The sequence below is a fragment of the Xanthomonas sp. XNM01 genome (assembly GCF_014851915.1).
In the GTDB taxonomy this organism is placed as follows: Bacteria; Pseudomonadota; Gammaproteobacteria; order Xanthomonadales; family Xanthomonadaceae; genus Pseudoxanthomonas.
Window position 1 is genome coordinate 170,524 of the sequence record NZ_JACVAP010000002.1, and the last position, 219,321, is coordinate 389,844.

Below are 219,321 nucleotides of genomic sequence, written 5' to 3' on the forward strand. Positions count from 1 at the left end.
ACTGGCTGCTCGGCGTGCCGTGGAAGAAGCGCACCAAGGTGCGCAGGGACCTGAAGGTCGCCCAGGACACGCTGGACGCCGACCATTACGGTCTGGAGAAGGTCAAGGAACGCATCCTCGAATACCTTGCGGTGCAGTCGCGGGTGAAGCAGATGAAGGGCCCGATCCTGTGCCTGGTCGGTCCGCCTGGCGTGGGCAAGACCTCGCTCGGCCAGTCGATCGCCAAGGCCACCAACCGCAAGTTCGTGCGCATGGCGCTGGGTGGCGTGCGCGACGAGGCGGAGATCCGTGGCCATCGCCGCACTTACGTCGGCTCGATGCCGGGCCGGATCGTGCAGAACCTCAACAAGGTCGGCAGCCGCAACGCGCTGTTCGTGCTGGACGAGATCGACAAGATGTCGATGGACTTCCGTGGGGATCCGTCCTCGGCGCTGCTGGAAGTGCTCGATCCCGAGCAGAACCACACCTTCAACGACCATTACCTGGAAGTCGACCTCGACCTGTCCGAGGTGATGTTCATCGCCACCTCGAACTCGCTGAACATCCCGGGCCCGCTGCTGGACCGCATGGAGGTGATCCGCATCCCGGGCTACACCGAGGACGAGAAGCTCAACATCGCGCTGCGCTATCTGGTACCCAAGCAGCTGAAGGCAAATGGCCTGAAGCCGGAGGAACTGTCGATCGCCGAAAGCGCGGTCCGCGACGTCGTGCGTTACTACACGCGCGAGTCCGGCGTGCGCAACCTCGAGCGCGAGATCGCCAAGATCTGCCGCAAGGTGGTCAAGGAGATCGCGCTGGCTGGCCCGCAGCCGGCGAAGAAGGCGCCGGCGAAGAAGGGCTCGCGCAAGCAGGCCGCGCTGGTCCAGGTCGAGTCGAGGAACCTGGACAGGTACCTGGGCGTGCGCCGTTTCGACTACGGCCGCGCCGAGGAGCAGAACGAGATCGGTCTGGTCACCGGCCTGGCCTGGACCGAGGTTGGCGGCGACCTGCTGCAGATCGAGGCCACGCTGGTGCCGGGCAAGGGGCAGCTGATCCTGACTGGCCAGCTCGGTGACGTGATGAAGGAGTCGGCGTCGGCCGCGCTGTCGGTCGTGCGCGCGCGTACCGAGCGGCTGGGAATCGAGATCGATTTCCTGCAGAAGCAGGACGTGCATCTGCATGTGCCGGATGGGGCGACGCCGAAGGATGGCCCCAGTGCCGGCATCGCGATGGTGACCACGCTGGTGTCGACGCTGACCAAGGTTCCAGTGCGCGCCGACATCGCGATGACCGGCGAGATCACCCTGCGTGGCAAGGTCACCGCCATTGGTGGATTGAAGGAGAAGCTGCTCGCGGCACTGCGCGGCGGCATCCGCACCGTGGTGATCCCCGAGGAGAACCGCAAGGATCTGGCCGACATTCCGGCCAACGTCACCGACAATCTCGAGATCGTGCCGGTGCGCTGGATCGACGAGGTGCTGGACCTGGCGCTGGAGCGGCCGCTGGGGCCGAAGGCCGAGGCCAAGCCTTCGAAGGTGCGCACGCGTGCGGTCAAGGGCACGGGCAAGCGAGTGCGCAACGGTGATGAGCGGACCGGGATCAAGCACTGACCTGGGCCGTTCCATGAATGCGTGTCAAGCCTGAAAACCCGCGCCGTTATTGGGTTTTCGGCTTGCGACTCCACACCGCGCCCTGTATAACGGGCGCACCCGCGGCGGCATTTGAAGAGAGCGTACGTCGCGGCACAGGACCATCGGGGGCGCACGCCTGAAGCGGCCCCGTCCAATCACTCGCGGCAGATGCCGCCAAGGGAGTTCCAGAATGAACAAAACCGACCTGATCGATCACATCGCCAGCGACGCCGAGCTGACCAAGGCCGAAGCCGCCCGCGCCGCAGACGCGTTCATCGCTGCCGTGACCAAGGCGCTGAAGAAGGGCGACACCGTCACCCTCGTCGGCTTCGGCACCTTCCAGGCGCGCAAGCGCGCTGCGCGTACCGGCCGCAACCCGAAGACCGGCGAGACGATTACGATCAACGCTTCGGTCAATCCAACCTTCAAGGCTGGCAAGGCGCTGAAGGATGCAGTAAACTAATCGACTCGCTGCCACCCGATGGCAGGAGGCGCAAAGCGCCGGGTGCTTAGCTCAGCGGTAGAGCGTCTCCCTTACAAGGAGAGGGTCGGGGGTTCGATCCCCTCAGCACCCACCATCATCGGGAAGCGGATCGAAAGTGAAAAAAATTGTTGGATGGGGCTAGCGCAAAGCTAAAAAACATCCTACAATGATCGTCTCAGCAGCGGAGTGGTAGTTCAGTCGGTTAGAATGCTGGCCTGTCACGCCGGAGGTCGCGGGTTCGAGTCCCGTCCACTCCGCCATCTGATCCAAAACCCCCGAGAAATCGGGGGTTTCTTTTTGCGTGCGACAAAGCTGGTTGGGACGACTGGCCGCCGCCGGCCGTGGCGGGCGCCGCTGCGTGCGACGGGGTAGACTACGCGGCTAATCCCAAGAGCCTGGCAACGATGCTGCAGAAACTCCGCGACCGGACTTCCGGATGGGTCGCCACGGTCATCATCGGACTGTTGATGATTCCGTTCCTTTTCGTCGTCGACCAGAGTTATCTCGGCGGTGTCGGCGCGAACAACGTCGCCCAGGTGAAGGCACCGCCGACCTGGTGGCAGGGCGCACCGAAGTGGTGGCCGGTCTCCATGCTCTGGCAGCACCATGAAGTCAGCGCCGAGGAATTCCGCACGCGTTTCGAGCAGGAGCGGATGCAGCAGCGCGAGCAGCAGGGCGACGCCTTCGATCCGCGCCAGTTCGAGACCACCGAGAACAAGCTGCGCGTGCTCGACCAGCTGATCGACGAGAAAGTGATTCTGCTGGCCGCCGATCGCGCCGGCGTCACCGTCGGCGACATCGCGGTCCGCGATTACATCGCCGCGATCCCGGCCTTCCAGGTGGACGGCAAGTTCGATGCGAGCCGTTACCAGCTGGCGCTCAGCTCGCAGATGCCGCCGCGCTCGCCCAAGCAGTTCGAGCAGGATGTGCGCGATGCGCTGAAGCAGTCGCTGGTTCCGATGGGCATCGCCGGTTCGGCATTCGTCACCGATGCCGAGTTCGAGCGCCTGCTGCGTCTCTCAGGCGAAACCCGCGACGTCGAGATCGCCGTGCTGCAGCCGCAGGCCGAGGACACCGCGGAGGTGGACGAGGCGCAGGTCAAGGCGTGGTACGACGCGCATCCTGCCGATTTCCGCAAGCCCGAAGCGGTCAGCATCGAGTATGTCGAGGTCAATGCCAGCACGCTGCCGGTGCCGGCAGCGGCCGACGAGGCCACGCTGCGCAAGCGCTACGAGGAAGAGAAGGCGCGCTTCGTCGATCCGGAGCAGCGTCTGGCGTCGCACATCCTGGTGCGCGTGGACAGTGGAGCTGATGCCGCGGCCCAGAAGGCGGCGGAGGAGAAGGCTGCCGCGCTGGCCGAGCAGGCGCGTGCGCCCGGCGCCGATTTCGCGGCGCTGGCCAAGGCCAATTCGGAAGATCCGGGTTCGCGCGACACTGGCGGCGACCTTGGCTGGGTCGAGCCGGGCGTGATGGTGGCGCCGTTCGAGCAGGCGCTGTTCGCGATGCAGCAGGGCGAGGTGCGCGGCCCGGTCAAAACCGACTTCGGCTATCACGTGCTGCAGCTGCGCGAGATCAAGACCGGTGCCCAGGTGCCTTTCGAGCAGGCCCACGACGAACTGGCGCGTGAGCAGGCGCAGGCTGATCGCGAGCGTGCCTACAGCGAGCTCAGTGGCCGTCTGACCGACCTCATCTACCAGAATCCGTCGGCACTCGAGGCCGCCGCGGAGCAGACCGGCCTGCAGGTGCAGCGCATCGGGCCGTTCACCCGCGACGACACGGTCGGCATCGCCGCCAATCCGGCGGTCAAGCGCGCCGCGTTCTCCGAGGCGCTGGTCGAGGATGGCACGGCCAGCGATCCGATCGAGCTGGGGCCGAATCACACCGTGATCATCCGCGTCACCGAGCACACGCCGGAGGCAGCGAGGCCGCTGGCCGAGGTACGTGACCAGGTCGTCGCTGCCGTGCGTGCCGACCGTCAGGCCAAGGCGGCCGCGGCGGCAGCCGATGCGCTGCTGGAGCGCGTGCGTGGCGGTGAAGCGCTGGCTGCGGTGGCCGAGAGCGCGCAGGCCGATCTGGTGCCGCTGCCGGGTCTGCCGCGTGGTGCGCCGACCCCGTCGCCCGAGGCCAACCGCACGATCTTCTCGGTGCCTGCGCCTGCAGAGGGCAAGACCTCGCCCGGTCGCTTCGAGCTGCCCGGTGGGCGCTATGCCCTGTTCGCCGTCACCGCGGTCCACCCGGGCAAGCCGGAGGACATGCCGGAAGAGCAGCGCACCATGCTGCGCAGCCAGTTCGCGCAGGTCGATGGTGCGGCAGCGGCGGAGAGCTATGTGCGCGAGGCGCGCAAGCGGTTCAGCGTGGTGATCCAGGAAAGCCAGCTCTAACCGGCCACATCGCAGCTGTTCCAGAACGAAGGCGCGGGCGACCCCCGCGCCTTCGTCGTGTCGGGTTACCGCTCATGCAGGGAGCAGCGGGATGCACTGAGCTCATCGGCGTGCGCATGGATGACTGCTTGTGTCCAGGCACGAAGACGTCGGCAGGCAAGCGCGTTCGCGGATTGAGTCGTTGGCAGACTCCGTGGCCGCCGACGGTGCTCGACCGACATGGATCGGCCGGCGCGGTGACCCCGCCGCTTTCGACGCCTAGTCGGACTGAGGCCAGCCGGCGAACGATGGTGCACGCGCGCAGGTCGCCTCGCAGCTTCGCTGCGCGGCCCCCTCTGATCAATCGAGCTGGAGCACCGTGCCGGGGCGCAGCACACTCTTGGCGCCAAGCCCGTTGCGTTCGAGCAGGCGGGTGGCGCTCAGGCCATAACGGCGGGCGATGGCCCAGGCCGAATCGCCGCGGCGGACGGTGTGCGTGCGGCCTGGGGCGACTGCAGGATCGTCATCCGGCGTGGTGCTTTGCCCATTGCCGGCGACGATGCTGGTGCCGGACGGATCCAGTGCTGTGGGCGGGGCGAGCGCCAGCGGCGGCTTCCCGCCCGGCCAGTGGTTGGCCAATGCGGGATTGAGCCGTCGCAGCAGGCCGGCATCGACGCCGTTCGCGCTGGCCCAGTGCTCGAGCGAGCGGGCGCCTTCGAGCGGCTGTGCGTGCAGGTTCGGCACAGGACGATCGAGCGCCGCGCGCCATGTCTCGCGTTCGCCGGCGTCCTCCAGCAGGCAGGCGAGGGCATGCAGCTTTTCGACGTAGGCGTAGGTGGTGGCTGACAGGCCGGGAACCGAGCGCGGAGTGGTATCGGCCGCGTCGTCTCCGTTGCGGCGCAGCGCCTGCCGGATCCGGTACTCGCCCGCGTTGTAGGCCATGGCCGCCAGGCGCCAGTTACCGGAAAACGTGTCGTTGAGCGTTTCCAGGTAGCGCACGGCGGCGCGCGTCGATTCCGCCGGCGACAGGCGCCCGTCGTAGGACTTGCCCACCGCGATGCCGTGATGCCGGGCCGTGGGCGCGACGAACTGCCACATGCCGGCGGGGCCGCTGCTCGAGCGCGCCGCCGGCGCATATCCGCTTTCGATGAAGGGAATCAGGGCGAACTCGGTCGGCAGCTGCGCCTCGCGCAGCATGTCCACCACATGCCCGAACAGCGGCAGCGCATCGCTGTCGGCGTTCGCCAGGCGCGCCGGTGCGTGGGCGAAATGCCGCAGCCAGCGTGGATCGGCGTTGCCGCACTCCGGCTCGGCCAAGCCGTCGCGGAAATCGGTATAGATCTGCAGGCCGTTGCGGGTGGCCGATGGCTGCGCCGGTTCCGGACTGGCTGGTGCCGGCACCGGCGTGGCGTGATCCGGCGGCGAGGCCTGCAGCGGAGGGCGCGTATCCACCGACGCCTGTCGTGGTGGCGATGCCGGCGCCTGGGAGCGGGGCTCCATGCCGGTACAGGCCGAGAGCGCAACCGTGAGTGCGGCAACCAGGGTTGCCTGCAGGGCCTGCGGGTGTCGGATCATGCGGTGAATCCATCCTTCCAGGCACGCAGCGCGGCGAAGGTGCCGACATCGTCCAGCGGACCCGCGGCATCGTTCCGTGCCGCCACCGCATCGCGGACAGCGGGGACATGGCAGCGCAGAAACGGATTGCAGGCGCGTTCGTCGGCCAGCCGGGCCGGCAGGGTCGGATGAGCGGCCCGGCGCTGGGCGATGGCGTCGGCATGGCGGCGGTGCAGTGCGTCGTTGCCGGGCTCGACCGCCAGTGCGAAGGCGGCATTGGCCAGGGTGTACTCGTGCCCGCAGCAGACCAGCGTGTCGTCATCGAGCGCGGCCAGCCGTCGCAGCGATGCGTGCATCTGTTCCGGCGTGCCCTCGAACATGCGGCCGCAGCCCAGGCTGAACAGCGCATCGCCACAGAACAGGTGGCCGGCCACCAGGTAGGCCACGTGGCTGCGGGTATGCCCGGGCACGCCGATCACGTTGGCCGGCTGGCGCAGCAGCTCCAGCACGTCGCCGTCGCGCACGCGGTGGCAGTCCAGCGTGATCCGCGGATCATCCGGCGCGTGCACCACCAGCGACGGGTAGTGCTGCTGCAGCGTGGCGACGCCGCCGCAATGATCCGGATGGTGATGGGTCAGCAGGACGACATCGGGCGCGCTGCCGTGGGCATCGAAATGCGCGATCACGGGGGCGGCCTCGCCGGGGTCGACCACCAGCGCGCCGGCAGTGTCCTCCAGCACCCAGATGTAGTTGTCCTCGAGTGCGGGCAGGGCGCTGAGTCGCATAGAATCGGGACCATGCCTGCCGCCACGACCAGCCGTCAACCCGGCGCACCGTCATGGTTCAGCAGCGCGGAGGCCCGGCGGCTGCTGTCGCTGGAGCGCCGCTGGCTGCTTCAGCGCCTGTCTTCGCTGCCGCTCGCGCCCTGCCTGTGGGTCGAGCCGACCGACGCCATGGAAGCCTTGCCCTCGCCTTTGCGGGGGCTGCTGCTGTACCGTGCCGGCCCCGGATACGCCGGCAGCGTGCGCTGTGGACTGCCCTTGCCGCTGGCGAGCGGCTGTCTCGGCGCGATCGTGCTGCAGCACGTCGCCCGACCGGAGCTGCTGGACGAGGCCGCCCGGCTGCTGGCCGATAGTGGCAGGCTGTGGATCTGTGGCCTGACGCCGTGGAGCCCCTATCGATGGCGCTGGCACGGCGACGCGCGTGCGGATGGCAGCCCCGGTGGCTGGCGACGCCGGTTGCAGGCCGCAGGGTTGCAGCCGGGCACGGCTCACTACCTCGGGCCGCGCTGGCGTGACCGCCCCGGCGCCGGGGACGCGGCATCGGGCGTGTCCGGGGTGCTGCGTGCCAGCTATGTGATCGAAGCCGAGAAGCGCGCCGCGCTCCCGGTCGCGCCGGTGCCATTGCGCTGGCAGGGCAGTGCCGCCCGCGCGCGTTGACGTACAACCAGGAAGACGATGAAAGCGATTGAGATCCATACCGACGGTGCCTGCAGCGGCAATCCCGGGCCTGGCGGCTGGGGCGCGCTGCTGCGCTACAACGGCCACGAGCGCGAACTGTCCGGTGGCGAGATGGACACCACCAACAACCGCATGGAGCTGATGGCGGCGATCATGGCGCTGGAAGTGCTGAAGGAGCCCTGCCAGATCGTGCTGCACACCGACTCGCAGTACGTGCGCCAGGGCATCACCGAATGGATGCCCGGCTGGATCCGCCGCAACTGGAAGAACAGCGCCGGCGACCCGGTCAAGAACCGCGACCTGTGGGAGCGCCTGCAGCAGGCCACCCAGCGGCACCGGATCGACTGGCGCTGGGTGAAGGGGCACAACGGCGACCCGGACAACGAGCGCGTGGATGCGCTGGCGCGTCTGGCGTGCCAGCAGGTGCGCGCCGGCGGCAAGGTAAACTGACGCCCATGCGCCAGATCATTCTCGATACCGAAACCACCGGCCTGGAATGGAAGAAGGGCAACCGCGTGGTCGAGATCGGCTGCGTCGAACTGCTCGAACGCCGGCCCAGCGGCAACAACTTCCACCAGTACCTCAAGCCGGACTGCGAGTTCGAGGCCGGCGCGCAGGAAGTGACCGGCTTGACCCTGGAGTTCCTCGCCGACAAGCCGACCTTCGCCGAGGTGTCGGCGCGGTTCCTGGAGTACATCGACGGCGCCGAGCTGATCATCCACAACGCCGCGTTCGACCTTGGCTTCCTCGACAACGAGCTGTCGCTGCTCGGTGCCGGGCATGGCCGCATCGTCGACCGGTGCACCGTGATCGACACCCTGGCGATGGCGCGCGAGCGCTACCCGGGGCAGCGCAACTCGCTGGATGCGCTGTGCAAGCGGCTGGGCGTGGACAACTCGCATCGCAGCCTGCACGGCGCGCTGCTCGATGCGCAGATCCTGGCCGATGTGTACATCGCGCTGACCTCGGGCCAGGAGGAGATCGGCTTCGCCGAGCCGCAGACCGCGTCGGCGGCGGCCGGGCCGGTGGTCAGTTTCGAGCCGGTGCTGGGCGAGCGGCCGCGCGTGGTGGCGTCGCCCGAAGAGCACGCCGCGCATGCGCAGCGGCTGGCCAGGCTGCGCAAGAAGGCGGGGCGGGCGCTCTGGGATGCGCTGGAGCCGGTCGAGGAACTGGCCGACGCCTGAGCGCGCGGGCGCGGCGTTGCCGCGCGCGGCGCCTCACTGGCAGCGGACGAGGATCGCGGTGACGTTATCCGAGCCGCCGCCATCCAGCGCCGCGGCGATCAGCGTATCCACGCACTCCTGCGCGCTGCAGTCCTGGTACTCCAGCGTGCGCCCGATGGCGTCGTCGCCGACCTCCTCGGTCAGGCCGTCGCTGCACAGCAGCAGCTGCATGCCCGGCCGCAGTTCGCCGGCCATCACCGACACGTTGAGATGGGCCGGATCGGTCACGCCCAGCGCCTGGGTGACCACGTTGCGGTGCGGATGCGAGCGGGCCTGTTCGGCGGTGAGCGCGCCCTGGGCGATCAGATCCTGCACATAGCTGTGGTCCTGGCTCAGCTGGGCGAGGGTGCCCTCCTGCCACAGGTAGGCGCGGCTGTCGCCGACCCAGGCCACCTCGAAGCGCTGCCCATGGATGCGCGCGGCCACCACGGTGGTGCCCATCGGCAGGGTGTCGTTGCGGCGGCGCGAGGCGCGGATGATCTCCTCGTCGGCCACCCGGATCGCCTGGACCAGCGGAGTGCCGGCGCGGACCTCGCGGACGATGGTCTCGCGCGCCAGGGCGCTGGCCACCTCGCCGCAGGCGTGCCCGCCCATGCCATCGGCCACCAGCCACAGGCCGAGCTCGCTGTCACCGTAATAGGTGTCCTCGTTGAGCTCGCGGCGCAGCCCTACATGGGTCAGGTGTCCGAATTCGATCATGGCGTCCGCAGCGGCTTCGCTGTCAGTCAGGATAAACGCAATCGTCGTGGCCGGGCGGCCACGGCCGGGGTGATGCCGGGGCCGGGCGGTGCTCGGTTCATGCCGCGCCTGGCAGGCGGACAAAACAAAAGACGGGTCCGTTTCCGGACCCGTCTCGGGTGTTCTGGCGGGAAGGGTGGGATTCGAACCCACGGTACCGGAGACCGGTACACCGGATTTCGAATCCGGCGCATTCGACCACTCTGCCACCTTCCCGCAAACCCCGCGGCAGTGGTCCGCTGCGGGCCGCCCATCATACGGGAAGCCGGGGGCGGCGCACAACTGTCCGCGCGCTGGGACGGTACATGCGCGCTGGCATAGACTTGCAGCCCCATTCCGCAACGGCCGACGCCCATGTCCGAAATCCAGGTTCCCGTGTCGTTCGGCGAGCTGCTGGACAAGATTTCGATCCTGCAGATCAAGTCCGAGCGCATGAGCGACGAGGCCAAGCTGGTCAACGTGCGCAGCGAGCTGTCGGCGTTGGAGACCACCTGGATGGCGCACCCGGCCGCGGTCGGCAACATCGTTCAGCTGCGCGCGCAGCTGCGCGAGGTCAACGAGCGGCTCTGGGACATCGAGGACGAGATCCGGGTCAAGGAGAAGGCGCAGGAGTTCGACGAGGACTTCGTGCGGCTGGCGCGCAGCGTGTACTTCGAGAACGACGAGCGCGCGCGGATCAAGAAGCAGATCAATCTCGCGCTGGGCTCGTCCTACGTCGAAGAGAAGTCCTACCAGGACTACCGCGGTGCGGCCGCGTCCTGAGCCGGTGCCTGCGTGGCGCGCTCGAACGCGCGCACCCTGATCAGGTGGCGCACCATGCGCAGCGCGTCGCTGTGCGGCAGGGCCACGCCGTAACCCTCGTGCAACTGCTCGACCTCGGCCGGACGGCCGCTGCCGAGCGCGCCGAGCTGGGCGATCAGCAGCGCCTGCTCCTGCAGATCGCCGGGCAGCGCTTCGGGCAACTGCAGTACGCGTTCGCCATGGCGCCGCATCGCTGACGCATCGCGGTGGGCCGCGGCGGCGTACAGCGCCAGCACCTCGCGCACCGGTGCCGGCTGCAGTTCCACATCGATCCATGCCGGATCGATCCACACGCCCTCGAGATCGGACGCCGGCAGGTGGCCGATCGTGGCCGCCGCCACGGCGGAGGCCGCAGCCAGCCAGGTCGCCGGATCGTCGACCGCGCCGGCGGAGGTGCCCAGCAGCGCCTGCAGTTGCGCGTCGGGCAGCGGCGCATCGCGTTCGCGGCGCGACAGTTCGCTGCGGTGGTGGCCCGCGCGCAGCGCGTCGGCCAGGCGCAGTGCGCGCGCGCGCATCAGGGTCAGGCCATGGCCCTGCATCGACGGAATCGCCGTGCTGGCCGGAGGTGGGCTGCGGCCTTCGAGGATGTCCAGCACCGGCAGGCCGTTGTCGGCCAGCCGCTGCAGGGTGTCCGCGCGGTCGCCGCGGAAGCGGGTCAACGGTGCGCGCAGGGCGACGCTGGGATGGAAGTCGGTATGCGGCTGCGCCTGCAGTGCCTGCACGTAGGTGGCCAGCAGTTCGCGGCCGCCGAGCCGGCGTAGTGCGAGTGCGGCGTCGCTGTCCAGGCCGGTGCGTGCGGTTTCCCGCGCCAGCGCCGGCGTGACCTGCAGGCGTGCGATGTCGGCGGCCGGGCAGATGCTGCGGCAGGCGACGACGACGAGGTCGTTGTCCTGGACCAGGTATAGCGCGGCATCCGGGAACTCGAGCAGCAGGCCGGCGGCGATCCGGGCCAGCAGCGCATCGTCGATCTCGTAGGTCTGCAGCCACTGCACCAGGATGCCGTCGTCGGCCAGATGGTCATGCAGGAAGCGGTAGAACTGCTGGGTGAACAGGCCGGCGACGCCGCTGACCCAGGGATTGGACGGCTCGGAGACGATCACGTCGTAGCGGCGCTGGCCACTGGCGAAGAAGCGGCGTGCGTCGTCGAAATGCACCTGCGAGCGCGGATCGTCGAGCGCGCGGCCGATCCTCGGCGCGAAGAAGCGCGCCGCCGCGTGCACGGCCGGTTCGATCTCCACCGTCTCCACCCGCTGCACGCGGTCGCTGCCGAGCAGGGTGTGGGTGGACAGGCCCAGGCCCCAGCCGATCACGCCGACCTGGGCCGGTTGCGGATGCAGGGCCAGCGGCAGCGCGCCGAGGCCGACCATCGTCAGTTCGTCGCCGCCCGGTGGCGCGTCCAGCCGCTCGGCCATCGCGCCATCGGACTTGCCGTTGGTCAGCAGCGAGCGGGTGCCGTGCGTGGGCGAGCGGACCACGCCGATGGTCGCGGTCTTGCCGTCGTGCAGGAACGGCACCTCCAGCGCCGGGTCGAGCGAGGCGAAGCCGGTGCGGAACGCGCCGGACAGCTGCGCCTGCGGATCGGTCCGGCCCCAGACCAGCACCACCGCAAGGCTGGCCGCCACGGTGGCGCCGAGCGCGGCGATGCGCCGCCCGTGCAGCTCGCCGCGTGCATGCACCAGCAACCAGAAGCCCAGTACGATGTCGCCGAGCGCGGCCAGGCCCAGGCCCAGACGCACGCCGAGCAACGGGATCAACAGGTGGGTCATCGCCAGCACGCCGACGATCGCGCCGACCGTGTTGGCCGCATACAGGCGGCCGATGCCGGACTCGCCCGCGCCGTTGCGCAGCAGGGCCAGAGTGAACAGCGGCAGTGTTGTGCCGGCGAAGAAAGCCGCCGGGAACATCACCAGCAGCGCGATCGCGGCGCTGCCCGACAGGTAGATCCGGTAGCCGCCATCGGTGCGCGCCAGCGACTGCACCAGCGCGGCGGTCCAGTCGAAGCTGTGCGCGAAGGCGACCAGCGACAGCAGTGCGGCGATGCCCATCGCGATCTGCGCATGCGCGGCGCTGCGCAGCGGATCGTCCAGACGCGCCGCGCGCGGGTGCACCCACACGCCACCGCAGGCCAGGCCGAGCAGGAACGCGGCCAGCATCAGTTCGAAGCTGTGCAGGGTGGTGCCGAGCGCCTGGTTCAGCAGCCGGATCCAGCCGATCTCGTAGACGAACGAGCAGGCGCCGGACAGCAGCGACACCCACAGCACGCTGCGCGCCAGGCGCGGCATCGGCCGACGGTCCGGCGTGGCCGGCGATGCGCTGATGACTTCAGCTGCCGGGCGAGGCGCGGCATCCGCGCGCTCGATCCGCCATGACAGTACCCAGCTCGCCGCGGCCACCAGCAGGTTGGCCACGCCGGCCACCGCCATCGCCCCGGGCATGCCGAGCCACGGCAGCAGCAGGAAGGTCGCGCCGAGCGCGCCGAGCGCGGCGCCCAGGCTGTTGGCGAAGTACAGGCCGCCGAGCACGCGCGCGTCCTGGTCCGGCGCCGCGCGCAGGTAGCCCGCGCTGAGCAGCGGGAAGGTCGCGCCGAGCAGGATGCATGGCGGCAGCAGCATCACGCTGGCCGAGATCCACGGATACAGCTGGCCGGCGATGCCGCTGCCCAGCCACGGCAGCACGACGCTGCTGGACAGCTCGCCGTAGCCGACGAACAGCGCATGGAAGCCCAGCCCGAGCACGCCGATCACCGCCTCGGCGATCGCGTAGGCGCGCAGCAGCCGCGTCCAGCGCCCGGTCCAGCGTGCGGCCAGCCAGGCGCCCAGCGCCATGCCGCCCATGAAGATCACCAGCACCAGGCTCTGCGCGTAGGCGGCATGGCCGATCACCAGGCCCAGGTAGTGCGACCACAGCGACTGGTAGACCAGGCCGGCGAAGCCGGACAGCACGAACAGGCCGAGCAGGATAGGGCCGAGCGGGAGTCGGGACGCCGGCGTCATGCGGCGGACGGCGCGGCGACGGGCACGTGCGCTGCGGTGGCGTTGAAGCGGCTGGGCGTCATGGCATTCCGATGGATCGACGGGCCGGACGTGGCGGGCAGCGTCGCTCAGGCGACGATGCGGACCTGCGGCCAGCGCGCAAGGTAACCTTTTTCGGCGATGCGCTGCCGGTAGGTCGCGACGCTGACGCGGCGTGGATTGCGCCGCACGACCATGCCGAACAGGTCGTCCAGCCCATGCGGTGCGATCACGCGCAGCGTGTCGTCATGCTGCAGCTGCAATGCCACGCAGGTGGCGTATTCGGGCCAGCAGGCCACCGCATCTGCGATCGAACGCAGCGGTTCCACCGGGTGCCCGAAGTGCGCCTCGAACCAAAGATGCACCGCGGCCTGGTTGGTCACCTCCCAGGGCGTTGCGGGGTCCAGCGCCTGCAGGCGCCGCACTGCCTCGGCATCGCGCTGCGGGGACAGGTCGCCGGCATCGAACCAGGCGACGTCGATATCGGACGCGGTGCGTGGCGTGGTGAGTCGATGCAGGTGGTCCCAGACCAGGTTGCGGACTGCACCGGCACCGATCACCGCCTCCGGCAGCCCGAGCGATCGCACCTGCCGCAGCCGCGCCATGAACGCGGCGTCGCCGCGGGCGATCTCAGCCAGCCGTGCGTGCGCGTCGCTGGACATGGCCGGCCGATACCGTGGTCATCGGGCGTGATCGCCGCGGTAACGCTCGAAGGCCGCGACCGCGTCGTCCACGGTGACCAGGTCCATCACCCCGTCGAACTCGATCTTGGTCCCCCATTTCAGCGCGTCGGCCGGCTTGTGCAGGTACCTGCGCGCGGCATCGTCGTAGCGGTCCACACAGTAGCGGCGGTCTGAGTACGGGCCGCTGCGGACCGGGTTGCTGGCCGCGTGCAGACCCAGCACCTTCGTGCCCATCGCGTTGGCGATGTGCATCGGTCCCGAATCGGGCGTGACCAGCAGGTCGGCGCGGGCCAGCAGGGCCGGCAGCTGCTTCAGCGTGTCCTTGCCGACCAGGTCCAGCACCGGTGCGCGCATCGCGGCGGTGATCGCGTCGGCGGTCTGCCGCTCCAGCTCGCTGCGGCCACCGCAGAGCACCACGCGCCAGCCCCGGGCGGCGGCGTGGTCGGCCAGGGCGGCGTAGCGGTCGGCATGCCAGTTGCGGAGCACATGGCTGGAGCAGGGCGAGATCATCAGCACCGGCGTGCCGTCATCGGGCCATTGCGCGGCCGCCCAGTGGAACGCGTCGGCCGGCACCGGCATGTCCCAGACCACCTCGTCCTGGCGCAGCCCGAGCGGCTCGCAGAAGCTGCCGATCGCGTCCAGCACGTGGATGCCGGGCCGGTCGGGGATGCGTTCGTTGATGAACAGCCCGTGCAGGTCCTTCGAGCGGCTGCGGTCGTAGCCGACCCGCCGCCGGGCCGGGATGAACGCCGACAGCAGGTTGGCGCGCGCGGCGACCTGCATCTGCAGCAGCGCGTCGAAGCGCCCGTGCGGGGCCAGCTCGCGGCGCAGGGCGCGCATGCCGGCCACGCCGGTGCGCTTGTCGTAGACGTGGAAGACCACGCCGTCCAGCCCGTCCAGCAGGCGGTGGCCGGCCTTGTCGATCACCCAGTGCAGCGGCGGCGCGTCCGGCCAGGCCCGCTGCAGGGTCCGGACCAGGGGCAGGACATGGGTGACATCGCCCAGGGCGGACAGGCGCAGGAGACAGAGTGAGGGATGCATCAGGCGGCTACTTGTTAGACTCGTGCGGATGGTCGCATTCGACGCCACCGAAGCCATGACGCCGTACCGCACCGAAGGCGGGTACGGCGGCATTCTGTTCGACCGCGATCGGGTGCGGCAAGCCGGGCCCGATCTGTTCTCGCCCGGAGCCTGGGGCGACCGGGCGCGCCCGGTCGATTCCGGCGGCCGCGGCAGCGCCTGGTTCATCGATGCGCCGTTCGGTGCCTGCGTGCTGCGCCAGTACCTGCGCGGCGGCCTGGTGGCCAGGCTCAGTCGCGACCGTTATATCTGGCGCGGCGCCGACCGCACCCGCAGCTTCGCCGAGTTCAGGCTGATGCGGCTGCTGATCAGCCGCGGCCTGCCGGTGCCGCAGCCGATCGCCGCGTCCTACGTGCGCGAAGGCTTCCGCTATCGCGCGGCGATCCTGCTGGAGCGGATCCAGGACGTGCGCTCGCTGGCCGACCGTGCGCTGGTGGCCGGCAGCGGCGCGCCGTGGGAGGAAGCCGGCCGTCTGATCGCCCGGTTCCACCGAGAGGGTCTGCAGCACGCCGACCTGAACGCGCATAACCTGCTGTTCGACGGCAACGGCCGCGGCTGGATGATCGATTTCGACCGTGGCCGCATGCGGATCCCGGCCACCGGCTGGCGCGAGGCCAACCTGCGCCGGCTCAAGCGCTCGCTGCTCAAGCTGCGTGGCGAGCGCAGCCACGACGAGGTCGAGAAGGACTTCGCGCGCCTGCGCCGGGCCTACGACCTGTTCTGGAAGCGGGGCTGCTGATGAGCGCCTGGTCGCTGCGCCTGCACGGGGTCGGCAACGCGTCGGCGGTCGCGCTGGGCTCGCCGATGGCCAGCATCGAGCGCGACGGCGCGCCGTGGCTGACCATCGACTGCGGAGCGGAAGGATTGACCGCGTTCGAGGCACAGTACCGGCGCCAGCCCGAGGCGCTGTTCGTCACCCATGTGCATCTGGACCACGTCGCCGGTTTCGAGCGGCTGTTCGTGTCCAGCTATTTCGATCCGGCCAGGCGCGGGCGGATCCGCCTGTACGTGCCGGCGCCGGTGGTACCGCTGCTGCACCGGCGCGTGGCCGACTATCCCAACGTGCTGGCCGAAGGTGGCGCCAATTTCTGGGACGCGTTCCAGCTGGTGCCGGTGGGCGAGGCGTTCTGGCACGACGGCGTACGCCTGGAGGTGTTTCCGGTGCGCCACCACTGGCCCGAAACCGCGTTCGGCCTGCGCCTGCACGGCAGCCTGGTCTGGAGCGGCGATACCCGGCCGGTGCCGGAGATGCTGGCGCGCTTCGCCGATGCGGGCGAGCTCATCGCCCACGATTGCGGCCTGCACGGCAATCCCTCGCATACCGGCCTGGATGATCTGGAGCGCGAATATCCGGCCGAACTGCGTGCGCGCATGGTGCTGTACCACTACGCCAGCCATGCCGATGGCGATGCGATGCGCGCGCGCGGGTATCGCGTGGGGCGACCCGACGAGGTGCTGGCGCTGGCCGCGCCCGATGCGCAGGCGATGGCCGGATGAGCGCGGTACTGCAACTGCCGGCGCTGCCGCAGGACCGCCTCGGGCGGCCGCTGCACGACCTGCGGCTGTCGGTGATCGACGCCTGCAATTTCCGCTGCGACTACTGCATGCCGGCCGACCGGATCCCGGACGACCATGGCCTGGATGCGGCCGGCCGGCTGTCGTTCGACGAGATCGAGACCCTGGTGCGCGGCTTCGTCGCGGTCGGCGTGCGCAAGCTGCGCCTGACCGGCGGCGAGCCGCTGCTGCGCAAGCGCCTGCCCGAGCTGGTCGCGCGGCTGTCGCGGATCCCGCAGATCGAGGACCTGGCGATGACCACCAACGCCGTGCTGCTGCCCGCGCATGCGCAGGCGCTGCATGAGGCCGGTCTGCGCCGGATCACGGTCAGCCTGGATGCGCTGGATCCGCAGGTGTTCCATGCGATGTCGGGCGGGCGCGGCCGGATCGAACAGGCGCTGGCCGGCATCGCCGCGGCCGAGGCTGCCGGTTTCCGCGACCTGAAGATCAACTGCGTGGTCCAGCGCGGCGTCAACGACGACCAGGTGCTGCCGCTGGTCGACCACTTCCGCGGCAGCGGCCACGTGCTGCGCTTCATCGAGTACATGGACGTGGGCACCTGCAACGGCTGGCAGGCCGACCAGGTGGTGACCTCGGCCCAGCTGCGCGACCGCATCCATGCGCGCTGGCCGCTGCATGCGCTGCAGGCCCAGTACCGCGGCGAGGTGGCCGACCGGCATGCCTTCGACGACGGCTCCGGTGAGATCGGCTTCGTCAGTTCGGTCAGTTCCCCGTTCTGCGGCGACTGCCATCGCGCCCGCGTGTCGTCCGACGGGCGCCTCTACACCTGCCTGTTCGCCGGCGAAGGGCATGATCTGCGTCCGGCGCTGGTCGACGGCAGCCAGGCGCTGGCCCATCACGTCGCCGGCCTGTGGCAGCGCCGCGGCGACCGTTACAGCGAACTGCGCGGCGATCCGCGCGCGTCGCGCAAGCACATCGAGATGTATCTGATCGGAGGGTGAGGTGGACACGACCATGACAGCGGCTGCGGCGACGCGGAAGGACCGGCGCGGGCAGCAGGCCGGATGGGGCTCTGTCCATCGCCGGCCGGGCCGGGCCGTGCTGCGGACGGGGCGGTCGGAATGAGCGCGCGTGCCGCGAAGAAGGTGTTGACCCATCTGGACGCGCAGGGGCGGCCGGCGATGGTCGATGTCTCCGCCAAGCAGACGACCGCGCGTCAGGCCATCGCCGAATGCAGGGTGAAGTTCCCGGCTGCGGTCGCCGCGCAGCTGCGCGACAACGGGCTGCGCAGCGCCAAGGGCGGCATCGTCGACACCGCGGTGATCGCCGGCACCCTGGCGGTCAAGCGCACCCACGAGCTGATCCCGTTCTGCCATCCGCTGCCGATCGACGGCATCCGCATCGGCATCGACTGGCACGGCGAGCGCGAGCTGCGGATCGAATGCCTGGTCAAGACAACCCACCGCACCGGCGTGGAGATGGAGGCGCTGACCGGCGCCACCATCGCCGCGCTGACCGTTTACGACATGTGCAAGGCGTTGTCGCACGCCATTGTGCTGGGGCCGGCGAAACTGCTGGGCAAGCAGGGCGGCAAGCGCGATTTCGGGAGGCAGGCATGAGCGCGACCGTGCGCGTGCTGTACTTCGCCGGGCTGCGCGAGGCCGCCGGCGTGGACATGGAATCGGTGCGGACCGACGCGGCCGACCTGGCCGCGCTGTATGCCGAGGCCGCCGCCCGCCACCCGCTGGGCTGGCCGCGCGAGCGCCTGCGCGTCGCGGTCGATGGCGCGTTCGCGCGCTGGGCCGATCCGGTCCGTGATGGCAGCGAGATCGCCTTCATCCCGCCGGTCTCCGGCGGCTGAGTCTTTACGAGGAACCGCAGTGAAACGCTTCAACCTGTCCGACCAGCCGATCGATCCGGCCCCGCTGCGCATCGGCCTGCTCGATGCCCACGCCGGTGCGTTCGCCAGTTTCGAGGGCTGGGTGCGCGACCACCACGACGGCCGCCCGGTGCTGGGCCTGCACTACGAGGCCTACCTGGCCCTGGCCGAAGCCGAAGGCGAGAAGGTGCTGGCCGAGGCGATGGAACGCTTCGCGATCACCGGCGCGCGCTGCGTGCACCGGGTTGGCGATCTGGACATCGGCGACATGGCGGTGTGGGTCGGCGTCGGTGCCGCGCATCGCGATGCCGCCTTCGCCGCCTGTCGCTTCGTGATCGACGAGATCAAGTCGCGGGTGGCGATCTGGAAGCGCGAGCGCTATGCCGATGGCGACCGCCAGTGGCTGCATCCGGATGAAGGGCAGGGCGCGTCCGACGGCGCCTGAGCCTGTTCCAGGTTCTGGCGCGCCTGCCTGCCGGTGCCTGTCCGCTGGTGCGGGTGCGGTGCCCAGGCTGGCCACCGACCCCGCACGCGCTGCGCACCCTGTGCTTCGACATGCGCCATCTGCAGGCGTTCGCACCAGGCACCTGAGTGGATGTCCGGGCTGGTGATCCCGGCTCCCGTCCAGGCGGCGTCGAGACAGGAGGCGCGCCACCCACCGTCGTGTCCCGTCTGACGATTGCGCAGGCCTGACGAGAGCTGTTTTCCCAGCCGCCGAGCAGGCAGACGGATTCACAGCCAAAGACGTCGAGAGGAAGCAGGCCGGGCAGGCAGCGTCGCTGCCGCAATGCCTGTCGCGCGGAATTCCACAGGCCCGAAAAGGTGGCGGCCCCGCCGGCTGACCTCGGCGCCCGCGTCGATCGATACCGTTGCTGCCTTCCGGCCCTGGCGGGATTTTCGATCTAGCGTCGCGAGGGGCCGACGGGGCCACCATGGACGCGGGCCGCGCTTGCGGCGCGGCCCGGGTTTGGAACGCCTGCGCCAACGGCGCGGGCGGTGCGATCGGAATCGCTGAATCCGGGAGTGGAGGCGGACCGGACCGACATGATCCAGAACCCCGCTTCGCACGCCACGAACCAGGTGACCCTGCTTCGTGGCCGGCCATTGTAGCGGCCCGGATGCGCCGGCGGCTAGCCCGGCAACACCGCGACCGCACGGACGATCCATGGCGGGCATCCAGGGCGCATGCAGGTGCGGGCGGCGGAATGCGTACACTGCCGCGACCGTCGGCGCGCACTGCGTGCGATGCGAAGCAGGTGCGGAAGGACATCAGGATGAACGGATTCAAGCGCGATGGCGCCATGGCGCCCGACAGGGACGATGCGCGCGAACGGCGGATCGGGGAACTGAAGCAGTTGCTGGCCGAGCGCCAGCGGGAGCTGGATCGCGCGACGTGGGAGTTGGCGGCGGGCCGTGCGAAGAGCCGGTGGGCGCTGGCCATCGTGCTGCTGGTCGGGTTGGCGGGCATGGCCTGGAGGATGTACCCGGTGCTGCAGGCGTTCATCCGGGGCTACGTCCTCGAGTGTCCGCGCCTGTCGACCCTCGACTGCCGGCAGCTCCATCCTGATGCGCCGTGGTACTGGGGCAGCATCGCCGCCAACTCCCTGCTCGGTGCGCTGTTCCTGGCTGCGGCCGTGGCCGCTGTGCTGGGGCTGCGCGCGCTGTCCCGGCCAGCGCCGGTACTGCAGACCATGCGCGCGCAGCTGCAGCGCGTGCAGGATCAGCTGGATGCGCTTGAGCGCGGCGGGGGTGCGCGCTGAGCACGTACACCGGTCTAAGCACGAATCCAAGCCCAAGTCAGAGGCTGCGCACGTACTTTCATAAAATATCGAAGTGCAGAAGCAGAAGGTGATATCCCCAGCGATGACCTCAGGGTCTGTCGCTAGCTGGCTCAGCGCGAGCGCGCATGGACCGTTATCGCCTGACGTGCGCATAGTGCCACTCCCGTACGTCCACTGAGGTGCAGCGCGCAACGGTCGAATGAGCAGTGCGTCCAGCAAGATTAATCCATCCCAACACGATCGGATTTCGTAGGGTCATCGGACCCTTGGTCGATGGATTCGGGGTGAAGCCCTCTGCTGCAGGATTAAGTACAGCCGGACCCTGCCGTAAACGTCTTAGGGTGCCTTTGCGGCGCTTTTTGCAAAGGCTAAGCGGACAATCAAGGAAGGGGCAATGGAATGGCTGTTCATATCTCAGATTTGGAAGTTCTTAACTTTCGGTCGTGTATCTCGACTAGCCTGCAACTGACTAGCTTCACGCCGCTAGTGGGATTGAACAACTGCGGAAAGAGCAACTGCCTGACAGCGTTGCAGTGGTTAGTTAGGAAGACCAAGCTAGGTTTGGAAGACTTCCATGACCCCGGCCAACCTGTCCAAGTCACTGGGACGCTGGTCGGTATAACGGATGCTGATCTAGATGTCCTAGAAGGCAAGCACCGGAAGAAGATCGAGCCGCACATACAGGATGGGATCCTGCGCATTCGGCGGGTCCAGGAAGTGCCTGGCGGAGAGGTGACATTGATGGTTTTAGACCCGGCTACCAACCAGTGGGACCCTAATCCTGCGGGAATCGATAACGCCATCACTGCTCTGTTCCCGGATCCCATCCGCATTGGGGCGATGGAGAATGCGGAGGAGGATGCGAGCAAGGCCAAGACGACTACGACCATCGGAAAGCTGCTTGCATCTATGCTATCTGCCATTCAAGAGCAGCACGAGCAAACGTTGACTCCTCATTTGGCAGCCATTTTTGGGATGATTTCAGCTGAAGGTGACGACCGTTTTGACGAGTTGGGTCGTATCGATGCGTCCATCAACGGCAAGATCTCGGACCTCTTCCCCGGAATCAGTATCAAACTTGATTTTCCTGTTCCAGCTTTCAACGACCTGATTAAGGCGGGGACCGTCAAGGTCTACGAGGGTGGAGGGCAGGGGCGTTCCTTTGGTTCATATGGGCATGGAGCGCAGCGGGCCATTCAGATGGCCATGGTCCGGCATTTGGCTGACTTGAAGAGAGGGGCGGCAGCCGCTGGTGGCGCGACCTTGCTCCTAGTGGATGAGCCAGAGCTGTTCATGCACCCCTTCGCCGTGGAACAGGTGCGTGAAGCGCTTCGTGCTTTGTCGGAGCTGGGGTATCAGGTTGTGTTCTCGACGCACTCCGCGCAGATGATCCTTGCCAAGGATGCGAAAAACGCATTGTTGATGACCAAGAAGCATCCCCACGGGACAAAAGCAAGGCCGCGCCTGCTATCCGTCATAGAGCAGTTGGTGGAGAATCCTACCCACCAGATGCACCAAATCTTTAGTCTGACCAACTCTTCTCAGGTGTTGTTCGCTGACAAGGTGGTGTTGGCGGAAGGAAAGACAGAGCTTCGACTGCTCCCATGTCTCTTCCAGGCCATTGCAGGTAAGACACTGGGCCAATCGTCGCTGGCGATTGTGCCAATGAGCGGTGTAGCCGACACCAAGAAGTCGATAGAGGTCCTCGCGGCTCTGGGTCTTCCAGCGTGCGCCATAGTGGATCTCGATTACGCCTTCCGGCACGCGCAGGCGCATGGGTTCCTCGCCGACGATGATCCTGACATCGCTGCGTGCAGGGAAATCCTTGCGAGACTTGCTCAGAATGATGCCATCACACTGGACGCAAGCGGTCTGCCGAAGAAAGACGCGCGCGGTCCGGCATCTAGGGCATTTGAGGTTCTGGCCGGGGAGGCGGATGCCAGTGCTCACATCGATTCGTTGGTGACCAAGCTCCGAGGTCAATCCATCTGGCTCTGGAGTCGTGGGGCTATAGAGCCTCACGTTGGGCTCGGGCAAAAAACCGAACATGCTTGGCTCACTTGTCAGATTGATATTGAGACCAAGGGTTTGGACGCTACTTGTGCGGATGCAGCAGGAATTCGGGCGATGGTGGATTGGTTGTCCCAGCTTCCGGTTGAAGTCGAGGAAGAAGCATGACCTCCAAGATGCGTTCCGCTTTCATGTTGGATGATCCAGTCAGACATACGCTGATCGTGGGGCATCGCTTCTATGTCCAGCGGGCCAAAGAGAGGCTGCTTTCGACATTTGGGAATATATCGGCGGAGGCAGATGCGGCAGCAGACGCCCATTGGGAGCAGTCCGGTCGCAACTTCAATCCCGACATCCACGACGAGGGGCAGCAGGCTGAGGATGCGCAAAATCATGGAATCATGTTCTACGATCTGCTCTCAGAAATGCATGAGAGGACTCGCCTAAGCGTTGTCGCCGGTATGTTCCATCACTGGGACAAAGCTTGGCGACGGCTCTTGGTGGATCAGCTTCGGCTACCCGGGTTTGTTATAGGTGTCCACTCGAGAAGAGCAATGTGGACGATGGATAGCTCGCAGCTAGAATCGCTAGTAGAGGCGCTTGGATGGAAAACCGCAACGTTCCCAGGATATTCTCGCTTGGATGCAATGCGATTGGTCGTCAATGTGTTCAAGCACGGTGAGGGGCCCTCGATGGATGATCTTCGACAGGCCTATCCGGAGTTTGTTCCTTTGGTGAACGGGTTGGTTCGGGCTTTTCCTGACGACACCAGCATGAAGGTGACCGATACGCATCTGGATGAGTTTGCCGAGGCTATCGAATCGTTCTGGTTGAATGTACCGCGCGAGCTGAACTTCGATGCAAATGTGCCACTGAAGTTGCCTAAGGACTTGGAACGCGCACGAAAGAAGGACTTGGCGTAGGGGAGCCCCGGGTGGGGCTCCCGCACGAACGTCCGTGGGGCAGCGAAGGGCGTCCGGCCAGCGAACGGGGGCAGGTTTAGTTTCGGGTTGATTGTTCTTGCCGCGCCGTTTCAGCGGTGTCTGTGGGTGGCGGTCGCTAGGGCAGGTGAGCCAACGAGCCGAAAGGGGGGAGGGCACCACGGCGGTCTGCGCCTTGCCACTCTGGGGCGACGGCTTGGCCCTCGAGTCCGCTCGCTGCGCAGGCGGACGACCCAGTTTTTTCTTTTTCTGGGGGGGCATCCAGATTCCCCTCATCGCCGGACACGAAAAAGGCCCCCTTTCGGGGGCCTTCGCTTTTCGTATCTGGCGGAGAGAGGGGGATTCGAACCCCCGAAGCGCGGTTTAGACGCTTACACACTTTCCAGGCGTGCTCCTTCAACCACTCGGACACCTCTCCGGGACCTGCCGACCGCCGGGGCGGGCAGCAGGGGCGCAAAGTCTAGCGGTCGCGCGGGTTCGCCACAAGCGGCACGGCGCGAAGGGGCTGCCGGCCCGGCCGGGCATGGCACAATGCCGCTTCTGGTCATGACGGTTGCCTGATGTCCTATCTCGTCCTTGCCCGCAAGTGGCGCCCGAAGCGGTTCTCCGAGCTGGTCGGGCAGGAACATGTCGTCCGCGCGCTGGGCAATGCGCTGGATACCGGGCGCGTCCACCACGCGTTCCTGTTCACTGGCACCCGCGGCGTGGGCAAGACCACGATCGCGCGCATCTTCGCCAAGTCGCTGAACTGCGAGCAGGGCACCAGCGCCGAGCCCTGCGGCACCTGTGCGGCCTGCACCGACATCGATGCCGGCCGCTACATCGACCTGCTGGAGATCGACGCCGCGTCCAACACCGGTGTGGACGACGTGCGCGAGGTGATCGAGAACGCGCAGTACATGCCCTCGCGCGGCAAGTACAAGGTCTATCTGATCGACGAAGTGCACATGCTGTCCAAGGCGGCGTTCAACGCGCTGCTGAAGACGCTGGAAGAGCCGCCGGGCCACGTGAAGTTCCTGCTGGCCACGACCGATCCGCAGAAGCTGCCGGTGACGGTGCTCAGCCGCTGCCTGCAGTTCAACCTCAAGCGCCTGGACGAGGACCAGATCGAGGGCCAGATGACCCGGATCCTGGCCGCCGAGCAGATCGAGGCCGACGCCGATGCGATCCGGCAGCTGTCGCGCGCCGCCGATGGCAGCCTGCGCGACGGCCTGTCGCTGCTGGACCAGGCCATCGCCTACGCCGGCGGCGCGCTGCGCAGCGACGTGGTGCGCGGCATGCTGGGCAGCGTCGACCGCACCCAGGTCGGGGCCTTGCTGGACGCGCTGCGCGATGCCGACGGCCAGCGCCTGCTGCAGACCGTCGAGTCGCTGGCCGGCTTCTCGCCGGACTGGGGCAACGTGCTGGAGGCGATGGCCGAGGCACTGCACCGGATCCAGGTGCGGCAGCTGGTGCCGGGTGCGCCGGTCGATGCCGAACAGCTGGACGTGGACGGCTTCGCCGCCGCGCTGCGGCCCGAGGTCGTGCAGCTGTGGTACCAGATGGCGGTCAACGGCAAGCGCGAGCTCGAGCTTGCGCCGAGCCACCGCGTCGGCTTCGAGATGACCGTGCTGCGCATGCTGGCGTTCCGTCCGCACGATGTCGCCCAGCCGGTGACGGGCGGCAGCGCGCCGGCGGGAAGTGGTCGCACTGCCGGAACCGGGACGCCCGATCCGGCGTCCGGCATGGCCTCCGCCGCGGCCGCATCGAAGGAGGTGGACGAGGCTGCCCCCGTTTCAGCGGCTCCGCAGCCCGAAGCCGCGTTGGCCGAGACCGCGCCAGTTCCGCCGCAGGCCCAGACGCCGGCGCCCTCCGGGATCCGGCCTCCGGCGCCCGACATGGCGATGGCGCCGCCTCCGCAGGAGCCGGTACCGGTCCAGACCGAAGCCGCTCCCGCGATTCCCGCGGCGGCCGAGCCAGCAGTGCACGTAGCGCCGCCTGCGCCCCCTGCATCGGCACCGATCATCGTCGCCCGCGCCGCCGTGCCTGCCATCGAAGGTCGCGTCATCGACGATGCCGAGGACTGGCTGCAGCGCGTGACCACCAGCGACCTGCGTGGCCCGGCGAAGATGCTGGCCGCGCACAGCGCCTTCGTGTCCCATGCCAACGGCGTGCTGACCCTGGCGCTGGATCCGGGCTTCGAATACCTGCGTGGCGACAGCCAGGTCGCGGCCCTGGCCGAGGCGCTGGCGCTCCAGCTCGGCAGCGCGCCGAAGATCGTGTTCGATGCCTCCGCCGCGGCCGACGCCGAGACCCTGCACCGGCGCATCGACCGCGACCGCGATTCGCGCCAGGCCGCGGCCGAAGACAGCTTCCTCAACGATCCGGACGTCAAGCGCCTGATCGAACAGCACGGCGCCCGCGTCGTGCCCGACTCCATCCGTCCTTACAGCGAGTAACGAACATGCGCGGCAATATCGCCCAGCTGATGCAACAGGCGCAGAAGATGCAGGAAAACCTGCAGAAGGCGCAGGAAGAACTGGCCAGGCTCGAGATCACCGGCAGCGCCGGCGGCGGCATGGTCAGCGTGACCCTGAGCGGCACCAAGGAGTGCCGCAAGGTGCGCATCGATCCGACCATCCTGGCCGACCAGGAGATGGTCGAGGACCTGATCGCCGCGGCGTTCAACGATGCCTCCAACAAGGTCGACGTCGAATCGAAATCGCGGATGGGCGAAGCCACTGCCGGCATGCCGCTGCCGCCGGGCATGAAGCTGCCGTTCTGAATGGAGCCGGGAATGGCGAAGCGGGAAGGGTGAAGGGGCAAGGCGAAAGCCGCTGTCCATCCCTTCGCGGTGCATTCCCGCTCCAGGCCCGACGCCCATGTCCTCACTGCTCGAACAACTGATCGACGCGTTCCGCGTGCTGCCGGGCGTGGGCCAGAAGACCGCGCAGCGGATGGCCTACCACGTGCTCGAGCGCGGCCGCGAGGGCGGCCAGCGCCTGGCTGACACCCTGGCCAGCGCGATCGAGCGGATCGGCCACTGCAGCCAATGCCGCGATTTCAGCGAAACCGAGGTCTGCGCGATCTGCGCCAGCGCCGGCCGCGACCGCCAGCAGCTGTGCGTGGTCGAAAGCCCGGCCGACCGGCTGGTGATCGAGGCCTCGACCGGTTTCCGCGGGCTGTACTACGTGCTGCAGGGGCGGCTGTCGCCGCTGGACGGCATCGGTCCGCGCGAACTCGGCCTGGATGTGCTCGATGCGCGCCTGGCCCAGGGCGGTGTCGAGGAGATGATCATCGCCACCAATTCCACGGTCGAAGGCGAGGCCACCGCGCATTACCTGGCCCAGCTGGCGCGGCAGCACGGCGTGCGCCCGAGCCGTCTGGCCCAGGGCCTGCCGCTGGGTGGCGAGCTGGAATACGTCGACCGCGGCACCCTGTCGCATGCCTTCGGCACCCGCGGCGAGATGCCGCGCTGAGCCGCGGCAACGCCTCCCGCCCATCCACCAGGAGACCAGCGATGCAAGACAACGACACCCTGTTCGGCCGGATCCTGCGCCGCGAGATTCCGGCGACGATCGTGTACGAGGACGACGAGGTCCTGGGCTTCCGCGACATCGCGCCGCAGGCGCCGGTGCACGTGCTCTTCATTCCGAAGAACGTGCTGATCCCGACCCTGGACGATGCGACGCCGGAACAGGCGCAGCTGCTCGGCCGGCTGATGCTGGCCGCCGCGTCCTGGGCGCGGAAGGAAGGTCTGGCGCAGGACGGCTACCGGGTGGTGATGAACTGCCGCGAGCATGCCGGCCAGACCGTGTTCCACCTGCACCTGCACCTGCTGGCCGGCGCGCCGCTCGGGCATTTCGGCGCCTGATACGGCTGCGGCGTGGCAGGGCGCGCACTGCGCGTCGTCCGGCGCTGGTCATTGGGCGCGGCCGGTCACTTCCGGGGCGTCTCTCACGGCCGCGAGCCGGTCGAGCACGACCGCGTGCATGGAGTCTGCAGTGGGCACGCAGGCCTTCTGCAGTCTGCCGCAACCAGTCGGTGCGCCGGTCCGCAGTCATTAGCAGGCATGTGCGGACGCGGGTCGCGCTGCCCGGCAGCAGACGTCATGCGGCGCCATCGATCCCGATGCCCGAAACGACAACGCCGCCCATCGGGCGGCGTTGCGGGTTGCAGCGATGGAGCGGGGATTACCAGCCCCACCAGCCCCAGCCGCGGTACGGGCCCCAGTACGGCGACGGGCCCCAGTACGGGTTCGGGTAGGCCTGGATCACGTCGACCTCACGCACGACCGGCCACAGGTAGACCACGTCGGCGGCCAGCTTCGGCAGCCGGTAGTCGTACTCGCCGATCTTGACCGATTCGTAGCCCTCGACGCGCCCGACGAAGGTGACCTCGCGGCCTTCGGCGAACACGGCCGGGTCGTAGAAACCGGCACGGCAGGCGACGAAGCGGCCCTGGCTGGCATCCTCGGAGCGGCTGTCCGGGCGACCGCTGGCATTGAGCGGCACGGACACCAGCTGGAAGCAGGTGCGGTCCTGCTGCGGCGTGGTCTCGACGATGCGGCCACCCCAGCGCACTGTCGCGCCGGTCTGGGCGCCGGCCACGGCATCGCGCGGCGTCACGGTCGGGAACGCGCCCTGCAGCGGCTGCGGGGCGGTGGCGCAGGCGCCGAGCAGTGCGCTGGCGGCGGCAAGGATCAGGAAGCGGGCCTTCATGTCGATCTCCGGTAAGGGCGTGGGCGGTGGCGCCGCAGGTCGCGGACCAGTTGGTCCATCCCCCCAACGGCGCCAGCGTAGCGCGCAGCGGCGAAACGGCGGCTGAGTGGAATCAGGGTGTCGGCGGTGTCCGGCGCAAGCCGGCCGACGCGCTGCGCCCACGCCAGCGCGGGCTCGTGCGGCGCCCGCCCCAGCCCGATACGCGCATAGCGCGCGCAGAGCAGGTGCCAGGCCCGCAGCAGCGGATCGCGTTCGCGCTCGCCGCGGGCGAGCAGCCAGGCCATGCCCAGCAGGCTGGCGCCGGCCAGGCCGGCGAAGATCGCCAGCAGCTGCGTCGGTGTCAGCCGGTCGATGCCCATCGGCCGCAGCATCGCCTGCTGGCGTCCGGCATCGAAGCCGACCACCACGGTGTTCCAGCTGCGGCGCAGCCAGTCGCCCAGGTCGCCGATGCCGCCCATCCGCAGCATGCCCAGCGTGTCGGCGCCGCCGGTGGTGCCCACGCGCTGTTCGACGGTGTCGTAGATCCGCTCGGGCGCGACCGCTGCGGTGGGGTCGACGCGGACCCAGCCGCGCTGCGGCAGCCACACTTCGACCCAGGCATGCGCGTCCATGCGCCGCACGATCCAGTAGCCGCCGAACGGATTGCGATAGCCGCCGGCATAGCCGGTCACCACCCGTGCCGGGATGCCGGCGCCGCGCATCAGCACCGCGAATGCGGAGCTGAAATGTTCGCAGTAGCCCTGCTTCTGGTCGAACAGGAACTCGTCGGTGCCGTGACGCCCCGGCAGCGGCGTGTCCAGCGTGTAGGCGAACTCCTGGCCGATCCACGCCAGGGCGCGGTCGACGATGGCGCCATCGTCGTCGCCGGCGTCATCGCGCCACTGCCGCGCCAGCGCCAGCGTGCGCGGGTTGCGGTCCGACGGCAGGGCCAGCGCCTGCTGGCGCAGGACCGGGCTCAGGGTGTTCTCGAACTGCAGCGGCGGTGCGGAGCGCAGCCGCCAGCGCGTGGTGGCCGACAGCGAGCGCCCGCTCTGCAGCCCGTAGTCCGACCGCAGCCGGGCGCCATCGGGCGCCGTCGTCGGCAGGTCCAGCGCGACCAGATAGCGCTGGTCGGTGGGCTCCATCTCGATCTCGTAGTCCCACGCCACGTCGCCGCTGCGGACCTGCGGCACCGGCAGCCCTTCGGCCCACGGCGAACGCGTCCAGGTGGTGCCGTCGAAGTCCGGCAGCACCGGCCCGCGCCAGTACAACTGCCGGGCGTCCGGCATGGCGCCGGCGAACTCGGCCCGCAGCGCCGGTGCGTCGTCGGCCATCAGGTCCAGCCAGCCGCCCGGGCTCATGCTGTCGGACAGGCCGGTGCTGGCCACGGCCCGCTCCGGCACGCCCCACAGCGGGCTGCCCAGGCGTGGGAACAGCCAGAACGCCACCAGCGCCAGCGGCACGCCGAGCGCGACCAGGCGGGTCGTGGTGCCGAGCCGTCCGCGCAGCGTCAAGGGTGCGATGCCGGCCTCCAGGTCGGCCAGCCGTTGCAGGGTCAGCAGCGCACCGAGCGCGGAGGCCAGCCCGAGCAGCATCGCCAGCGGCCCCTGGTCGAGCAGGAATGCGGCGAAGGGGGCGAACAACGCGAAGCCCACCAGGCTGCGCGCATCGCGCAGGCCGTGGGTTTCCGACGGTTTGATCGCCAGCATCGCGGCCAGCAGCGCGCAGCCGGTGTCGCGGCCCAATCGGGTGCCCATCGCCGCGAACACCGCCGCCACCATCGCCAGGGTCAGCAGCAGGCGCAGCCAGCCGGGCAGGGGGTTGCGCCACGACAGGGCGGCCACCGCGAGCGCGGCCAGGCCGAAGCCGCCGGCCAGCCCGGGGGGCAACTCGATCAGCAGGGTCAGCAGGGCGATGGCGGCCGTGCCCAGCGCCCAGGCGCGGCTGACCGGATCGAGCGGCGGCGACGTGGCGTCAGCCATGCGGCATCAGCGCCAGCGCGCGCAGGCAGGCATGCCGGTGCTCGCTGCCGGTGGCCGGGCCGAGCGCAGGCGTGCCCGGCAAGCGCAGCCGGTAGCGCAGGCCGAGGCGTTCGGCCTGGTCGACCCAGTGCGCGAGTCGCGAGATCCGTTGTTCGTGGGGCAGCGGCGGCAGCGCGTGCCAGTCCAGCACGATGTCCTCGCCGTGGCTGCGCTCGTACTCGCGCACCACCAGCTGGTCACGGCGTGCGGAGTGCTTCCAGGCGATCGCCCGCGGCGCATCGCCCTGGCGGTAGGCGCGCAGCTGGTGCGGGTCGTCGCCGAGCGCGTCGACCCGGCTGTGGCTGCCGTCGGCGGCGGTGTCCGGCAGCGGCGGCGCGGCCGTCTCCGCCCGCGGATAGACCAGCAACGCATGCCGTGGCCAGGTCCGCGCCCAGGCACGCGCGAGCCCCAGGGGCTGGGTCGAGGAGAGCTGCAGACGCCCGGTCGGCATCAGGCCGCGGCGGACCGTGGGCACGTCGAGGGTGGCCTCGGCGTGCTCGCCGGGGGCGAGGTTGAGGTGGGTGGCGCTGGTGCCCAGCGCAATGCGCAGCCCACGGCGGGCACGCGCATCGGAGGCCGAGACCGACAGCCGCAGGCGCAGCGCATCGCCGGCGGCGACCGGCTCGGCCGACACCGCCTCCACCCGCAGCCCGGACAGCTGCAAATGCGTGCCGATCAGGCTGGCGAGCGCACTGGCACCGAGCAGCAGCGCCAGCAGCAGGGCCGGATTGTTGTTGTAGTTCAGCGCGCCCAGCAGCATGCCCATCACCAGGACCGCGAAGAACAGGCCGAAGCGGGTGGGCAGCACGTAGACCCGGCGACGGCCGATCGCGACCGGCAGCGCTTCGGGCTGCCGGGGACGCTCCAGCGCCTGCAGGGCATCGCCGAGCCGATGCAGCGCGCCGGGCATCAGTCCACCGGCACGGCGTGCAGGATCGCCTTGGCCAGCGCGTCGCCGGTGCCGGCTTCCGGCTCGGGTGTCAGCCGGTGGCTGGCGACGGCGATGAACAGCGCCTGCACATCCTCCGGCAGGACGTGGCGGCGGCCGAGCAGCAACGCATAGGCGCGCGCGGCACGCAGCAGCGCCAGCCCCGCGCGTGGCGACAGCCCGATGCGCACGCCCGGGTGCTGCCGGCTGCGCGCCAGCAGCGCCTGCACGTAGCCGACCAGCGCCTCGCTGGCATGCAGTTGCGCGGCGGCCTGGCGCAACGCGGCGATGTCGCCGTCGCCCAGCACCGGGACGGCCTGCGCGATCAGGTCGCGGCGGTCGGTGCCGGTCAGCAGCGCGCGCTCGGCGGCCGGGTTCGGATAGCCCAGCGAGAAACGCAGCAGGAAGCGGTCCAGCTGCGAGTCCGGCAGCGGGAAGGTGCCCGACAGGTCGACCGGATTCTGGGTGGCGATCACGAAGAACGGGTCGGGCAGCGGGTGCGTGGTGCCGTCGATCGTGACCTGCTGTTCGGCCATCGCTTCGAGCAGTGCGCTCTGCGTGCGTGGCGGCGCGCGGTTGATCTCGTCGGCGAGCAGCACCTGGGTGAACACCGGGCCGGGATGGAACTGGAACTGGCGGCTGCCGGCGTCGTAGACCGACACGCCGAGCACGTCGGCGGGCAGCAGGTCCGAGGTGAACTGCACGCGCTGGAAGCCGAGCCCCACGGTGGCGGCCAGCGCATGCGCGAGCGTGGTCTTGCCGAGCCCGGGCAGGTCCTCGATCAGCACGTGTCCGCCGGCGAGCAGCGCGACGAACGCAAGGCGCACTTCATGCGCCTTGCCGAGCACCAGCGCGTTGACCTGTTCCTGCGCGCGACGCAGTCCGTCCAGCTGCGCGTCGGTTACGATCCTGTCCTGTGATTCGGCAGTGTGCGCCATCGTGTACTCGTGCCGGAAACCGAAGACGGAGTGTAGCTGGATATGCAGGGTGAACAACGTGCTCGCGCAACCTTCGTCGCCTTGTGGGGCGTGGTCTGCGCACTGAAGTTCGCCATCGCCGTCCGGCTGCCGTTGTTCGTCGACGAGGCGTTCTACTGGCAGGAGGGCCGGCACCTCGCCTTCGCCTATTCCGATCTGCCGGGACTGACCGCATGGCTGGCGCGCCTGGGCACCGCCATCGGTGGCGAAAACGCATTCGCGCTGCGGCTGCCGTTCCTGCTGATCGGTGCGCTGCTGCCCTGGCTGGTGATGCGCATCGCGCGGCGCTGGTTCGGCGCGATCGTCGGCTGGCAGGCGGCCAGTCTCGCGGTGCTGATGCCGTTGTCGGGGCTGATGGGCGTGCTCGCCGTTCCCGATGTGCCGCTGACCCTGGCCACGCTGCTGTGCCTGCACGCCGCTGCGCGCCTGCTGCGCGCCGTCGGTCCGGGTGCCGCGTTCCAGCTGGGTGTGGGCCTGGCGATCGGCGCGCTGAGCCATTACCGCTTCGCCGGCGCCGTGGGGGCGGGCGCGCTGGCGATGCTGCTGCTGCCGCAGGGTCGGCGGCTGCTGTCCGATCCGCGCGTGCTGGTGGCGCTGCTGGCCGGTGCGCTGGCCTGGGTGCCGCTGCTGCTGTGGAACCTGGAAAACGCCGAAGCGGGGCTGCGTTTCCAGCTCGTCGACCGCCATCCCTGGCAGCTGCATGCCGACGGCTTCCTGTTTCCGTTGATCCAGGCGCTGTTCGTCACGCCGGTCCTGCTGGCGACCCTGCTGCTGGCGATGTGGCGCACCGCGCGCGTCGGGGGCGAGATGCGGGTGCAGTGGCGCTTTCTCGGCCTGTTCGCCGCGCTGGCCGCCGGTGGCATCTTCGCGCTCGGCTTCGTGACCGACAGCGAGCGGATCAGCTTCCACTGGCCGCTGCCGGCGTGGCTGGCGCTGCTGCCGGCCGCGGCGATGCTGCTCAGCGGGCCGCGCCAGGGCTGGCGACGGCTGGTCTGGGCCACGTCGGGGCTCGGTCTTGCCGCCGTGCTGGTGCTGGCCGGCGTGGTGGCCACCCCCGAACTACGTGCCGGACTGGCCGGCTCCAAGCATTACCCGCGCAACTTCGCCGGCTGGCAGCCGCTGGCCGAGGCGGTCGACGACGCGCTCGCGGCGATGCCGGCCGGCACGGTGGTGGTGGCCGAGAACTTCAAGGTCGGCGCCGAACTGGGGTTCCTGCGCGGCGATCCGGACATCGCGGTGCTCGACCACCCGCTCAACATCGCCCACGGACGCGCCCCGCAACTGGCGCTGTGGGGGTTGCAGGCCGAGCGCGTGCAGCATCTGACACGGCTGCTGGTGCTGGCGCCCGGCGACCTGCCGCTCAAGCACTGGCTGCAGCGCTACCACGCGCTGTGTGATTGGCTCGGCCCGCTGCCGCCGGCGCAGACGGTCAGCGTCGATCACGGGCGCCAGCGCTTCCTGCTGGTGCCGCTGCCCCCCGGTCGCGCCGAGGGCGCCTGCGTGGCGCCGGCCATGGCCTGGATCGATACGCCGGTGGCGGGTGCGCGGATCGGCCGCACGCTCGACGTCGAAGGCTGGGCGTTCAAGGAAGGCGTGGGGTTGTCGCGGGTCGAGATCCTGCTCGATGGCCAGGCCGTTGCCGACGCCGCCTACGGACACACGCTGGATGTGCGTCCGGCCTGGCCCGGCTCCACCGATCCGCACCATCCCCGTACCGGCTTCCGCGCGACCGTGCAGGTGCCCGCGGAGCTTTCGTCCGGCAGGCACTGGCTGTCGCTGCGGCTGCACGGCGCCGATGGCAGCGTCGAGGACTGGCCGGCGCAGCCGGTGATGCTGCGCTGAGTCGCGCTCAGGGCGCCTGGACGCCGGTCTCGCGCAGCAGCCGTGCCAGGGTGATCAGCGGCAGGCCGATCAGGGCGGTGGGGTCGCTGGACTCGATCGCCTCGAACAGGCTGATGCCCAGGCCCTCGCACTTGAAGCTGCCCGCGCAGTCCAGCGGCAGTTCCGCCTCCACGTAGCGGACGATCTCGGCCCGCGACAGCGGCCTGAAACGCACCGTCGTCAGGTCGACGGCTTCGCGCCGGCGGTCCGCATCGGCCACGCAGACGGCGGTGTGGAAGCGCACGCTGCGCCCCGACATCGCCTCCAGCTGGGCGATGGCGCCCTCGCGGCTGCCCGGCTTGCCGAGCGGGCGACCATCGAGTTCGGCCGCCTGGTCCGAGCCGATCACCTGATCGCCGGTGCGGTGGGCCAGCACCGCCTCTGCCTTGGCCCTGGCCAGACGTGCGACCATGGCCGGCACCGGCTCGTCCGACCATGGCGTTTCGTCGACCTCCGGACGCGCGCAGTCGAAGGGCAGCCGCAGGCGCTGCAGCAACTCGCGGCGATAGGGGGAAGTGGAGGCCAGGACCAGCATCGGATGCCCGCGGAAGCGCCGGAAAGGGGTGTCAGTGTGGCCGGCGCAGGTCCCGGGCGGCAACGGCCTGGGCCCCGGTCGCTCCGGGTGTTTGACAGGGGCAGGGCGCATCCTTAACATTCAGCGGCTTATGTCCGCAGGTACGTCCGCCGTGCAGGTCCCCGATACACTGGATGCTTGGCGGATGGTCGCTGCGAGGCGGCTGTTCGAAGGGACCCTGCCGTTGTCGGCGATGTCCCGGCTGGCCGGCAGTCTTGCCGATACCGAGGGCTCCTGCGCGTTCACGCTGGAGTTCGGCCAGGACACGCTGAAGGTGCCTTTCGTCGAACTCACGATCGACGCCGGTCTGCCGCTGCTCTGCCAGCGCAGCCTGCAGCGTTTCGTGTTGCCGGTGAAGAGCGTGCAGCGGCTGGGCCTGATCCGCGACGAGGCCGACGAGGCAGCCCTGCCTCCCGGCTACGAGGCGCTGCTGGTGCCGGAAGACGGCCAGCTGCGGCCCGCCGATCTGGTCGAGGACGAACTGGTCCTGGCCGTACCGGTGGTGGCGATCTCGCCGGACAGCGAGCCGGTCGACCAGGTCTGGTCGGCGAGCGAAGAGGAACTGCAGGCTGCCAGCCCGTTCGCGGCGCTGGTGGACCTGAAAAAGAAGTAGGACGGCCGCGCCGCCGCCTGAGGCGCCCTGGACCGGCACCTGTTTGGTGGCGTCGAGGCAACCCGAAGTAGCAATTCAACCGAGTTTTGGAGCAATCCCATGGCTGTGCAGAAATCCCGTGTCACCCCGTCCCGCCGCGGCCAGCGCCGTTCCCACGATGCGCTGACGGCCAAGCAGCTGGCGACCGACCCGACCACGGGCGAGCTCCACCTGCGCCACCACATCACCGCCGACGGCTACTACCGCGGCAAGAAGGTCATCGCGACCAAGACCTCGGCCGTCGAAGAAGACTGAGCCTGATGTCGGGCGCGCCCCGCGGCGCGCCCTGTGATGACCCTGGCCCGGTGCGGGCCGAGCAGCGGGAATGCGCATGAGCGAGCGGATCTATTCGCGTATCGCCGGTACCGGCAGCTATCTGCCGGAAAAAGTGGTCACCAACGACGATCTGGCCAAGGTCGTCGACACCAGCGACGAGTGGATCCGCAGCCGTACCGGCATCCGTGAGCGGCATATCGCCGCCGACACGGAAACCACCAGCGACCTCGGCTACAACGCCGCGGTGCGTGCGCTGGAGGCGGCCGGCATCGAGGCCTCGCAGCTCGATCTGATCGTGGTCGGCACGACCACGCCGGATCTCATCTTTCCTTCCACCGCCTGCCTGATCCAGGCGCGGCTGGGCGTGGCCGGCTGTGCGGCGTTGGACGTCAATGCCGCCTGCTCCGGATTCGTCTACGCGCTGAGCGTGGCCGACAAGTTCGTCCGTTCGGGCGACGCGAAGTACGCGCTGGTGATCGGCGCCGAAACCCTGACCCGCATCGTCGACTGGACCGACCGCACCACCTGCGTGCTGTTCGGCGACGGCGCCGGCGCGGTCGTGCTCAAGGCCGACACCGACACCGGCATCCTCAGTACCCATCTGCATGCCGACGGCAGCAAGAAGGAGCTGCTGTGGGACCCGGTCGGCGTGTCGGTCGGGTTCGAGAGCGGCGCCAAGATCAACATGAAGGGCAACGACGTCTTCAAGTACGCGGTCAAGGCGCTTGATTCGGTCGTCGACGAGACCCTGCAGGCCAACGGCCTGGACAAGTCCGACCTGGACTGGCTGATCCCGCACCAGGCCAACCTGCGCATCATCGAAGCCACCGCCAGGCGGCTGGACATGTCGATGGACCAGGTGGTGGTGACCGTGGACCGGCATGGCAACACCTCGGCGGGCTCGGTGCCGCTGGCACTGGACGAGGCGGTGCGCTCGGGCCGCGTGCAGCGCGGCCAGCTGCTGCTGCTGGAAGCCTTCGGTGGTGGGTTCACCTGGGGCTCGGCGCTGCTGCGCTACTGAGTTCTGCCGCACCGACGCTGCCGTCCCGGCGGCGTCTTCAGTGCCCGTCCTGATCTGCGCCGTGCCGGACGCCCTATCGTCCGGCGTGCCTGGCATGCCCGTGGCTGTGATGGCGTCGACACATCGCGTGCCAGCAGCGCCGCCGATCGGCGTCGATGCTGGCGCAGCACGATGCGGGCGTGGAAGGATGGGCCCCCGCCACCGGCGGGATCATGACTGCGAGCGGGCAGGTTGCTGCGCGAACGCGTCGGGCGCCGATGCCTTGCGCATGCAGGTCCGGCCTGCGTGCGGAGTGGCCGGATGATCGTCTTCCTCCGAGGGTGCATCGATGGATGTCCGCTTCCTGAGCCTCGCCGAACTCGAGCGCGCGCACTTCTACAGGGCGGTCACCCTGTCCATGCTCGTGGCCATCGGCATCCTGCTGCTGATCCGGCCCGGCGACGCCTCGCCTGCCAGCCTGGCGCTGGTCGGAGCCGGGCTGGGCCTGCTGGCGTGGCGGTTCGCGGTGGAGTGGCGACGGTTGGGCCGGTGCGTTCCGGTCGTGCCCGATGGCGATGGGCTCCTGATCGTCGGCGACGCGGCGCATCGGAGGATCGCGCTGGCGGACATCGCTGCGGTCACGTCCAGGCACAGCATTCTCACGGTGCGGCGCTACCGTTCCTGGTCCGAGCATCTGGCCTTCGTCGAGATCAGGCTCAGGAGCGGTGCACGTGTACACACGCTGGCGGAGAGCGCGGTGTTCGAGCATCCACCGGCCCGCGACAGCCTCGCCGCGCTCCGGGCCGCGGTCGCAGCGGCCAGACGGCGCAGCACCTGACCGGCGGCGCAGCGCCGGCGTCAGGGTGGCGCACCCGTCAGCCTCCCGTTCATGCGTGCCGGTGCTGCATACGCGGCGGTACAGACGCACGAGCGCAATCGCACGTATCATTCCCGCTCACTTTTTCAGGCCCATCGACCGCGTGACCGACTCGACGCTCGCCTTCGTTTTTCCCGGACAGGGTTCCCAGTCCGTGGGCATGCTCGCCGAACTGGCTGAACTCCACCCGCAGATCCGTGACACCTTCGCCGAGGCCTCCGATGGCGCCGGCGTCGACCTGTGGGCGCTGTCGCAGGGTGGGCCGGAGGAGCAGCTGAACCGGACCGAGTTCACCCAGCCGGCCCTGCTGGCGGCCAGCGTGGCGCTGTGGCGCCTGTGGCTGTCCCAGCGCGGCGCGCGGCCGGCCCTGCTGGCCGGTCACAGTCTGGGCGAGTATTCGGCGCTGGTCGCCGCCGGTGCGCTGTCGTTGAAGGACGGTGCGCATCTGGTGCGCCTGCGCGGGCAGCTGATGCAGGACGCGGCACCGGCAGGCAGCGGTGCGATGGCCGCGGTGCTCGGTGCGGAGGACGCACTGGTCGCCGAGGTCTGCGCACAGGCGGCGGGCAGCCAGGTGGTGGTGCCGGCCAACTTCAATTCGCCCGGCCAGATCGTGATCGGCGGCGATGCCGATGCGGTCGACCGCGCGCTGGCGCTGCTGGCCGAGCGCGGCGTGCGCAAGGCGGTCAAGCTGGCGGTCAGCGTGCCCTCGCACACGCCGCTGATGCGCGACGCGGCCAACCGCCTGGCCGAAGCGATGGCCGGCCTGGCCTGGACCGCGCCGCAGATTCCGGTGATCCAGAACGTGGACGGCAAGGTGCACGACGGTGTCGACGCGATCCGCCAGGCGCTGGTGCAGCAGTTGTATCTGCCGGTGCAGTGGACCTCCTGCGTGCAGGCGCTGGCGGCCCGGGGCGTGAGCCAGGTGGCCGAGTGCGGCCCGGGCAAGGTGCTGAGCGGCCTGGTCAAGCGGATCGACAAGTCGGTGGAGGCGCGGCCGCTGGCCACGCCGGCCGAGTTCGCCGCCGCACTGGATGCCTGGGTCCACTGATCCGCGCAGAGTCCGGCGGTACGCGTACGCGTGCCGCCCTGTTGTCGCCGCGGCCGCAGCGTCGCGGCATTCCCCATCGAGGAACCGCATCATGAGCAAGCCCCTGCAGGGTGGAATCGCGCTGGTCACCGGCGCCAGCCGTGGCATCGGCGCGGCGATCGCCGACGAACTGGCCGCCCAGGGCGCCACCGTCATCGGCACCGCCACCAGTGACGGCGGTGCGGCCGCGATCGGCGAGCGCCTGGCCGCCGTCGGTGGCCACGGCCGGCGCCTGGACGTCACCGACGCCGCCTCGGTCGAGGCGCTGATCGAGGCGATCGCCAAGGAGTTCGGCCCGGTCTCGATCCTGGTCAACAACGCCGGCATCACCCGCGACAACCTGCTGATGCGGATGAAGGAAGAGGACTGGCAGGCGATCCTGGACACCAACCTGACCAGCGTCTACCGCACCTCGAAGGCGGTCATGCGCGGCATGATGAAGGCCCGTACCGGGCGCATCATCAACATCGCGTCGGTGATCGGCGCCACCGGCAATGCCGGCCAGGCGAACTACGCGGCGGCCAAGGCCGGCATCATCGCCTTCAGCAAGTCGCTGGCCAAGGAAATCGGCAGCCGTGGCGTGACCGTCAACGTGGTCGCGCCGGGCTTCATCGATACCGACATGACCCGCGAGTTGCCGGAAGAATCCAAGAACGCGCTGCTGGGGCAGATCGCGCTGGGCCGCCTCGGCGAGCCGGCCGACATCGCCCGCGCGGTGGCATTCCTTGCCGGCCCGTCGGCCGCCTATATCACCGGTGAGACCCTGCACGTCAACGGTGGCATGTACATGGCGTGACCGCTGGTCAGCCCCTGTCTTTCAAAGGCCGCGTAAGCTTTTGATTCGGTTGCGGTTGCGGGCTGAGTGCCCGGCGCCGCGGCTTTTGACTACACTATCCGCCTCACGGACAGTGAACCCCGCACCGCCATTCGGGCGGTTCGATCTACAAACCACTCCGCCTGGAGCATTACCTATGAGCACCATCGAAGAGCGCGTCAAGAAAATCGTCGTCGAACAGCTCGGCGTCAAGGAAGAAGAAGTCACCAACAGCGCATCGTTCGTCGACGATCTGGGCGCCGATTCGCTGGACACCGTCGAGCTGGTGATGGCGCTGGAAGAAGAGTTCGAGTGCGAGATCCCGGACGAGGAAGCCGAGAAGATCACCTCGGTGCAGCAGGCGATCGACTACATCAAGGCGCACGTCAAGAGCTGACGCGTGTCCGGGCGCGGGCCATCGACGGCCCGCGCCGGCAGTCAACAACCGGGGCCGCTGCATGCGGCCCCGCGCGCGTCTGGCTCCGGCCGGCGTTTTCACGAAAGTCGCAGCAGTGGAGGAATCGTATGAGCCAGCGTCGTCGCGTCGTCGTCACCGGCATGGGCATGGTCTCGCCTCTGGGCAATGACCTGGCCAGCAGCTGGGACGGGATCGTCAACGGACGTTCGGGCATCGGCGAGGTCACCTCGTTCGACGCCTCGAACTTCACCACCCGCATCGTCGGTGAGGTGCGCGGGCTGGATATCACCCGCTTCGTCAATCCGAAGGACGCCAAGAAGATGGACCCGTTCATCCATTACGGGATGGCGGCGTCGCTGATGGCGCTGGATGACTCCGGCCTGGAGATCACCGAAGCCAACGCCGAGCGCGTGGGTGCGATCGTCGGTTCGGGCATCGGCGGCATCCTCGGCATCGAGCAGCAGACCGAGAAGTACCTCGAGGGCGGCCAGCGCAAGATCTCGCCGTTCTACATCCCCAGCACCATCATCAACATGCTGCCGGGCCACCTGAGCATCATGAAGGGCCTGAAGGGCCCCGGGTTTTCCGCGGTATCGGCCTGCGCGACCTCGAACCACTCGATCGGCATGGCGATGCGCATGATCCAGTACGGCGATGCCGACGTGATGGTCGCCGGTGGCGCCGAGCGCGGCTCCTCGCCGACCTCGATGGGCGGCTTCTGCTCGATGAAGGCGATGTCGACCCGCAACGACGATCCGACCCGCGCCTCGCGGCCGTGGGACAAGGACCGCGACGGCTTCGTCATGGGCGATGGCGCCGGCATCCTGGTGATCGAGGAGTACGAACACGCCAAGGCCCGCGGCGCGCGCATCTACTGCGAGCTGGCCGGCTTCGGCGCAAGCACCGACGCCTACCACATGACCGCGCCCAGCGAGGACGGCGACGGCCCGGCGCGCTGCATGCTGATGGCGCTGAAGGACGCCGGCGTGAACATCGACCAGGTCGACTACCTCAACGCGCACGGCACCTCCACGCCGCTGGGCGACGTGGCCGAGACGCTGGCGATGAAGCGGGCGTTCGGCGACCACGCCTACAGGATGATGGTCAGCTCGACCAAGTCGATGACCGGCCATCTGCTGGGCGCGGCCGGCGGCGTCGAGGCGATCTTCTCGGTGCTGGCGCTGCGCGACGACATCATCCCGCCGACCATCAACCTGGACGAGCCGGGCGAGGGCTGCGACCTGGACTACGTGCCGAACGTGGCGCGCCAGAAGCGGATCGACATCGCGCTGTCCAACGGCTTCGGCTTCGGTGGCACCAACGGCACGCTGGTGTTCCGCCGGGTCTGAGTCCGCACCCGGTCCGGCAGGACCGGCTGGCCTGCGGTGGCATCCGTGGTGGTGCCGCCGCCCCACGACCGGTCCGGCGACGGGCCGGTCGTCGCATGTCCGGGCTGGTGCGGCCGCCTGTCCGCCTTCCATCGATACAGGGGCGTCCGATGCTGTGCTGCCTTCCGCTTCCCGCCGACACCGACCTGCTGGCGCTGCACCGGCTGATGCCGGCGCGCTACCCGCTGCTGCTCGAATCGGTCGCCGCCGGAACCGCGCAGGGGCGTTGGGACCTGCTGCTGGCCGCGTTGCCGGGCGAGGGCGTGCAACTTGATGCGGATGGGGTGACCCGCACCCTTGGCGGGGAGCCGCTGGCCGGTGGCTTCCTCGATGCGCTCGATGCCGCCTGGGCGCCGCTGCGAGTGCCGGCCGAAGAGCCGCGCTGGCCGTTCCGCGGTGGCTGGGCGCTGCTGATGGATTACGAGCTGGCGATGCAGGTCGAGCCGGTACTGGCACTGCCGGTCGCACCGGCCCGCGCGCGTCCGCTGGCGCTGGCGCTGCGCTGCCCGGCGGCGGTGCTGCGCGACCGCGTCACCGGCGAGTGCGCGATCGTCGCCGAAGCGGACCATGAGGCGATGCTGGAGCGCATCCGCGCCGACATCGACGCCAGCCGTTCGCTGCCGGCGCTGCCGCGCTGGCAGGGGCCGCTGGTGCTGGACGAGGATCGCGCCGACGACTTCACCGATGGCGTCGCCCGGGTGCTCGACTACCTGCACGCGGGCGACGTGTTCCAGGTCAACCTGTCGCGCGCCTGGCAGGCGCGCTTCGATGGCGCGCTGGACCCGGCCGCACTCTACGCACGCCTGCGCGAGGCCAATCCCGCGCCGTTCGCCGGCCTGTTCGCCGGCGAGGGCTGGGCGGTGGCCAGTTCCTCGCCCGAGCGGCTGGTGTCGGTGCGCGGCCGCGTCGCCGAGACCCGGCCGATCGCCGGCACCCGTCCGCGCTTTCCCGGCGACGATGATGCCGCGCGCATCCGCGAACTGGTCGGCCACCCCAAAGAGCGCGCCGAGCACGTGATGCTGATCGACCTGGAGCGCAACGACCTGGGCCGGGTCTGCACGCCCGGCAGCGTCCAGGTCGACGAGCTGATGACGGTGGAGAGCTATGCCCACGTCCACCACATCGTCAGCAACGTGCGCGGCATCCTGCAGGACGCGGCCACGCCGGGGCAGGTGATCGCCGCGGTGTTCCCCGGCGGCACCATCACCGGCTGCCCGAAGGTGCGCTGCATGCAGATCATCGCCGAGCTCGAGCGCACGCCGCGCGGCGCCTACACCGGTGCGATCGGCTGGCTCAACCGCGACGGCGACATGGACCTGAACATCCTGATCCGCAGCGCCGAGGTGCAGGGCGACATGCTGCGGTTCCGGACCGGCGCCGGCATCGTGGTCGATTCGGACCCGGAGCGTGAACTCGACGAAACCCGGGCCAAGGCACGCGGTCTGCTGCGCGCGCTGGAGCCTGCGGCGCGCTGAGCGCGGGCCACCGGGCCCGGCCAGCCCGCAACCGCGACGCGGTATCCTGTGCGGCCTTCCGATGGACGAGGTGGACGTGGCTGCAGGCCGTAAGCGTGGATGTCTGGCGATCGTGCTCGGAATGGCGGCCGTGCTGGCGCTGCTGGCCGGCATCGCCGCCTGGGCGTGGCTGCACTATCAGCGGTTCGCCGACACGCCGGTCGCCGGCACGCCGGCGCCCAGCCTGCAGGTCGAGCGCGGCGACGGCTTCAGGACCGTGCTGCGCAAGCTGCGCACGGCCGGTATCGACACCGGCCACGACATCGAATGGCAGTTGCTGGCGCGGCAGATGGATGCCGCGGGCCGGCTGAAGGTCGGCGAGTACGCGCTGGCCCCGGAACTGAGCCCGCGCGAGCTGCTGCAGCGCATGCGCGACGGGCGGGTGATCCATTACCGCGTGACCCTGGTCGAAGGCTGGAACTTCCGCCAGGTGCGCGCGGTGCTGGCCGCGGCCGAGCCGCTGCGCCACGAGACCGCCGACCTGGACGATGCCGCGCTGATGGCCGCGCTCGGCGTCGCCGGCCAGCATCCGGAGGGGCGTTTCCTGCCCGAAACCTACCTGTACCAGCAGGGCGACAGCGACCTGGACGTGCTGCGCCGCGCGCACGCGGCGATGGTCACCGCGCTGGCGCAGGCCTGGGAGGGGCGCAAGCCCGGCCTGCCGCTGGCCTCGGCCGAGGAGGCGCTGATCCTGGCCTCGATCGTCGAGAAGGAAACCGGCAAGGCCAGCGAGCGCCGCCAGATCGCCGGCGTGTTCGCCCGCCGGCTGCAGAAGGGCATGCTGCTGCAGACCGACCCGACCGTGATCTACGGCATGGGCAGTGCCTACGACGGCAACATCCGCAAGCGCGACCTGACCACCGATACGCCCTACAACACCTACACCCGCACCGGCCTGCCGCCGACCCCGATCGCGATGCCCGGGCGCGCGGCGCTGCAGGCGGCGGTGGATCCGGAGCCGGGCGATACGTTGTTCTTCGTCTCGCGCAACGACGGCAGTCACATCTTCTCGGCGACGTATGCCGAGCACAATGCGGCGGTCGACTGCTACCAGCGGCGCCGCAACTGCCGCGACGAGCACGCCGCGCAGGCGCAGGACGAAGGCGACGCGCCGTGACGCAGCGTGTGCCGGGACATCCGCATTTCATCAGCCTGGAGGGCGGCGAAGGTGCGGGCAAGAGCACCGCGATCGCCTCGCTGCACGGCCTGCTGCAGTCGCTCGGCCACGAGGTGGTGCTGACCCGTGAGCCCGGCGGCACGCCGCTGGCCGAGCGGATCCGCGGCCTGCTGCTGGACCGCACGCCCGATGGCGATGCCGAGGTCGAACCGCTGGAGGCGGAAACCGAGCTGCTGCTGGTGTTCGCCGCGCGCGCCCAGCACGTGCGCCGGGTGATCGCACCGGCGCTGCAGCGCGGCGCGTTCGTCATCAGCGACCGCTTCACCGATTCGAGCTACGCCTACCAGGGCGCCGGCCGTGGCCTGGACGCGGCGTGGATCGCCGACCTGGAGCAGCGTGCGGTCGGCCTGCGTCCGGGACTGACCCTGCTGCTGGACCTGGACGTGCGCGTGGGCCGCGCACGCACCAGCAGCCGCGACCTGTGGCCGGACCGGATCGAGAGCGAGCAGGACGACTTCTTCGAGCGTGTCCGTGGCGGTTTCCGCCGGCGCGCGCAGGCCGATCCGGCGCGTTTCCGGCTGATCGATGCATCGCTGCCGCCGCAGGGCGTGGGCGAAGCGGTGGCCACGGCGGTCACCACCTGGCTGGGAGCGCAGGCATGAGTGCGGCAGTGTTCGCACCGTGGCAGCAGCGCATCCACGACCAGGCGCTGGCCGCACTGGATTCGGGCAGGCTGGGCCATGCGCTGCTGCTGTGCGGTCCGGCCGGGCTGGGCAAGCGTGCGGTCGCCGAGCGCCTGGCCGAGCACGTGCTGTCGGCCGGCGACGCTGCGCAGGCTGCGCGCACCCGCCAGCTGATCGCCGCCGGCACGCATCCGGACCTGCACGTGGTGTCGTTCGTCCCCAACCGGGACGGCAGCAAGCTGCGTACCGAAATCGTGATCGACCAGATCCGCGAGCTGGGCCAGAAGATGGCGCTGACGCCGCAGTACGGCGTCGCCCAGGTCGCGATCATCGACCCGGCCGATGCCATCAACACGGCCGCCTGCAATGCGCTGCTGAAGACGCTGGAGGAGCCGGCCGCCGGCCGCTACCTGTGGCTGGTGAGCGCGCAGCCCGGGCGCCTGCCGGCGACCATCCGCAGCCGCTGCCAGCGGCTGGAGTTCCGCCTGCCGCCGCGCGAGGAATCGGCCCAGTGGCTGCACGCGCGCGGGCACGGGCAGACGGCGGCGGCCGAGGCGCTGGACGCCGCGCGTGGACATCCGGGCCTGGCCGATGCCTGGCTGTCCGGCGACGGCCTGACGCTGCGTCGCGAGGTGGCCGCCGACCTCGGCGGCATTGCCGCCGGTCGCGCCGATCCGATGGAGGTGGCGCTGCGCTGGGCCGGAGACGAGCGCAGCGCCGAGCGCCTGCGCCATGCCGCCGAGTTCGCGCTGGCGCAGGCCGGCGGCACCGGGTTGACCGACCCGGACCGATTGCACAAGCTGTCGACGTGGTTCGATGCGGCCAACCGGGCGCGCGACCTGCTGCGGACCACGGTCCGCGCCGACCTGGTGCTGGTGGAACTGCTGCTGGCCTGGCGCGACGGCATGCGCGCGCAGGCAGGAAAAGGGGAGAGTCGATGAGTGCTGCAAGCGGACGCCAGGGCATCCTGTCGCTGGCGGTCAAGGACAAGGCCGCGCTGTACAACGCCTACATGGGCTACATCCGCCATGGCGGCATCTTCGTTCCCACGCCCAAGCGCTACTTCCTCGGCGACGAGGTGTTCCTGCTGCTGACCCTGCCCGATTCCAGCGACCGCCTGCCGATCGCCGGCAAGGTCGTGTGGGTGACCCCGGCCGGCGCGCAGGGCAACCGCGTGGCCGGCATCGGCGTGCAGTTCCCGGAGACCAGCGAGGGCGAAACCGTGAAGAACCGGATCGAAACCCTGCTGGCCGGCACCCTCAACGCGGACAAGCCGACCCAGACCATGTGAGCCGGGCCGGCGTCCGTCGAGGCCGTCGGTCCGCATAACGGGAGGACACCGATGCGCCTGACCGCGCTGATCGCCCCGGCCATCCTGGCCGCCGGCCTGGCCACGTCCGCCGCGGCGCAGGCGCCCGTCGACGAGCGGCGCCTGGTGCTCGAAAGCCCGCAGCTGCGGCTGGAGGTGCTGCCGACGCTGGGTGGCCGCGTGCTGCATTTCGGCGCACGCGGCGCGCCGAACCTGCTGGCCGTGGGTGAGGACGCCCTGCGCGACCAGCCGCACCCCAGGGTGCACGCCGACGCCGGCAACATCGGCTATCTCGGCCACGAGATCTGGGCCGGTCCGCAGCGCGACTGGTGGCGGGACCAGACCGTCAATCCCGCCCGCCGCGCCGCCGCCGCCGACTGGCCGCCCGATCCGTGGCTGGCCTACGCCGAGGCCAGGGTGCTGGTGAACGAGCCGCAGCGGCTGGTGGTCGAGGGCGCGGCCAGCCCGGTCAGCGGCGTGCAGCTCACCCAGAGCTTCACCCTGGCGCCGCAGCGGCCCGACGCGGTCGAGCTCACCGTCGAGATGCGCAACACCCGCGCCGAGCCGGTCGCGCGCGACATCTGGTTCAACACGCGGGTGCATCCGGAAACCCGGGTCTACGTGCCACTGGCGGCCGACGGCAGCGGGTTGCGCGTGCGCTCGGACATGGACGACACCTACGACGGCCTGGTCAGCACCACGGCCGACGGCCTGTTCTCGCTGGAACTGCTGCCGCCAGCCGAGGGCAGGCAGGGGCGGCGCGGCAAGGTGTTCATCCAGCCACGTGCGGGCTGGATCGCGGGATTCGCGGCCGGCCAGGCGTTCCTGATCCATTTCGAGCACCAGCCACGCGCGCGGATCCATCCCGAGCAGGGGCAGGTGGAGCTGTACCTGGACTGGAAGCCCGGGCAGGTGCCGACCGGCCTGCTCGAACTGGAAGTGCACGGGCCGTACGAGACCCTGCAGCCGGGTGAGAGCATCAGCGCACACGAGTGGTGGGTGGTGCGACGCTACGACGGCCCCGACCGGCGCGATGCGCAGATCGCCTTCCTGCGGCGGATGCTGCGCGAGGCCGGTGTCGAGTGAGTGCCGACGTGGGGCGACGGTCTACGCCTGCCGCGGCCGGCGGCACCCGGCCGGTGCACCGCGGCTGGCGGGTGCTGGCGGGCCTGCATGCCATCGCCGTGAGCGCACTGGCTGTTGCCGCGTTTCCCCTGTACGGCATGTACTGCGAGAACGTCGGCTGCATCGGCCGTGGCGTGCTCTGGTTCGCCTGGGCCTGCGGCTCGGTGGTGGTGCTGGCGATGGGTCTGCTCGCGGTCTGGCGGCTGCGGAGTGGCGCCTGGGCGCGGCTGACGGCCACGATGCTGCTCGTGCAACTGCTGCCGGGCCTCTGGCTGCTCGGGCAGTGGTGGCAATCGGGTCCCGCCGGCCTCTGATCGCGGGCCGATGCCCGACCGGGCGACCGCATGGACGCAGCGAGTGGAAGGGCCGGCCATCGCCTGGGGCCCGCATCACCACGTGCCGCCGGGCCCGCCCGGTTGCAGACGTGAAAACGCCCGCACAGGGCGGGCGTTCCATGGCGCATCAGCGCATCGGCGCGCTCATTCCGGCGGCTGCCGCAGCAGCGGGTTGTCCCAGCCCGGTCGCGGTGCGAACCGGTCGCCATGGCGGCCCTGCAGTACCTTGAGCTTCTCCAGCAGCGCATCGGCGCCGGTGGCGCGGATGTGCTGGATCGGGCCGCCGCGGAACGGGGCGAAACCGGTGCCGAAGATCACGCCGGCGTCGAGCAAATCGGCATCGGCCACCACGCCATCGTGCAGGCAGGCCACCGCTTCATTGAGCAGCGGCAGGACCAGGCGGTCCTCCAGGTCGGACGGCGCCTCGTAGCCCTGCGGGACCTCCGGCTTGACCGCCTTGCCGTTCTCCCACTTGTACAGGCCCTGGCCATCCTTCTTGCCGCGCTTGCCGGGCTCGACCGTCGCAAGCGCGGCGGGCAGTTGCAGGCCGAGGAACGGCGACAGCTCCGCGCCCACGCCCTGGGCGACATCCAGGCCGACCGTGTCGATCAGCTCGATCGGGCCCATCGGCATGCCGAAGCGCACCGCGGCCTTGTCGATGACCGCGCCGGGGATGCCTTCGGCGTAGGCGTTGGCCGCTTCGAGCATGTACGGGAACAGCACCCGGTTGACCAGGAAGCCCGGCGTACCGGCGACCGGCACCGGGAACTTGTCCAGTGCCTTGCAGAACGCGGCCAGGCGCCGGACCGTCGCCGCATCCAGCCCATCGTGCTGGACGATCTCGACCAGGGGCATCAGTGCGACCGGGTTGAAGTAGTGCAGGCCTGCGAACTGCGCCGGACGCGCGATGTGGCCGCGCAGTTCGTCCAGCGGGATCGACGAGGTGTTGGTGGTCAGCAGGGCGTCGGGCTTCAACCGCGGCTCCAGAGACTGGTACAGCTCGCGCTTGGCCTCGGGCTGCTCGATGATCGCTTCGATCACCAGATCGGCGTCCGGCACGCCGTCGCCGGCCAGGTCGCCCTTCAGGCGCGCAGCCACCGCCGGGCGTTTGCTCTCGTCGCGCACCTTCTTCGCGAACAGCTCCTGCGCGCGGCCGAGCGCGCCATCGATGAAACGCTGCTCGCGGTCCTGCAGCGTCACCTCGAAGCCCTTGTACGCCGACCAGGCCGCGATGTCGCCGCCCATCACGCCGGCGCCGACCACATGCACGTGGCGGATGCCATGCTCCTTGCCGGCCAGGCCCTTGAGCCGCTCGGTGAGGAAGAAGATCCGGATCAGGTTGCGCGCGGTCGGCGTGCCGGCCAGCTTGACCACGGCCTTGCGTTCGGCGTCCAGGCGCGCCTGGATGCCGCTGCCGCCGGTGCGCTGCCAGACATTGATCAGCGCATACGGGGCCGGGTAGTGGTCCTTCTTCGCCTTGCGCGCGACCTGCTTGGTCATCTGCGGTGCGAGGATCTTCCGCGCCAGCCAGGTGTTGGTCGCCCAGCCGAGGAAGCGCTGCCGGAACGGCCGCTGGTGGCCGCGCAGGACCAGTGCCGCGGCCGCGTCTTCCAGCACCGCAGGTTCGGCGACCTTGTCGACCAGGCCGATGCCGCGCGCGGCCGAGGCCGACAGCGTGCGCCCGGTCAGCATCATGTCCATCGCCGCCGGCGCACCGACCAGGCGCGGCAGGCGCGCGCTGCCGCCCCAGCCGGGGAAGATGCCCAGCTTGGTCTCGGGCAGGCCGATCCGGGTCGAACCATCATTGGAGGCGGCGCGGTAGTCGCAGGCCAGCGACAGTTCGGTGCCGCCGCCCATGCAGAAGCCATGGATCGCCACCGCGGTCGGGCAGGGCAGCTCGGCGACCTTCTGGAACACGGCCTGGCCGCGCCGGATCGCATCGTTGACGGTGCCCTTGCGGTCGAACTCCTGGAACTCCTTCAGGTCGGCGCCGGCGATGAAGCCGGACGGCTTGGCCGAAGCGAACACCACGCCCTTCGGCGGATCGATCGCCAGGCGTTCGACGATGTCGGCCAGCTCGATCAGCACGTCCTGCGACAGGGCGTTGACCGCGGCGTCCTGGCGGTCCATGGCCAGCACCACGACGCCGTCGTCGCGCTGTCTGACCTGCCAGTGGCTGAATCGGAGTCCGTCGAAGCCTGGGAGCATGGCGAAACCATCCGGTTGTGTATGGAAGAGGGCCGTATCATCCCGAGGTTGTTTCCATGGCGTCAAATCCCAATAGACGACCCATGGCATGCGGCATCGGGGACCGGGCGGCTTACGCTAGCGGACATGCGGTTAACGTCCTGCATGGCGCAGGGACGGCGGCCTCACCCGTGCGACCGCATGCTTGCGTCTCATCCGTCCGGGGTGGCCCTTCGCCAGGCCGCCGAACTTTTTCCGGCAATGGCGGTCACAGGGCACGGCCATCGGCCGAGCTGACAGGAGTGCGGCCCGGCATGGCCGAGTTGATGCAACAGGATTCACCGCAGGAACTGGACCTCGAACTGGTGCGGCGCGTGCAGCGCGGCGACAGTGCGGCCTTCGACATGCTGGTGCGCAAGTACCAGCACAGGGTGGTGGCGCTGATCGGGCGCTACATCCCCGACTGGAGCGAATGCCAGGACGTGGCCCAGGACACCTTCATCCGGGCCTACCGGGCGATGGGCAATTTCCGCGGCGATTCCCAGTTCTATACCTGGCTGCACAGGATCGCCGTGAACACAGCGAAGAACCATCTGGTCGCCCACAACCGCCGCCCGCCCACCGACGACATCGATGCCACCGAAGCCGAGCAGTTCGATGGTGGCATCCGCCTGCGCGACAACGACACGCCCGAGCGCGAGGCGATGCGCGAGGAACTGGAGCGCACCGTGATGAAGGCGGTCGACGCGCTGCCGGAAGAACTGCGCACCGCGATCACCCTGCGCGAAGTCGAGGGCCTGAGCTACGACGAGATCGCGCAGAAGATGGATTGCCCGATCGGCACCGTGCGTTCGCGGATCTTCCGTGCCCGCGAAGCGATCGATACGGAACTCCGCCCCCTGCTTGATGTCCAAAGCGCCACACGCGAGCGTAACCGTCCATGAGCCAGGAACGTCACCCAGCGAATCCCGGCGCCGTCGGCGCCGACAAGATCGAGACCCATCACCGGCAGCAGCTGTCGGCGCTGATCGATGGCGCCCTGGCGCCCGACGAGGCGCGCTTCCTGCTGCGCCGGCTCGAACACGACGATGAGCTTGCCGGCTGCTACGAGCGCTGGCAGCTGTGCGGCGACGTGATGCGCGGCCAGGTCGCCCGCACCGCCGATGCCGGTTTCAGCCAGCGGGTCGCCGCGGCGCTTGCCACCGAAGCCGCGGTCGAAGCCGTGCGCCCGATGGCCGCCACGACCGGGCGTCGCCATGGCTGGGCGCGCTGGGGCGGCGGTGGCGCCGCGCTGGCCGCTTCGGTGGCCGTGGTCGCCATGTTCGTCGGCCGGCAGCAGGACCCGGTGATCGATGCCGGCCCCGCACCGCTGGTCGCCGAACAGCGCATCGTCGAGCCCGCGCCGGCCCCAGCCGCCGTTGCACCGGCATCGGCGCCAGCCGCCGTCGCGGTGGCCAGCGCGGCGGTCGCGGCGGCCGCTGCTCCGGTGGCGCGGACCACGCCCCGCCGCGAGGCGGCACCGCGGACGCCCGCGATCGAGCGCGAGCCGGTGCAGGTCGCGGCCGTCGCGCCGGTGCGCGACAACCGCACGGTGGATGCCGCCAGCCGCCAGGTCGCGGACATCCTGCCGTTGGCGGCGGTGCCGGCGATCGGCTCGGCCGACAACGATCCCTTCGCCTCGGCTGCCCCCCTGCAGGCACGGCCGTGGCCACGCGCGGCGCTGCCGCAGGCCGCATCGGGGGCGTTCAACGCCAGCATCGGCGAGCGCGGCGATGCCGGCGCCACGTTCTATCCGTTCGAGCCGCGGCTGCCTGCCGAAGGGGTTTCCCCGCGGGCCGACCTGCCGGCGCCGCCGGATGCCGACACGCCCACGCGGCGCTGATCCCCTTACCTTCACTTGTCCGGCGTCGCCGGTCCGCCCTGCCGCAGCCGCGGCGGGAACGGCGTCGCCTTGTCCCTTGCCACATCGTCGATAGGAGGCATCCTCATGAATCCACGTGTCCGCAACGGAATGCTGGCCGCCCTGGTGCTGGCCGCGCCGCTGGCCGCCTGTGCCCGTTCCCCCGACAACGCCGCCGCCGCGTCGGCGCAGGCCACCACGGCCGCCGCGCCGGCGACCGCGCCTGCCGCGCCGCTGGTCACCGGCCTGCCGGACTTCACCCGGCTGGTCGAACAGGTCTCGCCCGGCGTGGTGAACATCGAAGTGCGCAGCTCGCCGCGCGCCGCCAGCCGCCGCGGCGGCATGCCGGACGAGGCGCAGATCCCGGAGATCTTCCGGCGTTTCTTCGGCCCGGGGTTCGGCATGCCCGAAGGCGACGGCCAGTCGCCGGCACGGCGCGGCATGGGCTCGGGCTTCATCATTTCCGATGACGGCTACGTGCTGACCAACCACCACGTGGTCGACGGCGCCGACACCATCACGGTCAAGCTGGCCGACCGGCGCGAGTTCGAGGCCAAGCTGATCGGCAGCGACGAGGGCTACGACGTGGCCCTGCTGAAGATCGAGGCCAAGGGCCTGCCCGAGCTGCGCCTGGGCAAGTCGGCCAGCCTCAAGCAAGGCCAGTGGGTGGTGGCGATCGGTTCGCCGCTGGGCCTGGAGCAGTCGGTCACCGCCGGCATCGTCAGCGCGCTGGGCCGCAGCGCCGGGCAGGGCCAGCAGTACGTGCCCTTCATCCAGACCGACGTGGCGATCAACCGCGGCAATTCCGGCGGTCCGCTGCTCAACACCTCCGGCGAAGTCGTCGGCATCAACTCGCAGATCCTCAGCAATTCCGGCGGCTACATGGGCGTGAGTTTCGCGATCCCTGTCGACGTGGCGATGAGCGCGGTCGAGCAGATCAAGAAGACCGGCCGGGTCAGTCGCGGCATGCTCGGCGTGACCATCCAGCCGATCGACGCGAACCGGGCCAAGGGCCTGGGGCTGGACAGCAGCCGCGGTGCGCTGGTCAACGGCGTCGAGCCCGACAGCGCGGCGGCCAAGGCCGGCATCCAGATCGGCGACGTCATCACCGGAGTCAACGGCCAGCCGATCAACAGCAACTCCGACCTGCCGCCGCTGGTGGGCATGCTGCCGCCGGGCAGCAAGGCCAGGATCGAACTGATCCGCGACGGCAAGCCGCGCGAGCTGACCGTGACCCTGGGCGAGCTGGCCAGTGATGCCGAACGTGCGTCGACCATGGCGGCCGATGCCGGCGACGATGCGCCGGCCGCCGGTCCCAGCGCGATCGCCAAGCTCGGCATCGAGGCGGCCGACCTGAACGCGGCCAGCCGCCGCCAGCTGGGCCTCGAGAGCGGCGAGGGCGTGCGGATCACCGCGGTCAGTTCGATGGCCGCGCGTGAGGCCAACCTGGCACCGGGCCTGGTGATCCTGCGCGTGCGCAACACGCCGGTCGGCAGCGTCGCCGAGCTGGAGCGGGCACTGCGTCCGCTGAAGGACGGCGACGTGGCCATGCTGCTGGTGCGTTCGCCGAACGGGTCCAGCGGTTTCGTTGCGGTCCCGGTCGGCGCGGGCGACCAGTAAGGCGGACCGATCCGGGATGGACGGCCATTGGGCCGCTCCATCCCGGCGTCCGACCGGGCGGGTGCGGCGCGATCGCCGAGGTGGCCGTGAAACCTCCCCCGGCCGTGCGATAATCGCCCGTTGACCCGACGACGGCCGTCCCGCCGCCCCCACATGTCCTCCGATTCCATGCGGTTCATCCGCAACTTCTCCATCATCGCCCACGTCGACCACGGCAAGTCGACCCTCGCCGACCGCATCATCCAGCTGTGTGGTGGCCTGGAAGCGCGCGAGATGGAGGCGCAGGTGCTCGACTCGAACCCGATCGAGCGCGAGCGCGGCATCACCATCAAGGCCCAGTCCGTCTCGCTGCCGTACAAGGCGAAGGATGGCAACACCTATTTCCTGAACTTCATCGACACCCCCGGCCACGTCGACTTCTCCTACGAGGTCAGCCGCTCGCTGGCCGCGTGCGAAGGCGCGCTGCTGGTGGTCGACGCAGCCCAGGGCGTGGAGGCGCAGTCGGTCGCCAACTGCTACACCGCGGTGGAGCAGGGCCTGGAAGTGGTGCCGGTGCTGAACAAGATCGACCTGCCGACCGCCGACATCGACCGGGCCAAGGCCGAGATTGAGGCGGTGATCGGCATCGACGCCGAGGACGCGGTCGCGGTCAGCGCCAAGACCGGGCTCAACGTCGGCGACGTGCTCGAGGCGATCGTGCACCGGATCCCGCCGCCGCAGCCGCGCGACACCGACAAGCTGCAGGCGCTGATCATCGATTCCTGGTTCGACAACTACCTGGGCGTGGTCTCGCTGGTGCGCGTGATGCAGGGCGAGATCAAGGCCAAGAGCAAGATCCTGGTGATGTCGACCGGGCGCGCGCACGAGGTCGACAAGGTCGGCGTGTTCACCCCCAAGCGCAAGGAACTGCCTGCGCTGCGTGCGGGCGAGGTGGGCTGGATCACCGCGTCGATCAAGGACGTGCACGGTGCGCCGGTCGGCGACACCCTGACCCTGGCCGCCGACCCGGCGCCCAAGCCGCTGCCCGGCTTCCAGGAAATGCAGCCACGCGTGTTCGCCGGCCTGTTCCCGGTCAACGCCGAGGACTACCCGGCGCTGCGCGAGGCGCTGGACAAGCTGCGCCTGAACGATGCGGCGCTGCGTTTCGAGCCCGAGAGCTCGGAGGCGATGGGCTTCGGCTTCCGCTGCGGCTTCCTCGGCATGCTGCACATGGAGATCGTGCAGGAGCGCCTGGAGCGCGAGTACGACCTGGACCTGATCACCACCGCGCCGACCGTGATCTACGAGGTGCTGCGCACCGACGGCACGGTGATGCCGCTGGACAACCCGGCCAAGCTGCCGCAGTCGAACCTGATCGACGAGGTGCGCGAGCCGATCATCCGCGCCAACATCCTCACGCCCGAAGCCTACATCGGCAACATCATCAAGCTGTGCGAGGAAAAGCGCGGCGTGCAGATCGGCATCACCTACATGGCCAGCCAGGTGCAGATCAGCTACGAACTGCCGATGGCCGAAGTGGTGCTGGACTTCTTCGACAAGCTCAAGTCGGTCAGCCGCGGCTACGCGTCGCTGGACTACCACTTCCTGCGTTTCGAGGCCGGCCCGTTCGTGCGCCTGGACACGCTGATCAACGGCGACCGCGTCGATGCGCTGTCGCTGATCGTGCACCGCAGCCACGCCGACCGGCGCGGCCGCGAGCTGTGCGAGAAGATGAAGGACCTGATCCCGCGGCAGATGTTCGACGTGGCGATCCAGTCCGCGGTCGGCTCGCAGATCATCGCCCGCAGCACGGTCAAGGCGATGCGCAAGAACGTGCTGGCCAAGTGCTACGGCGGCGACATCAGCCGCAAGAAGAAGCTTCTGGAAAAGCAGAAGGAAGGCAAGAAGCGGATGAAGCAGGTCGGCCGTGTCGAGATCCCGCAGGAGGCCTTCCTGGCCGTGCTGCAGGTCGACAGCAAGTAAGCTTCATCGTGTCGTTGGCTCCACATTCCCACCCGCTGCAGGATCGCGCATGAAATGGTTTGAGATCGGCCTGGTCGTGCTGACCTTCGCCACCGGCATCATCTGGCTGCTGGACCGGCTGTTCTTCGCCAAGCGGCGTGTCGCCCGCGGCGGTCTGCTGGACGAGGAGCCGGTGGTCGTCGACTACTCGCGCGCGTTCTTTCCGGTGCTGGCCCTGGTGCTGGTGCTGCGCAGCTTCATCGCCGAGCCGTACAAGATCCCGTCCAGCTCGATGATGCCCAACCTGCTGATCGGCGACTTCATCCTGGTCAACAAGTTCGCCTACGGCCTGCGCCTGCCGATCAACAACCACAAGTTCGTGTCGCTGGGCGAGCCCGAGCGCGGCGACGTGGTGGTGTTCAAGCCGCCGCACGCACCGGACCAGAACTGGATCAAGCGCGTGGTCGGGCTGCCGGGCGACCGGATCGGCTTCCACGGCGACACCCTCTACATCAACGGCGAGCCGGTGACCTACCAGCTGCAGGGCGAGTACGTCGGCCAGGGCAAGGGCGTGGAGATGAATGGCGCCTCGTTGCTGACCGAGGAGCTGCCGGGCCGCTCGCACAGCGTGCTGGAGTGGGTCGGCCGCGCCAATCCGGCCGGCCAGGGTGACTGGACCGTGCCGGAGGGCCAGTATTTCGTCATGGGCGACAATCGGGATAATAGCGAGGACAGCCGGTTCTGGACCCAGACCCACTTCCTTCCGGAAGCCAACCTGCGGGGCAAGGCGTTCCTGATCTGGCTGAACTGCGATGACTGGTTCTGCAAGGGGAGTTTCGATCCGTCGCGGATCGGGACGACGGTCAAGTGACGCGCCCGATGGCGCCTCCAAGGGGAATGGCAATGAAGCGCAAGCAAGGCGGTCTGAGCCTGGTGGGATTCCTGATCGTGCTGGCGGTGATGGGGTTCGCCGCCTACGTGGGCATGAAGCTGTTCCCGATGTACCAGGAGTACTACTCGGTGCGTTCGGCGATGAAGGGGCTGTCCGGTGAGCCGGGCGTGGCCGACATGGATCCGTCGCGGATCCAGGACCTGTTCTTCCGTCGCCTGTACATCAACTACTCCGAGAACGTGAAGCCGGCGAACGTGAAGTTCGAGCGGACCAATGGCGGCTGGAAGATGCGGGTGAACTACGAGGTGCGGCGCCCGCTGGTGGGCAATCTCGACGTGGTCGGCCGCTTCGACTCCACCCAGGAACTGACGCGGTCCGGTGGCGGCTGAGCGCACCATCCTGCGTGACCGGATCGGGCATCCGTTCGCCGATCCGGCGCTGCTGGCGCAGGCGCTGACCCATCGCAGCGCCGGCGCCCCGCACAACGAACGTCTGGAATTCCTCGGCGACGGGGTGGTCAACCTGCTGGCGGCCGAGGCACTGTACCTGCGCTGGCCCAAGGCCGACGAGGGCGTGCTGACCCGGGCCCGGGCCGAACTGGTGCGCGAAGGCTCGCTGGCCACGATCGCGCGGCAGCTCGAACTCGGCGAGCGCCTGACCCTGGGACCGGGCGAGCTCAAGTCCGGTGGTTTCCGTCGCGATTCGATCCTGGCCGACGCGCTGGAGGCGGTGGTCGCGGCGATCTACCTAGATGCCGGCTACGAGGGCTGCCGCAAGGCGGTGCTGCCGTGGTTCGAGCAGGCCCTGGCCGCGCTGCCGGTCGGCAAGCCGGAAAAGGACGCCAAGACCCGGCTGCAGGAGTGGCTGCAGGCCCGCCAGCGGCCGCTGCCGGTCTACGAGCTGGTGTCCGAATCCGGGGAGGAGCACGCCAAGGTGTTCCTGGCCCGGTGTACCCTGAGCGAACCGCCGCTGAGCGCCGAGGGCCAAGGCACCTCGCGCCGTCTGGCGGAACAGGCCGCGGCACTGGCGGCCATCGACCAGCTGGCGTCCTGACGCCGGCAACCAAGAGCGGCAACGTGTGAACCAAGAACAGACCCCTTCCCACCGCTGCGGCAGCGTCGCGGTGATCGGCCGGCCCAACGTCGGCAAATCCACCCTGACCAACGCCCTGGTCGGCGCCAAGGTCAGCATCGTCTCCAACCGGCCGCAGACCACGCGCCACCGGTTGCTTGGCATCGCCACGGTCGAGGGCGGCCAGCTGCTGCTGGTCGACACGCCCGGCCTGCATCGCCAGCAGGGCCGCTTCAAGGCCTCGGCGATGAGCCGGGTGATGAACCGGGCTGCGCGCGGCGCGCTGGAGGACGTCGACGTCGGTCTGATGGTGGTCGAGGCCGGGCGCTGGGACGAAGAAGACACCCTGGCCTTCAATGTGCTGAAAGACGCCGGCATCCCGGTGGTGCTGGCGATCAACAAGATCGACCGGCTCAAGGACAAGACCGCGCTGCTGCCGTTCCTGGCCCAGGTCAGCGACGGCCGCGAGTTCGCCGGCATCCATCCGCTGTCGGCGCTCAAGCGCAACGGCCTGGAAGCGCTGGTCCGCGACCTGCTGGCACTGGTGCCGGAGGCGCCGCCGGCATACGACGAGGACGAGATCACCGACCGCAGCCAGCGTTTCCTGGCTGGCGAGCTGGTCCGCGAGCAGCTGATGCGCCAGCTGGGCGAAGAGCTGCCCTATGCCACCACGGTCGAGATCGAGCGCTTCGCCGAAGACGGCGAGCTGCTGCGCATCGGCGCGGTGATCTGGGTCGAGCGCGAGGGCCAGAAGCCGATCGTGATCGGCAAGGGCGGCACCCGCCTGCGCGAGATCGGCAGCAAGGCACGCGGACAGATGGAGCGCCTGTTCGGACGCAAGGTGTTCCTGGAAACCTGGGTGCGCGTGCGCGAGGGCTGGTCCGACGACGAGTCGGCGCTGAAGGCCTTCGGCTACGGCGACAACTGACCGGCTCGCGCTTCCTGCGCGGCGCACGCTGACGGGCCGGTCATGCGGATCGATGGCGACAGCGGGTTCGTGCTGCACGCGCGCCCCTGGCGCGAGACCAGCCTGCTGGTCGAGGTGCTGAGCCAGGCCCACGGCCGGATCGGCCTGGTCGCGCGCGGCGTCACCGGTCCGAAACGGCACGTGCTGCGCGCCGCGCTGCAGCCACTGCAGTGGATCCGTTACGACGCGTCGCAGACCGGTGAGCTGGCCCAGCTGCGCCAGGCCGAGGCGCTGGACGCCGCGCCGCTGCTGAGCGGCGATGCGCTGCTGGCCGCGTTCTATCTCAACGAACTGGTGCTGCGCCTGGCGCCGCGCCAGGACCCGCTGCCCGACCTGCATGCCGCGTACGCGCGGACACGCGAGTGCCTGCGCATGGGCGAACCGCTGGCCTGGAGCCTGCGCCGGTTCGAGCGCGACCTGCTCGATGCGCTGGGCGTGGGTGTGATCGCCGACAGCGATGGCGACGGCGAGCCGATCGATCCGGCCGCGCGCTATCGCCTCGAGCCCGAACACGGTGCGCGCAGGCTGCTGACCGACCGCGGTGGGGGCGAACGCAGCGCCGCCGCGACCGGCAGCGCGCTGCTCGCGCTTGCGGCCGATGAGCAGCCCGACAGCGAGGATCTGGCAAGCCTGCGACTGCCGCTGCGCACGGTGCTGGCCCATCACCTCGGCCCGCGCGGGCTGAAATCCTGGGACATGCTGGCCGACCTTGGCCGGCTGCGGAAGCCCGAACCGCGGGCCTGACGGCCGGTTCCCCGAACCGGACGTCGGCGCGTGCGGACAGTGCGTGGCGCTTCAACGAGCACGCTCGGCAACACCACCACGTTTGCGCGCTTTCGTATCCGCACAGCCAGTGGGCGCAGCCGGCGATCCGTCGATCAGGCACTCGGGATGCGCGGGGCGATGCGTGTCTGCTGCTCGTCGTGCGATGCCTCACGCGGACGTCTGTCCATGCAGCCGATGCGCGCCTCGATCACACGATGCGGCACGCGGCTTTCCACACGCGGCGCCGCGCCCGCATCGATGCGCGCAGGACGCCGCATCGGCGCAACCACCAAGCGCTTTCGATCATCGGGAGGATCGCGCGGCGGTGGCGGCGGCGCGTGCCGCGCCATCTCCGCATCGAGCGGGCGTCCCGACACCGCTCGCGATGCCGCGCGCGACGCGCCTGCCGCCGGCCTCGCACGGAAGCTGGACCGATGCACACTGCCGCGATCCGGCCGCGTCGGCCCGACCGGCATCCCCGATCCATGATGCGACGGCGCACCATCTAGAATGGCGTGATGACGACCCCACTCGACATCCGCAGCGTGCGCGGGCCCGACATCGGGCCATGGCTGGACGCTGTGGCGGCATTGCGCATCGCCGTGTTCCGCGACTGGCCGTATCTGTACGACGGCGACCTGGCCTACGAGCACGCTTACCTGCGCGCCTACGCGCAGTCGCCCGACAGCGTGTTCGTGCTTGCGCTGGAGGACGGGCGCGTGGTCGGCGCGTCCACCGGCTTGCCGCTGGAAGACGACACCGAGGCCTTCGGCGCCCCGTTCGCCGCCACCGGCGTGCCGGCCGCGCAGGTGTTCTACTTCGGCGAATCGGTGCTGCTGCCGGCGTACCGCGGCCGCGGAGCGGGACATGCGTTCTTCGACCGGCGTGAAGCCCACGCACGTGCGCTGGGGCGTTTCCGCTGGACCGCCTTCTGCGCGGTCGACCGCGACGACAACGATCCCCGCCGGCCGGCAGGGTATCGGCCCAACGACGTGTTCTGGCACAGGCGCGGCTACGCGCGGCAGCCGGGCATGACCATGCAACTGCGCTGGAACGAGGCCGGCGTCGGCGAGACCACGCACGCGCTGACCTTCTGGCTGCGCGACTGGAAGGAGGATCTGCGATGAAAGTGGCCGTTGCGAAGTACCCGATCGGCATGCCGGCCGATTTCGAGGCCTTCGCGGCACGCCAGCGCGGCGTGCTCGCGCAGGCCGCCGCGCAGGGCGCGCGGGTCGCGGTGCTGCCGGAGTATCTGTCGCTCGAGCTGGCGGCCACCTTCGCCCCGCCTGTCCGCGCCGACCTGCTCGCCTCGCTGGCCGCGATCCAGCAGCACCGCGATGCGTGGCTGGCGCTGTATGCCGATCTGGCGCGCGCCACCGGCATGTACGTGGTCGCCGGCAGCTTCCTGCTGGCCCATGCAGATGGCCGCTATCGCAACCGCAGCGACATGTTCGCGCCCGACGGTGGCCGGTTCTGGCAGGACAAGCTGCAGCTGACCGGCTTCGAGAAGGCCACTGGCGTGATCGACGGTGGCGACATGCTGAAGGTGACCGCGGTCGATGGCGCACGCGTCGGTGTGTCGATCTGCTACGACAGCGAGTTCCCGCTGCCGGTGCGCGCGCAGTACGAAGCCGGTGCGCGCCTGCTGCTGGTACCCAGCTGCACCGATACCGCCGCCGGGGCGACCCGCGTGCGCGTGGGCTGCCTGGCCCGTGCGCTGGAGAACCGCTTCTTCGTCGCGCAGTCGGTGACCGCCGGCGAGGCGGCGTGGAGTCCGGCGCTGGACGTGAACACCGGCGAGGCCGCGCTGTATGCGCCGATGGATGCAGGATTTCCCGCCGACGGCGTCGTCGCCCGGACCCGCGGCGACCAGCTGTGGGCGGTGGCCGAGCTGGATCTGGACGCGCTCGACGCCAGCCGTGCAGCGGCCCAGGTCGCCAACGACCGCGACTGGCGCGGCCAGCTGCAGCCGGCGCTGCTGCGCGCGCGCCACGACGCGTTCGCCGGGTAGATCGCACCGTCGCGATCAGCGATGCGGTCCTTCCCGGCACACGCCGGCAGGAGCGCCGGCCCGTGCGATGCGCCGTTTTTTCGCCATGCGGTGGAGAGCAACCGCTGTCGAGGCGATGGCGGCAGGCAACGTGCGCTCAGCGACGGAAGTCTCCGCAGGGGCGTCCATGCGCGATCGCCATCCGCCCAGCGTGTGCGGCGTGTCGGCTGCCTCGCAGCGGCCGGCGAACTGGCGGTTACAGAACGGCCGGCAACGTGCCGGCGACCCAGAACGAACCGCCGGCCAGCAGCGAGCCGATCGCCGTGGCTGCCAGAACATCGCTGGGGTAGTGCAGCCCCAGCACCACGCGCGACACCGCGACCGAGGCGGTGAACGGAATGAGCAGCAGCGCCAGCATCGGGAAGTAGCCGAGCGCGACGATGGTGAACGACACCGCGTGCAGGGTGTGCCCGGACGGAAAGCTGAACTCGTCCAGCGGCGCGACCCAGGCCTGGATGCGGCCATCGGCAGCGAAGGGGCGCGGGCGACGGGTCCAGCGCTTGAGCGTCTTGTACAGAGTCAGTGCGACCAGGCTGATCGCGGCCATGTGCAGTGCCGCCGTCCAGCCCGCGCGGCCGCCGGCCACCGCGAGCACGGCCATCAGCGCATACCAGAACACGCCGTCGCCAAGCCGGCTCACGATCGAGAAGTAGGCGCGCACGCTGCGGCGCAGTCCCCAGCGGTTGGCGCGCAGGCACCAGTGGCGGTCGCGTGCGGACAGCGCGGACGGATGCGGCGGAACCGCGACCGGAGCAGGATCAGGCGGCGAGCGGCGCATGGCGGTCTCCGTTGTGGACCAGGCCGGCGAGCAGGGCGTCGAAATCGGCCGCGACCTGCTCCGGACGCAGATGCCGCATCGCGGCGCTGGCGGCGATGCCCATCGTCCTGCGCAGCGCCGCATCGTCGGCCAGTGCCAGCGCGGCCCGCATGAAGGCCGCATCGTCCGCCACGGCCGCGCCGTGCACGCCATCGCGCAGGTGCTCGCGTGCGGCGCCGTAGTCGAATGCGACCGTCGGCACGCCGCTGGCCATCGCCTCCAGGGTGACGTTGCCGAACGTCTCGCTGTGGCTGGGGAACAGGAACAGGTCGGCCGAGGCGAAATGACGCGCCAGCTCGGCGCCGCGCCGGATGCCGCAGAACACGAAGTCCGGATTGGCCTGTGCCAGCGCCTCGCGCGCCGGGCCGTCGCCGACCCAGACGAAGCGTGCGTCCGGATGCAGCTGCTGGATGGCCCGGTAGCCGCGCACGGCCAGTTCCAGGTTCTTTTCGGCGGCGATCCGGCCGACATGGATCACCACCAGTGCGTCCGCCGCCACGCCCCATTGCTGGCGCAGCGTGGCGTCGCGTCTGTCCGGGCAGAACTGCGCGGTGTCGACCGCGCGGGCGAGCCTGGCCACCCGGCGGAATCCGGCGCCCTGCAGGAAGCCCTGCAGTTCCAGGGTCGGCACCACCGTCGCGTCGGCGCGGTTGTGGAAGCGGCGCATCCATGCCAGCGCCGTGCCCTGCAGGAACGGCATGCCGTAGTCGCGCATGTAGGTGTCGAAGCGGGTATGGAACCCGGTCGCGACCGGGATCCCGAGCCGGCGCGCTGCGCGCAGCGCCGACCAGCCGAGCGGGCCCTCGGTGGCGATGTAGATCGCATCGGGCCGGGCGGTTGTCCAGCGTCCGGCCAGGGTGCCGGTGGCGGGCAGGCCGAAGCGCAGGCCCGGATAGCGCGGCAGTCCGGCGCCACGCACCAGCATGGTCTGGCTGTCGCCGGTCTGGCCGGCCGACTGGCGCGGTCGCACCAGCGTCACCTGATGGCCGCGTTCGCGCAGGCCGTTCTCCAGGCCCTGGACGGTCAGGGCGACGCCGTTGACTTCGGGAGGATAGGTCTCGGTGACGATGGCGTAGTGCATGCGCGGCACTCCCTGTTTTGCGCATGCTGCGGCCGCTGGATGGAACTCGGATGACGCGATGATGACGCTTGCGTGACCCGCGGCCGGGCGCGCCGGTCAGGGCGTGTCGTCCGCAGGCCGGACCCGTTCGACGCGCAGGTCGAGTTCGCCATCGCGCAGGCGGGCGCGGACCAGATCGCCGGGCCGGGCCTGGGTCACCGACTGCAGCAGGCGGCCATCGCCGATGCGGTCGAGGATGCTGTAGCCGCGCGCGACGGTGGCCAGCGGGCTGACCGCTTCCAGCGAGCGCGCGAGCGCGCGCAGCCGCAACGCGTCGCGGCGCAGGGTCTGGGCGATCGCCACCTGCGGCCGCGCCTGCAGCCGTTGCAGGCGCGCTGCCAGCTGGGCCAGGCGGCGACCGGGCGCATGCGCGCGCAGCACCGCGCCAGCCTGCGCGGTACGCGCCAGGCGGCGCTGCAGATGGCCGCGGATCTGGGTCTGCAGGCGACGCAGCAGCGCGTCCTGGCGCTGGCGCAGCAGCCGCAGGCGGGCCTGCGGGCCCTGCGCCTGCAGCCGCAGCGCGGCACGGTCGGCGCGCTGCATCGCCTGGCGCAGCCGGCCCCGCTGCAGGCTGTCCATGCGCGCCTGCAGTGCGCGCAGGCGTGCGCCCAGGTCGCGGCGTTCGGGGACCAGCAGTTCGGCCGCGACCGACGGCGTCGGCGCGCGCAGGTCGGCGGCGAAGTCGGCCAGGGTGAAGTCGGTCTCATGCCCGATCGCCGATACCACCGGTACCGGCGAGGCGGCGATGGTGCGGGCCAGGCGCTCGTCGTTGAACGCCCACAGGTCCTCGAGCGAACCACCGCCTCGGGCGAGCACGACCACGTCGTAACGGCCGCTGCGGGCGGCGCGCTGCAGCAGGTCGGTGATCTGCGCGGCGGCGGTGTCGCCCTGGACCAGGCTGGGCAGGATCTCGACATCGACCAGCGGCCAGCGCCGGGCCAGCACGCTGAGCACGTCGCGCACCGCCGCGCCGGTCGGCGAGGTGATCACCGCGACCCGGCGCACGTAGGCGGGCAGGGTGCGCTTGCGGTCCTCATCGAACAGCCCTTCGGCGGCCAGCTTCGCCTTCAGCGCTTCGAACGCGCGCCGCAGCGCGCCTTCGCCGGCCTCTTCCATGTGGTCCAGCACCAGCTGGTAGTCGCCGCGCGCCTCGTACAGGGTCAGGCGGCCGCGCGCCAGCACGCGCAGGCCTTCGCGCGGGGCGAACTTCAGCCATTGGCTCTTGGGCTTGAACATCGCGCAGCGCACCTGCGCGCGCGCGTCCTTCAGGTTGAAGTACAGGTGCCCGGAGGCGGGCCGGGTGACGTTGCCGAGTTCGCCTTCGACCCAGATCAGCGGGAACGCGCTTTCCAGCAGGTCGCGCGCCAGCGTGTTGAGCTGGCTGGGACTGAGGACGGCGTTCTGCTCGGGCATTGCGGCGGGGCCGGCGATGGCGCGACAGGATACTGTGGTGGGGCCGGGCGGCGTGAATGCCGCGCTGGATCAGCCGCCGGCGGACGTGTCCTGCATGGCGGCGGCATGGCGCTGCAACGCCCAGGCCACGTGCTCGCGGACCAGGTCCGATGGATCATCGCGACGCGAGGCGAGGGCCGCCAGCACCGATGGCGTGGTCGGGGCGTTGCCCAGCGCGACGGCGATGTTGCGCAGCCAGCGCTCGTGCCCGCTGCGCCGGATCGGGCTGCCCTCGGTGCGGCGCAGGAACTCGGCTTCGTCCCACGCGAACAGGTCGGCCAGACTGGCGGTGTCCAGGTCGTTGCGGGCACGGAAATCGGGCTCGTCGGTGCGCCTGGCGAACTTGTTCCACGGACAGACCAGCTGGCAGTCGTCGCAGCCGAAGATGCGGTTGCCGATCGCGACGCGGAACTCCTCCGGGATCGGGCCGTCGTGCTCGATCGTCAGATAGGAGATGCAGCGGCGCGCGTCGAGCCGGTGCGGGGCGATGATCGCCTGGGTGGGACAGACCTCGATGCAGCGCACGCAGCTGCCGCAGTGCGCGCTGGCCGGCGGATCGACCGGCAGCGGCAGGTCGACGTAGATCTCGCCGAGGAAGAACCACGATCCCCCGTTCTTGTCGATCAGGCAGGTGTGCTTGCCGATCCAGCCCAGGCCCGCGTTGCGGGCGAGCGCGCGTTCCAGCACCGGCGCCGAATCGACGAACACGCGGTGGCCGAACGCACCGACCTCCTCCTGCAGGCGCGTGGCCAGCTTCTGCAGGCGGTTGCGCATCAGCTTGTGGTAGTCGCGACCCAGCGCATAGCGGGCGACATAGGCGCGTTCGCCATCGGCCAGCGTATGCCAGGCGTCGTCGCTGTCGTTGCGGCCGTAATCCAGACCGACCGAGATCACCCGCACGGTGCCCGGAATCAGCTCCTGCGGACGCGAGCGCTTGTCGCCATGCTGGGCCATCCAGTCCATCGTTCCGTACAGGCCCTTGGACAGCCAGTCGCGCAGATGGGTTTCGTCCTCGGCCAGGTCGATGTCGGCGATGCCGCAGCGCTGGAAGCCGAACTCGGCGGCGAGCGCGCGCACGCGTGCGGCGATGGCATGGAGGTCCGGCGGCGGCAGCGGCAACGACATGCGCCGATTATAGAGTCGCGCCGTGCGCCTCCGACCGGAACACGATCGTGCGATGCCGTCGTGGCGACTGCCCGCTTCGCTGGCGATCGCCCGTCGTCCCGCCCGCAGCGGGTGCACGCAGATGCCGTGCACCGCCTAGAATCGCCGCATGAGCGACTCCGCGCTGCTGCCCTTGCACGACACGTCCGCCGCCCGTGCGCTGGACCGCGACGCGAGCGCGGCGCTGGGCGATGCCTATGGCCTGATGCAGCGTGCAGGCGATGCCGCCTGGCAGTGCCTGGCGCGCTACTGGCCGACGGGACCGGTCGTCGTGTGCTGCGGGCCAGGCAACAACGGTGGCGATGGCTACGTGCTCGCGCGGCTGGCCCGGCAGGCCGGTCGGCAGGTGCAGGTGCTGCATCCGGCCGATGCGGCGCCGCGCAGCGCGCTGTGCCGGCGTGCGCATGACGACCATGTCGCGTCGGGTGGCGTGGTCGATGTGGGCGACACGGTGCCCGCTGCGGCCACCCTGGTGGTCGACGCCCTGTTCGGCATCGGCCTGTCGCGCGCGCCGGACGGCGCGACCGCCGCGTTGATCGGCGCGATCGCCCGATGCGATGCGCCGGTGTTCGCGCTCGATGTCCCCAGCGGCGTCGATGCGGACCGGGGCTGCGTCCCCGGCATCGCGGTGCGCGCCGAGCGCACCCTGCAGTTCATCGTCGCCCACCGCGGGCTGTACACGGGCGACGCGCTGGAACACTGCGGCGAGCGTCTTCTCGATGGCCTCGGCGTGGATCCGGCACTGGTGGCCAGCACCGGTGCCGCCGCCGAACGGCTCACGCCGGCCGCACTGCCGCGCTGGCTGGCGCCGCGCCGCGCCAACACGCACAAGGGCGAGTCCGGCCGCGTGCTGTGCCTGGGCGGCGATCACGGCGGCGGCGGGGCGCTGGCGCTGTGCGCCGAAGCGGCATTGCGGAGCGGAGCCGGGCTGGTGGCGGCGGCCACGCGGCTGCGTCATGTCGCCGCGTTGCTCTCGCGTTGCCCGGAAATCATGGCGCTGTCGCCCGATGACGATGCCGCGCAGCTGCGGGTGCGCCTTGAGGCGGCTGCCGTGGTCGCGGTGGGACCCGGCCTGGGCCAGGCCGCCTGGGGGCGGCACCTGTATGCGCTGGCGCTTGCCTCGCAACGCCCGCTGGTGATCGATGCCGATGCGCTCACGCTCCTGGCCAGCGCACCGCAGCGGCTCGACGCCGCGGTGATCACCCCGCATCCCGGCGAGGCGGCGCGCCTGCTCGGCTGCTCGACCGCCGACATCCAGCGCGACCGGTTCGCCGCGGCGGCGGCCCTGGTCGACCGCTACCGCTGCAGCGTGGTCCTGAAGGGCGCCGGCAGCATCGTGGCCGCGCCCGGGCGCAGGCCGCGCGTGATCGCCGCAGGCAATCCGGGCATGGCGGTCGGCGGCATGGGCGACCTGCTGACCGGCATCGTCGCCGGACTGATGGCGCAGGGGCTCGCGCCGTTCGAGGCGGCCAGCGCGGGCGCTCTGCTGCATGCGGCTGCTGGCGACGCAGCGGCCGCCGCCGGTCAGCGCGGTCTGCTGCCTAGCGACCTGTTGCCGTGGCTGCGCCGCCTGGCCAATCCATCACCGTCCCTCATCCCATTCCCGGAGCGTTCCTGATGCAGGTGTTCCTTCCCGACAGCGAGGCCACCGCCCATCTGGGCCAGGCGCTCGCCGTCACCCGGCCGCGTCCGGCGATCGTGCATCTGCAGGGCGATCTCGGCGCGGGCAAATCGACTCTCGCACGGGCCCTGCTGCGCGCGCTGGGCGTAGAGGGGCCGGTGCGCAGCCCGACCTACACCCTGGTCGAACGTTATCCGGTGGAGGGTGGCGAAGCCTGGCACCTGGACCTGTACCGGATCGGAGACGCGGGCGAACTCGATTTCCTTGGCCTGGATGGCGACGAGGCCGTGCTGTGGCTGGTCGAATGGCCCGAGCGCGGGCGCGCCGCCTTGCCGCCGCCCGACCTGACCGCGTGGCTGCAGCTGGAGGGCGAGGGGCGTGCGCTGCGGCTGCAAGCCCACGGCGCGCGCGGCGAGGCCTGGCTGGCGGCGTTGCAGGCCGGGGGGTACTTGCGGGGCCTTTCTGTGATCTGACGCCAGAAAGGTCCGGCAGGTTACGGATTATTAAGGGAAAACGTATTGCAATCACTGCGCGTCGGTGCTTGAATCCCGGACCATGCGCAATCGGATTGCACGCCAACTGGGACTGTGGGGAGCAGGATTCGTCCTGGCCGGCCTGCACATGGCATGCGCGTTCGCTGGTGAAGTGAAGTCGATGACGCTCGGACACGGCGCCACCGGCACCCGCGCCGAGATCCAGCTGCACGGGGACGGTGCCTACAAGACCCTGTCCCTGACCGGCCCGCACCGCCTGGTCGTCGACTTTCCCGATTCCACCGTGGCGCGTGGCATGGCGCTGCCGGCGCCTGCCGGCATCGTGACCAGTGTCCGCACCGGCCAGCCCGTGCCGGGGACCTTCCGGGTGGTCTTCGAGCTGGCCAGCCCGGTGGTGCCGCTCACGCCGCGGACCGAGCCCGTGTCCGGCGGCAGCCGGCTGGTCATCGAATGGCCGGGCGATGGTCCGGCCACTGCGGTCGCCTCCGCGCCTGCCGCCGCGACCAACCCGACCGTCCCGAAGGTCGACACCGGGGCCGACGCGCGCGCCGAGGCCGCGCGGGCGACCGCGCTGCTCACGGCGCAAACCGTCCAGGCGGTGCAGGCAGGCACGGCGCCCGCGCCCGCGTCGCCTTCCGCGCAGGCCATTCTCGACGGCGCCGCCGTTGCAGCCACCCAGGCGCCGGCCACGGCGCCGCCCGTACAGGCACCGGCACCCGCGCCGGTGCAGGCGCCACCGCCGCCAGTCGCGACCAAGACCCGGCCGCTGATCGTGGCGATCGACGCCGGTCATGGCGGGCAGGATCCCGGTGCGGTCGGCCCGACCGGCAAGCGCGAGAAGGACGTGACCCTTGCGATGGCCCGCGAACTGGCCAGGCAGGTCGATGCCACGCCCGGCCTGAAGGCCTTCCTCGTGCGCGACAGGGATGTGTTCCTGCCGTTGCCGATGCGCGCCCAGCGCGCCCGCCAGGCCAAGGCCGACATCTTCATCTCGATCCACGCCGATGCTGCAGAGAACCGCAGTGCGCGCGGCTCGTCGGTCTACGTGCTGTCGACCAAGGGCGCATCCTCGCAGCGCGCCCGCTGGCTGGCGGACAAGGAAAACGCGGCCGACCTGGTCGGCGGGGTGCGTCTGCAGCAGACCGAGAACGTGCTCGCCGGCGTGCTGCTCGACCTGGCCCAGAGCGGGCACATGCGCGCCTCCGAAGATGCCGCGCACCACGTGCTCGGCGGCCTCAAGCAGGTCGGCAACAACCACAAGCCGAACATCGAGCGCGCCAACTTCGCCGTGCTGCGCACCGCGGACATGCCGGCGATGCTCGTCGAAACCGCCTTCATCTCCAATGCGGACGAGGAAAAGCGGCTGATCGATCCGGCGTTCCAGCGCAAGGTCGCCGGCGCGGTGCTCAACGGCATCAACACCTATTTCACCCGGCAGCCGCCGCCGGGCACGCTGTTCGCCGCACGTGCGGCACAGGCCGAGGCGGCCGGTGCGACGATCTCGGGCGGCACGCCCTGAGAGGCGGCCCCCGGTAGCGACCGCGTTGCCGGTCGGCGCGGATGACGCCAGTGCACTCCAGTCGCCGCATCCGGGACGCCGGCACCACGGGCGCGGCTATCGCCGTGCTCGCTGACCACGGGTTCCCGCTTCTGCTTCCTGCCTGAGCGGCAGGGTGTGGCGGTTTTACGCACATCCCCGTGATGGATGCGGCCTGCGATCTCCTGCCGACACCGCGGCCGGTCGGTTCCTGTCGCGACGTGCGTCTGCGCGCTCCTCGGGCCGTACGCGCTGAGGATGCCCCATGCGCGAGTGTGGTCTTGGCGATCGGGTGCAGGTACTGCAGCCGATACCGCTGGCGTCGCGCACCGCCAGAAGCGTGTACTCGCAGGCGACGCAGGCGCGGGCCTCGGCCCTGCGGCTATCATCACCGCTGGTTTCCTGCAGTGCCGCGACCCGTGCCGATCCGCCAGCTCCCCGACACCCTCATCAACCAGATCGCCGCCGGCGAGGTCGTCGAACGTCCCGCCTCGGTGGTCAAGGAACTGGTCGAGAACGCGCTCGACGCCGGTGCGCGCCGGGTCGATATCGACCTGGAGGAAGGCGGCGTGCGCCTGATCCGGATCCGCGACGATGGCGGCGGCATCGCGCCCGAGGAACTGCCACTGGCGGTCTCGCGGCATGCGACCAGCAAGATCGCTTCGCTCGATGATCTGGAAGCGGTGGGGACGCTGGGCTTCCGTGGCGAGGCGCTGCCGTCGATCGCCTCGGTCAGCCGATTCCAGCTGTCGTCGCGCCGCGCCGGTGACGAACATGGATCGATGCTGCATGTCGAAGGCGGGAAGGTCGGCCAGATCGAGCCGAAGGCGCAGCCACCGGGCACCACCGTCGAGGTCCGTGACCTGTTCTACAACGTGCCGGCGCGGCGCAAGTTCCTGCGTGCCGAGCGCACCGAACTCGGCCACATCGAGGAATGGCTGCGTTCGCTTGCGCTGGCGCGGCCGGAGGTCGAGCTGCGGGTCAGCCACAACGGCAAGCCCTCGCGCCGCTACCGTTCCGGCGTGGACACCTCGGGCGAACGCCTGAACGAAACGCTGGGCGAGGACTTCGCGAAGCAGGCGCTGCGCGTCGATCACGCCGGCGCCGGGTTGCGCCTGTCCGGCTGGATCGCACAGCCGCATTACTCGCGCGCCAGCGCCGACCAGCAGTACGTCTACGTCAACGGACGCGCCGTGCGCGACCGCAGCATCGCGCACGCGGTGAAGCTGGCCTACCAGGACGTGCTGTTCCATGGCCGCCAGCCGGCCTATGTGCTGTTCCTGGAACTCGATCCGACCCGGGTCGACGTCAACGTGCATCCGGCCAAGCACGAAGTGCGTTTCCGCGACGGCCGCCTGATCCACGATTTCGTGTTCCGTACGCTGCAGGAAGCGCTGTCGCATACCCGCGCCGGGCAGACGCCGACGCCGGAAGAACTCGCCCCGCCGTCGATGCCGCATGCGGCTGACGGCGATGCGACGCGTTCACCGGCCGCGTGGATGCCGCAGTTGCGCGAACAGGCGCCGCTGGGGCTGCGCGTGGAGCAGGCACCCGGCGCCTACGCCGCGCTGTACGCGCAGCCGGCATCGGCCGCGGTACCGGCGCAGGTGGCCGCGCCGGCCTGGACCCACCAGCCGCTGCCCGACACCGCCGATGGCGAGGTGCCGCCACTGGGCTATGCGATCGCGCAGCTGCACGGCATCTACATCCTGGCCGAGAACGCCGATGGTCTGGTCGTGGTCGACATGCACGCCGCGCACGAACGCATCGGCTACGAGAAGCTGAAGCACGCGCACGACGGCATCGGCCTGCGTGCGCAGCCGTTGCTGGTGCCGATGGCGCTGGCGGTCGGCGAACGCGATGCCGACGTCGCCGAGCGCGAGGCTGCGACGCTGGCCGAGCTCGGCTTCGACATCACCCGCAGCGGCCCACAGACGCTGGCGGTGCGCAGCATCCCCGCGCTGCTGGCGCAGGCCGATCCGGAAGCGCTGCTGCGCGACGTGCTGGCCGACCTGCGCGAGCACGGCCAGACCCGGCGCGTGGCGGCCGCGCGCGACGAACTGCTGTCGACGATGGCCTGTCATGGCGCGGTACGCGCCAACCGGCGCCTGACGCTTCCTGAAATGAACGCGCTGCTGCGCGACATGGAAGCCACCGAACGCTCCGGCCAGTGCAACCACGGCCGGCCCACCTGGACCCGTTTTGGACTTGGAGAGATCGACCGATGGTTCCTGCGTGGGCGATGAGAGGGCTGCTGCCGGTGCTCGCCGGCCTGCTGCTGGGCGGATGCGGCGAGCGTGCCGCGCAGGCGGCCGCTGACCGGCCGGCGCCGGTCGATGCGGCCTTCGTGGCGGCCGAGCAGGCCTGGCGCACCTCGCGCCAGGAGGACCTGCTGCGGCCAGATGGATGGACCAGCCTTGCGGGCCTGCACTGGCTGGATCTGAAGGCGCACTACATAGGCAGCGGAACCGCGATCGGCAACGGCGTGCGCTTCGCGTTCGGGCCACCGCGGATGGGCATGGTGGCGCGCGATGCCGCCGGGCAATGGTCGTTCACCCCGGAGGCCGGCGTCGCGCTGACCTACAACGGCCAACCGCTGAAGGGGCGCGTGCCGCTCCACAGCGATCACGACGCCACGCCCAGCGTGATCGGTTTCGACGAGGGCAGGGGCCAGATGACGCTGCTGCTGCGCGGCGACCGCCACGCCTTGCGGATCAAGCACGCCGATGCGCCGGGACGGCTGCAGTTCGCCGGCCTGCAGTACTGGCCGGCCGATCCGTCGTGGCGGATCACCGGTCGTTTCCTGTCGCATCCCGCGGGCAAGACGCTGCCGATCGCCGACATCATCGGCATCAGCAACGACTCGCCCAATCCGGGAGCGGTCGAGTTCGAGCGCGATGGCCGGACCTATCGTCTCGAAGCCCTCGGCGAACCGGGGCGGAGTCTGTTCTTCGTGATGGCCGACCGGACCAGCGGACACGGCAGTTACCCGGCCGGGCGTTTCCTCGAGGCGGACTGGCCCGGTGCCGGTGGCGAGGTGGTGCTGGATTTCAACCGCGCCTACAACCCGCCGTGCGCCTTCACCCTGTTCGCGACCTGCCCGTTGCCGCCGCCGGAGAACCGGATCGACCTGGCGGTGACGGCCGGCGAGAAGACCTACTCGGCTCCAGGGCATTGATGCCGGCACGGCCGGCGGCGAGGACGACACCGATGATGAAGAGAGCCACGACCTGGATGACGCGGCGGATCGTACTGGCGCTGCTGCTGATGCTGGCCGGACTGACGGCCGCGCAGGCCCAGCCGCCGGTGCCGCTGCTGTGGAAGGTGTCCGACGCCGACAACGCGGTCTATCTGCTCGGCTCGTTCCATCTGCTGCACGCCGACGACTATCCGCTGTCGGCCGATGTGGAGGCCGCGTTCGCCGCGTCCGACAGGCTGATGTTCGAACTTGCGCCCGAGGAGATCGAGGCGCCCGATTTCGCGCTGACGCTGATGCAGGCCGCGCGGCGCGAAGGCCCGGGCACGCTCGAGGACGATCTCGGCCCGATCCTGTGGGCGCGCCTGGAAGGGTATGCGGATCGGAATGGACTGCCGTTGGCGCAGCTGTCGGCGTTCGACCCCTGGTTCGTGGGCATGAGCATCACGATGACCGAAATGGGACGCCAGGGGCTGGATCCGGCGCTTGGCCTGGATCGTCATTTCATGCGCAAGGCCGCTGCCGCCGGCAAGCCGGCCGCCGGGCTGGAGAGTGCCGCCGAGCAGATCGCGGTGCTGGCCGACATGGACCGCCCGGCGCAGCGCCAGCTGCTGGCCGAGGCGCTCGACCAGGCCGACGACGGCGCGACGCAGACCACCGCGCTGCATGACGCGTGGCGCCGTGGCGATGCCGACGCGCTGTGGACCGGCACCGCGCTGCAGATGAAGCGCGAGTATCCGGCCCTTTACCGGCGGATCAACGTGGAGCGCAACCAGGCCTGGGTGCCGGCACTGGAACAGGAACTGGCGCGCACCTCCGGCGACACCCTGGTGGTGGTCGGTGCACTGCATCTGCTCGGCGAGGATGGCGTGGTCGCGCTGCTGCAGGCGAAGGGTCATACCGTCGAGCGGATCTGCTCGGCGTGTGCCCCGACGAGGTAGGGCAGCACCGCCCCCGCGGTGCGAATGGTCCAAGGATCCATGACGGTGTTCGCACGGCTGCCGCCGATGCCGGGCCATCCGTCGTCCATCCGCCGGGTTCTTCGGACCGTGCATGGGGTAGGCCACCCGCAGGAAGCGACGTAACCAACCGCTCGCACGAATCGTCGCTGCCGCATGAAGTTCTCTCGCAACGGCCGACATCATGAAGCGGGGTGCGGTGCGGGTGCGAAATCCGGATGGAAAGAGCCCCGCCTTCCGGCGGGGCTCTTCTGCTCATCGTGCTGCGGCTCAGCGGGCGCCGAAGCGGTAACGGGCCTCCATGTAGATCGCACGTCCGTACGCGCTGTATTGAGCGCTGTTGTACGGCTCGCCGCTGGTGCCGGGGAAGGTCCTGTCCTCCGGCGGCATGTCGTTCAGCAGGTTGCTGACCGACAGCGACAGATCCAGCTGATCCAGCGCGGCGTAGCTGACGCTGAGGTTGTACGTCGTGAAGCCGCCGAGCTTGCCTGCTGCACCGGTCGGATCGTCGTAGGTCTCGATCAGGCGTGCACGATAGTTCGGCGTGTGGCCGATCCGGTTCGCATACAGGGTGGTGCTCCAGTCGCTGATGCGCCAGTTGAGCGACGCATTGGCCTTGGTCTTCGGGTCGCTGCTCCAGCCCGGGTTGCGCAGCAGATCGATCGGCGCGTCGCCGTCGAACGAGGTCAGCTCGTGCTTGAGGTTGTTGGTGTACGAGCCACGGAACGTCAGGTCGCCGTACTGGCCGATGTCCAGCGTGTAGTTGGCGGCGACGTTGACGGCTTCCAGCACGCGCTTGGCTTCGTTGACCTTCGGCGTGTAGATGTCGGTGATGTAGCCCAGCGAATCACGCGTGATCTTGGAAAGCGCGTCCACGCAGACCGGAGACGCGATGTCGTAGCCCGCCGCACCGGTACGGCAGAACATCTCGCGCAGCGCCAGGCCACGCGCATCCTGCGAGGCGACCTCGTCGCGGATGTCCCAGCGGAAGTAGTCGGCCGTCAGCGAGAACGTCGGCACCGGCGCCCACACCGCGCCCACGTTCCAGACGTCGGCATTCAGCGGCTGAAGGGTGCGGCTGCCCTCGGTCGTGCCGAAGTACTGGCTGTCGGAATACTCGGCAGGGCACTGGTCGACGTTGGCCGGACCGAAGCCGAGCAACTGGCAGTTGTAATAATCGGGTACGAAATTGTAATAGCCGCTCGCTGCCTGGAACTGGTCGGCCAGCGTCGGTGCCTTGAACGCGGTGCCGTACTTGCCGCGCAGCAGGAAACTCTCGACAGGACGGTACTCGAGGCCGATCGAATAGGTTGACTTGTCCACGTTCTCGGCGCCAACGGGTTCGAAGCGATCGAAGCGCCCGGACAGCGATGCCGTCAGCTGGTCCAGCAGCGGCAGGCGCAGCTCGGCGATGGCGGCCATGCGGTCGCGCTCGCCACCACCATCGACCGACGTGGTTCCCCACACCTCGCCATCCAGCAGGCGCTGATCGGGACGGTAGGTCCACTCTTCCTGGCCGTACTCCATGGCCAGCGCCAGTCCGGCGCTGCCGCCCGGCAGGCTGAACAGGTCGCCGTTGGTCACCTGGGCGCGCAGCATGTCGTTGCTGGTCTTGCTGCGGGTGGTGGTGTAGCCGGTGAAACTCGCGAGGTCCTCCGGGGACATCAGCGTGTAGAAGGCCGCATAGTCCGGACGGTACACGTCGTACTCGCCGTAGACCGGGTCGAGCCCCAGCGACGGACCCAGGACGCGTTGCTGGAAGTACGCATTGATCGGATCGGCGAAGCGGGCAAAGGAGTTTTCGCGCAGTTCGTAGCGGGTCGAGGTGACGCCGACGTCGTAATCCCAGTTCGACGCACCGAAGGTGCCATCCACGCCAACCGTCAGCTGCCAGGACTTGGTCTTGTCCTGGCTCATGGTGTTGCGGAAGCCGCCAGGTCCCATTTCCTCAGGCGCGAACGCGCGCTGCAGATTCAGGAACTCGCCGAGATCCGGATCGTAGTAGGCGCCCATGCTGGACTGCGTGCCCCACCAGGTGTAGCCGGAACCAACGTGGTACTTCACTTTTTCCTCGTTGTACAAAGCATCCGCGTACAGGCGTGCGTTGTCGTTGAGGTCGTAAGTCAGGTGGGTATAGACCTGTCCGGAGTCCTTGGAGTTCTTCAAGGTCCGATAGCCCGGCGTGTACATCGACCCACAGTAGGTCCCGTCGCCGAAGTTCGGACCCGGGCGCGTCTGCTGCTCTACCGTTCCACCGAACGCGTCGGCGAGGTTGGCGCAGTTTGCGGGATCAAGGAAGTTGTAGCCCGTGAACGGGCTGTGCACCAGCCAGTCGCGGCTGGCCACTGGTGCGGAGCTGCCGTTTGCGTAGAAGCGACTGGTCAGGTCCCGCTGGGACGCCCAGATCGGTTCGCTGCTTTCGTACTGCGCACCGAACACGCCATTGAGTCGCCCCTCGGCGGCGCTGAAGCCGGTCGCGAAGGTCACACGACCCGAATCGCCGCCTCCATCGGTGAAGGTGCCCGCGCGCACGCTGATCGTGGTCGCATCGACATTCTTCTTCAGGATGACGTTGATCACGCCCGCGATCGCATCCGATCCGTACAGCGACGACTGGCCACCGGGCAGAATCTCGATCCGCTCGACGAGGTCGACCGGAATGCCGCTGATGTTGTTGAACGTATCGCTGCCGTTGTAGAGCGCGGGATAGTCCGCCATCGGGCGGCCGTTGATCAGGTACTTGGTGTAGCTCGGCTTGAGGCCGAACATGCTCGCCGCTTCCGCACCCTGGGTGAACGAAGCGGAAGACTGGCTTCCCTGGACGCCGCCGGTGGCGAACGAAGACTGCTGCAGGACCTCGGCGACGCTGGAGAAGCCGCGGCCCTGGATGTCTTCGGCCGAGATCACGGTGATCGGAACGAACGTCTCCTTCTGCGTCTGCGGGATCAGCGAGCCTGTGACGACGACGCGATCGAGGTCGGAGACCGGTCCCTGCTGTGCGAGGACGCTGCCAGAGAAGGGGATGGATGCGGCAAGCAGGGCAACCGTCAGTCGATTGCGACGGGGGGAGCCGGTAAAGCGTACGAACATGGAAGTTCCCGAGTGTTGCGAATGAGGTCTTCCCCCGAAACGCGCGATGAACGCGTCTGAGAGGACTCGGGAACCTAACATGCCGTCAACGCTCGCCGCATGTGAGGTCGAATTCAGCTTTGCCACCATCTGTGAGTGTGAAATGCCTGTAAAACAAGCACTTTCAGTAATCAAGATTTCACATGGGTGACTGCTTGCTGAGTACTGGCGTCAATTCTTGTGCAGATGAGCGGCGGAGTTAAGTTGCTTTCATGAAGCCTTCAAGCAGAGGAGAACTTCACTTGATGCCTCACCGGCCAGGACGTGCGTTCAGCGTGCGATCGGATGCAGCACGATGCAGTCCACAGGGCACGCGGGTACGCACAGCTCGCAGCCGGTGCACAGCGGCTCGAGCACCACGTGCATCAGTTTCGGCCCACCGATGATCGCGTCGACCGGACACGCCTGGATGCACTTCGTGCAGCCGATGCAGTCGGCTTCGACGACCGCGGCGACCTGGGCCGGCTTGTGCAGGCCGCGGCCGCGGTCGTAAGGTCGCGGCGCGACGCCGAGCAGCCGCGCCAGCGCGTGCGCACCCGTGTCACCACCTGGAGGGCAGTGATCGGGACCGGCGTCGCCAGCGGCCATCGCCTCGGCGTACGGGCGGCAGCCGTCATAACCGCACTGGCCGCACTGGGTCTGCGGCAGCAGGCGGTCGAGGCGTTCGATCCGGTCGGCGATGGTGGAAGGCTGGGTCATGTGCGGAAGAGATGGCGTGCGGCCGCCGCCCGGATTATCGCCCGGGCCAGGGATGAAGGCGGCGACTGCGCGAAGGGCCATGGATGCAAACGCCGCGATGCCACCGTTCATGCGCCAGCGCGAGCATCGGCCGATCCTCGAGGCTGTCGCCGTAGGCGTGGATGCGGCCGTAGTCCGACAGGGAATAGCGTGCATGGATGTCGGCGGCCTTGTGTTCGCCGCGGTCGCCGCCCTGGTAGCGTCCGCTCAGGCGCCCATCGATGACTTCGAGCCGGTTGCAGATCAGCTCCAGCCCATGCTGATCGCACCAGGGACGCAGGTAGGCATCCAGCGACCCCGACACCATCACGAGCGTGTCGCCGCGTTGGCGATGCCAGGCGATGCGTTCCATCATCTGCGGGCGCAGCAGGCCGGGCAGCGCCTGCGCGGCATAGCGCAGGCCAGCCGCGGCGATCTCATCGGGATCGCGGCCGGTGAAGGCGAAGCGGGTCACCCGCACGCGCAGCGCCGCAGCCGTGACAAGACCACACCGATAACCGAGCACCCACGGCGCCACCTGCCACTTCGCCGCGGCCAGTTGCTGCGGCGTGGCGATGCTGCGCAGGAAGCCGGCATAGGTGTCGCGGTGGGTGACCGTGTGGTCGAAGTCGATCAGGGCCAGATCCATCGACGATCCTTCTGGAGGTGGCGTGGGCGGCCTCGACGGGCGGCGGAGAAGGGCTCGGTCGGTGGCCAGTGCTGCAGGTACATCTGCAGTCAGGATCTGTCGTGCTGCCGAGGTTCCGGGCCGGCATTGCCGCATGCCAGTGCCTCAGCTACCGACCAGCGTGGCCCGCAATCGCGTCGTTGCGGCGAGCGCGCAGCATGCCTGCGTCGGGCACAGCGCAGGCTGCCGTCCTGCCCCGGCTGTCATGCCGGGCAGGAACAGGAGCCGTGGTGCGCTCAGCGCACCGGCATGCCGGGCTGCGCAGCGGCATCGGCGTCCAGCAGCGCCAGCGCGCCACCGTCGAAGCCGGCCGACAGGATCATGCCTTCGCTGAGGCCGAAGCGCATCTTGCGTGGGGCGAGGTTGGCGATGAACACCACGTTGCGGCCGACCAGCTGCTCCGGCTCGCCGTAGCTGGCGCGGATGCCGGAGAAGATCTGGCGCTGGCCGAGATCGCCGGCGTCGAGCAGGAAGCGCAGCAGCTTGTCCGAGCCGTCGACGAAGCCGCACTCCAGCACCTTGCCGATGCGCAGGTCGAGTTTCGCGAAATCCTCGATGCCGATGTAGGCGGGCGCATCGGTTGCAGCGGCAGGCGTTGCGGCCTCGGGCTTCTTCGCCTCGGCGGGCTTGGCCGGTGCGGTGGCGGGAGTGGCGGCGAGGGTGTCCTTGGAAGCGTCGGTCATGGCGTCGATGGATTTCGGGTCGATACGGGTGAACAGGGGCGTGTAGGCGGCCAGGGTGCGGCCGTCGAGTGCGGCGCGCTGGCCGGGCGCCAGTTCGACACCCAGATAGGCTTCGACCTTGGCGATGGTGGCCGGGATGATCGGCTTCAGTGCACCGGCGATGTCGGCGAAGGCCTGCAGCGCGGTGCCCAGCACCAGTTGCAGGTCGGCGCGGCGGGCCGGGTCCTTGGCCAGCGCCCACGGTGCGGTGCGGGCGATGTATTCGTTGGCCAAGTCGGCGGCGGCCATCGCACTGCGCGCCACGGCACCGTAGTTGTTCTGGCCATAGAGCTCGGGCACCTTGTCCAGCGCGGCGGCGACGTGGGCCAGCACGGCCTGCGCGTCCTCGTGCCAGCCGGCGCTCAGGTCTTCCCGTGCATCGAGCTGGCCGACGGCATTGCCGAAGTGGGTCTCCAGCAGCTTGGCGCTGCGGCTGGCCAGGTTGACGAACTTGCCGACCAGGTCGCTGTTCACGCGGGCGACGAAATCGGACAGGTTCAGGTCCAGGTCGTCGACGCCGCCGGAGGACTTGCAGGCGAAGTAGTAGCGCAGCGCATCCGGCTCCAGACCCGCGTCCAGATAGGTGCGGGCCATGATGAAGGTGCCGCGCGACTTGGACATCTTCGCGCCGTCGACGGTCAGGTAGCCGTTGACGTGCAGGCGGGTCGGCGCGCGGTGGCCGCTGCCGTGCAGCACGGCCGGCCAGAACAGGCCGTGGAAATTGACGATGTCCTTGCCGATGAAGTGGTGCAGTTCGGCGTCGCTGCCGGGCTTGAGGAAGGCGTCGAAGTCGGCGCCGTTCTTCGCGCACAGGGTGCGGAAGCTGCTCAAGTAGCCGATCGGTGCGTCCAGCCACACGTACAGGTACTTGCCCGGCTGGCCGGGAATCTGGAAGCCGAAGTAGGGCGCATCGCGGGAAATGTCCCAGGCGCGCAGGCCGCCTTCGGCATCCAGCCATTCGGCCAGCTTGGCCTTGACGCCGGGCAGGGCGACGTCTCCGCCCAGCCACTGCCGCAGGAAGCCGTCGAACTGGCCGACCTCGAAGAAGAAGTGTTCGGAGTCCCGCATCTCCGGTGTCGCACCAGACAGCACCGAGCGCGGCTCCTTCAGGTCGGTGGGCGCATAGGTGGCGCCGCAGACCTCGCAGTTGTCGCCGTACTGGTCGGCGCTGCCGCAGTTCGGGCAGATGCCCTTGATGTAGCGGTCGGGCAGGAACATGCCCTTGGCCGGGTCGTAGAACTGGGCGACCGAGCGCCGGCTGATGTGGCCGTTGGCCTCCAGCCGGGCGTAGAACTGCTCGGTGAGTTCGCGGTTGGCCTCGGAGTTGGTCGAGTCGTAATGGTCGAAGGCCACGCCGAACGCGGCGAAATCGCGCTCGTGGCTGGCCTGCATGCCGGCGATGAAGGCTTCCGGGGTGACCCCGGCCTTCTCGGCGGCCAGCATGATCGGCGTGCCGTGGGTGTCGTCCGCGCACACGTAGTGGACCGTGTCGCCGCGCATGCGGCGCGCCCGCACCCAGATGTCGGCCTGGATGTAGCCGACCAGATGGCCCAGGTGCAGGGGGCCGTTGGCGTAGGGCAGGGCGTTGGTGACGAGCGCGGAGCGGGACATGGCGGTCGGTCTGCTGGGGGGCGGCGATTATCGCATGGCCGAAACGACGCGACCCGGCCGGAGCCGGGTCGCTGGGACCAGCATGTATTGCTGTTTACTGGCGCAGCCAGGTCTGCGACTTGCAGATGAAGGCGATGCAGCCGGAGACCTCCAGCTTGGCGCCGCCGTCGATCAGCTCCATCTTCGACTTGTAGACCTTGCCCTCGTCGGGCTTGAGGATCGTGCCACCGGCGTACTTGCCGCCACCTTCGGCCTTCATGCCGCGGATGATCTCCATGCCGGTGATCGGCTTGTCCTTGCGGTCGTCCTTGCACTTGTCGCAGGTCGGGTTGGGCTTGCTGGGATTGATCAGCTCGACGATGCGACCGCTGAGGCTGCCATTGGCCGCCTGACTGATCTCGACGATGGACTTCGGCTTCCCGGTCTGGTCGTCGATGGTTTTCCAGCGGCCGACGGCCGGGTCGGCGGCGGCGGCTGAGCCGGCCGCGAACAACAGCGCGATGCCGGCCAGCATGGTGAAACGGGTGCTGCGCATATCCCCTCCAGGATGTCAGGGCCCGGACACGTGTCCAAGCCGTGCCATCAACTCTAGCTCAGCAATCGGTGGGTGCCTACGCCTGCGTATCGTCATTGGCTCCCAAGACATCGGTCATTACGTTGGAGGAGTTTCCGGCTCGGGCGCATCGATGGCCGGCTTGGTCTGTGGCACCCGACTGTTCATGATCTCCAGCTCGCCAACATCGACACGGCCGACACGGGGCTTGGCCCAGATGGAGTCGTTCCATGCGCGATACTGGACAGGATCCCAATAGCGCTCGTCATAGAACTTTGTGCCATCGATCTGCTGTGTCGTGCCGCCAGGGCCAGGTGCGATGATCTGCACGCTGCCCGTAAAGCCGGTGCGACTACCCACCTGCTTCTTGCGTTCACGCCGGAGCAGGGCTGCAAGCCGTGGCTCCGCTGCAGCGTCTCCATAACGTGCGTAGATCTCCTGGCCAATCTCGATAGCGCGCGCGCGTTCGTTGTCGTCCAAGCCTTCCCAATAACGTTCACGGAGGATCAGAAAACCCTCGTAGCCGCGTTCAGCTGCAAGGTCCATCCAGGCATATGCGGCGGGACGGTCTTGCGGAACGCCCTGGCCGCCCCATAGCATCTCAGCCACCATCCCCTGGGAAGGTTTGTCGGAGTACCAGGCGGCGCGCTTGAAAAACGCCATCGCGTCCTCGTGCTTCCCCGACTTGAGGGCATCCCAGCCCACCATGCGAAACCGCATGTCTGGATGAGAGGAAAGGAAGCCAGCGCTCATTATGGCGGGATCCTGAGTGGGATCCGGCGGGGCAGGATTGGCCGCGAACGCTACAGGCATGGACAGTGCTGCTAGCAGCACCCAACCAGTCGATCTTCCTTGCTTGCTGATCATTGAGGCTCCTTGGTGGCGCAAACATTTGCTGGGCCGCGCATCGTACGTTGCCGATGAGCATGCTGGGCACTGCCGTAAGTCACTCCTACCCCGCCGCGCAACCCGGCTATAGGGGTGCCATCTGGTGACACCTCCTCAGTTGGCCTTGGTCGGTGCGCCGACCGAGACCTCCCCACCAATATGGCGGCTGAAGAAATCAAGCATCTTGGTGTACAGATTGACCCGATTCTGGACGTCGTAGAACCCGTGCATTTCCCCGGACTGGATGATCATCCCCTCCGGCGGATTGCCCGCCTCGATCAGCGCCTTGTTCATGAGTTCCGTCTGTTCGGGAGGTGTGCGCTCGTCACGTGCACCGGCGGCCAGATAGACCGGGATCTTCACCTCTGCGGCACGTTGGGCAGGAGAATTCTCGGCCCAGGTCTTGGGATCGGTGCCATGTGTGCGACGCAGGTAACGCTGGCCGAAATCGCTCTGCGGGATATCGCCGCGTTTGAACATCATGTCGATGTCGTAAACGCCAACGTAACCGAACGTGCATTGAAACAGGCCCGGCGCGCGTATCGGCGCCATCAGCGATGAGTACCCGCCGAAGCTTCCGCCATAGATGCAGATGCGCTCCTTGTCAGCGTGACCGTTCTGGATGGTCCATTGAGTTGCGTCGATGATGTCGTTCTGAATGCCTTGCCCCCATTGCTGGTGACCCGCGTCCTGGAAACCCTGCCCATATCCGCCGGAGCCGCGATAGTTCACCTGCAGGACGGCATAGCCGCGGCTCGCCAGCAACTGGGTCTCCCAGTTGAACCGCCAGGAATCGCGAGGTCCGATCGGGCCGCCATGCGGATTGACGATGAGCGGGAGGTTTTTGCCATCGGAACCGTTGGGAATGGTCAGGAAGGCATGGATAGTGGTTTTCCCATCACGGGACAGGAAGCTGAAAGGCCTCACTGATGCCATCTTCTCCTTGTCCAGCTGCGGCCGGCGCTGCATGAGGAAACGGGCTTTGCCCGTGTCACGGTCGTACAGATAGAGCTCGCCGGGATTCCTGTCGCCATCGACCGAAACCACGATCTTGCGCCCGTCCTGCGTATGGCTAGAGAAATCCACCATTTCACCAGGGAAAGCAGCCGCGAGGGATGCATACAGCTTTGCATCTGGATGGGAGTCATCGATCAGCGAGACGCTTGGTGCGCCGGCTTCGGTCACCACGCCGATGAGTGCGTTCTCGTCGGTCGACCAGATGAGGTTACTGATGTCGGCGACGGGGTCCTGGAAAAGCTGCTTGAACTGCCCGCTGGCGACGTCCAGCGTACCGACTGCTGCCGGAGCCTTGTTTTCACTCTGCGTCGCATAAACGGTGCCGTCGGCAGCAGTGTGTTCGACGGTCAAGTGCCTTCCATCCGTCTTGGAGGCATTCAAAAGCGTCCAGCTGAGGCCATTCAACTGATAAAGCTCGGTACGTTCATCGTACCTGCCTTCTTCATCGCGACTGGAGGAGCAAACCGCAAAGCGCGGGTTCTTATCAGTGTCCAAGGTGATCCTGCAGTTCTCCTTGGGGGCGCTCGCAAGCGAAGTTCGGCGTCCGCTTACAGTATCCATCCTGACAACTTCCGTGCCGAAACCTTCGCTTGACCTCTGTGATGTCACCTGCATGATGACGTTCTGATCGTCATCCTTGAGCGTATCGAGCAATGAAAAGCGCTCCGCACCGACGGTCTTCCCCCGCTGGGTCGCGCCACGGGTTCCGTAGAAGATCAGAGGGCGGGGCTGGGAGCCATCGGCATTGACAGCAAACCACTCGCCAGTCGCGAACGGTTGCGCGTAACCGCCCATTTTCCTGACCGCGTTGAACATCAGCCGCTCCGGACTGACCCAGTAGAAGCTACCCACGCTTTTCTTGTCAGGGAGCTGATTGATCTTGATGACTTTGAGATCGTTATCATCGATCCGCAGTATGGTCAGTACGTCCTGGTCGCCGCGATCAACCGTGATCGCCAGGTGGCGTCCATCCGGCGAAATCTTGGCTGTGCCATAACTGGGATGCTTGGCGAACTCATCAATCGGAATTCGAGGTGTGGAGGCTGGTGCGCTGCCGCAGTACAGGCCTGCAGCGCAGATCACAGCAAAACGGCTGAGCGTCATCGTCGGTCCCCATGGTGTTGGTCAGCTCCGTGGCCTGTGCGTAAAGCACGCTCCTTGGCCCTGGATGCGCCTGCATTCTCGCACCATCCGTCGTGCGCTGGATACTCGGCGGAATAAAAAAAAGGGCCCGGTTTCTACCGGGCCCTCTCGATGTCCTAACGCCTGATCTTCGATCAGAACTTGTAGGCAACGCTCACGTAATAGCTGCGGCCATACGGATTCGAGCCACCATACACGTTGAAGAACGGATAAGCGGCCGAAGCGTCGTATCGATACTGGTTGTCCAGCAAATTGACCACGGTCAGCTGCGTCTCCACGCTGGTGCCGAACTTCTTTCCAACCGTCAGGTTGTAAAGCATGTAAGGCGGCAGGCGACGCGGCGAGAAGCCACCCGCAGTGTTGGTGAAGTCGGCATTGGCCGAGTTGCGGATGGTGCCCCAGCGCGTGCCGAACAGCGTGACATTCCAGTCGTCCCTCTGCCAGCCGACAGAACCACGGACGCGGCTGCGGGTGTCGTACAGGCTCGGGGTGTCTCGGTAATCGACCAGCTCATCTTCCTCGAACTGCTTGTACTTGTCGGTCAGCTTCAGCGAGTAGCCGAGGTCAAACGTGAAACGTCCCAGGCGATCGGTGTCCAGGCGGTACCGATATGCCGCATCGATACCACTGGTGTCGGTCAGTGCAGCGTTGATGAAGGCCGAACGCACCTGCTCGATGCGACCGGTCTGCGGGTCGCCACCGCGAACCACCAGGTTATACACGTTCTGGCAATAAGCCGAACTGGAGGCATTCGGATACTGGCGGCCATCCGGGTAGACGCCAAGACGGCAGTTGGCTTCATCCTCAAGAAGCGTTGCCGCCGAGAGCAGCAGGGCCTGGTCTTCCAGCTTGATGCGGTAGTAGTCAACGGACAGCGACATGTTGTCCATGATGTCCCACACAAAGCCGGCACCGAACGACTTGCCGTTCTCCTCTTCCAACAGGCTGTTGCCCGCGGTCACGGTCTGCAGCTGATAGATGGTCGGATCGCCAGCCACGTTGCACTGGGCGATGCTGCGCGGACCTTCGCCCTCGGCCACGCCGACGCCGGCCCGGCACGCGTAACGATCGACGTTGTTGGCGAAACCACCGGCACCTTGTGCGTACACCATCTGCATGTCGGGAGCGCGGAAGCTGGTGGCGTAGCTGCCGCGGACCAGCAGGCTGTCGAACGGACGCCATTCAAGTCCGAACTGCTGGGTCACCGCGTCGTCGACCGGTGCCAGATCGTCGTACTTGTCCCAGCGCGCAGCCAGTTGCGCGGTCAGCGAGTCCAAGATCGGCACGCGGACCTCGAGGCCAGCCGCATAGCGTTCACGCTTGCCGTGGGTGGCGCCCGAGCCGCTGAGGCCAAAGATGGTCTGGTCGTCGATCGGGCGATTCGGGTCCAGGCGCGGATCGCCTTCCATGTCGATGGTCTGACGGTTGTACTCGAGCACGCTTGCGAAGCTGACGGAGCCTGCCGGCAGCTCGAACAGATCGCCAGACACGACGAAGTTGGCCGTCGCGGAGCTCGACTCCGAATCGTCGCGGATTCGTGCCGTCACGCTGTCGCGCATTTCGGGGGTCCACGGCGCGAGGTAGCGTTCGAGATTGAGGTTGTAGATCGGGTAGCGAGTCCCGTTGGTGTGGGTGTGCCATCCCAGCTGGTCGCCAAGGAAGTAATCATGCACGCCCTTCGCGAACAGCTTCGGGCGATCGCGTTCGTACTCGTACTTGGAGTAGGCTGCGGTGAACTCCCAGTCGAAGCGGTCTGCAAAGGTGCCAAGAACGCCCGCGGACACCTCATAGGTCTGTTCGTCGTACGTCGTCACGCCCGAGTCGAGGCCGCCGATCTCAAACGGCTGGAAAACACGCTGCAGGAAGGTGATGGCACCAAACTGCGGATCGTAATAGCCGAGCGCCTGGGATCCACCGCCGGTACGCAGGAACGGATCGCTGGACGTGCTCCAGAACTCAGTGCCGTTGCTGGACGTTGCTTCGCTCTTGTAATAATTGACGCTGCCGAACAGCTGCGTGCTCTCCGTCAGATCGAACGTGCCATAAGCGTAGGCAGCATAGGCGTTGTCCTTGTTCTGAATGCTCTGCGCGCCGTTGCTGGTGTAGGAGCCGCAGTAGGTACCGCGTTGCGCCGTGGTCTTGGTTTCGAAGCCGAACAGATCACACACCGCCTGGCCCGGATAGTAGAGCGAGGTGGTGGGAGCAGTGACAGTCGCATTGGTGCGCAGAATCGCGAGCGAGAGCCCAGGATTGGTAAACTCCGGACCCAGAGGACCATTGCGCGTGTCGGCCATGAAATCGCGCTGCGTGCCGTAGATCGGCTCGGACGCACCATACTGGAACGCGTAGGTGGTGCTCCAGCGATCGCCCGTCTTGCCGCCGGTGAACTCCAGCTGGACGTTGTCGCCACCGCCGGCTTCAGTGGTCCCGGTGGTCAGGCGAACCTGATGGCCATCATAGTTTTCGCGCAGGATGATGTTCACGACACCTGCGACAGCATCGGATCCGTAGATGGCGGAGGCGCCGCCGGTCAGGATTTCGACGCGCTCGATGATCGCGGTCGGAATGCTGCGAACGTTGACGACATTGTTGTCGCGGTTGTACGTGGTGGGGTACATCGCCGGACGACGGCCATTGATCAGCGTCAGCGTATAGCCCGGACCCATGCCGCGCAGGTTCACCACCTGTGCATTCGGAGTAAACCCGCCGACAGCCAGGTCACCGGTGAACGAGCCGCTGCTGTTCTGGTTCAACGACTGCAGCATGTCGCCCACGGTCTGGAAGCCTTCGCGGTCGATGTCGGCACGCGTGATCACGGTCACGGGAGCCGGACCTTCGATCTCTGAACGCTTGATGCGCGAACCAACCACCGAGACGCGATCCAGGTTGGTGGCGCCTTCAGTTCCCGAGGTGGACTCGCCGTCCTGAGCCAACGCGAAGCCGGTCGGGAGCATCAATGTGGCAACTAGGGCCGCGGTGAGGCGATTGCGCTTGTGTATCTGATTAGGTGTCACGGATTGGTTCCCCTGGATCGATGTAAGGACTCGTCCTGAGTCGAAGTCTGAATGAGGCCGCAACGAGAGCGGCCTAGGTCGGAACTTAACATGGAATTAATTTCGTGTGCATCACTTCGTCACATGGCGCTCATCCAGGGAAAATGAATAGGTCCGCATCGGTGAGACAATGGGACTCCTAGGAGTTGTCGAGACTTGTATGAATAGCCAGTCCTCGTTACGGGTGGCCTTGGAAGACCTGCAGACAATGGGAGGCACGAAGCTGGCCCCACCTCTCGCCAGATGGGAGGTCACGGAGCTAGCGCCGCACAGTGCCCGTGTGACGCTTCATCTCGGTTGGCCCGCCGGCGACCTGGCTGAGCGTGTGTTGGTCGAAGCTGAAGCTGCCGTATCAGAAGCCGGACTTGGGAGGCTGCATGGGATAGAGATCCGTACCCGCATCGCCGCCCATCAGCCCCAGCCAGGCCTGTCGCCGGCCCCCCGGGTGCGCAACGTGATCGCGGTTGGCTCGGGCAAGGGCGGCGTCGGCAAGTCGACCACGGCGGTGAACCTGGCGCTGGCGCTGTCCCAGTTGGGCGCGCGGGTCGGAATCCTGGATGCCGACGTGTACGGGCCGAGCGTGCCGGCGATGCTGGGTCTGTCGGGCCGGCCCGACAGCCCGGACAACAAGTCGATCGAACCGATGCGGGCGTTCGGGGTGGATGCGATGTCGATCGGATTCCTGGTCGACCAGGACACGCCGATGATCTGGCGCGGGCCGATGGCCACCGGTGCGCTGACCCAGCTGTTCACCGACACGCTCTGGGGCGACCTGGACTACCTGCTGGTCGACCTGCCGCCGGGTACCGGCGACATCCAGCTGACGCTGGCACAGAAGATTCCGGTCGCCGGCGCGGTGATCGTGACCACGCCGCAGGAGATCGCGACGCTGGATGCCCGCAAGGCCTTGAAGATGTTCGAGAAGGTCAACGTGCCGGTGCTGGGCATCGTCGAGAACATGGCCATGCATGTCTGCTCGAGCTGCGGCCATGTCGAGCATCTGTTCGGCAGCGGCGGCGGCGTGGCGATGGCCGAACAGTACGGTGTGCCCCTGCTGGGCTCGCTGCCGCTGGACGTGCGGATCCGCGAGCAGGGCGACGCGGGGACGCCGATCGTCGTGGCCGAACCGGACTCCGCGCTGGCCCAGGCCTACCGGGCGACGGCGCAGACGATGGCCGTGCATCTGGCGCAGCGGCCGCGTGCGGCAATTCCGATCTCGGCCTCGCTGGGCTGACCCAGGCGAGGCCGCGAAGCGTCCCGGGGGGGGGGCACTTGTCGTTGCGGCCCGTGGCGGCGGCGCGTCTGGTGATGCAGTGCGCTGCGATTGCGGCGCCTGGTCACTGCCGGAACGAGTGGATGGAACCGGCACGGGCATGCGAGGTGTTCTCGCCGGGCCCCGGTCGTGCACGCCATGACGCGTGGGCGGCCTCTGGCCGGAGCACCCGCTGGCTCGCGGAGGTGAGGCGGGTCGGTTCCCGATGCGGAGCGCCGTGAGCCGCTGCCACGTGGTGGCGCCGTGGCGGTGGGCCCCGATCCGTCGTGCGGGCGTCAGGTCTGGCCTGGCAGCCGGCGACGCCCGCGATGTGCCGGACTGCCGACAGCTGCATCGGTGGTCAGGAGGCTGCATGCGAGCCTGTCCGCTGTACTCCCGAGGTGTGCAGCAGCCGGATGCAGCTCTACAATCGCCGGATTGGGTGAAGGGCCCGCAGGGAACATCGCATGAGCATCAAGAGCGACCGCTGGATCCGCCGGATGGCCGAGCAGCAGGGCATGATCGAACCGTTCGAGCCGGGCCAGGTGAAGCATGCCGCCGACGGCCAGCGCATCGTCAGCTACGGCACCTCCAGCTACGGCTACGACGTGCGCTGCTCGCGCGAGTTCAAGGTGTTCACCAACATCAACTCGACGATCGTCGACCCCAAGCACTTCGACCCGAAGAGTTTCGTCGACATCGAGGCCGACGAGTGCATCATCCCGCCGAACAGCTTCGCGCTGGCGCGCACGGTCGAATACTTCCGCATTCCCCGCGACACGCTGGTGGTCTGCCTGGGCAAGAGCACGTATGCGCGCTGCGGCATCATCGTCAACGTGACCCCGCTCGAACCGGAGTGGGAAGGGCACGTGACCCTGGAGTTCTCCAACACCACGCCGCTGCCGGCGCGCATCTACGCGAACGAGGGCGTCGCCCAGATGCTGTTCTTCCAGTCCGATGCCGACGACGTCTGCGAGACCTCGTACAAGGACCGGGGTGGCAAGTACCAGGGCCAGACCGGCGTGACCCTGCCCCGGACCTGAGCGGCACGCTGGGGCGGTTTCGCCGTCGATGGCTGGAAAAGGCGCGGAGATTCCGCGCCTTTTTTGTGTGGGCCGGTCTGCCGGCGCATGCGCGTGATCGCGTCGGAGGACGACCGCGTATCGCTGCCCCTTCACGTGTCCGCGTCGATTTCCATCGGCGGTCGGTCGGCCTGACGCGGTGCCGTCTCCGCGCCCGCGCTGCGGCACGATGGTGCCGGTGGCCAGCGCCGAGAAGACGTTCATCGGGCCCTGTCGGCCGGCCCCGGCCAGACGCTCAATGCGTTGCCAGAACCGGCCTCGGCCGTGACTGCATGTGCCGTGCGTGCCGTCGGCAGCATCCGGATCCCGATCCCGACGGGGCATCGCCGATCAGCAGTGCCTGCTGGCCGGATCGGCGGGCAGCAGCAGCTTGCCGATGCCGGCGGCGATCAGGAACGCCGGCCACCAGGTCGCCAGCAACTGCGCGGCATCGATGCCGGCCACGCCCAGGTTGTCCAGCAGGAACAGCGTGCCCAGCACGATCAGGACCAGGGCGGGAATCAGGCGGCGGTGCATTGTGGCGTCCTCGGGTGGTGTGACGTCATGGTGCGCCCGCCGTCGGGCTGGATCAGGTGCCGGAAGTCAATTTCCGGAGGCGACGGTCGTCATGTGTGCGCGGCCGGGTATCGCGAGGCAGCCGCGCGCCCGGATGCAGGCCGACGCACGGCGCGGTCGGACGTGGTTGCCGGCGACGGCCGGGGAGCGCAGGTCCACGGATGAGCTCCCTTCCGTGAAGGCCTGCGCTGCGGGGTCCGCAACGCGGCGGCAGGAAAAGCGCACATCGCCTGTCGTCGAGGATGGCTGCGCCTGATCTGGCGCCTGAAGATGGTCGCCGTGTCGGCGGCCGGGCGGCCTACTTGCCGCGCTTGAGCAGCATGCCGACGCCGACCGCGACCAGGATCGCGGGCCACCAGGTGGCCAGGATGTTGCCGATGCCGCCGTCGATCCAGCCCAGGTTGCGGGCCAGGAAGAACAGGCCGACGCCGATCAGGATGAGTGCGGCAAGCAGGTTGGAGCTCATGGGGATCGGCGGGACGGCAGCGGTGGGATGCCTATGCTAGCCGCTGCCGCCAGCGTTCGGTAAGGGCCGCCAACGCGTCGGGGGCATGCCGCTGGGCCGCGCCGCTGCCCCAGACCGGACCCGGCCAGGCCGGGTCGCCCGCATGCCGGCCGACGATGTGCACGTGCAGCTGCTGGACGATGTTGCCGAGCGCGCCGATGTTGAGCTTCTCCACGCCCGGTTCGCCACGCAGCAACTGCGAGACCTGGTTCAGCTCGGCCAGCAGCAGGCGCTGCTGCTTGCCATCCAGGTCGATCCATTCGCGCGCGCCGTCGACGCGCGGCACCAGCAGGAGCCAGGGGAAGCGGGTGTCGTCCATCAGGCGGACCTGCGACAGCGGGCCATCGGCGATGAAGATGCTGTCGGCAGCCAGGCGCGGATCGGGCTCGAAGGGAGTGACGGTCATGCCAGGTGTTCCTCGAAAAAGGCCAGGCTCCGCCGCCGGGCCAGGTGTGCGCTGTCGGGATGCCAGGCACGGGGATCGACGTCGCGGTTGAAGGCGTGGCCGGCAGGGTAGACGAACTGCGGCATCGTCGGCAGGCGGGTGCGGTGGGAGGCAATCGCCGCCTCCGGGATCGATGCGTCGTCCTGGCCGAAATGGAACATCACCGGCGCCTTCGGCTGCTGCAGGAACGCGGACGATTCGGCATCCAGTGCGTCCATGACCTGCACGTTGCGCGCGCCGTAGTAGCTGACCGATGGCAGTCCCAGACGCAAGGCCGCCAGCAGCGCCACGCTCCCGCCCCAGCAGTAGCCGACGCTGCCCACCGCGATCGGTGCCTGCCGCGCGGCAAGGTGCGCACGCAGCCAGTCGGCGGCGGACGCGACGATGCCGGTGGCCGCCGCCAGACCAAGCGCGCCGACCAGTTCGCGGCCACGGGCGAAGCCGGCTTCGCTGTAGTCCAGTTCGACGCCGCGCTCGATCGGGTCGAAGAACGCAGGCGCCAGCACCGCGTAACCTTCCGCGGCATACCCGTCGGCCACCGCCCGCATGTGCGCGTTGACGCCGAAGATCTCCTGGATCACCACCAGGCCGCCTCGGGCCGGGCCGGTCGGATCCGCCTGCCAGGCGCCGATGCGGCCGCTGGGCGTATCGAACTGCAGCCACTGTCCCATGGAGTCGCCTCGCTGTGCCGGGTAGGGCGGCCATTATCGGCGGCTGGCGTTGCAGGGCAGTGAGCGGCGGACCCCCGGAGCTGCCGTGGCCGCCGGAGCCGCGCTCGGCACCGGTGGCACCACATTGGAGTTCCATCTGGTGGAACGTGGACATGGACGGTGCGGCGGGGATGTCGGCGCCGTGGTACGGGATGCCGCGAGCCTGTTCCGGGCGGCCTGTGCCATACCGCGTCGTGCGGCGTCATGCCGGCCAGGCTGAACACGCGCCCCGGTCCACCTGCGCCGACCGTTCTATAATCCGCGCCCTCTGGCCCCAGGCCCTCCACGTACCCAGGCCCCCATGTCCCAGCTGAACCCCCGGGTCGGCTTCGTCAGCCTCGGCTGCCCGAAAGCCCTCGTCGACTCCGAACGCATCCTCACCCAGCTGCGGGTCGAGGGCTACGACATCGTCCCCAGCTACGACGACGCCGACGTGGTGGTGGTCAACACCTGCGGCTTCATCGACTCGGCCGTGGCCGAATCGCTGGACGCGATCGGCGAGGCGATGAACGAGAACGGCAAGGTCATCGTCACCGGCTGCCTGGGCAAGCGCTCGGAACTGATCCGCGAGCAGTACCCGGACGTGCTGGCGATTTCCGGCCCCCAGGACTACGGCAGCGTGATGGAAGCGGTGCACGCGGCGCTGCCGCCGAAGCACGATCCCTTCATCGACCTGGTGCCCGACTACGGCCTGAAACTGACCCCGCAGCACTACGCGTACCTGAAGATTTCCGAGGGCTGCAACCACCGCTGCAGCTTCTGCATCATTCCGTCGATGCGCGGCGATCTGGTGTCGCGTCCGGTCGACGAGGTGCTGCGCGAGGCCGAGCGTCTGGTCAAGGGCGGCGTGCGCGAGCTGCTGATCGTGTCGCAGGACACCTCGGCCTACGGTGTCGACCTGAAGTACGCGGCGCGCACCTGGCGCGGCCGCGAGTACCAGACCCGGATGAAGGCGCTGTGCGAAGGCCTGTCCGAGCTGGACGCCTGGTCGCGCCTGCACTATGTCTATCCATACCCGCACGTCGACGACGTGATCCCGCTGATGGCCGAAGGCAAGGTGCTGCCGTACCTGGACATTCCGTTCCAGCATGCCAGCCCGCGGATCCTGCGGTTGATGAAGCGGCCGGGCGCGGTCGAGAAGACGCTGGAGCGCGTGCAGCGCTGGCGCGCGATGTGCCCGGAACTGACACTGCGCTCGACCTTCATCGTCGGCTTCCCCGGCGAGACCGAGGCCGAGTTCGAGCAGCTGCTCGACTTCCTCGACGAGGCGCAGCTGGACCGCGTCGGCGCGTTCGCCTATTCGCCGGTCGATGGCGCCGCCGCCAACGACCTGCCGGGTGCGGTGCCCGAGGAGGTCAAGCAGGAGCGGCTGGCCCGCTTCATGGAGCGCCAGGGCGAGATCTCCGCCGCGCGGCTGGAAGCCAAGGTCGGTACCGTGCAGCGCTGCCTGGTCGACCTGGTGGACGGCGAGCTGGCGATCGCGCGTTCGATGGCCGATGCGCCGGAGATCGACGGCACCGTGCAGATCCAGGACGGCCGCGACGCCGGCCTGCAGCCGGGCGAGTTCGTCGACGTGCGGATCATGGGCAGCGACGAACACGACCTGTACGGCGAGGTCGAGTACAACGGCGACGCCGGGGCGCTGGACCTGCGCGTGCTCTGACCCGCACGCGCGTGACCGTCGTGCCGCAGGCGGCATGACGGCGATGGCCGGGTCGGCGCTCGTGGCCGCGCGGTGAATCCGCGCGGCGAGGTCAGGGCGTGTCGCTGTGTTCGGGGCCTGAGAAGGCCAGCGTCAGGCCGCCGGGGCCGATGTTCATCATTCCGGTGATGCTCATCTGCAGCACATGCAGGGCCACGCCGTGGCTCTTGCAGGTGGTGCTCAGCCGCAGGAATTCCGGAATTCCGGCGATATCGTCCAGCGGGCCGGCATAGGAGAGGAGCACGTGCGGCGTGTACAGGCCGCCGGCGACCTTGCCCGCGGCGAAGGCGAACAGCCGGCCCCAGGCTTCGATGCGCCCGCGGCACTTGAGCACCGGCGTGGTATCGCCGTGATGACCGCGGATGATCGGCTTGATGTCGAGCGCGCCGCCGAGCAGCGCGCTGAGCAGGTTGATGCTGCGGTCGCCACGCACGCGCGAGCGGGTCCGCGCGTAGCCCAGATCGTCGGGTACGTAGTAGGTGTAGGTGCCGTCGATGATGCGCGACAGCGCTTCGCGGATGTCCCTGGGTGGCAACTGTCCGCGCAGCATGTCGCGCAGCGCCATCGCCGGGATGCCCGAGCCGGCGAACATGTTGCGCGTGTCGATCACGCGGAGCTGGAACGGCCGGCGTATCTCGGCCGCGCCGCGCATCCCGCGGATCTGGTTGAGCGCGAGCGTGCTGCCCTCGGTGGCCGCGTCGTGGATCGGGCTGCGGCTGGCGGTGATGGTCAGGCAGTAGACCGAGTCGTAATCCAGCGCGAAGCGTTCGACGAAGAACGCGCGCATCTGCTCGGCGTCCAGTGGCATCGACTGCCCGGCCGCACCTTCGCCGTTGCCGTTCTCGCGCATGTAGCGCGCGCTCGCGTCGGGGTCGTGCCGGTCCACGTAGGTGGACGCTCCGATCCGGATCGGAATCGGGATCACCGCCACATCGGGATCGGCCAGGAAATCGGTTGAGACGTCGCAGGACGCATCGATGACGATGCCGGTGCGCAGCGGAGGACTGGCGGCGGGCGCAGTCCGGGTGACGGGTGTGGCAACGGCGGGGTCCGGGGCCGACATGTGTTCTCTCCCTTGAATACATGTGCAGTGAGGCGCCGGATAGAAACCACGCACGGATGCGAGCGTCAACTGCGCCTGCATACGCCCGCGTGCGGTTCGGCCCAATGCCTTGATTCCACGATCCGCACGGTCGCCCCGCATGCGCCTGCGTATGTGCGCACTGCGCGGTTCGCACGCTGCGTGGTGGCCTGCGCCGGACGTTGTCAGGCGGACGGATACTCGACCGCGACCACTGCGAACCGGGTCGGTCCGGCGGGCAGGTCGGCCGCGAATTCGTCGTCGATGCGCTTCTTCAGCAGGGCGCGCGCGAGCGGCGAATCGATGCTGATGTACCCGCGCGCGGCGTCGGTCTCGTCGGGGCCGACGATGCGGTAATGCAGCAGGTCGCCGCTGGCCAGGTTCTCCAGTTCGACCTGCGCGCCGAAGAACACCGCCTCGCGGTCGGACGGCGCGCTGTCCACCACGCGCAGCGCAGGCAGGCGCTTGCTGAGGTAGCGTACGCGCCGGTCGATCTCGCCGAGCTGCTTCTTGCGGTAGGTGTACTCGGCGTTCTCCGACCGGTCGCCTTCGGCGGCGGCGGCCGCCAGCGCCTTGACCACCTCGGGCCGGCGTACCCGCCAGAGCTCGTCGAGCTCGGCCTTGAGCCGGTCGTGGCCTTCGCGCGTGATCAGCGCGGTGCTTTTTTCCGGGGGCGGACGCCAGCGCGACATTCAGCGGGCCTGCGCGCCGGGCAGGACACGATGCAGGCTGCGCCCGCGTGGATCGGCGACCGGTTCGATGCAGCTGCCGTCGGCGAGCACCAGCAGCGCGTCCGACGCGAGCGCGAACGCATGGCCGGACAGCGTCAGTCGATCGGGCTGGGCCAGCTGAACGCAGGTGCCGTTCCAGGTGATCGACCAGATGCCATGCTCGACCGGCAGCGCCTGCATCGTCGCCACGCAATGCGCCTGCAGCGCATAGGTGCCGTCGTCGTGCAGCTGCAGCAGCGCGTCCGCGCGGGTGCAACCGTCCAATGGCAGGCTGCCGAAGTAGCCGCCTGCCAGCCGGTCGCGCGCACCGCGGTCGTCGGGAGGTGTGCCTTCCTGCGCGGCCGCGGTGGCGGCGACACCGAGGAGCAGCACCGCCAGCCCTCGGTGGAACGGCCGCGTGGGCGGCGTCCGCCGGCGATCAGCGACGCCGGCCACCGAGCAGCCCTCCGAGCAGTCCACGTACGATCTGGTTGGTGATGGTGCGGGCCGCCTGCTTGGCAGAGGCTTCGACCACGCCCTGGCGACGGCCATTGCCGAACAGGACATCGCGTACTGTCCCACCGATGCCGGTCCCGGCGGGCTGCGGGGCTGGCGTCTGGCGTCCGGCCGCCGGTGGCGCCTTGGCCGCATCGGTGGTGGCCTGCGCACGCGCGGCCAGCCGTTCGGCCGCCGACTCGCGGTTGACCGGTGTGTCGTAGCGGGCACCGACCGGACTGCCGGCGCGGACCTGGGTCCGCTCGGCTTCGGTGATCGCCCCCATCCGGCAGCGCGGCGGCGCGATCTTCGTGTGCTGCACCGGCGAGGGAATGCCCTTGTCCTGCAGTGTGGACACCAGCGCCTCGCCGGTGCCCAGCTGCGACAGCGTCGCGGTCACATCCAGCTTCGGGTTGGGGACGAAGGTCTCGGCTACGATGCGCACCGCCTTCTGGTCGCGGGGGGTGAAGGCGCGCAGCGCGTGCTGGACGCGGTTGCCGAGTTGGCCGAGCACATTGGCCGGCACGTCGTCGGGGAACTGCGAGCAGAAGTACACGCCGACGCCCTTGGAGCGGATCAGGCGCACGACCTGCTCGATCCGCTGCTGCAGTCCGGCCGGCGCATCGTCGAACAGCAGGTGCGCTTCGTCGAACACGAACACCAGCTTCGGCTTCTCCAGGTCGCCGACCTCGGGCAGGGTCTCGAACAGTTCCGACAGCAGCCACAGCAGGAAGGTCGCGTACAGCCGCGGCTTGAGCACCAGCTGGGTCGCGGCGAGGATGCCGATGACACCGCGGCCGTCGTGGTTGACCCGCATCAGGTCGTTCAGCTCCAGCGCCGGTTCGCCGAAGAAGCCATCGCCGCCGTCCTGTTCCAGACGCAGCAGGGCGCGCTGGATCGCCGCGATCGACGGCGCGCTGACAAGTCCATACTCCGACGAGACCGCCTTGCGCTCCTCGGCGACCAGACCGAGCAGGGCGCGCAGGTCGTCCAGGTCGAGCAGCAGCAGGCCGCGGTCGTCGGCGAGCTTGAACACGATGTCGAGCACGCCGGCCTGGGTGTCGTTGAGTTCCAGCACGCGCGCCAGCAGGGTCGGGCCCATCTCGCTGACCGTGGTCCGCACCGGGTGGCCGAGCTTGCCGTACAGGTCCCAGAACACGACCGGGCTGGCCGCCGGCGCGTAGTCGGCCACGCCGGTTTCCGCCGCGCGCTGCAGCAGCTTCTCGCCGCCGGCACCCGGCATCGCCAGGCCGGCCACGTCGCCCTTCACGTCGGCCATGAACACCGGCACGCCGATCCGCGAGAATCCTTCGGCCAGGGTCATCAGGGTGACGGTCTTGCCGGTGCCGGTGGCGCCGGCGACCAGACCATGGCGGTTGCCCAGTGCCGGCAGCAGGGTGACCGGGACGTCGTCGGTGAGGCCCTTGCCCAGCAGGATCGGATCCATGGCGCGTCTCGCGTGAAGTCGTCGGCCGATTCTAAGCGAGCGAATGCCGGCGGCGAGGCGGCTTGCCGCTGCGCCGCCGTCGCCGCTACCCTGCCGGTCGCACCGCCGACCGCCTGCCTGATGCTTTCCTCGCCGAATCCGCTGCGCCGCCTGCCCGTGCTGGGCCTGCTGTCCCTTCTCCTGATCGCACCGCCTGCGCTGGCCCAGCGCGTCTCCGCCAAGGACCGTGCCGCCGCCGATGCGCTGCAGCAGCGCATGACCCAGGCCGAGCAGCGCTACCGCGACGCGCTGGTGCTGGTCGGCAACGGCGATGCCAAGGGCACCTGGGAGAGCAACGCGGCGCTCGAGGACATGGAAGACGTCATCGATGCCTGCGTGAAGCAGCGCGGCTGCCCGCTCAGCGACGTGCTGGCCACCTACAAGCGCCTGCTGAAGGCCGACGTGGACGCGGAGGCCCAGGCCGCGGACGACCTCGGCGACGAGGAGCTGCTGGAAGGCGATCCATCGCTGGCACCGCTCGCCGACGACGTACCGGAGGCGGTGCGCGCGGCGACCCTGCTCGGTGGCGACCATCGCCACACCTTCGACCGCATGGTCCAGTACAACCCCGCGGTCCAGGCCGGCATCCGCCGCTGGCTGACCGACATGCGCCCGCAGCTGATGACCAGCTACGAGAACTACCAGGTCATGCGGCACCTGATGTGGCCGGAGTTCGAGCGGCGCGGCCTGCCCGAGGCGCTGCTGTTCGGGATCCTGGCCAAGGAATCTAACGGGCGCGTGCACTCGACCTCGCGTGCCGGCGCCAGCGGCCCGCTGCAGTTCATGCCGGCGACCGGCCGCCGCTTCGGCCTCGGCCCGGACGGCACCGGCTTCGATACCCGCTACGACGCACGCGCCTCGGCCGAGGCCAGCGCCAGCTATCTGAACGAGCGCCTGCGTCAGCTCAACAACGACATGGAGATGTCGCTGGCCGGCTACAACGGCGGCGAGGGCAGGGCGCTGCGCGTGCATCGCCAGAGCGGCGGTACCGGCTTCTGGTACGCCGACGCCTACGAGCAGTTCCCGGCCGAGACCAAGGACTACGTGCCGATGGTGATCGCCGCGGCCTGGATCTTCCTGCACCCGCGCGAGTTCGGCGTGCAGTTCCCGAAAGTGGACGCGCATCCGGCCACGTTCCGGCTGACGCGCACCGCCAGCATCTACGAGCTGACCGTGTGCCTGGGCAACGCCGGCAACCGCGACGGGTACATGCGCACCCTGCGCAATCTCAATCCGCGTTACGAAGCCGAGGACTGGATTCCCGCCGGCACCGTGCTCAACGCGACCACCCGCGTCGCCGGCCTGTACGGACGGCATTGCGCCAGCGGCGCGCGCGCCGACCTCGCCCATGCGCTGGTGACCGCCGACGTCAACGCGGCGATCCTGCGCGAGGCGCCGCGCGGCAATGTCTCGGTCGGCGACCTGACCCCCGTCGAGGGCGTGCCGACGACGATCGCGACCGGCACGCCTCAGCCCGCACAGCCCAAGGCGCAGCAGGTGCGGACCTATCGCGTCGCCCGCGGCGACACGCTGGGCAGGATCGCGCAGAAGCATGGCTGCGAAGTCAGTGCGCTCGCCGCGGCGAACGGGCTCAAGGCTCCTGGTTATGCGCTGCGCCAGGGGCAGGAACTGCGCCTGCAGGGCTGCCGGTTGTAGGGCGCGGGCAGCGCGACCATCCCGTGCTGCCGATCGCGGCCGGCGCCGCGCCGGTACGCTCGGCCCACAGCCGTTGCTGCGGGTGTGCAGATCGGGTTGGCGGTGGGCGGGTCCGGCCTGGGGCAGCGTCTCCGCTGCGGGAGGCGGCCTGATCCACGCCGTGGCGGTGACGCATTGTCTCTGCCGCCGGCAGGTGAGCGCGGCATGCGACTGCGAACGGTTGCCGGATCGTGGGGATGCTGCGGATCCGCGCCGCGCCGCGTCGCGCGGGTGGCGTCACGTACGCCTGCGACACGCGTCGAGGTGGTTTCGGCCCCGACAGACACCGCCGGAGTGGTGTCGGCCGAGGCCGACCATGTCCACCGATAGCCTGATGGGAATGCCGGCCCTGCGATCCCGTCAGGCGTCAGCCGGTGCGACGCGCCAGCGCCTGGCCCAGGCGCACCGGCGACTCGGCGGCCAGACCTGCGTCCAGCGTGGCCACGCCCGGCGGCAGCAGCACGATCACAGTCGAGCCATAGTTGAAGCGCGCCATCTCGGCGAAGCGCTCCAGCACGATGCCCTTGCCGCGCCAGTCCTTGCGGGTGATGCGGTCGCCATAGTGCGGAATTTCCTCGCCGCTCCACACCGTCTCCACGCCGGAAACGAGCAGGGCGCCGACCATCACCGACACCATCGGCCCGAAGTCGGTGTCGAAATGGCAGACCAGGCGCTCGTTGCGCGCGAACAGGCGCGGCACCCGCTGCACCGCGGCCGGGCCCACGCTGAACAGCCGGCCCGGCACGTGCACGGTTTCGCGCAGGGTGCCGGTCCACGGCATGTGCACGCGGTGGTAGTCGCGCGGCGACAGGTAGACGGTGGCGAACACGCCATTGGCGAACGGTGCGGCCGCCTCGGCATCGCCGAGCAGCTCGGCGGCGGTGAACGACTGGCCCTTGGCCTGGAAGATGCGGCCGTCCTCGATCGGGCCGAGCTGGCTGATCCGGCCATCGGCCGGCATCAGCAGCGCGTCCGGATCCGGATCGGCCACGCGTGCGCCGTGCTTCAGCGCACGGGTGAAGAAGGAGTTGAAGCTGTGGTAGCTGCGCGGATCGGCATCGGCGGCCTCGGACAGGTCGACATCGAAGCGCTTGACCACCTCGCCGATCATCCGCTGGCTGAACCAGGGCGAGCGCGAGTACGCGGCGCGGCGCGCCAGCGAGGACAGCAGCCGGTGCGGCAGCACCCAGCTCAGCGTGGTCATCAGGCTCATGGGGCGCGGTCCGCGTCGGTCAGCAGGGCGAGGTCGTCGGCGATCGCCTGCGGCTGGAACGGCGGGCGGATCAGCCCGGCCCAGCGGCCCTGCGGGTCGAGCACGGCGATGTTGGCCGAATGGTCGACGCTGTAGTCGTTCGGGTTTTCCTCGAACTTCTGGCCAGGCACCTTCATGAACACGAAGCCGACCGAGGTCGCGAACTTCTCCAGCGCCGGCACGTCGGCGGTGGCGGCCAGGGTGTCGGGGTGGAAGCCGCGCGCGTACTCGCCGGTCCGGGCGGGGGTGTCGCGCTCGGGATCGACCGACACGAACAGCACGCGCGGGCGGGTGCTCTCCGGCAGGGTTTCCCACTGCTTCTGCGCCTGGGCCAGCTCGGCCAGCGTGGTCGGGCACACGTCCGGGCAGAAGGTGAAGCCGAGGAACACCAGGGTCCAGTGGCCGGCCAGCTCGCCGGGAATCAGCTGCGTGCCATCGGACTGGCGCAGCGTGTAGGCCGGCAGCTCACGCGGCTGCGGCAGCAGGGTCACCGTCTGCAGCGCCGGGCCCTGCGGTGCGGGCTCCTGGCCGAGGAAATGGCGCGCGGCCAGCAGGCCCAGGCCGGCGGCCAGGGCGACGATCAGCACGTAGCCGAAGGTGCGGTTGAACATCGGGGTGTTCCGCTCATCTGACGACAACGGGCCATGATACCGGCCCGGGCGTATAATCGCCGGCCCTTCCGTTCATGCGTCCAGCGCCTCCATGACCGCAGATCCGGCCGCCGAGCTGCACACCATCATCGACCTGATCCGCTACGGCGCCAGCCGCTTCAATGCGGCCGGGCTGACCTTCGGGCACAGCTACGACAACGCGCTGGACGAGGCGACCCAGCTGGTGCTGCACGCATTGCACCTGCCGCACGACCTGAGCCCGGTCTACGGCCAGTCGCGCCTGACCGGCGAGGAGAAGCAGGCGATCCTGGGGCTGTTCGCGCGTCGCATCGACGAGCGCATCCCGGCCGCCTACCTCACCGGCGAGGCCTGGTTCGCGGGCCTGAGCTTCAGGACCGATGCGCGCGCGCTGGTGCCGCGTTCGCCGATCGCCGAACTGATCGAGGCCGGCTTCGAGCCGTGGCTGGGCGGCCGCGAGGTGCGGACCGCGCTGGACCTGTGTACCGGCTCGGGCTGCATCGCCATCGCGATGGGCCATTACAACCCGGAGTGGCAGGTCGATGGCGTCGACATCAGCGACGACGCGCTGGCGCTGGCTGGCGAGAACAAGGAGCGGCTGCTGGCGCACAACGTCAGCCTGGTGAAGTCCGACCTGTTCGATGGCCTGACCGGCCGCCATTACGACCTGATCGTCACCAATCCGCCGTACGTCACCAACGACGAGACCGATGCGCTGCCGGCCGAGTACGCGTTCGAGCCCGAGCTCGGCCTGCGTGCCGGCGACGACGGCCTGGACCTGGTGCTGAAGATCCTGCGCGACGCGCCGCTGCACCTGAGCCAGGACGGCCTGCTGATCTGCGAGGTCGGCGAGTCGGAGCAGCACCTGGTCAAGCTGCTGCCGGAGCTGGACCTGGCCTGGATCGAGTTCAAGGTCGGGCAGATGGGCATCTTCGCGGTCGAATGCCGCGAGCTGATCCGTCACAACGCACGCATCAGCGAACTGGCCGCCGCGCGCGCCTGATCGACCGGCTCCGCGCGGCCACCGGCCCGCGGAAAACCGCTGCGGACAAGGGTGATCGGTTGCCAATGCAACCGTTGCGCGCCTGCTTGCGCAGTGCACAACGGCGCGTGCCGATATGCGATGCTTGGCGGCCCGTCACTGGGTCCCTGCGGAGCGGCGCTTGAGCAGCAACACCTTCGGAAAACTCCTGTCGGTCACCACCTTCGGCGAATCGCATGGTCCGGCGATCGGCTGCGTGATCGACGGCTGCCCGCCCGGGCTGGAGATCGCGCCGGAGGAGTTCGCCCACGACCTGCAGCGGCGTGCGACCGGCAGGAGCCGGCATACGTCGGCGCGGCGCGAGGCCGACGAGGTCGAGATCCTGTCCGGCGTCTACGAAGGCCGCACCACCGGTACGCCGATCGCGCTGCTGATCCGCAACACCGACCAGCGCAGCAAGGACTACAGCAACATCGCCGCGCAGTTCCGCCCGGGACACGCCGATTACAGTTACTGGCAGAAGTACGGCGTCCGCGACCCGCGCGGTGGCGGCCGCAGCTCGGCGCGCGAGACCACGATGCGCGTGGCCGCCGGCGTGATCGCCAAGAAGTGGCTGCTGCAGCGTCACGGCGTGGTCGTGCGCGGTTTCCTGTCGCAGCTCGGTGATATCCGTCCAGCCGGCTTCGACTGGAGCGCGGTCGAGGACAACCCGTTCTTCTGGCCGCATGCCGCCCAGGTGCCCGAACTCGAGGCCTACATGGACGCGCTGCGCAAGTCCGGCGATTCGGTCGGCGCGCGCGTGGACGTGGTCGCCGACAACGTGCCGCCGGGCTGGGGCGAGCCGATCTACGGCAAGCTCGACGGCGAACTGGCCGCGGCGCTGATGAGCATCAACGCGGTCAAGGGCGTGGAGATCGGCGACGGCTTCGCCAGCGCGGCGCAGAAGGGCACCGAGCACCGCGACCTGATCTCGCCCGACGGCTTCCTGTCCAATCACGCCGGCGGCATTCTCGGCGGCATTTCCACCGGCCAGCCGGTGACCGCGTCGATCGTGCTCAAGCCGACCTCCAGCCTGCGCCTGCCCGGGCAGACCGTCGACGTGGACGGCAATGCGGTCGAAGTGATCACCACCGGTCGCCACGATCCGTGCGTGGGCATCCGCGCCACCCCGATCGCCGAGGCGATGGTCGCGCTGGTGCTGATGGACCAGGCACTGCGTCACCGCGCACAGTGCGGCGACGTCGGTACCGTCACCCCGCGCATTCCGGCCAGCGGCGGGAACCTCGATGGCTGATGCACGGCCACGCGTGTGGGTCAGCCAGCCGCTGTTCGACGATGTCGTCGCGCAGCTGGAGGCCCATTTCCAGGTCGAGACCACCGATGCGGTCACCGCGCATTCGCCGGCCGATCTGGCCGCGAAGCTGGCACCGCTGGATGGCGCGCTGGTCACCCTGAACGAGCGTATCGGCGCGGCCCAGATCGCCGGCGCGCCGGCGCTGCGTGCGATCGCCAACGTCGGCGTCGGCTACAACAATCTGGATATCGACGCGCTCAGCGCGGCCGGCATCGTTGCGACCAATACGCCGGACGTGCTCACCGAGACCACCGCCGACCTCGGCTTCGCCCTGCTGATGGCCGCCGCGCGCCGGATCACCGAATCCGAGCGCTGGCTGCGCGAGGGGCAGTGGGGGCAGTGGTCGTTCAAGACCATGCTGGGCGCCGACATCCATGGCAGCACGCTGGGCATCCTCGGCATGGGCCGGATCGGGCAGGGCATCGCCCGCCGCGGCCATCATGGCTTCGGCATGAAGGTGCTGTACCACAACCGGTCGCGCCTGCCCGAGGCCACCGAACGCGAGGTCGGTGCCGCGTATGCCGGCTTCGATGAGCTGCTGGCGCAGGCCGATCATCTGGTGCTGGTGCTGCCGTACTCGGCCACCAACCACCACATCATCGACGCGGCCGCACTGGCGAAGATGAAGCCGACCGCGACCCTTGTGAACATCGCCCGCGGCGGCATCGTCGACGAGCTGGCCCTGGCCGATGCGCTGGCCAACGGCCGCCTGGCCGCGGCCGGGCTGGACGTGTACGAAGGCGAGCCGCAGGTTCGCCCCGAACTGCTGGCGCTGCGCAACGTGGTGCTGACTCCGCACATCGGCAGCGCCTCGCTGGCTACGCGCCGGGCGATGGTGCAGCTGGCGGTGGACAACCTGGTCGCCGCGCTTGGCGCCGGCCCCGATGCCGGGCGTCCACCGAGCGCGATCAATGCCGTGGCGATGACCAGCATTGCCGGCAAAGCCGGCGCTGCGACCGTGGGCGCGACCAAGATCGCCGACGGAAAACGATAGGGAACCTCCGCTGCCGCATCTGGAGGTTCCCCGAACCCGGACCACAGCGCGCCCCTGTCTTCCGTTCCTCCCCATCCGATAGAAGCACACACCATGAGCAACGCAGAACGTCGTTTCACCGTCGCGGTCGTTGGCGCCACCGGCGCCGTCGGCGAGACCATGCTGTCGATCCTGGCCGAGCGCCAGTTCCCGGTCGAGAAGATCATCCCGCTGGCCTCCGAGCGCTCCGCCGGCGGCGAGGTCGAATACGCCGGCCGCAAGATCACCGTGCAGGACCTGGCCAGCTTCGATCCGACCGGCGTCGACATCGCCCTGTTCTCGGCCGGCGGTGGCGTCTCCAAGGAGTACGGCCCGAAGTTCGCCGCCGCCGGTGCGGTGGTGATCGACAACTCTTCGGCCTTCCGCTACGACGACGACGTGCCGCTGGTGGTGTCCGAGGTCAATCCGGACGCGGCGAAGAACCGCCCGCGCGGCATCATCGCCAACCCGAACTGCTCGACGATGCAGATGCTGGTCGCGCTGGCGCCGCTGCACCGGAAGTACGGCATCGAGCGCATCAATGTGGCCACCTACCAGTCGGTGTCCGGCGCCGGCCGTTCCGCGCTGGAGGAGCTGGGCCGCCAGACCGCCAACATCCTCAACTTCCAGGATGCCGACCCGCAGCGCTTCCCGCTGCAGATCGCGTTCAACCTGATCCCGCACATCGACGACTTCCTGGACAACGGCTTCACCAAGGAGGAGATGAAGCTGGTCTGGGAGACCCGCAAGATCCTCGGCGACGACAGCATCCGGGTGAACCCCACCGCGGTGCGCGTGCCGGTGTTCTACGGCCACTCCGAGGCGGTGGCGATCGAGACGAAGGAGAAGGTCACCGCGGCCGAGGCGCGCGCGCTGCTGGAACAGGCGCCGGGCGTGGAAGTGGTGGACGAGCGCAAGGCCGGCGGCTATCCGACTCCGGTCACCCATGCCTCGGGCAACGATGCGGTCTATGTCGGGCGCATCCGCGAGGACATCTCGCATCCGCGCGGCCTGAACCTGTGGATCGTCTCCGACAACATCCGCAAGGGCGCCGCGCTGAACGCGGTGCAGCTGGCCGAGCTGGTCGCCAGCGGCGGCTGAGCACGGCCTGCGCGCGCTGGACAGGGCGCGCGGCTTCGGCCGCGCGCTGTTTTTCATGCAGCCGCAGCAGGTGGCGCGCGCATGCTCCGCCGCTCCGCGAGCTGAGCGCAGGCCCCGACCGTGATGCCGGGCACCCGCGTCGGGTAGCCGGGAAGGGCCGGGATGCAGCTGCCGCGCATGGCCGCGGGGCACCATCACGATTCCCGCCCGCCGATGCGGCCCGCCGGGCGAACCGGCTATAGTGCGCCGCATGAATGCGAGGGGACGGAGCGCGCTGCGCTCATGGACATGGCTGCTGACGGTGTCGCTCGCCCTGCTGAGCGGCAGCGCGATGGCGCTGGGGCTTGGACAGATCCGGGTGCTGTCGGGCCCTGGCCAGCCGCTGCTGGCCGAGATCCCGATCGTCTCCAACGAACCCGGCGAGCTCGAGAACGCCCGCGCACGGCTGGCGTCGCCCGATACCTTCGCCCGCGTCGGCCTGCAGCCGCCGCAGGGGCTGGTGCGTGACCTGCAGTTCGAGATCACCCAGGATGCGCAGGGTCGTGCGGTCGTGCGCGTCACCAGCGACCGGCCCGTGGATGTGGCGGCGGTCGCCTTCCTGATCGAGGTCGACTGGGGCCAGGGCCGGCTCGTGCGCGAGTATTCGGCGCTGGTCGCCGCGCCGCAGACGGCGGCCGCGATCGAAGCGCCCGCGATCCAGGCACCGCAGGCCGCGCCGGCCGACATCATCGTCCGCGAGCCGGCGCCGGTGTCCACACCCGCTCCCATACCGACGGCGACACCCGCCGCGCCGGTGGCCGAAGCACCGGCAGTGCCGCCACCACCCGCACCGATGGCCGTGGCCGGAGGCGAGGTGCTGGCGCAGGTGGAACGCGGGCAGACGCTGTCCACGCTGGCTGCGGGCATGGACCGCGGCGGGCACACGCTGAACCAGGTGATGCTGGCGCTGCTGCGGGCCAATCCCGAAGCCTTCGTCGACGGCAACATCCACCGCCTGCGGGCCGGTGCGGTGATGCGCATGCCCGCGGCCGGCGATTTCGCCGAGGCCGACGCGGCAACGGCCAGTGCGCTGGTGCGGGAACAGACCGCGCAGTGGCGCCAGTCGCGCCGGCCGATCCAGCAGCCGGCCGAAAGCGCCGGTGCGGCGGCATCCGCTCCGACAACCGCCCCGGCTGCGATCCCGGTGATCCCGACCGGCGGCGCACGGCTGGAAATCGCACCGGCAGCCGCCGATGCGGGCACGCAAGCGACACGGTCCGGCCTGGGCGCCGGCGGCGAGGACGGCGACATGCTGGCGAACGAACAGCTGCGGCAGGCGCAGGAAGACATCGCGACCCGCGATTCGGAGCTGCAGGAATTGCGCGGACGGGTCGAGGAACTGGAGAAGCTGCAGCAGCAGCAGGCCCAGCTGATCGCGCTCAAGGACAGCGACCTGGCCGCCGCGCAGGCGCGCCTGTCCCAGCTCGATGCCGGTGCGGGCGACGCAGCCGGTGGCGGCGTGCCGTTGTGGCTGTTCGGCGGCCTGGCGCTGCTGATCGCCGCGGCCGCGGTCTGGTGGCTGGCGCGGCGGCCCAAGCCGCTGCCGATCCCAGTCGCGCGTGCCGGCGGCGGTGGGTTCGATGCCGCGTCGCTGACTGCCGCCGTGCCCGAACAGACCGGCACCGATCCCGGCCTGGCGGTCGACGCGCCCGAGGAGGCCCATCACGCGCCCGCACCGGCGGTCGCGCCCGAGCCCGCGCCTGCACCCGAGCCCGGGCATGACCGCGCCCCGGAGCCCGCGGCCCCGGCCGCGCCGCGCGCCTACCCGGCCGCCTGGCAGCCGGACGCGTCCGCGGTGCCGGCCTGGCATACCGATGATGTCTCGGCGCCGCTGGCGCCGCTCAACCCGGCGCCGGCCGGACGCGAACGGCTCGAACTGGCGATCGCCTACCTCGACCTGGGCGATGCCGAAACCGCGCGCACCCTGCTGCGCGAGGTCGCCAATGGCCAGGATCCCGCCGCACGCGACGAAGCGCTGCAGTTGCTGCGCGAGATCGGCTGAGCCGGTCTCCCGGCCGACAGAAAGGAACGAACGATGCGTTACGCGCTTGGCGTCGAGTACGACGGCGGCGGATTCCGTGGCTGGCAGCAGCTGGGCGGTTCGCGCCGCGCCACGGTGCAGGCGACCCTGCAGGATGCGCTGTCCTCGGTGGCCGATACGCCGATCCAGGTGGTCTGTGCCGGCCGCACCGATGCCGGTGTCCATGCCGAGTGCCAGGTCGTGCACTTCGACACCGACGCGCAGCGCGATCCACGCGCCTGGACGCTGGGTACGACCGGCCGCCTGATTCCGTCGGTCTGCGTGCGCTGGTGCGTGCCGGTGGCCGACGATTTCAATGCGCGCTTCTCCGCGCGCGCGCGCCGTTACCGCTATCGGCTCGTCAACCGCCTGGTCCGCCCGGCGCTGTACCGGCACATGATGGCCTGGGAACGGCGCCCGCTGGACGCCGACGCGATGCACCGTGCCGGTCAGGCGCTGCTGGGCGAGCAGGATTTCAGCGCGTTCCGCACCGTGCACTGCCAGGCCCGTCACCCGCGCCGCAACCTGCAGGAGATCGTCGTCCGGCGTGAAGGCGAGGTGATCGAAATCGAGGTCCAGGCCAACGCTTTTCTTCACCACATGGTGCGTAACATCGTCGGCTCGCTGCTCGAGGTCGGAGCCGGCGCGCGCGACGAGGGGTGGATTGCCGAGTTGCTTGCCGGCCGCGACCGTACCCTGGCCGGGCCGACAGCGCCGCCGCAGGGGCTGGTGTTCCTGCGGCCGCTGTATCCGGCCGAATGGAATCTGCCTGCGGAGGTGACCCTGTGAATCGCACGCTGTATCGCACCCGGATCAAGTTCTGTGGCATGACCCGCCCCGGCGACGTCCGTCTCGCCGGCGAGCTGGGTGTGGATGCCGTTGGTTTCGTGTTCGCCGCGCGCAGCCCGCGGCGGCTGGCGCCGACCGAGGCGCGGGTACTGCGCCAGGCGCTGTCGCCGCTGGTCGACGCGGTCGCGCTGTTCCGCGACAACACCTCCGAGGAGGTGCGCGAGGTCGTGCGCCAGGTCCGGCCCAGCCTGATCCAGTTCCACGGCGACGAGGACGACGCGTTCTGCCGCGCGTTCCGCGTGCCCTATCTGAAGGCGGTGCCGATGGGCGATGGTGCGAGCTGGGATGCGCGGATGCTGCAGCACCGCTGGCCGAACGCGGCCGGCTTCCTGTTCGACAGTCACAGCGTCGGTGGCGATGGTGGCAGCGGACAGGGATTCGACTGGCGCAGGATCCCGACCGGCCTGCACCGGCCGTTCCTCCTGGCCGGCGGCATCACCCCGGACAACGTCAAGGACGCGATCCTGGCCACGCTGCCGTGGGGTGTCGACGTGGCCAGCGGCATCGAGGTCTCGCCCGGCATCAAGGATGGCGACAAGATGCGGCGCTTCGTCGAGGAAGTGCGTCACGCCGACTGCACCGAGATGGGCTGAGCGACGCGACACATCCCTCGGCCGGGTCGGCCGCGCCCTGGCGCGATCGCGGTGGGACCGGTGCTCCGTTCGGCCTGTTCTCGTCGGAGCAGGCCGTTCGTGCCGCAACGGTTCCGCGCTAGACCGGCGGCTTCAGGGCGTGGCCGCATCGGTTGCGGACCACGCCATCATGTTCTGCGTCGCCCCTCGAAGCGCTGGATCCTTGCCTCGATGATCTGCAGCAGGACGCGCTGCGTGGGGCGACTCGTCTGTCGGTAGGCAGCCAGCAAGCGGCGTTCGGCTGGATCGTCAACCAGCTCCGCACCCACGGCGGGCACGTTCTCCGGTGGCTCGTAGGCCAGTGGGCCGCGACCTGTCGCCAGCCATTCAAAACAGACGCACGTCACCCGGGCCAGCCGTTCGAGCCGGGACGTCGCAGGCCGTGCGCCGACTGCGCATTCCCAGTTCGCTACCGCGCCCCGCGTCACGCCCATCCGGGTTGCAAGCGCTTCCTGGGACAGATGCACCCGCTGGCGGGCGATCCGGATTCTCGTGGAGAGATTCATGTGTTTTCCTCATGCCGTCCGTGGCATGAGTCGAAGCCTAGTCCCGTTGCGGATATGCGGCAAGCGGGTGGCATGCACGTGATGGTGGCGAAAATCTGTCCAGTTCCGCTTGCACTCGTCCGCGCGTCTTCAGATGACGCAGGCCCCGTCCGCCATGGCAAGCGGGATTATCCGCGGCGGCGCCGCGTGTCACTTGTAGTTTGTACGGGTCATCCACCACCATCATTGCCGTGCAGCGTTTCACCACGAACGCTGTCAGCGGGGAGGTGGCGCGGCCGGCACGGTCCCGATTGCGGTGCAAGGGATTGATTGCTGGGCGTGATGTGGTCGATGGCGCAGCTTCACGCTGCAAGGAAAGCAGGTGAATGCGCTGTCGGGTGTGCACGTCGATGGCGGAACCATTGGCGCCATAACCGTCATCGAGCGTTTCTTCCATGGGATACGTCAATGAGGAGCAGGGAATGCACCAGTTGAACAGCAACGAGCTTTTCCGGGTGGCCGGCGGCACGCAGGGTGTGCCGCGCTTCGAGCTGCCACCGTCCGATCTGCCGGAGATGAGCCAGCCCGGTTATCCGGATGACGGCAGTGGAACCCGGCCCGGGATCAGGCCGATTCCCTGATCCGGCGGCCGGGGTTACGTTCAATCATGTGACAAGGAGATGGTCATGCGTGAACTTGAAGGCGAGGAACAACTGGATGTCGCTGGTGGCGAGCTGGGTGTCGCCGGAGTCGATCCCTCCGACCGACTGCGTCAGGTGCAGGAGCGCCAGCTCGAGCGGTTCCTGGAGCAGTACCGGCACTTCAGATGATGGGGCATACCTGCCGCACTGGCCCATGAGGGCGTTGGCGCCCGGTCGTTCCTTCCCGGAAGCCGGGCGCCAGCACGCAAGGCCGCAGCGAACAGCATCTTGGGAAGCGGTTCAATGCTGGTCGGAGTTTGCCGAATGGTAGGCAGCGATGGGGGAACACAGCCGTCGTTTGCGAAGGTGATGCTGCCATGCATGCGTTGTTGCCGGGCGCTGCGCACGAGGTTTGCCCGATGCATGTCATGAAGGCCGCGATTCCCACCACGGTTGGTGCGCCCGCAAAGCTGGCGGCGGATTGTTCCACCGTAACGCAGCGTCGCTGGCGCGCGAGCGCATCCAGGCTAAGAGAACGGGTGCACCGCACCGGTTATCGACGATCAATGCCCCATCACCTCCAGCGTCATTGAATCGGGCGAACACGCAATCGATGTCCCAGGCCCTGCGCGGGATGGTTCGCTGTCGTCGCTGCTGGGACGCCGCGGGTCGGATGTTGACCGGGCTTTGCATCTGCCAGGGATCGCGCAGTTTCCGCCACCGGCTTGGCCGGTTCGGCATGCACCACCTGCTCACGCACATCCATGTTCCGCATCGCGGTGGCGAGGCCGATCGACTGGTGCAGGCCAGTGCGCATGGATACCTCTGCGTTCGCCACGGAGCCGCGGACAGCAGTTCTGCCCTCGCTGAATGGCTGCATCATTCCATTGGATGGCAGTCATGCCAGCATCGGATGCACGGGGCCGTCTCCCATTCCGATCATCGGCGCGCGGGGCGACGACAGCGGTGCGCGGTCTGTCACCCACCGCGGTGCTTGTCGCGCGCCCGTCGTGAGGCCACGACCGGTATTGAGCGGATGCAGGCGAGAGGCAGGACCGGGAGTGCAGCAGCGGGTACGTGACGGGAACGATGGTCATGCGGCCACCTGAGGTCCGCAGTGCGGGCCGCGGCTCTGGGCCGCTCCTGCCGGGACTGTCGAAACTGACGGATTGCTGGTCGCGGTTCCAGGTGGCTGCTTCCGGCATGGCGGTTGACGGCGGCACAAGGCTTCGGGACCGGCATCGCTGGTGCCGGCGGGATCAATCGTGCAGTGCATGGCGCAGCCAGCCGGCCAGCGCATCGATGCGTGGATCGTGCCGGCCGCGTGGCGCGCACAGCGCCCACTGGCCGCCGGTGTCGAGGAAGCCCCACGGTGCCGCCAGCCGCCCGCTGTCGAGATCGGCCTGGACCAGTTCCTGCGGCGCGATCGCCACGCCGAGCCCGGCGGCCGCCGCTTCCAGCAGATAGGTCAGGTGTTCGAACGTGCTGCCGGCTGTCATTGCGCTGCCGTCCAGGCCCTGCGCGGCGAACCAGCGCGGCCAGGCCTGCGGGCGCGAGCCGGTCTGCAGCAGCGGTTCGCGGAGCAGGTCCGAGGCGGGCGCCTCACGCAACGCCGGCCAGCCGGGATGGCGCGGGCTGAGCACCGGCCCGATCCGTTCCGGTGCCAGCGGATGCACGTCCCAGCTCTCCGGCCATGGTGCCTCGCCGAGCAGCAGGGCCGCATCGAGGCCGCTCAGCGCCGGATCGAAACCGCCTTCGCGTGCGGACAGGTGCAGGGTCAGCCCAGGCAGGTCGTGCTGCAGCCGCTCCAGGCGCGGGATCACCCAGCGGGCCAGCAGGCTGCCGGGGCAGCCCAGCACCAGTGCATTGGTGTCACTGCCGCGCTGCAGGGTGGACCAGACCGTCTGCAGGCCGGCGAAGGCGTCGCCGGCTGCATCGCGCAGACGCCGGCCGGCGGACGTCAGGGCCAGGCCGCGGCCCTGACGCTCGAACAGCGGCGCACCCAGCGCCTCTTCCAGCGTCCGGATCTGACGGCTGACGGCGCCATGGGTCACATGCAGCTCGTCGGCGGCGCGGCTGACGCTGCCCAGCCGGGCGGCGGCCTCGAAGGCGCGCAGGGCATTCAGCGGCGGCAGCGGACGGGTCATCGATCTGTGACTTTTCCTCACGGGTCATGCAGATATTATCGGTTCCGGCGGCTGGACGTGTGCGCTAGGCTGACGGCCCGTCGTCCGCTTCCGGTCCTGCCGCATGAACGCCCCCGCCGACTTCCACGCCTTCCCCGATGCCGCCGGCCACTTCGGCCGCCACGGTGGCCGCTTCGTCGCCGAGACCCTGATCGGGCCGCTGCAGGAACTGGCCGCCGCCTACGATGCGGCGCGGGCCGACCCGGCCTTCATCGCCGCGTTCGACAAGGACCTCAAGCATTACGTCGGCCGGCCCAGCCCGATCTACCACGCCGAGCGCCTGAGCCGCGAGGTCGGCGGCGCGCAGATCCTGCTCAAGCGCGAGGACCTGAACCACACCGGCGCGCACAAGATCAACAACACCATCGGCCAGGCGCTGCTGGCCGCGCGGATGGGCAAGAAGCGGATCATCGCCGAGACCGGCGCCGGCCAGCACGGCGTGGCCAGCGCCACCGTCGCCACGCGGCTGGGCCTGGAATGCGTGGTGTACATGGGCGCCACCGACATCGAGCGGCAGAAGATCAACGTCTACCGGATGAAGCTGCTCGGTGCGACCGTGGTGCCGGTGACCAGCGGCTCGGCCACGCTGAAGGATGCGCTGAACGAGGCGATGCGCGACTGGGTGACCAACGTGCAGGACACCTTCTACATCATCGGCACCGTCGCCGGCCCCGACCCGTATCCGCGCATGGTCCGCGATTTCAACGCCATCGTCGGGCGCGAGGCGCGCGCGCAGATGCTGGCCGGCTACGGCCGCCTGCCCGATGCGATCACCGCCTGCGTCGGTGGCGGCAGCAACGCCATCGGCCTGTTCCATGCCTTCCTCAACGACCCGGGCGTGCGCATCGTCGGCGCCGAGGCCGCCGGCGACGGCATCGAGACCGGCCGCCATGCATCGTCGCTGGCGGCAGGCCGGGTCGGCGTGCTGCACGGCAACCGCACCTACGTGATCTGCGACGACGACGGCCAGATCATCGAGACCCATTCGATCTCCGCCGGTCTGGACTACCCGGGCGTCGGCCCCGAGCACGCCTTCCTGAAGGACACCGGCCGCGCCGAGTATGTCGGTGTCACCGACGAGGAGGCGCTGGCCGCGTTCCACAGGCTGACCCGCACCGAAGGCATCCTGCCGGCGCTGGAATCCAGCCACGCGGTCGCCCAGGCGATCAAGCTGGCGCGCGACCTGCCGAAGGACCAGCTGGTGCTGTGCAACCTGTCCGGCCGTGGCGACAAGGACGTGCATACCATTGCCGCGCGCGAAGGCATCGTGCTGTGACACGGGGCGCCGCGCTGCTGGCCGCCTGTCTGCTGCTACCCGGGTGCGGTGCGCAGGCGCCGGTCGCCGCCGATGCCGGCGGCGATGCGCTGCCGGCCGTGGCCGACGCAAGCGCGGCCGACGACGCTGAAACCGCCGCACCGGCACTCACGAATGAGGCGCCACCCGGGGCGCCGGTCGTGCTCGACGCGCTGGACCGCATCGGCGATGCGGTCGTCGGCGAGGCCTTCGACGAACAGGACTGGCTGCAGGAGTGGACCGACGAAGGCCGCCATCCCGATGTCGACTGCCGCCACGTCGGCGGCGGCGTGCTGCCGGCCGGCATGAGCATGATGGTGATGGACGGGCGGATCGCCCGTTTCGAACTTGTGCACCGCGATGCACCCGATATCCCGCGCGTGCAGGCGCCGTTCGGCCTGTTCACCGGCATGGCCCGCGGCGATGTGCTGGCGCTGCTGCCCGACGGCGTCCAGACCAGCCGGCACGAGTACGGCGACCCCGGCGACGTCTATCTCGACTGGCGCCAGCCGGGTGCGCCGCTCGGCCTGAGGGTCGAGATCGTCGGGGACGTCGCCAGCGCGATCTTCTGGGGCGACGCGGGCGCGACCACCCTGATCGAGGGCTGTTCGTGAGCCCGCCCATCGTTCCGCTCCGTCTTTCCGCTTTCCGCAAGGTCCTCCCATGAGTCGCATCGATACCCAGTTCGCCCGCCTCGCCGCCGCCGGCCGCAAGGCGCTGATTCCGTTCGTCACCGCCGGCGACCCGGCGCTGGAGACCACGGTGCCTGTGATGCACGCACTGGTGGAGGCCGGGGCCGACGTGATCGAACTCGGCGTGCCGTTCTCCGACCCGATGGCCGACGGCCCGGTGATCCAGCGCAGCTCCGAGCACGCGCTGGCGCGCGGCGCCGGGCTGGACTACGTGTTCGGCTGCGTGCGTGCGTTCCGCGAGCGCGATGCCGGCACCCCGGTGGTCCTGATGGGCTACCTGAATCCGGTCGAGATCCGCGGCGCGGCGCGCTTCGCCGCCGAGGCGGTCGCAGCCGGCGTCGACGGCATGCTGCTGGTCGACCTGCCGCCGGAAGAGGCCGACGAATTCCGCCAGGCGTTCGAGCCGGCGGGCCTGGCGCTGGTGATGCTGGCCTCGCCGACCACCTCGCCCGAACGCGCGGCGATGCTCAGCGCCGGCGCGCAGGGCTATCTGTACTACGTCAGCTACGCTGGCGTGACCGGCGCCGACCGGCTCGATACGCGCGCGGCCGGCGACCGGCTGCAGGCGCTGCGCGCCGAGGCGCGGGTGCCGGTGGTGGCCGGGTTCGGGATCAAGGACGCCGCCAGCGCCGCGGCGATGGCCGTCGATGCCGACGGCGTCGTGGTTGGCAGTGCCCTGGTCGCGGCCCTGGCCGAGGCGGTCGATGCGCACGATGCGGTCCGTCGTGCGGCCGGCTTCCTGGCGCCACTGCGCGAGGCGCTCGACCGCGTTTGACGGCGGGCCTGCCAGTGGGGGGCTGGCCCCTTCGTGGGGCAGCGAACGCGTCCTCCACGCTGCGGTCGCTGCCAGGACGTCGCCAGCGGGCGGGGCGCTCCGGCACGTGCCGGATCATGGCGTGGCCGGCGCCCGCAGCCGCACCTGGTCGCCCACGGTCGATGCGCCGCGCATGACCGTCGCCGCCTTGCAGGCCGCGCACCGCGATGGTTCCGGATCACGCTCCGGACCCTGACCGGGGCCGCGTTCCATACCGTACCGTCGGCACTGGAATGGTGCCGGTGAGCTAGACTGTCGGCCTTTCCGGCCGGCGACGGCCATGACAGAACGGAATCCACCCTCCGCATGAGCTGGCTCAGCAAATTGATGCCGTCGGGCATCCGCACCGACAGCGGCGCAAGCCGCAAACGCAGCGTCCCTGAAGGCCTGTGGGAGAAATGCGACCGCTGCGGCGTCGCCCTGTACCGCCCGGAGCTGGAAGCGAACCTGGAGGTCTGTCCGAAGTGCAGCTTCCACATGCCGATCCGCGCCCGCGCACGCCTGGCCTCGCTGTTCGACCCCGGCACCGTGCCGACCGAGATCGCCGCACGTCTGGCGCCGACCGACGTACTGAAGTTCAAGGACCAGAAGCGCTACGCCGACCGGATCAAGGCCTCGCAGAAGTCCACCGGCGAGTACGACGCGCTGGTCGCCATGCAGGGCCTGCTCAAGGGCCGGCCGCTGGTCGCCAGTTCGTTCGACTTCGCCTACATGGGCGGCTCGATGGGCTCGGTGGTCGGCGAGAAGTTCACCCTGGCCGCCGAACGCGCGCTGGAGATCGGCTCGCCGTTCGTCAATTTCTCCGCCAGCGGCGGCGCGCGCATGCAGGAAAGCCTGTTCTCGCTGATGCAGATGGCCAAGACCTCGGCCGCACTGGGCAAGCTGCGCGCGGCCGGCCTGCCGTACATCTCGGTGCTGACCCATCCGACCACCGGCGGCGTCTCGGCCAGCTTCGCGATGCTGGGCGACCTGAACATCGCCGAGCCCGAGGCGCTGATCGGCTTCGCCGGCCCGCGCGTGATCGAGCAGACCGTGCGCGAGAAACTGCCGGAAGGCTTCCAGCGCTCCGAATTCCTGCTCGAGCACGGCGCCATCGACCAGATCTGCGACCGCCGCGAGCTGCGCGACCGCATCGCCGAGCTGCTGGCGATGATGACCCGCCAGCCGAACCCGGACGCCAGCCAGGACGCCGCATGAGCGGTCGCCGCTACTTCGGCACCGACGGCATCCGCGGGCGGGTCGGGCAGGGCCCGATCTCGGCCGATTTCGTGCTGCGCCTGGGCAACGCGCTCGGGCGCACCCTGGTCGCCGGCCGCGGCAAGCGGCCGATGGTGCTGATCGGCAAGGACACCCGCATCTCCGGCTACATGTTCGAAGCCGCGCTGGAGGCCGGGCTGGTCGCCGCCGGCGCTGACGTGCAGCTGATCGGGCCGATGCCGACCCCGGCGATCGCCTTCCTGGCGACCACGCTGCGCGCCGATGCCGGCATCGTCATCAGCGCCTCGCACAATCCGCACTACGACAACGGCATCAAGTTCTTCTCGGCCGATGGCGAGAAGCTCGACGATGCCACCGAGGCGGCGATCGAGGATGCGCTGGATGCGCCGTTCGTCACCGTCGATTCCGAGCGCCTGGGCAAGGTCAGCCGCACCCGCGACGCGATCGGCCGTTACATCGAGTTCTGCAAGGCCAGCGTGCCGCGCGGCTTCGACCTGCGCGGTCTGAAGATCGTGCTGGACTGCGCGCACGGCGCCACCTACCACATCGCGCCACTGCTGTTCCGCGAACTCGGTGCGGAGGTGGTCGCGATCGGCAACGCGCCTGACGGCCTGAACATCAACGACGGGGTCGGCTCGACCCATATCGGCAATCTGGCGGCCAAGGTGCGCGAGGCCGGTGCCGACCTGGGCATCGCCTTCGACGGCGACGGCGACCGCGTGCTGATGGCCGACGACCAGGGCAATCCGGTCGACGGCGACGACCTGCTGTACGTGCTGGCGCGTTCCTGGCAGGCCAGCGGCCGCCTGCAGGGCACCGTGGTCGGCACGCTGATGACCAATTACGGCCTGGAGCAGGCGCTGCAGCGGCTGGGCATCGCGTTCCAGCGGGCCAGGGTCGGCGACCGTTACGTGCACCAGGCATTGGTCGAGACCGGCAGCACGCTGGGCGGCGAGGCCTCCGGCCATCTGCTGTGCCTGGACCGGGCGACCACCGGCGACGGCATCGTCAGCGCGTTGCAGGTGCTCGAATCGCTGCGCCGCGACGGGCTGGGTCTGCGCCAGGCGCTGGCCGGCCTGAGCCGGGTGCCGCAGAAGACGATCAACGTGCGCCTGGACGGCGGCGGCGCGAAGGCGGCGGTCGACGCACCGGCGGTGCAGGCCGCGCTGCGCGAAGCGCAGGCGGCGGTGCAGGGGCGCGGCCGCGCCTTCCTGCGCCCGTCCGGTACCGAACCGGTGGTGCGCGTGACCGTCGAGGCCGACGATGCGGGGCTGATGCAGCGCACGCTGGACACGCTGGCTGCGGTGGTGCGTGCCGCGGCAGCAGGCTGAGCGCCGCGGGCACAGGATCGATCACGACATGCGGCGCCTGCGGCGCCGCTTCAACCAGGCAAGAGACATGAGCAGTCAGATTCCAACCCTCGACATCACCCGTTTCGACACGGACCGCGAAGCCTTCGTCGCCGACCTCGGTGCCGCCTACCGCGAATGGGGCTTCGCCGGCATCCGCAACCACGGCATCCCGCAGGCCGAGATCGATGCCGCCTATGCGGCGTTCAAGGCCTTCTTCGCGCTGCCGGACGAGGTCAAGAAGCGTTACCACGTGGCCGGTGGCGGCGGTGCGCGCGGCTACACCGCGTTCGGCGTGGAGACCGCCAAAGACTCCAAGCACTTCGACCTGAAGGAGTTCTGGCACATCGGCCGCGAGATCGCCGACGACTCGAAGTACCGCGAGGTGATGCCGCCGAACCTGTGGCCGGCCGAAGTGCCCGGTTTCCGCGAGGCCGGTTACGGCCTGTACCAGCGGCTGGACCAGCTCGGCGCCAAGGTGCTGTCGGCGCTGGCGCTGCACATCGGGCTGCCTGAGCAGTACTTCGCCGACAAGACCGATTCGGGCAATTCGATCCTGCGGCCGATCCACTATCCGCCGATCACCGCCGACGACATCCCCAACGTGCGCGCCGGCGCCCACGAGGACATCAACCTGATCACGCTGCTGGTCGGTGCCAGTGCGGCCGGCCTGGAAGTGCTGTCGAAGAAGGGCGAGTGGGTGGCCTTCACCTCCGATGCCGACACCATCGTGGTCAACATTGGCGACATGCTGCAGCGCCTGACCAACCACGTGTATCCGTCGACCACGCACCGGGTGACCAACCCGCCGGGCGAGCAGGCGCGCCAGCCACGCTATTCGGTGCCGTTCTTCCTGCATCCGAACCCGGATTTCCTGATCGACGTGCTGCCGTCGACGGTCACCGCCGACAATCCCAGCCGCTATCCCGAGCCGATCACCGCGCAGGGCTACCTGGAAGAGCGCCTGCGCGAGATCAAGCTGAAGTGATGCCGGCCTGGCCGGCCATGCCTGATGCATGATGTCGAAACGGCGCCCTTGTGGCGCCGTTTCTCTTTTCTGTTGCGGAGCAGCGATGGCGCTTCCCGGTCATGGGTGCCAGAAGCGCCGTCACAGCATGTCAGAACCCGTACACCACGTTGACCGTGGTCAGCGTGTCGGTGCGGCGCGTCTCCGCCAGGGTTTCGGTGTTGTGGCGCACCTGCAGGCCCGCCTTGAGCGCCAGCGCGTCGGTCATCTTCACCTGCAGGCCCAGGTCGTTGCGGACGAAGGTGTTCTCGTCGCCGGCTTCGACCAGCAGTGTGTTGAACACCGAGGTGGTGTCGGTCAGTTTGCGGCTGAAGTCCATCAGCCCTCGCAGGATGACCTCGTCGTTGTGCACGCGCACGCCCTGCAGCTTGGCCCAGCGATAACCGGGGCCGATCTCGAAGATCAGGCGGGTGCGCTCGTTGGAGATCGCGTCGTAGCCGTAGCCGAGCGCGACGGTCCACTGGTATTCGTTGGTGGCGAAATGGTCGCGCTCGTTACGCATCGAGCCGGACAGGCGGTTGCGCTCGTTCAGCCGGAAGCCGCTGGCAGCCGACCACTCGTAGCGGTAGGCGCTTTCGACGTCGTCGCTCTTGCCGTACAGGAAGGCGGCGTCGAGGTCGTGCTTCCAGGTCGCATCTTCGTAATCCATCGACATCTTGCCGACGAAGGTCTGGCTGTCGGTGTTGCCCTTGGAAAAGGCCAGGCCGAGTTCGCCCTTGCCGCTCCAGCCGGCGTCGTCGGACTGGGCGGCGGCGGGGAGGGCGACGGCCATGCAGCAGGCCAGGGCCAGGGGGGCGAGGAGCAGGGGACGCATGCGGACTCCGGTACGCGAGTGGAGGAGGGGGCAAAAAAAAACGGCCATCGGCCGTTGCCGCATTGTCCGTCATCGCCGACCCGCCGCGCAAAGGCGATGCCGGTGCGATGTCGTGCGTTGTCATCGCGTTGCCCGGCGCTGCCGGTCCCTTCGGGCCATGCCGCATCGCGCGAAGCCCCGTTCCCATCGGCTATCCTTGCGCGCCCGGAACAGCCGTCGAGGTCACTGGATGCGCCGCAGGATCGTCGCAGGGAACTGGAAGCTGCATGGCACGCGCGCCTTCGCCACCGCGCTGGTGCGCGATATCGCCGACGGAATGCCGGCCGACGGCGCCGAGGTGGTGATCCTGCCGCCGCTGCCCTACCTGGGCGACCTGATCGAGGACTTCGAGGACCGGCCCATCGCCTTCGGTGCGCAGGACGTCAGCAGCAATGAACAGGGTGCCTACACCGGCGAGGTCTCGGCCTCGATGCTGGTCGATGTCGGCGCCCGCTACGGGCTGGTCGGCCACTCCGAGCGGCGCCAGTACCACGGCGAGAGCAGCGAACTGGTCGCGCTCAAGTTCCAGGCGGCCATCCGGGCCGGCCTGCGCCCGATCCTGTGCATGGGCGAGGGCCTGGAGCAGCGCGAGCAGGGCCTGACCGAACAGGTGATCGCCAGCCAGCTCGCGCCGGTGCTGGCGCGGGTAGGGGTGGCTGCCTTCGCCGACGCGGTGCTGGCCTACGAGCCGGTCTGGGCGATCGGCACCGGGCGCAGCGCGACGCCGGAGCAGGCCCAGGCGGTCCATGCATTCATCCGTGGTCAGATCGCTGCGCAGGATGCTAGAATCGCCGATTCCCTGCCCATCCTGTACGGTGGCAGCGTGAAGCCCGACAATGCCGCGGCGCTGTGCCAACAGCCGGACGTGGATGGCGGGCTGATCGGTGGCGCCTCGCTGGTGGCCGCGGATTTCCTGGCCATTGTCCGGGCGGCGCGGAGCTGACCGGCTATCGAGACGACAGCGATGCTGATGCTGATCCTGAATTTGGTGTACGTGGCGGTCGCGATCGCCATGATCGTGCTGATCCTGCTGCAGCGCGGTGCCGGCGCCGCTGCCGGCTCCGGTTTCGGTGCGGGTGCATCCGGTACCGTGTTCGGCGCGCGTGGCGCGTCCAACTTCCTGTCCAAGAGCACCAAGTGGCTGGCGGTGGTCTTCTTCGGCATCAGCCTGTTCATGGCCTGGTATGCGACGCACAGTGCGCGCCCGGTCGTGCAGCAGGATCTCGGGCTGATGGGCCAGGCCGCCCAGGTCGCCCCGCAGCAGCCGGCCGCCGCGCCGGGCGAGCTGGCCGTGCCGCCGCCGACCGCACCTGCCTCGGAAGTGCCGGCGGCAGCCCCGTCCGCACAGGATGTCGAGGTTCCGGCGCAGGAATCGCAGCCGGAGGCTGTGCCGCCGGCGCAGTAACGCGTACAATGCGCGCCGCGCCGGCCATCGGCGCACAGTTTTTTGCCCAGGTGGCGGAATTGGTAGACGCACTACCTTGAGGTGGTAGCGACGAGAGTCGTAGGGGTTCGAGTCCCCTCTTGGGCACCAGCAGTACCTGGACCGGCGCATGCGGGTCCGGGCCGCAAGAAGCCCGCTTCGGCGGGCTTTTTTCATGGTTACAGCGGGAGTCCGGGCGATCCGGGTCGCGGCGTAAGCGTTTACTCAGGTGAGCGCCAGCCGCTACAATTCCGCTGCTGTGCACCCTCGGTGCATGGCGAATCCGGTGCAGGCGGTTGCGCAGCACCCCTGGCGTCGCAGCCGCGGATCTCCATCCGCCCCGGTGACGGGCCAGAAAGAACGTGGCGGTCGGCGGCATGTCCGTGCGAGCGCTAACCCAAGCCTGGCCCCGCCGGGCAGAGGCAAGAGAGAACCGCACGTGCTGGCCCAATACCTGCCGACCCTGTTGTTCCTGATCGTGGCCACCGGTATCGGCGTTGCGCTGATCATCGTCGGTCGCGTCCTTGGTCCACGCCAGCCCGACGCGCAGAAGCTCTCGCCGTACGAGTGCGGCTTCGAGGCCTTCGAGGACGCGCGCATGAAGTTCGACGTGCGCTACTACCTCATCGCGATCCAGTTCATCGTCTTCGACCTGGAAATCATCTTCATCGTGCCGTGGACGCTCGTGTTCCAGGACCTGGGCGCGCGCGCGCTGGTCACCATGGGCCTGTTCGTCGGCATGCTGTTCCTCGGTTTCATTTACGTTTGGAAGAAGGGAGCGCTCGAATGGGAGTGATCCAGACCCTGGACCGGTTGATGACCAACCCGATCCCGGAAGGGCGGGTCGACGACATCCTGCGTCCCGAAGGCGAGAACCCGCTGCTGGAGAAGGGTTACGTCACCACCAGCGTCGACGCCCTGGTCAACTGGGCCCGCACCGGTTCGATGTGGCCGATGACCTTCGGCCTGGCCTGCTGCGCGGTCGAGATGATGCACGCCGGCGCCGCACGCCTGGACCTGGACCGTTACGGCGTGGTGTTCCGCCCGTCGCCGCGCCAGTCCGACGTGATGATCGTCGCCGGCACCCTGGTCAACAAGATGGCCCCGGCGCTGCGCAAGGTCTACGACCAGATGCCGGACCCCAAGTGGGTCATCTCGATGGGCAGCTGCGCCAATGGCGGCGGCTACTACCACTACTCGTACTCGGTGGTCCGCGGCTGCGACCGCATCGTGCCGGTCGACGTGTACGTGCCGGGCTGCCCGCCCACGGCCGAAGCGCTGGTCTACGGCATCCTGCAGCTCCAGAAGAAGATCTGGCGCACGCAGACCGTGGCCAAGCAGAACACCATCGCCCGTTAAACCCCTTTCCGGAAGACGCCAAGCCCTCATGGCCGAGCCAGCTGCCTCCTTCGCCCAACGACTGCGCGCCCGTTTCCCCGGCGCCGAAGTCACCGTGGCCGAGCCCCGCGGTGAAGTGACCCTGGAGGCCGACGCCAGCGACTGGCTGGCGACCTGCCAGGCCCTGCGCGACGAACTCGGTTTCGAACAGCTCAGCGCGCTCAGCGGCGTCGACTATCTCGGCTACGGCAGCGACGAGTGGGATACCGGCGACGTCTCGTCCGGTGGCTTCAGCCGCGGCGTGGAAGGCAAGACCGCCGGCCGTCTGGCCTGGGGCGAGCGGCCGACCGAGCAGGGCGGCGAGCAGATCGTCGCCACCGAGGTGCCGGTGCGCCGCTTCGCCGCCGTCGCCCACCTGATGTCCTATGCGCACAACCAGCGTCTGCGCGTGCGCTGCTATGCGCCCGACGACGCACTGCCGGTGGTGCCCTCGGTGACCGGCCTGTGGCCGGGCGCGAACTGGTTCGAGCGCGAGGCGTTCGACCTGTTCGGCATCGTCTTCGAGGGCCATCCGGACCTGCGCCGGATCCTGACCGACTACGGTTTCGTCGGCCATCCGTTCCGCAAGGACTTCCCGCTGATCGGCAACGTCGAAGTGCGCTACGACGAAGAGCGCAAGCGCGTGGTCTACGAGCCGGTGACCTCGGTCGAACCGCGCGTCAACGTGCCGCGCGTGATCCGCGACGACGCACGCTACCAGACCGCCGCGGGTGAAGCCGCGCAACGTGAGGCCGCCAAGTGAGCGCCCAGATCCAGCAGGCCCACGAGGGCTTCGCGGCACCTGCAGCAGGCAAGCAGGAAATCCGCAACTACACGATGAACTTCGGCCCCCAGCATCCGGCCGCGCACGGTGTGCTGCGCCTGATCCTGGAGATGGACGGCGAGACGATCATGCGCGCCGATCCGCATATCGGACTGCTGCACCGCGGCACCGAGAAGCTGGCCGAGTCCAAGCCGTTCAACCAGTCGATCGGCTACATGGATCGTCTGGACTACTGCTCGATGATGTGCAACGAGCACGCCTACGTGCGTGCGATCGAGACCCTGATGGGGATCGAGGCGCCGGAGCGCGCGCAGTACATCCGCACGATGTTCGACGAGATCACCCGCATCCTGAACCACCTGATGTGGGTCGGCTCGAACGCGCTCGATCTCGGCGCGATGGCAGTGTTCCTGTATGCGTTCCGCGAGCGCGAAGAGCTGATGGACGTCTACGAGGCGGTCAGCGGCGCACGCATGCACGCGACCTACTACCGTCCGGGCGGCGTGTACCGCGACCTGCCGGACCGGATGCCGAAGTACAAGGAGTCGCCCTGGCACAAGGGCAACTCGCTGAAGCGCTTCAACGAGGCCCGCGAGGGCTCGCTGCTCGACTACATTGAGCATTTCACCCGCACCTTCCCGGCGCGCGTGGACGAGTACGAGACCCTGTTGACCGACAACCGCATCTGGAAGCAGCGCACCGTCGGCATCGGCGTGATCACGCCGGAGCAGGCGCGCGCCTGGGGCATGACCGGCGCGATGCTGCGCGGTTCGGGCATCGCCTGGGACCTGCGCAAGAAGCAGCCGTACGCGAAGTACGACGCGGTCGACTTCGACATCCCGGTAGGCAAGGAAGGCGACTGCTACGACCGCTACCTGGTCCGCATCGCCGAGATGCGCCAGTCCAACCGCATCATCAAGCAGTGCGTGGACTGGCTGAAGGCCAACCCCGGTCCGGTGATGATCCAGAACTTCAAGGTCGCCCCTCCTCGCCGCGAGGAGATGAAGGACGACATGGAAGCGCTGATCCACCACTTCAAGCTCTTCTCCGAGGGCTACTGCGTGCCGGCTGGCGAGACCTACGCCGCGGTCGAGGCGCCGAAGGGCGAGTTCGGCTGCTACCTGGTGTCCGACGGCGCCAACAAGCCGTTCCGCGTGCACCTGCGTGCTCCGGGCTTCGTGCACCTCTCGTCGATGGACGAGATCGTGCGGGGCCACATGCTTGCCGACGTCGTGGCGATGATCGGTACCTATGATCTTGTGTTTGGTGAGGTGGATCGATGAAGGCCACCGGTAATTTCGAGAACGCCCGCAACGTCGACCCGATGGTCGTCCTGAGCGACGACACGCGCGCGCATATCGACCACTGGTTGACCAAGTTCCCGTCCGACCGCAAGCGGTCGGCGGTGCTGCAGGGGCTGCATGCGGCCCAGGAACAGAACAAGGGCTGGCTGTCGGACGAGCTGATCGTCGGCGTGGCCAAGTACCTGGACCTGCCGCCCGTGTGGGCTTACGAGGTCGCCAGCTTCTACTCGATGTTCGAGACCCAGCCGGTGGGGCGCAACAATGTCGCCTTCTGCACCAACATCAGCTGCTGGCTCAACGGCGCCGAGGATCTGGTCGCGCATGCCGAGAAGAAGCTCGGCTGCAAGCTGGGCGAGTCGACCGCCGACGGCCGCGTCTACCTCAAGCGCGAGGAAGAATGCGTCGCTGCGTGCTGTGGCGCGCCGGTGGTCGTGATCAATGGCCATTACCACGAGAAGCTGACCACCGATGAGGTGGATACGCTGCTCGACGGACTGAAGTGAGCGACTGACCATGGCGCATCACACCAAGATTTCCGAGGGCTACGGCCCGGTCGGCCCGGCACCGAAGGAGCACCAGGCGGTCTACACGACGCTGCACTTCGACAAGCCGTGGTCGTACGAGAACTACCTGAAGACCGGCGGCTACCAGGCGCTGCGCAGGATCCTGACCGAAAAGATCCCGCCGGCGGACGTGATCGAGATGGTCAAGCAGTCCGGCCTGCGCGGCCGTGGCGGCGCGGGCTTCCCGACCGGCCTGAAGTGGAGCTTCATGCCCAAGGGCGACATGCAGAAGTACATCCTCTGCAACTCGGACGAGTCCGAGCCGGGCACCGCCAAGGACCGCGACATCCTGCGCTACAACCCGCACGCGGTGATCGAGGGCATGGCGATCGCCTGCTACGCCACCGGCTCGACCGTGGGCTACAACTACCTGCGCGGCGAGTTCCACCACGAGCCCTTCGAGCATCTGGAAGAGGCCACGGCCGAGGCGTACGCCAACGGCTGGCTGGGCAAGGACATCCTCGGCAGCGGCGTGGACATCGACCTGTACAACGCGCTGGGCGCGGGCGCCTACATCTGCGGTGAGGAAACCGCGCTGATGGAGTCGCTGGAAGGCAAGAAGGGCCAGCCGCGGTTCAAGCCGCCGTTCCCGGCCAACTTCGGCCTCTACGGCAAGCCGACCACGATCAACAACACCGAGACCTACGCCTCGGTGCCGGCGATCGTGCGCAACGGCGCCGAGTGGTTCATGAACCTGGGCAAGCCCAACAACGGCGGCTGCAAGATCTTCTCGGTCTCCGGCCACGTCGCCAGGCCGGGCAATCACGAAATCCGTCTGGGCACGCCGTTCTCCGAACTGCTGGAGCTGTGCGGTGGCATGCGTCCGGGTCGCAGGATCAAGGCGGTGATCCCGGGTGGCTCCTCGATGCCGGTGCTGCCGGGCGAGACCATGATGGGTCTGACCATGGACTACGACAGCATCCAGAAGGCCGGCTCCGGCCTTGGTTCCGGTGCGGTCGTGGTGATGGACGACACCACCTGCATGGTCCGCGCCTGCCAGCGCATCGCACGCTTCTATTTCAAGGAAAGCTGCGGCCAGTGCACCCCGTGCCGTGAAGGCACCGGCTGGATGTACCGCATGCTGACCCGCGTGGCCGAGCACAAGGCCACCCTCGAGGACCTGCAGACGCTGCGCGCGGCCGCCGGCCAGATCGAGGGCCACACCATCTGCGCGTTCGGCGAAGCCGCCGCGTGGCCGGTGCAGGGCATGCTGCGCCACTTCTGGCACGAATTCGAATACGCGATCGTGAACAAGCGCTTCCTCGTCGACGACGAGCGCGACGGCACGGTGGTCCGTTCCAACCTGGAGGTGGCCGCGTGAGCGCGCAGCCCGTCAACCCGAACCTGCCGCCCGACCACGTCACCATCTTCATCGACGGCGTCGAACTGGCCGCGCCGAAGGGATCGATGATCATCCAGGCGGCGGACAAGGCCGGGATCCCGATCCCGCGCTTCTGCTACCACGACAAGCTCTCGATCGCCGCCAACTGCCGCATGTGCCTGGTCGACACCGAGGTCGGCGGCCGCGGCGCGCCCAAGCCGTCGCCGGCCTGCGCGACCCCGGTGATGGATGGCCTGAAGGTCTTCACGCGCAACGACAAGGCGCTGAAGGCCCAGCGCAACGTCATGGAATTCCTGCTGATCAACCATCCGCTGGACTGCCCGATCTGCGATCAGGGCGGCGAGTGCGAGCTGCAGGACCTGTCGCTGGGCTATGGCCGCTCGGTCAGCCGTTTCCAGGAACGCAAGCGCGTGGTGCCGGACGAGGACATCGGTCCGCTGGTCGCCACCGAGATGACCCGCTGCATCCAGTGCACCCGCTGCATCCGCTTCACCGGCGAGATCGCGGGCACCTACGAGCTGGGCGGCATGTACCGTGGCGAGAACCTGCAGATCGGCACGTTCGACGGCAAGCCGCTGACCACCGAGCTGTCGGGCAACGTCATCGACGTGTGCCCGGTCGGCGCGCTGACCAACAAGGTGTTCCAGTTCCGCGCCCGTCCGTGGGAACTGACCGCACGCGAGTCGCTGGGCTACCACGACGCGATGGGCTCGAACCTGTTCGTGCACGTGCGCCGCGGCGAAGTGCTGCGCACCGTGCCGCGCGAGAACGAGGCGGTCAACGAGTGCTGGCTGTCCGACCGCGACCGCTATTCGCACCAGGGCCTGTACGCTGCCGACCGCGCCACCGTGCCGATGCGCAAGATCGACGGCGAGTGGAAGGAAGTGAGTTGGGCCGATGGCTTGGCTGCCGCCACCGAGATCCTGAAGGCCAACCGCGGCGACGCGCTGGGCGTGCTGGCGCATCCGTCCACCTCGAACGAGGAGGGTGGGCTGCTGGCGACTCTGGCCGCCGAGCTGGGCAGCACCAACATCGACCACCGCATCGGCAACCGCGATTTCTCCGATGCCGCCGTGGCCGAGCCGTTCGGGCTGCCGCTGGCCGAGATCGAGGATGCCGACGTCGTGGTGCTGCTGGGCACCAATCTGCGTCACGAACTGCCGCTGCTGCATGCCCGTCTGCGCAAGTCGCAGACCAAGCGCAACGCCCGCATCCACGTGGTCAACCCGGTCGACTTCGACTTCACCTTCGCGGTGGCCGGCAGGCAGATCGTCGCACCGTCGCGCTTTGCCGAGGCGCTGTCCGACGCCGGCCTGCGCGATGCGGCCAAGGGCGCGAGCCGTGCGGTGCTGATCGTCGGCGCCATCGCCGAGAACCACCCGCAGGCCGCCGCGATCCGCGCCGCCGCGCGTGGCTTCGCCGAGGCTACCGGCGCCACGCTGTGCCGCATCCCGCAGGGCGCCAACGCGCTCGGCCTGGCCAAGGCCGGCGTGCTGCCGGCCGGTCGCGACGTGGCCGGCATGTTCGCCGAGCCGCGCAGCGCCTACGTGCTGTACGGCATCGAGCCGGGCCTGGATTTCGCCGATACCGCCGCCGCGCTGAAGGCGCTGAACGCGGCCAAGGTCGTGGCGTTCAGCCACTACGCCTGCGAGTCGACCCGCGCCACCGCCGACGTGATCCTGCCGATCGGCGCGCTGCCGGAGATCGAGGCCACCCTGACCAACCTCAACGGCGTCGAGCAGCTCGCGTATGCGGCCGGCAAGCTGCCGGGCCAGGCCCGTGAGGGCTGGCGCGTGCTGCGTGCGCTGGGTGGCGAGCTCGGCCTGGCCGGTTTCGAGTTCACCGATCTGGCCGGCGCCCGCGCGATGTCCGAAGGCGGCCGCAAGGTCCAGGTCAGGGCGGGCGCCGCTGCCGCGGTCCAGGCCGAGGGTCTGGAACTGGCGGTGACCCCGGCGATCTACCGCACCGATGCGGTCGTGCGTCGTGCCGCCGCGCTGCAGGCGCACCCGTTGAACGTTGACGCGCGCATCGCGCTGCACCCGGCCGACGCGGCCGGGCTCGGCGTGGCCGAGGGCGGCGTGGTCAAGGTCCGTGCCGGCGACGGCACCGCGACCCTGCCGGTGGTGATTGACAGCCATGTCGCGCAGGGCGCGGCGTGGATCGAGAGCGGCCACGGTGCCACCGCACCGCTGGGCGCAGGCCGTGTCGAGGTGGTGAAGGCATGAACGAGCTGCTGATCAACGCGGTCGGTCCGCTGCGCGAGTGGTTCTATGGGCTCGGCGAGCTCGGTCCTGCGCTGTGGATCGTGCTGAAGATCCTGACCGTGGCGATGCCGGTGATCATCTCGGTCGCGTTCTACGTGGTCTGGGAGCGCAAGCTGATCGGCTGGATGCACGCGCGCCACGGGCCGATGTACGTGGGCATGGGCATCTTCCAGGCCTTCGCCGACGTCTTCAAGCTGCTGTTCAAGGAAGTCATCCAGCCGGCCAGCGCGCACAAGGCGATGTACATCATCGCGCCGTTGATCGTGCTGGCGCCGGCGTTCGCGGCATGGGCCGTGGTGCCGTTCGACTACCAGCTGGTGCTGTCCAACGCGAATGCCGGCCTGCTGTACCTGCTGGCGATGACCTCGCTGGGCGTGTACGGCGTGATCCTGGCCGGCTGGGCATCCAACTCCAAGTACGCGTTCCTCGGTGCGATGCGCTCCGCCGCGCAGGTGGTCAGCTACGAGATCGCGATGGGCTTCGCCCTGGTCGGCGTGCTGATCGCCGCCGGCAGCCTGAATCTGACCGACATCGTGATGGCGCAGGCCGGCGACTCGGGCTTCTTCGAGTGGTTCTGGCTGCCGCTGTTCCCGCTGTTCATCGTCTACTGGGTGTCCGGCGTGGCCGAGACCAACCGCGCGCCGTTCGACGTGGTCGAAGGCGAGTCGGAGATCGTGGCCGGTCACATGGTCGAGTATTCGGGTGCGGCGTTCGCGCTGTTCTTCCTGGCCGAATACGCGAACATGATCCTGGTCAGCTTCCTGATCGCGCTGTTCTTCCTAGGTGGCTGGCTGAGCCCGATCCAGGGCTGGGTGACGGCGGACGTGTCGCCCTGGATCGACTGGATCTGGAAGGGCGGCTGGCCGTGGCTGCTGGTCAAGGTGTTCTTCTTCGCCAGCGCCTACATCTGGTTCCGCGCCAGCTTCCCGCGCTACCGCTACGACCAGATCATGCGTCTGGGCTGGAAGGTCTTCATTCCGCTCACCATCGTCTGGATCGCGGTCACCGCGCTGATGGCTTTCTTTGGCGTGTTCGAGAAGGGCGCCTGATCCGATGAACAAAGTCGTCCATTACTTCAAGAGCCTGCTGCTGCTGGAGCTGCTCCAGGGCCTCGCGCTGACGTTCCGGTACCTGTTCCGTCCCAAGTACACGCTGATGTACCCGATGGAGAAGTTCCCGCAGTCGCCGCGCTTCCGTGGCCTGCACGCGCTGCGCCGTTATCCCAACGGCGAAGAGCGCTGCATCGCCTGCAAGCTGTGCGAAGCGGTCTGCCCGGCGCTGGCCATCACCATCGATTCGACCCGGCGCGAGGATGGCACCCGCCGCACCACGCGCTACGACATCGATCTGTTCAAGTGCATCTACTGCGGGTTCTGCGAAGAGAGCTGCCCGGTGGATTCGATCGTGGAGACGCACGTGATGGAGTACCACTTCGAGAAGCGCGGCGAGAACGTCGTGACCAAGCCGCAGCTGCTGGCCATCGGTGACCGCCTGGAGGCGGAGATCGCCGAGCGCCGCGCCGCCGACGCCGCTTTCCGCTGAGGACGTCATGGACTGGGTCAAGATCGCTTTCTACGCCTTCGCCACCGTCGCCGTCGTTTCGGCCGGTGCGGTGATCAGTGTGCGCAACCCGGTGAACGCCGTGCTGTGCCTGATCCTCACCTTCTTCTCTATCGCCTGCACCTGGCTGCTGGTCGGTGCCGAGTTCCTCGGCGTCGCCCTGATCCTGGTGTATGTCGGCGCAGTGATGGTGCTGTTCCTGTTCGTGGTGATGATGCTGGACATCGACGTCGCCGCGCTGCGCCAGGGCTGGGTCAAGTTCCTGCCGGTCGGCGTGGTGGTGGCCGTGGTGATGCTGGTGCAGATGCTGACGCTGATCGGCGTGCGCGCGCGCTCGGCCTCGCCGTTCCCCGACAATGCCGCATCGGCCGCTGCCGACGTCTCCAACACCAGGTGGCTGGCCGAGCGCCTGTTCACCGATTTCATCCTGCCGTTTGAGTTCGCCGCGGTGATCCTGACCGTGGCGGTCGTGGCCGCGGTGATGCTGACCCTGCGCAAGCGGACCGGCATCAAGACGCAGAACCCGTCCGAGCAGTCGCGGGTCAAGGCGGGCGACCGCCTGCGCATGGTGCGGATGGAGGCGGAAAAGCGTCCTGTCGCCACCGATGCCGCGGCCGAAGGGGAGGGCAAGGCATGATCAGTCTCGGACATCTACTGGCGCTTGGCGCCGTGCTGTTCTGCATCAGCCTGGCCGGCATCTTCCTCAACCGGAAGAACGTGATCGTGCTGCTGATGTCGATCGAGCTGATGCTGCTGTCGGTCAACATCAACTTCATCGCGTTCTCGCGCGAGCTGGGCGACGCGGCGGGACAGATCTTCGTGTTCTTCATCCTGACGGTGGCCGCGGCGGAAGCCGCGATCGGTCTGGCGATCCTGGTCGCGCTGTTCCGTACGCGGGGCACGATCAACGTCGCCGAGGTCGATTCGCTGAAGGGCTGAACACCGGTGCGGGCCGCGAGCCCGCGCCGGAAGGACTACATCGACGAGTGGCGGGACGGCGTGCGCTCCACCGGGGCGACGCCGGCGCCACGGCCGGTCGGGCGGGGCAGGGCGCACAGGCGCCGGCACCGCCGGATACGGACTGGAACAGGCTAGAACCGGGCAACGGCAAACCATGATGATTTCCAAAACCCACCTGCTGCTGATCGTGCTTGCCCCGTTGCTGGGCAGCATCATCGCCGGCCTGCTCGGCCGCCAGGTCGGGCGCAAGGGCGCCCAGTTCGCGACCATCCTCGGCGTGGCGGTCAGCTGCGCGCTGTCGAGCTGGGTGCTGTACCAGCTCGTGGTGCTCGGCGCCTCGCCGTTCAACCAGAACGTCTACACGTTCTTCGAGGTCGGCAACTATTCGGCCCACGTCGGCTTCATGGTCGACCGGTTGACCGCGATGATGATGGTGGTGGTGACCTTCGTGTCGCTGCTGGTCCACATCTACACGATCGGCTACATGGCCGACGATCCGGGCTACCAGCGCTTCTTCAGCTACATCTCGCTGTTCACCTTCAGCATGCTGATGCTGGTGATGGCCAACAACTTCCTGCAGCTGTTCTTCGGCTGGGAAGCGGTGGGTCTGGTGTCCTATCTGCTGATCGGCTTCTGGTTCAAGCGGCCGAGTGCGGTGTTCGCCAACATGAAGGCGTTCCTGGTCAACCGCGTCGGCGACTTCGGCTTCATCCTCGGCATCGCCGGCGTGCTGCTGTGGTTCGGCACGCTGGACTACGCCACCGTGTTCGCCAACGCGCCGCAGCTGCAGGGCGCGGCGGTGCAGATCTTCGAGGGCCACACCTGGAACGTGGCGACCATCATCTGCGTGTGCCTGTTCATCGGCGCGATGGGCAAGTCGGCCCAGGTACCGCTGCACGTGTGGCTGCCCGATTCGATGGAAGGCCCGACCCCGATCTCGGCGCTGATCCATGCTGCGACGATGGTGACCGCCGGCATCTTCATGGTGGCGCGCATGTCGCCGCTGTTCGAGCTGTCGCAGACCGCGCTGAACTTCATCCTGTTCGTGGGCGCCACCACCGCGTTCTTCACCGGCCTGATCGGCATCGTGCAGAACGACATCAAGCGCGTGGTGGCGTACTCGACGCTGTCGCAGCTCGGTTACATGACCGTGGCGCTGGGTGTGTCGGCGTACTCGGCGGCGGTGTTCCACCTGATGACCCACGCCTTCTTCAAGGCCCTGCTGTTCCTGGCGGCCGGCTCGGTGATCATGGGCATGCATCACGAGCAGGACATGCGCAAGATGGGTGGCCTGCGCAAGTACATGCCGGTGACCTACTGGACCAGTCTGATCGGCACCCTGGCGCTGGTCGGCACGCCGTTCCTCTCGGGTTTCTACTCGAAGGACACGATCATCGAGGCCGCGGCGCATCACGCCCACGGCGGCCACGGCTGGATCGCCACCTACGGCTACTGGGCGGTGCTCGGCGGTGTCGTGGTTACCAGCTTCTACAGCTTCCGCCTGCTGTTCCTGACCTTCCACGGCAGCGAGCGTTTCCGTGATGCGCATGCGCACCATGACGAGCATGCCCGTGGCGCCGCGGCGCATACCGATGCCGAGGCGCAGGGTGGGCACGGGCACGAGGCCGCGCACGACGACCACCACCATGGACACGACGACCATCACGGCCACGGCGCACACGAGCCGCACGAGTCGCCGTGGGTGGTGACCGTGCCGCTGATCCTGCTGGCGATCCCGTCGATCGCGGTCGGCTTCTTCACCATCGGCCCGATGCTGTTCGGCACCGACTGGCAGGGCCATCACGCGGCCGCGGCGATTCCGGGTCAGACGATGGGCTTCTTCACCGGCGTCATCGATTTCTACGATCCGGCGCGCGACACGGTCGCGGCGGTCGGTCGCGAGTACTGGCATGGTGCGGTGGGCTATGCGCTGCACGGCATGCAGATGCCGGCGTTCTGGCTGACCGTGACCGGCTTCGTGCTGGCCGCGCTGCTGTACCTGTGGAAGCCGGATGTTCCGGGCCGTATCCGCAGCGCGCTGTCGCCGCTGGTGCGCGTGCTCGAGGAGAAGTACGGCTTCGACCACCTGTGGATCAAGGGCTTCGCCGGTGGCGGCCTGCAGATCGGCAGGGTGTCGCGCTGGATCGACAGCAAGCTGATCGACGGCCTGGTCGTCAACGGCAGCGCGCGCGTGGTGGACCTGGCGGCCACTCTGCTGCGTCGCACCCAATCCGGTTACCTCTACCACTATGCCTTCGCCATGATCATCGGCCTGATCGCTCTGCTGGCCGTGATCATGCGTTTCTGGCGATGAACTGACTGCACGGAAGAAGACGACGTGGCGAACGCGCATCTGTTGAGTGTCCTGATCTGGCTGCCGATCATCGGCGGCGCGCTGATCCTCGCGCTGGGCAATGCCCGCGCGTCGGCAGCACGCTGGTCCGCGGTATCGGTGGCGCTGGTCACCTTCCTGTGGAGCCTGAAGCTGCTGACCGGGTTCGATTACAACGAACCGGGCATGCAGTTCATCGAGCAGCACGCCTGGATCCCGACCTACGGCATCCACTACAACCTCGGCGTGGACGGCATCTCGATCGCGCTGATCGTGCTGACCACGCTGGTCGGCCTGCTCGCGCTGATCGGCGCGTGGGGGTCGATCCAGAGGCGCGTGCACCAGTACGTGGCCTCGTTCCTGATCCTGCAGGGCGTGACCGTGGGCATCTTCGCGGCGACCGACGCGATCCTGTTCTACGTGTTCTTCGAGGCGATGCTGATCCCGATGTTCCTCATCATCGGCGTCTGGGGCGGTCCGCGCCGCATCTACGCCGCGATGAAGTTCTTCCTGTACACCTTCCTCGGCTCGGTGCTGATGCTGGTGGGCCTGGTCTACCTGTACATCAAGGGCGGGAGCTTCCAGCTGGCCGACCTGTACGCGCTGCCGCTGAGCGCCAAGGAGCAGACTTGGCTGTTCTTCGCCTTCATGATCGCGTTCGCGGTCAAGGTGCCGATGTTCCCGGTGCACACCTGGCTGCCGGACGCTCACGTCGAGGCCCCGACCGCCGGTTCGGTGATCCTGGCGGCGATCGCGCTGAAGATCGGCGGTTACGGCTTCCTGCGCTTCAACCTGCCGATCACCCCGGATGCCGGCCACGAGTGGGCCTGGCTGGTGATCGCGCTGTCGCTGATCGCGGTGGTCTACGTCGGCCTGGTCGCCCTGGTCCAGGACGACATGAAGAAGCTGGTCGCGTACTCCTCTGTCGCGCACATGGGCTTCGTCACCCTGGGCACCTTCATCGCCTTCACCTTGGTGCGCGACTTCGGCTCGGTCGATGCCGCACGCCTGGGCCTGCAGGGCGCGATGGTGCAGATGATCTCGCACGGCTTCGTCTCCGGCGCGATGTTCTCCTGCATCGGCGTGCTCTACGACCGGATGCATACGCGCAACATCGCCGACTACGGCGGCGTCGCCAACGTGATGCCGTGGTTCGCCGCGTTCTCGATGCTGTTCTTCATGGCCAATGCCGGCCTGCCCGGCACCAGCGGTTTCGTCGGCGAGTTCATGATCATCCTGGCCAGCTTCCAGAAGCATCCGGTGATCGCGCTGCTGGCCGCGACCACGCTGATCATCACCGCCGCCTACACCCTGTGGCTGTACCGCCGGGTCTACTTCGGCGAGGTCGGCAACGCCCACGTCGCCGAGATGAAGGACATCAATGGTCGCGAGGTGCTGGTGCTGGGCGTGTTCGCCGCGGGCACCCTGCTGCTCGGCGTCTGGCCGAAGCCGCTGACCGACCTGATGGAACCGTCGATCGCACACCTGGCGACGCTGATCGCCAACAGCAAGCTGTAAGGATTTCCCGAGATGACCACGACTTCCGTGATGCCATCCGCAGCCGACCTGCTGCCGCTCCTGCCTGAACTGGCATTGATCGGCGGCGCCTTCGCGCTGCTGATCATCGACCTGTTCATCGAGACCCGGCACAAGGTTTGGACCCACTTCCTGTCGGTGCTGATCCTGGCCGTGGTGCTGGCGATGCTGGCCACCGGCGTGGGCGGGCAGGGCGTCGTGTTCAACGACATGTTCGTCCGCGACACCGCCGCCGACGTGATGAAGCTGGCCATCGTGCTGATGAGCGCGCTGACCCTGATCTACGGCTGGAGCTACCTGCGCGAGCGCAGGCTGTACCAGGGCGAGATCCCGGTGCTGATCCTGTTCGCCACCGCCGGCATGATGATGCTGGTGTCGGCCGGCAGCCTGGTCGTGGTCTACCTGGGCCTGGAACTGCTGGCGCTGTGTTCGTACGCGCTGGTCGCCAGCAACCGCGACAACGGCCTGGCCACCGAGGCCGCGATGAAGTACATCGTGCTCGGCTCGCTGGCGTCCGGCCTGCTGCTGTACGGCATGTCGCTGGTCTACGGCGCCACCGGCACGCTGCAGCTGGACGGCATCCATGCAGCGGTGGCCGGCTCCCAGGAGCGTACGCTGCTGCTGACCGGCACCGTGTTCATGGTCGCCGGCGTGGCCTTCAAACTCGGTGCGGCGCCGTTCCACATGTGGCTGCCGGACGTCTACCAGGGCGCACCCGCGCCGGTCGCGCTGTTCGTCAGCTCGGCGCCCAAGCTGGCCGCGTTCGGCATGGCATGGCGTCTGCTCGACGTCGGCGTCGGCCCGCTGGTGGATGAATGGAAGTGGCTGCTGGCCGGCCTGGCCGCGCTGTCGCTGGTGATCGGCAACCTGATGGCGATCGCCCAGGCCAACCTCAAGCGCATGCTGGCCTACTCGACCGTGTCGCACATCGGCTTCCTGCTGATGGGCCTGGCAGGCGGCAACGAGCAGGGCTACTCGGCCGCGCTGTTCTACGCGATCTTCTATGCGGTGATGTCGGCGGCGGCGTTCGGCGCGATCATCGCGCTGTCGCGGCAGGGCTTCGAAGCCGAGCACATCGACGACTTCAAAGGCCTGAACGCGCGCAATCCGTGGATGGCGTTCCTGGTGCTGTGCATCATGGCATCGCTGGCCGGCGTGCCGCCGCTGCTGGGCTTCTGGACCAAGCTGGCGGTGCTCAGCGCGGCCGTGCAGGGCGGGATGCTGTGGCTGGCATTGCTGGGCGTGATCTGCGCGGTGATCGGCGCGTTCTACTACCTGCGCGTGATCAAGGTCATGTATTTCGACGAGCCCGTCGGTGCTGCGCCACCGGCGCACAACGACCGCATCCTCGGCGTCGTGCTGGGCGTGAACGCGCTGGCGCTGCTGTTCCTGCCGCTGGGTCTGAACCCGATCACCGCGTGGTGTGCCCGGGCTTTCATGTAAGTGATGATGTGTTGTATGATGCGCGCCCGCTGATTCGCGTCGGCGGGTGTGCGGCGCCGGGCTCGACCCAGTCCGCAGGTGAGGATCGCCGGGTTGGCCGAGTCACGAAAGATCCGGAAAATCGCAATTCGCGCTTGCAATAGTTGGCAAAAATCTTCATAATCGTTCTTCTGATGCGGGGTGGAGCAGTCTGGCAGCTCGTCGGGCTCATAACCCGAAGGTCGCAGGTTCAAATCCTGCCCCCGCTACCATATTTATCTGCGCACATTGCTCCGGTGCAGAGTCAGAACACGAAGCGGCGATCTCGGCAACGAGGTCGCCGTTTTCGTTTGCGCGGACGGTGATGCGGTCGCCGAGGATCTCGCGCAGCGACTCACGCGCTGCCGGCAGATTGCGGGCGCTTTCCTCGAGCATGGCTACGGCCCGCTGCCACACTTCGCGGGCACGCGGTAGGACGTGCGCTGGCTGGAAGCGGCGGGCAGCGTCCAGTTCGGCGGTCAGCGTGGCCACGTCGCCTTCGGCGCGCTCCAGCTCGGCCTTGGTCGAGGTGGTGATGATGCCGGCGCGGATGGCGGCCATGATGTTCTCGCGCACCCGCTGAGCGTCCTCCAGGCGGCGCTGGTACACGGTGGTGTCGGGCGCCGCGCGCTTGAGGGCGGCCGTGACTGCGCGCTGGAAGCGCTGGAACGCAGCGTCGCTCAGCAGGTCGCGCTTCACGCCTGCCAGGATGCTGCGCTCGGCGGCCTCGCGCGGTACGCGCAGTCGGCTGCTGCAGGCGGCGTCGCCGCGATCCTTCTGGATGCTGCAGCCGTAGCGGTAGCGGTCGATGACGACCATCGGGCCGCCGCAGGTCGCGCAGCGCAGCAGGCCGCTGAGCAGGTAGCGCGGCTGTCGGCCGGGCCGCCGTGCGTTGGGCTGGCCGAAGTGGGAGCGGCGCTTGCCGCTGAGGCGCGACTGCACGGCCTCCCACGTCTCCGCGTCCACGATGGCCAGCTCGGGCTGGTCGGTGGTGATCCACTCGCTTTGGGGGCGCTCTTGGCGGATCCGCCGGCCGGTGTCCGGATGCTTGACCCAGCGGCTGCGGTTCCAGATCTGCCGCCCGGTGTAGATCGGGTTGGCGAGGATGCCGACGCCGCGGCGGGTGTCGCCGTAGATGGCGGTCATGCACCAGGTGCGGCCGCGTGCCGTCGCGATGCCATCGGCATTGAGCCGTGCCGCGATCTCGCGCGGGCTGAGGCCTTCGAGGTACTGGCGGTAGATGCGGCGCACCACGTCGGCCTGCTGCTCGTCGATCGCACGGCCACCCGTGCCGACCACGCGGTACCCGTAGGGCAGCCCACCGGCGCTGGCGCCATCGAGGGCACGGCCGGTGAGGCCGCGGTGGGTCTTGTCAGCCAGGTCGTCCAGGTACAGCTCCGACATCAGGCCGCGCAGGCCCACGTCGATCTTGTGGCCCTTGCGCTGCGTGTCGACGCCATCGCATACGCCGATCAGGCGCACGCCGGCGAACGTCAGCCGCTTGACCACCTTGCCGACCTCGTCCTTGTCGCGCCCCAGGCGCGACAGGTCGTCGACCAGCAGCACGTCGTAGCGGTCGATGTCGGACAGCAGCCGGCGGTAGCCGTCGCGGTCGAGCCGGGCGCCGCTGATCGCGGCGTCGGTGTACTCCACCGGCGCCGGCATGTTGTTGCGCGCCGCCCACGCGCGGCAGTTGCGCAGCTGGTCGTCGAGGCTGGCCTCGCGCTGGGAATCGGAGCTGTAGCGGGCGTAGGCGGCAATGCGCATCCGGCGGATCCTAGGCGGCCTGGTCCGTGACCGGCAACGGGACGGGATTCGAGCAGACGCCCGCGGATTCCTGCTGGCGTGCGGCTTCGGCGCGCAGATAATCCGCCGCGATGGCTTCGGCCAGCGTATCGATGAGGCGCAGGTGGGGGAGGGTGAGGGGGCTCAAGGTGTCTCCTTCGGGCGCATCAGCTCGCCCGGATGCGGCCACGCTTCTCGGCGTGGTTGCGGATGGCGGGATCGATGCCGTACGTCTCGGCCAGGGCGAGCGTCCAGCGGTAGGCGGTGGCCCGGCAGACAGCGAAGCGCGTCTGCACGGCCTCGACGGATGGGAAGCGGTCTTGCTCCACCGCCCAGCGCATGAAGGCCATGATGGTGCGCACATCGCCGTAGCCGGCCATGCAGTGCTTGCGGCGATTGCTGTACGCCGATGCATGCTGGGGGGGGGCGAGTTCCGCCATGGTGCTGGATGCTGGCTTCCTCGCCCCGGCGCCGAGTGCGGCGGTGAGCAGCGCTGCTCGGGCGCTCATGCGGCGATCCTCTGGTAAAGGTCGATGAGGTCGGCAAGGTCGTTGCGCACCTCAGCCTCTGCGACGTCGGGGCATACGCTGTTGCCGATGAGGCGCACCTGGTCGGTCTTGCTGATAGGGCGCCACTCGTAGGTGCCGCTGCCCGGCGCGGTCTCGAACAGGCCGCGATCGAGGATGTAGCCAGGGTGGAAGCCTTGAGCGCGCGCGAGCTCGGCCGGCACCAGCATGCGCAGGGTGATGTCGGTGAGGACGTAGTCGCCCACCAAGACCGCATCGACCGGCTCCGGGAAGTGCTCGGGCAGATACTCGTGCAGGAAGGCGGCGCAGCGCTTCGCGGCGGCCATCTGGTCGGGCGGCAGCAGGTCCGCGCGCACCTTGACCGCCTGCACCAGGCCCATCCTGTCCTTCGTCGGGATGGTATGCATGGGCTCGTCGCAGCCCTGCCATTGGCCGCCGGTGCCGTAGTACTTCACCAGGTAGGCCGAGACCAGCCGCTGGTTCGCGCCGGCAGTACAGATGGTGGACATCGGTGCGGCCAGGCCGCGGCCGTCGCCGTCGTAGAAGCCGCCGTTGGCCTGCTCGAGGAAGTGGGCCTGCACGACGGCCTGTTCACCTCGGTGGGCTGCGGTGATCGTCTTGAACGGTTCTTCCACGGGATAGCCTGCGCGGCTGTCGTGGTGGGTCAAATGCATCAGGTGCGCCGACACCAGTCCCATCGCATGCGCGGCGCCGGCCGGCCGCTTCATGTCGCCGCCGGCGGTGATCGTATGCATCGGTTCGTCGATCGCGGTGCCCACGCTGTTGGCGCGGAACTTGGTGATGTGCGCGGCGACGACAGAGAAGTGGCCGCCCTTCACCTGCGCGACCTGCGTTCGCAGCGGCTCATCCGCGGGGAACACGCGCTGGCTGCTGGCGTTGGCGTGCTCGGTCAAGAATGCCGCGCGTGGGTCTGCGCCGGTGTCCGCCATACCAACGATATAGGGCTTCTCCGCAGCGAGGACGTAGCGCCACAGGCCCTTGGCGACGCGCTTGCAGGTGTTGAGCGCCAGGTCCTTATTGCGGCCGAAGATGGACTGTGCCGGCAGGTTGAAGTCGATGCATTCGGCTGCGGTGCGCCACGGTTTGAGGCCGCCGGCGCCGTCCTTCGCGTGGGTTTGTGGTGCCCAGGTGATCGGCTTTCCGTCGCGACGGAACTTGACGTAAAGGCGCTTGCGAATGGTCGGGGCGCCACGGTCGCAGGCGCGGATCTCGCGCCAGTCGGACAGGTAGCCGAGGCCACGCACCAGCCTCGGCACGTACGCGTCGGTGCCGAGGAACTCGATGATCTCAGCCATGGCCGGATGGTCGGCGGCCAAGCCAGTGGTCATCGCCGCGATGAAGGCGCGGAAGGTCTCGCCGCGGCGATCGGCAATGGGCTTGCCGTGCTCGTCAAGTGGGCACCAGTCGATGAATTCCTCCACGTTCTCCAAGTTGATCTGGCGCGGCGCCGTCAGCAGGCCCCACAGCACCACGATCCACGCCAGGCCGCGGATGCGCTTGTTGCGCGGCGCGCCGCCCTTGGCTTTGGAGTGGTGCCGGCAGTCCGGCGACGCCCACAGCAACGCAACCGGCTGCCCGCGGGTGACCTCCAGCGGATCGACGTTGAACACGTCCTCGATCAGGTGCTTGGTGCGCGGGTGATTCGCGCGGTGCACGGCGACGGCGATGGCGTTGTGGTTCACCGCGATGTCGGGCTCGCGGTAGGCGGCCCCGATGCCCATGGAGGCGCCGCCGCCGCCGGCGAAGAGGTCGACGACCAGCTCGCGCTGGAACGGGAGGGCGAAGCTGTTGCCGTCAGCCATGGATCGTCACTCCGGCCGTCTTGCGAGCAGCGTCCGGTGATGGTCTAAACTCCATCGCATGCGATGTTTGTGGGGCTCCCTGACGAGCACGGAACTTGCTGCCTGGGTTGGGGCGGTGGGTTCTGTGCTTGCCGCCGTGGTTGCGGTCTACCTCCACCTGCTCACCCGCCAAGAAGTGCGACGCCAGGCGAGAATTGCGGCGCGCAGCGCGGCGCTTGCGATGCTTCCAGCCTTCCGCGATGCGTCCAGTAGCTTCACCTGGACAATCCAACAGCTTGCAGATGGCAAGCCTCCTGACGCGATCGGACGGACCCCTTACAACGAGAACATCAGCGTTGGTGATCTCCGCGACCACCACACGCAGATCTCCGCACTTGCACCCGCGATGCCACAGCTGGGGCATGACGCAATTGAGGTTCAGCATGCGCTCCGTGCCCTTCAGATCCTTGACGCGAATCTGGCGGGCTACGCGTACGGCGCCTGGGACGACGACTCGATCTACGTCGGTGAGACCTGGCCAGCCAGCCGAAAGCTCATCGACGAAACGGGCGCCGCAATTCGTGAGGCGCTGGAGCGACTGGAGGCCGTCGCTGCATCGCGGGTCTAGCGCAGGGCTCATCCTCAATCCCCCGTGCACTGGCTGACCGGCGCGAACACGCCGGCGGCGGTGGCGGCGGCCTGGTAGGTCATCACGTCGCAGCCGGCGATCTCGCGCGTGCCCGTGAGGTCGACGCTGGTGAGCAGCAGCGTGCTGGCGTGGATGCCGGGCGGCAGTGCGTGTGGGTCTTGGTCGTCCAAGATGTGGGCCAAGCCGAAGTGCCGGGCAATGGCGACGCGGTGGAGCGTTTTGCCGCAGCCGCTGGGGCCGTGGACGATAATGGAGTTACGCATGGCGGCGGATCCTCAAGGTGATAGCGCGGCCGCGGCGGGCGGCCGGGAAGCGGCGACGCACCAGCGCGGTGGTCAGCCAAGGGAAGCGGTGCCGCAGGGCGCGGCGCAGGCGGTATGCGCTGGCGTGCCGCAGGTGGCCGCCGTAGCTGGCGACGCGGCACTGCACGTGCTCCAGCTGGGCCGGCGTGCAGCGGATGCGATCGCCGCGCACGTGCTGGCCTTCCCACTCGGCCAGCGCCTGGCGGACATGTCCGACCACGCGGCGTCGCGCCAGCGTGTGCGTGGGGCGGATGACGTAGCCGAGGAAGTCGAGGCCGTCCGTCAGTTGCCGCAGGCGGATGTCGGGTTTGAGGCGCAGCTGCAGGCGCTCGGCGAGGAACTGCTCGATGCGCGGCAGCCAGGCGGCCAGCACGTCGCGGTCGTGGTGGAACAGCACGAAGTCGTCCACGTAACGGACGTAGCGCCGCGCGCGCAGCGTGTGCTTGCAGAACTGGTCCAGCGCGTCCAGGTAGACGTTGGCGAAGAACTGCGAGGACAGGTTGCCGATGGGCAGCCCGCGGCCGGGCGGTGCATCGGCCAGGCGCTTGTGTGGCGGCACCATCGCCAGCTCCGCAGGCGTGGCGCGCAGCTGGAAGCCGGCGTGCAGCGGCGAGCGGCGCAGCAAGGCATGTGCGGTACGCTGGACCAGGTGCGGCACGTGCGCGCGCTCCAGCCGCTTGCGCAGCATGGCCCAGAGCGTGGGGCGGTGGATCTGGTTGAAGAAGTTGTGCACGTCCAGTTGCAGGTACCAGCCGCCGCCTTGGCCGCTGTGCACCTGCCGCGCGAAGGCTTGGGCGCGGCGCACGGCGGCGTGGCTGCCTTTGCCCTTGCGGTTGGCGTAGCTGTCGTGGATGAAGGTTGGTTCGTAGATGGCTTCGAGCTGCGGCACCAGCCAGTGGTGCACGACGCGGTCTGCGAAGTCGGGCGCGTGGATCTCGCGTGCCTTGGGTCGCGTGGCGATGAAGCACGTGGACGGGCGCGGTGCCCAGCTGCCGTCCTGCAGCTCCCGCTGCAGCTGCAGCAGGTTGCACATCCAGTCGGCGTCGAAACGCAGCTGATTGCGGCTGGGCACCTTCTGGCGCCGCGCCCGGCGCCATGCGTTGTAGAGCGACTGCAGCGAGGCATCGGCGGCCCCCTGAAACTCACCGGCGCGGCGAACGGCCAACGCGAACCCGTTGTTGTTGCGGTGGTTGTTGTTGACGTTGCCGTTGTTGAAGTTGACGTTCCACGCGGACGCCGAAGACCAGGCGGCCGCCTCCCCGTACACTTGCGACCAGGCGGCGCAGCCCGGATGTGGGTAGCGCAGCGTCGTCATCGATTGGCCCCCGCAGAGGCGGCACGGGTACTCAGTTTCTGGCCACGCTGCGGCTCGCCACGCTGGGCGGCCGCATTCTGGGCGCTGGGGTGCAACTGGCGGTTCCAACCGCCGACCTGGGCGCCAAGCTCATCGAGCTGGCGGGCCAGGCGTTCAAACTGCCGAAAGCTGGCGAGGGCGCCCACCAGCTTTGCCTGCTGCAGGCATTGCTTCAGCTCATCGACTTCCCACACCAGCTGGCCTACCCATTGCTCGCGGCGTGCCTTGTCACGCCACGCGCGGTTGGCGACGCGCATGAGCTTGCGGGCCTGCTCGCGCAGGTCCTTGCCGATCTCGTACCGGTGCGTGCGCGCGAAGCGCAGCGTGACGGTGTAAAGCTCGGCGGCAAGGCGTTCGGCTGCCTTGATGACGGGCGGTGGCTGGAATCGGGAAGTCATGCGCTGGCCAATCTCAGATCACTGACCGGCGCGGCGAACGGCCAACGCGAACCCGAGGCTGTAGCGGCGGAGGTCGTAGTTGACGTAGCCGTCGTAGAAGTAGACGAGCCACGCGGACGCCGAAGACCAGGCGGCCGGCGTGCTGGTCCAGTGCCAGCGCGGCTTCACGCGCGGGAAGAGCGCGGTGTCGATCGCCGGCTCGTGCCGGGTGTCGTCGACCAGGCCGACCAGCTCGGCGCGGGTGGGCAGGCGCCAGTCGTCGAAGCCGAGCAGACGCAGCTCCGCGCAGCGCTCTTCGCTGGCGGCGTGGTCCAGGCCGGTATCGCTGTCGGTCGGGTCGCCCAGGGATTCCACGGCCCACATCAAGCCCGTGGTGTGGTCGATGACGGCCACGTGCGGCGTGGTGGTGTCGTCCGGCGACAGGTGGGTGCCGTCGGCGGCGATGCGGGTGCGCGGCCAGATGTCGCCCTGGCGCAGGTCGATGGTGCTGATGACGGTCAGCGGCTCGGGCGGCAGCGGCGGCTGTGCGCCGAGGAACGACACGCTCAGGTGCTTGGCGCGGATGTTGACGGTGAGGCTCATGCGGGTGTGTCTCCCTTCGGAAGTGCCGGTGTGCGGGCGGCGTTGTGGATGCGGATCCGCTCGAGCAGATCGCGCGGGCAGTGGTGGTCGGGCAGGTCGTGCAGGGCGCGCTCGGCTTCCAGCAGCAGGGCTTCTGCGCGTCGGAGCCGCCGGGCGGTGGTGCGCGCCTGGCGGGTGGTCGGGTGGCTCATTTCCGTGCGGTGCTGGCCTTGCGCGCGGCCTGAGTGCGTGCGCCCGTCTCGGTGGACTGCTGGCGCATCGACTTGATGACCGGTTCCACGCGCTCGCCCATGGCGAAGCGCTGGATCTTGTTGCCGCGCTTGCGCTCCCATTCGGCGACGTCCGCGGCGATCCGTTCGCGCTCGGCGTCCTTCGAGCGGATGGTGTTGAGGTTGTTGGACAGCACGGCGGTCACGCGGCACCTGCCTTTGCCTGGTCGGCCGCGCGCAGGCGCTCGGCCTCGGCGACGCCGCGGGCGTTGAGGGTGACGGCGCTGGGGAACGTCGGCGAGTCGAACTCGGCCAGCGCGGCTTCGCGCAGCCAGTTCACTGCGCGCCTGGTGAAGGTTTCGACCTGCACCGGGGCGCTGGTGCGCACCTGGGCGGGCAGGCCGGCGAAGCCACCGCGCGTGCGGCGCAGGGTGTGGCCCTGGGAGGCGTGGGCGGCGAGCAGTGCGCGCCGGACGACGGGTTGCAGGTGCATGGGTAGCCTCTCAGGCAGCAGCCACGAGCAGCGCAGCGGCCAGCCGCTCGCGTGCACGGGGAAGGTGGGACAGCGGGATGTGATGCGTGCGGGCCGGGTCGGTCCAGCGGCTCTCAGCCATGGCGCGGCTGAGCGTGGGCACGGTGGCGCACTGGCAGCGGCAGCACTCGATGTGCCAGCTGGTGGGCATGTGCACGCCCACGCGCGCGCCAGCCGGTGAGCCGTGGGTGGCCACCAGGTGCGGGCGGTGGCCGTCGTGGCCGCAGCCGGGGACCGATGCGGGCAGAGCAGTGGCGATCTGGCGCATGTCAGGCCCCCGGATGGATGTCGGCGTTGCCGCGGAGAATTCCGTCGGCGGGCGCGGCATCGACGCCCGCGGCCTGGGCGGCGCGCAGGTCCTCCAGCTCTGCGCTGCAGGCGGCACGGGTCTGTGCCCAGCGGGCTGCGTCGGCCGGGTCGCCGGCCTGGTCTGCGGCGCGCTGCATGCGCCAGGCGTGTGCGTGCGCGGCGAATGCGGCGGCAGCGCGGCGTTCGATGGTCACGTTCATGCGAAGAAGCTCCGGGGCAGGGAGGGCAGGACAACGGCGAGGGTCATGCCCACGCCGATGAGGGCGCCGAGACCGACGAGCAGCAGGGCGTCGAGCAGCGCGGCACGGACGACGCGACGGGCAGCCGCTTCCGAGGTGATCGCCTGGTCGGTGTCGTTACGCATGCGTGGCGTCCTCGGTGGTGCGCACGCCGTGGTGGTCGAGCCACACGACGGCGCGGCGCAGCTGAGTGCTGTGCATCGGGTAGGCCTGGCCGCCGATCACCAGCTGGCGGCCACGGCGGCGGGCGGGTGCGCGGCGTGGGGCCACGCTCAGTTCCAGCGGCGATTGCGTGTAGGGCGAGGCGTACAGGCCGGCCCACACGTGTGCGCCGAGCAGCTGCAGGCAGAGCACCTGGCCGCGGATGCCGGTGGGAATGTTGATGAGGCGGCTCATGCGCGCTGCCCCTGGAACTCGATCACCCACACCCACGGGTTGCTGTCCCAGTCGCCGCCGGTGCTGTCCCATAGCGCACTGAAGGCGATCCGCTCATCGCCTGCATCCAGGTCGCGGATCTGCGTGTCCTGCTCGCCTGCCCACTCCATCGCACCCTCGGCAAGGGCATCGGCTGGGCTGATCGCCTGCAGCCGCTCGACTCGCACGTTGGTGATCTCCAGCACGAGGCGGCAGGCCCAGCGCGGCATGTGGATGCTGGGGCGCCAGCGGCCCGGGTCGCAGCGGTCAAAGCCTTCGCGGTAGTAGGCGATCTGCTTGCCGTCCTCGGACACAGTGGTGGGCAGGCCGCCCCACGGGCCCCAGCGCTCGCCGTCGGTACGGCGCTGACCGTACGCGGGGAAGATGGCGTGCGTCTCCCGCACCCACAGCCGGTCGCCGGGCTGGCCGTAGGGGCAGCGGAATCCGATGGTCAATTCATCGTGGCCGGCAATGCGGAACTCGCCGGCGTTCTGGAACGGCGCCGCGTGGCTGAAATTCTGGTTGGCGCCCGCACGCCATGGGATGCGTTTCACCGCCCGCCGCGTCTGCGTCTTCTGGCCGGACAGGATCGCGCGCACCATGGCGCCGTTGAACAGGATCGGTCGCTCGCGATTCATGCCGCACCGCCCGTGCGCACCTGGCGCATCCGTTGCAGGCTGCTGTTGGCCAGCGCCACCGCGGCGGCGGACGAGCGGCCGGCCTGCATTTCGTGCAGCAGCACGTTGAGGGCGTTGCGGCGCGCGGCGGGGCTGGCGTGGTCGCGCTGAGCGCGGGTGCGCACGGCCGCCATGCCGGCGCGGAAGCGCGGCACGTCGGCAGGCAGGTGGATGACGGTGGCCATCAGCGCGCCTCCTCGGCGAGGGCCGCCGCGCTGGCTTCGGCCACTTCGCTGCAGCGCTTCAGGCGCAGGGCCCGGCGTTTGCGGGAGCGGCCGTTCTCGCCGCTGCTGCGGGCGCGCAGGGCTTCCGCGTTGGCGTGGTCGTTGACCGCGCACGCACGCATGCAGCGCGTCGCGGCATGCGGCAGCTGATCGTTCGGCTTGCTGGTCATGGTCGGCTCCATGGCAAAGGGGCCAACTACTGACCGGCGCGGCGAACGGCCAACGCGAACCCGTCGCTGAAGCGGGGGCTGAGGCCGACGCCGCCGTAGCTGAAGCCGACGAGCCACGCGGACGCCGAAGACCAGGCGGCGAGGTCGCTCGACCAGAACCACGACGCCGGGAAACCCGGGAAGGCGTCGGTGTCGATGGCAGGGTCGTGCCGCGTCAGGTCCACCAGGCTGAGCAGCTGCTGGCGGGTGGGGAGCGCCCAGTCGGTGTGGCCGGCGTGGTCCAGCGCGGCGCAGGCGTCCAGCGCCTCCTGGTGCGTGTGGCGCTTGCCGCCCACCGGCGCGGGCGTCCACTCCAGGCCGGTGCTGCTGTCGATGACGGTCAGCACGGCGCCAGCGGCGTCGTGGGTGTGGGTGAAGCGGGGCTGCTGCTGGTTCGACATGGCGCTCTCCTGGTGGAAGGAGGGCGCCGGCGGGTCACGTGGCCAGGGGAGGGGCCGTCAACCGGTCAGGGGAGGGACCGGCGGCGACCCGCCGGTCGCCCGCCAACCGGGGGAAGCGGCTGGCGGAGCCAATCTACGGGACTCCGTTACTGCGTGTCAACGGGGTTCCGTAATTCTCTGCCGGCGAGGCGGGCGGCTTCCCGGCAAGGCTATGCTTGCCCTGGCCGACAACGGGGGTGTGGGATGCGTAGAGTCGCGGCTTGTCTGGTGATGCTGTTGCTGGCCGGGTGCCACGCACAGGAAGCCAAAGAGAAGGTTCGCCAAGCGCTGAAAGATCCTGCGTCAGCACAATGGCGCAACGTCAACGTGATCTACAGCAATGTGGTTTGCGGTGAGGTCAACGCGAAGAACAGCATGGGCGGATACGCTGGATTCCAGCGGTTTCTTGTCCGCAACGGCCGGCTGTATCTCGGTAATGACTCCACGGAGTCGGCCGCCATCTTCGTCTGTTGTGCCCAGATCGATGGGCTCGAAAAGCACGGGGAACGGTATGGGTACTCGAAACAGGGCGTCGCTGATGCATGCGACGCCCTGCAGTGGACCTTGCCCTGATGGCCGATCGCGCTCGCCTGCTTAGGGCGCCTGGATGACCGTGCAGCCGACGGCAGGGGCGTCCGAAACCACCTCGGTGCCGCCAGGGCCCGGGCAGCGGTACAAGGGTTTGCCGGGCTGTGCTGCAGAGGCTGGACGGGTGCCCCAGCTGCGCCAGTTGTTGCTCGCCTCGCTCGCGGGGGTTGCAGGTAGAGAGGTTGCTGCGGACGTAGGTGCGGCAGCCGGTGCCGCAGTCGTGGCTTGAACGCCGCGTGGAGCGCTGCACGACTGCCGGTCCATCGCTCGCCGCACGGCTTCCTTTTCGCCACGCACGTTAGCCAGCTCGGACGCCTCGATGCCGTCGCCGTGGCCGTAGCCCATCCAGAAGGCCTGCACCTTGCTGCTCTTGCGTCGCTGCTCCTGTGCGACGGCGAGTTGATCCTCGCGTCGCGCCAGCGAATTGACTTCGATTCCAAGCTGGTCGCACGTGTAATTTCCGTACTTCAGATCCGACGTGTATGAGCCGGTGATCTCTGCCGGCTTTGTTGCGAGGTTCATGCAGCCGGTAGCGGCTGCGGCCGCGATGACGGCCACTGCAAGTGCGCGCATTTCCCTTCCCCCTGTTGGTGTGGTCCTTCCACAAAGCAACGCGTTTCGTACAGCAATCAGCTGGACTCAGTCTTCCCAGCTTCCTATCCAGCGGACGCGGCCGATCACTTCTATCGGCTCGCGTGCGCTGTCCATCCGCTTCGGCCGCCCCCATGTATGGTCACCGAAGGGGTTGTCGCTTTCGAACAGCACAAGGTCCTCAACGACCTTTGCACGTTTGACGTATTCCTCGCCGCGCCAGCGCACCACGTAGATCCCGTTGTGCACCGGCGTCGTGTCATCCTGGTCGAACAGAATGGCGTCGCCAGTGCGTATCCGCGGCTCCATGCTGTCGCCTTTCGCGTAGTACACAGCGAGGCGGTTATTCAGCAGGCCCTTTCGTCGCAGGCTTGTGGCCTTGAACTTCAGTGCATGCGTTTCCGCGTACTCCTGGGCTTCCGTGCCTGCACCCGCTCCGACGTCCTGGACGTAGCCGATCACGTCTTTCCACTCGCCCTCCGGCTGGGCTGTCTGCGTCTTCGGGCCTTTGCCGGTTTCCAGCCAGGTCGTCCGGACGCCCAGGGCGGCCGCGATTCGATGGAGGCTCAAGCTGGACTGTGAGTAACCCAGCTCCAGGTCGCTTAGCGCAGTAGCGGAGATGCCGGCTGCGGTTGCCAGCTTCGCCCTAGAGTCGCCTCGCGCTTCCCGTTCCGCTCTGACGCGCTGTCCGATTGTTTCCATCGCGTGATTACAACGGGATGCCGTAACGGAGTGCCGTTGACAGCCGGTGACGGAGTTCCGTAGAGTGCCGTCCATGAACTGGGCATCCCTCGTTTCTGATCTCGAAAAAGCAGGCTGGTCGCTGACGGCGCTGGGCCGTGCGATCGGTCTTTCTCCCCAAGCGGTCAGCGACATCAAGCAGGGGCGCACGAAGGCGCCCAGCGGAATGGCCGCCGTGCGCCTGCACCAGATTCACGAGCGGGGCGAGCTGCCGCCATCGGATCGGCAGGAGGCGCCCCATGCGGCCTGACCGGCGAACTGTCGTACCCCTCGGCGATTGCCTCGGCAACACCGAGATCGGCGTCCTGCTGGACGCGCCCCTGCTGATCAACCCGCCCGACGAGGACCTGGTGCTCACCAGCGATCAGTGGGCATCCCTGTTGATCGCCCGGCGCACTGCCGGCCGGGCTGTCCATTTCGTGGAGGTGGCCTGAGATGAGCCTGATCGAACGAGTGCGCGTTGCGGTGCGGGACTGGCTAGCGATGCCCGTCGCCTCGCGTGATCCGGAGCCAGTCGTCCGGCTGGCCCAGTGGCTGTACGAGAACGGCCAGGCCGCATCGTTCGACGAGGCTCTGGATGCCGCGTGCGCTGCTTGGGTCAGCCTGCGGGGCGGGTCGCGGTCGGTCCCACGCGCAGACGCTTCTCCAGCAGATTCAGCAGGCGAATCGCCTCGTCTGCTGCCGCATCGACATGAAGGTCGCTGACGATGGTTGGGTTGCTGAGGATGGCGCACGTGAGTTCCAGCGCAACCTGCCTGTTGCTGGGTGAAACTGACCGGCTCTCGCTCATGTCGCCCTCCTTGCGGGCTGTGTCGTTGGCACGCGCAGCGTACCGCAGGGTGGGCGGCGCCTATCTGGAAGAAGACCGCCGCGATGGCGGTCTGCCCCGTGCGGGCGTCGATGTGGCGCAGCGCGGCCATGTGCAGCGGGGCAGGGTGTCGGTTCGTCATGGCGCGCATGGTGCGCTGCGGCAGGCGGTGCGCGCATGAAGCCGGAGCCTCAATTCCTGCCTCCAGCGCAATCGGTCGTGTACGCGTACACCCGCCGCATGCTCGAGGAAACGGCGACCAACGCGCAGTCATTCGCAGTCGAGGTGGCAGAGCGCTACCTCGCGATGACCTCGCCGTCGGCGCGGGCCGTGCCGTTCAAGACGTCCGAGACGGACCCGGCGGCGGCGATGCGCCACAACGGGCAGATCCTGCGCCGCTATCTGGATGGCGCGGTCAAGACACTGCCGGCGGATCTGGTGGACGCGTGGGTGCTGGCGCTGCCGGACCCGTATCGGTGCGAGTGCGAGCGTGATCTGGCGCGTCGGCGTGGCCTGCTGGCCGTCCGGGCGATCGACGCCGGCGATGTGGGTGCTGCGGCCAGCCTGGCCGACCTCGCCGTGCACTTCGCCGAGTTGATGCGCGCCCTGGCGCCGGCCATGGCCGATGGCGTCATCAACGAGGCCGATCTGCCGCACGTTCGCGCGGCACTCAACGAGTCCGACGACCTGATCACTGCGGTGGTGTCGATCCGCCGCCCGCTGCAGGCCTTGCTGCCCACGGGGGAATCCCATGTCTGATCCGCAGCCGTACAGCCGGGACGAAGACGGCTATGTCGCCGCGGTGATGCGCGAGCTGGCCGAGCGCCACGCGCAGCAGGCCGAGGGGGAGTGATGGTCAGCATCCATGCTTGCCGCCGGCCGCACGTGACAACGCCGAGCCGTCCGAACGCGTGCGCCTGCCGTGGTGTCGCCGCGGCCCTGCGCGAGCTGGAATCCGGCGCACCTGGCCCCACCGGCGACGATGCCGTGGCCGCGCGCCAGCAGTTGCACGCCGAGGCCGATGCGGCCGCGACGGGGCAGGGCGTGCTGGCGCTGGAGTCCGCAACGTGAGCCGCGGCGCCCCATCCCCCCGGGGTGCAGACGAAAGGGCGCGATGCGGCGTGTCGCGCACTGCGCCCCTGAACCTGAATGCGAACCTGAACGGTCCGGGGTTTGGGTCCTCCCTGGCAGGGCCTGTCGCGGGTAATTCGGACCCCGTTCGTTCGGTAGATAGCGCGGCGGGAAGTTACTGAATGCCTGCGAACTACGATGACGTCCTGGGACAGCTGCGCGATGCTGGCCTGATCCTCGACACCCTCGACACCAGCGGCAAGATGGTCCGCTGCAAGATCGGCGGCGACCGCGAGCGCCGCGGCTGGTACGTGCTGCACGAACTGCAGGCGAGCGGTGGCGATGTCCTGATCGTCGGCACCTACGGCGTCTGGCGCGGCAACGACAACGGCGCCATGAAGGTCGAGTTGCGCAAGCGCGACAGCGACTTCAGCGCGGAGCAGCGCGAGGCGCTCAAGCGGCGCCTGGCCGAAGACCGGAAGAAGGCCGAGGCGGCGCGTCGGGCCGAAGCCAAGCGCGCGGCGGACGTCGCCGAGAAGACGTGGGCCAAGGCGCTGCCGGAAGCCGACGCCGACTACCTGGCCGGCAAGGGTGTGCAGGGCTTCGGGCTGCGCTACGGCAAGAGTGGCGTGGCGATCGTGCCGCTGCTGGACGTCAACGGCGCCATCCACGGCCTGCAGCTGCTCCGCAGCGCCAAGCAGGCCGAGGCCGCACGCAAGCCAGCGAAGGAGTTCTGGCCGGCGGGCGTGGCGAAGAAGGGCCACTTCCACCTGATCGGCGGCACGCCGCAATGGATCTTGCTGATCGCCGAGGGCTACGCGACGGCGGCCACGCTGCACATGGCCACGGGCTACCCGGTGGCCGTGGCGTTCGATGCCGGCAACCTGCTGCCCGTCGCCGCCGCGCTGGCGAAGCGCTACCGCGGCATCAAGATCCTGATCACCGGCGACGACGATGTGCTGCAGAAGTGTCGGGCGTGCAGGGCGCGCCTGGTTCTGGCCGATGACCCGAAGCTCTGCCCGACCTGCGGCGAAGAGCACAAGGCGGAGAACGCCGGCCTGCTCGGCGCTGATGCCGCTGCGCTCGACGTCCATGGCGCCACGGTGCTGCCGGTCTTCGCCGACGAGGCCGGCCGGCGCCAGCGCTTCATCGACCGCGGCGCCAAGATCAGCGACTTCAACGACCTGCACGCGGCCGAGGGCCTGCATGCGGTGCGGCGCCAGATCGAGGCCCGCATCACGGAGCTTTCGTGGCGTGCGCCGACCGAAAACCGCGCGCCTTCATCGCCCACCACCGGGGGCGAGGGGCCGGCCCAGCTCAAGCCCATCGACAACCTCAACGAGCTGCTCAAGCGCTTCGTGCTGGTGTACGGGCAGGGCGGCACGGTGTTCGACCGGCAGGAACACCAGCTGGTCGCGCTGGGCGACATGCGCGATGCCTGCGTGCGCAAAGAGCTGCATCGGGCGTGGATGGAGAGCGACCAGCGCGGCATCGTGCGCGTGCGCGAGGTGGACTTCGATCCGTCGTGCAGCAAGCCGGGCGTCACCTGCAACCTCTACGCCGGCTGGCCGACGGTGCCGAAGGAGGGCAGCTGCGACAAGCTGCTCGCGCTGCTCTGGCACATGTGCGGCGAGGAGGCCGGGCAACGGGCGCTGTACGAGTGGGTGATCAAGTGGCTGGCGTACCCGCTGCAGCACCCCGGCGCCAAGATGAAGTCGGCCATCGTGATCCACGGCCCGCAAGGCACCGGCAAGAACATGTTCTTCGACGAGTACCTGAAGCTCTACGGCGACTACGGCCGGGTGCTCGACCAGGCCGCGCTGGAGGACAAGTTCAACGACTGGGCAAGCCGCAAGCTGTTCCTGCTCGCCGACGAAGTGGTCGCGCGCACCGAGGTGTACCACCTCAAGAACAAGCTCAAGGCGCTGGTCACCGGCGACCGCATCCGCATCAACCCGAAGAACATCCAGGCCTACGAAGAGGACAACCACGCCAACTTCGTATTCCTCTCCAACGAAGCCATGCCGCTGGTGCTGGAAGAGGACGACCGCCGCCACGCCGTGATCTGGACGCCTGAGAAGCTGGCGGCCGGGTTCTATCAAGAGGTGCTGGCCGAGATCCGCGACGGCGGCACGGCGGCGCTGCACCACTACCTGCTCCGGCTGGACCTGGGCGACTTCACCAACGGCACATACCCGCCCATGACCGCGGCCAAGGCCGAGCTCATCAACCTCAGCCAGGACAGCCCGCAGCGTTTCCTCGACGAGCTGTACAACCAGGACATTCCCGGCCTCAAGCCGCTGCCGGCGCCGTCGAAGGAGTGGTACGAGGTCTACCGCATCTGGTGCGGCCGCGAGGGCGTCAAGACGCCGGCGCCGGCGCCAAAGTTCGTCAACGCGCTGGTGCGAAAGCGGGGCATCCCGCATCCAGAGAAGTCGCGCAAGCGCTACCAGATCGAGCAGACCACGCACGGGCCGCACGGCTTTCTGATGCTGGGCAATGCGACACCGCCCGAGGACAAGGGGGAGGCGGCCTGGCTGGGCGAGGAAACGGTCCGCTTCCGCGTGGCGGTACAGGAATACAGGGGGCGGGCATGACTGCGCCTGCCGATGTGCGGGATGTGCGGGATGGTGTGCGGGCACATGTGCGGGCGCAAAGCCTTGCGACGCAAGGCGTGTGCGGGATGTGCGGCCACCCGCGCCCATGCGGGCGTGCGGGCGCGCGTGGTCAGGCCGGCATTCCCCTCTGCGTGCGTGGCGAATCCCGCGCGTATGAGTGCCCGCACATCCCGCACATCCCGCACAAGCGAGCAGAGGCGCGGGTTTCGCCCCTTCTCGCTCCCGCACACAAGGCCGCACATCCCGCACATGGTCGCGCGCGCGTGATTTCTCTGACCTCAACGGTCTCGAAAGGAATGGAAGAGGAGGGGCTGTCGGTATGACGAGCGGCGACGTCGTCGTGAGCGGTGCACAGTTGGCGGCCATCATCGGCTGCAAGCCCTCGTATGTCGTGGAGCTGAAGCGCAAGGGCAGGCTGGTGCTGGCCGATGGCGGCAAGGGCTACCTCAAGGCCGCCTCCCTGGCGCTGTACGAAGAGACTAAGGACCCGTCGCGCGCCGGCGTCTCCGCGCGACACGCCGCGGGGCGCGGGGCGCCGTTGGCTGGGGCTGAGCCTGACGACGCGGAGGACATGGGCGACGCAGCCGACGAACCGCGTGCGCCCGGCGAGCTGCCCAGCACCGACGCCAAGCGTCGTGCGAAGGCGCTGGCGGACCGGGCCGAGACGGACGCCGAGCTGGCCCGCCTGGAACTGGCGCGCGAGCTGGGCGAGTTGCTGCCGCGGTCCGGCGTGGAGCAGGCCGTGTCCGAAGCCGCTACCGCGCTGCGCACCGCGCTGGAACGCATCCCCGACACCCTGGCCCCGCAGTTGGCCGCCACCAGCGACGAGACCAAGGTGCGGCAGCTGCTGATGGACGAGATCACCCACGCATTGGAGGAGCTGAGCCGCGGCTTCCGCGCGGCGGCGCGCGGTGAAGAGGTGCACGCGTGAACCGTCCGCTGCCACGCATCGACCTGCAAGTGCAGCCCGCATCGGAGCCCACGCCGGCCGCTGGCTGGTACCTGTGCTTCGGCTACAGCACCAAGCCGATGGTGCTGTACGCCCAGGCCGGGCAGACCGTCTGGCGCGAGATCCTGCGCATCGTGCCCATCACCCACTACGCCGGGCCGCTGCCGGCAGGTGGCCGCGCATGAATGCCGCCTACGCCATCACCAACGTCCTGGCGCGGGCGCTGCAGCCGCGCAAGCCGCTGAGCGTTTCGCAGTGGTGCGACGAGCACATGCGCCTGTCCAGCAAGGGCAGCAGCAAGCCTGGCCGCTGGGTCACCGACAACAACCCGCCCCTGCGCGAGCCGATGGACAACATGTCCGCGCGCAGCCCGGTGCGTGACCAGTCGTGCATGTTCCCCATCCAGTTCGGCAAGAGCCAGCTGGCCACCAATGCCATCGCCTACTGGATGGACTACGCACCCGCGCCGATCATGTACGCGCTGCCTGGCGAAGCCTCGTTCAACAAGTGGATCAACCAGAAGCTCAACCCGATGATCGAGGTGTGCCCGGCCGTGCGCCGCGCGCTCAGCAGCACCGCCAGCCGAGACAGCGCCAACCAGCGCGCCTTCAAGGACTTCGCCGGCGGACAGATCTACGTGGAGCACATGGGCAGCCCGCAGCGCCTCAAGTCCACCACGGTGAAGTACTTGGGCGTGGACGAGATCGACGAGGCGCCGGCCCAGCTGTCCACCGGCGACGACCCGGTCAAGATGCTGGACGGCCGTACCTCCGCCTTCCCCACCACGTACAAGCGCCTGTACATCAGCACCCCGGGTATCGCCGGGCTCAGCCGTATCGCCAAGCTGTTCGAGAAGGGCGACCAGCGTCGCTACCACGTGCCGTGCCCGCACTGCGGCCACTTCCAGGCGCTGCAGTGGAGCGGGCTGGTGTGGTCGCCGGATGCCAAGCATGCCTGGTACGCCTGCAGCGAATGCGGCGTGGCCATCGAGGAGCACCACAAGACCGACATGATCGCCGCCGGCCGCTGGGTGCCGGCCAACCCGGACGCGGAGTCGCGCAGCTACACCATCAACTGCCTGTACTACCAGTTCGGCTTGGGCCCGCGCTGGGCCGATCTCGCGCGCGAGTGGCTGGACGCCCAGAACGATCCGGCCTCGCTCAAGACCTTCATCAACGATCGCCTGGCCGAGACCTGGGAAGACCCGTCGATGCGGGCGGTGAAGCACAACGTGGTGGCCGACCGGGCCGAGCCGTACCGGCTTCGCCATGCGCCGCTCGGCGTGCTGGCCATCACCGTCGGCGTGGACACGCAGGACAACCGCTTGGCCGTCCACATCATCGGGTGGGGCAGGGGCATGGCGGCCTGGACGCTGGACTACGTCGAGTTGCCCGGCGACCCGGCCGAGGAGGCGGTGTGGCTGGCGCTGACCGACCTGCTCAACCGCCCCATCGAGCGCGACGACGGCGTGCTGCTGCGGCCCCTGGCCGTGGCGATCGATGCCGGCGGCCACCGCACCGAGGCGGTGAAGCACTACGTGCGCCAGCGCCTCATCACCCGGCCCATGTGCATCTTCGGTGCCGTGCCCAACAACGCGCCCATCCTGTCCAAGGGCAAGCTGGTCGACGTGACGTGGCGCGGCCGCACCGACAAGCGCGGCATCACCATCTACCACGTGGGCACCGTGGCGGCGAAGCACTACCTGTATAGCCGGCTGTCCGCCGACGCAGAGCGCCAGCCCGATGCGCGCCTGGTCCACTTCAGCGACCAACTGCCGCCTGAGTTCTTCCCCGGCCTGGTGTCCGAGGTCTACAACCCGGTCAAGAACCGGTTCGAGAAGAAGGTCACCCGCAACGAGCCGCTGGACGGCTGGATCTACGCGTACGCGGCGACGCACCATCCTGAGGTGCGGCTGCACCGGTACACCAGGGCGGACTGGGATGCGCTGGCGGCCAGGCTGGAGGCGCAGGTGGGTGATCCGGCGGTCGCCGATTCCCGTGGAACACCTGCTGCACCGGTCGCACCGGTGGCCGAATCCGATTCCCGTGGAACACGTTCCGTCGGCAGTCGGCCGCGTGGCCTCGCCACCCGCGATGGCTGGGGGCTCTGATGGCGAAGGATCAGCGTGCCCAGCTGCGCGACAAGATCACCGAAGCCTTGATGCGCGATGTTGGCGTCAGCGAGCGGATGGCGCAGCCCTTCGTGGACTCCATCCTGCGATGCTTCGCTGGCGAGCAACCCTACTTCCCGGCGCCTGCCCGCGAGTATCCAGTAGCGCTCATCCGGGAGGCGCTGGAGCGCGGCGAATCGGTGAAACGCGTCATGCGCGCGTTCGACATCAGCCGGTCGAAGCTGCACCAGATCTTCCCTGGTGGGCTGCCGAAAAGCGCGGCGAATGAGCCACTGTCCACGGTTTCAATGAAATCAGAGACAAAATAATTTTCTGTCCCTTGTGAATCAGTAGTTTGCGAGGGGCGTTGTCCACGGTTTTGTTTAGATCGTGGACAGCGAAGCCGGGACCATATGCACATGGCCACGGCACAGCAAATGCTCGATCTCTACACCACCGCGGAAGCCGCGGTGCTTCAGGGGCAGAGCGTCCGCATCGGTGAAAGGCAGCTCACCCGCGCCGATCTGGCGGAGATCCGCGCCGGCCGGCGCGAGTGGCAGTCGCAGGTGCAGGCCGAGGCCAACCGCGGGCGTGCCCGCTTCGCCACCGCTGACTTCGGCGGCACGACCTGATGGCCAGCGCATCGACCGCCCGCACTCGCCTCGATGCCGCGATCGCGCAGGACCGCGCGCATCGTGCCGTGTCCGCCCAGCGTGCCGGGGAAGTCGCCGTGCTGGAGCGCAAGGTCGCCCAGCGCGACGAGCAGATCAGCATCATGGCGCGGGCTCACGAGGTCACGCGCCCGTCGCGTAGCCGCAAGCTGGCGCGGGACTGGGGCAGCGGCAACGCCATCGCTGGCATGGACGCCCGGCAGCTGCGCGACCAGGCGCGGCACCTGGATCGCGACCTCGATCTGGCGACCAACGCGCTCAACGTGCTGGTGCAGAACACCGTCGGCGCCGGCATCGACGTGCTTTCGGCACCGCGGCTTCCCGGTCAGCCCATCAACCGCGATCTGGCCCTGCAGCTTGATGACCTGTGGGACGCCTGGTGGGATGCGCCGGAAGTCACACGCATGCACGACTATGGCGCCTGCCAGCAGCTGCTCGCGCGCAGCTGGTTTCGCGATGGGGACGCCTTCTACCAGGACCTCATCGGCCCCGTGGCGTATCTGGAGCACGGCACGTCCGTGCCCTACAGCTTCGAGATGGTCGAGTCCGACCTGGTGCCGCTGGAGCTGACCGACGCCGCGCGCAACATCCTGCAGGGCGTGGAGCGCAACGCGTGGGGTCGGCCCGTCGCGTTCCACGTGTACAAGCAGCACCCGGGCGACCCGCTCGGCTGGAACGCGGAAACCAAGCGGGTCGGCGCCGATGTCATGCACATCATCGCCAACCTGACGCGCCTGCATCAGGTGCGCGGCCTCAGCGTGTTCGCATCGGCCATGTCGCGCTTCGAGGACGTCAAGGACTATGAAGAGTCCGAGCGCATCGCGGCGAAGGTCGCGGCCTCGCTCACCTTCCAGATCAAAAAGGGCGCGGGCGAGGCCTACGGCGCCGGCGACGGCCTGGGCGGCACCGCGCTGATCGAAAACGGCCGGCCCATTCGTGAGCTGCGCCTCACGCCCGGCGCGATCTTCGATGACCTGATGCCGGGCGAGTCCATCGAGAGCCTGGGCAGCGACCGGCCGAACCCGAATGCCGCCACGTGGCGCAAAGAGCAATTGCGTGCGGCGGCTGGCGGCATCGGTGTCAGCTACAGCAGCCTGTCGCTGGACTACAACGGCACCTATTCGGCGCAGCGACAGGAGCTGGTCGAGAAGTGGGGCGCCTACCTGACGCTGGCCGAGCGCTTCATCGCGCTGTGCGTGCGCCCGCAGCGCATGCGGTTCGTCGAGGCGGCGGTACTGGCCGGCAAGGTACGCCTGCCGCGCGGCTGGACCCTGCGACACCTGGCGGCCAGCACCTACGTGCGCCCCGTGATGCCGTGGATCGACCCGCTGAAGGAGGCCTACGCCCGCGGCGAGGCCGAGGACCGCGGCTGGGTGTCCCCGCAGCAGAACACGCTGCAGTACGGCAACAACCCCACCGACGTCATCACCCAGACCGAGGACTGGCGCGAGCAGCGCCAGGCTCTCACGCCGGCGGAACCCGCCACCGCCGATCCGGCCCGCGCATCCATGCGCGCGGCCGTGGTCAGCGACATGTTGAGGAGCGAGTGACCATGCGTCCCCACCGACTGACAGCCGCCATCGCCGCCATCCGGGCGGATGCCGGCCACGACTCCCTCGGCCCGTGCCTGCTGCGGATCGAAGCACGTGCCGATGCCAGTGCCGAGGTCATGATCTACGGCACCATCGGCGACAGCCTGTGGTGCGATTCGGTGTCGCCATCCGCGCTGGCCGAGCAGATCGGCGGCATCACCGCCGGCACCATCCACGTCCGCATCAACAGTGGCGGTGGCGTCGCCGCCGATGGCATCGCCATCTACAACGCGCTCAAGCAGCACAAGGCGCGCAAGGTGGTCTACATCGACGGGCAGGCCGCGTCGATCGCCTCGCTCATCGCCATGGCCGGCGATGAGGTCGTCATGTACGCCACCTCGCTGCTGATGGTGCATGCGCCGCACACCATCGCCGCCGGCAACGCAGCCGCGTTCCGCCAGTTCGCCGAGGCGCTGGATACCCACGCCAACGCCATGGTGGAGGCGTACGCCGCAAAGACCGGCAAGCGCGACGAGGTGATGCAGCTGCTCACCGACGGCGCCGACCACTGGTACACCGGGGCGCAGGCCGTGGAGTTCGGCTTCGCCGACACCATCGCCGATGCCGCGGTGCAGCCCAGCGAGTCCGCCCGTGCGGTGGCGCTCACCAGCTACCTCGCTGCCGTCCAGGTCGCGCCCAACCCGTTCGCCAAGCAGCTGCGCGGCCAGATCGCCGCGTCGCTGACGCCGAGCGTCTTTTCCTCGCTCCCCGAGGTCACCCAGACGGCCCTCGTGGCCCACATTGAGGATCCCACCATGCAACAGCAGTACCTTCGCATCCTCGCGAATGTCCATGCGAACGCCGCGCCGCCCCCGGCGCCCTCCGCACCCACGCCGGCCCCAGCGCCCGCACCCGCTCCGAATCCAGCGCCTGCTCCGGTCGTTGCCGTCGGTGGCGATGCTGCAGCCGCGGTCCAGGCCGCGCTGGCTGGCCTGCGCACCCGCAACGCGGATATCCAGGCGCTGGCCCAGCCGCACATGGCCAACGCCGAGGTGCGCGCGTACGTCGAGGGCGTGATTGCCGCCGCGGACGCCAACGTCACCGCCGACAACGTCGGCCGCCACATCCTCGCCCTGCTGGCCAACGGAGCCGGCCCGCTCAATGGCGGTGGCCACGTGGTGGTGGCTGGTCCCGACCAGCGCGACCAGACGCGCACGGCCATGGGCAACGCCATCGAGGCGCGTGCCGGCATGGCCCAGCTGGATGCGGGCAATCCGTACCGCGGCATGACCATGGCGGAGCTGGCGCGCGAGTCGCTGGTGCAGGCCGGCGTCAACGTGCGCGGCATGGATCGCCGCGAGATCGTCGGCCTGTCGTTCACCCACTCCTCGTCGGACTTCCCGGCGCTGCTGGGCGACGCGGCGCGGCGTTCGGTGATGCGGGGTTACGAGGAGGCCGAGGAGCAGATCGACCAGTTCACCCGCCCGGTGAGCGTGCCGGACTTCAAGCCGACCAACCTCGTCGGCCTGGGCGCGTTCTCTGATCTGCTGGTCGTGCCAGAAGGTGGCGAGTTCAAGTACGGCACCTTCAGTGAGCAGTCGCAGGCGATGAAGATCGTCACCTACGGCCGCCTGTTCTCGATCACCCGCCAGGCCATCATCAACGACGACCTGGGCATCTTCAACGAGGTGCCGCGCAAGCTGGGCCAGGCCGCCCGCCGCACCATCGCCAAGGCGGTGTTCGACCTGATCAACAGCAACCCGGTGCTGGCGGACGGCCACGCGCTGTTCAGCGCCGAGCACCGGAACCTGCTGACGGCCGCTGCGATCAGCACCACCAGCGTGGATGCCATGCGTGTGGCCATGGGCAATCAGCGCGACGCTGATGGGCACCGCATCCGCGTGCCGATGAAGTCGCTGCTGACGCCGCTGGCACTCGGCGGCCTGGCCCGCACTGTGCGTGAGAGCCAGACCGAGGTCAGCGGCGGCAAGAACCTGACCGCGCCGAACATCGTGCGCAACACGTTCGACGTGATCGACGACGGCCGGCTGGACGACGTCAGCGCCACCGCCTGGTATGGCATCGCCAACCCGGCGTTCGTCGACGGCATCGTCATCGGTTACCTGGACGGCAACCAGACCCCCTACCTGGAGCAGGAAGAGGGCTTCACCGTCGACGGCGTGGCCTGGAAGGTGCGCCTGGATGCGGCGCCGGCCATCGCCGACTACCGCGGCATCTACAAGAACCCGGGCCAGTAACGCGAGCGGGCGCCGCGTGCCGGCGCCCCCTTCGCGCGTGTCCGCTTCACCCCCTCGCATTACTGGAGAACACCCATGAAAAACCAATACCAGGACGGCCGCGTCATCGACCACGTGCTGGCTGCGGACTGCGCCAGCGGCGACGTCATCGTCAAGGGCTCGCTGGTGGGCATCGCGGTCACCGGCGGCAAGGCGGGCGACACCATCGCGCTGGCGATCGAGGGCGTGTTCGCGCTGTCCAAGCTCAACACCGCCGTGGTGGCCGATGGCCGTGCCGATCTCATCTGGGACGTCAGTGCCAGCCGCGTGATCGTCGCCTCGCCGGCTGCCGGCGATGTCACCGGCTTCGGTGTGGCGCTCGGTGCCTACGCCAACGGCACGCTGGAGCTGCTGGTCAAGCTCACCCCGGGCCGCGGCACCGTCACCGCGTAACAGGCCGCCGCCGCACGCAGATGCCCGAGTGGCGCGTGCGGCGGCGAATCCTCCACCCACCGATCGAGCAGGGGCGATGGCTGAGCAGATGAAGATGAAGGATGCCGCCGAGAACACGCTTGCACGCTTCGTGGTGCAGCTGATCACGCCGGTGCTGCTCGGTCTGATCGCGTTCCTCGGCCAACGGCAGCTGTCGGCCATCGAGCAGAAGCAGGCCGACGAATCCGCCCGCTCGGCCAAGCAGGCCGAGCAGCTGTCCTCCGTCGCGTCCGATGTGCGCGACCTCAACACGCGGTTCGACCTCATCGCAGTGCGCCGGCTTGAAGAGCTGGACAAGCGGGTCGAGCGCCTCGAACGGGCCACGAAAACACCATGACCATCATTGCCTCTGCGTGGGCGCGCATCCGCGCCTTCTTCTACCAGTCGCAGGAGTTCACGCTGTGGCTGCCGCTGTGCGTCGTGCTGGCCGTCGTCGGCTATGTGGTGCTGGGCGCCATCGTGCGCGTCGGCCCCGATGCGCTGGCCTGGCTGGCCGAGCTGCCGGCGCTGTGCGCCTACGCCGCCGCCTGGCTGGCCTGCAGCTGGGCCATCAAGCGCGTGTACCTGCACGACATCGACCGGCCGCTGGAGGTCGACCTGCAGGCCCGCGTGCTGTCCGGCGATGCCAACGCCCGCTGGCTGCTGCTGAAAGACCGGGCCGAGACGCTGGCGTGCCTGGCGCTGTCGCTGGCCTTCTTCTGGCCGGCGCGGTGATGCACATGCGCGCCGTCACCTCTTTCCTTGCGCTGCTGCTGGCCGCCTGTGTGCAGGCGCCCGCAGTGGCAAACCCGCCGCTCGTCGAGACGACGCCGGCACCGGCCACCGTGCGCGCGGACGCGGTGATCGAGCGCGCGCAGTCCGCGACGGCCCAGCGCGCCGCACCCGCCATCGTGGCGGTGCGCGATGTCGTGCAGGCCGTGGTGCCGCTGCCGGTCGCAGACGAGAGCGCCCTCGTCTCGCCGGCGGCGGTGGCCCATATCGTCCGCTGGGAGGTCACCAGCGCGGCGCACTACACGCGCCGGCTGCAGTGGCCCATCTGGCCGGGGGGCGCCAGTGGCATCACCTGGGGCATCGGCTACGACGGCGGCCACCAGGCGGCGCGCACCATCACTGCCGACTGGGCCGCGCATCCGCAGGTGGATCGTCTGGCGCGCACGGCCGGCATCACGGGCACGGCCGCGCGCGCCGTGCTGCCGCAGTACCGCGACATCGTCGTGCCGATCGGCATCGCCGAGCAGGTCTTCAGCGACGTGTCGCTGCCCGTCTATCACCGCAGCACGGTGCGCGCCTACGGCGATGCCGTGCGCGGTCTGCCGGCAGATGCGCGCGGCGCGCTGGTCGGCAACACCTACAACCGCGGCGGCAGCATGGTCGGCAGCCGCAACGCCGAGAAGCGGCACATCCGGGATGTCTGCATTCCCGGCGGCGACCTCCCGTGCGTTGCGGCGCAGCTGCGGCTGCAGTGCCGGCTGTGGCGCGGCACCAACCTGGAGGCTGGGCTGTGCGGCCGACGTGAGTCGGAAGCCGTGCTGGTGGAGCGTGCGCGATGAGTCTGGTCTCCAAACTCACCGTCAAGCCGCTGCTCTACGTCGCCGGCGGCCTGTTCGCCGCACTGGTGGCCACCGCCACCGGCTGGTGGATCGACCACACCACGGCTGCTGCGGATCTGTCCGTGCAGGCCGCCGCCGCCGCGTCCGCCAATGCCTCCGACCAGGCCAACCGCACCCGCGTCCGTGAGCTGCAGGCCGCCAACGCCGGGTACGCCAGCACCGTCGGCGCGCTGCAGGCGGAGCTGCGCCGCGCGCAGGCGCAGGTGGTCACCGTGCGGCGCCAGGCGGATCAGGCCGTTGCTGCTGCCGACGCGCGCGCGGCCGATGCCGACCACGTCCTCAAGACCTTCATGGATCGCTATGCCGTCCAGGTCAAGCAGACCCACTGCGCCCAGGCGCTCATGCATGTGGAGGCCGTATGTCCCGCGTTCTCCGGGTACTGATCATCGCGTTGGCCGCGCTGTCGCTGTGCGCCTTCGGCAGCTGCGGGCGCAAGCCCGAGCAGCCGGATCCCGGCGTTGCCGTCACGCCCGAGGCGGTCATCGTCGAGCGTCGCGTGTACGTGCCAGTGCCGCGCAGCCTGACCACGGCGGAGCCCATCGCGGAAGGCCCCATCAACCAGTGTTTCGACGTGGCCGCGAAGCGCCGCGCGGCACTGGAGCGCGCCAACGGCAAGCTCAAGGCCATCGGCGAGATGCAGGGCAGCGAGGTCACGCCGTGAGCCTGGTCAAGATCGACGTCGACGCCGACAACATGCTGGGCCGCAAGTTCAGCGACCTCGAGCGCGAGCAGCTTCCCTTCGCGATCATGCAGGCGTGCAACGCGACCGCAGTGGAGATCCGCGATGTGTGGGCGCGTACGGCGCCGCGCGTGTTCGACCGGCCGGTGCCGATGACCGTGCGCGCCGCGCAGTACCAGAAGGCGACCAAGACCCGCCACTACGCCACCATCAAGCTGCGCGACGAAGCGGTGGGCGGCACGCCGCCGGCCAAGTATCTGCTGGCCCAGGTGCAGGGTGGCGAGCGGCGCAAGAAGGGCTTCGAGCTGCTGCTGCAGTCGAAGGGTGCCATGCCGCCCGGTACCTTCACGGTGCCGGGCAAAGGTGCCGAGCTGGACGCGTTCGGCAACGTCAAGGCGCGGCAGATCAACCAGATCCTGTCGCAGCTCGGCGCGCGCAACGACAAGTACCAGAACGAGACCGAGGTGAGCCGCAAGCGCCGTCGCCGCCGTGGTGGCCACGACGTCTTCGCCCTGCAGCAGAAGCGCGGCAACCTGCTGCCCGGTATCTATGAGCGCATGGAGATGGCGGCGGGCGACGCGGCGCGCCGCGCCATCGGCGTCACCAGCCGGATCCGCAGCATCCTGATCTTCGTGCGGAACGCGACGTACAAACCGCGCTTCGACATCTTCGGCCTGGCCGAACGCACGTGGAACCGGCTGATGCCGTTCCACTTCAATCGCGAGCTGCAGAAGGCGCTGGAGTCCAGCAAGTACCGGGGGCGCCGATGAGCCAGGCCGACTTCCTGCGGGCGTTCGACGCGTCGGCGTTCGCGGCCTTCGCGACTGCTGGCCTGGCCGATGCCGCCCACTACCTGCCGGCGCAGGCTGCGCCCGGCACGCTGCCGGTGCGCTGCGGAGTGCTCGTGGACCGCAGCGTGCAGGACTTCGGCGATGAGCTGGCGCCCGTGGCGGTGCCGCGGACGCTGATCACGCTGCAGAAAGCGGAGGTGTCGGCCGTGCAGTTCGGCACCGTGCAGCTGCTGGATGCACTCGGCCAGCCCCAGCCCGGTGAGATGTACGACCTGGTGAAGCTGGTGCGCGAGGACGAGTCCATCACGCGCTGGGAGGTGCAGCATGCCGAGCCCGCGTGAAGTGCTGCTCGGCGCCGTTTCCGACTGCCTAAGCCGCATCCGCACCGCAGATGGCTACCAGACCAATGCCGGCGCCGGCGTCACGCTGGAGCCGGCGCCCGCGCTGGAGGGCGATGCCGCATTCATCGCCGTGGTGTGGGCGTCGCAGGCGCGGCCGACCGAGCCGGCGGTGTCCCGCACGCACCGGCTCACCACGGTTCGCATCGTCGCCCACGTACCGGCCCGCCTGCATGTCGCCCGCGAGGTCATCGACCAGATCACCGGCGACATCGAGCGCGCCATGGCAGACCAGGCCTACCGCTACCCGCAGGGCTACAGCGTGCCGCAGTACCAGAGCGCCGAGCCCATCGTCGGCGCCAGCACCGACCGCTGGGTCGGCGTCGGCCTGACCTACATCTCCAACATCCCGATCCAGTAACCGCCGCCCAGCGGCATCACCGACGAGGAAAACCCTATGTCCTTCGCCCCCGATCACAGCTACCTGGGCAGCGGCATCATCCTGATCCGCCCGTGGGGCTCCATCGAGCCGTTCGCCGAGATCGGCAACTGCTCGGCCTTCAGTGTGTCGCCGCAGACCAACGAGCTGAGCCTGCCGGACTACAAGAATCCCGGCGGCGGTATCCAGAACAAGGTGGACCGCGTCAGCGACTGGCAGCTGGCGTACACCTTCCACGACTTCAACGCCCCCAACTTCGCCCGTGCCACCCGCGGCAAGGTCACCAACGTCGTGGCCGGCACGGTGACCGACGAGCCGCATGCGGCGGTCAAAGGCAGCTACGTCCCGCTGAAGTACCTGGCCTCGGCGATCACCTCGGTGGACCCGGTCGGCGCCGGCAGCGCCTACGTCGCCGGCACCGACTACATCCTCGACCGCGGGATGATCTACATCCCGGCGGGCAGCGCCATCCCCAATGCGACCGGCGGCACTGCCAATATCGAGGTGACGTACGCCCACGGCGCCATCGGCCACGTCGAAGGCGCGGTCACAGCCGCGCAGTTCTACGAGATGCAGTTTTTCGGCAGCAACGAAGCGCGCAGCGGCAAGAAGGTGCGGCTGGTGGCGCACAAGGTGTCCGGCGGCGTGATCCAGCAGCTGGGCCTGCTCGGCGACGAGTACGGCGGCGGCGAGGTCACCGGCTCCATCACGTCCGATGCGGCCAAGCGCACCAGCGCCGACAACAGCGCCTACTTCTACTGGCAGGAGGAGGCCTGATGTCCGACGCGCTCGACGTGATCGAGCCGGCGCCCGCCGCGGTCCAGTACCGCGGCGAGCAGCTGGAGGTGCGGCCGCTGACCGTCGGTGCCGTGCCGGCCATCGTGCGGCTGGCGCGCCCGGTGATCGACCGGGTGCTGTCGCTGGAGGCGGTGCCGGATGCGGCCGACGGCAGCACGGTGGATCTCGCCCTGGACCTGATCGACGCCCACGGCGAGACCCTGTTCAAGGCCGTGGGTCTGGCAATCGAGCGCGACGCGGCCTGGGTTGCCGGCGGCGATATCGGCGAGTTCGTCGACCTGGTGCTGGTGCTGGTGCAGGTCAACCGGGATTTTTTCGCCCAGCGCCTGGTGCCCCTGCTGCAGGCAAGGCGAACGGCGCAGGCGACTGGGGCTGGGCCGACACCATCCAGCTCCTCATCGAGCGCGGCCACGCACTGAGCGACATCCGCGGCTACACGTTCCAGCAGGTGCGGCTGTACACCGCGGCGGCCGAGCGATCGCGCCGCCGCCACCTGCGCGACCAGGCCGTGAACCTGCGCGCCGCGCAGTTCGACAAGTCCACGTTCAAGTCCTACCTCCGGAAGCTCGATGAATAATCCCGCCAACCTGCGCGTCCGCATCTCTGCCGACCTGGCCGACATCAAGCAGGGGCTCGGCCTGCTGCGCGGTGATCTGCACAAGCTCAAGCAGGACGCGGCGCGCGAGTTGACCGGCGTCACCGACGGCCTGGAGTCCGGGTTGCAGCGGGTCAAGGCGCTGGTGGGCGGCCTGTTCGCCGGCCTCTCGGCCGGAGCGCTGGTGCGCGGCATCGTGGCCGAGACCGGGCAGGCGCAGGCAGAGTTGGCCCAGCTGCAGGCCGCACTGAAGAGCACGCAGGAAGCCGCCGGGCTGACCGAGGCGGACCTGGTCGGCATGTCCGAGCGGTTCGCCAAAGCCACCAGCTTCAGTGCCGGCGAGATCGTGGACGCACAGACGCGGCTGCTGAGCTACAGCGGCATCGCGGCCAACGAGTTCCCCCGCGCCCTGCAGCTGGCCATCGACCAGTCCGTGCGCCTCGGGCAGGACCTGACCAGCAGCGCAGAGGCGGTGGGCAAGGCGCTGGAGTACCCGGCCGAGGGTGTCGCCTCGCTGACCAAGCAGGGTTTCAGGTTCACCGAGGAGCAGAAGAAGCTCCTGAAGGAGCTGGAGCGCACCGGCAAGCTGGCCGAGGCGCAGGCCATCGTGATGGGCGTCATGGAAGAGTCGTACGCGGGTGCGGCTGCCGCGGCCCGCAACACCTTGCCGGGCGCGCTGAAAGCAGTGCAGAACGCGATGGTGGAGCTGCTGGATGGCAATGGCGGATCGGGTGCCAGCGCCCTCGTCAGCGCGCTCAACAGCCTGGCGATCGCACTCCAGCAGCCGGCGGTGCGCGAAGGCTTCGGCAACCTCGCCAACCAGGTGCTGCAGCTGACCACGGCGTTCGCCCGCTGGATGGCGCAGGACGGTGTCGGTTACCTCACGCGCCTCGGCGAGGCCGTGGCGTTCGTCGTGCGCCACCTGGACGTCCTCATCGTGTTTCTGGGTACCCGGCTGCTGGCGGCGGGTGCGGCATCGATCCCGGCGCTGATCGCCCAGTTCGCGGCGCTGCGGGCGCAGCTGCTGGCCTCGGTGGCTGCGGCCGGCAGTCTGCGTGCCGCACTCGCGTTGCTGGGTGGACCAATCGGCATTGCCATTGCCGCCCTCACAGCGGCCATCTATGCCTTGTACCAGCGCTCCACGCAGGCCGCCCGGGCCGCGGAGGAGCACACCCGCGCCATGCGGGACAACAAGGACATGGCCAAGCAGAGCCGCGAGGCGGCGCTGGCCGATGCCCGAGCCAAGCGCGAGCAGGCCCTGGCGACGCTGGCGGCGGCCCGGTCCGTGCTGGAAGAGCGCCGCGCCCGGCTGGCCGAGGCACAGTCGCGGCAGTCGTCGGCCAGTGGCCGCCGCGCCAGCCAGCTCGCGGGGGTGACGGCGGCCGAGGGTACCGGCGTGCTCGACGCCCAGAACCAGGTGGATCAGGCGGCACAGCACCTCGCGGATTGGACCAAGCAGCTGCAGGGGCTGATGGTCGAGGCCGCCATGGAAGTCAGCCTGCAGACGCTGGAGGGCGCCACCGAGGAAACAAAGAGTCTGGGCGAGGCGGTCAAGGGCGTCGCCCAGGCGTCGGACCTGGCCGAGGACGCACTGCGCCGCCAGCTCGCCGCGTTGGAGATCCTGCTGGCCGATGGCAAGGTCTCGCTGCGCGAGTACTACGCCGAGAAGGAGCGGTTGGAGCTGGCCTCGATCGACAACGCCATCACCGCCGCGAAGGAAGAGGCCCGTGTCGCGAAGAGCAGTGACCAGCAGAGCAAGGCGCTGACCGAGATCGTCAAGCTGCAGCGTGACCGGGCAGAGATTGGCCCGCGTACAGCCCGCGAGCAGGCCCAGGCCGAGGCGCAGCTCAACCGCCAGCTGGACCAGCTGCGCGCCCGGCTGCTGGAGGCGCAGGGCGATACCGTCGGTGCGCGCACCATAGAACTCAAGGGCGAGTTCGAACAGCTGCTGCAGTCCCTGCCGGCGGGGGCGCGCGAAGCCGGCCAGGCGCTGGTGAACCAGCTGGTGCCTATCGAGCTTGCCAAGGCGCGGCTGGATCAGCTGCAGGCCGATTTCAGCCAGGCGACCGCGGGCCTGCAGGCTGCGGAACAGGGCATGTCCGCGCAGGTCACAGCCGGGCTGCTCGGTGCGGCGGAGGGTGAGCGCCAGCTGCAGACCGTGCGAGGTGACACGCTGACCCAGCTGCTGGCGTTGCGGCAGCAGTCGCTGGACTTCCTCGCAACGCTGAGTCCCGACAGCCCCGAGGCGGCCGGCGTGGCGCAGTTCATCAGCCAGCTCACGGCGAAGATCTACGAGGTCGCCTCGTCGATGGACGTCCTGCGCAACCAGACCGCGGATGCCGGCATCAATGCGCTGACCACCTTCTTCACCGATATCGCCAATGGTTCCAAGAGCGCGGGCGAAGCGCTCAAGGATTTCGTGCGCGGGTTCGCCCAGTCGATGGCGCAGATCGCGGCCCGGGCGCTCGCCACCATCGCGGTGCTGAAGCTGCTCGATGCGCTGTATCCCGGTGCCGGCCGCATGGTCGCCGCGACGATGGGCGTCGGCCAGAACCACTCCGGCGGCGTCGCCGGTGCCGTCGGCGGCATCCGCCGCAACATCTCGCCGCTGTTGCTGGGCGCCGCCCCGCGCTACCACGGCGGCGGCATCGCCGGCATGGAGCCGCTGAAGCACAACGAAGTGGTGTCCGTCCTGGAGCGGGGCGAGACCATCCGCACCGAGGAGCAGGAGGCCGCGCTGCGTGCCCAGCTCAACGCGTCCACGGGGAAGGTGGAGTACCGCCAGCCGATCATCGCGTTCGGCGAGGACCAGCTTGCGAATGCAATGGCCGGTGCTGCCGGCGAGGGCATGGTGGTTACCCACGTGCGCAACAACTGGGAGAGCCTGACCCGGTGAGCGACCCGATTCCCTGGACGTTCGGCGCCGGCGGCGACGTCACCGAGCAGCTGCAGTTCCTCACCGACGTGCAGGCCGCCGACCACGGCGCGGAGCAGCGCCGCGGCCTGCGCATCGCGCCGCGCGTGGTGCTGGGCTTCGATGGGCTGGACCAGGCCGACAACCGCCGGCACATGGAGAACCTGCTGGCGGCCAATGGCAGCGGGCGGTGGCAGGTGCCGTGGGTGGCCGAGGGCGGCACGCTGTGGGCAGACCTCGCGGCGGGCGTTGCCGCCATCGCCGTGGACACCCGCTGGCGGCACTATCGGGCCGGCGGCAAGGCGCTGTTGATCGGCCGCACGCCGCGCGAACGCGAGGTGGTCGCCATCGACAGCCTCACCGATGACGGCCTGGTGCTGGCCGCGCCGACGGCCCAGGCGTGGCCGGCGGGGACGCAGATCTACCCGGCGGTGGTGTGCCGGCTGGACGCCGCGCCGCTGCTGCCGCGCTTCACGGCGGACGCGGCGCCGTACAGCGTGCAGTTCCGCGCGGACGAGCCGGTGGACTGGCCGGCCGATGCCGGTGCGGCCACGTACCGCGGGCTGCCGGTCTTCGAGTGGGAGCCGGACTGGACCGAGGACCCGAGCGCGCAATACGCCCGCGACGTGGTCACCGCCGACAACGAAACCTCGTTGCCCTACGTGGCGGACCTGGTGGGCGCGCCGCGCACGCTGCTGACCCAGGCGCTGACGACCGAGAGCCTGCAGCGCGCCGCAACGCTGCGCAGCCTGCTGTACGTGCTGGATGGCCGGCGCTGCCCCATCTGGGTGCCGGGGCAGGCGCACGACCTGGTGGCCGTGGCCGGCGTCGCCAACGGCGCGGTGGCGCTGGACGTGCGCTGGTCCGGGCTGTCGCAGTCTCCGCTGGCCGAGGGTCGGCGCGACATCCGCATCCAGCTGCGCAACGGAACGGTGCACTACCGGCGCGTGACCAGCGCGGCGCAGCTGAGCGACAGCGTGGAGCGGCTCACGCTGTCCGCCGGACTGTCGCCGGGCTTCGCCGCGGGCGATGTGGCGATGGTGTCGTTCCTCGTGCCGTGCCGGCAGGAGGCTGACGTCAACATGCTGCGCTGGTGGGCCTCGGGCGTGCTCCGCACGCAGCTGACGTTCCGGGGGCTGCGCGATGGCCTTTGACCTGCGCGAACTCTCCCGCTGGTTCGGCAAGCCGATCCAGCTCGTCACCTTCGCGCGGCAGGGTGTGGCCTGGCGCTTCTGCACCGCGGATCGGCCGATCAGCGCGGGTGGACACGACTACCTGCCCGAGGCCATCACCATCAGCGAGATCCGCGACACCGCGGAGCGCGCGAAGAACAACGTCACGATCACGCTGCCGTACTCGCTGGACCCGCTGGCCGACGTGCTGCCGGCCACGCAGGCGCTGGGCGACAACTGGCGCCCGTACGTGCCGTCCGACGAGGTGCGCGTGGTCATCATGAGCCTGCACCACGGCGATGACGAGGTGCAGACCAACTGGCACGGGCACGTGGCGCAGCCGAAGTACAAGGCCGCCTCGCTGGAGCTGGTGTGCGCGCCCGGGCGCATGTCGCGTGGCGGGTGGGTGGGCCGCGCGCCTCGCTGGAGCCGGCCGTGCGAGCTGCCGGTGTACTCGCAGGGCGAGGGCATGTGCAACCTGGACCCGGCCGCCTGGGCCGTGCCGGCGACGCTGACCGACGTGGATGGCCTGACGCTGACGGCACCGGAGTTCGAGCGCGCCGACGGCATCGCTTGGCCCGGCGGCTACATCGAGTGGACCCGCGCCGACGGCATCGTCGAAATGCGCACCATCAAGTCGGCGGCGGGCCTGACGATCACGCTGGACTACGGCGCGTCCGACCTGGCCGCGGCGCTCAACGTGGTGGCCCGGCCGGGCTGCCCGCACAACTGGGCCGGGTGCACCGCCCGCGCCAACACCGACAACTACGGCGGCTGCATGACCATGCCCGGCAGGTCGCCCTTCAACGGGACCCGTGCCGTATGACTCATCTTCCGCGCACCGGCCTGCGCCGCCTGTGGTACGTCGCATCGTGGCGGGCGCGCTACTGGTGGATGGACACGCGCGCAGGTGTTGCTGCGCAGCTGCTTGCAACCCTCGCGTTCGGTGGCGTGGCCTGCTGGTCGCTGTGGCAGTCGTGGACTGTGGGCGTGGCGGTGGAGGCTGGGCGAATCCCGGTGAATCAGGCGATCGCGCAGTGGGCTGTGTACGCGATCATGTTCATCGTCTCGGCCCTCATCAGCCTGGCGCTCGCCCCGAAGATCCGCGGGACGGAGGCGCAGAAGGTCGAGGTCCCCATCGTCGAAGATGGCGCGGTCATTCGTCGCATCTACGGGCCGGTGTGGATCAAGGATCCGATCATGTTGGCGTTCAAGCCCAACGGCACGACCGAGATCAAAAAGAAGGCGGGCAAGAGCTGGAAGCTGAAGACGAAGTGGCAGGTGGTCGGGCACCACTACGCGCACTTCTTCCAATTCGGCCTGTGCCGCGGCGTGCTGGACGCCGTGATGGCCATCCGCGCCGCAGACAAGGAGGCCTGGACCGGCCAGCTGACCAGCTCCGGCATCGTGAGCATCAACAAGCCCAACCTCTGGGGCGGCGAAGATGCCGAAGGCGGCATGGTCGGTGATTTCGAGGTCGCATTCGGCAACCCCGACCAGCTCCCCAGCGCGTACCTGGCCGCCAACATCGCGCCCGAGCAGAGCGCGTACCGCTGGCGGCCGTACGCCACGTGGCGCGGCGGGCGGTGGGGCAACAGCCCGTACCCGAAGGCGCCGGCGTTTCTCGTCTCGCGCATCCTGCAGGGCTGGGATGGGCAGGACTGCTGGTATCCGGAAAAGGCCGCAGTGCCTGTGGTGGACGCGTACCTGCAGATGCTCGGCGACGGCTGGGAGTATGTGATCCAGACCTTCGCCGAGCCGAACAGCGGCTGGAACGACTTCACCGTGCCGACCAGCGGCTGGCAGCAGGGCGGGGAGCTGCCGTTCGCGACCGCCGACACCTGGTCGCCGATGCGCTCCAACATCTGGCTGCGGCGAAAGATCCACGTCAACGCGCTGGGCCTGACCCTCAACATCGGCGCGGACAACGGTTGTGTGGTGTGGGTTGACGGTGTCGAGATCGGCTCGTCCAACCCGACCAACATCCCGATCACCAGCAACCAGAACAATCCGGTTTCGTTCACCTTCAGTGCGGTGGGCATCGTGGAGGTCGTGGTCAAGGCGTTTGCGGAGATCAGCGCCGGCGCGGACTCGGGCAACGTGGTGGACCTGTCGTTCACCGGGGCGCCACTGCTCGGCATGAACATCGCGCACGCGCTGTACGACAGCCTCACCGCGCGGGAGATGGATGGCGAGCCGCGCGCGCTCGTCAATGACGCAAACTGGCGGGCTGCGGCCGATCGGTTGTACGGCGAGGGGTTCGGCATCGGCACCGAGTTCATCGCCGGTGCCGAGACCATCGAGCAGTACCAGCAGCGCCTCTGCGACCTTGCGGGTGCACGGATGTCCACGGACCCCACCACCGGTGAGTGGCACCTGGACCTCATCCGTGGCGATGTGCCCGACGACATCCTGGTGCTCACCGATGACGATGTGCTGGAGTTCGAAGAGCAGCCAGGCTTGCTGGACGAGGCGGTGAACCAGGTGACGGCGCGCTGGACCGACGTGCTGAAGGACGAGATCCGCGCAACGGCCCCCCTGCAGGCGCTCGGCGCTATCCAGTCCTTCGGGTCGGTCAACGCCGAAAAGCTGGAGTGCCCTGAGGTACTGAGCGAGTCGCTGGCGCTGCGCCTGGCAGCGCGCAATCTGGACGCGCGCGCCACGCCGCTGAAGCGGCACAGCCTGAAGGTCACCCGCGTGGCCTACCGTGTGCGGCCGGGGCAGAAGGTGCGTTTGCAACTGCCCAAGCGCGCGATCAACGACATGGTCGTCGTGCTGGGCGACGTCAGCCGCGGCACGCTGCGCTCCGGCGCGATCGCGCTGACCACGGTGCAGGATGTGGTCAGCATGCCGGACACCACATACGTGATCGGCGAGCCGGGCACTGCGCCGACCACACCCACCACGGCGCTGCCAGCACCCGCGCAGGCCGCCTTCGAGCTGCCATACCGCGACCTCACCGAGATCCTGACGGAGGCGGACCTGGCGTACCTGGCACCGTCCGCCAGCTATGTGGGCATGGTGGCGCAGCGGCCGGCCGGGGCGATGGACTACCTGCTGCATACGCGCGTTGGCGCCGGCGAGCTGGAGGAGGCGACCTCCGGCTCGTGGTGCCCGACTGCGCTTGTGGTGGAGGCCTCCGCTCTTGACGATCCCGACGGCGGGCTGCTGCGCACGGAGTTCACCCTGGTCGGCGGGGCGGCGCTGTCGGAGGTGGTGGTCGGTAGCGGTGCGCTGTGGGGCGCGGAGATGGTGCGCGTGGACGCGTTGGACCTGGTCACCGGCGCAGTGACGCTCGCCCGCGGCTGCGGCGACACCGTGCCGCAGGCGCATGCCGCCGGCGAGCGCCTCTGGTTCTACGACGCGGACACCGCCATCGACCCCGAGGAGCGCGCCACCGGCGACGTCATCGGCGCCCGTGTGCTCACCCGCACCGGGAGCGACGTGCTGGATCCCGCGTCGGCCCCGGAGTCGACCGTGGTCGTCGGCGGGCGGCCTGCGCGGCCGTACCCGCCGGCGGCGGTCAGGATCAACGGGACCCTGTACCCGGATAGCGTGCTGTTCGGCGCCGTGGCTGTCTCCTGGGCAAGCCGCAACCGCATCACGCAGGCCGAGCAGCTGGTGGACTGGATGGCGCCGGCGATCCCAGCCGAGGCCGGGGCGAGCTGCACGCTCAACGTGTATCCGGACGGCAGCTCGTCCCCGGTGCACACCGCTGCGGGGCTGACCGGCAGCAGCGTGACCTGGACGCCGGCCGCGGAGGGGCGGTACCGCCTTGAGCTGCTCGCGCAGCGGGCCGGGCTGGCCTCGTGGCAGGCCTACTCGCACACGCTGGATGTGGGCGGTGCCCTGTGGACCCTGGCGTCGCTGTCGATCCCGCCGCAGTTGTGGTTCAGCGACGACAGCCCGATCACCGAGGATTCCGGCGGCGTCAGCCAGTGGGGTGACATCAGCGGGCACGGCTACCACGCCGCGCAGTCCGTTGCCGCGCGCCGGCCGGTGCTGGTGCCGGATCTGCTCAATGGCCGGCGTGGCCTGCGCTTCGACGGCAGCGACGATCGGCTGCTGGGCCCCGCGTCCGGCCCTGCCGTGCAGCTGCTCTCGGGTGCCAGCGAGGCATGGGGGCTGGCGGTGTACCGGTCGTCGAGCGTGGCGTCCAGCGCCCGCAACCTGTTCGGCATCACCCACACATCGAGCAACCTGGCGCGCTTCCTGATGGCGCCGTCGCGCATCGCCGGCGGGGCCATGATCAACTACCCGGGGGTGGGCGGCCGCTCCCAGGTGACGGACTCCTACTCGCACATCTACTCGGCCACCCATGCCGGCACGGACTGGGTGATCGTCCTCGCGCGGGTGCGGTACACCTCGGCGCAGGCCGTGCTCAACGTCAACGGCGGTGCGGACGAGGTGGGCGCCCTGACGAGCATGACCGCCGCAGCCTCGCAGGCCGTCAATCAGCAGCCGTTTGCGATCGGCAAGGACGCGGACGGCACGACGAGCGGCCACTTCATGGGCGACCTGGTCGAGCACGCGTTCGGTGTCGGCGCGCTGACGAATGACGACGTCGAGCGGATCGCCGGCTACATCGCGCACAAGTGGGGACTGGTCGACCGGCTGCCGGTGGATCATCCGTACAAGACGGCGCCGCCTGTGGTTGATTGAGACTTCGGGCGGCTGACTCGCTGATCCGCTAATCTCGGGCAAAATTCTCCATGGCCCCAGATGACGCGTCTCTTCCGAGTGATCTATGCAGGCTTGCACATCCTGTTGGGCTGCATGATGCTCGAACTGGTGCGCGGAGCTATTGCGTTCGCGTACCCCGTCACCACCCAGTTGGTTCCGGATCTCGCAAGGGGTGTGTACCTGGCGATCACTGTTTTCTGGGGAAGTTGGGGTTGGGACGTGTGCAAGAGCATCAACGACTGCGATGACCTCTTCGGCGCGCTGTTGGTCACCACGTTCCCCGGTTCCATGCTGGTCAGCATCGCGTTTGCGACGATGATCTTCTATGTCCCTTGGATGCCCAGGGCGGGAGATCAGCCGCATCTCGCCATCAATCTCGCACTCATCGGGACCGCTCTGTTTCTCATGACCTGGCATCACGCCATACGCGCGGAGCGCAGGTGCCAGGCTCCAGAGCGAGGCCAGACGACTGGCAGGGCCTGACCGCGGGGTGTCTGCATTTTCTGACGCCTCTCCACGGGCTTTTCCGACCTGGCGATGTCTGGATCGCCGATGGATGAACGTGCGCAGGCGCCCAGGATGGATGGGCCAGCAACGTGCGCGCGGCCGAAAGGCCCGGCTGATCACCCGTGCGGGCTCCTCGGCGAGCTAGAGACCATGGCTGCGAGGAGCTGCTGGCACCGCATGCGATCTGAGGTGGACCGCGCGGTTCGCTGATCTCTCAGAGAATTCCTATGCGAATGCGGGCAGAAGACCTCGCCCCGCCGCGCGGCGTGCTGTGCATAGTGGGGTCGCCAGCACCGCGCGCGCCGGCTACTGCAGCCCAGGCCCCTTTCCCGCGCGTGCCCCGCGGTCCCCCCGCGGGGCTGCTGGCGCCCATGGGCTATCAAGGAGAGATCTATGAAGGGTCGGATCGGAAAAGCGCTGGCATTCGTTGCGCTGGGGTGTGCTGTTGCGGTTGGTACGGCATCGGCGCAGATGCAGACGCCGTCGGAGCCTTGTCTGGTGGACGGGCAGGTTGGCGAGGTGCCGCTTTTCAATGGCGTCCGCTATTTCATGTGTTTCGAGGGCGAGTGGTACGTGTTCCGGCAGTGCATCGGTGCCCCCGGGCAGCAGACGTGCACTGACCTGTAACCGCAAGGCCCCGCAAGGGGCCTTTCTCGTTTCGCATGGTGGTGAAGCGGACTGGGGCTTTTCCTACACGCTGACGCGGACATCACTGATGGGGGTGTGCAACGTCGGCCTGCAGGATGCAAACGCCAGCAGCGCACGGCACCGGCCAGGATGGCCCAGGATGACGCCGCCGCGTGCCCCTCGACCAGCGCGAGGGGCCGCTGGCCACCGACACAAGGCGCCCATGTCTCATTCCGCTGCATTCGACGATGTCATCGAGCGCGTGGTCGACCGCCTGACGGAGATCGAGCAGGTGTCCGGCCGGGATGCGCGGGAGCAGCAGGCGGCGATCTTCGCGGCCTGCCTGCGGGCCGAGGCGGTGCATGCCGCAGACGCTGTCGAATCGGCGTTCCGCGACGCCTACGCCGAGCGCTTCGGCGACTGAACCCTGGAGACGTGCAGGTGCCCCGGCACATGCCAGCGCCATGGCAAGTCCGCGGCTTTGCTGATGCCAATGCGGGGGCCGACCACCGGCTCGGCCGGCGGCGGCGTGCCGTCGTCCACGATGCGCAGCCCGCGGTCGCCTGTGACGATGTCGGCGCCGTCGAACGCGCGGGTGATGCCGAAGGCCTGCGACAGGCGGCCGGGCCCGCTGGCCAGATCCCGGTCCCTGCGCGCCGCCGGCCTGGCCGCACGCATCGCCTCGATGCCGGCGACGGGCTCGGCCGCACGCAACAGCACGCCCCAGCCTTCGCCCACCGGGCCGCACACGGCGTTGGAGCCCCAGTGCATGCCGTAGGTGAAGTACACATACAGGTGACCGGCCTCCCCGAACATCGTGGCCGTGCGCGGCGTCTGGCCACGGTATGAGTGCGCCGCCGGGTCCTGGCTGCCCGCGTATGCCTCGACCTCCACGATGCGCGCAGCGCGTCCGTCGTCGCGCACGAGGAGCTTGTTCAGCAGGTCTGGCGCTACCTGGGTGGGGTGCCGCTGAAAGAATGCGCGGGGAAGCGGCAGCCAGGTGTCAGCGGTTGATGCCGGCACGCCCCACCATCTGCTGCAGTCGATCGAGGATGTAGGCCTCGTCCTCGGGCGCGGCGTCAGCGCACAGCCGGTCGGTGCGGTCTTCGAATTCGCGATAGAAGCGATCCATGTCGCGCGTCAGCGCCGGGATCTCGCCCTCGATCTGGCGGATCCGGGCGTCGATCTCGTCGCGCGTCAGGGGCTGGGTCCTCACCGCGCCGGTGAGGCAGGCCTCGCCCTCGCTTTCGCCCGGGATCAGGCCGGCCGAGGCGAGCATGCAGCTGATGCGGTCATCGACATAGGCATCGTGCTCGGCTGTCACGTGGTGGGTCAGCCGGGCGGCCTCCGCGGCAAAGGCCTCCAGCACGTCGCCCGGGTCGCACTCGTCGATCAGCTCAGGGATGCGCTGCTGCAGGCGCTGCAGTTCGGCGTCGATCGATTCGCGTGTGCGGAAGTCCATGGGCCAAGCCTCGCGCCGGGTCGGTCAACGCGACGTGCAGGTGTGCGGTTAGGCAGCGACCCGATGCTCGTAATACGGGTGCCGCTTGTCGTCGAAGATGCGGTACAACGCCGTCAGATCGGTCGGGTCCGGATTGAGCCAGACATCGACGTGCTCCGGTTTGAGGTTGATGATCGTGCGGTCGTGGCCGGCCGCAGCCACCTCCGGTTCCGGATCGTCGGTGATGGCGGCGAAGGAGAGCAGGTCCGGCTCCACGCCACGCGGGTCGGTCCAGTGCGACCAGAGGCAGGCAACCAGCATCGGTTCGCCGGTGCGCGGCTCGAACTCGAGGATCTGGTTCTCGCCGTCGACTTCGACATGCTCGTAGAACCTATCCGCGATCATGATCCCGTGCGTGTGCCCGAACTGCCCGCGCCAGAAGCCCTCCAGGTTGTCGCGCCGGGCGTTGTACGTGCCCGGGTACTGTCGGTCATAGCTGGCAGGCTTGCCGACCGGTCTGCACTGGTAGCGCATCGGCTTCACCACGCGCTGTCCGTTCTCCCAGACCATGACGGGGCAGTAGACGCCGGGGTAGACGCGGTTGTCCTCCGGCAGCATGTCGGTGCGCTTCAGGGCGTCCAGGCGCCGGCGGGCGGCCCTCCCTTTACTGGTGCCGATGCGCACGTCCTCCTGGGCCTTCTTGGTCACCTTGGTCTGCAGGGCGCGCTGGGCATCCCCGACGCGCCGGCGCAGGGCGAACAGTTCCTCCTCAAGGGCAGCGATCGCGGCCGCGTCCTGCTCGGCCAGGTTCTCGCGCAGCTCGGGCGGGCCGATCTCCTGCAGCTCCCGGATCATGGCCCGCGGCGCCTTGGCCAGCTGCTTTCGAAGCGGGTCGCGGCCCTGGTCCCACCAGAAGGTGCGGACGTAAGTGTCCAGGTCCATGACGGCCCCGGTGGTGCGCTGGAACTTCTTCCACTCGGCGTGGACTTGGGCGGAATAGCACATGCGGCGGAGCCTACTACTGGGCCGGCAGGCCGGCGTGAGGGCGGGACGGGCGCCCCGGCAACGGGTTCAGCATGGTCGGCGGCGGGCGTCGCGCCGGGTGAGATCACCGGCAGTACCCTCTGTGGCCCAGCCGTTGGCCTCTCCGCTGTGCAGCTCCGGATCGCCCATTACCACCACGTGGACGAGTTCGAGGAACTGCTCGGGCTCAAGCGCCCCGGCCCGGGCCGCACCGGCGGCAAGGCGAGCCGCTGGCGAGTGCCGCCTGGCGATTACCCGAGCGCCTATGGCCACGAGGAATGGGGCGAGGAGGGCATCTTGTCGTTGCTCTGGGACCCGAGCCGACCTGTGGTCTGGGACACCGACCTCCCCACGCACGACAACCCCGGGCGGACATGCGCGGTGCTGGCTAGCGGCGTTCTGGTGCAGGAGGAGGATCGCCAGTGGCGGTACTACGTGCCTCCGGGTGGCGACCCCATGCTGCTGGCCGGCGTGATCCGTTTCCGCGGCAAGCAGAAGACGATGTCCATCTTGGGCCGCGCTGCCGAGCGGTTCCCCGCCGTGGTCCTGTTCGAAGACGCCCGGGCATGGCTCACCGGCGGCGCCCCGACCCGGCGGCGTGCTGGCGAGCTACCGCCTGTCCAGCGCGACTGGTTCCGCAGCTGGCCGATCCGGCCGCCGGATGTGGCAGAGAGCGACGATGAGGGTGTCATCCGTCTGTGTTGACTGACTTGAGTTCAGTTAACGCCATGATGGGCAGACTCTGAGATAATTGACATCTCATTAGGGGGTGAGAATGGCAACAGAGAAGACAAGGAAGCTTCACTACAAACGAGCTACTCTGCTTTCTACAGGGCAGCCGGTGAGCTTGGAGCAGATGCTTGTGGCCGCGATGGCGGCGCGTTCCGATGTGGAGCAGCGAGAAGAGGCTGTTGGCCTAGACAGGCAGACCACTCGCGTGATTTCAGGCGTCGGCGCATCTAACAACATGCGTGTAGGGCGCCTGATGCAGTTCACCAAAGGGCAGAAGCAGCACTACCTCGAGAAGGACGCTGCGACAGGCGACTATAAGTTGGATGCGGCCGCTGTTCCTGGGGAAGATGGTGAGACCAAGCGCGAGTTCGTCGAGTCTCTGACGTTTTTCGCGGTTTCGGCTGAGCATGTGATGTACATCGCTACGCTGCATCTGGGGTCGAAGGCCTTGGAAGATCACCTGAACTGGCTCCTTCGCGAGTGTGGGCTCATTCAACCTGACGACTATTTACTGTTGGTTGATCTTCAATCCCAAGACGCAGAGCAGCGCTTGAACAGGCGGCATGTGGACAGAGTGACGATCGGCTCCGAGTTGGACTTTGAAGTGGTGGAGAAGGTGGCGACTCAGCGTCGAACTTCTGAGCGCGAGACTATTCGTGGGTATAAGAAGGTAGTGCCTGTCGGCCCTATGGCTGAGATGCTCGGGCCTATCTTCGGTGACTGGTTTGGTGATGTGCCTCTGCAACAGGCGCTAGGTAAGAATGAGCGCGTAAAGGTCACTGTCGACCTGCGTTACAGCAACCGAAAGAAGTCAGATGAGGGCTTCGTTCTGATGCAGCGGTTAGCGGTAGCTGGCCGTCATTTCGATCCAGGCGAGACGCGCATTCACCTCCACAAAGGTGGGACTCTCGCCGGATCGGACCTGAAGGTTTTCTCGGACATCAGCGTGAGAGTGTTGGACTCTGGTCTCGTAGACGAGTTCGATCTGTGGGGGAGGGTGAACGCATGGCTGCTGCAGGCAATCCGCACTGGGATAGTTCATTAATGGCCTCAGGTGTTGGCAAGAATCTCGCAGTGACTGTCGCCATCATCGTGGCGGCGGTGCTGTGCGCATCCTTGTCGACACGCTTTTTGAGCGTTGCTGAGTTGGGTGCTGTCCTGAAAGAAATGTGGATAGTTCAGGCGGTGCTTGCGACGGCCGTCGTCTCGCTGATCTATCGCCTGCAGAGTGATTTGGCGGCGGTGGGCCACCTCACTCCTCTGCAGCGCTCGCGTCTTGATGGGATGGTTCGGGTCAAGTCTAGGCGTCTTTGGGTTCTTTTTTTGGCGATCACCGTTGCTGGTGCGTTGGTCAGGATCGCAGATCCTGTGTCCAGCGAACTGCTGAAGCGGTGGCTTGTTGCGGGTGGCGCAGGGTTGATGGTGGCTACACTCCTCTACTGCTTCTACTTGCCCGGTATGTGGAACGAGTTGCGTGGTTTCGTGACCTTGCTGTCTGCCGAGAAGGCTGCCGACGATAGGCGGCGGACAGAGTTGAAGCGGCTTGGTGGTTGAGGTGGGCAGGCAGGCCGGCACTTGAAAGGGTGCCGATGTGATCTATGAGGCGCTTTGCCTCTGTCGCGCGTTCAGGTGGGCTGCTGTCGCGAGCTTGCGACAGCAGCCAGGAACCCTTAGACTTCCCAGCCTCAGCGGATAGGGATCCGGACCGGCTCAGTCAGATAGAGCCCAAATCCTGCCCCCGCTACCAAGTTTTGCGGTTCATTTCGGTGGTAGTGAAATGATTCCGCAATGCTCGGGCTCGCAGCGACGCATGTTCCCGTCGCTGCACCGATTCCAGCAATATCGGACAAGGGGCCCTGATGGGCCCTTTGCCGTTTTTGGCGGCCGGGCTTCCCGGCCGATTCCGTTTCCGCGTTCGAGCATCACGCCTTCCATGAGCGAAAAGAGTCGCGAAATCGTCGAACTGCTTGGCCCGACCGTTGCGTCGCTTGGCCTCGAGCTGCTCGGCATCGAGTATCTGCCCGCCCCGGGCGGTGCGACCGTGCGCCTGTACATCGACGTGCCGGCTGCGGGGTCCGAGCGGATGGTCACCATCGAGGACTGCGAGGCGGTCAGCCGCGAAGTGTCGGCCCAGCTGGACGTGGCCGATCCGATCTCCGGCAACTACACGCTGGAGGTCTCTTCGCCCGGCCTGGATCGCCCGCTGTTCGGGCTCGCCCATTTCGAGCGTTTCGTGGGCGAGCAGGCCAAGGTCGGCCTGAAACTGCCACAGGACGGCCGCCGTCGCCTGCAGGGCACGATCCTGCGCATCGAAGGCGATACCATCGTCTTCTCGCTGGACGGGACCGAGTTCCCGGTCGCGGCGGACAACATCGACAAGGCGCGTCTGGTCCCGGACTGGGCTGCGCTGGGCCTGGCGCCGGACAAGCGCGCGTCGGGCGGCAACAAGGCCCCCGCCAGGGGCGGTGCCGACAAGGGCCGTCAGGGCGCGGGTGCGAACGCTGGCAAGCATTCCCCAAACAAGCCGGCGACCGACGGGTCGCGTGCGGAGTAACGAGATGAGCAAGGAACTTCTGCTGGTAGTCGACGCGGTCGCCAACGAGAAGGGCGTGCCGCGCGAGGTGATCTTCGATGCGCTGGAAGCCGCGCTGGCTTCGGCCGCGAAGAAGCGCTACATCGACCAGGACGTGCTGGCGCGCGTGGCGATCGACCGCAAGGACGGCAGCTACGAGACCTTCCGTCGCTGGGAAGTCGTCGCCGACGACGTGGTCATGGAGTCGCCGGACCGCCAGATCCGCCTGATGGATGCGGTCGACGAAGCCGACGGCGTCGAGGTCGGCGACCACATCGAAGAGCAGATCGAGAACCCGGAGTTCGGGCGCATCGCCGCGCAGGCGGCCAAGCAGGTCATCGTCCAGCGTGTGCGCGAGGCCGAGCGGCAGCAGGTCGTCGATGCGTGGAAGGATCGTGTCGGCGAGCTGGTCACCGGCGTGGTCAAGCGCGCCGAGCGCGGCAACATCTACGTCGACCTGGGTGGCAACGCCGAGGCCTTCATCTCCAAGGACAAGGGCATTCCGCGTGACGTGCTGCGCACCGGCGACCGCGTCCGCGGTTACCTGGCGGAGGTCCGTTCCGAGCCGCGTGGCCCGCAGCTGTTCATCAGCCGTGGCGCCCCCGAGTTCATGATCGAGCTGTTCAAGCTCGAGGTGCCGGAAGTCGGCCAGGGTCTGGTCGAGATCAAGGCCTGCGCCCGCGATCCGGGCGACCGCGCCAAGATCGCCGTGCTCGCCCACGACACCCGGACCGACCCGATCGGCGCGTGCATCGGCATGCGCGGTTCGCGCGTGCAGGCCGTGAGCAACGAGCTCAACGGCGAGCGCGTCGACATCGTGCTGTGGAACGAGAATCCGGCCCAGTTCGTGATCAACGCGATGGCACCGGCCGAGGTCCAGTCGATCATCGTCGACGAGGACAAGCACTCCATGGACCTGGCCGTGGCCGAGGAGCGGCTCGCGCAGGCGATCGGCAAGGGTGGCCAGAACGTGCGCCTGGCCAGCCGTCTGACCGGTTGGCAGCTGAACGTGATGACCCAGGACCAGGTCGCCGCCAAGTCCGAGGCCGAGCAGGCCGTCGCCCGCCAGCTGTTCATGGACAAGCTGGAAGTGGACGAGGAGATTGCCGGCATCCTGGTCGCCGAGGGCTTTGGTTCGGTCGAGGAGATCGCCTACGTTCCGGTCGGCGAGCTGCTGTCGGTCGAGGGCTTCGACGAGGACATCGTCGAGGAACTGCGTGCCCGCGCCCGCGACGCCCTGCTGAACGAGGCGCTGGCGGTGGAGGAGGGGCTGGAGGACAGCCAGCCGGCCGCCGACCTGCTGGCCCTGGACGGGATGGACGAGGACACCGCGTTCGCCCTGGCCGCCAATGGCGTGCGCACCAGCGAGGACCTGTCCGACCTGGCCGCCGACGAGGTCATGGAGTTCGGCATCGAGGGTCTGGACGAAGCCCGTGCCGCGGCGCTGATCCTGGCCGCCCGCGCCGAGGAGATCGCCCGTCTGGAACGCGGCGAATGAGCCGGCGATGAACACCGCCCTGACCCGATCAGGGCTTAGAATCTGCGCTTCCCTTGCTCTGCGCGAGGGGGCGCCACTCAGAGCATAGGATCCGAATGTCGCAGCAAACCACCATCCGCAAGCTTGCCGAGCTGGTCAACACGCCGGTCGAGAAGCTGCTGGAGCAGCTGGCCGAGGCCGGCATGACGTTCAGTGGCCCCGACCAGGTCGTCACCAGCGCCGAGAAGCTCAAGCTGCTCGGCTTCCTCAAGCGTTCGCACGGCAAGGCCGAGGCGCCCGCCGAAGAGATCGCCGCACCGAAGAAGATCACCCTGGCCCGACGCAAGGTCCAGGAGCTGACCGTCGGTGGTGGTCGCACCAAGACCACGGTCAACGTCGAGGTCCGGCAGAAGCGCACCTTCGTCAGCGGTGACGGCGCCGGTTCGTCGCGCCCGATGAGCGAGGACGAGGAGCGCGCCGACGCGCTGCGCAAGCTCGAGGAATCGCGCCAGCGCAACCTGGCCGAGCAGCAGGCGCTGGCCGAACAGGACCGCGCGCGCGCCGAAGAGAACGAGCGTCGCCGCCAGGCCGAGGAAACCGAGCGCCAGCGCATCGAGGCCGAGCGCAACGCCGCGGCGGCCGCGGTCACCGAGGCGGCGGCTCCCGTGGCAGGCAAGGCCGACGCGGACGAAGCGCCGCGTCCGACCAAGACCGTGCACCACGCGCCCAAGCCCCCGGCCCGGGTCGAGGACAACCGCGGCGGCGCCGCGGCCAAGCACAAGACGCGCGGTTCGCACGCGATGGTTTCCGGTGTCGAGGACGACGATGCGGCCAGCCGCTTCGCCGGCCAGCTGCACCTGTCGGCCGCCGACCGTGCCCGCCGCACCAGCGCGCGTCCGGGTGGCAACACCCGTCCGGGCGGTCGCCCGGGCATGCGTCCGCAGCGGCGTCAGGACGTGCGCTCCAGCGGCAACAACGGCGGCGTCGGCGGTTTCGAGCGCCCGACCGCACCGGTGGTGCGCGAAGTGGCGATCGGCGACACGATCACCGTGGCCGACCTGGCGCAGAAGCTCGCGCTGAAGGGCGGCGACGTGGTCAAGGCCATGTTCAAGATGGGCGTGATGGCCACCATCACCCAGACCATCGACCACGACACCGCGGCGCTGGTGACCGAGGAGCTCGGCCACAAGGTCGTGCGCGCAGGCGCCGACGATGCCGAGAGCGAGCTGCTGGCGCATGTCGAACAGCCCGATGGCGACCAGACCGCGCGTCCGCCGGTGGTCACCATCATGGGCCACGTCGACCACGGCAAGACCTCGCTGCTGGACTACATCCGCCGCACCAAGGTGGCCACCGGTGAAGCCGGCGGCATCACCCAGCACATCGGTGCGTACCACGTGGAAACGCCGAAGGGCGTGATCAGTTTCCTGGATACCCCGGGCCACGCCGCCTTCACCTCGATGCGCGCCCGCGGCGCCAAGCTGACCGACATCGTGGTGCTGGTGGTCGCGGCCGACGACGGCGTCATGCCGCAGACCAAGGAAGCGATCCAGCATGCGAAGGCGGCCGGCGTGCCGCTGATCGTGGCGATTAACAAGATCGACAAGTCCGATGCCGACCCGATGCGGGTCAAGAACGAGCTGCTGACCGAGCAGGTCGTGGCCGAGGACTTCGGCGGCGACACGCAGATGGTCGAGCTGTCGGCCAAGACCGGCATGGGCGTGGACGACCTGCTGGATTCGATCTCGCTGCAGGCCGAAGTGCTCGAGCTCAAGGCCGTGCCGACCGGTCGCGCCAGCGGCGTGGTCATCGAATCGGCGCTGGACAAGGGCCGTGGCCCGGTCGCGACGGTGCTGGTGCAGCAGGGCAGCCTGAAGAAGGGCGACTACCTGGTGTGCGGCGTGCAGTACGGCCGCGTGCGTGCGCTGTTCGACGAGACCGGTGGGCAGCCCGAATCGGCCGGCCCGTCGATCCCGGTGCAGGTGCTCGGCCTGTCGGGCGTGCCCGACGCCGGCGACGACTTCGTGGTGGTCAAGGACGAGCGCCTGGCCAAGGACGTGGCGCAGCAGCGCGACGCCAAGCGCCGCGAGTCGCGCCTGGTCCAGTCCGCGGGCAGCCGCATGGAAGACATCATGGCCCAGCTCGGCAAGGGCGACGGCCAGCTCAGCCTGAACCTGATCGTCAAGGCCGACGTGCAGGGTTCGGTCGAGGCGCTGCGCCACTCGCTGGTCGCGCTGTCCAACCAGGACATCCGGATCAACATCATCAGCTCCGGCGTGGGCGGCATCACCGAGTCCGATGCGAACTCGGCGGTGACCTCCAAGGCCACGGTGATCGGCTTCAACGTGCGTGCCGATGCTTCGGCCCGCCGGATCATCGAAGCCAACGGCGTCGACCTGCGCTACTTCTCGATCATCTATGACGTGATCGACCAGGTGAAGCAGGTGGCCTCGGGTCTGCTGGGTGTGGAGATCCGCGAGGAGATCATCGGTATCGCCCAGGTCCGCGACGTGTTCCGCAGCTCGAAGTTCGGCGCTGTCGCGGGCTGCATGATCGTGGAAGGCGTGGTGAAGCGGAACAAGCCGATCCGCGTGCTGCGCGACAACACCGTGATCTTCGAGGGCGAGCTGGAATCGCTGCGCCGCTTCAAGGAGAACGTCGAGGAAGTGCGCAACGGCACCGAGTGCGGTATCGGCGTGAAGGCCTACGACGACGTCAAGGCCGGCGACCAGATCGAGTGCTTCGAGCGCATCGAGGTCCAGCGCACGCTGTAATCCGTCCTGCCGCCGGCTCCGGCCGGTACAGGCACCAAGACAGGACGGCCCTTGCGGCCGTCCTGTCGTTTCACGCCCACGCCGTCGTGGCGCGCTACCGTTCCATCGGTCCGGCACGGGCCGGCAAGGAGTTCCACCATGCCCACCAAGTCCTTCCATCGCACCGACCGCGTTTCGGCCCAGCTGCGTCGCGAAGTCGGCACCCTGGTCCACGAAGCCGTGCGCGAGCATGGTCTGCCGTCGTCCAGCGTGTCCGACGTCGAGGTCAGCCGCGATCTGGCGCATGCCAAGGTCTTCGTCACCGCCCTGATGCCCGAGCGCTCGGCCGAAGCGGTCAAGGGACTGAAGGCGATCGCCTACCAGCTGCGGATGGAACTGGCGCGCCGGGTCAAGATGCGCCACGTGCCCGAACTGCATTTCCATTACGACGATTCGGTCGACCGTGGCGAGCGCATCGATGCGCTGCTGCGCGAAAACCCGCCGACCGCCGGCGAGGACTGATCCGGCCGTCCATCGGTTGTCCGGTTCGCGGGATGCGCCATGGCGATGGTTCGCCGGTGGTGTACACCCTGGATCCGGCACGTCCGGCCGCTCCTGCGCATGAACCAGAAAAGAAACGCGTTCCGTCGCCTCGACGGCATCCTGCTGCTGGACAAGCCGTCGGGCATGAGTTCGAACGCCGCGCTCCAGCTCGCGCGCCGGCTGTTCCGGGCCGAGAAGGGCGGCCACACCGGCAGCCTCGATCCGCTCGCCACCGGCCTGCTGCCGCTGTGCTTCGGCGAGGCCACCAAGATCGCCGGCCTGCTGCTGGGCTCGGACAAGGCCTATGAGGCCGGCATCGTGCTGGGCACGACCACCGATACCGACGATGCGGACGGCCAGGTGCTGCAGCAGCGGCCTGTGCCGGAGCTGGACGAAGCCCGCCTCCGTGAGGCGCTGGCCGGATTCACCGGCCGGATCCGCCAGCAGGCCCCGATCTATTCGGCGCTCAAGCAGGGCGGGGAACCGCTGTATGCCAGGGCCCGCCGCGGCGAGGCCATCGAGGCGCCGGTGCGCGAGGTCGAGATCCGCGCGATCGAACTGCTGGCCCACGACGGCGCGCGCATCGACCTGCGGGTGACCTGCGGCAGTGGCACCTACATCCGCAGCCTGGCCCGCGACCTGGGTGAGGTGCTGGGCTGCGGTGCGCATATCGCCAGTCTGCGCCGGCTCTGGGTCGAGCCGTTCAGGTCGCCGCGGATGTGGACCTTGGAAGCGCTGCAGGCCATGGCCGGGACCGACCCGGCCGGGCTCGAGGCCTGCCTGCTGCCGCTGGCGGCGGGCCTGGCCGATTTTCCGGCCGTCGTCCTGGAGGCGCCGGAGGCGGCCCGCCTGGCGCAGGGCCAGCGGCTTCGCGGCCCGTGGCCGGCCGCCGAACCGGTGGCGGTGTTCGACGGGCAGGGCCGTCCGCTGGGCCTGGCCTCGGTCGACGCCGACGGCCGGCTGTCGCCGCAGCGGCTGTTCCAGCCCCCGGCCGATCCCGCTCCACGGGAGGCGGCGCCGTAAGACCTTGTTGGGCAAGGCGTCCAGCGGGTACAATTCGCGCGCCTTTTTCAGGCGTTCCTTTCCGCTCCCGGTTCACGCGGGCGGCCATCAGCAAGCGGCGGGTCAGGCGGTGCGCCTCGTGCGTTCCTGCAGGCCTCGCATCAAAGAGAAAACATCATGTCGATCGACACCCAGAAGATCATCCAGGACAACGCCCGCGGCGCCAACGACACCGGCTCGCCGGAAGTCCAGGTCGCCCTGCTCACCGGCCGCATCGAGCAGCTGACCGAGCACTTCAAGGCCCACAAGAAGGACCACCACAGCCGTCGTGGTCTGCTGCAGCTGGTCAACCGCCGCCGCAGCCTGCTGGACTATCTGAAGAAGAAGGACAACGGTCGCTACAAGGCCCTGATCGAAAAGCTCGGCCTGCGTCGCTGATCCACCCCCGCCGCGGCGCAGAGATGCGCCGCGGTTTGCTTTTCGGCACCGTGAAAACGTGATGCCGGTCGGGCCAGGTCCCGGCAGTACCACAGCAGCGGCCGGGACCACCGGCCACCCGCATGCGGCAAGGGCCGCATCCGGTCAATTCGCCAAGCAGCAGCCCCCAAGGAATCCACGTGGCAAAAATCACCAAAACCTTCCAGTACGGCAAGCACACCGTCACGCTTGAGACCGGCGAGATCGCCCGTCAGGCCGGCGGTGCCGTCATCGTCAAGATGGACGACACCGTACTGCTGGTCTCCGCCGTCGCCGCCAAGAGCGCGCGCGAGGGCCAGGACTTCTTCCCGCTGACGGTCGACTACCAGGAGAAGTTCTACGCCGGCGGCCGCATCCCGGGTGGTTTCTTCAAGCGTGAAGGCCGTGCGACCGAGAAGGAGACGCTGATCTCCCGCCTGATCGACCGTCCGATCCGTCCTCTGTTCCCGGAGGACTACAAGAACGAAGTGCAGATCATCGCCACGGTGATGTCGCTGAACCCGGACATCGACGGCGACATCGCCGCCCTGATCGGCGCCTCGGCCGCGCTGTCGCTGGCCGGCACCCCGTTCAAGGGCCCGATCGGCGCCGCCAAGGTCGGCTACAAGAACGGCGAGTACATCCTGAACCCGACCGTGTCGGAGCTGAAGGAGTCGCAGCTCGAGCTGGTCGTCGCCGGTACCGCCAACGCGGTGCTGATGGTCGAGTCCGAAGCCGCGCTGCTGTCGGAAGACGTGATGCTGGGCGCCGTGACCTTCGGTCACCGCGAGATGCAGAAGGTCATCAACGCGATCAACGAGCTGGTCGTCGAAGCCGGCACCAAGCCGTCGGCCTGGGTCGCCCCGGCCAAGAACGAGGCGCTGATCGGCGCGCTGAAGGAAGCGGTCGGCGGCAAGCTGGTCGAGGCCTTCCAGGTGCGCGACAAGCTGCAGCGCCGCGACGCCATCTCGGCGATCAAGAAGGACGTCACCGAATCCCTGGCCGGCCGCGTCGCCGCCGAAGGCTGGAACCCGGCCGAGCTGTCGAAGGAATTCGGCGAGCTCGAATACAGCACCATGCGCAACTCGGTGCTGGACACCAAGGTCCGCATCGACGGCCGTGCGCTGGACACCGTCCGCCCGATCGCCGTGAAGACCGGCGTGCTGCCGCGCGTGCACGGTTCCTCGCTGTTCACCCGTGGCGAGACCCAGGCGATCGTCGCGATCACCCTGGGCACCGCGCGCGACGGCCAGATCATCGATGCCGTCTCGGGCGAGTACAAGGAAAATTTCCTGTTCCATTACAACTTCCCGCCCTACTCGGTCGGTGAGTGCGGCCGCATGATGGGCCCGAAGCGTCGCGAGATCGGCCACGGCCGTCTGGCCAAGCGCGGCGTGCTCGCCGTGATGCCGACCATCGAGGAATTCCCGTACACCATCCGCGTCGTCTCGGAAATCACCGAGTCGAACGGTTCCTCGTCGATGGCCTCGGTCTGCGGTTCCTCGCTGGCCCTGATGGATGCCGGCGTGCCGGTGAAGGCGCCGGTCGCGGGCATCGCGATGGGCCTGGTGAAGGAAGACGACCGCTTCGTCGTGCTGTCCGACATCCTGGGTGATGAAGATCACCTGGGCGACATGGACTTCAAGGTGGCCGGTACGTCCGAGGGCATCTCCGCCCTGCAGATGGACATCAAGATCGAAGGCATCACCGAAGAGATCATGAAGCAGGCGCTGCAGCAGGCGAAGGCCGGCCGTCTGCACATCCTCGGCGAGATGGCCAACGGCCTGACCGCGCCGCGTTCGGAGCTGTCCGAGTACGCGCCGCGTCTGCTGACCATCAAGATCCACCCGGACAAGATCCGCGAAGTGATCGGTAAGGGCGGCGCCACGATCCAGGGCATCACCAAGGAAACCGGCACCCAGATCGACATCCAGGACGACGGCACCATCGTCATCGCCTCGGTCAACAATGCCGCTGCGCAGGCCGCCAAGGCCCGCATCGAGCAGATCACCTCGGACGTCGAGCCGGGCCGCATCTACGAAGGCAAGGTCGCCAAGATCATGGACTTCGGTGCGTTCGTCACCATCCTGCCGGGCAAGGACGGCCTGGTCCACGTCTCGCAGATCTCCAGCGAGCGCGTGGAGAAGGTCAGCGACAAGCTGAAGGAAGGCGACGTGGTCAAGGTCAAGGTGCTGGAAGTCGACAAGCAGGGCCGCATCCGCCTGTCGATCAAGGCCGTGGAAGAAGGCGAGGGCGCCGCCGGCTGAGCCGCGGTCCCACGCATCCGATCCAGGAAAAGCGGGCTTCGGCCCGCTTTTTCTTTGCGCGGGATTCGTAGCGGACGTGGCGGCTGCCCGGGAGCCTTCCTCTGTCTCCCGCGATCGACGGGCGCACGTGCTTTTTCGTGCGTCAGGCGATCACGTCGCCGGCTGTTTGCCGGCGCAGCGTATGTGGGTGAGCCGGCGTGCGGTGCCGGAGGGGCGGGGGCATGCGGCGATGCGCCGGTGCCGTCCGGGTGGACGCAATGCCGCGTGGGCGGCTCGCCAGACGCCCCGGCGTCCCCGCCGCGCGGGCGGACCGTCCACGCGTGGCATCAGGCATGCGGCGGTATCGGATCGGTGTGATCCGACGAGCATCGAGGCGCATGCAGTCGACGCCGAGTCGTCATCGCAGGGTTCCAGGCTGAAACCCCCATCGGCGCAGGGCCCTGGCGAGACTTGGCGCCGGCATGCCGGCGTCGTGTTTCCCTGTCGATGTCGGCGTCGATGGCGTGGGCCGGGCGCGCAGCGGCCCGGCGCGACTCAACCGGCGTTGAGTGCTTCCAGGCCGGCCTCGTCGAGGATCTCGACCTGGTAGGTTTCGGGCAGGGAAATCAGCCCCTTGCTGCGCAGTGCGGTCAGGCTGCGGCTGACGGTTTCCACGGTCAGGCCAAGATGATCGGCGATGTCGGCGCGCGGCATCGGCAGGGTCACGATGGCGCTCTGGTGGCCGGCGCGGGTCTGCTGCGCGGCCAGCTTCAGGATGAAATCGGCCAGGCGCTCGGTCGGGTTCATCCGTGCCAGCGACATCATCTGCTCGCGGGCGGCGTCGAGTTCCACGCAGGCGCGTTCGAGCAGCTTGCGTTGCAGGTGCGGATACTGGCTGCCGAGCCGCTGCATCGAATCCAGGCTGAACTTGCAGACCTGGGTCTCGCCCAGCGACTCGATGTCGTGCTGGTAATGGTCGTTGCCGCTCAGGCCGACGTAGTCGCCCGGCAGCGCGAAGCCCGCCACCTGGCGGCGCCCGTCGGGCATCAGCCGCACCAGGCGCAGGGCGCCGCGGGTGACGGTGTAGGCGTGGCGCCGGGTGTCGCCCTGGCGGGCCAGGATCGTGCCCGCCTGCAGGACCTGGGTGCTGGCCGCGGCGTCGAGCGCGCGCATCTCATCCTTGGACAGCGCCGAGCAGATCGCCAGATGACGGACCTGACAGTGCAGGCACTGGCCGAGGATGCTGGCTTCCTCGGGCGTGGGCGTCAGGCAGGGATTGTCCAGCGGGGGCCAGGACATGCGTCGGGCTCGCATGGGTCGGGGGCACCATGATACCGGGATGCGGCGGCGCTGGCCCTCGGGCACTTTGTCACATGCCGATTGCCTGCTGCCCGGCGCTGCCCGGTTGCGAGGCCGCCGCCGCCCGCCGCGCTGCGTCGTGCTATCCGTGGCCGGAGCGTGGGCCTAGAATTGCGCATCGCGTAACCGAAGCACCGCAGGAGCCTTCGCTTGATCAAGCCCCGTACCCCCGCCGGCACCATGGAGCTGCTCCCGCGCGAGCAGATCGCGTTCCAGCGCATGCTCGACGTGATCCGCCGCAACTACGAGCGCTTCGGCTTCCTGCCGGTGGAAACGCCGGTGTTCGAGCTGTCCGACGTGCTGCTGACCAAGTCCGGCGGCGAGACCGAGCGCCAGGTCTACTTCGTGCAGTCCACCGGCGCGCTGGCCAATGCCGCCGAATCCGGCGATACCGGCCTGCCGGAACTGGCCCTGCGCTTCGACCTGACCGTGCCGCTGGCCCGCTACGTGGCCGAGCACGAGCACGAGCTGAGCTTCCCGTTCCGCCGTTACCAGATGCAGCGCGTGTACCGCGGCGAGCGCGCCCAGCGCGGCCGCTTCCGCGAGTTCTACCAGTGCGACATCGACGTGATCGGCAAGGATGCGCTCAGCATCCGCTACGACGCCGAAGTGCTGGCGGTGATCCACGCGGTGTTCTCCGAACTGGGCATCGGCGACTTCGCCGTGCAGCTCAACAACCGCAAGCTGATGCGCGGCTTCTTCGAGGCCCAGGGCGTGGCCGACCCGCAGCAGCAGGCACTGGTCCTGCGCGAGGTCGACAAGCTCGACAAGCGTGGCGCCGACTACGTGCGCGAGACGCTGACCGGTCCCGAGTTCGGCCTGCCGGCCGACGCGGTGCAGCGGATCCTGGCCTTCGTCGAAGTGCGTTCCAGCTCGCATGCCGATGCGCTGGCGCAGATCGAACGCGTGCTGGCCGACGCGGGCGAGGGCGCCAGCGCGTCGCTGCGCGCCGGTGCGGCCGAACTGCGCGAGGTGCTGGAGCTGGTGCGTGCGCTGGGCGTGCCCGAGAGCGCCTACCGGCTGAACTTCTCGATCGCCCGCGGCCTGGATTACTACACCGGCACCGTCTACGAGACCACGCTGACCGGACATCCGCAGATCGGCTCGATCTGTTCGGGCGGCCGCTACGAGGACCTGGCCAGCCACTACACCAAGTCGAAGCTGCCGGGCGTAGGCATCTCGATCGGCCTGAGCCGGCTGTTCTGGCAGCTGCGCGAGGCCAATCTGATCGACGGCATCGCCGCCAGCAGCGTGCAGGCGATGGTGGCGTTGATGGACGAGGGGCAGTTGCCCGAGGCGCTGGACATCGCCAGCCGCCTGCGCGCCGGCGGCATCAACACCGAAGTGCAGATGGAGCCACGCAAGGTCGGCAAGCAGTTCCAGTACGCCGCCCGCGCCGGCATCCGCTTCGTGGTGCTGGCCGGTGAGGACGAGCTCGCCCGTGGCGTGGTCGCGGTCAAGGACCTGGTCCGCGAGCAGCAGTTCGAGGTCGCCCGCGACGAGCTGGCCAGCACGCTGCAGGTGGAACTGGAGCAGGCCCGGGTCATGGCATGAGCGTGCCGCGCGCGGCACTGGGCGTGGCGCTGGTCGCGGTGTTGGCCGGCTGCACCAGCGACGCCAGCGTCAAGGCCAAGCGCCTCGGCCCGGGCCACTACCGGATGGTGGCCGACCGCTGCATGGGGATCGACCAACGGCAGCTGGAGGACGATCTGGCGAGCGAAGCCGCGCGGCGCTGTCCGCAGGGTGCAGGGCCGCTGGAAGCGATGCTGCCGGTCGGCAGCCGCAAGGGCAGCCTGCTCGGCGAATGCCTGCATGGCCGCGCATTGCAGGCCGAGGTGCGCTGCCACTCCGCAGCCCGCTGAACCGTCCCGACACCCCGCTGAACTGTCCCGACACCCGCCGCCAGGCGGGTGTCTTCGTCTGGGCCCCCGATCGCGGCGGGCCGTGCGGGCGATCTCTGCAGCATGGTCTGACCGCGGCCTTCGTCAGTGCTCCCGGAACGCGACTGCGCGATGCCGCTCGACAGCGAGATGCCGTCATCGCGTGGTGACCGGCCTGCGCTCCGCCTCCGTCCGTGGGGCGAGCGGGCAGGGGCACGGCGCTGTCTGCGAATGGGGGAGAGCAGGCGTCCGTGGAGCGCCGGCTGTCCCTGTCACGCTGCGGCGGTCGGCCTGGAGAGGCCGCATTCCCGATGGTTTCTGCATGCGTCGCCACTGCCGCGTGGAGCCTCGCCCCTGAACGCCGTGGGGTGAGACAGGCGCAGGGCTTTGACCGCCGCGCAGGTTTGCACTAATGTACTAGCGCGCTATTACATTGGTTCGAGATGAAGGCACGCCCGCTCCCCGTCGAGAAAGATGCCCAGGCCGACCTGCAGGCCCTGGCTGCCGCGTTCGCCGGCCTGCGCGAGGTCGACGAGGTCGTCGCCTTCCTGCGCGACCTGTGCACGCCGGCCGAGCTGGAAGCCATGGCCGACCGCTGGAAGGTCGTGCCGCTGCTGCAGCAGGGCGTGCCCTACCGCGAGATCCACGAACGCACGGGGGTCAGCGTGACCACCACAGGGCGCGTGGCCCGCTCGCTGGAACACGGCCATCGCGGCTATGCCGCCGCGCTCGCCAGTCTTCCGACCCCCTGATCCGCCTTTCCCAGAGACTTCCCCCATGAGTGCATCCCCGGCAGCCCAGGCCCGTGACCGCCTGCGCATCGCCATCCAGAAAAGCGGCCGTCTGGCCGAGCCGGCACGCAGCCTGCTCAGTGCCTGCGGCCTGAGCTGGCGCGAGAGCCGCGACAAGCTGTTCTGCTACGGCGAGTCGCTGCCGGTGGACCTGCTGCTCGTGCGCGACGACGACATTCCCGGCCTGATCGCCGATGGCGTCTGCGATTTCGGCATCGTCGGCCGCAACGAGCTGGACGAGCAGGCCGCCGCCCGCCGCCGCATCGGCCTGCCGGATGCCTACAAGGCGCTGCGCGGGCTCGGCTTCGGCCAGTGCCGGCTGATGCTGGCCGTGCCGGAGGAGTGGGACTGGCAGGGGCCGGCGCAGCTGGCCGGCAAGCGCATCGCGACCAGCTACCCGGCGATCCTGGCCGACTGGCTGGCCGCGCAGGGCGTCGAGGCGTCGGTGGTCGAGCTGTCCGGCTCGGTCGAGATCGCGCCGCGTCTGGGCACCGCCGACCTGATCTGCGACTTGGTCTCCAGCGGCGCCACGCTGCGCGCCAACCAGCTGGTGCCGGTGGAGACGCTGCTGGAGAGCGAAGCGGTGCTGGCCGGTCCGGTACGCGAACCGGGCGACGTGCGCGCCGGGTTGATGGCGATGCTGCTGCGCCGCCTCGACGGCGTGATCAAGGTCCGCGACAGCAAGCTGCTGATGTTCCGTGCCGAACAGGACAAGCTACCCGCGCTGCAGCGCCTGCTGATCGACGCCGATCCGCTGGTGCAGCTGCCCGGCGACGGCGGTGCGCTGCAGTTGCAGACGATGTGCCACGGCGCACTGACCTGGCAGCGTCTGGAGGAACTCGAACGCGCCGGCGCACAGGGGCTGATGGTCCTGGCGGTGGAGCGCTCGCTGGCATGAACGCGCAGTCCTCCACCAACACTGCCGGCTGCAGCCGGCTGGTCTGGAACCAGCTCGACGCCGCCGCCCAGGCTGCGGCACTGACCCGCCCGGTGCAGACCGTCGCCGCGCAGACCCGCGACGCGGTCGCCGGCCTGATCGATGCGGTGCGCAGCCGCGGCGACGAGGCGCTGCGCGAGATCACGCTGCGCTTCGACGGGATCGCGCCGGAGACCTTCGAGGTCGGCGAGGCCGAATTCACCGCGGCCGCACGGCAGGTCCCGGCGGCGTTGCGCGAGGCGATGGAACGGGCTGCGGCCCGGATCGAGGCCTATCACCGCGCCGGCCTGCCGCAGGGCTATGCGGTGGAGACCGCGCCGGGCGTGTCCTGCGCGCGGATGGTGCGACCGATTGCGCGGGTGGGCCTGTACGTGCCGGCCGGCAGCGCGCCGCTGCCGTCGACCGCGCTGATGCTCGGCGTGCCGGCGCGGCTGGCCGGTTGCCGCGAGGTCGTGCTGTGCACGCCGCCGCGGAAGGACGGCAGCGCCGATCCGGCGGTGCTGGTGGCCGCGCGCCTGACCGGCGTGAGCCGGGTGTTCAAGCTCGGTGGCGCGCAGGCGGTGGCGGCGATGGCCTACGGCACCGCGTCGGTGCCGTCCTGCGACAAGATCTACGGGCCGGGCAACAGCTTCGTCACCGAGGCCAAGCAGCAGGTCGCGCAGGCCGGTGCCGCGGCGATCGACATGCCGGCCGGCCCCTCCGAAGTGCTGGTGATCGCCGATGCCGGCGCGGACACGGCCTTCGTTGCCGCCGATCTGCTGTCGCAGGCCGAGCACGGGCCGGATTCGCAGGTGCTGCTGCTCAGCGACGATGATGCGTTGATCGACGCGGTCGAGGTGGAGCTGGCGCAGCAACTGGCGCAGCTGTCGCGCGCCGACATCGCGCGCCAGGCGCTGTCGGCCTCGCGCCTGGTCAAGGTCGAGGCGCTGGAGCAGGCCTTCGCGATCAGCAACCGCTACGCGCCCGAGCACCTGATCCTGGCGCTGCGCGATCCGCAGGCCTGGCTGCCGCAGGTCGAGGCCGCCGGCTCGGTGTTCCTGGGCGACTACACGCCCGAGGCGCTGGGCGACTACTGCAGCGGCACCAACCACGTGCTGCCCACCGCCGGCGCCGCGCGCGCCTACAGCGGGGTCAGCGTGGCCAGTTTCATGAACTTCATCAGCGTGCAGTCGGCATCGCGCGAGGGCATCGCCGGCATCGGCCACGATGCGCTGGTGATGGCGCGGGCCGAGGGCCTGGATGCGCATGCCAACGCGGTCGCGCTGCGCATGGGGGTGTCGCGATGAGCGGCGGTGCCGTGCTGTCGCTGGTGCGCGAGGATCTGCGTGGTTTCGCAGGCTATTCCTCTGCACGCAGCGCAAAGATCGATGGCGAGATCTGGCTCAATGCCAATGAATCGGCCTGGGCCAGCCCGGGCGATGCGGCCGGGAGCAGCCGACGTTATCCCGAGCCACAACCGGGCGCGCTGCGTGCGCGCCTGGCCGGCCTGTACGGCTGCACGCCGGAGCAGCTGCTGATCGGCCGCGGCAGCGACGAGGCGATCGACCTGCTGGTACGTGCGCTGTGCGTGCCGGGGCGCGATGCGGTGCTGGTCACCCCGCCGGTGTTCGGGATGTACGCGGTCTGCGCGCGGCTGCAAAACGTGGCGCTGGTCGAGGTGCCGCTGGTCGATGGTGAGGCCGGGCTGGGCGCCGACATCGATGCGCTGATCGCCGCGGCGCTGGCTGCACCGGTGAAACTGGTGTTCCTGTGCTCGCCATCGAATCCGGCCGGCAGCCTGATCGCGCTGGACGAGGTCGAGCGTGTCGCGCAGGCGCTGCGCGGGCGTGCGCTGGTCGTGGTCGACGAGGCGTATGGCGAGTACAGCGGCCAGCCGTCGGCGACGACGCTGCTGGACCGGTACGACAACATCGCCGTGCTGCGCACGCTGTCGAAGGCGCATGCGCTGGCCGCGGCACGGATCGGCAGCGTGATCGCCGACGCGGAGCTGATCGCGGTGCTGCGCCGCTGCCAGGCACCGTATCCGGTGCCCACGCCGTGCGCGGAACTGGCGCTGCGCGGTTTGTCCGATGCCGCGCTGGCGACCACCGCGCAGCGCGTGGACACGATCATCGCCGAACGCGCGCGGCTGCAGACGGCGCTGGCCACCGCGCCCGGCGTGCGCCGGGTCTACGCCTCGGCCGGCAACTATCTGCTGGCCCGCTTCGACGATGCGCAAGCCGCGTTCGATGCGCTGCTGGCCGCCGGCGTGGTGGTGCGCGACCAGCGTGCGGTGCCGCAGCTCGGCGACGCGCTGCGCATCACCATCGGCACTCCCGAACAGAACGACCGCGTGATCGCGGTGCTCGCCGCATTGAAGGTGGCCGCATGACCCCGATTCTTTTCGTCGACCGCGACGGCACCCTGATCGAGGAGCCGGCCGATTTCCAGATCGACGCCTACGAGAAGCTGCGCTTCGTGCGCGGTGTGATCCCGGCGATGCTGAAGCTGCGCGATGCCGGCTACCAGTTCGTCATCGTCACCAACCAGGACGGGCTGGGCAGCGAAGCCTATCCGCAGGCCAGTTTCGACGGCCCCAACGACCTGATGCTGCAGATCTTCGAAAGCCAGGGCATCGTCTTCCGCGAGGTGCTGGTGGACCGCAGCTGGCCGGCCGACAACGCGCCCACGCGCAAGCCGGGCATCGGCCTGATGCTGCCCTACCTGCAGGACCGCACGATCGACTGGGCGCGCTCGGGCATGGTCGGCGACCGCATCACCGACATCCAGTTCGCCGACAACATGAAGATCCGCGGCTTCCAGCTGCGCACCGAGCAGTTCGGCGGGCAGTGGGACTGGGCCGGCATCGCGCATGAGCTGGCCGATGCGCCGCGCCGCGCGGTGGTCCAGCGCAACACGAAGGAAACGAAGATCCGCGTCGCCGTGGATCTGGATGGCGCGCCGGAGGCGCACATCACGACCGGTCTGCCGTTCTTCGACCACATGCTGGAACAGATCGGCAAGCACGGTGGCTTCAGCCTGGAGATCCGGGCCGAAGGCGACCTGCACATCGACGAGCACCACACCATCGAGGACACCGGCCTTGCGCTCGGCCAGGCGCTGAAGGAGGCGCTGGGCGACAAGCGCGGCATCGGCCGCTACGGGTTCACCCTGCCGATGGACGAGACCCTGGCCAGCGCCGCGCTGGATTTCAGCGGGCGCCCGTACTTCGTGTTCGAGGGCAGCTTCGTGCGCGAGCGCGTCGGCGACATGCCGACCGAGCTGGTGCCGCACTTCTTCCGTTCGCTGTGCGATGCCTCCGGTCTGAACCTGCACCTGAGCGTGCACGGCGACAACGACCACCACAAGGTCGAGGGCAGCTTCAAGGCGCTCGCGCGTGCGCTGCGCCAGGCGATCAGGCGCGAAGGCACCGCGCTGCCGTCGACCAAGGGGGCGCTGTGAGCGTTGCCGATGTCGCGGTGATCGATGCCGGCGGGGCCAACCTCGGATCGGTCTGCTATGCGCTGGAGCGGCTGGGGGTCACCTCTAGGTTGGTCCGCGATGCGGCCGGGCTGGAGGGCGCGCAGCGGGTGATCCTGCCCGGCGTCGGCGCCGCGCCGCCGGCGATGCAGCGCCTGCACGCGCAGGGCCTGGTCGCGCCGCTGCGCGCGCTGCAGGTACCGCTGCTCGGCGTCTGCCTGGGCATGCAGCTGCTGTACGAACGCTCGGAAGAGGGCGATGTGGAATGCCTCGGCCTGCTGCCGGGCACGGTGCGCAGGCTGCCCGAAGCGCTCGGCATCCGGGTGCCGCACATGGGCTGGAACCGGCTGCGCAGCCTGCGTCCGTCGGCGCTGCTCGCGGGCGTGGCGGAGGGCGCGAGCGCCTACTTCGTGCACAGCTACGCCGCACCGATCTCGTCCGATACCGTGGCCGCCAGCGACCATGGCGGCCTGTTCACCGCGGTGGTCCAGCGCGGCCTGTACTGCGGCGCGCAGTTCCACCCCGAGCGCTCGGCCACGGCCGGTGCGCGCATCCTGCGCAATTTCCTGGAGATGGACGTCTGATGGGCTTCACCGTTTACCCCGCGCTCGACATCCGTGGCGGCCGTGTCGTGCGGCTGGCGCAGGGCGACTACGCGCGCGAGACCCACTACGGCGACGATCCGCTGCCGCGTGCGCAGGCCTTCGCCGATGCCGGTGCCGGCTGGATGCATCTGGTCGACCTGGATGCGGCAAAGGCCGGCGGCTACACGCTGCTGCCGCTGCTGGCCGACATCGCGCGCGCGACCGGTCTGCAGGTGCAGACCGGCGGCGGCATCCGCGGACGCGACGATGTGGCGCGGCTGATCGAGGCCGGCGCCGCGCGCGTGGTGATCGGCTCGCTGGCGGTGCGCGAGCCGGAGTCCGTGCTGGCCTGGCTGCAGGAGTTCGGCGGCGAGCGCATCACCGTGGCGCTGGACACGCGCCAGGACGCCGACGGCATCTGGCAGCTGCCGGTGCATGGCTGGACCGAGAACGCCGGCGTCGGCCTGGATGCGCTGCTGCCGCACTATGTCGACGCCGGCCTGCGCCATCTGCTGTGCACCGACATCGCCCGCGACGGCATGCTGTCCGGCCCGAACCTGGACCTGTACGCGCATCTGCGCGCGCTGGCGCCGGACGTGGCGATCCAGGCGTCCGGCGGCGTGCGCGATGCGGCCGACGTGCGTGCCGCACGCGAGGCCGGCTGCACCGGTGCGGTGCTCGGCCGTGCGCTGCTGGAAGGAAGGCTGTCGCTGGACGACGCCCTGGCCGAGGCGCGCCCATGCTGAGCCGGCGCATCATTCCCTGCCTGGACGTGCGCGACGGCCGCGTGGTCAAGGGTGTGCGCTTCCGCGACCACGTCGACATGGGCGACATCGCCGAACTGGCGCTGCGCTACCGCGACGAAGGCGCCGACGAGCTGGTGTTCTACGACATCGGCGCCAGCCCGGAAGGGCGCTCGGTCGATGTCGCCTGGATCGAGCGCGTCGCACGCCTGATCGACATCCCGTTCTGCGTGGCCGGCGGCATCCGCGATGTCGAGACCGCGCGGCGGGTGCTGCACGCCGGCGCCGACAAGATCTCGATCAATTCGCCCGCGCTGGAACGCCCGGCGCTGATCGCAGAGCTGGCCGACGTGTTCGGCGTGCAGTGCGTGGTGGTCGGCGTCGATTCGATCCGCGAGGCCGACGGGCAGTGGCGGGTGCGTACCAATACCGGCGACCCGGACAAGACCCGCGCGCTGGCGGTGCGCACGCTGGACTGGATCGTCGAGGCGCAGCGTCTGGGCGCTGGCGAGATCGTGCTGAACTGCATGGACAGCGACGGCGTACGCCGCGGCTATGATCTGGTCCAGCTGGGCGAAGCGCGTGCGCTGTGCCGGGTGCCGCTGGTCGCCTCCGGCGGCGCCGGGGAGCCGCAGCACTTCGCCGATGCATTCGCGCAGGCCGATGTGGATGGCGCGCTGGCCGCCAGCGTGTTCCACAGCGGCGCGATCGCCATTCCCGACCTGAAGCGCTTCCTGCGCGCACGCGAAATCGAGGTCCGCGATGTCTGATTCCTCCCCCGTTGCGTCCCCGCCCGATCCGCTGCAGGTCCAGGCCGATGTGCTGGACTGGGACAAGGGCGATGGCCTGCTGCCGGTCGTGGTCCAGGACGCGGACACGCTGCAGGTGCTGATGCTGGGCTACATGAACCGCGAGGCGCTGCAGGTCACGCTGGGCACGCGCCGTGTCACCTTCTTCAGCCGCAGCAGGCAGCGGCTCTGGACCAAGGGCGAGACCTCGGGCCATGTGCTGGCGCTGGTCTCGATCGAGGCCGACTGCGACGCCGACACGCTGCTGGTGACCGCGCGCCCGCATGGGCATACCTGCCATCTGCAGCGGCCGAGCTGCTTCCCGTCGGCGCCGTCGACCGGAAGCGCCGACGCCAGCAACGCCAACACCGTGCAGTTCCTGGCCGAACTGGATGCCCTGATCGCCACGCGCGCGCGCGAACGGCCGCAGGGAAGCTACACCACGCGGCTGTTCGAAGGCGGCGTGCGCCGGATCGCGCAGAAGGTGGGTGAGGAGGGCGTGGAAACCGCGCTGGCAGGCGTCGCCCAGAGCGACGAGCACCTGCTCGGCGAGGCCGCGGACCTGCTGTACCACCTGACCGTGCTGCTGCGTTCGCGCGACCTGGCACTGGCCGACGCGGTCGAGATCCTCGCCAGCCGCCACCGGCGCTGAGCGGCGCAGGTCCGCGCCGGCGGCATCAAGCTGCAACGGATGGCGCCTAGAATGGCGCACCTTCCCGGTTCCGGACCCACCGCCCATGCGGATTGCCGCTTTTCTCTCGTTCGGCCTGCTGGCCGCGTCCGTGCCGGCCGTGGCTTCGCCGCTGCTGGTCGAAGGCCGGGTCCACCTCGAGCGCGACGGGGTGCCCGGCTTCGGACGCCAGGACAGGCCGCTGGAGGGCATCGCGGTGTCCAACGGCAGCACGCTGGTGCGCACCGATGCGCAGGGCCGCTACAGGATCGCGGTCGAAGCGGGCGGCACGGTGTTCGTGATCAAGCCCGACGGGCATCGCTTCATCGCCGCCGAGGACGGACTTCCGCGGTTCTGGCGCACCCGCGTCGACGGCGATGCCGGGCAGGGCTGGGATTTCGCGCTGGAGGCGTCGCCGCGCGCCCGGCGCGAGGCCGGCAGCGAGGTGCTGCTGTTCGCCGACACCCAGGTCAAGAGCGCGCGCGACATCGACTACTACCTGCGCGACGTGGTCGAGCCGCTGGCCGCGAGCCGGCCGCGCTCGGCGTTCGGCGTGACCCTGGGCGACCTGGTGGACGACACGCTGCACCTCTATCCGGAGCTCAACGCGGTGACCACGCGGATCGGCGTGCCATGGTTCCATGTGCCCGGCAACCACGACATGGATCTGGATGCGGCCGGCGACGCCGATGCGCTGCGCAGCTGGCGCGCGGTCTACGGCCCGGACACCTATGCGGTGGAGGAGGGCGGCGCGTCCTTCGTGTTCCTCGACGACGTGATCCACCAGCCCGGTGTCGGCAACGGCTACATCGGTGGCCTGCGCGAGGACCAGTTCGCCTTCCTCGAAACCTATCTCGCCCAGCTGCCACGCGAGCGCCTGCTGGTGATCGGCGTGCACATCCCGCTGTTCGACACCGGCGGCCGGCAGACCTTCCGCGCCGCCGACCGCGCGCGCCTGTTCGCGCTGCTGCGCGAGCGTCCGCGGCTGCTGGTGCTCAGCGGGCACAGCCACACCCAGCGCCAGTTCTGGCATGGCCAGGCCGAGGGCTGGCAGGGCACGGCGCCGCTGCACGAGTACAACGTCGGCGCGGTCTGCGGCGCGTTCTGGTCGGGCGTGGCCGATGCGGCCGGCATTCCCGCCGCGACGATGAGCGACGGCACCCCGAACGGCCACGCCAGCCTGCGCGTGCTGCCGGGCGGCGACTACGCGCTGGCCTGGCATCCTGCGCGCGTCGACGGCAGCGACCCGGCCTCGACCGCGGCGATGGCCCTGCACGCGCCGAAGGTGCTGCGCCAGGGCGCGTATCCGGCCTGGGGCGTCTACGCCAACGTGTTCATGGGCGATGCGGACACGCGGGTCGAGTACCGCGTCGACGGCGGTGCGTGGGCGCCGATGCGCCGCGTCGAACGCCCCGACCCACGACTGCTGGTCGAGAACGTGGCCGATGACCTGGCGACAGCGCTGCGCGGCTACGACCGCTCGCCCGAGGCGACGCCATCGACGCATCTGTGGCGCGGCGCGCTGCCGACGACGCTGGCGCCCGGCGAGCACCGGATCGAGGTGCGTGCCTTCGACCGTTGGCAGGGCGAGCAGCTGGCCAGCACCGTGTACCGGTTGCAGGCGGAGCCCGCGTTGCCCTGAGCGGGCTGCGATGCGCATGCGGCCGTTGCTTGCCGCGACAGGCATCGCCGTCGTCCCGGGGCGCGCGTGGCACATCGCGGTGCGCGTCAGCGCGGCATGCGCGGTGCGCACGGACATCGCACGCGATGACAGGCCGATGGCGGTCGCCTGCAGCCCACGCACCTGCAGTCTGACTGCGCGAATCCTCCTGGCAGCAGTCATTACCTGGGAACGTGGGACGGCGAAGGTTCCGGAGCGGAGAGATCAGGGGCATCCGCGGCCCGGTGACCTCCTCTGTCGGTGCCTGCGAGCAGGGCCGACGAACCGTCATGGCCCAGAAACGTAGAACGCCCCTCGCGGGGCGCCTGTCGGATCCGCGGCTGGCTGGCTGTCGGCTGGCTGGCGCGGAATGCGTCGCTGGCTGGCCGGTGGCGAGCGAGCTGCGTGGCGCGCAGTCTAGACAGTCCGTCACCAGCGTGTTCGAACGAGAAACATTCGCAGTCGCAGCAGTCCGGTTGCCCGGCCAGGCCGCATCGCAGGCGGATTCGCCGGATGACGGCCGTGCCTGCCCGCTGCGGCCGATCGTCCTGCTGGCGCGCTGCGCGCCGATCTGATCGTCATGGCCGGAACTGTACGCCGCGACCGCGCAACCGGCTGGTAGCGGACGCGATCGCCTCGTGTCGGGACTGGCCCGGGTGCGTCGCCGTGGACGCCGCGCCCGCACTGCAAGCCGGTGTCCAACGGCATGGATCCTGGGATGCACACGCCGTCAGGCGCGTCGCCCGCTCACGGCGTCACAGCGGCAGTTCGATCTCGACGAAGCTGCCGACGCGGGTGTGCCCGTGCGTGGCCTCGCCGTGGCGTGGCACCGGATAGTCGGCCAGGCGGTCGACCAGCACCGTCTGCAGGCCGGCCTCGCGTGCGGCGTCCAGTTCCTCGACCACGTCCGACAGGAACAGGATGTCGTGCGGCCTTTCGCCGATCGCCTCGGCAATGCGGCTGTAGCTGGCCGCCTCGCGCTTGCCGCCGACCTCGGTGTCGAACCAGCCGGAGAACAGCCCGGTCAGGTCGCCGGCGTCGCTGTGGCCGAAGAACAGCTTCTGCGCCGGCACCGAACCGGACGAGTACACGTACAGCGGCAGGCCCAGTGCGTGCCAGCGTTCCAGCGTCGGCGCGGCGTCCGGGTAGATGTGCGCGGTGAAGTCGGCGCTGGCGTAGCCGGCCTGCCAGACCATGCCCTGCAGCGCCTTCAGCGCCGTGTGCTTGCGGTCCTGGTCGATCCAGCCCTGCAGCGTCTCCACCACCAGCGCGTCCTGGCAGGCGCCGCCGATCTCCACCGCCACCGCGTCCAGCCAGCGCCGGACCTCGGGCTCGTGGCCGTGTGCCTGGACGAAGCCGGGCAGGGCGCGGCGTGCGTAGGGGAACAGCACGTCCTTGACGAACGAGATGCTGCTGGTGGTGCCTTCGATGTCGGTGAGGATCGCGCGGGTCATGCGGGTCTGCCTGAAAAGGAAAACCCCTCCCGGATGGGAGGGGTGGGATCGGTGCGTGCCTGGATCAGGCGGCGGTCGGCACGTAGCGCGGGAACTTCTGCGCGATGTCGGTGCCGGTGAAGTGGCCGACCCAGCCGTCCGGCTCGGTGAAGAAGCGGATCGCGATGAAGCTCGGCTCCTCGCCCATGTCGAACCAGTGCGTGGCGCCATCGGGCACCGCGATCAGGTCGTCCTTCACGCATTCGATCTCGTAGACCTTCTCGCCCACGTGCAGGGTGAACAGGCCGGAGCCGGCGACGAAGAAGCGCACCTCGTCTTCCTTGTGGAAGTGCTCGTCGAGGAACTTCTTCCGCATCTCGGCGCGGTTCGGATTGTCCGGCGCGATGCTGACCACGTCGACGGTCTTGAAGCCGCGTTCGGTCACCAGGCGGTCGATGTCGGCGCGGTAAGCCTCCATCACCTGCTCGGGCGTGGCGCCCGGCGCGACCGGCTGGCTCGCCTGCCAGCGCTCGAAGGTCACGCCGATCTTCTTCAGTTCGGTTGCGATCTCGGTGCCGTCGGTGCTGGTGAACAGCGGCTGCTCGGGGCGGGTGTCGTCGAAGATGCGGAGTCGGCTCATGGGATCCACCTGCTTGGCGCGCGGCTGGGCGCGTGGAAAACGCAAAGGGTATCAGGCGTGCGCGACCGGACGGGGAACGCAGGCGAAACAGCGGCGTCCCGCTACCGGAACACCTCCGTGCCCGCGATCAGCCCGTGGCGCGCAGACGGCGCAGTTCCAGCTCGCAGTGGAACAGGAACTCGAAGGCCTCCAGGTGCCGGCGCGCCTCGGCCATGTCGCGGCCCCAGGCATACAGACCGTGGCCGTCGATCAGGTAGCCCCACAGGCACTGCGTGTCGAGCAGGGCATCGACCTGCGCGGCCAGCACGTCCATGTCCTGGGTGTTGGCGAACACCGGCACGTCCACCGCCGTCTCATGGGTGCTGTTGCCGTGGAAGGCCTTCAGCAGCTCGTAACCTTCCAGGCGGATGTGGCCCTGCGGCGCGTACAGGCGCGAGGCGATGGTCTGCACCGGCGAGTGCGTGTGCAGCACGCAGCCGATCTCCGGGAAACGCCGGTACAGCTGGGTGTGCAGCAGCGTTTCGGCGGACGGACGCAGCGGGCGGCCGACCGCCTTGCCGTCGAAATCCACGACCATGATGTCGTCCTCGACCAGCCGGCCCTTGTCGCGGCCGGAGACGGTGATCGCGGCATGCGCGTCGTCCAGCCGGTGCGAGAAGTTGCTGCTGGTGGCCGGGGTCCAGCCGGCCTGGGCCAGCTCGCGGATGTTGCCGATCAGCAGCTGCGCCAGCTCGCGCAGGCGGCCGCTGTCGTAGGGAACCTGGGTCGCGTCGTTCATGCCGCGCAGTGTAGGGCCTGCGTCCGGCAGCGGGTAGGCCGGGGCGTCATGGCGACGCCCCGGCGCGTTCCGCTCAGGCGCCAGGCGGGGTGGCCCGCGAACGGCGCGAGAAGCCGCGGTATGCGGCCCATGCCAGCGCGGCCACGATCAGCGCGCCGACCAGGATGTCGGTGTCGGTCGACCAGGCGAGCAGGCCGCAGGCGATCAGCGCGCCCATGCCGAGCGCACGGTCGCTGCCGCGCGGCCGCCGCTCCGGGGTGCCGAACAACAGGCTCAGGCCGGCGGCGACGTAGGCCATCACCACCAGGGTCACGGCCATCTCGATGATCGTGCCGAACTGCTCGCCCACCGTCGGCGCCTGGGTGATGATCGAGATGACGCTCATCGACAGCACGATGATGAACAGCCCCCAGCCGGCGGCACCGTTCGGGCGCAGGCGGCCGAAGATCGCCGGCAGGAAGCCGCGCTGCGCGGCACGGGCACCGGATTCGCCGGTCACCAGCATCCAGCCACCGAGCGTGCCGCTGGCCTTGAGCGCGGCGGCGGCCGCGATCACCGGGATCGCCCAGGCGCCGAACATCTGGCCGGCCACCAGCGCGAACGGCGCACTCGAAGCGGCCATCTCCGCGGCCGGCACGATGCCCATCATCAGCACCGAGGACACCAGGTAGACCACGCCGGCGATCAGGATGCCGCCCAGGGTGGCGATCGGCACGTTGCGGTTCGGGTCGCGGACCACGCCGGCGATCATCGCGCCGGTCTCCAGCCCGACGAAGGCCCAGAACACCGAGGCCAGCGAACCGAACACCACCGCCGTGTCGGAGTTGCCGGTCACGTTCCAGCCCGCGCGGTAGATTTCCGGGTCGAAGCTGCCCCAGCCGGCGATCAGCACCGCCACCACCGGCATCAGGCCGAACACCACGCACATCGACTGGAAGCGGGCGATCGAGCGCGGGCCCAGCAGGTTCAGCGCGAACATCAGCCACAGCAGCGCGATCTGGCCGATCAGCCGGGTCGAGCCGCCATCGTCGATCGGCAGCAGGATCACCAGATAGCCGAACGCGGCCACGGCGATCGCGTTGTTGCCGATCCACGACGACAGCCAGTACATCGTGGTCGCCAGGAAGCCCATGTCGCGGCCCAGCGAGGGGCGGATGTAGTCGTCCGGCGAGGTCAGGTCCGGATACTGGCGGGCCAGGCGCGCGAACGCGCCGCCCAGGGTGACGGCCAGGATCGTGCCCAGCAGCCAGGAGAACGCGGTGACGCCGCCGACCTTGGCCAGCGAGGCGGGCAGCAGGAAGAAGCCCGAGCCGATCATGTTGTTGGCGACCACGAAGGTGGCCAGCACGGGTCCGATCTTCTTGGCCTGGGTGACGGTCGACATGCGCGCGGGGGCTCGAAGGAAGTGGAGGGCGGCCGGGGCCGGAACGCGCACGGCCCGCGCGAGGGCGGGCCGTGCGGGGTGCGCGTCGGGACTCAGCCCTTGCGCAGTTTGCTGTTGCGGTAGCCGTACACGGCGTAGATCAGGAAGCCGATCACCGTCCAGCCGGCCAGCACGATCCAGTTGAGCATCGGCATGATCGCGATCAGGCCCAGGCAGGTCAGCATGCCGAGCGTGCCGACCACGTACACCGCCGGGGTGCGGAACGGGCGGTGCAGATCGGGCTGGGTGCGGCGCAGGACCATCACGCCCACGCACACCGTGGCGAAGGCGACCAGGGTGCCCATCGAGACCACGTCGCCGAGCAGCTGGATCGGCAGCAGCGCGGCCATCAGCGCGGCGACCGCGGCGACCAGCACCGTGCCCTTGTGCGGCGTGCGGAAGCGCTGGTGGACCGCGCCGAAGAAGCGCGGCAGCAGGCCGTCCTGCGCCATCGAGAAGAAGATGCGCGCCTGGCCCATCAGCATCACCAGGATCACCGTGGTCAGGCCGGCGATCGCGCCGACCTCGACCAGGGTCTTCAGCCACAGCAGGCTCGGATAGGCTTCCAGCGCGGTCGCCACCGGCTTGGGCGTGCCCAGCTGGGTGTAGGGCACCATGCCGGTCAGCACCGCCGACACGGCGATGTAGATCACCGTGCACAGCAGCAGCGAGCCGAGGATGCCGATCGGCATGTCGCGCTGCGGGTTCTTGACCTCCTGCGCCGCGGTGGAAACCGCGTCGAAGCCGATGTAGGCGAAGAACACGATCGAGGCGCCGCGCAGCACGCCCTCCCAGCCGAAGCGGTCGCCGCCCTGGTTTTCGGGAACGAACGGCAGCCAGTTCTGCGCATCCACGTACTGCGCGCCGAACACCAGCAGCAGCAGGATCACCACGACCTTGATCGACACGATCAGCGCATTGACCGTGGCCGACTGGGTGATGCCGACGTAGCACAGCGCACCGACCGCGCCGATCACCAGCACCGCCGGCAGGTTGAACAGCGCGCCGGTCAGCACGAAGGTGCCGAACTCGCAGGCGCCGGCCTGCGCGGCTTCATGGGTGCAGAAATTGATCGGCGCCTGGGTCAGCGCCGCGGGCAGGTGCAGGCCGAAGCTCTGCAGGAAGCTGGCCGTGTAACCGGACCAGCCCACCGCAACCGTCGACACCGCGAACAGGTATTCCAGCACCAGGCTCCAGCCGACGAACCAGGCCAGGGCCTCGCCGATGGTGGCGTAGGTGTAGCTGTAGGCGCTGCCCGACGCCGGGATCATCGCCGCGAACTCGGCGTAGCACAGGCCGGCCATCGCGCAGGCGAAGCCGGCGATGACGAAGCTGAGCATGATCGCCGGGCCGGCGTGGTTGGCCGCCGCGGTGCCGGTGATCACGAAGATGCCCGCGCCGATCACCGCGCCCAGGCCCAGCATGATCAGATGCTTGGCCGTCAGCGTGCGCTTGAGACCGACCTCGCCGGACAGGCTGCCTTCGACCGGTTCGCCCGCATCGACATGCGGCTGGGCCGCGATGGGCTTGGTGATCAGCAGGTTCTTCAGCATCGGGGTCCCCGGTTCGGTGTGGGTGGCGCACTGCGGCCGCCCAGACGTTCCGTCGTCCCCCCGCGGCCACGCGGCAATCGCCGTACCATGCCAAACGCCGCGGTCGCGCACAAGAACGCCGGGCGCACTTGCCGGCGTGCTGGCGAACCCGGACGATGCGGCTCCGGTTTTCGCCGCAACGCAGCAGGATCACGATGTCGGACACGCATTCCGCGGGCCACGCCATGTCGTCGGACCGCACGCCGCTGCGGCAGGCGCTGCTGGGGTATGCCAGCGACCACGCCGATGAGGCGGCGCTGGCGGAGCAGTTCCTGGAACTGCTGGACGATCCGGTCGATCCGTTCCTGCGCAGCCGGCTGGCCGGTCATTTCACCGGCTCGGCCTGGGTGGTCAGCGCCGATGGACTGCGCACCCTGCTGACCCACCACCGCAAGCTCCAGCGCTGGCTGCAGCCCGGCGGACATGCCGATGGCGACACCGATCTGGCGCGGGTCGCGCTGCGCGAAGCCGAGGAGGAGACCGGCGTGCCCGGCCTGCGGCTGCAGGACGGCGCGATCTTCGACCTGGACCGGCACTGGATTCCGGAGCGGCGCGACGTGCCGGGTCACTGGCATTACGACGTGCGTTACGTGGTGCGCGCCGGCGACGACGAGCGCTACGTGGTCAGCGAGGAGTCCGACGACCTGGCCTGGCGCGCGGTCGCCGCCGTCGCCGCCGATCCGGCCAGCGATGCATCGATGCGGCGCATGGCCGGCAGATGGCTGGCGCAGGCGACGCCGTTGCAGGGCGATCCGCAGCGGCGATGATCGAGGACATCCGCTACCTGATCGTGTTCGCCAAGATCGCCGAGGTCGGCACGGTCTCCGGCGGCGCCGAAGCGCTGGGGATCGCGACCGCGACCGCCAGCGAGCACCTGTCGCGGCTGGAGAAGAACCTCGGCACCGCCTTGCTCTACCGCAATACCCGCAAGCTCTCGCTCAGCCAGGATGGGGTCCGCCTGCTGGAAACGGCGCGGGCGATGCTGGAACTGTACGAGAAGGGCGTGATCGAGTTCCGCCAGCGTTCGGTCTCGACCGCGGCCCGGCTGCACATCTCGATCCCCGCGGTGTTCATCAATGGTCCGTTCACCGCGCACCTCGCGACGTTCATCCGCGCGCACCCGCAGCTCGGCCTGCGCATCAGCTGCCAGGACAGCCGCGAGGACATCGTCGCCGAGGGCATCGACCTGGCCTTCCGGATCGGCGAGCTGCCCGACAGCACGCTCAAGGCGCGGCATCTGTTCCTGCTGCCGCGGCGGGTGGTCGCCGCGCCGTCGCTGCTGGCCGGACACGGCCCGGTCGCGCATCCATCCGGGCTGGAGCGGCTGCCGTGGATCGGCCTGGCGATGCGCCCGGACACACGCCGGTTCCGGCACGTGCACAGCGGCGAGACGGTCGAGATCCGCTACGTGCCGCAGGTCCGGGTGGACAACGTGGAGGCCGCCTGGCGGCTCGCCGCCGCCGGTGCCGGCCTGGCGGCGCCGCCGGAGTACCTGAGCGAAGGGGGCATCCGCCGCGGCGAGGTCGTCGCGGTGCTGCCGGACTGGACGCTGGAGCCGCTGCAGGTCCACGCCGTCTGGCCGGCCAACGTCTCCGCCAGCAGCGCCGCCTACGCGCTGGTCAACGCCCTCTACGACGCCTTCAACCCGTCGCCGGTCCGCTGAGCAGCTGCAGCCAGAGCATGTAGCCGGCGGTGGCGACCAGCGTCCCGCCCATGGCCAGGTTGAAGGCGCGGATGCGGCGCGGGCTGTCGAGCAGGAGCGAGACCCGGTCGCCGAGCACCGCCCAGGCCGCCAGCGACAGGTAGCAGACGACCGCGTAGATCGCCACGAACACCGCCAGGGTGACGTGCGTGCGCGGATCGGAGAACAGCGCCGTGCCCGAGGCGCAGGCGATCCAGGCCTTGGGATTGAGCCATTGCAGCGCGACGCCCTGCACGAAGCCGGGCACGCCGGCCTTCTCGATCGCCAGTTCCGGCCGCGCCGAGGCGATCTTCCAGCCGACCCAGGCGATGAACAACGCGCCGGCGATGCCCAGCCAGTGGAAGAACGCGGGCCGGCCTTCCAGTGCCCTGGCCAGCCAGACGCCGACGAAGACCAGCAGCAGGGTGAACCCCGCGGTGGCGCCGGAGACGAACGGCAGGGTCCGCCAGACGCCGTGATTGGCGCCGGAGGCCACGATCACCATGTTGACCGGCCCGGGCGAGATCGACATGCCCAGCGAGAACAGGCCCATGGCCGGAAGCAGTGCCCAATCCATCGCTGATCCATCCCTTCGGCGGTCGCCGCTGCGCGCCCGGGAGCCGGGCGTCTCATGCAGCGACACGCTACAGAAGGCCGGCACCGCGATCAGCGGGGCCGGGCCTGAATCAGATTTCGGTTTTCCGTTGCATGCCGCACGGTCCGGCCGCTCGGACCGGACCGTCGCTCAGTACAGGACGCGGGTACGCAGCGTGCCGGTGATCGCCGACAGTTCGTCCTTCAGCACCGCGCCCAGCGCTTCGTCGGCGGCCACGTCGATCACCACGTAGCCGACCTTCGGGTCGGTGCGCAGGAACTGGCCGTCGATGTTGACGTTGTGGCGCGAGAACAGTTCGTTGATCTGCGACAACACGCCGGGCACGTTGCGGTGGATGTGCAGCAGCCGCAGGCTGTCCTCATGCTCGGGCAGGGTGACTTCGGGGAAGTTCACCGCCGACAGGGTGCTGCCGTTGTCGCTGTAGCGGACCAGCTTGGCCGCCACTTCCACGCCGATGTTGTCCTGCGCCTCCAATGTGCTGCCGCCGACGTGCGGGGTCAGGATCACGTTGTCATGGCGGGTCAGCGGCGACTCGAAGATGTCGCCGTTGCCCTTCGGTTCGACCGGGAACACGTCCAGCGCGGCGCCGCCGATGTGGCCGGACGCCAGCGCCGCGTCGAGCGCATCGATGTCGACCACGGTGCCGCGCGCGGCGTTGATCAGGTGCGCGCCGCGGCGCATCTTCGCCAGTTCGGTCGCGCCGATCATCCACTGCGTGGCGGCGGTTTCCGGTACGTGCAGGGTGACGATGTCCGCGCGCCCCAGCAGGTCGTCCAGGCTGGCCGCGGCACGCGCGTTGCCCAGCGAGAGCTTGGTCTCGATGTCGTGGAAGATCACGTGCATGCCCAGCGCCTCGGCCAGCACGCCGATCTGGGTGCCGATGTGGCCGTAGCCGATGATGCCCAGGGTCTTGCCGCGCACCTCGTGGCTGCCCGCGGCCGACTTGGACCAGCCGCCGCGGTGGCACTCGGCGTTCTTCTGCGGGATGCCGCGGGTCAGCATGATCGCCTCGGCCAGCACCAGCTCGGCCACGCTGCGGGTGTTGGAATAGGGCGCGTTGAACACCGGGATGCCGGCCAGCTCGGCCGCGTCCAGGTCGACCTGGTTGGTGCCGATGCAGAAGCAGCCGACCGCGATCAGGCGCTTGGCCTCGGCCAGGACCTCGGCGGTGAGCTGGCTGCGCGAACGGATGCCGACGATGTGCGCCTCGGCGATGCGCGCCTTCAGCTCGTCCTCGGGCAGCGCCTTGGCGTGCAACTCGATCTGGCTGTAGCCGGCCGCCTTGAACACGTCGACGGCGGTCTGGCTGACCCCCTCCAGCAACAGCACGCGGATGTCCTGTTTCGGGTACGAGGTCTTCTTGGGCGACATGACGCGCTGTGTCCGGCAATGGCGGAAGGAGCCCGGAACTATGCCAGATGCCGACCGCCTTTGCCGCGGTGCCGCATGCGCTTTTTCAGCTCTGCGGCGGAACACCGTGTGCGGCGCCGGAGCGCAATCGGCGCGCGCCTGCGGTTGCCGCTGAAACCGTGCGCCGGCGCGGGTTTGCGTGGCTGGACGCGTGTCGGCTTCGCTGGCACGCTTGCCGGCTGCCGTTTCCCTCTTCGAGCCGTGCCCACGCCATGACCGATCCGCGCCTGACCGACCTGCAGCAGGCCCTGCCTGCGCTGCGCCTGAAGACCGATGCCGCGGACCTGGAGCATTACGGCCGCGACTGGACCCGACGCTGGACCCCGGCGCCGCTGGCGATCGCGCTGCCGGGCTCGATCGAGGAGGTGCAGGGTGTGGTCCAGTGGGCCAACCGGCATGGCGTGGCGGTGGTGCCCTCGGGCGGGCGCACCGGCCTGTCCGGCGGCGCGGTGGCCGCCAACGGCGAACTGGTGCTGAGCCTGGAGCGGATGAACAGGGTGCTGGCCTTCGACCGCGTCGACCGCACCCTGACCGTGCAGCCGGGCATCGCGCTGGAAGCGGTGCACAACGCCGCGCGTGAACACGGCCTGGTCTATCCGGTCGATTTCGGCGCGCGTGGTTCCTGCTCGATCGGCGGCAACATCGCGACCAACGCCGGCGGCATCCGCGTGATCCGCTACGGCAACACCCGCGAGTGGATCGCCGGCCTGACCGTGGTCACCGGCAGCGGCGAGGTGCTGGAGCTGAACCGTGCGCTGGTCAAGAACTCCAGCGGCTACGACTTCCGCCAGCTGATGATCGGCTCGGAAGGCACGCTGGGCATCGTGGTCGAGGCAATCCTGCGCCTGACCGATCCGCCGCCTCCCACCAACGTGATGCTGCTGGCGCTGCCCACGTTCGAGGCGCTGATGCAGGTGTTCGCCGAGTTCCGCGGACGCCTGCGGCTGGAAGCGTTCGAGTTCTTCACCGACCGCGCGCTGCGCCACGTGCTCGCGCATGGCGCGCAGAAGCCGCTGGACGAGGAATATCCGTTCTACGTGGTCACCGAATTCGCCAGCGACGATGAAGCGACCGAGGCCGCGGCGATGGCCGCGTTCGAGCACTGCATGGAGCAGGGCTGGGTGGTCGACGGCGTGATCAGCCAGAGCGATGCGCAGGCCGCGCAGCTGTGGCGGCTGCGCGAGGGCATCACCGAGGCGGTGGCGCGCTACAAGCCGTACAAGAACGATGTCTCGGTGCGGATCTCGGCGATGCCGGCGTTCCTGGCCCAGACCCAGGCCCTGCTCGGCGAGGCCTATCCGCAGTTCGACGTGGTCTGGTTCGGCCACATCGGCGACGGCAACCTGCACATCAACGTGCTCAAGCCCGACGACACGGCCGATGCCGATTTCGTCGCCCAATGCGAGCAGGTGACCAAGCTGCTGGCGAAGGCGCTGAAGGAACACGGCGGCAGCATCTCGGCCGAGCACGGCATCGGCCTGGTCAAGAAGCCGTATCTGGGCAGCACCCGCGGCGAGGCCGAGATCGCGCTGATGCGCGGAGTCAAGCGCGTGTTCGATCCCAACGGCATCCTCAACCCGGGCAAGCTGCTCGACGCCTGAACGAGAACGGGCGCGTGGGCGCGCCGGGCATGCAGGCCGCCGGCGGCTGCGGTTAGTCTTCACGCACCGGCCACAGGCCATCGATTGCGGATCGTCCCCGATGAAGCGCTCCACGCTGCTGCTGTCCTTCCTTGTCCTGTCCGCCGCTGCGCCGCTGGCGCTGGCATCGAGTTTCGCCGGTACCAGTGCCGGTGCCTCTTCGGCCGGTTCCTCGGCTTCTTCGGGCAGCAGTTCGGGCGACGACAAGCTGGTCGAGCAGGCGCGCGAGGATGCGGCCGGCTTCGTCGCCAGCGAAGGGCGCGTGCGCACCGCACGCCTGGAAGCCGCGCTGCGGGTGATGCGCGAGCGTGATCAGGCCACCGGACAGCAGGACGACCTGGCGCTGGCGCGGGCGATTCTCGCCCGGCAGTGATGCGCTGCGCGGCGGCGCTGCTGGCGTCGTGGCTGGGGCTGGCCGCGGCGCAGGCCGCGCCGGTGTTCGAGATCGAGCGGCACGGCCTGTCGCCAGTCGAGTACGAGGCGAGCGAGCGCCTGCTGGCCGATGCGGTCGCGCGCCTGCCGGATGCGTGGGCTGCCGCGCTGGACGAGCGGCCGATCGGCGTGCGCTGGCGCGACGATCTGCCGGACGGCGTCCATGGCCGCGCCACGCACTGGAAGATCGCGCTCGACCTGCGCCTGCTGCATGACCTTGCCGCGCGGGACGACATGGCACCTGCCGTCGGCCCGGTCGACGACGCGGCACTGAGCGCGGTCCTGCACGAACTCGCGCACCTCTACGACCGCACACCGCAGGGCCGTCTGTCGCGCGACCCGCGCCTGCTCGATCTGGCCGGCTGGCAGGTGGCCGCGCTCGGTCCGGGCCGGCGCGGGCGCAACGACCTGCGCGACCGCAGTCCGGATCCCTACGAGCTGGCCTCGCCGCGCGAGTTCGTCGCGGTCAATCTCGAGCACTACCTGCTCGATCCCGGATACCACTGTCGCCGTCCCGCGCTGGCCGCGTACTTCGACGCGCATTTCGGCCAGGTGCCGCCACGGCGCGCGGCCTGTGCGGACGGCCTGGCCTTCGTCCAGGACGACCTGGCTGGTGCCGATCCGCTGCTGCAGCTGGATCCGGCACGCGTCCACGCGGTCGACTACCTGCTGGCCGAACCGAACGCGCAGCCGATGAGCCGCTGGGGGCACAGCATGCTGCGCCTGGTGGTGTGCGCGCCCGGGCGCACGCCGGGGCCCGACTGCCGGCTGGACCTGCAGCACCATCTGGTGCTGTCGTTCCGCGCCTTCGTCGACGACGTGCAGATCTCCAGCTGGCGCGGCCTGACCGGACGGTACCCGTCGCGCCTGTTCGTGCTGCCGATGGGGCAGGTGATCGACGAGTACACCAAGGTCGAGCTGCGCGACCTGAGCGCGACGCCGCTGTCGCTGTCGCCCGGGGAAATCCGCGCGCTGGTCGAACGCGCCGCACAGCTGCACTGGGGCTACGACGGGCGCTACCTGTTCGTCAGCAACAACTGCGCGGTGGAGACCTTCCGCCTGCTGCACGACGGCGTGCCGCGGCTGGCGCAGCTGCCGCTGGCGGCGATCACCCCGACCGGCCTGCAGCGCCGGCTCGCAAAGCACGGCGTGCTCGACCTGGAACAGGTGCCGGCCGGCCGCGAGGCCGCCGAACGTGCCGGTTACCATTTCACCGCGGCCGACGCGCAGTACGACGCGCTGTATGCGGTCGCGCGCGACGCGCTGAGGCTGGAGGCGGCCGATGCCCGGGCCTGGATGACACTGGCACCTGCCGCGCGCGCGCGGCACCTGCAGCGCAGCGGCCTGCGCGACGGCGCGGCGCTGCTGGTGCTGGAATCGGCGGCGCTGCGGCGCGAGCAGGCGCTGGCGCGGGACGAGGTGAAGCGGCACTGGCTGGGCAGGCCGGCGCCACACCAGGCGGATGATGACGGGACGGTGGAGGCGTTGCGGGCGTACCTGCGCATCGGCGGCGCGTTCAGCCGGCCCGCCGCCTGGCTGGACGGCATCGACGGTTACGGCCTTCCACAGCAGGGCGAGCGCGCCGCGCTGCGTACCCGTGCGGCGCAGGACGCCGGCCAGCGCCGCACGCACGCCGCCGCGCTGGAACTGGGATTGAAGCGGCTGCTGTCAGCACAACGGCGCGAACGCGTGGAGATGACCGAGGCCAATGTCGCCCTGATCGGTGAACACGTACGCGCAATGGCCGCGGAGACTCCGTAGGGACGGGCTTGCCCGCAATCATGAACCTGCCCTTCCTGGACAAGGGCCGCAGCAGGCATGGCGGTCGCGCCCGAGCGCGCCCTGCTGGAAAGTTGTCGTGCGGATGCGTGGCTTGCTGTGCAGGAGCGCGATCGAGCGCCACTGCCATCTCTGTGCCGCAGCCATGCTTCATCAGGCGAGGTGGCCGCGCGCAGACCTGCGAGCACGGCATCGCGCGATGTGCCGCTGCCTGCCACAGCTCTCCGTGGCACAACGGTGGCCGCTGCGTGTTCCGCAGCGGCCACCGCCTCCGTCGGTCAGTCGGCGCGGCCGCCGAACTCGCCGGTGGTGGTGTTGACCAAGATGCGTTCGCCGGTGGTGATGTACTCCGGCACCATGATCTCGATGCCGGTGTTGAGCGTGGCCGGCTTCGGGCGTTTGGTCGCAGTGCCGCCCTTCAGTTCCGGCGGGGTCTCGACCACTTCCAGGGTCACGTGCTGCGGCAGCTGGATCGCCACCGGCTGGTCGTCGATGACCTGCACGTAGATGCCGGTCAGGCCATCGGTGATGTAACCGACCGCATCGCCGAGCGCGCCCGGGTCCAGTGTGTACGGGGTGTAGTCCTCGTCGTCCATGAACACGAACGCGTCGCCGTCCTTGTACGAGAACGTGGCCTGCCGGCGCAGCAGCTCGACTTCGGTCAGGTTGTCGTCGGCATCGAAGCTGGCATCGAGCTTGGCGCCGCCGGGCACGCTGTACATGATGAAACGGAAGCGCACGTTGCCGCCGCGGCCCTGCGGCGAGCTGCGTTCGATGTCGCGGATCTGGTAGACGCCGTTGTTGTACTCGACGACGTTGCCCTTCTTGATTTCGCTGGCTCTCATGGGTCTGTTCTGTCTTGGTGGTGCGATGCCCGCGGTGCGGGCGGAAGTGGGGCTTACTTGGGTTGCAGCCGGGTCGCGCCATCCAGGCGGATGGTCTCGCCGTTGAGGTAGCGGGTGCGCAGGATGAAGGCGACGGTGTCGGCGAACTCCTCCGGCCGGCCCAGCCGCGACGGGAACGGGATGGTCGCCGCCAGCGATGCCTGCACGGACTCGGGCATGCCGTCGACCATCGGGGTCCAGAACACGCCCGGCGCCACCGTCATCACGCGGATGCCGAAGCGCGACAGCTCGCGCGCCATCGGCAGGGTCATGCCGACCACGCCGCCCTTGGAGGCCGAATACGCGGCCTGGCCGATCTGGCCTTCGTAGGCGGCGACCGAGGCGGTGTTGACGATCACGCCGCGCTCGCCGTCCTCGCCCGGTGCATTGTGCTGGATCAGCGCCGCGGCGGCCTTGGCCACGTTGAAGCTGCCGACCAGGTTGACCATGACCGTGCGGGCGAAGCCGTCCAGCGGCATCGGGCCGTCCTTGCCCAGCACGCGGCCGGCGCCGAGGATGCCCGCGCAGTTGATCGCCGCGTTCAGCCCGCCGAGGAAGGCCTGCGCCTGCTCCAGCGTCGCGGCCACGCCGGCCTCGTCGGTGACGTCGGTGCGGAAATAGCGCGCATTGGCCTCGCCCAGCGCGGCCACGGCCTCGGCGCCCTTGGCGTCGTTGACGTCGAGCAGGGCGACCCGGCCGCCGTCGGCGACCAGGCGCTGCGCCACGGCCAGGCCGAGGCCGGAAACGCCGCCGGTGACGACGGCGCGGATGGTGTCGTGGTGCATGGCGTCCTCCCAGAAGCGAAGCCGCCATTGTAGGCGGAGCCGCCGCCCGCCGCGGAAGCCGCCGGCCTCGCCTACTGGGCGGTGTACCAGTCGCGCCGGTGGTTCATCGCGATGCTGGTGTTGAGCACGACCGCACCGAGCAGCGACAGCGCCATCGCCTGACGGTCCAGGACCAGGGCCGCGCAGGCGAACAGGAGCAGGTCGAAGCCCAGCTGCACCCAGCCGGCGCGCGGGCCGCCGCGGTCCTGCAGGTGCAGGGCCACGATCCCGATGCCGCCGCAGCTGGCGCCGTGGCGGAACAGCGCGATCAGGCCGATGCCCTGCGCCAGTCCGCCGATCAGCGCCGCGGCGGCCGGGTCCAGGTGCGCATAGGCGATCCAGCGCGGCGCGAGCTGGGCGAGCAGCGACACCCCGGCGACCGCGGCCAGGGTGCCGGCGGTGAAGCGCCAGCCGCGGTGGCGCAGCGCGAACAGGTAGACCGGCAGGTTGAGCAGCAGGAACACCGGGCCGAAGTCCCAGCCGCCGACGCGCGACAGCAGCAGCGCCAGACCGGCGAACTGGCCGGTGATCAGTCCGGCGGCCTGCAGCATGGACAGGCCGAAGGCGGTCATGACGATGCCGAACGCCAGCCCCTGCACGTTGTCCAGCCGCGTATGGCGGATGGCCGGCAGGACATGCGGGACGCCGGCGACGGGATGCGGTGGGGACGCGTCCATTGGGCGATGGTCTTCCTTGCGAGGTCGGGAGGATTACTCGGGGTCGTAGTCGAGGTTGGAGGCCAGCCAGCGCTCGGCCTGGGCCAGCGTCGCGCCCTTGCGCCGGGCGTAATCGGCGACCTGTTCCTTGCCCAGCCGGCCGACCACGAAGTACTGGCTGTCCGGATGGCTGAAGTAGTAGCCGGACACCGCCGCGGTCGGCAGCATCGCGAAGCTCTCGGTCAGCTGCATGTCGGCGCGGGTTTCCGCGTCCAGCAGCCGGAACAGCGTGGCCTTCTCGCTGTGCTCGGGGCAGGCCGGATAGCCGGGCGCGGGACGGATGCCACGGTACTGCTCGGCGATCAGCGCCTCGTTGTCCAGTGTCTCGCCGGCGTCGTAGCCCCAGAACTCCGTGCGCACGCGCTGGTGCAGGCGTTCGGCCAGGGCCTCGGCGAAGCGGTCGGCCAGCGCCTTGAGCAGGATCGCGTTGTAGTCGTCGTGCGCGGCCTCGAAGCGGGCCACGTGGGCGTCGATGCCGATGCCGGCGGTGACCGCGAACGCGCCGATCCAGTCCTGCACGCCGCTGTCGCGCGGGGCGATGAAGTCGGCCAGGCAGAAGTCGGGGCGCTCGACCGGCTTGTCCACCTGCTGGCGCAGGAAGTGCAGGGTGGCCGGGCCGTCGGCGTGCTGCAGCACGATGTCGTCGCCGACGCTGTTGGCCGGCCAGATCCCGAACACGGCCTTGGCGGTCAGCCATTTCTCCGCGACGATCCGCTCCAGCATCGCCAGCGCATCGCGGTACAGCTCGCTGGCCTGGCTGCCGACGATCTCGTCGGTCAGGATCGCCGGGAACTTGCCGGCCAGTTCCCAGGCCTGGAAGAACGGTGTCCAGTCGATCAGCGGCAGCAGGTCCTCCAGCGGCCAGTCGTCGAAGCCGTGCACGCCGGTCCGGTTGGGGGCCGGCGGGACATGCGTGTCCCAGCGGCCGTCGAACTTCTGTGCGCGCGCCTTCTGCAGCGACACCAGTCGCTTGGCGTCGCCGCGGTTGGCGTGGCGCTTGCGGATCTCGGCATAGTCGGCGTCGTTGGCGGC

General features: G+C 69.1%; 226 protein-coding genes, 6 tRNA genes and 1 other RNA gene (2 of these 233 cut by a window edge). 154 read left to right on the top strand and 79 right to left on the bottom strand.

Features of this window, described 5'->3' with window-relative positions:
* From lon to IB242_RS08345, 5 genes are all read left to right on the top strand, one after another.
* On the top strand, positions 1 to 1,589 hold the 3' portion of the coding sequence (gene lon / locus IB242_RS08325) for an endopeptidase La (protein ID WP_192278075.1). 889 nt of this gene lie to the left of the window's left edge; only the last 1,589 of its 2,478 coding nucleotides appear in the window; the start codon falls outside the window, past its left edge; its stop codon occupies positions 1,587 to 1,589.
* A 211-nt stretch (positions 1,590 to 1,800) separates the two neighbouring features.
* Entirely contained in the window at positions 1,801 to 2,073 is a 273-nt protein-coding gene (locus tag IB242_RS08330; protein WP_192278077.1) for an HU family DNA-binding protein, read from the top strand.
* A 40-nt stretch (positions 2,074 to 2,113) separates the two neighbouring features.
* Positions 2,114 to 2,188: transfer RNA gene (locus IB242_RS08335), tRNA-Val, on the top strand.
* Positions 2,189 to 2,277: 89 nt separating this feature from the next.
* A tRNA-Asp gene (locus IB242_RS08340) sits at positions 2,278 to 2,354 on the top strand.
* A 144-nt stretch (positions 2,355 to 2,498) separates the two neighbouring features.
* A complete protein-coding gene (locus tag IB242_RS08345) occupies positions 2,499 to 4,475 on the top strand; it encodes a peptidyl-prolyl cis-trans isomerase (RefSeq protein ID WP_192278079.1) in 1,977 nt (658 codons plus the stop codon).
* Between the two features lie 339 nt (positions 4,476 to 4,814).
* Here IB242_RS08345 and IB242_RS08350 read toward each other — a convergent pair whose 3' ends face one another.
* Together IB242_RS08350 and gloB are read right to left on the bottom strand one after the other, a co-directional pair.
* Positions 4,815 to 5,906, bottom strand: coding sequence for a transglycosylase SLT domain-containing protein (locus IB242_RS08350; protein ID WP_343237109.1), 1,092 nt, complete (start codon positions 5,904 to 5,906; stop codon positions 4,815 to 4,817).
* Positions 5,907 to 6,025: 119 nt separating this feature from the next.
* Positions 6,026 to 6,793 (bottom strand): hydroxyacylglutathione hydrolase, encoded by a 768-nt coding sequence (gloB, locus tag IB242_RS08355; protein ID WP_192278081.1) that lies wholly within the window; start codon positions 6,791 to 6,793, stop codon positions 6,026 to 6,028.
* A 12-nt stretch (positions 6,794 to 6,805) separates the two neighbouring features.
* On the opposite strand from gloB, the gene IB242_RS08360 reads away from it, so the two are divergent.
* The 3 genes from IB242_RS08360 to dnaQ are packed head-to-tail and all read left to right on the top strand — an operon-like array spanning position 6,806 to position 8,652.
* Complete coding sequence (locus tag IB242_RS08360; RefSeq protein WP_192278083.1) at positions 6,806 to 7,447, top strand: hypothetical protein; 642 nt, start codon at positions 6,806 to 6,808, stop codon at positions 7,445 to 7,447.
* Positions 7,448 to 7,465: 18 nt separating this feature from the next.
* Entirely contained in the window at positions 7,466 to 7,918 is a 453-nt protein-coding gene (gene rnhA, locus IB242_RS08365) for a ribonuclease HI (RefSeq protein WP_192278085.1), read from the top strand.
* A 5-nt stretch (positions 7,919 to 7,923) separates the two neighbouring features.
* Positions 7,924 to 8,652, top strand: coding sequence for a DNA polymerase III subunit epsilon (dnaQ, locus tag IB242_RS08370; protein WP_192278087.1), 729 nt, complete (start codon positions 7,924 to 7,926; stop codon positions 8,650 to 8,652).
* A 33-nt stretch (positions 8,653 to 8,685) separates the two neighbouring features.
* Here the strand turns inward: dnaQ and IB242_RS08375 are convergent, their stop codons facing one another.
* Positions 8,686 to 9,390, bottom strand: coding sequence for a protein phosphatase 2C domain-containing protein (locus tag IB242_RS08375; protein WP_192278089.1), 705 nt, complete (start codon positions 9,388 to 9,390; stop codon positions 8,686 to 8,688).
* A 164-nt stretch (positions 9,391 to 9,554) separates the two neighbouring features.
* A tRNA-Ser gene (locus IB242_RS08380) sits at positions 9,555 to 9,645 on the bottom strand.
* 138 nt (positions 9,646 to 9,783) lie between these two features.
* Between IB242_RS08380 and IB242_RS08385 the strand changes: the two genes are divergently transcribed.
* The gene (locus IB242_RS08385; RefSeq protein ID WP_192278091.1) at positions 9,784 to 10,191 is read left to right on the top strand and encodes a DUF6165 family protein; all 408 of its coding nucleotides are present in this window, start codon (positions 9,784 to 9,786) and stop codon (positions 10,189 to 10,191) included.
* Here IB242_RS08385 and IB242_RS08390 read toward each other — a convergent pair.
* The 3 genes from IB242_RS08390 to IB242_RS08400 all read right to left on the bottom strand — a co-directional run bounded on the left by IB242_RS08390 (position 10,167) and on the right by IB242_RS08400 (position 14,965).
* A complete protein-coding gene (locus IB242_RS08390; RefSeq protein ID WP_192278093.1) occupies positions 10,167 to 13,223 on the bottom strand; it encodes a fused MFS/spermidine synthase in 3,057 nt (1,018 codons plus the stop codon). The genes IB242_RS08385 and IB242_RS08390 overlap by 25 nt on opposite strands.
* A gap of 107 nt (positions 13,224 to 13,330) precedes the next feature.
* Positions 13,331 to 13,903, bottom strand: a complete 573-nt coding sequence (locus tag IB242_RS08395) for a nucleotidyltransferase family protein (RefSeq protein WP_225540355.1) — start codon at positions 13,901 to 13,903, stop codon at positions 13,331 to 13,333.
* 18 nt (positions 13,904 to 13,921) lie between these two features.
* A complete protein-coding gene (locus IB242_RS08400; protein ID WP_192278095.1) occupies positions 13,922 to 14,965 on the bottom strand; it encodes a glycosyltransferase family 9 protein in 1,044 nt (347 codons plus the stop codon).
* A 28-nt stretch (positions 14,966 to 14,993) separates the two neighbouring features.
* Between IB242_RS08400 and IB242_RS08405 the strand changes: the two genes are divergently transcribed.
* The 6 genes from IB242_RS08405 (at position 14,994) to IB242_RS08430 (ending at position 18,843) form a co-directional block, all read left to right on the top strand.
* Positions 14,994 to 15,743 carry a 3-deoxy-D-manno-octulosonic acid kinase gene (locus tag IB242_RS08405; protein ID WP_192278097.1) on the top strand — a complete coding sequence of 250 codons (750 nt, stop codon included), beginning with the start codon at positions 14,994 to 14,996 and terminating at the stop codon, positions 15,741 to 15,743.
* Entirely contained in the window at positions 15,743 to 16,501 is a 759-nt protein-coding gene (locus IB242_RS08410) for an MBL fold metallo-hydrolase (protein WP_192278099.1), read from the top strand. The genes IB242_RS08405 and IB242_RS08410 overlap by 1 nt, the downstream gene beginning before the upstream one ends.
* The gene (moaA, locus tag IB242_RS08415; RefSeq protein ID WP_192278101.1) at positions 16,498 to 17,520 is read left to right on the top strand and encodes a GTP 3',8-cyclase MoaA; all 1,023 of its coding nucleotides are present in this window, start codon (positions 16,498 to 16,500) and stop codon (positions 17,518 to 17,520) included. The genes IB242_RS08410 and moaA overlap by 4 nt, the downstream gene beginning before the upstream one ends.
* 120 nt (positions 17,521 to 17,640) lie before the next feature.
* Complete coding sequence (gene moaC, locus IB242_RS08420) at positions 17,641 to 18,138, top strand: cyclic pyranopterin monophosphate synthase MoaC (RefSeq protein WP_192278103.1); 498 nt, start codon at positions 17,641 to 17,643, stop codon at positions 18,136 to 18,138.
* Complete coding sequence (locus IB242_RS08425; RefSeq protein ID WP_192278105.1) at positions 18,135 to 18,380, top strand: MoaD/ThiS family protein; 246 nt, start codon at positions 18,135 to 18,137, stop codon at positions 18,378 to 18,380. Before moaC ends, IB242_RS08425 begins: the two co-directional genes overlap by 4 nt.
* Positions 18,337 to 18,843, top strand: a complete 507-nt coding sequence (locus tag IB242_RS08430) for a molybdenum cofactor biosynthesis protein MoaE (RefSeq protein WP_192278107.1) — start codon at positions 18,337 to 18,339, stop codon at positions 18,841 to 18,843. The genes IB242_RS08425 and IB242_RS08430 overlap by 44 nt, the downstream gene beginning before the upstream one ends.
* Positions 18,844 to 19,226: 383 nt before the next feature.
* Here the strand turns inward: IB242_RS08430 and ffs are convergent.
* Positions 19,227 to 19,323: signal recognition particle sRNA small type (gene ffs / locus IB242_RS08435), an RNA gene on the bottom strand.
* A 349-nt stretch (positions 19,324 to 19,672) separates the two neighbouring features.
* Between ffs and IB242_RS08440 the strand changes: the two genes are divergently transcribed.
* From IB242_RS08440 to IB242_RS08450, 3 genes are all read left to right on the top strand, one after another.
* On the top strand, positions 19,673 to 20,158 hold the full coding sequence (locus tag IB242_RS08440) for a hypothetical protein (RefSeq protein WP_192278109.1): 486 nt from the start codon (positions 19,673 to 19,675) through the stop codon (positions 20,156 to 20,158).
* Between the two features lie 420 nt (positions 20,159 to 20,578).
* Complete coding sequence (locus IB242_RS08445; RefSeq protein ID WP_192278111.1) at positions 20,579 to 22,357, top strand: AAA family ATPase; 1,779 nt, start codon at positions 20,579 to 20,581, stop codon at positions 22,355 to 22,357.
* Complete coding sequence (locus tag IB242_RS08450) at positions 22,354 to 23,112, top strand: hypothetical protein (RefSeq protein ID WP_192278114.1); 759 nt, start codon at positions 22,354 to 22,356, stop codon at positions 23,110 to 23,112. Before IB242_RS08445 ends, IB242_RS08450 begins: the two co-directional genes overlap by 4 nt.
* A 343-nt stretch (positions 23,113 to 23,455) precedes the next feature.
* Here the strand turns inward: IB242_RS08450 and IB242_RS08455 are convergent.
* Positions 23,456 to 23,548: transfer RNA gene (locus IB242_RS08455), tRNA-Ser, on the bottom strand.
* Positions 23,549 to 23,690: 142 nt separating this feature from the next.
* Between IB242_RS08455 and dnaX the strand changes: the two genes are divergently transcribed.
* The 4 genes from dnaX (at position 23,691) to IB242_RS08475 (ending at position 26,983) form a co-directional block, all read left to right on the top strand.
* Positions 23,691 to 25,568 (top strand): DNA polymerase III subunit gamma/tau, encoded by a 1,878-nt coding sequence (gene dnaX / locus IB242_RS08460; RefSeq protein ID WP_192278116.1) that lies wholly within the window; start codon positions 23,691 to 23,693, stop codon positions 25,566 to 25,568.
* Positions 25,569 to 25,573: 5 nt separating this feature from the next.
* Positions 25,574 to 25,894, top strand: coding sequence for a YbaB/EbfC family nucleoid-associated protein (locus IB242_RS08465; protein WP_192278118.1), 321 nt, complete (start codon positions 25,574 to 25,576; stop codon positions 25,892 to 25,894).
* 97 nt (positions 25,895 to 25,991) lie between these two features.
* Positions 25,992 to 26,588: a recombination mediator RecR gene (gene recR / locus IB242_RS08470; protein ID WP_192278120.1), complete on the top strand. Its 597-nt coding sequence runs from the start codon at positions 25,992 to 25,994 to the stop codon at positions 26,586 to 26,588.
* Positions 26,589 to 26,629: 41 nt separating this feature from the next.
* Positions 26,630 to 26,983, top strand: coding sequence for a histidine triad nucleotide-binding protein (locus IB242_RS08475; protein ID WP_192278122.1), 354 nt, complete (start codon positions 26,630 to 26,632; stop codon positions 26,981 to 26,983).
* A 319-nt stretch (positions 26,984 to 27,302) separates the two neighbouring features.
* Here IB242_RS08475 and IB242_RS08480 read toward each other — a convergent pair whose 3' ends face one another.
* From IB242_RS08480 to IB242_RS08495, 4 genes are read right to left on the bottom strand one after another with little or no spacing between them, the layout of a single operon-like run.
* Positions 27,303 to 27,830 (bottom strand): Slp family lipoprotein, encoded by a 528-nt coding sequence (locus IB242_RS08480; RefSeq protein WP_192278124.1) that lies wholly within the window; start codon positions 27,828 to 27,830, stop codon positions 27,303 to 27,305.
* Entirely contained in the window at positions 27,827 to 29,791 is a 1,965-nt protein-coding gene (locus tag IB242_RS08485; protein ID WP_192278126.1) for a DUF3488 and transglutaminase-like domain-containing protein, read from the bottom strand. Before IB242_RS08485 ends, IB242_RS08480 begins: the two co-directional genes overlap by 4 nt.
* On the bottom strand, positions 29,784 to 30,740 hold the full coding sequence (locus tag IB242_RS08490; protein ID WP_192278128.1) for a DUF58 domain-containing protein: 957 nt from the start codon (positions 30,738 to 30,740) through the stop codon (positions 29,784 to 29,786). The genes IB242_RS08485 and IB242_RS08490 overlap by 8 nt, the downstream gene beginning before the upstream one ends.
* Positions 30,740 to 31,696, bottom strand: a complete 957-nt coding sequence (locus IB242_RS08495; protein ID WP_192278130.1) for an AAA family ATPase — start codon at positions 31,694 to 31,696, stop codon at positions 30,740 to 30,742. Before IB242_RS08495 ends, IB242_RS08490 begins: the two co-directional genes overlap by 1 nt.
* 42 nt (positions 31,697 to 31,738) lie before the next feature.
* On the opposite strand from IB242_RS08495, the gene IB242_RS08500 reads away from it, so the two are divergent.
* Positions 31,739 to 33,577: a glycosyltransferase family 39 protein gene (locus IB242_RS08500; protein ID WP_192278132.1), complete on the top strand. Its 1,839-nt coding sequence runs from the start codon at positions 31,739 to 31,741 to the stop codon at positions 33,575 to 33,577.
* A gap of 7 nt (positions 33,578 to 33,584) precedes the next feature.
* Here the strand turns inward: IB242_RS08500 and IB242_RS08505 are convergent, their stop codons facing one another.
* The gene (locus IB242_RS08505; RefSeq protein ID WP_192278134.1) at positions 33,585 to 34,151 is read right to left on the bottom strand and encodes a Maf family protein; all 567 of its coding nucleotides are present in this window, start codon (positions 34,149 to 34,151) and stop codon (positions 33,585 to 33,587) included.
* A gap of 130 nt (positions 34,152 to 34,281) precedes the next feature.
* Between IB242_RS08505 and IB242_RS08510 the strand changes: the two genes are divergently transcribed.
* The 15 genes from IB242_RS08510 to IB242_RS08580 all read left to right on the top strand — a co-directional run bounded on the left by IB242_RS08510 (position 34,282) and on the right by IB242_RS08580 (position 46,764).
* Entirely contained in the window at positions 34,282 to 34,803 is a 522-nt protein-coding gene (locus IB242_RS08510; protein WP_192278136.1) for a YceD family protein, read from the top strand.
* A gap of 99 nt (positions 34,804 to 34,902) precedes the next feature.
* Positions 34,903 to 35,097: a 50S ribosomal protein L32 gene (rpmF, locus tag IB242_RS08515; RefSeq protein ID WP_192278138.1), complete on the top strand. Its 195-nt coding sequence runs from the start codon at positions 34,903 to 34,905 to the stop codon at positions 35,095 to 35,097.
* 76 nt (positions 35,098 to 35,173) lie between these two features.
* Positions 35,174 to 36,139, top strand: coding sequence for a beta-ketoacyl-ACP synthase III (locus IB242_RS08520; protein ID WP_192278140.1), 966 nt, complete (start codon positions 35,174 to 35,176; stop codon positions 36,137 to 36,139).
* Positions 36,140 to 36,467: 328 nt separating this feature from the next.
* Complete coding sequence (locus IB242_RS08525) at positions 36,468 to 36,956, top strand: hypothetical protein (RefSeq protein WP_192278142.1); 489 nt, start codon at positions 36,468 to 36,470, stop codon at positions 36,954 to 36,956.
* Positions 36,957 to 37,098: 142 nt separating this feature from the next.
* Positions 37,099 to 38,043 (top strand): ACP S-malonyltransferase, encoded by a 945-nt coding sequence (gene fabD / locus IB242_RS08530; RefSeq protein WP_192278145.1) that lies wholly within the window; start codon positions 37,099 to 37,101, stop codon positions 38,041 to 38,043.
* Between the two features lie 91 nt (positions 38,044 to 38,134).
* Entirely contained in the window at positions 38,135 to 38,878 is a 744-nt protein-coding gene (gene fabG, locus IB242_RS08535; protein ID WP_192278147.1) for a 3-oxoacyl-ACP reductase FabG, read from the top strand.
* Between the two features lie 175 nt (positions 38,879 to 39,053).
* Complete coding sequence (gene acpP / locus IB242_RS08540) at positions 39,054 to 39,293, top strand: acyl carrier protein (protein ID WP_013535667.1); 240 nt, start codon at positions 39,054 to 39,056, stop codon at positions 39,291 to 39,293.
* 128 nt (positions 39,294 to 39,421) lie between these two features.
* Positions 39,422 to 40,663 carry a beta-ketoacyl-ACP synthase II gene (gene fabF, locus IB242_RS08545; RefSeq protein ID WP_192278149.1) on the top strand — a complete coding sequence of 414 codons (1,242 nt, stop codon included), beginning with the start codon at positions 39,422 to 39,424 and terminating at the stop codon, positions 40,661 to 40,663.
* Between the two features lie 149 nt (positions 40,664 to 40,812).
* A complete protein-coding gene (locus IB242_RS08550) occupies positions 40,813 to 42,177 on the top strand; it encodes an aminodeoxychorismate synthase component I (protein ID WP_192278151.1) in 1,365 nt (454 codons plus the stop codon).
* Positions 42,178 to 42,238: 61 nt separating this feature from the next.
* Positions 42,239 to 43,333, top strand: a complete 1,095-nt coding sequence (gene mltG / locus IB242_RS08555) for an endolytic transglycosylase MltG (protein ID WP_192278153.1) — start codon at positions 42,239 to 42,241, stop codon at positions 43,331 to 43,333.
* A complete protein-coding gene (gene tmk / locus IB242_RS08560; RefSeq protein WP_192278155.1) occupies positions 43,330 to 43,995 on the top strand; it encodes a dTMP kinase in 666 nt (221 codons plus the stop codon). Before mltG ends, tmk begins: the two co-directional genes overlap by 4 nt.
* A complete protein-coding gene (locus IB242_RS08565) occupies positions 43,992 to 44,957 on the top strand; it encodes a DNA polymerase III subunit delta' (RefSeq protein ID WP_192278157.1) in 966 nt (321 codons plus the stop codon). The genes tmk and IB242_RS08565 overlap by 4 nt, the downstream gene beginning before the upstream one ends.
* Entirely contained in the window at positions 44,954 to 45,307 is a 354-nt protein-coding gene (locus IB242_RS08570) for a PilZ domain-containing protein (protein ID WP_192278159.1), read from the top strand. Before IB242_RS08565 ends, IB242_RS08570 begins: the two co-directional genes overlap by 4 nt.
* Positions 45,308 to 45,358: 51 nt before the next feature.
* On the top strand, positions 45,359 to 46,411 hold the full coding sequence (locus tag IB242_RS08575; protein WP_192278161.1) for a DUF4380 domain-containing protein: 1,053 nt from the start codon (positions 45,359 to 45,361) through the stop codon (positions 46,409 to 46,411).
* Positions 46,412 to 46,509: 98 nt separating this feature from the next.
* Positions 46,510 to 46,764 (top strand): hypothetical protein, encoded by a 255-nt coding sequence (locus IB242_RS08580; RefSeq protein WP_192278163.1) that lies wholly within the window; start codon positions 46,510 to 46,512, stop codon positions 46,762 to 46,764.
* A 165-nt stretch (positions 46,765 to 46,929) separates the two neighbouring features.
* On the opposite strand, the gene IB242_RS08585 is transcribed toward IB242_RS08580, so the two are convergent.
* Positions 46,930 to 48,993 carry a 3-hydroxyacyl-CoA dehydrogenase NAD-binding domain-containing protein gene (locus IB242_RS08585; RefSeq protein WP_192278165.1) on the bottom strand — a complete coding sequence of 688 codons (2,064 nt, stop codon included), beginning with the start codon at positions 48,991 to 48,993 and terminating at the stop codon, positions 46,930 to 46,932.
* Between the two features lie 293 nt (positions 48,994 to 49,286).
* Between IB242_RS08585 and rpoE the strand changes: the two genes are divergently transcribed.
* From rpoE to recO, 9 genes are all read left to right on the top strand, one after another.
* Positions 49,287 to 49,916 (top strand): RNA polymerase sigma factor RpoE, encoded by a 630-nt coding sequence (rpoE, locus tag IB242_RS08590; RefSeq protein WP_192278168.1) that lies wholly within the window; start codon positions 49,287 to 49,289, stop codon positions 49,914 to 49,916.
* Positions 49,913 to 50,854, top strand: a complete 942-nt coding sequence (locus IB242_RS08595) for a sigma-E factor negative regulatory protein (RefSeq protein WP_192278170.1) — start codon at positions 49,913 to 49,915, stop codon at positions 50,852 to 50,854. Before rpoE ends, IB242_RS08595 begins: the two co-directional genes overlap by 4 nt.
* A gap of 105 nt (positions 50,855 to 50,959) precedes the next feature.
* A complete protein-coding gene (locus tag IB242_RS08600; protein WP_192278171.1) occupies positions 50,960 to 52,492 on the top strand; it encodes a DegQ family serine endoprotease in 1,533 nt (510 codons plus the stop codon).
* A 168-nt stretch (positions 52,493 to 52,660) separates the two neighbouring features.
* Complete coding sequence (gene lepA, locus IB242_RS08605) at positions 52,661 to 54,454, top strand: translation elongation factor 4 (protein ID WP_192279233.1); 1,794 nt, start codon at positions 52,661 to 52,663, stop codon at positions 54,452 to 54,454.
* A gap of 49 nt (positions 54,455 to 54,503) precedes the next feature.
* Complete coding sequence (gene lepB / locus IB242_RS08610; RefSeq protein ID WP_192278173.1) at positions 54,504 to 55,304, top strand: signal peptidase I; 801 nt, start codon at positions 54,504 to 54,506, stop codon at positions 55,302 to 55,304.
* Positions 55,305 to 55,336: 32 nt separating this feature from the next.
* A complete protein-coding gene (locus IB242_RS08615) occupies positions 55,337 to 55,714 on the top strand; it encodes a DUF4845 domain-containing protein (RefSeq protein ID WP_192278175.1) in 378 nt (125 codons plus the stop codon).
* Positions 55,704 to 56,378: a ribonuclease III gene (gene rnc / locus IB242_RS08620; protein ID WP_192278177.1), complete on the top strand. Its 675-nt coding sequence runs from the start codon at positions 55,704 to 55,706 to the stop codon at positions 56,376 to 56,378. The genes IB242_RS08615 and rnc overlap by 11 nt, the downstream gene beginning before the upstream one ends.
* A gap of 25 nt (positions 56,379 to 56,403) precedes the next feature.
* Positions 56,404 to 57,324 carry a GTPase Era gene (gene era / locus IB242_RS08625; RefSeq protein WP_192278179.1) on the top strand — a complete coding sequence of 307 codons (921 nt, stop codon included), beginning with the start codon at positions 56,404 to 56,406 and terminating at the stop codon, positions 57,322 to 57,324.
* Between the two features lie 42 nt (positions 57,325 to 57,366).
* Positions 57,367 to 58,107: a DNA repair protein RecO gene (recO, locus tag IB242_RS08630; protein ID WP_192278181.1), complete on the top strand. Its 741-nt coding sequence runs from the start codon at positions 57,367 to 57,369 to the stop codon at positions 58,105 to 58,107.
* Positions 58,108 to 58,241: 134 nt separating this feature from the next.
* On the opposite strand, the gene IB242_RS08635 is transcribed toward recO, so the two are convergent.
* Positions 58,242 to 58,478: a hypothetical protein gene (locus IB242_RS08635; RefSeq protein WP_192278183.1), complete on the bottom strand. Its 237-nt coding sequence runs from the start codon at positions 58,476 to 58,478 to the stop codon at positions 58,242 to 58,244.
* Positions 58,479 to 58,646: 168 nt separating this feature from the next.
* Between IB242_RS08635 and IB242_RS08640 the strand changes: the two genes are divergently transcribed.
* Positions 58,647 to 59,255 (top strand): GNAT family N-acetyltransferase, encoded by a 609-nt coding sequence (locus IB242_RS08640; protein ID WP_192278185.1) that lies wholly within the window; start codon positions 58,647 to 58,649, stop codon positions 59,253 to 59,255.
* On the top strand, positions 59,252 to 60,139 hold the full coding sequence (locus tag IB242_RS08645; RefSeq protein WP_192278187.1) for a carbon-nitrogen hydrolase family protein: 888 nt from the start codon (positions 59,252 to 59,254) through the stop codon (positions 60,137 to 60,139). The genes IB242_RS08640 and IB242_RS08645 overlap by 4 nt, the downstream gene beginning before the upstream one ends.
* A 235-nt stretch (positions 60,140 to 60,374) precedes the next feature.
* Here the strand turns inward: IB242_RS08645 and IB242_RS08650 are convergent, their stop codons facing one another.
* The 4 genes from IB242_RS08650 to queG all read right to left on the bottom strand — a co-directional run bounded on the left by IB242_RS08650 (position 60,375) and on the right by queG (position 64,692).
* Positions 60,375 to 60,956 carry a phosphatase PAP2 family protein gene (locus tag IB242_RS08650; RefSeq protein ID WP_192278189.1) on the bottom strand — a complete coding sequence of 194 codons (582 nt, stop codon included), beginning with the start codon at positions 60,954 to 60,956 and terminating at the stop codon, positions 60,375 to 60,377.
* The gene (locus IB242_RS08655; protein WP_192278191.1) at positions 60,937 to 62,076 is read right to left on the bottom strand and encodes a glycosyltransferase family 1 protein; all 1,140 of its coding nucleotides are present in this window, start codon (positions 62,074 to 62,076) and stop codon (positions 60,937 to 60,939) included. Before IB242_RS08655 ends, IB242_RS08650 begins: the two co-directional genes overlap by 20 nt.
* 96 nt (positions 62,077 to 62,172) lie before the next feature.
* A complete protein-coding gene (gene xseA, locus IB242_RS08660; protein WP_192278193.1) occupies positions 62,173 to 63,528 on the bottom strand; it encodes an exodeoxyribonuclease VII large subunit in 1,356 nt (451 codons plus the stop codon).
* 69 nt (positions 63,529 to 63,597) lie between these two features.
* Positions 63,598 to 64,692 (bottom strand): tRNA epoxyqueuosine(34) reductase QueG, encoded by a 1,095-nt coding sequence (gene queG, locus IB242_RS08665; RefSeq protein ID WP_192278195.1) that lies wholly within the window; start codon positions 64,690 to 64,692, stop codon positions 63,598 to 63,600.
* Between the two features lie 148 nt (positions 64,693 to 64,840).
* Here queG and IB242_RS08670 point away from each other — a divergent pair, with 148 nt between their 5' ends.
* From IB242_RS08670 to IB242_RS08695, 6 genes are all read left to right on the top strand, one after another.
* A complete protein-coding gene (locus tag IB242_RS08670; protein WP_192278197.1) occupies positions 64,841 to 66,349 on the top strand; it encodes an NAD(P)H-hydrate dehydratase in 1,509 nt (502 codons plus the stop codon).
* Positions 66,346 to 66,825 (top strand): tRNA (adenosine(37)-N6)-threonylcarbamoyltransferase complex ATPase subunit type 1 TsaE, encoded by a 480-nt coding sequence (gene tsaE, locus IB242_RS08675; RefSeq protein WP_192279241.1) that lies wholly within the window; start codon positions 66,346 to 66,348, stop codon positions 66,823 to 66,825. Before IB242_RS08670 ends, tsaE begins: the two co-directional genes overlap by 4 nt.
* A 148-nt stretch (positions 66,826 to 66,973) precedes the next feature.
* On the top strand, positions 66,974 to 68,365 hold the full coding sequence (locus IB242_RS08680; protein WP_225540440.1) for an N-acetylmuramoyl-L-alanine amidase: 1,392 nt from the start codon (positions 66,974 to 66,976) through the stop codon (positions 68,363 to 68,365).
* A 437-nt stretch (positions 68,366 to 68,802) separates the two neighbouring features.
* Positions 68,803 to 70,629: a DNA mismatch repair endonuclease MutL gene (mutL, locus tag IB242_RS08685; RefSeq protein WP_192279243.1), complete on the top strand. Its 1,827-nt coding sequence runs from the start codon at positions 68,803 to 68,805 to the stop codon at positions 70,627 to 70,629.
* Positions 70,626 to 71,561 carry a DUF1684 domain-containing protein gene (locus IB242_RS08690; RefSeq protein WP_225540360.1) on the top strand — a complete coding sequence of 312 codons (936 nt, stop codon included), beginning with the start codon at positions 70,626 to 70,628 and terminating at the stop codon, positions 71,559 to 71,561. The genes mutL and IB242_RS08690 overlap by 4 nt, the downstream gene beginning before the upstream one ends.
* 32 nt (positions 71,562 to 71,593) lie before the next feature.
* Positions 71,594 to 72,520 (top strand): TraB/GumN family protein, encoded by a 927-nt coding sequence (locus IB242_RS08695; RefSeq protein WP_225540362.1) that lies wholly within the window; start codon positions 71,594 to 71,596, stop codon positions 72,518 to 72,520.
* A 288-nt stretch (positions 72,521 to 72,808) separates the two neighbouring features.
* Here the strand turns inward: IB242_RS08695 and IB242_RS08700 are convergent, their stop codons facing one another.
* The 8 genes from IB242_RS08700 to IB242_RS08735 all read right to left on the bottom strand — a co-directional run bounded on the left by IB242_RS08700 (position 72,809) and on the right by IB242_RS08735 (position 85,960).
* A complete protein-coding gene (locus IB242_RS08700; protein ID WP_192278204.1) occupies positions 72,809 to 75,628 on the bottom strand; it encodes a TonB-dependent receptor in 2,820 nt (939 codons plus the stop codon).
* A gap of 309 nt (positions 75,629 to 75,937) precedes the next feature.
* Entirely contained in the window at positions 75,938 to 76,366 is a 429-nt protein-coding gene (rnfB, locus tag IB242_RS08705; RefSeq protein ID WP_192278207.1) for an Rnf electron transport complex subunit RnfB, read from the bottom strand.
* A 34-nt stretch (positions 76,367 to 76,400) separates the two neighbouring features.
* Positions 76,401 to 77,033, bottom strand: a complete 633-nt coding sequence (locus IB242_RS08710; RefSeq protein WP_192279245.1) for an HAD-IB family phosphatase — start codon at positions 77,031 to 77,033, stop codon at positions 76,401 to 76,403.
* Positions 77,034 to 77,308: 275 nt separating this feature from the next.
* Entirely contained in the window at positions 77,309 to 79,405 is a 2,097-nt protein-coding gene (gene metG, locus IB242_RS08715; RefSeq protein WP_192278209.1) for a methionine--tRNA ligase, read from the bottom strand.
* Positions 79,406 to 79,499: 94 nt separating this feature from the next.
* Positions 79,500 to 79,940, bottom strand: coding sequence for a DUF2147 domain-containing protein (locus IB242_RS08720; protein ID WP_192278211.1), 441 nt, complete (start codon positions 79,938 to 79,940; stop codon positions 79,500 to 79,502).
* A gap of 117 nt (positions 79,941 to 80,057) precedes the next feature.
* The gene (locus IB242_RS08725; protein WP_192278213.1) at positions 80,058 to 80,825 is read right to left on the bottom strand and encodes a sel1 repeat family protein; all 768 of its coding nucleotides are present in this window, start codon (positions 80,823 to 80,825) and stop codon (positions 80,058 to 80,060) included.
* A gap of 135 nt (positions 80,826 to 80,960) precedes the next feature.
* Positions 80,961 to 82,967, bottom strand: a complete 2,007-nt coding sequence (locus tag IB242_RS08730; RefSeq protein WP_192278215.1) for a S9 family peptidase — start codon at positions 82,965 to 82,967, stop codon at positions 80,961 to 80,963.
* A 173-nt stretch (positions 82,968 to 83,140) separates the two neighbouring features.
* Positions 83,141 to 85,960 carry a TonB-dependent receptor gene (locus IB242_RS08735; RefSeq protein ID WP_192278217.1) on the bottom strand — a complete coding sequence of 940 codons (2,820 nt, stop codon included), beginning with the start codon at positions 85,958 to 85,960 and terminating at the stop codon, positions 83,141 to 83,143.
* A gap of 481 nt (positions 85,961 to 86,441) precedes the next feature.
* Here IB242_RS08735 and apbC point away from each other — a divergent pair, with 481 nt between their 5' ends.
* Together apbC and dcd are read left to right on the top strand one after the other, a co-directional pair.
* Positions 86,442 to 87,293, top strand: coding sequence for an iron-sulfur cluster carrier protein ApbC (gene apbC, locus IB242_RS08740; protein WP_192279247.1), 852 nt, complete (start codon positions 86,442 to 86,444; stop codon positions 87,291 to 87,293).
* Between the two features lie 485 nt (positions 87,294 to 87,778).
* The gene (gene dcd, locus IB242_RS08745; protein WP_192278219.1) at positions 87,779 to 88,354 is read left to right on the top strand and encodes a dCTP deaminase; all 576 of its coding nucleotides are present in this window, start codon (positions 87,779 to 87,781) and stop codon (positions 88,352 to 88,354) included.
* Between the two features lie 369 nt (positions 88,355 to 88,723).
* Here dcd and IB242_RS08750 read toward each other — a convergent pair whose 3' ends face one another.
* The 4 genes from IB242_RS08750 to IB242_RS08765 form a co-directional block, all read right to left on the bottom strand.
* Entirely contained in the window at positions 88,724 to 88,909 is a 186-nt protein-coding gene (locus IB242_RS08750; protein ID WP_192278221.1) for a DUF5668 domain-containing protein, read from the bottom strand.
* A 337-nt stretch (positions 88,910 to 89,246) separates the two neighbouring features.
* A complete protein-coding gene (locus IB242_RS08755) occupies positions 89,247 to 89,414 on the bottom strand; it encodes a DUF5668 domain-containing protein (protein WP_192278223.1) in 168 nt (55 codons plus the stop codon).
* Between the two features lie 31 nt (positions 89,415 to 89,445).
* Entirely contained in the window at positions 89,446 to 89,859 is a 414-nt protein-coding gene (locus tag IB242_RS08760; RefSeq protein WP_192278224.1) for an HIT family protein, read from the bottom strand.
* Entirely contained in the window at positions 89,856 to 90,569 is a 714-nt protein-coding gene (locus tag IB242_RS08765; RefSeq protein WP_192278226.1) for a dienelactone hydrolase family protein, read from the bottom strand. Before IB242_RS08765 ends, IB242_RS08760 begins: the two co-directional genes overlap by 4 nt.
* 340 nt (positions 90,570 to 90,909) lie before the next feature.
* On the opposite strand from IB242_RS08765, the gene rimO reads away from it, so the two are divergent.
* A complete protein-coding gene (rimO, locus tag IB242_RS08770) occupies positions 90,910 to 92,271 on the top strand; it encodes a 30S ribosomal protein S12 methylthiotransferase RimO (protein WP_192278228.1) in 1,362 nt (453 codons plus the stop codon).
* Between the two features lie 91 nt (positions 92,272 to 92,362).
* Here rimO and IB242_RS08775 read toward each other — a convergent pair whose 3' ends face one another.
* The 4 genes from IB242_RS08775 to IB242_RS08790 form a co-directional block, all read right to left on the bottom strand.
* Positions 92,363 to 93,373 (bottom strand): DegV family protein, encoded by a 1,011-nt coding sequence (locus tag IB242_RS08775; RefSeq protein WP_192278230.1) that lies wholly within the window; start codon positions 93,371 to 93,373, stop codon positions 92,363 to 92,365.
* A gap of 203 nt (positions 93,374 to 93,576) precedes the next feature.
* A complete protein-coding gene (greB, locus tag IB242_RS08780; RefSeq protein WP_192278232.1) occupies positions 93,577 to 94,083 on the bottom strand; it encodes a transcription elongation factor GreB in 507 nt (168 codons plus the stop codon).
* On the bottom strand, positions 94,084 to 94,494 hold the full coding sequence (locus tag IB242_RS08785; protein WP_192278234.1) for a copper resistance protein NlpE N-terminal domain-containing protein: 411 nt from the start codon (positions 94,492 to 94,494) through the stop codon (positions 94,084 to 94,086).
* 46 nt (positions 94,495 to 94,540) lie between these two features.
* A complete protein-coding gene (locus IB242_RS08790) occupies positions 94,541 to 96,043 on the bottom strand; it encodes a helicase HerA-like domain-containing protein (RefSeq protein ID WP_192278236.1) in 1,503 nt (500 codons plus the stop codon).
* A gap of 120 nt (positions 96,044 to 96,163) precedes the next feature.
* On the opposite strand from IB242_RS08790, the gene IB242_RS08795 reads away from it, so the two are divergent.
* Positions 96,164 to 97,738 carry a transglycosylase SLT domain-containing protein gene (locus IB242_RS08795; RefSeq protein ID WP_192278238.1) on the top strand — a complete coding sequence of 525 codons (1,575 nt, stop codon included), beginning with the start codon at positions 96,164 to 96,166 and terminating at the stop codon, positions 97,736 to 97,738.
* Positions 97,739 to 98,144: 406 nt separating this feature from the next.
* Here the strand turns inward: IB242_RS08795 and asd are convergent, their stop codons facing one another.
* Together asd and IB242_RS08805 are read right to left on the bottom strand one after the other, a co-directional pair.
* Positions 98,145 to 98,990 carry an archaetidylserine decarboxylase gene (asd, locus tag IB242_RS08800; protein ID WP_192278240.1) on the bottom strand — a complete coding sequence of 282 codons (846 nt, stop codon included), beginning with the start codon at positions 98,988 to 98,990 and terminating at the stop codon, positions 98,145 to 98,147.
* Complete coding sequence (locus tag IB242_RS08805) at positions 98,987 to 99,640, bottom strand: SCO family protein (RefSeq protein ID WP_192278242.1); 654 nt, start codon at positions 99,638 to 99,640, stop codon at positions 98,987 to 98,989. The genes asd and IB242_RS08805 overlap by 4 nt, the downstream gene beginning before the upstream one ends.
* 91 nt (positions 99,641 to 99,731) lie before the next feature.
* On the opposite strand from IB242_RS08805, the gene prmB reads away from it, so the two are divergent.
* The 7 genes from prmB to IB242_RS08840 all read left to right on the top strand — a co-directional run bounded on the left by prmB (position 99,732) and on the right by IB242_RS08840 (position 107,608).
* The gene (prmB, locus tag IB242_RS08810) at positions 99,732 to 100,661 is read left to right on the top strand and encodes a 50S ribosomal protein L3 N(5)-glutamine methyltransferase (RefSeq protein WP_192278243.1); all 930 of its coding nucleotides are present in this window, start codon (positions 99,732 to 99,734) and stop codon (positions 100,659 to 100,661) included.
* 160 nt (positions 100,662 to 100,821) lie between these two features.
* Positions 100,822 to 101,934 carry a chorismate synthase gene (aroC, locus tag IB242_RS08815; protein WP_192278245.1) on the top strand — a complete coding sequence of 371 codons (1,113 nt, stop codon included), beginning with the start codon at positions 100,822 to 100,824 and terminating at the stop codon, positions 101,932 to 101,934.
* Positions 101,927 to 102,988, top strand: a complete 1,062-nt coding sequence (locus tag IB242_RS08820; protein ID WP_192278247.1) for a D-glycerate dehydrogenase — start codon at positions 101,927 to 101,929, stop codon at positions 102,986 to 102,988. The genes aroC and IB242_RS08820 overlap by 8 nt, the downstream gene beginning before the upstream one ends.
* 93 nt (positions 102,989 to 103,081) lie before the next feature.
* On the top strand, positions 103,082 to 104,107 hold the full coding sequence (locus tag IB242_RS08825; RefSeq protein ID WP_192278249.1) for an aspartate-semialdehyde dehydrogenase: 1,026 nt from the start codon (positions 103,082 to 103,084) through the stop codon (positions 104,105 to 104,107).
* A 250-nt stretch (positions 104,108 to 104,357) separates the two neighbouring features.
* A complete protein-coding gene (locus IB242_RS08830) occupies positions 104,358 to 106,148 on the top strand; it encodes a FimV/HubP family polar landmark protein (protein WP_192278251.1) in 1,791 nt (596 codons plus the stop codon).
* A 33-nt stretch (positions 106,149 to 106,181) separates the two neighbouring features.
* Positions 106,182 to 106,955 carry a tRNA pseudouridine(38-40) synthase TruA gene (gene truA / locus IB242_RS08835; protein ID WP_192278253.1) on the top strand — a complete coding sequence of 258 codons (774 nt, stop codon included), beginning with the start codon at positions 106,182 to 106,184 and terminating at the stop codon, positions 106,953 to 106,955.
* Complete coding sequence (locus IB242_RS08840; protein ID WP_192278255.1) at positions 106,952 to 107,608, top strand: phosphoribosylanthranilate isomerase; 657 nt, start codon at positions 106,952 to 106,954, stop codon at positions 107,606 to 107,608. Before truA ends, IB242_RS08840 begins: the two co-directional genes overlap by 4 nt.
* Before the next feature lie 167 nt (positions 107,609 to 107,775).
* Here IB242_RS08840 and IB242_RS08845 read toward each other — a convergent pair whose 3' ends face one another.
* Complete coding sequence (locus IB242_RS08845) at positions 107,776 to 108,153, bottom strand: helix-turn-helix domain-containing protein (RefSeq protein ID WP_192278257.1); 378 nt, start codon at positions 108,151 to 108,153, stop codon at positions 107,776 to 107,778.
* 37 nt (positions 108,154 to 108,190) lie between these two features.
* Entirely contained in the window at positions 108,191 to 108,589 is a 399-nt protein-coding gene (locus tag IB242_RS08850; protein ID WP_192278259.1) for a hypothetical protein, read from the bottom strand.
* Between IB242_RS08850 and IB242_RS08855 the strand changes: the two genes are divergently transcribed.
* Both IB242_RS08855 and IB242_RS08860 read left to right on the top strand, forming a co-directional pair.
* Complete coding sequence (locus IB242_RS08855; RefSeq protein ID WP_192278261.1) at positions 108,588 to 108,773, top strand: hypothetical protein; 186 nt, start codon at positions 108,588 to 108,590, stop codon at positions 108,771 to 108,773. The two genes, IB242_RS08850 and IB242_RS08855, sit on opposite strands and share 2 nt — an antisense overlap.
* A gap of 45 nt (positions 108,774 to 108,818) precedes the next feature.
* The gene (locus tag IB242_RS08860) at positions 108,819 to 108,962 is read left to right on the top strand and encodes a hypothetical protein (protein WP_192278263.1); all 144 of its coding nucleotides are present in this window, start codon (positions 108,819 to 108,821) and stop codon (positions 108,960 to 108,962) included.
* 397 nt (positions 108,963 to 109,359) lie between these two features.
* On the opposite strand, the gene IB242_RS08865 is transcribed toward IB242_RS08860, so the two are convergent.
* Together IB242_RS08865 and IB242_RS08870 are read right to left on the bottom strand one after the other, a co-directional pair.
* Positions 109,360 to 109,653 carry a hypothetical protein gene (locus tag IB242_RS08865; protein WP_192278265.1) on the bottom strand — a complete coding sequence of 98 codons (294 nt, stop codon included), beginning with the start codon at positions 109,651 to 109,653 and terminating at the stop codon, positions 109,360 to 109,362.
* Positions 109,654 to 110,032: 379 nt separating this feature from the next.
* Positions 110,033 to 110,920, bottom strand: a complete 888-nt coding sequence (locus tag IB242_RS08870) for a LysR family transcriptional regulator (protein WP_192278267.1) — start codon at positions 110,918 to 110,920, stop codon at positions 110,033 to 110,035.
* 103 nt (positions 110,921 to 111,023) lie between these two features.
* Here IB242_RS08870 and trpB point away from each other — a divergent pair, with 103 nt between their 5' ends.
* The 6 genes from trpB to IB242_RS08900 all read left to right on the top strand — a co-directional run bounded on the left by trpB (position 111,024) and on the right by IB242_RS08900 (position 117,314).
* The gene (trpB, locus tag IB242_RS08875) at positions 111,024 to 112,235 is read left to right on the top strand and encodes a tryptophan synthase subunit beta (protein ID WP_192278269.1); all 1,212 of its coding nucleotides are present in this window, start codon (positions 111,024 to 111,026) and stop codon (positions 112,233 to 112,235) included.
* Positions 112,232 to 112,867: a hypothetical protein gene (locus tag IB242_RS08880; RefSeq protein ID WP_192278271.1), complete on the top strand. Its 636-nt coding sequence runs from the start codon at positions 112,232 to 112,234 to the stop codon at positions 112,865 to 112,867. The genes trpB and IB242_RS08880 overlap by 4 nt, the downstream gene beginning before the upstream one ends.
* A 49-nt stretch (positions 112,868 to 112,916) precedes the next feature.
* Entirely contained in the window at positions 112,917 to 113,720 is an 804-nt protein-coding gene (gene trpA, locus IB242_RS08885) for a tryptophan synthase subunit alpha (protein WP_192278273.1), read from the top strand.
* Between the two features lie 345 nt (positions 113,721 to 114,065).
* A complete protein-coding gene (gene accD / locus IB242_RS08890) occupies positions 114,066 to 114,956 on the top strand; it encodes an acetyl-CoA carboxylase, carboxyltransferase subunit beta (RefSeq protein WP_192278275.1) in 891 nt (296 codons plus the stop codon).
* Positions 114,953 to 116,308: a phosphoglucosamine mutase gene (gene glmM / locus IB242_RS08895; protein ID WP_192278277.1), complete on the top strand. Its 1,356-nt coding sequence runs from the start codon at positions 114,953 to 114,955 to the stop codon at positions 116,306 to 116,308. Before accD ends, glmM begins: the two co-directional genes overlap by 4 nt.
* Positions 116,309 to 116,375: 67 nt before the next feature.
* On the top strand, positions 116,376 to 117,314 hold the full coding sequence (locus IB242_RS08900) for an isopenicillin N synthase family oxygenase (protein WP_192278279.1): 939 nt from the start codon (positions 116,376 to 116,378) through the stop codon (positions 117,312 to 117,314).
* Between the two features lie 130 nt (positions 117,315 to 117,444).
* Here IB242_RS08900 and IB242_RS08905 read toward each other — a convergent pair whose 3' ends face one another.
* Complete coding sequence (locus IB242_RS08905) at positions 117,445 to 118,167, bottom strand: DUF481 domain-containing protein (protein WP_192278281.1); 723 nt, start codon at positions 118,165 to 118,167, stop codon at positions 117,445 to 117,447.
* Positions 118,168 to 118,396: 229 nt separating this feature from the next.
* On the opposite strand from IB242_RS08905, the gene tpiA reads away from it, so the two are divergent.
* From tpiA to IB242_RS20650, 19 genes are all read left to right on the top strand, one after another.
* A complete protein-coding gene (tpiA, locus tag IB242_RS08910; RefSeq protein ID WP_192278283.1) occupies positions 118,397 to 119,149 on the top strand; it encodes a triose-phosphate isomerase in 753 nt (250 codons plus the stop codon).
* A 21-nt stretch (positions 119,150 to 119,170) separates the two neighbouring features.
* Positions 119,171 to 119,611, top strand: coding sequence for a preprotein translocase subunit SecG (gene secG, locus IB242_RS08915; RefSeq protein WP_192278285.1), 441 nt, complete (start codon positions 119,171 to 119,173; stop codon positions 119,609 to 119,611).
* 44 nt (positions 119,612 to 119,655) lie between these two features.
* A tRNA-Leu gene (locus tag IB242_RS08920) sits at positions 119,656 to 119,740 on the top strand.
* A gap of 328 nt (positions 119,741 to 120,068) precedes the next feature.
* Positions 120,069 to 120,425, top strand: a complete 357-nt coding sequence (locus IB242_RS08925) for an NADH-quinone oxidoreductase subunit A (protein ID WP_192278287.1) — start codon at positions 120,069 to 120,071, stop codon at positions 120,423 to 120,425.
* Positions 120,416 to 120,988 carry an NADH-quinone oxidoreductase subunit B gene (locus tag IB242_RS08930; RefSeq protein WP_192278289.1) on the top strand — a complete coding sequence of 191 codons (573 nt, stop codon included), beginning with the start codon at positions 120,416 to 120,418 and terminating at the stop codon, positions 120,986 to 120,988. Before IB242_RS08925 ends, IB242_RS08930 begins: the two co-directional genes overlap by 10 nt.
* Positions 120,989 to 121,016: 28 nt before the next feature.
* Entirely contained in the window at positions 121,017 to 121,769 is a 753-nt protein-coding gene (locus IB242_RS08935) for an NADH-quinone oxidoreductase subunit C (RefSeq protein ID WP_192278291.1), read from the top strand.
* Positions 121,770 to 121,843: 74 nt separating this feature from the next.
* On the top strand, positions 121,844 to 123,073 hold the full coding sequence (locus IB242_RS08940) for an NADH-quinone oxidoreductase subunit D (RefSeq protein ID WP_225540452.1): 1,230 nt from the start codon (positions 121,844 to 121,846) through the stop codon (positions 123,071 to 123,073).
* Positions 123,070 to 123,597 carry an NADH-quinone oxidoreductase subunit NuoE gene (nuoE, locus tag IB242_RS08945; protein WP_192278295.1) on the top strand — a complete coding sequence of 176 codons (528 nt, stop codon included), beginning with the start codon at positions 123,070 to 123,072 and terminating at the stop codon, positions 123,595 to 123,597. Before IB242_RS08940 ends, nuoE begins: the two co-directional genes overlap by 4 nt.
* A gap of 10 nt (positions 123,598 to 123,607) precedes the next feature.
* Positions 123,608 to 124,978, top strand: a complete 1,371-nt coding sequence (nuoF, locus tag IB242_RS08950; protein ID WP_192278297.1) for an NADH-quinone oxidoreductase subunit NuoF — start codon at positions 123,608 to 123,610, stop codon at positions 124,976 to 124,978.
* On the top strand, positions 124,975 to 127,224 hold the full coding sequence (nuoG, locus tag IB242_RS08955; RefSeq protein ID WP_192278299.1) for an NADH-quinone oxidoreductase subunit NuoG: 2,250 nt from the start codon (positions 124,975 to 124,977) through the stop codon (positions 127,222 to 127,224). The genes nuoF and nuoG overlap by 4 nt, the downstream gene beginning before the upstream one ends.
* Entirely contained in the window at positions 127,221 to 128,312 is a 1,092-nt protein-coding gene (nuoH, locus tag IB242_RS08960) for an NADH-quinone oxidoreductase subunit NuoH (protein WP_192278301.1), read from the top strand. The genes nuoG and nuoH overlap by 4 nt, the downstream gene beginning before the upstream one ends.
* A 4-nt stretch (positions 128,313 to 128,316) precedes the next feature.
* Complete coding sequence (nuoI, locus tag IB242_RS08965; protein WP_192278303.1) at positions 128,317 to 128,805, top strand: NADH-quinone oxidoreductase subunit NuoI; 489 nt, start codon at positions 128,317 to 128,319, stop codon at positions 128,803 to 128,805.
* Between the two features lie 7 nt (positions 128,806 to 128,812).
* Positions 128,813 to 129,460 (top strand): NADH-quinone oxidoreductase subunit J, encoded by a 648-nt coding sequence (locus tag IB242_RS08970; protein WP_192278305.1) that lies wholly within the window; start codon positions 128,813 to 128,815, stop codon positions 129,458 to 129,460.
* Positions 129,457 to 129,762 carry an NADH-quinone oxidoreductase subunit NuoK gene (gene nuoK, locus IB242_RS08975; protein WP_192278307.1) on the top strand — a complete coding sequence of 102 codons (306 nt, stop codon included), beginning with the start codon at positions 129,457 to 129,459 and terminating at the stop codon, positions 129,760 to 129,762. Before IB242_RS08970 ends, nuoK begins: the two co-directional genes overlap by 4 nt.
* Positions 129,763 to 129,937: 175 nt before the next feature.
* A complete protein-coding gene (gene nuoL, locus IB242_RS08980) occupies positions 129,938 to 132,097 on the top strand; it encodes an NADH-quinone oxidoreductase subunit L (protein WP_192278309.1) in 2,160 nt (719 codons plus the stop codon).
* Positions 132,098 to 132,121: 24 nt separating this feature from the next.
* Positions 132,122 to 133,633, top strand: coding sequence for an NADH-quinone oxidoreductase subunit M (locus IB242_RS08985; protein ID WP_192278312.1), 1,512 nt, complete (start codon positions 132,122 to 132,124; stop codon positions 133,631 to 133,633).
* A gap of 12 nt (positions 133,634 to 133,645) precedes the next feature.
* On the top strand, positions 133,646 to 135,094 hold the full coding sequence (nuoN, locus tag IB242_RS08990; protein WP_192278314.1) for an NADH-quinone oxidoreductase subunit NuoN: 1,449 nt from the start codon (positions 133,646 to 133,648) through the stop codon (positions 135,092 to 135,094).
* 174 nt (positions 135,095 to 135,268) lie between these two features.
* A tRNA-Met gene (locus tag IB242_RS08995) sits at positions 135,269 to 135,345 on the top strand.
* A gap of 205 nt (positions 135,346 to 135,550) precedes the next feature.
* Positions 135,551 to 136,909: a hypothetical protein gene (locus tag IB242_RS20650; protein ID WP_255523458.1), complete on the top strand. Its 1,359-nt coding sequence runs from the start codon at positions 135,551 to 135,553 to the stop codon at positions 136,907 to 136,909.
* Here IB242_RS20650 and IB242_RS09005 read toward each other — a convergent pair.
* Genes IB242_RS09005 through IB242_RS09015 form a run of 3 tightly spaced genes read right to left on the bottom strand, consistent with a single transcriptional unit; the run spans position 136,890 to position 139,247 of the window.
* The gene (locus IB242_RS09005; RefSeq protein ID WP_192278316.1) at positions 136,890 to 137,045 is read right to left on the bottom strand and encodes a hypothetical protein; all 156 of its coding nucleotides are present in this window, start codon (positions 137,043 to 137,045) and stop codon (positions 136,890 to 136,892) included. The genes IB242_RS20650 and IB242_RS09005 overlap by 20 nt on opposite strands.
* Positions 137,046 to 137,064: 19 nt before the next feature.
* Positions 137,065 to 137,406, bottom strand: a complete 342-nt coding sequence (locus tag IB242_RS09010; protein ID WP_192278318.1) for a hypothetical protein — start codon at positions 137,404 to 137,406, stop codon at positions 137,065 to 137,067.
* On the bottom strand, positions 137,403 to 139,247 hold the full coding sequence (locus tag IB242_RS09015) for a DNA cytosine methyltransferase (RefSeq protein WP_192278320.1): 1,845 nt from the start codon (positions 139,245 to 139,247) through the stop codon (positions 137,403 to 137,405). Before IB242_RS09015 ends, IB242_RS09010 begins: the two co-directional genes overlap by 4 nt.
* A 124-nt stretch (positions 139,248 to 139,371) precedes the next feature.
* Here IB242_RS09015 and IB242_RS09020 point away from each other — a divergent pair, with 124 nt between their 5' ends.
* On the top strand, positions 139,372 to 139,854 hold the full coding sequence (locus tag IB242_RS09020) for a hypothetical protein (protein WP_192278322.1): 483 nt from the start codon (positions 139,372 to 139,374) through the stop codon (positions 139,852 to 139,854).
* 14 nt (positions 139,855 to 139,868) lie between these two features.
* Here IB242_RS09020 and IB242_RS09025 read toward each other — a convergent pair whose 3' ends face one another.
* From IB242_RS09025 to IB242_RS09095, 15 genes are read right to left on the bottom strand one after another with little or no spacing between them, the layout of a single operon-like run.
* A complete protein-coding gene (locus IB242_RS09025) occupies positions 139,869 to 140,138 on the bottom strand; it encodes a hypothetical protein (protein ID WP_192278324.1) in 270 nt (89 codons plus the stop codon).
* On the bottom strand, positions 140,131 to 141,492 hold the full coding sequence (locus IB242_RS09030) for an RNA-directed DNA polymerase (RefSeq protein WP_192278325.1): 1,362 nt from the start codon (positions 141,490 to 141,492) through the stop codon (positions 140,131 to 140,133). Before IB242_RS09030 ends, IB242_RS09025 begins: the two co-directional genes overlap by 8 nt.
* Complete coding sequence (locus IB242_RS09035) at positions 141,489 to 141,929, bottom strand: four helix bundle protein (RefSeq protein WP_192278327.1); 441 nt, start codon at positions 141,927 to 141,929, stop codon at positions 141,489 to 141,491. The genes IB242_RS09030 and IB242_RS09035 overlap by 4 nt, the downstream gene beginning before the upstream one ends.
* 18 nt (positions 141,930 to 141,947) lie before the next feature.
* On the bottom strand, positions 141,948 to 142,511 hold the full coding sequence (locus IB242_RS09040) for a DUF1566 domain-containing protein (protein WP_192278330.1): 564 nt from the start codon (positions 142,509 to 142,511) through the stop codon (positions 141,948 to 141,950).
* A complete protein-coding gene (locus IB242_RS09045) occupies positions 142,508 to 142,702 on the bottom strand; it encodes a hypothetical protein (RefSeq protein WP_192278332.1) in 195 nt (64 codons plus the stop codon). The genes IB242_RS09040 and IB242_RS09045 overlap by 4 nt, the downstream gene beginning before the upstream one ends.
* Entirely contained in the window at positions 142,699 to 142,926 is a 228-nt protein-coding gene (locus tag IB242_RS09050; RefSeq protein WP_192278334.1) for a hypothetical protein, read from the bottom strand. The genes IB242_RS09045 and IB242_RS09050 overlap by 4 nt, the downstream gene beginning before the upstream one ends.
* Entirely contained in the window at positions 142,923 to 143,213 is a 291-nt protein-coding gene (locus IB242_RS09055) for a hypothetical protein (RefSeq protein WP_192278335.1), read from the bottom strand. The genes IB242_RS09050 and IB242_RS09055 overlap by 4 nt, the downstream gene beginning before the upstream one ends.
* 10 nt (positions 143,214 to 143,223) lie before the next feature.
* Positions 143,224 to 143,520, bottom strand: a complete 297-nt coding sequence (locus IB242_RS09060) for a hypothetical protein (protein ID WP_192278337.1) — start codon at positions 143,518 to 143,520, stop codon at positions 143,224 to 143,226.
* A 1-nt stretch (position 143,521) separates the two neighbouring features.
* Complete coding sequence (locus IB242_RS09065; RefSeq protein ID WP_192278339.1) at positions 143,522 to 143,761, bottom strand: hypothetical protein; 240 nt, start codon at positions 143,759 to 143,761, stop codon at positions 143,522 to 143,524.
* Positions 143,758 to 143,925 (bottom strand): hypothetical protein, encoded by a 168-nt coding sequence (locus IB242_RS09070; protein ID WP_192278341.1) that lies wholly within the window; start codon positions 143,923 to 143,925, stop codon positions 143,758 to 143,760. The genes IB242_RS09065 and IB242_RS09070 overlap by 4 nt, the downstream gene beginning before the upstream one ends.
* Entirely contained in the window at positions 143,918 to 144,196 is a 279-nt protein-coding gene (locus IB242_RS09075) for a hypothetical protein (RefSeq protein WP_192278343.1), read from the bottom strand. The genes IB242_RS09070 and IB242_RS09075 overlap by 8 nt, the downstream gene beginning before the upstream one ends.
* The gene (locus IB242_RS09080; RefSeq protein WP_225540366.1) at positions 144,193 to 144,816 is read right to left on the bottom strand and encodes a hypothetical protein; all 624 of its coding nucleotides are present in this window, start codon (positions 144,814 to 144,816) and stop codon (positions 144,193 to 144,195) included. The genes IB242_RS09075 and IB242_RS09080 overlap by 4 nt, the downstream gene beginning before the upstream one ends.
* 32 nt (positions 144,817 to 144,848) lie before the next feature.
* On the bottom strand, positions 144,849 to 145,076 hold the full coding sequence (locus IB242_RS09085) for a hypothetical protein (RefSeq protein ID WP_192278347.1): 228 nt from the start codon (positions 145,074 to 145,076) through the stop codon (positions 144,849 to 144,851).
* A complete protein-coding gene (locus tag IB242_RS09090; RefSeq protein WP_192278349.1) occupies positions 145,076 to 145,285 on the bottom strand; it encodes a hypothetical protein in 210 nt (69 codons plus the stop codon). The genes IB242_RS09085 and IB242_RS09090 overlap by 1 nt, the downstream gene beginning before the upstream one ends.
* A 26-nt stretch (positions 145,286 to 145,311) precedes the next feature.
* Complete coding sequence (locus IB242_RS09095) at positions 145,312 to 145,725, bottom strand: DUF1566 domain-containing protein (protein ID WP_192278351.1); 414 nt, start codon at positions 145,723 to 145,725, stop codon at positions 145,312 to 145,314.
* Between the two features lie 267 nt (positions 145,726 to 145,992).
* Between IB242_RS09095 and IB242_RS09100 the strand changes: the two genes are divergently transcribed.
* Positions 145,993 to 146,337, top strand: a complete 345-nt coding sequence (locus tag IB242_RS09100; protein ID WP_192278353.1) for a hypothetical protein — start codon at positions 145,993 to 145,995, stop codon at positions 146,335 to 146,337.
* Positions 146,338 to 146,358: 21 nt separating this feature from the next.
* Here the strand turns inward: IB242_RS09100 and IB242_RS09105 are convergent, their stop codons facing one another.
* Entirely contained in the window at positions 146,359 to 146,925 is a 567-nt protein-coding gene (locus IB242_RS09105) for a hypothetical protein (protein ID WP_192278355.1), read from the bottom strand.
* A 66-nt stretch (positions 146,926 to 146,991) separates the two neighbouring features.
* Entirely contained in the window at positions 146,992 to 147,819 is an 828-nt protein-coding gene (locus IB242_RS09110) for a S24 family peptidase (RefSeq protein ID WP_343237113.1), read from the bottom strand.
* Between IB242_RS09110 and IB242_RS09115 the strand changes: the two genes are divergently transcribed.
* Complete coding sequence (locus tag IB242_RS09115; protein WP_192278359.1) at positions 147,719 to 147,934, top strand: helix-turn-helix transcriptional regulator; 216 nt, start codon at positions 147,719 to 147,721, stop codon at positions 147,932 to 147,934. The genes IB242_RS09110 and IB242_RS09115 overlap by 101 nt on opposite strands.
* Entirely contained in the window at positions 147,924 to 148,118 is a 195-nt protein-coding gene (locus IB242_RS09120; RefSeq protein ID WP_192278361.1) for a hypothetical protein, read from the top strand. The genes IB242_RS09115 and IB242_RS09120 overlap by 11 nt, the downstream gene beginning before the upstream one ends.
* A 164-nt stretch (positions 148,119 to 148,282) precedes the next feature.
* Here IB242_RS09120 and IB242_RS09125 read toward each other — a convergent pair whose 3' ends face one another.
* Entirely contained in the window at positions 148,283 to 148,474 is a 192-nt protein-coding gene (locus tag IB242_RS09125; RefSeq protein WP_192278363.1) for a hypothetical protein, read from the bottom strand.
* Positions 148,475 to 148,669: 195 nt separating this feature from the next.
* On the opposite strand from IB242_RS09125, the gene IB242_RS09130 reads away from it, so the two are divergent.
* From IB242_RS09130 to IB242_RS09265, 29 genes are all read left to right on the top strand, one after another.
* Positions 148,670 to 149,251: a hypothetical protein gene (locus IB242_RS09130; RefSeq protein WP_192278365.1), complete on the top strand. Its 582-nt coding sequence runs from the start codon at positions 148,670 to 148,672 to the stop codon at positions 149,249 to 149,251.
* Between the two features lie 93 nt (positions 149,252 to 149,344).
* Positions 149,345 to 149,563: a hypothetical protein gene (locus IB242_RS20450; RefSeq protein WP_225540368.1), complete on the top strand. Its 219-nt coding sequence runs from the start codon at positions 149,345 to 149,347 to the stop codon at positions 149,561 to 149,563.
* A 182-nt stretch (positions 149,564 to 149,745) separates the two neighbouring features.
* Entirely contained in the window at positions 149,746 to 152,160 is a 2,415-nt protein-coding gene (locus IB242_RS09140; RefSeq protein WP_192278367.1) for a DUF5906 domain-containing protein, read from the top strand.
* A 340-nt stretch (positions 152,161 to 152,500) separates the two neighbouring features.
* A complete protein-coding gene (locus IB242_RS09145; protein WP_192278368.1) occupies positions 152,501 to 153,112 on the top strand; it encodes a DUF1441 family protein in 612 nt (203 codons plus the stop codon).
* Positions 153,109 to 153,315, top strand: a complete 207-nt coding sequence (locus IB242_RS09150) for a hypothetical protein (RefSeq protein WP_343237114.1) — start codon at positions 153,109 to 153,111, stop codon at positions 153,313 to 153,315. Before IB242_RS09145 ends, IB242_RS09150 begins: the two co-directional genes overlap by 4 nt.
* Positions 153,312 to 155,240 carry a phage terminase large subunit family protein gene (locus IB242_RS09155; protein ID WP_192278370.1) on the top strand — a complete coding sequence of 643 codons (1,929 nt, stop codon included), beginning with the start codon at positions 153,312 to 153,314 and terminating at the stop codon, positions 155,238 to 155,240. The genes IB242_RS09150 and IB242_RS09155 overlap by 4 nt, the downstream gene beginning before the upstream one ends.
* The gene (locus IB242_RS09160; RefSeq protein ID WP_192278372.1) at positions 155,240 to 155,569 is read left to right on the top strand and encodes a hypothetical protein; all 330 of its coding nucleotides are present in this window, start codon (positions 155,240 to 155,242) and stop codon (positions 155,567 to 155,569) included. Before IB242_RS09155 ends, IB242_RS09160 begins: the two co-directional genes overlap by 1 nt.
* A 90-nt stretch (positions 155,570 to 155,659) precedes the next feature.
* On the top strand, positions 155,660 to 155,872 hold the full coding sequence (locus IB242_RS09165; protein WP_192278374.1) for a primosomal replication protein PriB/PriC domain protein: 213 nt from the start codon (positions 155,660 to 155,662) through the stop codon (positions 155,870 to 155,872).
* 68 nt (positions 155,873 to 155,940) lie between these two features.
* The gene (locus IB242_RS09170) at positions 155,941 to 157,461 is read left to right on the top strand and encodes a phage portal protein (protein WP_343237115.1); all 1,521 of its coding nucleotides are present in this window, start codon (positions 155,941 to 155,943) and stop codon (positions 157,459 to 157,461) included.
* A gap of 2 nt (positions 157,462 to 157,463) precedes the next feature.
* Positions 157,464 to 159,701, top strand: coding sequence for a ClpP-like prohead protease/major capsid protein fusion protein (locus tag IB242_RS09175; RefSeq protein WP_192278378.1), 2,238 nt, complete (start codon positions 157,464 to 157,466; stop codon positions 159,699 to 159,701).
* A gap of 75 nt (positions 159,702 to 159,776) precedes the next feature.
* A complete protein-coding gene (locus IB242_RS09180) occupies positions 159,777 to 160,133 on the top strand; it encodes a capsid cement protein (RefSeq protein WP_192278380.1) in 357 nt (118 codons plus the stop codon).
* 76 nt (positions 160,134 to 160,209) lie between these two features.
* Positions 160,210 to 160,509, top strand: coding sequence for a hypothetical protein (locus IB242_RS09185; protein ID WP_192278383.1), 300 nt, complete (start codon positions 160,210 to 160,212; stop codon positions 160,507 to 160,509).
* The gene (locus IB242_RS09190) at positions 160,506 to 160,886 is read left to right on the top strand and encodes a hypothetical protein (RefSeq protein WP_192278385.1); all 381 of its coding nucleotides are present in this window, start codon (positions 160,506 to 160,508) and stop codon (positions 160,884 to 160,886) included. The genes IB242_RS09185 and IB242_RS09190 overlap by 4 nt, the downstream gene beginning before the upstream one ends.
* 5 nt (positions 160,887 to 160,891) lie before the next feature.
* The gene (locus IB242_RS09195) at positions 160,892 to 161,722 is read left to right on the top strand and encodes a hypothetical protein (protein ID WP_225540370.1); all 831 of its coding nucleotides are present in this window, start codon (positions 160,892 to 160,894) and stop codon (positions 161,720 to 161,722) included.
* Positions 161,719 to 162,165: a hypothetical protein gene (locus IB242_RS09200; RefSeq protein ID WP_192278387.1), complete on the top strand. Its 447-nt coding sequence runs from the start codon at positions 161,719 to 161,721 to the stop codon at positions 162,163 to 162,165. The genes IB242_RS09195 and IB242_RS09200 overlap by 4 nt, the downstream gene beginning before the upstream one ends.
* Positions 162,166 to 162,173: 8 nt before the next feature.
* A complete protein-coding gene (locus IB242_RS09205) occupies positions 162,174 to 162,443 on the top strand; it encodes a hypothetical protein (RefSeq protein WP_192278389.1) in 270 nt (89 codons plus the stop codon).
* Positions 162,440 to 163,231 (top strand): hypothetical protein, encoded by a 792-nt coding sequence (locus IB242_RS09210; protein ID WP_192278391.1) that lies wholly within the window; start codon positions 162,440 to 162,442, stop codon positions 163,229 to 163,231. The genes IB242_RS09205 and IB242_RS09210 overlap by 4 nt, the downstream gene beginning before the upstream one ends.
* Positions 163,228 to 163,593, top strand: a complete 366-nt coding sequence (locus IB242_RS09215) for a hypothetical protein (RefSeq protein WP_192278393.1) — start codon at positions 163,228 to 163,230, stop codon at positions 163,591 to 163,593. Before IB242_RS09210 ends, IB242_RS09215 begins: the two co-directional genes overlap by 4 nt.
* Positions 163,577 to 164,011, top strand: coding sequence for a hypothetical protein (locus IB242_RS09220; RefSeq protein WP_192278395.1), 435 nt, complete (start codon positions 163,577 to 163,579; stop codon positions 164,009 to 164,011). The genes IB242_RS09215 and IB242_RS09220 overlap by 17 nt, the downstream gene beginning before the upstream one ends.
* A gap of 36 nt (positions 164,012 to 164,047) precedes the next feature.
* A complete protein-coding gene (locus IB242_RS09225; RefSeq protein WP_192278397.1) occupies positions 164,048 to 164,806 on the top strand; it encodes a hypothetical protein in 759 nt (252 codons plus the stop codon).
* Entirely contained in the window at positions 164,806 to 165,246 is a 441-nt protein-coding gene (locus IB242_RS09230) for a hypothetical protein (RefSeq protein ID WP_192278399.1), read from the top strand. The genes IB242_RS09225 and IB242_RS09230 overlap by 1 nt, the downstream gene beginning before the upstream one ends.
* A 29-nt stretch (positions 165,247 to 165,275) precedes the next feature.
* Positions 165,276 to 165,404: a hypothetical protein gene (locus IB242_RS20655; RefSeq protein ID WP_255523459.1), complete on the top strand. Its 129-nt coding sequence runs from the start codon at positions 165,276 to 165,278 to the stop codon at positions 165,402 to 165,404.
* Positions 165,397 to 168,318 carry a phage tail length tape measure family protein gene (locus IB242_RS09235; protein WP_192278401.1) on the top strand — a complete coding sequence of 974 codons (2,922 nt, stop codon included), beginning with the start codon at positions 165,397 to 165,399 and terminating at the stop codon, positions 168,316 to 168,318. Before IB242_RS20655 ends, IB242_RS09235 begins: the two co-directional genes overlap by 8 nt.
* Complete coding sequence (locus tag IB242_RS09240; protein WP_192278403.1) at positions 168,315 to 169,490, top strand: hypothetical protein; 1,176 nt, start codon at positions 168,315 to 168,317, stop codon at positions 169,488 to 169,490. Before IB242_RS09235 ends, IB242_RS09240 begins: the two co-directional genes overlap by 4 nt.
* Complete coding sequence (locus IB242_RS09245; protein WP_192278404.1) at positions 169,480 to 170,334, top strand: phage BR0599 family protein; 855 nt, start codon at positions 169,480 to 169,482, stop codon at positions 170,332 to 170,334. The genes IB242_RS09240 and IB242_RS09245 overlap by 11 nt, the downstream gene beginning before the upstream one ends.
* On the top strand, positions 170,331 to 174,170 hold the full coding sequence (locus IB242_RS09250) for a phage tail protein (protein WP_192278406.1): 3,840 nt from the start codon (positions 170,331 to 170,333) through the stop codon (positions 174,168 to 174,170). The genes IB242_RS09245 and IB242_RS09250 overlap by 4 nt, the downstream gene beginning before the upstream one ends.
* Before the next feature lie 60 nt (positions 174,171 to 174,230).
* Positions 174,231 to 174,674 (top strand): hypothetical protein, encoded by a 444-nt coding sequence (locus IB242_RS09255; RefSeq protein ID WP_192278408.1) that lies wholly within the window; start codon positions 174,231 to 174,233, stop codon positions 174,672 to 174,674.
* Between the two features lie 417 nt (positions 174,675 to 175,091).
* Positions 175,092 to 175,325: a hypothetical protein gene (locus IB242_RS09260; RefSeq protein WP_192278410.1), complete on the top strand. Its 234-nt coding sequence runs from the start codon at positions 175,092 to 175,094 to the stop codon at positions 175,323 to 175,325.
* Between the two features lie 223 nt (positions 175,326 to 175,548).
* Entirely contained in the window at positions 175,549 to 175,749 is a 201-nt protein-coding gene (locus IB242_RS09265) for a hypothetical protein (protein WP_192278412.1), read from the top strand.
* Here IB242_RS09265 and IB242_RS09270 read toward each other — a convergent pair.
* Genes IB242_RS09270 through IB242_RS09280 form a run of 3 tightly spaced genes read right to left on the bottom strand, consistent with a single transcriptional unit; the run spans position 175,725 to position 177,771 of the window.
* Positions 175,725 to 176,348 carry a DNA-3-methyladenine glycosylase gene (locus IB242_RS09270; protein WP_192278414.1) on the bottom strand — a complete coding sequence of 208 codons (624 nt, stop codon included), beginning with the start codon at positions 176,346 to 176,348 and terminating at the stop codon, positions 175,725 to 175,727. The two genes, IB242_RS09265 and IB242_RS09270, sit on opposite strands and share 25 nt — an antisense overlap.
* Positions 176,329 to 176,787, bottom strand: a complete 459-nt coding sequence (locus IB242_RS09275) for a hypothetical protein (protein WP_192278416.1) — start codon at positions 176,785 to 176,787, stop codon at positions 176,329 to 176,331. The genes IB242_RS09270 and IB242_RS09275 overlap by 20 nt, the downstream gene beginning before the upstream one ends.
* A 48-nt stretch (positions 176,788 to 176,835) precedes the next feature.
* The gene (locus IB242_RS09280; protein ID WP_192278418.1) at positions 176,836 to 177,771 is read right to left on the bottom strand and encodes an SOS response-associated peptidase family protein; all 936 of its coding nucleotides are present in this window, start codon (positions 177,769 to 177,771) and stop codon (positions 176,836 to 176,838) included.
* A gap of 177 nt (positions 177,772 to 177,948) precedes the next feature.
* Between IB242_RS09280 and IB242_RS09285 the strand changes: the two genes are divergently transcribed.
* The 10 genes from IB242_RS09285 (at position 177,949) to pnp (ending at position 189,591) form a co-directional block, all read left to right on the top strand.
* Positions 177,949 to 178,494: a hypothetical protein gene (locus IB242_RS09285; protein WP_192278420.1), complete on the top strand. Its 546-nt coding sequence runs from the start codon at positions 177,949 to 177,951 to the stop codon at positions 178,492 to 178,494.
* A 70-nt stretch (positions 178,495 to 178,564) separates the two neighbouring features.
* Positions 178,565 to 179,566: a hypothetical protein gene (locus IB242_RS09290; protein WP_192278422.1), complete on the top strand. Its 1,002-nt coding sequence runs from the start codon at positions 178,565 to 178,567 to the stop codon at positions 179,564 to 179,566.
* Positions 179,527 to 180,075 (top strand): hypothetical protein, encoded by a 549-nt coding sequence (locus tag IB242_RS09295; RefSeq protein ID WP_192278424.1) that lies wholly within the window; start codon positions 179,527 to 179,529, stop codon positions 180,073 to 180,075. Before IB242_RS09290 ends, IB242_RS09295 begins: the two co-directional genes overlap by 40 nt.
* A 379-nt stretch (positions 180,076 to 180,454) precedes the next feature.
* The gene (rimP, locus tag IB242_RS09300; protein ID WP_192278426.1) at positions 180,455 to 181,075 is read left to right on the top strand and encodes a ribosome maturation factor RimP; all 621 of its coding nucleotides are present in this window, start codon (positions 180,455 to 180,457) and stop codon (positions 181,073 to 181,075) included.
* 4 nt (positions 181,076 to 181,079) lie between these two features.
* Complete coding sequence (gene nusA, locus IB242_RS09305) at positions 181,080 to 182,591, top strand: transcription termination factor NusA (RefSeq protein ID WP_192278428.1); 1,512 nt, start codon at positions 181,080 to 181,082, stop codon at positions 182,589 to 182,591.
* A gap of 95 nt (positions 182,592 to 182,686) precedes the next feature.
* Positions 182,687 to 185,344, top strand: coding sequence for a translation initiation factor IF-2 (gene infB, locus IB242_RS09310; protein ID WP_192278430.1), 2,658 nt, complete (start codon positions 182,687 to 182,689; stop codon positions 185,342 to 185,344).
* A 138-nt stretch (positions 185,345 to 185,482) separates the two neighbouring features.
* Positions 185,483 to 185,845: a 30S ribosome-binding factor RbfA gene (gene rbfA / locus IB242_RS09315; protein ID WP_192278431.1), complete on the top strand. Its 363-nt coding sequence runs from the start codon at positions 185,483 to 185,485 to the stop codon at positions 185,843 to 185,845.
* 99 nt (positions 185,846 to 185,944) lie between these two features.
* Positions 185,945 to 186,889, top strand: coding sequence for a tRNA pseudouridine(55) synthase TruB (gene truB, locus IB242_RS09320; protein ID WP_192278433.1), 945 nt, complete (start codon positions 185,945 to 185,947; stop codon positions 186,887 to 186,889).
* Between the two features lie 156 nt (positions 186,890 to 187,045).
* On the top strand, positions 187,046 to 187,306 hold the full coding sequence (gene rpsO, locus IB242_RS09325; RefSeq protein WP_192278435.1) for a 30S ribosomal protein S15: 261 nt from the start codon (positions 187,046 to 187,048) through the stop codon (positions 187,304 to 187,306).
* A gap of 179 nt (positions 187,307 to 187,485) precedes the next feature.
* Positions 187,486 to 189,591, top strand: coding sequence for a polyribonucleotide nucleotidyltransferase (gene pnp / locus IB242_RS09330; RefSeq protein WP_192278437.1), 2,106 nt, complete (start codon positions 187,486 to 187,488; stop codon positions 189,589 to 189,591).
* A 534-nt stretch (positions 189,592 to 190,125) separates the two neighbouring features.
* On the opposite strand, the gene IB242_RS09335 is transcribed toward pnp, so the two are convergent.
* Positions 190,126 to 190,869: a helix-turn-helix domain-containing protein gene (locus IB242_RS09335; RefSeq protein WP_192278439.1), complete on the bottom strand. Its 744-nt coding sequence runs from the start codon at positions 190,867 to 190,869 to the stop codon at positions 190,126 to 190,128.
* Between the two features lie 210 nt (positions 190,870 to 191,079).
* Here IB242_RS09335 and hisS point away from each other — a divergent pair, with 210 nt between their 5' ends.
* From hisS to IB242_RS09400, 13 genes are all read left to right on the top strand, one after another.
* Positions 191,080 to 192,483, top strand: coding sequence for a histidine--tRNA ligase (hisS, locus tag IB242_RS09340; protein ID WP_192278441.1), 1,404 nt, complete (start codon positions 191,080 to 191,082; stop codon positions 192,481 to 192,483).
* Positions 192,480 to 192,791 (top strand): hypothetical protein, encoded by a 312-nt coding sequence (locus IB242_RS09345; protein WP_192278443.1) that lies wholly within the window; start codon positions 192,480 to 192,482, stop codon positions 192,789 to 192,791. The genes hisS and IB242_RS09345 overlap by 4 nt, the downstream gene beginning before the upstream one ends.
* A 461-nt stretch (positions 192,792 to 193,252) precedes the next feature.
* Positions 193,253 to 193,561, top strand: a complete 309-nt coding sequence (locus IB242_RS09350; protein ID WP_192278445.1) for a YerC/YecD family TrpR-related protein — start codon at positions 193,253 to 193,255, stop codon at positions 193,559 to 193,561.
* Between the two features lie 25 nt (positions 193,562 to 193,586).
* Positions 193,587 to 194,498: an ATP phosphoribosyltransferase gene (hisG, locus tag IB242_RS09355; protein WP_192278447.1), complete on the top strand. Its 912-nt coding sequence runs from the start codon at positions 193,587 to 193,589 to the stop codon at positions 194,496 to 194,498.
* Complete coding sequence (gene hisD, locus IB242_RS09360) at positions 194,495 to 195,823, top strand: histidinol dehydrogenase (protein WP_192278449.1); 1,329 nt, start codon at positions 194,495 to 194,497, stop codon at positions 195,821 to 195,823. The genes hisG and hisD overlap by 4 nt, the downstream gene beginning before the upstream one ends.
* Positions 195,820 to 196,908 carry a histidinol-phosphate transaminase gene (gene hisC / locus IB242_RS09365; protein ID WP_192278451.1) on the top strand — a complete coding sequence of 363 codons (1,089 nt, stop codon included), beginning with the start codon at positions 195,820 to 195,822 and terminating at the stop codon, positions 196,906 to 196,908. The genes hisD and hisC overlap by 4 nt, the downstream gene beginning before the upstream one ends.
* Complete coding sequence (hisB, locus tag IB242_RS09370; RefSeq protein WP_192278453.1) at positions 196,905 to 197,978, top strand: bifunctional histidinol-phosphatase/imidazoleglycerol-phosphate dehydratase HisB; 1,074 nt, start codon at positions 196,905 to 196,907, stop codon at positions 197,976 to 197,978. The genes hisC and hisB overlap by 4 nt, the downstream gene beginning before the upstream one ends.
* Positions 197,975 to 198,580 carry an imidazole glycerol phosphate synthase subunit HisH gene (gene hisH, locus IB242_RS09375; RefSeq protein WP_192278455.1) on the top strand — a complete coding sequence of 202 codons (606 nt, stop codon included), beginning with the start codon at positions 197,975 to 197,977 and terminating at the stop codon, positions 198,578 to 198,580. Before hisB ends, hisH begins: the two co-directional genes overlap by 4 nt.
* Positions 198,580 to 199,326: a 1-(5-phosphoribosyl)-5-[(5-phosphoribosylamino)methylideneamino]imidazole-4-carboxamide isomerase gene (gene hisA, locus IB242_RS09380; protein ID WP_192278457.1), complete on the top strand. Its 747-nt coding sequence runs from the start codon at positions 198,580 to 198,582 to the stop codon at positions 199,324 to 199,326. The genes hisH and hisA overlap by 1 nt, the downstream gene beginning before the upstream one ends.
* Positions 199,320 to 200,093, top strand: a complete 774-nt coding sequence (gene hisF, locus IB242_RS09385) for an imidazole glycerol phosphate synthase subunit HisF (RefSeq protein WP_192278459.1) — start codon at positions 199,320 to 199,322, stop codon at positions 200,091 to 200,093. Before hisA ends, hisF begins: the two co-directional genes overlap by 7 nt.
* On the top strand, positions 200,086 to 200,763 hold the full coding sequence (gene hisIE / locus IB242_RS09390) for a bifunctional phosphoribosyl-AMP cyclohydrolase/phosphoribosyl-ATP diphosphatase HisIE (RefSeq protein ID WP_192278461.1): 678 nt from the start codon (positions 200,086 to 200,088) through the stop codon (positions 200,761 to 200,763). Before hisF ends, hisIE begins: the two co-directional genes overlap by 8 nt.
* Positions 200,764 to 200,848: 85 nt before the next feature.
* The gene (locus IB242_RS09395; RefSeq protein ID WP_192278463.1) at positions 200,849 to 202,423 is read left to right on the top strand and encodes a calcineurin-like phosphoesterase family protein; all 1,575 of its coding nucleotides are present in this window, start codon (positions 200,849 to 200,851) and stop codon (positions 202,421 to 202,423) included.
* A gap of 308 nt (positions 202,424 to 202,731) precedes the next feature.
* The gene (locus tag IB242_RS09400; protein ID WP_192278465.1) at positions 202,732 to 203,016 is read left to right on the top strand and encodes a hypothetical protein; all 285 of its coding nucleotides are present in this window, start codon (positions 202,732 to 202,734) and stop codon (positions 203,014 to 203,016) included.
* A gap of 180 nt (positions 203,017 to 203,196) precedes the next feature.
* On the opposite strand, the gene mtnC is transcribed toward IB242_RS09400, so the two are convergent.
* From mtnC to IB242_RS09425, 5 genes are all read right to left on the bottom strand, one after another.
* The gene (mtnC, locus tag IB242_RS09405) at positions 203,197 to 203,895 is read right to left on the bottom strand and encodes an acireductone synthase (protein ID WP_192278467.1); all 699 of its coding nucleotides are present in this window, start codon (positions 203,893 to 203,895) and stop codon (positions 203,197 to 203,199) included.
* 64 nt (positions 203,896 to 203,959) lie between these two features.
* Entirely contained in the window at positions 203,960 to 204,514 is a 555-nt protein-coding gene (locus IB242_RS09410; RefSeq protein ID WP_192278469.1) for an acireductone dioxygenase, read from the bottom strand.
* Positions 204,515 to 204,641: 127 nt separating this feature from the next.
* A complete protein-coding gene (locus IB242_RS09415; protein WP_192278471.1) occupies positions 204,642 to 205,292 on the bottom strand; it encodes a methylthioribulose 1-phosphate dehydratase in 651 nt (216 codons plus the stop codon).
* Between the two features lie 73 nt (positions 205,293 to 205,365).
* Complete coding sequence (locus tag IB242_RS09420) at positions 205,366 to 206,676, bottom strand: amino acid permease (RefSeq protein ID WP_192278473.1); 1,311 nt, start codon at positions 206,674 to 206,676, stop codon at positions 205,366 to 205,368.
* Between the two features lie 92 nt (positions 206,677 to 206,768).
* Positions 206,769 to 208,268, bottom strand: coding sequence for an amino acid permease (locus IB242_RS09425; RefSeq protein ID WP_192278475.1), 1,500 nt, complete (start codon positions 208,266 to 208,268; stop codon positions 206,769 to 206,771).
* A 224-nt stretch (positions 208,269 to 208,492) separates the two neighbouring features.
* On the opposite strand from IB242_RS09425, the gene IB242_RS09430 reads away from it, so the two are divergent.
* Together IB242_RS09430 and IB242_RS09435 are read left to right on the top strand one after the other, a co-directional pair.
* Positions 208,493 to 209,074, top strand: coding sequence for an NUDIX hydrolase (locus IB242_RS09430; protein ID WP_192278478.1), 582 nt, complete (start codon positions 208,493 to 208,495; stop codon positions 209,072 to 209,074).
* Complete coding sequence (locus tag IB242_RS09435) at positions 209,071 to 209,970, top strand: LysR family transcriptional regulator (RefSeq protein WP_192278480.1); 900 nt, start codon at positions 209,071 to 209,073, stop codon at positions 209,968 to 209,970. The genes IB242_RS09430 and IB242_RS09435 overlap by 4 nt, the downstream gene beginning before the upstream one ends.
* Here the strand turns inward: IB242_RS09435 and IB242_RS09440 are convergent.
* Together IB242_RS09440 and serA are read right to left on the bottom strand one after the other, a co-directional pair.
* On the bottom strand, positions 209,948 to 210,565 hold the full coding sequence (locus IB242_RS09440) for a LysE family translocator (protein WP_192278482.1): 618 nt from the start codon (positions 210,563 to 210,565) through the stop codon (positions 209,948 to 209,950). The genes IB242_RS09435 and IB242_RS09440 overlap by 23 nt on opposite strands.
* Before the next feature lie 168 nt (positions 210,566 to 210,733).
* Positions 210,734 to 211,975, bottom strand: a complete 1,242-nt coding sequence (gene serA / locus IB242_RS09445) for a phosphoglycerate dehydrogenase (RefSeq protein WP_192278484.1) — start codon at positions 211,973 to 211,975, stop codon at positions 210,734 to 210,736.
* 251 nt (positions 211,976 to 212,226) lie between these two features.
* Here serA and IB242_RS09450 point away from each other — a divergent pair, with 251 nt between their 5' ends.
* From IB242_RS09450 to IB242_RS09460, 3 genes are all read left to right on the top strand, one after another.
* A complete protein-coding gene (locus tag IB242_RS09450; RefSeq protein ID WP_192278486.1) occupies positions 212,227 to 213,615 on the top strand; it encodes an FAD-binding oxidoreductase in 1,389 nt (462 codons plus the stop codon).
* A 100-nt stretch (positions 213,616 to 213,715) separates the two neighbouring features.
* Positions 213,716 to 214,027, top strand: coding sequence for a DUF2388 domain-containing protein (locus IB242_RS09455; RefSeq protein ID WP_192278488.1), 312 nt, complete (start codon positions 213,716 to 213,718; stop codon positions 214,025 to 214,027).
* Positions 214,027 to 215,847, top strand: a complete 1,821-nt coding sequence (locus IB242_RS09460) for a DUF4105 domain-containing protein (protein ID WP_192278490.1) — start codon at positions 214,027 to 214,029, stop codon at positions 215,845 to 215,847. The genes IB242_RS09455 and IB242_RS09460 overlap by 1 nt, the downstream gene beginning before the upstream one ends.
* A gap of 296 nt (positions 215,848 to 216,143) precedes the next feature.
* On the opposite strand, the gene yeiP is transcribed toward IB242_RS09460, so the two are convergent.
* From yeiP to metH, 4 genes are all read right to left on the bottom strand, one after another.
* Positions 216,144 to 216,710: an elongation factor P-like protein YeiP gene (gene yeiP, locus IB242_RS09465; protein ID WP_192278491.1), complete on the bottom strand. Its 567-nt coding sequence runs from the start codon at positions 216,708 to 216,710 to the stop codon at positions 216,144 to 216,146.
* Positions 216,711 to 216,763: 53 nt separating this feature from the next.
* On the bottom strand, positions 216,764 to 217,534 hold the full coding sequence (locus tag IB242_RS09470; protein ID WP_192278493.1) for an SDR family NAD(P)-dependent oxidoreductase: 771 nt from the start codon (positions 217,532 to 217,534) through the stop codon (positions 216,764 to 216,766).
* Positions 217,535 to 217,605: 71 nt separating this feature from the next.
* Positions 217,606 to 218,250, bottom strand: coding sequence for a YitT family protein (locus tag IB242_RS09475; RefSeq protein WP_192278495.1), 645 nt, complete (start codon positions 218,248 to 218,250; stop codon positions 217,606 to 217,608).
* Between the two features lie 33 nt (positions 218,251 to 218,283).
* Positions 218,284 to 219,321, bottom strand: partial view of a methionine synthase gene (gene metH, locus IB242_RS09480; protein WP_192278497.1) — the end only. 1,647 nt of this gene lie beyond the right edge of the window; only the last 1,038 of its 2,685 coding nucleotides appear in the window; its start codon lies off the right edge, out of view; the stop codon is at positions 218,284 to 218,286.

Excerpts from the sequence above, each read along its gene's own strand:
- IB242_RS08410 (WP_192278099.1), top strand. The coding sequence starts at position 15,743 with ATGAGCGCCTGGTCGCTGCGCCTGCACGGGGTCGGCAACGCGTCGGCG.
- mltG (WP_192278153.1), top strand. The coding sequence starts at position 42,239 with ATGGACGAGGTGGACGTGGCTGCAGGCCGTAAGCGTGGATGTCTGGCG.
- IB242_RS08935 (WP_192278291.1), top strand. The coding sequence starts at position 121,017 with ATGGCCGAGCCAGCTGCCTCCTTCGCCCAACGACTGCGCGCCCGTTTC.
- IB242_RS08600 (WP_192278171.1), top strand. The coding sequence starts at position 50,960 with ATGAATCCACGTGTCCGCAACGGAATGCTGGCCGCCCTGGTGCTGGCC.
- IB242_RS08710 (WP_192279245.1), bottom strand. The coding sequence starts at position 77,033 with ATGGATCTGGCCCTGATCGACTTCGACCACACGGTCACCCACCGCGAC.
- glmM (WP_192278277.1), top strand. The coding sequence starts at position 114,953 with ATGAGCGGTCGCCGCTACTTCGGCACCGACGGCATCCGCGGGCGGGTC.
- infB (WP_192278430.1), top strand. The coding sequence starts at position 182,687 with ATGTCGCAGCAAACCACCATCCGCAAGCTTGCCGAGCTGGTCAACACG.
- IB242_RS09195 (WP_225540370.1), top strand. The coding sequence starts at position 160,892 with ATGCGCGCCGTCACCTCTTTCCTTGCGCTGCTGCTGGCCGCCTGTGTG.
- IB242_RS08585 (WP_192278165.1), bottom strand. The coding sequence starts at position 48,993 with ATGCTCCCAGGCTTCGACGGACTCCGATTCAGCCACTGGCAGGTCAGA.
- recR (WP_192278120.1), top strand. The coding sequence starts at position 25,992 with ATGTCCTCACTGCTCGAACAACTGATCGACGCGTTCCGCGTGCTGCCG.
- IB242_RS08865 (WP_192278265.1), bottom strand. The coding sequence starts at position 109,653 with ATGCAGCCATTCAGCGAGGGCAGAACTGCTGTCCGCGGCTCCGTGGCG.
- IB242_RS08440 (WP_192278109.1), top strand. The coding sequence starts at position 19,673 with ATGAACGGATTCAAGCGCGATGGCGCCATGGCGCCCGACAGGGACGAT.
- nuoF (WP_192278297.1), top strand. The coding sequence starts at position 123,608 with ATGGCGCATCACACCAAGATTTCCGAGGGCTACGGCCCGGTCGGCCCG.
- xseA (WP_192278193.1), bottom strand. The coding sequence starts at position 63,528 with ATGCCCGAGCAGAACGCCGTCCTCAGTCCCAGCCAGCTCAACACGCTG.
- IB242_RS08650 (WP_192278189.1), bottom strand. The coding sequence starts at position 60,956 with ATGCGCCGCTCGCCGCCTGATCCTGCTCCGGTCGCGGTTCCGCCGCAT.
- serA (WP_192278484.1), bottom strand. The coding sequence starts at position 211,975 with ATGTCGCCCAAGAAGACCTCGTACCCGAAACAGGACATCCGCGTGCTG.
- IB242_RS08655 (WP_192278191.1), bottom strand. The coding sequence starts at position 62,076 with ATGCACTACGCCATCGTCACCGAGACCTATCCTCCCGAAGTCAACGGC.
- IB242_RS09250 (WP_192278406.1), top strand. The coding sequence starts at position 170,331 with ATGACTCATCTTCCGCGCACCGGCCTGCGCCGCCTGTGGTACGTCGCA.
- IB242_RS08905 (WP_192278281.1), bottom strand. The coding sequence starts at position 118,167 with ATGCGTCCCCTGCTCCTCGCCCCCCTGGCCCTGGCCTGCTGCATGGCC.
- IB242_RS08930 (WP_192278289.1), top strand. The coding sequence starts at position 120,416 with ATGGGAGTGATCCAGACCCTGGACCGGTTGATGACCAACCCGATCCCG.
- IB242_RS08430 (WP_192278107.1), top strand. The coding sequence starts at position 18,337 with ATGGCAGCGAGATCGCCTTCATCCCGCCGGTCTCCGGCGGCTGAGTCT.
- IB242_RS09045 (WP_192278332.1), bottom strand. The coding sequence starts at position 142,702 with ATGAGCCACCCGACCACCCGCCAGGCGCGCACCACCGCCCGGCGGCTC.
- IB242_RS09190 (WP_192278385.1), top strand. The coding sequence starts at position 160,506 with ATGACCATCATTGCCTCTGCGTGGGCGCGCATCCGCGCCTTCTTCTAC.
- rimO (WP_192278228.1), top strand. The coding sequence starts at position 90,910 with ATGTCCCAGCTGAACCCCCGGGTCGGCTTCGTCAGCCTCGGCTGCCCG.
- IB242_RS20450 (WP_225540368.1), top strand. The coding sequence starts at position 149,345 with ATGGTCAGCATCCATGCTTGCCGCCGGCCGCACGTGACAACGCCGAGC.
- nuoH (WP_192278301.1), top strand. The coding sequence starts at position 127,221 with ATGAACGAGCTGCTGATCAACGCGGTCGGTCCGCTGCGCGAGTGGTTC.
- IB242_RS08565 (WP_192278157.1), top strand. The coding sequence starts at position 43,992 with ATGAGTGCGGCAGTGTTCGCACCGTGGCAGCAGCGCATCCACGACCAG.
- IB242_RS09265 (WP_192278412.1), top strand. The coding sequence starts at position 175,549 with ATGTCTCATTCCGCTGCATTCGACGATGTCATCGAGCGCGTGGTCGAC.
- IB242_RS09155 (WP_192278370.1), top strand. The coding sequence starts at position 153,312 with ATGAATGCCGCCTACGCCATCACCAACGTCCTGGCGCGGGCGCTGCAG.
- IB242_RS09090 (WP_192278349.1), bottom strand. The coding sequence starts at position 145,285 with ATGACCAGCAAGCCGAACGATCAGCTGCCGCATGCCGCGACGCGCTGC.
- rpmF (WP_192278138.1), top strand. The coding sequence starts at position 34,903 with ATGGCTGTGCAGAAATCCCGTGTCACCCCGTCCCGCCGCGGCCAGCGC.
- prmB (WP_192278243.1), top strand. The coding sequence starts at position 99,732 with ATGACCGCAGATCCGGCCGCCGAGCTGCACACCATCATCGACCTGATC.
- IB242_RS09225 (WP_192278397.1), top strand. The coding sequence starts at position 164,048 with ATGTCCTTCGCCCCCGATCACAGCTACCTGGGCAGCGGCATCATCCTG.
- IB242_RS09425 (WP_192278475.1), bottom strand. The coding sequence starts at position 208,268 with ATGCTGAAGAACCTGCTGATCACCAAGCCCATCGCGGCCCAGCCGCAT.
- asd (WP_192278240.1), bottom strand. The coding sequence starts at position 98,990 with ATGAGCCTGATGACCACGCTGAGCTGGGTGCTGCCGCACCGGCTGCTG.
- lepA (WP_192279233.1), top strand. The coding sequence starts at position 52,661 with ATGCGGTTCATCCGCAACTTCTCCATCATCGCCCACGTCGACCACGGC.
- IB242_RS09160 (WP_192278372.1), top strand. The coding sequence starts at position 155,240 with ATGGCGAAGGATCAGCGTGCCCAGCTGCGCGACAAGATCACCGAAGCC.
- IB242_RS09025 (WP_192278324.1), bottom strand. The coding sequence starts at position 140,138 with ATGCGTAACTCCATTATCGTCCACGGCCCCAGCGGCTGCGGCAAAACG.
- IB242_RS08730 (WP_192278215.1), bottom strand. The coding sequence starts at position 82,967 with ATGACGCTCAGCCGTTTTGCTGTGATCTGCGCTGCAGGCCTGTACTGC.
- IB242_RS09065 (WP_192278339.1), bottom strand. The coding sequence starts at position 143,761 with ATGAACGTGACCATCGAACGCCGCGCTGCCGCCGCATTCGCCGCGCAC.
- IB242_RS09075 (WP_192278343.1), bottom strand. The coding sequence starts at position 144,196 with ATGAGCCGCCTCATCAACATTCCCACCGGCATCCGCGGCCAGGTGCTC.
- moaA (WP_192278101.1), top strand. The coding sequence starts at position 16,498 with ATGAGCGCGGTACTGCAACTGCCGGCGCTGCCGCAGGACCGCCTCGGG.
- hisC (WP_192278451.1), top strand. The coding sequence starts at position 195,820 with ATGAGCGGCGGTGCCGTGCTGTCGCTGGTGCGCGAGGATCTGCGTGGT.
- IB242_RS08595 (WP_192278170.1), top strand. The coding sequence starts at position 49,913 with ATGAGCCAGGAACGTCACCCAGCGAATCCCGGCGCCGTCGGCGCCGAC.
- IB242_RS09080 (WP_225540366.1), bottom strand. The coding sequence starts at position 144,816 with ATGGTGCGCGCGATCCTGTCCGGCCAGAAGACGCAGACGCGGCGGGCG.
- IB242_RS08385 (WP_192278091.1), top strand. The coding sequence starts at position 9,784 with ATGTCCGAAATCCAGGTTCCCGTGTCGTTCGGCGAGCTGCTGGACAAG.
- IB242_RS08870 (WP_192278267.1), bottom strand. The coding sequence starts at position 110,920 with ATGACCCGTCCGCTGCCGCCGCTGAATGCCCTGCGCGCCTTCGAGGCC.
- IB242_RS09435 (WP_192278480.1), top strand. The coding sequence starts at position 209,071 with ATGATCGAGGACATCCGCTACCTGATCGTGTTCGCCAAGATCGCCGAG.
- truA (WP_192278253.1), top strand. The coding sequence starts at position 106,182 with ATGCGTTACGCGCTTGGCGTCGAGTACGACGGCGGCGGATTCCGTGGC.
- IB242_RS09105 (WP_192278355.1), bottom strand. The coding sequence starts at position 146,925 with ATGCGCGCACTTGCAGTGGCCGTCATCGCGGCCGCAGCCGCTACCGGC.
- IB242_RS08450 (WP_192278114.1), top strand. The coding sequence starts at position 22,354 with ATGACCTCCAAGATGCGTTCCGCTTTCATGTTGGATGATCCAGTCAGA.
- IB242_RS08550 (WP_192278151.1), top strand. The coding sequence starts at position 40,813 with ATGCTGTGCTGCCTTCCGCTTCCCGCCGACACCGACCTGCTGGCGCTG.
- gloB (WP_192278081.1), bottom strand. The coding sequence starts at position 6,793 with ATGCGACTCAGCGCCCTGCCCGCACTCGAGGACAACTACATCTGGGTG.
- IB242_RS08330 (WP_192278077.1), top strand. The coding sequence starts at position 1,801 with ATGAACAAAACCGACCTGATCGATCACATCGCCAGCGACGCCGAGCTG.
- IB242_RS09220 (WP_192278395.1), top strand. The coding sequence starts at position 163,577 with ATGCCGAGCCCGCGTGAAGTGCTGCTCGGCGCCGTTTCCGACTGCCTA.
- moaC (WP_192278103.1), top strand. The coding sequence starts at position 17,641 with ATGAGCGCGCGTGCCGCGAAGAAGGTGTTGACCCATCTGGACGCGCAG.
- IB242_RS08505 (WP_192278134.1), bottom strand. The coding sequence starts at position 34,151 with ATGCTGGTCCTGGCCTCCACTTCCCCCTATCGCCGCGAGTTGCTGCAG.
- IB242_RS08760 (WP_192278224.1), bottom strand. The coding sequence starts at position 89,859 with ATGACCGTCACTCCCTTCGAGCCCGATCCGCGCCTGGCTGCCGACAGC.
- lepB (WP_192278173.1), top strand. The coding sequence starts at position 54,504 with ATGAAATGGTTTGAGATCGGCCTGGTCGTGCTGACCTTCGCCACCGGC.
- IB242_RS08700 (WP_192278204.1), bottom strand. The coding sequence starts at position 75,628 with ATGTTCGTACGCTTTACCGGCTCCCCCCGTCGCAATCGACTGACGGTT.
- IB242_RS08695 (WP_225540362.1), top strand. The coding sequence starts at position 71,594 with ATGATGAAGAGAGCCACGACCTGGATGACGCGGCGGATCGTACTGGCG.
- rimP (WP_192278426.1), top strand. The coding sequence starts at position 180,455 with ATGAGCGAAAAGAGTCGCGAAATCGTCGAACTGCTTGGCCCGACCGTT.
- IB242_RS08640 (WP_192278185.1), top strand. The coding sequence starts at position 58,647 with ATGACGACCCCACTCGACATCCGCAGCGTGCGCGGGCCCGACATCGGG.
- IB242_RS09215 (WP_192278393.1), top strand. The coding sequence starts at position 163,228 with ATGAGCCAGGCCGACTTCCTGCGGGCGTTCGACGCGTCGGCGTTCGCG.
- nuoI (WP_192278303.1), top strand. The coding sequence starts at position 128,317 with ATGAACAAAGTCGTCCATTACTTCAAGAGCCTGCTGCTGCTGGAGCTG.
- IB242_RS08680 (WP_225540440.1), top strand. The coding sequence starts at position 66,974 with ATGGCATGCGCGTTCGCTGGTGAAGTGAAGTCGATGACGCTCGGACAC.
- IB242_RS09255 (WP_192278408.1), top strand. The coding sequence starts at position 174,231 with ATGACGCGTCTCTTCCGAGTGATCTATGCAGGCTTGCACATCCTGTTG.
- dnaQ (WP_192278087.1), top strand. The coding sequence starts at position 7,924 with ATGCGCCAGATCATTCTCGATACCGAAACCACCGGCCTGGAATGGAAG.
- truB (WP_192278433.1), top strand. The coding sequence starts at position 185,945 with ATGAACCAGAAAAGAAACGCGTTCCGTCGCCTCGACGGCATCCTGCTG.
- IB242_RS09400 (WP_192278465.1), top strand. The coding sequence starts at position 202,732 with ATGGCCCAGAAACGTAGAACGCCCCTCGCGGGGCGCCTGTCGGATCCG.
- nuoE (WP_192278295.1), top strand. The coding sequence starts at position 123,070 with ATGAAGGCCACCGGTAATTTCGAGAACGCCCGCAACGTCGACCCGATG.
- IB242_RS08725 (WP_192278213.1), bottom strand. The coding sequence starts at position 80,825 with ATGATCAGCAAGCAAGGAAGATCGACTGGTTGGGTGCTGCTAGCAGCA.
- nusA (WP_192278428.1), top strand. The coding sequence starts at position 181,080 with ATGAGCAAGGAACTTCTGCTGGTAGTCGACGCGGTCGCCAACGAGAAG.
- IB242_RS08500 (WP_192278132.1), top strand. The coding sequence starts at position 31,739 with ATGCAGGGTGAACAACGTGCTCGCGCAACCTTCGTCGCCTTGTGGGGC.
- IB242_RS08390 (WP_192278093.1), bottom strand. The coding sequence starts at position 13,223 with ATGACGCCGGCGTCCCGACTCCCGCTCGGCCCTATCCTGCTCGGCCTG.
- IB242_RS09450 (WP_192278486.1), top strand. The coding sequence starts at position 212,227 with ATGACCGATCCGCGCCTGACCGACCTGCAGCAGGCCCTGCCTGCGCTG.
- dcd (WP_192278219.1), top strand. The coding sequence starts at position 87,779 with ATGAGCATCAAGAGCGACCGCTGGATCCGCCGGATGGCCGAGCAGCAG.
- IB242_RS08735 (WP_192278217.1), bottom strand. The coding sequence starts at position 85,960 with ATGCTCCCGACCGGCTTCGCGTTGGCTCAGGACGGCGAGTCCACCTCG.
- IB242_RS08425 (WP_192278105.1), top strand. The coding sequence starts at position 18,135 with ATGAGCGCGACCGTGCGCGTGCTGTACTTCGCCGGGCTGCGCGAGGCC.
- accD (WP_192278275.1), top strand. The coding sequence starts at position 114,066 with ATGAGCTGGCTCAGCAAATTGATGCCGTCGGGCATCCGCACCGACAGC.
- nuoN (WP_192278314.1), top strand. The coding sequence starts at position 133,646 with ATGACCACGACTTCCGTGATGCCATCCGCAGCCGACCTGCTGCCGCTC.
- IB242_RS09110 (WP_343237113.1), bottom strand. The coding sequence starts at position 147,819 with ATGTCGCTGACCGCTTGGGGAGAAAGACCGATCGCACGGCCCAGCGCC.
- IB242_RS08750 (WP_192278221.1), bottom strand. The coding sequence starts at position 88,909 with ATGCACCGCCGCCTGATTCCCGCCCTGGTCCTGATCGTGCTGGGCACG.
- IB242_RS09460 (WP_192278490.1), top strand. The coding sequence starts at position 214,027 with ATGCGCTGCGCGGCGGCGCTGCTGGCGTCGTGGCTGGGGCTGGCCGCG.
- IB242_RS09125 (WP_192278363.1), bottom strand. The coding sequence starts at position 148,474 with ATGAGCGAGAGCCGGTCAGTTTCACCCAGCAACAGGCAGGTTGCGCTG.
- rnfB (WP_192278207.1), bottom strand. The coding sequence starts at position 76,366 with ATGACCCAGCCTTCCACCATCGCCGACCGGATCGAACGCCTCGACCGC.
- IB242_RS09280 (WP_192278418.1), bottom strand. The coding sequence starts at position 177,771 with ATGTGCTATTCCGCCCAAGTCCACGCCGAGTGGAAGAAGTTCCAGCGC.
- IB242_RS08490 (WP_192278128.1), bottom strand. The coding sequence starts at position 30,740 with ATGCCCGGCGCGCTGCATCGGCTCGGCGATGCCCTGCAGGCGCTGGAG.
- IB242_RS08670 (WP_192278197.1), top strand. The coding sequence starts at position 64,841 with ATGAGCGACTCCGCGCTGCTGCCCTTGCACGACACGTCCGCCGCCCGT.
- IB242_RS09415 (WP_192278471.1), bottom strand. The coding sequence starts at position 205,292 with ATGAACGACGCGACCCAGGTTCCCTACGACAGCGGCCGCCTGCGCGAG.
- trpB (WP_192278269.1), top strand. The coding sequence starts at position 111,024 with ATGAACGCCCCCGCCGACTTCCACGCCTTCCCCGATGCCGCCGGCCAC.
- IB242_RS08520 (WP_192278140.1), top strand. The coding sequence starts at position 35,174 with ATGAGCGAGCGGATCTATTCGCGTATCGCCGGTACCGGCAGCTATCTG.
- IB242_RS08940 (WP_225540452.1), top strand. The coding sequence starts at position 121,844 with ATGAACTTCGGCCCCCAGCATCCGGCCGCGCACGGTGTGCTGCGCCTG.
- tpiA (WP_192278283.1), top strand. The coding sequence starts at position 118,397 with ATGCGCCGCAGGATCGTCGCAGGGAACTGGAAGCTGCATGGCACGCGC.
- IB242_RS08775 (WP_192278230.1), bottom strand. The coding sequence starts at position 93,373 with ATGTCGGCCCCGGACCCCGCCGTTGCCACACCCGTCACCCGGACTGCG.
- IB242_RS08860 (WP_192278263.1), top strand. The coding sequence starts at position 108,819 with ATGCGTGAACTTGAAGGCGAGGAACAACTGGATGTCGCTGGTGGCGAG.
- IB242_RS08400 (WP_192278095.1), bottom strand. The coding sequence starts at position 14,965 with ATGCATCCCTCACTCTGTCTCCTGCGCCTGTCCGCCCTGGGCGATGTC.
- nuoL (WP_192278309.1), top strand. The coding sequence starts at position 129,938 with ATGATGATTTCCAAAACCCACCTGCTGCTGATCGTGCTTGCCCCGTTG.
- IB242_RS08525 (WP_192278142.1), top strand. The coding sequence starts at position 36,468 with ATGGATGTCCGCTTCCTGAGCCTCGCCGAACTCGAGCGCGCGCACTTC.
- IB242_RS08615 (WP_192278175.1), top strand. The coding sequence starts at position 55,337 with ATGAAGCGCAAGCAAGGCGGTCTGAGCCTGGTGGGATTCCTGATCGTG.
- mtnC (WP_192278467.1), bottom strand. The coding sequence starts at position 203,895 with ATGACCCGCGCGATCCTCACCGACATCGAAGGCACCACCAGCAGCATC.
- hisIE (WP_192278461.1), top strand. The coding sequence starts at position 200,086 with ATGTCTGATTCCTCCCCCGTTGCGTCCCCGCCCGATCCGCTGCAGGTC.
- IB242_RS08855 (WP_192278261.1), top strand. The coding sequence starts at position 108,588 with ATGGGATACGTCAATGAGGAGCAGGGAATGCACCAGTTGAACAGCAAC.
- IB242_RS09235 (WP_192278401.1), top strand. The coding sequence starts at position 165,397 with ATGAATAATCCCGCCAACCTGCGCGTCCGCATCTCTGCCGACCTGGCC.
- IB242_RS08645 (WP_192278187.1), top strand. The coding sequence starts at position 59,252 with ATGAAAGTGGCCGTTGCGAAGTACCCGATCGGCATGCCGGCCGATTTC.
- acpP (WP_013535667.1), top strand. The coding sequence starts at position 39,054 with ATGAGCACCATCGAAGAGCGCGTCAAGAAAATCGTCGTCGAACAGCTC.
- IB242_RS09350 (WP_192278445.1), top strand. The coding sequence starts at position 193,253 with ATGAAGGCACGCCCGCTCCCCGTCGAGAAAGATGCCCAGGCCGACCTG.
- IB242_RS09140 (WP_192278367.1), top strand. The coding sequence starts at position 149,746 with ATGCCTGCGAACTACGATGACGTCCTGGGACAGCTGCGCGATGCTGGC.
- queG (WP_192278195.1), bottom strand. The coding sequence starts at position 64,692 with ATGTCGTTGCCGCTGCCGCCGCCGGACCTCCATGCCATCGCCGCACGC.
- secG (WP_192278285.1), top strand. The coding sequence starts at position 119,171 with ATGCTGATGCTGATCCTGAATTTGGTGTACGTGGCGGTCGCGATCGCC.
- IB242_RS08345 (WP_192278079.1), top strand. The coding sequence starts at position 2,499 with ATGCTGCAGAAACTCCGCGACCGGACTTCCGGATGGGTCGCCACGGTC.
- IB242_RS09055 (WP_192278335.1), bottom strand. The coding sequence starts at position 143,213 with ATGCACCTGCAACCCGTCGTCCGGCGCGCACTGCTCGCCGCCCACGCC.
- hisB (WP_192278453.1), top strand. The coding sequence starts at position 196,905 with ATGACCCCGATTCTTTTCGTCGACCGCGACGGCACCCTGATCGAGGAG.
- fabF (WP_192278149.1), top strand. The coding sequence starts at position 39,422 with ATGAGCCAGCGTCGTCGCGTCGTCGTCACCGGCATGGGCATGGTCTCG.
- rpoE (WP_192278168.1), top strand. The coding sequence starts at position 49,287 with ATGGCCGAGTTGATGCAACAGGATTCACCGCAGGAACTGGACCTCGAA.
- IB242_RS09420 (WP_192278473.1), bottom strand. The coding sequence starts at position 206,676 with ATGTCGACCGTCACCCAGGCCAAGAAGATCGGACCCGTGCTGGCCACC.
- IB242_RS09180 (WP_192278380.1), top strand. The coding sequence starts at position 159,777 with ATGAAAAACCAATACCAGGACGGCCGCGTCATCGACCACGTGCTGGCT.
- IB242_RS08765 (WP_192278226.1), bottom strand. The coding sequence starts at position 90,569 with ATGGGACAGTGGCTGCAGTTCGATACGCCCAGCGGCCGCATCGGCGCC.
- IB242_RS09200 (WP_192278387.1), top strand. The coding sequence starts at position 161,719 with ATGAGTCTGGTCTCCAAACTCACCGTCAAGCCGCTGCTCTACGTCGCC.
- IB242_RS09040 (WP_192278330.1), bottom strand. The coding sequence starts at position 142,511 with ATGAGCCTCACCGTCAACATCCGCGCCAAGCACCTGAGCGTGTCGTTC.
- IB242_RS08405 (WP_192278097.1), top strand. The coding sequence starts at position 14,994 with ATGGTCGCATTCGACGCCACCGAAGCCATGACGCCGTACCGCACCGAA.
- IB242_RS08485 (WP_192278126.1), bottom strand. The coding sequence starts at position 29,791 with ATGGCTGACGCCACGTCGCCGCCGCTCGATCCGGTCAGCCGCGCCTGG.
- hisG (WP_192278447.1), top strand. The coding sequence starts at position 193,587 with ATGAGTGCATCCCCGGCAGCCCAGGCCCGTGACCGCCTGCGCATCGCC.
- metG (WP_192278209.1), bottom strand. The coding sequence starts at position 79,405 with ATGTCCCGCTCCGCGCTCGTCACCAACGCCCTGCCCTACGCCAACGGC.
- nuoK (WP_192278307.1), top strand. The coding sequence starts at position 129,457 with ATGATCAGTCTCGGACATCTACTGGCGCTTGGCGCCGTGCTGTTCTGC.
- IB242_RS08635 (WP_192278183.1), bottom strand. The coding sequence starts at position 58,478 with ATGGCGCGGCACGCGCCGCCGCCACCGCCGCGCGATCCTCCCGATGAT.
- hisF (WP_192278459.1), top strand. The coding sequence starts at position 199,320 with ATGCTGAGCCGGCGCATCATTCCCTGCCTGGACGTGCGCGACGGCCGC.
- IB242_RS08690 (WP_225540360.1), top strand. The coding sequence starts at position 70,626 with ATGAGAGGGCTGCTGCCGGTGCTCGCCGGCCTGCTGCTGGGCGGATGC.
- IB242_RS09130 (WP_192278365.1), top strand. The coding sequence starts at position 148,670 with ATGAAGCCGGAGCCTCAATTCCTGCCTCCAGCGCAATCGGTCGTGTAC.
- IB242_RS08845 (WP_192278257.1), bottom strand. The coding sequence starts at position 108,153 with ATGAATCTCTCCACGAGAATCCGGATCGCCCGCCAGCGGGTGCATCTG.
- IB242_RS09010 (WP_192278318.1), bottom strand. The coding sequence starts at position 137,406 with ATGAGCGCCCGAGCAGCGCTGCTCACCGCCGCACTCGGCGCCGGGGCG.
- IB242_RS09335 (WP_192278439.1), bottom strand. The coding sequence starts at position 190,869 with ATGTCCTGGCCCCCGCTGGACAATCCCTGCCTGACGCCCACGCCCGAG.
- IB242_RS09345 (WP_192278443.1), top strand. The coding sequence starts at position 192,480 with ATGAGCGTGCCGCGCGCGGCACTGGGCGTGGCGCTGGTCGCGGTGTTG.
- IB242_RS08395 (WP_225540355.1), bottom strand. The coding sequence starts at position 13,903 with ATGTCCAGCGACGCGCACGCACGGCTGGCTGAGATCGCCCGCGGCGAC.
- IB242_RS08375 (WP_192278089.1), bottom strand. The coding sequence starts at position 9,390 with ATGATCGAATTCGGACACCTGACCCATGTAGGGCTGCGCCGCGAGCTC.
- IB242_RS08805 (WP_192278242.1), bottom strand. The coding sequence starts at position 99,640 with ATGTTCAACCGCACCTTCGGCTACGTGCTGATCGTCGCCCTGGCCGCC.
- IB242_RS09095 (WP_192278351.1), bottom strand. The coding sequence starts at position 145,725 with ATGTCGAACCAGCAGCAGCCCCGCTTCACCCACACCCACGACGCCGCT.
- IB242_RS08480 (WP_192278124.1), bottom strand. The coding sequence starts at position 27,830 with ATGAAGGCCCGCTTCCTGATCCTTGCCGCCGCCAGCGCACTGCTCGGC.
- hisA (WP_192278457.1), top strand. The coding sequence starts at position 198,580 with ATGGGCTTCACCGTTTACCCCGCGCTCGACATCCGTGGCGGCCGTGTC.
- IB242_RS09185 (WP_192278383.1), top strand. The coding sequence starts at position 160,210 with ATGGCTGAGCAGATGAAGATGAAGGATGCCGCCGAGAACACGCTTGCA.
- IB242_RS08445 (WP_192278111.1), top strand. The coding sequence starts at position 20,579 with ATGGCTGTTCATATCTCAGATTTGGAAGTTCTTAACTTTCGGTCGTGT.
- rbfA (WP_192278431.1), top strand. The coding sequence starts at position 185,483 with ATGCCCACCAAGTCCTTCCATCGCACCGACCGCGTTTCGGCCCAGCTG.
- IB242_RS09120 (WP_192278361.1), top strand. The coding sequence starts at position 147,924 with ATGCGGCCTGACCGGCGAACTGTCGTACCCCTCGGCGATTGCCTCGGC.
- IB242_RS09295 (WP_192278424.1), top strand. The coding sequence starts at position 179,527 with ATGGCTGCTGCAGGCAATCCGCACTGGGATAGTTCATTAATGGCCTCA.
- IB242_RS08970 (WP_192278305.1), top strand. The coding sequence starts at position 128,813 with ATGGACTGGGTCAAGATCGCTTTCTACGCCTTCGCCACCGTCGCCGTC.
- IB242_RS08900 (WP_192278279.1), top strand. The coding sequence starts at position 116,376 with ATGAGCAGTCAGATTCCAACCCTCGACATCACCCGTTTCGACACGGAC.
- IB242_RS09290 (WP_192278422.1), top strand. The coding sequence starts at position 178,565 with ATGGCAACAGAGAAGACAAGGAAGCTTCACTACAAACGAGCTACTCTG.
- IB242_RS09230 (WP_192278399.1), top strand. The coding sequence starts at position 164,806 with ATGTCCGACGCGCTCGACGTGATCGAGCCGGCGCCCGCCGCGGTCCAG.
- IB242_RS09245 (WP_192278404.1), top strand. The coding sequence starts at position 169,480 with ATGGCCTTTGACCTGCGCGAACTCTCCCGCTGGTTCGGCAAGCCGATC.
- hisD (WP_192278449.1), top strand. The coding sequence starts at position 194,495 with ATGAACGCGCAGTCCTCCACCAACACTGCCGGCTGCAGCCGGCTGGTC.
- IB242_RS09145 (WP_192278368.1), top strand. The coding sequence starts at position 152,501 with ATGACGAGCGGCGACGTCGTCGTGAGCGGTGCACAGTTGGCGGCCATC.
- IB242_RS08830 (WP_192278251.1), top strand. The coding sequence starts at position 104,358 with ATGAATGCGAGGGGACGGAGCGCGCTGCGCTCATGGACATGGCTGCTG.
- IB242_RS08575 (WP_192278161.1), top strand. The coding sequence starts at position 45,359 with ATGCGCCTGACCGCGCTGATCGCCCCGGCCATCCTGGCCGCCGGCCTG.
- IB242_RS09060 (WP_192278337.1), bottom strand. The coding sequence starts at position 143,520 with ATGCGCCAGATCGCCACTGCTCTGCCCGCATCGGTCCCCGGCTGCGGC.
- IB242_RS08850 (WP_192278259.1), bottom strand. The coding sequence starts at position 108,589 with ATGGAAGAAACGCTCGATGACGGTTATGGCGCCAATGGTTCCGCCATC.
- IB242_RS09165 (WP_192278374.1), top strand. The coding sequence starts at position 155,660 with ATGGCCACGGCACAGCAAATGCTCGATCTCTACACCACCGCGGAAGCC.
- IB242_RS09260 (WP_192278410.1), top strand. The coding sequence starts at position 175,092 with ATGAAGGGTCGGATCGGAAAAGCGCTGGCATTCGTTGCGCTGGGGTGT.
- IB242_RS09030 (WP_192278325.1), bottom strand. The coding sequence starts at position 141,492 with ATGACGACGCTGCGCTACCCACATCCGGGCTGCGCCGCCTGGTCGCAA.
- IB242_RS08570 (WP_192278159.1), top strand. The coding sequence starts at position 44,954 with ATGAGTGCTGCAAGCGGACGCCAGGGCATCCTGTCGCTGGCGGTCAAG.
- rpsO (WP_192278435.1), top strand. The coding sequence starts at position 187,046 with ATGTCGATCGACACCCAGAAGATCATCCAGGACAACGCCCGCGGCGCC.
- recO (WP_192278181.1), top strand. The coding sequence starts at position 57,367 with ATGCGGATCGATGGCGACAGCGGGTTCGTGCTGCACGCGCGCCCCTGG.
- IB242_RS08465 (WP_192278118.1), top strand. The coding sequence starts at position 25,574 with ATGCGCGGCAATATCGCCCAGCTGATGCAACAGGCGCAGAAGATGCAG.
- IB242_RS09475 (WP_192278495.1), bottom strand. The coding sequence starts at position 218,250 with ATGGACGCGTCCCCACCGCATCCCGTCGCCGGCGTCCCGCATGTCCTG.
- IB242_RS09015 (WP_192278320.1), bottom strand. The coding sequence starts at position 139,247 with ATGGCTGACGGCAACAGCTTCGCCCTCCCGTTCCAGCGCGAGCTGGTC.
- IB242_RS08510 (WP_192278136.1), top strand. The coding sequence starts at position 34,282 with ATGTCCGCAGGTACGTCCGCCGTGCAGGTCCCCGATACACTGGATGCT.
- IB242_RS09470 (WP_192278493.1), bottom strand. The coding sequence starts at position 217,534 with ATGCACCACGACACCATCCGCGCCGTCGTCACCGGCGGCGTTTCCGGC.
- trpA (WP_192278273.1), top strand. The coding sequence starts at position 112,917 with ATGAGTCGCATCGATACCCAGTTCGCCCGCCTCGCCGCCGCCGGCCGC.
- greB (WP_192278232.1), bottom strand. The coding sequence starts at position 94,083 with ATGTCGCGCTGGCGTCCGCCCCCGGAAAAAAGCACCGCGCTGATCACG.
- IB242_RS08495 (WP_192278130.1), bottom strand. The coding sequence starts at position 31,696 with ATGGCGCACACTGCCGAATCACAGGACAGGATCGTAACCGACGCGCAG.
- fabG (WP_192278147.1), top strand. The coding sequence starts at position 38,135 with ATGAGCAAGCCCCTGCAGGGTGGAATCGCGCTGGTCACCGGCGCCAGC.
- IB242_RS08820 (WP_192278247.1), top strand. The coding sequence starts at position 101,927 with ATGGCTGATGCACGGCCACGCGTGTGGGTCAGCCAGCCGCTGTTCGAC.
- rnhA (WP_192278085.1), top strand. The coding sequence starts at position 7,466 with ATGAAAGCGATTGAGATCCATACCGACGGTGCCTGCAGCGGCAATCCC.
- IB242_RS08720 (WP_192278211.1), bottom strand. The coding sequence starts at position 79,940 with ATGCGCAGCACCCGTTTCACCATGCTGGCCGGCATCGCGCTGTTGTTC.
- IB242_RS09395 (WP_192278463.1), top strand. The coding sequence starts at position 200,849 with ATGCGGATTGCCGCTTTTCTCTCGTTCGGCCTGCTGGCCGCGTCCGTG.
- IB242_RS09085 (WP_192278347.1), bottom strand. The coding sequence starts at position 145,076 with ATGGCCACCGTCATCCACCTGCCTGCCGACGTGCCGCGCTTCCGCGCC.
- IB242_RS09410 (WP_192278469.1), bottom strand. The coding sequence starts at position 204,514 with ATGAGCCGACTCCGCATCTTCGACGACACCCGCCCCGAGCAGCCGCTG.
- IB242_RS09115 (WP_192278359.1), top strand. The coding sequence starts at position 147,719 with ATGAACTGGGCATCCCTCGTTTCTGATCTCGAAAAAGCAGGCTGGTCG.
- IB242_RS08475 (WP_192278122.1), top strand. The coding sequence starts at position 26,630 with ATGCAAGACAACGACACCCTGTTCGGCCGGATCCTGCGCCGCGAGATT.
- IB242_RS09070 (WP_192278341.1), bottom strand. The coding sequence starts at position 143,925 with ATGCGTAACGACACCGACCAGGCGATCACCTCGGAAGCGGCTGCCCGT.
- yeiP (WP_192278491.1), bottom strand. The coding sequence starts at position 216,710 with ATGAGAGCCAGCGAAATCAAGAAGGGCAACGTCGTCGAGTACAACAAC.
- IB242_RS08795 (WP_192278238.1), top strand. The coding sequence starts at position 96,164 with ATGCTTTCCTCGCCGAATCCGCTGCGCCGCCTGCCCGTGCTGGGCCTG.
- IB242_RS08360 (WP_192278083.1), top strand. The coding sequence starts at position 6,806 with ATGCCTGCCGCCACGACCAGCCGTCAACCCGGCGCACCGTCATGGTTC.
- IB242_RS08825 (WP_192278249.1), top strand. The coding sequence starts at position 103,082 with ATGAGCAACGCAGAACGTCGTTTCACCGTCGCGGTCGTTGGCGCCACC.
- IB242_RS09275 (WP_192278416.1), bottom strand. The coding sequence starts at position 176,787 with ATGGACTTCCGCACACGCGAATCGATCGACGCCGAACTGCAGCGCCTG.
- IB242_RS08790 (WP_192278236.1), bottom strand. The coding sequence starts at position 96,043 with ATGGATCCGATCCTGCTGGGCAAGGGCCTCACCGACGACGTCCCGGTC.
- IB242_RS09455 (WP_192278488.1), top strand. The coding sequence starts at position 213,716 with ATGAAGCGCTCCACGCTGCTGCTGTCCTTCCTTGTCCTGTCCGCCGCT.
- dnaX (WP_192278116.1), top strand. The coding sequence starts at position 23,691 with ATGTCCTATCTCGTCCTTGCCCGCAAGTGGCGCCCGAAGCGGTTCTCC.
- IB242_RS09175 (WP_192278378.1), top strand. The coding sequence starts at position 157,464 with ATGCGTCCCCACCGACTGACAGCCGCCATCGCCGCCATCCGGGCGGAT.
- IB242_RS09035 (WP_192278327.1), bottom strand. The coding sequence starts at position 141,929 with ATGACTTCCCGATTCCAGCCACCGCCCGTCATCAAGGCAGCCGAACGC.
- IB242_RS09430 (WP_192278478.1), top strand. The coding sequence starts at position 208,493 with ATGTCGTCGGACCGCACGCCGCTGCGGCAGGCGCTGCTGGGGTATGCC.
- IB242_RS08755 (WP_192278223.1), bottom strand. The coding sequence starts at position 89,414 with ATGAGCTCCAACCTGCTTGCCGCACTCATCCTGATCGGCGTCGGCCTG.
- IB242_RS09440 (WP_192278482.1), bottom strand. The coding sequence starts at position 210,565 with ATGGATTGGGCACTGCTTCCGGCCATGGGCCTGTTCTCGCTGGGCATG.